Below are 230686 nucleotides of genomic sequence, written 5' to 3'. Positions count from 1 at the left end.
CTTCACGACATGTGTCGCACAATCAAAGTAACAAACCCTCGGACGATGACAGTGCTCCGGTAAAACTCACTGTCAACCACAGCACGACGCATGTACATGAAGTACCTTTTGTCGCATTTCAGATGGCGACGGCGGCCGAGCGGGGTTATCGATCGATCTGCCTTATGTCGTCACGGTGTTCGCAGGTGTTTGAGCTGTCAACGGACATTTTTCATCCTCCAAGACTTGGGTGATCGCACGCATGAAGTTCACGTATCGCTCGGGCTGAAATCTTCTTCAGACTGATAGCGAAGTGTCCGCCCACCCGGGCAATCTAATGCGCAATCAAAAGTCACATTAGAAGCTCTGAGTATCGACGTCGGACTTTCTGACCCAACAGTTTTAGAGAATCGAAATGCCAATTCTTACCCGCCGCGCCGCGCTGATGGCCGAGCGTGTCGTCGGCCCTTTGGCTTCGGCGGAACTGGTTGCACAGATCGAGGATGAGCTGGGTCTGAACGACCCTCTGCCCGTCCGCTATGTCCGGTGGCTGGGCGATGCACTGGCCGGTGATCTGGGCATCTCACTGCGGTTCGGCAAACCCATCGGGCAGGAGTTCGCCGAACGCCTGCCCATAACCGCCACCCTGCTGATCTGGGGTGGTGTGATCGTCTTTTTCCTATCGCTGCTGGTCGGCCTTGCGGGCGCAATCAGCAATGGTGGCTGGATCGACAGGCTGCTACGGGCGTTTTCGCTGCTGGCGGCCTCGCCCCCCAATTTCTTTGTCGCGGCCCTGCTGGTGATTCTGTTTTCCGTCACGCTGGGCTGGCTGCCCGCATTTGGCGGCGCAGGCGTGGCCAGCCGGATCATGCCGTGCCTGACCATTGCGCTGTTTCCCGACGCGGTGCTCAGCCGTGTGGTGCGCGTCGGCTTGCAAGAGGTGATGGCTCGCCCTTTCGCCACCACTGGCTTTGCCAAGGGATATGGCCGGTCAGGCGTGCTGCTGCGCGAGGCGCTGCCCAATATAGCTGTGCCTTACCTGACCACATTCGGCGCGCAGTTCACGCTGATGATCATCGGGTCGATCGTGGTCGAGACGGTCTTTGCCCTCAAACGGCGTCGGCGCGTTCTTCATCGAGGCGATCCGGTTCCGCGATTTCGTCTCGATGCAGGCGATCCTGCTGACCTTCATCGTGTTCTTTGTGTTCGTTAACCTGTTTGTCGACCTGCTGTGCATGCTGATCGACCGCCGCATCCGGAGGCAGAAGAATGCATATCCTGAAAAAAAATTGCCGTGGCTGGTGATCACCCCTGTGGCCCTGTTCACCTTGATCGCCATTCTCGCTCCGTGGATCAGCCCATATGATCCAACTGCGCAGAACTATGGCGCCATCCTGCAGGGTCCTAGTGCCGCCCATTGGCTTGGCGCCGACTATCTGGGCCGCGATATGCTCAGCCGTCTGATCAATGGCGCGAGTGTGTCTCTGTTTGCCATTTCTATGGTGCTGGCCTCGGCGTTGTTGATTGGCGTGGTGATCGGGTCGTTAGCAGGCTATGCCGGCGGCAAGGTCGAGCTTGTGCTGATCAGCGCCATCGACATCGTACTGTCGCTGCCCAGCCTGATCGCGGCGCTGACCATGGCATGGTGGGCCAACTATACCCGCATGAGCCGCTCCGTCGTCGCATCAGAACTGCATCAGCCGTATATCGAGGCCGCGCGGATCATGGGTGCGGGCCATGTACGCATATTCTCGCGCCATATCCTGCCGCATGTGCTGGCGCTGGTGGTGGTCTATGCCTCAGCGGATTCAGGCGCGCTGGTGCTGGCGATTGCCACGCTGTCCTTTCTGGGTTTGGGGGTCGAACCGCCCACACCGGAATGAGGCCAGATGTTGGTCGACGGCATGAGCTATCTTGAGGAATATCCCCGCCTCGTCATCGCGCCCGGTCTTGCCCTGACTATGGTGGTGGTCAGCTTCAACCTGCTGGGTGAACATTTCGCGTTGTAAAAAGTGCCGCGCGCGCTGAACCCGCGCCGTTTGCGTAAGCTAAAACGGGAACGCCTCGGCGACGAGGCCGAGATTCAGGCCAAGGAGGTCAAAGCATGACCCAACCCGTCTTTCAAATCGAGGATCTTGTGATCGATCTTTACACTGAGCAAGTCTCGGTCCGGGCGGTCGATACCGCCTCGCTGTCGGTGATGCCGGGTGAGATTCTGGCAATTGTCGGCGAAAGCGGATCGGGCAAAACGGTGATGACGTTGGGCCCGTTGGGCCTTCTGCCCGAAGGCGTATCAGTCGATATTCGCGGCAGTGCTGTGTGCGGCGGGCAATCGCTGCTGAACCGCTCCGACCGGGTGCTGGCGGGCAATCCGCGCGTGCTGATCGCGGATGAGCCGACAACGGCACTGGACGCCACCGTGCAGGCGCAGATTCTGGAACTGATCAAGGATATCCAGCAACAGGAAGATATCGCGGTGGTGCTGATCACCCATGATATCGGCGTGGTCGCTTCGGTCGCCGACCGCGTGGCGGTGCTCTATGCGGGTCTGGTGGTGGAAAGCAGCACGGTTGCGCAGGTGCTAACCGCACCGGTGCACCCTTATACGCAGGGGTTGCTGGCCTCGGTCCCTAATCTGCGGGCCAACAGCAACGAAGTACCCAAGGGCATCCCCGGATCGTCCCCTGATCAGTCGCGGCTGCGCACCGGTTGCCCGTTCGATACGCGCTGTTCGCGCATGCTCCCGGTCTGCGCCACCCAACGCCCGGCGCTCATCCCGGTGCCTGAGGACGGGATTCATGTCACAGCCTGCCACGCGGCGCAGGCGGAACTGGAAAGTGCCTGAGATGGAGACGCAAAACGCAATCGAGGTTCACGACCTGAAGGTTCATTTCCCCGGCAGCGGCCCCGACCGGATGGTGCGTGCGGTGGATGGCGTAGATCTGACCATCGCGCGCGCTTTTCACGCCATCGTTGGCGAATCCGGCTGCGGCAAGACCGCACTGGCGCGAGCCATGGTCGGGCTGCAACCGGCCACATCGGGTTCGGTGCGCATTCTGGGGCAGGATCTGGCCGACGGGATGCGCGACCGTAAGGCGCTGGCAAAACAGATGCAGTTCGTGTTCTAGAACCCGCTGGGTGCGCTCAGCCGTCGCCAGACGGTTTATCAGTCGCTTGAGGAACCCCTCTCGATCCACAGGTTCGGTCGCAAGGATCGTCAACAGCGCATCGCCCGACTGATGCATCTGGTGGGGCTGCCTGAAACGGCGGGTGAGCGTCTGCCACGGTCTCTGGCCGGCGGGCAACGGCAGCGTGTCGCGATTGCTCGCTCCCTGATGCTAGAGCCCGAAATTCTGATCTGTGACGAACCGCTTTCGGCGCTGGATGTCTCGACTCAGGCGCAGATCGTGAAGCTGTTCGTAACCCTGCAGCAGGAACTCGGCCTGACGGTACTGATGATCTCGCACGACTTGGCGGTGGTGCGGGAAATGTGTAGCGACATGACAGTGATGTATCTGGGTCGCATGATGGAGAAAGGTTCAACCGAGAACCTGTTTAACGATGCACAACCTCCTTATACCCAAGCGCTTTTGTCTGCTGTCCCGTCTCCCGACCCGCGTATTGAGGCAACCAGGCAGCGCATCGTACTGCACGGTGACCCGCCCAGCCCAATGGACCCGCCACCCGGATGCCGTTTCCAGACGCGCTGTCAGCGGGCGCAAGACATATGCCGGCAAAAAGGGCCAATTCTCACAGGTCAACACAATGAACACGCAGTTGCGTGCTAATTTTCTGGTTCGGCTGCAGCGCGAGAACACGCAAATTGAAGTCCTGATCTGTCGAGAAGGAGATCTTTCGGCCTTTTCGGCAGATCGGAGACTTCCCGCTGACAATGATATCCAGGGTTGCGAGATAACGATTATTGACGCTAAGTGAGTAGGATAGCGCATGAAGAAAAACGGACGGAAAACCGTCGCGGGCAGGAACAGTGATGCAGATTGTGTCGGGCAGACAACTGGCTGATTGGATCAGACACGCGTTTATAGCGTTCATGGTTCTGTGCGTATTCGCCTGGTCAGTGGCCCCGTCTTTCACACACTCTGCCAACTATTTGCTTAGCGTGTCAGAACGCAGCCAGATAATGGGTGATCACGGCCATTCCCATGGCGAAGCACTGGACAATTACTGGGCGCTGCATGGCCATAGTCACGATGCGGTCGATCATGATCACAGCTCGGCGATCCTGTTCCTGGTTGCCGAGGCGGAATCGGTCGACAGATTTAGGTTGCCTGATGCGCTGGAACCGTTTCTGGACAAACCTGACCCCATATATAGGCTTGACCGACCTCCGCGCGTGTGACCGAACCCGCTTTTGCGGGGTTTGACGATCAATCACACAACATAGCGGAGAAATATCTCATGCAAACCGTCCAAAGGGGCCGGTTAGGGGAGGCTATGCGCCAATCCCTGACGCTGGCAGCCCTTGTCTTTGCGGCGCTCGCCTACAGCGCGTCTTATGCCGCAGCCCATAACGTCACGGCTGGCGATGCCGGCTATATTCAACAGATCTGGGGTGTAAAACTGATCCCCTTCGCCTATCTGGGTGCCAAGCACATGGTGACGGGATATGACCATATCCTGTTTCTGTTCGGGGTCGTGTTTTTCCTGTACCGGGCCAAACATGTCGCCACCTATGTCAGCATCTTTGCCCTAGGCCATTCCACGACCATGCTGCTTGGCGTCTACTACGGCTGGAACGTTAATGCTTACATTATTGATGCCATCATCGGCTTGTCTGTCGTCTACAAGGCGCTGGACAATCTGGGAGCGTATCAGCGTTGGTTCGGCTATCAGCCCAATACCAAATGGGCCACGCTGATCTTCGGCTTTTTCCACGGCCTTGGTCTCGCAGCCAAGATTTTGGACTATGATATGCCCGAAGACGGGCTGTTGCCCAACTTGCTGGCCTTCAATGTCGGCGTCGAAATCGGCCAGTTCATAGCCCTTGCCCTGATCCTGATCTTCATGGGGTTTTGGCGCAAATCCAAATTCTTCTGGAAACACGCCTATGGCGTCAACGTCGCGATGATGGCGGCTGGTTTCGTGCTGATGGGATATCAGCTGACCGGCCTGTTCGTCTCAGCCTGAATAAACGGAGATACACATGTACAATTCTGAAAAACCAAGCCCAGAAGAACTGCCTAGCTCGGCCCAGTTGATCAAGTCCACTATCATTGCGGCCGTGGCCGCTGTGGTTTTGCTGGTGACCGTGGTTCTGCCCGCAGAATATGGCATTGATCCCACTCGGATCGGCAGTGTTCTTGGTCTGACCGAGATGGGAGAGATCAAGACCGATCTGGCCGAAGAGGCCGCTCGGGACGCGCAGCAGGCACCAGAAGATCAATCCAGCTTGTTTAAGGATATCTTTGGCGCCTTTGTGGGCGCCGCCTATGCGCAGCAAAGTGCCGAGCCCTGGGCGGATGAATTCTCGTTCACTCTGACCCCTGGAGAAGGAATCGAGTGGAAGCTGGTCATGGATGAAGGTGCTGTGACTGAATTTGATTGGGTTGCCGAAGGCGGCCGGGCAAATTTTGAACTCCATGGCGACAACGCTGACGAATCCATCAGCTATGAGAAAGGCCGTGGCAAAACCGGTGCAAAGGGAACAGTGGTTGCCGCATTCACCGGCAATCACGGCTGGTTCTGGCGCAACCGTGATAAGCAGGACATCACGATCACCGTGAAGCTGCGCGGTGCCTACAGCGACATCAAGCGCACCTATTGATATCTTAACGCCCCGTTTCGTCTGAAACGGGGCGTTCCACAGATCATTTGGCTCACGACCCGTTACGTGAAATTACTCTATCTCAGTTGATTAATTTCATTCCTGAAAGCTTCGGTTGGGTTTGAACATCCGTGGCGCTTTCTTGTTCTCCTTCAAGGAATCCCAAACCGCTGAAACATAGGACACAGGAGCGGCGATGCCTGCGTCTAGCCGACTGTGAGGAACCGATATTCGCTTAGAATGTGTAGGTTTAGGCTGGCCGAGAATTCCGGCGGCGAGGATCTGTTTTCCAAGCCTAAGTATCCCCACACAAATGCTACCAGTTACTGTCCCCGATCTTGAAATGAGCGGTCGAAAGCGAATTCCAATCGAAGGGGAGAATCCCAATCCGTTCGAAACAGGCTGGCGCAATCACTTTCCTTCAATTCTATGATACGCGCAGCTGTCTTAGTGTGTGATGTACTTCGAATTCCCATCAAATTTCGAAGTCTTCTTCTACGCAAATTTTTACAGATTAACCCTACATAAGCAGTCGATACCCAAGCCTTATTAGCTTCATGATACCATACTAATAGATGACGGTTTCCGCGAGCGCCGGCTGCGAGCAAGACCTTTGGACATCGGTCAAAGCGCGTCGCCACGCGTCTCCAACTCTTGAGTCTGTCGGACATGATCTCGTTGCGGTTTTGCCGTTTGTAACGGCGCTTCCGTCGGCTGTTGAGGGTCCTGCACGGGCCATAAGCGACAGGAGCGCCACACCAGCGCAAGCCATTGTGATTGAAGAAAATTATTCCGTTAAATACACACCTATCGTCGACCCGGGGCTTTCCAAGCGAGTTCGGCAAGAAGGACTTAGACGTGCGATCTGCCCGCCAGCCAGCCTGAAAAGATCACGCATTTCAAAGTTCCGTTATCGATGCCGTGAGGCATGCAGTGCGATCTTAATCAATGAAGCCGGGCGTTGGTCTCTTCTTTAGTGAATTCGTCGACCGCCTTTTCTTAATGGCGTTGCGCTGGTGGCAAATCTGCGGAGGATCTCGAAAAACTGGTCAACAGTTTCCGGGTTGAGGCGGACGAGCGTTTCCTATCCGGCCGCCGCGAACCTCTGCGTCAAACAGACGATCATAAACCCTAAGAACCAGTTCGGCGCAAGGTGGTCGAGTTTTTCCTGCTACTGGCGGAATCGCCGATCAAATAGTGCTGGAACGGCTACATTACGGATGCGGCAGATGGTCTGCCGCGTTTGCAAACTCTTAACTCTGGTCTCTGGACATCTATGGGGATTAACGTGTGCGGTTTAGGATAAGCGACGGTGACTGGTGAACTGCTAGACGAACTGATCTCGGGCCAACGCCGTGCAGTTTCCGATCTCGACTTTTACTGTTAAACCTAGCCCGTTTAGCGATTTTTGCCTGATCAAGGCGGGTACGGCGGACTGGAGAAAAACCGACAGGACACCGCTATTCAGCGAAGCGAATAATCCGCAATCGCGCATCGCATTTCTAGCAAAGAAAGTACTGTCGTCGCAGCATTTACCAGCCCGCGGATATTTCGACGCCAAGGCCCTTTCCACTAAAAAGCCCTGTGCGTTTCACGTCCTCGCGGTGCCATGGAAGTTCTCCGCTTCCGCGTTTGCAGCGCGAAGCATGAAGGCGTGTTCCGAAGCGACGAAGATCATGGTCACCCCATAGTCGCGCAGCTTGAGTCCGGCTTCTGCGCTGGCTGCAAAGGTCATCAGCGTCTTTCCATGTGCTTTGGCTGCATCGCCCGAGCGTCGCATTGCATCAAGAACTTGTGGGTCGGACTGATCGGTCACGCCGTAGCACACCGCAAGATCCGCAGGCCCTACAAAAATCCCGTCGATGCCCTCGGTCGCGGCGATATCATCAACTTCTGCGACGCCTTCTGGTTCTTCGATTTGGGCAATGATAATTGTCTCTTCTTCGCTTTGCTTGAGGACATCAGCCATGGATCGAGTCGCAAACCCTGCCCACCGGGTTGATCCGGCATAGCCGCGACCACCATGGCCAAAACGACCCTCGCGCGCAATGCGACGAGCCTTTTCGGCGCTGTCAACATGCGGCACAACAATACCTGTCGCGCCACTGTCGAGCGCCTTGAGAATCTCGTCCGCCGACCCAGTCGGCACCCGCACCAACGTCGGCAACCCCAGAGCCCGGGCGACGGCGAGGCAAACATCCAACCGACCCCGGTCAAAGGGTGCGTGTTCCGCATCCAGGCACAAGAAGTCCAGTTTTGACTTGGCAATTATCTCGACCAGTTCATGAGCTGGTGTCTTGAGAAACGTTCCGACGAGAGGCTCGCCAGAAAGCATGCGTTGTTTGAAATTCATGGGAAAGTCCTGACGGTTTTGTTTGGGCGGCACGTGGCAATTGGTAGCCAAGCGGTTTGGAAACATCGGCCATAGCGTAGAGCATTGAAGTTGGCAGGGCCAGACTATCGAACAGTCGTTATTGCGTTTTCTCCTGAAACGCTGTTCTTGTCGAGGCTTGCCGGTAGTGTTGGCAGGCGCAACTCTGAAAAGGTGTTCACATGGTATTCGATATCCGTTCCAAATGCTTCACAGATCTGGTGCACCCTGACGCTCAACTGGAAGAAATCGCTAGCGGTCTGGGGTTTACCGAAGGGCCAATATGGCACCCCGAAGAGCATTGGCTGGTATTCTCGGACATTCAGGAGAGCCATCAATACAAGTGGAGCGAGGGTGAGGGAGTTCGCGTTTTTCGCACCCCATCCAACCAAGCAAACGGAAATTGCTTCGACAAAAGCGGGGCAGTGATCTCTTGCGAGCACGCCAGTTCGCATTTGGTACGCCATGATCACGGCGGCAAGCGGGTTACTTCGATCGCCACGCATTTTGATGGCAAAGAACTCAACAGCCCCAACGATGTTATCTGCGACTCGCACGGTCGGATTTGGTTCACTGATCCCAGTTTTGGTCGTATCCGAGAGGATCTTGGCATTCTGAGAGAGCAGGAACTGCCGGTGCAAGGCGTGTTCCGGCTGGATCCCGACGGCACGTTACACCTTGTCGCGGATGATTTTCAGCAACCCAACGGGTTGTGTTTGTCAGCTGACGAAACAAGGCTGTTTGTCAATGACAGTTGGGGTGGCCATATCCGCATCTTTGATGTCGCCGCTGATGGCTCACTGACCGGTGGGGTGGTCTGGGCCGATGTTGTTGGCGATGGGGAAGGGGTACCGGACGGTATGAAGTGCACCCGCGACGGCCAGATTTTGTGCAATGGTCCCGGCGGTGTACATCTGTTTGATGCCCAAGCGCACTGCCTTGGTGTCATTCTGACGCCGCAGAAATCTACCAACTTCTGCTTTGGTGGGGCCGGGTTCAGCATGCTGTACATCACTGCCTGCACGTCCGTTTACCGTATTCCGACCAACATGACGGGTCTGGCCATGATCTAAAGGCCCACTCGCGCCATGCGGTCCAGAATATCGACACCCTGTTGCTTCCAGAAATGAAGCAGATCGATGAAAATCCAGTTCTCGGCCAGTTTATCACCTTTGCGACGATAAATGTCTATCACCCGGAACTCACCGGCTTTGTCAGTGGCAGGCATCCCCATGAACCCGCCGGTTGGTCGGGCGGTAAAGTTCGGCCAGCCAAAAAAGCCGCCATAGTGGCCCTCGGCCATGCGGCAGATATGGTTGGTTTTTGACCGGTCGGCAAACCCAGCACGGAACGGGCCAGCGTGTTGTTTGGCGTAACGTTCGATTGTGTAGGTCGCACCGATACCGGATGGCCCCCACCAGATCATGTCTTCGCACCATGTGCGGCGCAACTCATCTTCAAGGCTGAGCCCGCTGTCCCACCGCCCAAGATCGGAGATCATCGCGTTGATAGCGGCCAATGTCTTTTGGCCGTCTTCGGCGGGTTGAGGCGTGAACATCAGGCCGTCATGGGTCATGGGCCCGGGCTGGACAAGTTGTGCGGCGGTCTGCGGCGGGAAGGGCTGCAACCCGGCCTGAATCATGAAATGCGGGATGTCGAGATACATCGCGGTTTCGACAATCTTACCGTGCTCAATCCTGTTGAACTCGCAATAGCGCAGCAAGGCCATTTTTCCGGTTGGCGCAATGCCCAGCCAGTCCTTGTCGAACAGCCCCATGAGATGGCCCATCGAAACAACCCAGACTGAATTGAACCCGTCGATTTCATTTTGACCAGCCATGAACACGTCCATCCGACGCTGCAAGTTAGTTAGGCTGTGATTCAGCGGCTGCCAGAATTTTTGCGCCACGTTGCTAGCGCCACGCAGCTCGTTGAACGGGTGAAAGCCGCGCCACAGGAGGTCCTCGGCGCAATACTCAGCGATCACATCAGAGTGGGCTGATTCCTCTGCATCGCTCAGAGCTTTGTAGAAGTTCAGGACAATTTCTTTCTCGGCTTCGTAAGACATATCTTTTACTTTCAATGCTTTGCCCGGAGGGAAGCGTCAGTCTTTAGCAAGATTGCGGGCGCTTTTGCATTCGCTTGCAAAAAATACTTGCCAGATGTTCCTTTGGATGTCTATGCTTTTGCAAACGTATGCACTCAGGTGCAACTGGGAGGACAGTATGGCCGAGATTCAACTGCGCAATGTTGGAAAACGTTGGGGTTCGTTTGTTGGAGTGGACAATTTCGACCTGACAATATCCGACAAGGAATTTCTGGTGCTTCTCGGCCCGTCGGGTTGTGGCAAGACCACGACGATGCGCATGATCGCAGGTTTGGAAGACGCAAGCGAGGGTGATATTCTGATCGACGGTACCCGCGTCAACGATATGGAGCCAAAAGACCGCGACGTCGCGATGGTGTTCCAGTCTTACGCTTTGTATCCGAACATGAATGTCTACGAGAACATTCGTTTCCCGCTGAGGGTACGTGGCATCGACGCTTCCACCCATGACGAAAAAGTGCGCCGTGCGTCGGCGATGGTAGAGTTGGACGACTTTCTGCATCGTAAGCCGGCAGAGCTGTCAGGTGGGCAACGTCAACGGGTGGCTCTGGCGCGTGCGATTGTACGCGAGCCCAACGTGTTCCTGATGGATGAGCCGTTGTCCAACCTTGACGCAAAACTGCGCGTTTCGACTCGCGCGCAGATCAAGAACCTTAGCCATGAACTGGCGGTGACTACGATTTATGTGACACATGACCAGATCGAGGCGATGACACTGGCCGATCGCGTGGTGATCATGAAGCAGGGTGTTGTCCAGCAGGTTGGCTCTCCGACGGCGATCTACGACGAGCCTGCGAACACGTTTGTCGCCAGCTTTATCGGCAACCCGGCGATGAACCTGGTTGATGGCGATGTTCAGGGCGGTGTGTTCCGCGCGCAGAATACCGAAGTGCATGGTCTGAATGCTCCGGATGGCCCAATAACTTTGGGTTTCCGCGCCGAGGACGCCAATGTCGTAGAAAGCGGGGGCGAGATTAACGCGCCCATCTATACGCAGGAATTGCTGGGCGATAGCACCATGGTCTCGGTTCGGATCGGCGGAGCGCTGGTCTCGGTCAAGGCCGACAAAACCTATCGTGCTGAAATCGACGATCAGGTGTCGATTCATATCCATACCGATCACTGTCACCTGTTCGATGCGCAAACCGGCGCGCGCCTTGAGATCTGAGAGACGAAAACCAATCCCGCAATGACGGGACAATCTCGGGTGCAGGCTTCGAAGATGCACCCAATCACCTAGGGAGGAATCAAAATGTTTCTAAAGAAAATCGCATTGGCCGGGTCACTGACCGCCTTTGCTTCGAGCGCGGGTTATGCCTGCGAGATCACGGATCGGGTCAACATCGTCGGCAACGAATTTGCCGCCATTCAGGCTGTGGCCGCTGCTGCAAAGGAATGCACGGGCGCATCTGTTGAATCCAACCTGACATCCGAACACCAAACCATCAACGTCGCCGGTCTGTCGGGTAATCCGTCGGAATACACCTCAGCCATCATCGCCAACAGCTCGATTGTGGCGTTGATGAATGAAGACGTTATCCGACCGCTCAATGACCTGGTCGAAAAACATGGTCAGAACCTGCAGCCGGGACAATTGATCAAGATCGGCGATGACATCATGGCCATCGCCTTCATGGCCAATGCTCAGCACCTGATGTACCGCAAGGACGTTCTGGAACAGGCAGGCGTCGAAGTGCCAACCACGTATGAAGAACTGCTCGAGGCGGCCGAAGCCATTCGCGCGCAGGGCATAATGCAAAACCCGGTTGGTGGTGCTTACGCTGCGGGATGGAATCTGGCGCAGGAATTCAACAACATGTTCCTTGGCTATGGAGGTACTCATTTCAAGCCCGGCAGCGCAGAGCCCAACGTCAATACCGAGGCCGGTGTCAAAGCGCTGAACATGATGAAGGCTTTGTCCGAGTATATGAACCCCGACTTTCTAACCCATGATTCCAATGCCACCAACGCGGAATACCGCGCGGGCAATGTGGCGATCATGAATATGTGGGGGTCACGGGCGTCACAGCAGACCACAACCGAAGGTGTCTTGCAGGAAGTAATTGATGGCCATGCAATTGCAGCGCCGCTGACCGTGGGTGGCGGCACGACTCCGGCCTCGACCCTTTGGTGGGACGGATGGACCGTCGGCAAGAACATCTCGGATGAAGAGGCTGAGGCGACTTTTGTCGCGATGACGCATGGCGTCCGCCCCGAAATGTTGAACGATGAAACCACGCCGCTGGCAGTCTGGTTGATCGAAGGGTACGAACCTGCAGACGACGCGCAGGGTGTATTTGACGCTGCCAAAATGGGCACGACGCCTTATCCGATGCTGCCCTACATGGGTTTGATGCACAGTGCACTCGGCAATGAACTTGCCGATTTCATGCAGGGCAAGGAAAGCGCTGAACAGGCGCTGGCCGATGTCGAGGCCGCCTATCGCGCCGCGGCAATCGAACAGGGCTTCCTACAGTAAAACGCCCCTCGCGGGTGCCCAATTCGGGCACCCGCCCAATCAAGCCGACACGGGAATTGCGACATGCGCCATAAGACATTCCTTTGGTTTTTCCTGCCCACAGGACTTGCAATGCTGCTGTTCATTGCAATGCCCATCGTCTCGGTGGTGATCCAATCCATTTATGCCCCACACCCGGCGGTTCTGGTGGAAGTCGAAAACTGTACTCCGCTTGTCGGGTGCACAACCGAGACCACCATCGATCAGGAAGCCACCGCAGCGCTTCGTGCCGAACAACCATTGGGCAGATTTGTCGGGCTGGATATCTACTTTGATCGCGGCCACCTGGCGATACAGGAGGTTGGCGAAATCTGGGCGGCGAGCGATACGTGGGGCGACCTTTTCTCAGAGGTCGGAAACTTGCCCTTCTATCGGGCCATGGCCTTTACGCTGACCTTCACATTCATTGTGACACCCCTCACGATCATTCTGGGGCTGGTGATTGCGCTGGCGGTCAACTCACTGCACCGGCACCTCAAGGGTTTGATGATCTTCTTCTCGCTCTTGCCCATGATTGTGACACCGCTGATCGGCTCGCTCATTCTGTTTTGGATGATTGACAGTCGTGGCGTCATCGGCAACGCCCTTGTAAACTTGGCCGGAGATCCGGATTTCAGTCTAAAGGCTTCGACCGGGCTGATGTGGGTGGCGCTGATGGTTTATGGCGTCTGGAGTTCGGCCCCCTTTGCCTTCGTGGTGTTCTATGCCGGTTTGCAAACTTTGCCCAAAGATCAGATCGAGGCGGCCCAGATCGATGGGGCAACCCGCTGGCAACAGGTCAAATTCGTGGTTGTTCCCCATCTCATGCCACTGGTTACGTTTGTGGCGCTGATCCAGTTGATGGATAATTTCAAGGTGTTTGAACCGATTATTGGCTTCAGCGCCGGTGCCCATGCGCAATCGCTCAGTACTTTCATCTTCAACGACCTCGGCGGTGAAACGCGACAGCTGTCCTCTGCAGCCGCTACGTCTGTGATCACGATTATCGGGGTCGCCATTCTGTTGTCGCCCGTGCTTGTCCGCACCTGGCGTGACTTCAAAGGAGCAAGATAACATGGCCAGCCGTGCGCAAAGAATGCCCAAAAGCCTTCGGATTGCTTCGTCGCTTTTTGTGATCCTTTGGTTCATCCTGGCCGCTTTCCCGTTCCTCTGGACGGTTTGGGGGTCGTTCAAGGTAGAGCTGGATTTCTTCTCGATCGCCGATTGGACCAACGCTCTAACCGGCGCACGGACCGAGGCAGTTTATGGCTCACCCTTTACCACCACCGGTTACGAAGGGGCTTGGATTCAGGAAGAATTTTGGCGGAATGTTCTGAACACGGGGATCGTTTGCGTCTTTGTGGTCGCCATCTCGCTGACCATCGGAACGCTGGGTGGCTATGCGCTTTCACGATCGAGCTATAACTACACATTCTGGCTTTTGATCACGGCGCTGATCTTCCGCGCAATGCCGCCGATCACGTTGGTTTCGGGTTATTTGTTACCCTTCTTTGAATGGAATATCTGGGGGATACTGCCGACGACAATCATCGTACTTGTCGCGATCAACCAGCCGTTCACCCTGTGGATGCTACACGCCTTCTTCAAGAACATCCCCAGCGAGCTTGACGAAAGCGCAAAGGTCGACGGCTGCAACCAGTTTCAGGCCTTCCGCCGCGTGATCATTCCGGTGATGTGGCCGGGTGTGATCACCACGGGGCTGTTCTCGTTTCTTCTGGCCTATAACGACTTTGCCGTTGGGGCGATGCTGTTGTCAGAAAGCAACCGCACAATGGTTCCAGCCATCGCCGCGTTCCTTGGTACAACGCAAACCGAGGGCAACGTAATGTTCGCCGTTGCGGCCGTGGTTTCTGCGACGGTTCCGCTGTTCATCTTGGTGATGTTCTTCCAGCGTCAGATTGTGGGCGGTTTGACCGCCGGGGCTGTGAAAGGCTGACGCTGATGGGACGCACGCATCCTCAGTCCGTATTTGCCCATGCGCACGCAGGCAGCCTGAATATGGCTGCGTGCCGGGCAAGGCGACCAGGGCGAATTCCTTTTGCTTTGATGCGCGCAGGGCCTTGCGGGGCGTTTCTCCGCAGACGCCTTGAACAGATCCTACAGAGACAAAGTTAATGGAACGCCTCGACCGTAAACCCTTTCTGAATTTCACCGCCGCGCAACGCCATCCAGGCAATTTCCGGCCGGCCTATAAGGGATTCTTCGCCCCCGGTGCACATGTCAACGTGGTGCATCCTTTCAACGAGGTCGCAGGTGGCCTCGGGCTGCACGATCACGTCATCGCCCCGCTCGCAGCCTCCTTCGATGGGCTTTTTCGGCGCGATGATATCGTCATGGCCGGTGTATTTGAAGGACAGGGCTGGATCAGCGCCACCGGCTATTTCGTCGGTCGGTTCTCGCGCGACTGGCTTGGTATCCGCGCCACAGGTGAGCTTGCCTATCTGCGCTTCGGCGAGTTCCACCGCATGCAGGATGGCAAGGCGGTGGAGAGCTATATCTTCTTCGATATCCCAGAACTGATGCTGGCTGCAGGGCAATGGCCGATCACCGATAGCCCGGGCAAGACCCGTGGCTTCACCGGGATGATTCAGGGTCCAGCAAGCCATGATGGCATCTTGACCACGCCGCAAGACCCAGTCGAGGGGGCCAAGAGCTATTGTATGGTCACAGAAATGCTGGCCAAGCTTGCCACCAAGAACGAGGCCTGGCGCCCGTTCTGGCATGACAACATGGTCTGGTACGGCCCCGGCGCCTTCGGTTCTTTCGTCGGGCTCGAGAGTTTTGCAAGCTTCCAGGTGCCTTTCGAGGCCACCTTCGAAGGTTGGTCCGGAGGTAGTGCGGGAAATGGCATGACTGCGCATTTCACCCGCTTCGGCGAAGGCAATTACGTATGCTCGGGTGGCTGGCCTTCCTTGACTGGTGTCCAGGTGAAACCCTTCCTCGACCAGCCCGCAAGCGGAAAACGCGTCTTCATGCGGGTCTGCGACTGGTGGCGTCGAGAGGACGATCTGTTGGTCGAAAACTGGGTTTTCGTCGACATCCCGCATGTGTTGTTGCAGCTGGGATATGACCTTTTTGCCGACATCGCCGAGCAAGCCGCATGAGCAGCTCTGCAAGACATAACGCCGTTGGCCGCCACCCGGCGCTCAACCGGATGCCGAGGGATTTTCTGTCAGCTGATTGAGCTACCCGATGAAGACAGAATTTCTATTGGCACCAATACAAGGATGAGAAAGATGAAGGGTTCCCGCCCGGAACAGGCCGTGCTGACACGTGATACGGACCTCGACAAAACAGAAGACACCCGCCGTGTGATTGAAACCATGGTGGATGGTCTGAACGATCACCGCATAGATGACATCGGCGAATTCTTCTCGGAAGGCTTCCGCTGGATGGGCAATCAGGGCTGCGGCACAAAAACTGGCCTGAAACAGTTTCAGGACAATTGGCAACGCCCGTTTCAGGCGGCTTTTTCGGACAAGACCTGCATCGACGAAGCGCGCCTTTACATGGGCGAGTGGGCGGCTGCGTTTGGCCGACAGGAAGCAACCCATTCGGGTGAGTTCCTGGGGATCGCCCCCACCGGAAAGCGGGTCGAGATCCGATATATGGATTTCTGGAAAGTGGTCGACGGCAAGATCGTCGACAATTGGGTGAATGTGGATTTCGCCCATGTAGCGGCACAGCTGGGTGTCGATCTGTTTAACGGTGAAGGCTGGGAAGCATTTGACCGGGGTGAGAAGTCTCCGCCCCGGCCTGAAACTAAGGATTAGGACAATGACAATCGAGTATCTGAAACGTGGTAAGTCCGATGCTGACCGAGCCGAGGATGACGCCAAAACACGCGCTGTCGTCGAAGCGACGCTGAAAGACATCGAAACACGTGGCGATGCTGCGGTACGCGAGCTAAGCGAGAAGTTCGATAACTATTCGCCAGCATCGTTTCGGTTGTCTCAAGACCAGATCGGCGACCTGATCAATCAGCTAACGGATCGAGAGCTGGCGGACATCAAATTCGCGCAGGAGCAAGTGCGCAACTTTGCACAAGCTCAGCGCGATTCGATGCTGGATATCGAAGTTGAGACTCTGCCGGGCGTCATTTTGGGCCACAAGAACATCCCCGTACAATCGGTGGGCTGTTATGTGCCCGGTGGAAAATTCCCGATGGTGGCCTCGGCGCATATGTCGGTGGCGACGGCCTCGGTGGCGGGCGTGCCGCGCATCATCGCCTGCACCCCTCCGTTTCAGGGCAAGCCCAATGCAGCGGTGATCGCCGCCATGCATTTGGGTGGGGCGCATGAGATTTACGTGATGGGCGGCATTCAGGCTATCGGCGCCATGGCGTTGGGAACCGAGACGATTGATCCAGTCCACATGCTTGTCGGTCCGGGTAACGCCTTTGTCGCAGAAGCTAAACGTCAGCTATTTGGCCGCGTCGGTATCGACCTGTTCGCCGGCCCGACCGAGACCATGGTGATTGCTGATGAGACCGCCGCAGACGCAGAGCTGTGCGCGACCGATCTTCTGGGTCAGGCTGAACATGGGTATAACAGCCCCTGCGTATTGCTGACCAATTCTCGCAAACTGGCCGAGGACACGATGGCCGAAGTGGACCGGCTGCTGGGCATTCTACCGACAGCGGGCACCGCAAAAGTATCGTGGGAGGAATATGGCGAAGTGATCGTCTGCGACACGTATGATGAGATGCTGCGGGTTGCTGATGACATTGCATCAGAACATGTGCAGGTCATGACCGATCGCGACGACTGGTTCCTTGAGAACATGACTTGTTATGGCGCATTGTTCCTTGGACCGCGTACCAATGTCTCGAACGGTGATAAGGTTATTGGCACCAATCACACGCTACCTACCAAAAAAGCTGGCCGCTATACTGGTGGTCTATGGGTGGGTAAATATCTGAAAACACATAGCTATCAAAAGGTGCTGACTGATGAGGCGGCAACCTTGATCGGCGAATATGGCTCGCGCCTATGTATGCTCGAAGGTTTTGTGGGGCACGCCGAGCAATGTAACGTCCGCGTACGGCGTTACGGCGGCATCAATGTCCCCTACGGCGCGCCTGCACCTTACAGGGACGCCGCAGAATGAGTGACAGGCATACTGAGCACAAGACCCTGATCGCACAGATCAGGGCTGCGATGTATGACTTTACCGAAGCCGGTGTCCGGCAGGCGTTGGATCAGATTTGTTCTCCCGACGCTGTGTTCCATCTGAGCTATCCGTTTGGTGACACCAATGGGAGTAGTGCTTATTACGATTGTTGCTATCGCGATCTTCTGACCGCATGGCCCGATCTTGAGCGCCGCGATTATATCGTCATGGCTGGACCTGATGAATTCGGGGCTGATTGGGTTGGATGCGGTGGGTACTATACCGGCACTTTCGCGGGGCCATGGCTGGAGATTCCGCCGACAGGCCATCAGGTCACCATGCGGTTTCACGAGTTTTACCGGATCGAAAATGGCAAAGTCGCCGAGGTGCAGGCGCTTTGGGATATCCCCGAAGTGATGATGCAAGCGCAGGCCTGGCCCATGGCACCCGGTTTGGGGCGGGAATGGCATGTTCCGGGACCAGCGACGCAGGACGGGCTGGTGCCCGGCCCGTATGACAAGGCCAAGGGCAAAGAGACCTGCCAGCACATAGTCGACATGCTGGATCATCTGACCAAACATCCCGTAGAAGGTGGTCCGGAGGTGATGGAGTTGGAGCGGTTCTGGCATCCTCGGATGAACTGGTACGGCCCCTCGGGGATCGGCACAGGGCGGGGTATCGCGGGGTTCCGTAATTGGCATCAGATTCCATTCCTCAACGCAATGCCGGATCGCGGGCAGGATGTAGATGACATCACCTGTCATTTCTTTGGCGACGGTGACTATGCGGCTGTTACGGGTTGGCCCAACATGATCCAGACTGTCACCAATGATGGCTGGATGGGGATCGCACCGTCGGGCAAGAAGATCACGCTGCGCAGCCTCGATTTCTGGCGGCTTGAAAATGGCAAGATTCGCGAGAACTGGGTTCTGGTTGATCTGCTGGATACCTATCGCCAGCTGGGTGTTGACGTCTTTGCCCGTTTGCGAGAGTTCAACAAGGCGCGCGTTCCGGGCCGCATTCCATTTCCGGTTGGCGAGGTCTGATATGTCCCAATTTCCCAGCACCCCAAGTTTCAATCTTAACGGCAAACGCGCATTGGTCGCGGGCGCGTCGTCCGGTATCGGCATGGCCTGTGCCGTAGCACTGGCAGAGCATGGTGCCGAAGTGACACTGGCGGCGCGGCGCAAGGATGCGTTGCAGGATCTGGCAACAGAGATGACCGCTCGGGGATGGTTGGCGAATATACTTGAACTGGATGTTTCTGACGTTGCAGGCACTGCTGATGCTGTGGCGCAAAACGGGCCGTTTGATATCCTGCTGAACTCGGCCGGTCTGGCCCGACACAGCAGGGCCGTGGACACACGGCCCGAGGATTTTGATGCGGTAATGGATGTCAATGTCCGAGGAGCCTATTTTCTGACCCAAGCGGTGGCGAAAGGACTGTTAGAAGCTGGGCGCCCCGGATCGCTGATGAACATCTCCAGCCAGATGGGCCATGTGGGCGGGCGGGAAAGGGCCGTCTATTGCGCGTCAAAATTCGCAGTCGAAGGCTTTTCCAAGGCGATGGCGCTGGAGTTCGGTCCTGCAAAAATTCGGGTCAACACGATCTGCCCAACTTTTATTCTGACCGATTTGACCAAGTCGACTTTTGATGACCCGGACAAGCGCGCATGGATATTGGACAAGATCAAGTTGGGCCGCCCGGGCGAGATCGAAGACATCATGGGGGCAGTGGTTTATCTTGCAGCGGATGCATCGGCTTTGGTGACGGGCACCGCGTTGATGATAGACGGAGGTTGGACAGCAGACTGATGGCGGCGCAAAAAGTTACATCCATGGAGGTCGCCCGCCTCGCCGGGGTCAGCCAGTCTGCCGTTAGCCGTGTGTTCACTCCGGGGGCGTCAGCCTCGAAAAAGACGATTGAAAAGGTGCGTCAGGCCGCCAAGCAACTGGGCTATCGGCCGAACGTCCTTGCGCGTGCCGTAGTGTCCGGCAAAAGCCGGATCATTGGGCTTGTTGTGGCGTATCTGAATAATCAGTTTTATCCTGAAGCACTGGAAAGGTTGACGAACACGCTGCAAGAGCGCGGCTACCATGTGATGATATTCATGGCGTCGAACCAAGCCGAAAACGTCGATAGCGTGGTCGAGGAATTGCTCGACTTTCAAGTCGACGGCATAATCGCGGCATCGGTGGCCCTGTCGTCGACCTTGTATGAACGTTGTCGGACCGTTGGCGTACCGATGGTGTTGTTCAATCGGGCACAGGATGACCTCACTATGTCATCGGTTACATCCGACAATGTCGCCGGTGGCCGAAAGGCAGCCGAGTTTCTGCTGGCTGGCGGTCATGAGAAGATCGGATATATCGCCGGGTGGGAGGGCGCTTCGACCCAGCGCGATCGCGAAGCGGGGTTCGTAGCGGCCCTGCAAGAGGCGGGTGTCAAACTGCACGCCCGTGGAGCCGGGAACTTCATCGCTGAACAGGCGCGTGAGGCAACGCTACGCATGTTCGCGTCCGATCCACCGGACGCTGTGTTCGTGGCCAATGATCACATGGCGATCTCTGTGATGGACACGCTGCGGTTCGAGTTGGGCCTGCAAATTCCGGCCGATGTCTCGGTTCTGGGATATGACGATGTCGCCGTTGCCTCTTGGCCAGCCTACAATCTGACAACTATTCGTCAGCCTGCCAATCGGATGGTTGCCGAAACCGTCGATATTCTACTTAGCAAGATCGAAAATCCCGCTGCTGCGCCGCGCCGCACCGAGATTGACGGACCTTTGATCGTTCGCGGCTCCGCCCGCATACCTGAAGGATGGAAGACATGAAGGGATTTGATCCCAAATTCAAAGATTTCCCGGATTATATCATCGGCATCACCAAAGAGATTTGGGAAGACCGTGGCATTGCGACTCTGCATCAATATTACAGCCCAGACATCGTCGTCCGCTCACCTGGTTCGGTTGTGTTGGGTAACCAGAATGTCATTGGTGCAACAATGGCCACGTTGGCCGAGTTCCCCGACCGTCAGCTGCTGGGCGAGGATGTGATCTGGTCGGGCACCCCGGAAGATGGCATGCTGAGCTCGCATCGTATCCTGTCGACCGCCACGCACCGGGGCAATGGTGTCTATGGCAAAGCCACCGGAACACGCTTGCGATACCGAATTCTGGCCGACTGCCACGCCATCGACAACATGATCGATGACGAATGGCTGATCCGAGATCAGGGTGCGATTGTTCGGCAAATGGGCTGGGATCCCAAGGAGTATGCCGCCGATCTGATAGCGCGTGAAGGTGGGGCCGAGGCCAGTGTGAAGCCTCTGTCACCCAAGAACGACATCGAAGGCCCCTACAAGGGGTACGGCAATGACAATGAATGGGGACACCGCCACGCGGATCTGCTGACACGGATAATGAATGCAGATATGGGCGCGATTGAACGAGAGTATGACCGAGGCGTGCAGACCGAATATCCCGGCGGTGTCACGGGCCATGGCTGGGATTCGGCTGATCGGTTCTGGATGTCTTTGCGTGCCGCCATGCCAAGCGCAACCTTCACCATCCATCATCAGATCGGGCGCGATGATCCGAATATGCCGCCCCGCTCGGCCCTGCGCTGGAGCTTGCATGGCAAGCATGACGGTTGGGGCGTGTTCGGCAAACCCACAGGCGCTGAGTTGTATGTGTTGGGGATCAGCCATGCCGAATGGGGCGAGTTGATTGGAGGCGACATCAGGCTGCGACGCGAATGGACCTTGTTCGATGAAACCGCGGTCTGGAAACAGCTTCTGTTGGAAACCGGGGATCTCTGATGTCTCGAACGCGCGTCGCATTGGATGCCAGTGAAGGAACCCGGCGGTACCACGGCCACCGGGCGTCCTTGCGGGCGCGGCGGCTGAATGATCGCCCTCCGGGTGCATGAGGATCGAGACCTCTTGTACCAATTCAATGAACGGAGACCATTATGAGCACGATCCAACAACGCATTGTCCGCTACGGCGAACTGCAGCCTTGTAAAACCGCATTTATTGACGCGCACACGCCCGGTTCGGACCAGAAGGAAAACTTTACCATCGTAGGCGGTGGCGTATCCGAAAGCCCCGATCAGCATGTCCACATCACCGACAAAATCGGTTTCAATATTGGCGCGGCGGGGCAACCTCCGAAATGCCGGAATTCGCTGCACAGCCACACCACGGCCGAGGTGTTCTTTGTCGCCAAAGGACGTTGGCGGTTCTTCTGGGGTCGCTATGGCACTGCGGGCGAGTTTATTGCCGAGGAAGGTGACATATTTAACATTCCAACTGGCATCTTTCGCGGTTTCGAAAATGTCGGGCAGGATTATGGGATGATCATGTCGATCCTGGGCGGCGATGATGCGGGTGGCGGTGTCACCTGGGCACCACAGGTGATCGAAGACGCGCAGGCGCATGGGCTGATGCTGGGCGACAATGGCGTGCTGTATGACAGCAAGAAGGGTCAGGAACTGCCCCACAACGTGCGCCCCATGCCGCTGCTGACCGAAGAAGAGCTTAAGAGCTATCCGGAAGTTCCGGTCGAAGATGTTATCGGCAAATATGTGGCACGCTATTGGGATCTGATGGCGCTTTCCGCTAACAAGCCAGCCAAAGTTATTGGCGAAGATGCCCTGATCAAGGATAAGCCGGGGTTTGAGGTCGATTTCCTCGGACACGGCTCTTGTTTGAACGAACCCGTCGCGGCGCATATGCCCGTCGTCCTCATGCCTGCGAGTGGTCATTGGCGGATTACAATCGATGGCTATGAAACAACTTTGTCCGCAGGCGACACAGCGCTGGTTCTGTCAGGTGAAAGCTACAGTATCGTGCCCTCAATGACCGGAGAGGCCGGTCTGTATCGTATCACGGCAACGGACGATCCCGCCGGAGCTACCTGGACCGGTGCATAAAGGCAAAGTTGCGCGCTCCGATCTCCTTCGGGGCGCGCAGTATGTGACCCGTTCTTCACTTTGGACTCGGCACAGGGAAGTAATTGAATTGGAGATGACATGATGACACGAATTTCAACCACCCACGTGGGGAGTCTGCCGCGTAGTCAGGAAGTCGTCGATTTCATCTTCGCGCGCGAGCGGGGGGAACCGTTCGATCAGACAGATTTTGATGCCTGCATGACGAACGCGGTGTCCGAAACCGTAGGCAAACAGGCTGCAGCGGGGATCGATATTGTATCAGATGGCGAGACTTCGAAAATCTCTTACGCGACCTACGTCAAGGACCGCTACACCGGGTTTGCAGGCGACAGCCCGCGCAACGCTCCGGCTGATCTGAAGATGTTTCCGGGCTTTCTTCAACGTTTGGCGAATGATGGCGGAACTCCGCAATACGCGCGGCCCATGTGTGTAGGCGACGTGTGCTCGAAAGGGCAGGGCGAGTTGCAGAAGGATATCGACAACCTCAAAAGAGCCATGGCTGAGCACGGGATTGAGCGCGGATTTATGAATGCTGCCAGCCCAGGTGTGATCTCTCTTTTTCTGCAGAACGACTATTACCCGACGCGCGAGGCGTATTTGGCCGCGCTGGCCGATGCGATGAAATCCGAATATGAAACCATCGTCGCGGCGGGTCTGGATCTTCAATTGGATTGTCCCGATCTTGCCCTGTCGCGCCATATGCTGTTCACCGACCTTTCTGACGAGGAATTTGTCAGTATTGCCGAAATGCATGTCGAAGCGCTGAACCATGCATTGCAGGATGTGCCCGCCGACAAGGTTCGGGTTCACATCTGCTGGGGCAATTACGAAGGTCCGCATTGCTGCGATATCGGAATGGACAAGGTGTTCTCGACTTTGATGTCAACCAAGTCGCGCTATGTGCTGTTTGAAACCTCGAACCCGCGCCATGCACATGAATGGACGGTGTTCCGCGACCGCAAGTCCGAGATACCGGATGACAAGGTACTGGTGCCGGGCGTGGTCGATACCACCACAAACTTTGTGGAACACCCCGAACTGGTCGTGCAACGTCTTGAGCGGTTCGTGAACATCGTGGGAGCGGAGCGGGTGATCGGCGGATCGGATTGCGGTTTTGGCACTTTTGCGGGGTTTGGCGCTGTCGATCCTGATATCGCCTATGCCAAACTGGGTGCGCTGGCCGAAGGGGCTGCTCTGGTCAAATGACACCACTTGTCCTTTTGCCGGGCATGATGTGCGATGCTCGGCTATTCTCGCCGCAAATTGGGGCATTGTCTGGCAGATATCCGATATTTGTCGCCCCCATTGGTACGCATGATACGATGCAGGCTCTGGCCGCCGAGGTTTTAAGACACGCGCCCGACCGGTTCGCGTTGGCCGGTCTTTCCATGGGAGGCATTGTTGCGATGGAAATGCTGCGGCAAGCACCGGGGCGTGTAGCGGGGATGGCGTTGATGGACACCAACCCGCTGGCAGAGGTGGATCAGGTCAAGGCGAGGCGTGAGCCCCAGATTGAGGCGGTTAAAAACGGTCGGCTACGCGATGTGATGGCCGAGGAAATGAAGCCCAACTATCTGACCGATGGCCCTGATCGACAGGCAATTCTGGACCTATGCATGGATATGGCTATGGCCTTGGGGCCGGAGATTTTTGTTAACCAATCCAAGGCCCTACGAGATCGCCCGGATCAAAGTCACACATTGCGCGCTTTCAAGGGATCTGCGCTGGTCCTTTGCGGTCGTCATGACGCGTTATGCCCAGTCGAACGCCACGAATTGATGCATGACCTGTTGCCGCAAAGCCGGTTGGAAGTCATCGAACGCGCGGGGCATTTGCCAACTCTGGAACAACCGCGGCAAACCGCGGCGGCGCTGCTGCGCTGGCTGGAGACAGTCGAAACAATCTAAGCCGGATTTCCGCAAGGCCGTAGATAGCTCTGGCGGAAACTGACTACGATATTACTCTGTCGGACTTGGAGCCTCTTTCGTAGCGTGGATGCAGCAGTAACGTTTAAGGGTTTCAGAAGCACCCAAATCTGGTTCAGAGCCTGCTGTCGCGATCAAAACTGCACTTAAGTCGGGGCACACGCGATACACCAAATACAAAGCCTGCTACCAAGTCTCTGACGAAGATTGCTTTGTTGCACGCAGCCACCTGCGGAAGGTGGCGGAAGTTGGAGGAATTTGCTGTTTGGAGTGACAAATTATTCAATCGTCCGGAATGCCCCGGTGGATGATTGTCTGGTTTAGCCATGAGTGGCGATTGCGGTCGCCGCGTACCAGACAGTTTGATCGTTCTCTGCAACATTGACAGCTTCGAATAGCAAATGTTGTTATCGTAACGACAGGCATCGTCCCGAGGAGAAGAGCTATGCAAGACGTCGCGGATCAATCCGCTGGCTATGATGAGCACATTCTGATTTGTGACGATGACATCGAGTTTGCTCAGGGTGTTTGTGCATTTCTGACTGACAAAGGGTACAAAATCGAACACGCGCAAGATGTACCCGCTGCGCGGTTGATGATGGCTGATGAAACCTACAGCTTGTTTCTGCTGGACCTCGTGATGCCAGGAACTAGTGGTAAGGTGTTATGTCACGAGATCGCTTCGCGCATAGATGCCGGGATCATCATGATCAGTTCGATTGATGACGACGCCGAGCGGATTTCCCTGCTGGAACTGGGCGCGGATGATTACATCATTAAACCATTCAACGAGTTGGAACTCCTCGCGCGCGTGCGTGCTGTGCTGCGCAGGCGTGCTGGTGGAACGCAGGGAAAATCCCGGGTTACCCGGTTTGGAGAATGGGAGCTTGTTGAAAACGAGCGGCATCTCAAAAGCGAGGATGGTCGCCTCATCACCCTCACCTCAAGTGAAGTGCGCGTCATGCGGTTTTTTGCTGAAAATCCGGACGTGTTGTGCACCCGAGAAGACCTTCTTGCCGTCGCTCGAACGCGGCAGCATGGCGGAGCAGGGGACAGGAGCGTTGATGCTCTGATCAAACGGTTGCGGTCGAAGATCGAGAACGATCCATCAAATCCGGAATATATTCGAACGGTCTGGGGGCAGGGTTACATCTTTCGTCCAGGCTGAACTCCGGAATCAAGCGGCAAAAGCACATTAGCCCTAAGGCCCCCGCTAGGGCGGTTTTCAAGCGTAACAGTGCCCCCCTGATCGACAACAATCGCCCGGACAATAGCAAGGCCGAGGCCTGTGCCGGGTTCGGTGGCTCCAAGTCTCTGGAAAGGCTCAAACGCTGTTTCAAGTTGTTCGGCTGGGATACCTGGTCCTTCATCGTCTATGTGAATTGCGGCCATATCATTCGAGGTGGTCAAAGAGACACTTGTTCGGCCCCCGTATTTGACCGCATTTTCCAACAAGTTTCTAAGAACCCGGGTTAGCGCGTTGTGTCTTCCTTTGACCACCGCAGATTGTTCGATGGTGCAGGTCACATCGCGACCCGCCTCAACCTGTTCATCTACAAGCGCCTCAACCAGTGAGCGCAAATCCAGGCGTGCAAGCTCTCCATCGTGATGCGTTTCGCGGTTGAGGTTGGTGACGGAGTTTACAATATCGCTGATGGTTTCCAACCGCTTGAGCAGTTGCTCTTTGGGTGCTGTTGGTTCCAATTTCTGGATCGCATCGTGCATCCGTGCAATCGGTCCCTTCAGGTCATGCCCGAGGCTACGAAGCAAGGTTGTCTTGTACTCAAGCGCCAGAACAATCCGGGCTTCCATGCGATTGAACGCAATAATTGTGTGGCGGATATCAATGGCACCCGCCTCGACGAGTGGGCCGACTTCTTCACCCCGGCCGATCAACTCGGCATTGACGGCCATCGCGCTCAGCGGTCGCATCACTTTCTGAATAAGAAACGCAAGTGCGCAAAGCAGGGTAAGCGCGACCAGACTGTCGATTGAGCCAACGATGACCAAAGGTACAATGTTCTTGTTTTTCATGAGCAAATAGCAGTTCAGCCATTCGTCATCATCCTTGAGCCGGACCGAAAAAACGCTCACCAGAAACGCGTCAACGCTTTCTGCATCGATAGGTTCGCCCGAGTGGCTCTTGAACAGTTGCAACAGCGCGCTTTGGTCGTGTTTGGCGTCAACGACCGTGTCTGCCACGGACAGTTCCGCGACGGCGATCCCGCGGTGTTCCAGCCGCGCCGTCAGCCAGTTAGCCAGATTCGGGCGGTCGCGGCCATTGGCCAAAGTGGTTGCTGCATCCTGCGTGCCGACCCTGACACTCCATTCTGCAGGAAAGAAACCAAGCGCTGCTTCGGAGCGGCTGTCAGGAGGCACGCGGGCCAGGGTTGAAACCACCTGCGCAAGAAAGGCATCGCCCCTGTTTCGGATCTCTTCAGCGCGAGAGTTTCGGATCTGAACCACATCGGTGACTACCGAGAACACGCCGACAATCGTCCAGCTGATAAGCACGATGCTCATAACTTGTGTTCGAAGTGTCAGATCATTCCAGCGCATTGCGCGTAGGCTCCCTGTCCCATCCCCCTGACTTGGGACGCTAATTCAAATACCGCCGCATTCCCAAGCGGAAATTGCAACCGCCATGCCGCTGATGATGCAAAGGGGTTTCACCCACCGGTACCGCACTTCCGGGCACCCGGTTTCGTCAGCTCGGTAAACAACCGGCCAAATTCGTCAATTGAATCAAAGTGTGACAAGCCCTTGGGGCATCGGCGGCTGGTCTCCAAGTATCACCCACAGAGTTTTTATTGGGAGCCAGCTATGTCAAAGCATTCATCCGTTCATCCACAACTTGCCAGCGCCCGGCGCGCGCTGAAGGGCAATCTGATTGCCACCGGCGTTTTCAGCGGTGTTGTGAACCTATTGATGCTGACAGGGCCGATTTTCATGCTTCAGATCTATGATCGCGTGATGTCTAGCCAAAGCGTGAATACGCTTGTCGCGCTCAGCACACTTGTCGCCGGTCTGTACTTGTTCATGGCCTTGATTGACGGCGCGCGGACCCGTGTGCTGGTTGCCATGGGGCATCGCTTTGAACAAAGGCTCACCCGAACAGCGTTTGATTGCACTTTGTCCGAGCCGTCGCGCAACCGTCCGGGTGGCAACCCTGCGGCGGCAATTCAAGATGTCGAAAAAATTCGCGGTTTCCTGTCGGGTCAGGGTGCCGGAGCTTTGTTCGATCTGCCGTGGATCCCGGTCTATCTGGGATTGGTTTTTGCCATGCACATGTGGCTGGGTATGGTCGGTGTAATTGGCGCGCTGGCATTGGTTGCCATTGCCATCGTTACGGATATCAAGGTCCGCGCTGCCGCGTGCGTTCAGTCTGAGCATTCAGCCAAGCGCAATCGTCTGGCAGAAGCCGGCCGCCGGAATGCCGAAATGGTTCGCGCGATGGGGATGCAGTCCAATCTGGGCAAGACCTGGCAAGATGTGAATGATCTCCACCTTGGTGCGAGTGCTAAGGCGGCCACTACTGTCGGAGTGTCTGGTAGCTTTACCAAGGTGTTCCGCCTGGCACTTCAGTCCGCCGTTCTTGCGGTCGCCGCTTATCTTGCCATCCATGGACATATATCGGCTGGCTCAATCGTTGCGGCATCGGTTATCATGTCCCGTGGCTTGCAGCCTATCGAGACTCTGGTCGGTAGTTGGCGCAATCTGGTTGCTGCCCGGCAAGCATGGGCTCAGCTGAAGCAAACTCTTTCTGGTGACGAAGCTGACCGTCGTATTTCCATGCCCAAGGCACAGAAGTCGCTGACCGTTGACGGCCTGATCGCTGCCCCTCCGATGGCCACTGCCGCTGTTCTCAAAGGTGTTGGTTTCGATATGAAAGCAGGCGAGGCACTGGCTGTGATTGGAACGACCGGCAGCGGAAAATCAACCTTGGCGCGCACACTTGTTGGTGCATGGTCGGCGGCCAAAGGCAGCATCAGTCTCGACGGTGTGCCGATCGACCAGTACCTGCCTGAGGAGCTTGGCCCCCAGATCGGCTTTCTGCCGCAGGATGTTGAGCTCTTTGACGGAACGATCGCCCAGAATATCGCGCGTTTTGATCCCGAGGCGACGGACGAGTTGGTGATTGCCGCCGCCAAGGCAGCGGGTGTTCACGAACTGATCGCTAGCTTCAAAGACGGCTATGCCACCTCGGTTGGCGAGCGTGGCGCGGCCTTGTCCGGTGGTCAGCGACAGCGTGTTGCCCTTGCGCGCGCGCTTTATGGTGATCCATTTCTGGTGGTTCTGGATGAGCCCAATTCCAATCTGGATGCCGTGGGCGAGGCTGCACTGAACCATGCCATTCTCGCCGCCAAGGCACGCGGGGCGATTGTGATCGTCATCGCGCACCGGGCGAGCGTGCTGGGTTCAGTCGACAAGATTCTGATTATGGAAGACGGTCGCGCCGGAGATTTTGGTCCTCGTACAGAAGTGATGGAGCGGTTGCGTCAACGCAATCAGGCCGCCGCCGGAGCTGCACAGCCTGCCGCTGAACAGAAGACCGTCGAACAACCCCAACAAACAGAAATCGTTGCCGCCACGGGCTGACCCAGGCCGGCGCTGTAAACAGAATGAATGGAGGAAGTCATGAATACCAACAAGAATTCCAACACGAACAACAAAGGGTTTAGGGATTGTTCTGCCCAATCCATCGGCTTTGGTCTGGTCGCAATTGCAGTGCTCGCCATAGGATTCGGTGGTTGGGCGATGAAAGCCCCGATGTCCGGGGCGGTCGTGACGGCTGGTAGTGTGGTGGTCTCGTCCGACCTCAGAGCTGTGCAACATCCCGACGGAGGTATTGTCGGCGCCATTCACGTCAAAAACGGAGATAGGGTTCAGGCTGGCGATGTTGTTCTGACACTTGATGATCAGCTGTTGTCAGGCAGCCAAGCCTTGGTCGATGACAGGCTCGTGGCGCTTGAAGCGCAGTTAGTTCGTCTGACGGCCGAGCGCGATAGTCTGGACGATCTCGTACTGACCGAGGAGCTTGCGTCCCGGAAAGACGAAGACAAAGTTGACCGCGCACTTGCAACGCAGCGCGCGGTGATGGAAGCACGTCGTCTGTCGCAGGATGGTGAGGTCGCGGCCTTGGAAGAGAAAATCGAACAGGCAGAGCAGGAAATTGTGGGCCTGGAGGCGCAGCGCGAAGCTTCCGAAGAAGAGATCAAACTGATCGACAGCGAATTGGAGGGTCTGACGCAGCTCTTTGAAAAGGGTTTAGTGCCTGGCACCCGGGTGACGACTTTGCAGCGTCAAAGAAGCAGTCTTGTCGGTAATAGTGGCGGCCTGACCTCTCAGATTGCAGTCGCCCGTGGTCGTATCAGTGAGACGCGTATCCATATCCTGCAACTGGAAAAAACCTTCCGCGAGCAGGTGATGAACGAGATCTCCTCGCTGGAGGTCGAACTGGATGGCTTGAAAGAACGTCGGAGCGCGGCCGCGTTGCAGCTGGCGCGGGTTGACCTTCGGGCTCCGGCGGATGGCATCGTGCATGAATTGGGGGTGCATACAGTCGGCGGCGTAGTGTCTCCGGGCGAAACGCTGATGCAGATCGTGCCCGAGGATGACGGGTTGGTGGTGACCGCTAGTGTCATGCCACAGGACATCAACAATGTCGCCTTGGGCCAGGCTGCGAGCGTGATGATCGGGGCGTTCGATCAACATGTTGCCCCTCGGTTGGATGGGCACGTTGAGTTTGTCTCGGCTGATTTGAAAACAGATCAGATAACTGGCTTACCCTACTACGAGGCGCGGGTTGCACTAAGCGAGGAGGCTGTCGGACTTTTGTCTGACCGCCAGTTGAGCCTGCTGCCGGGTATGCCGGCTGACGTCTTCATCGAAACCGGCGAACGTACCCTGTTCCAGTACCTTCTTGATCCTCTCAGTAAACAAATCCGGACCACGTTCCGGGAGGTCTGATCGACCGCATGATGTGAGCTGCCCAATAGGAAGAAACAGCTAAAACCAGCGCCAGAAATGGCGCTGGTTTTTTCGATCCTGAAGGCGAGGAGGGGCGAAGGTGGTACCTGAGCGGGTGCTGGTCCACATCTTGGAAGCGCGTCCTGTCTGAAAAGAGATGATGCCCGGCTTGAGAGCCTATTTTTGTCATACTTTGTAACAATTTAGCCCCCTTTTTCGCGTTGTAATGAAGGGGCCGGATAACCACCTTTTTGTTATACCCGAGGAGGAAGTTTCTAAGATTTTTTGGGTGCTAAACAAAGTGTGTAACAAGGAGAAATACAATGAAACATGTAACCGCTACGAGCTTCGAGAAAGCCAACGACGATGTCATCGCCGTGCCCCCGATTCAGCCTTTTCCAAAGTGCGGAACCGAGGTGCCAAACGATGGTGAAGACCTGGTGGCTGTAAATCCGTTGCCGATTAATCCGCTGGTTGCCGATCCCATCGAAGATCTGGTTGCCGTGAACCCGCTGCCTTTTGGTGCGGTTCCTGCCGGTGAAGGTGACGACGTCACCGCAGTTTCCCCGATCATGCCTGACCCCCGGTGTGGTACCGAGGTTCCGCAGGATGGTGAAGACCTGATCGCAGTAGCCCCGCTGCCTTATGGTGCGGTTCCTGCTGGTGAAGGTGACGATGTGACCGCAGTTTCGCCGATCATGCCTGATCCCCGTTGCGGCACCGAAGTGCCACAGGACGGTGAAGATCTGGTTGCAGTGAACCCGCTGCCCTTTGATCCGATCGTTCTGGATCAGGGTGATGACGTCATCGCTGTACCCCCGATCCTGCCGCTGCCCAAATGCGGCACCGAAGTACCGGAGGATGAGTATGACCTGACGGAAATGGCGCCTCCGCCGCTGTGCGAGATCGTACCGACTGCAGGCGGCGAAGACATCTGCGGAACCCCCGTTCCGACCGACAGCTTCTTTGTCGATATGGTCGCCTAAGTGGGGCGAAAACTCAGCGATCATCTATCGCTGCACAACCAAAATCCGGGCGTCTTAGTTCCTGTTGAAACGGACGCCCGGGCAAACAAAGGGAAAACCAAACTCACCGGCTGGGGCCTGAAGCAGGCGCCAGCCGGATTGCTGGTTTTCTCAGGCCGTGGATTCCATTTTTGTCATACTTTGTAACAACTTAACTGGCTTTCGCCTGTTGAGATCAACAGCCTGAAAAACCACATCTTTCCTATGATCTGTGATGCGTATGGGCCCGAACCTCGGGTGTCGACCATCCAGGAAACAGGAGGAAAGACATGAAACATGTTAGCAAATCAAAATTCCAGCCCAACTCGGCGAGTACGCTCAACATATCGGTTGGTCTTGGTGAAACGGATGACGATCCTATCGTGATCCCGCCGGTTAGTCTGCTGTCGGAAGAAAGCAGCGAATTGCAGGACTACGTCTGGGAAGATTCAGCCTCGGACGACGAGACTGTAGCCAGCAACAAACCTGATATTCCCGTCTGGACCGGTGGTAAATCACCTGGCGATGGCCACAGCGGTTGGTGGGATAAATATGGGACCCATCTGCATGACACCAGCGGCACCTATGTCGGCCGCGATGTCAAAGCCCGTGGTGAATACAATATGGCCGATGGTGAGGTGAGCTTTGAAAACCTGATGCACCGTCTCTCAAGTGGGCAAAGCAAGGGGACATATCTTTATACCCGTATCGAAGGGAATGACGGGGATAACGTCATCCACGGTTGGAACCCCGAAAACTGGGATAACTATGATGGCGGCACCTCGATCAAGAATTACTATTCCAACTATCATCATCGGGACAATATCTCGGGTGGTGACGGAGATGACATCATCATCGCCTACCGTGGGAACGACCAGTTGTTCGGTGATGGCGGTAATGATGTCATCTATGGTGGCGGTGGCCACGACTACATCGATGGAGGTGAAGGTGATGATCAGCTGTTCGGCGAATCCGGCAACGACAAGATCATTGGCGGCGGAGGCAAGAACATCCTTGTTGGCGGCGAAGGCGATGACATCCTGATTGCCGGGAATGAAGGCGACAAACTGTACGGTGGTACTGGTAACGACCTTCTTGTCGGCGGTGACGGTGATGATGTCCTGTTTACCGGGCATATCGATGAAACCTCTGCCGACACGCTTTACGGTGGAAAAGGGGCCGACACGTTCGTTATTGGCTCTGTGCCTGAACCAACAACTCATGATCCCAACCATAACCAATCGAATGGTCTGGGCGAAGAGTGGCTGGAAGAGGCAGGTAATCTGGCACTCGCCAAGATGCTGCCGGGCGCGAAGCTGTTCATCAACCTTGCCAGAGGCCTGATCGACGGGATCAAGAACATGTTCAAGACCGAGGAGCAGGTTGTCGAAACCGTCAACCCGCCGAAGGTGTCTCTGGTCGAGATCCTCGACTTCAACCCGCTTGAAGACAAGATCATTGTACCAGTCAACGTGGAGGGGCCAGTAACGCTGGACCTGCAGGCATCGATCGTTGATGGCGCGGCATTCGATCTGGTCGCGCTTGATCCGGCCGACAACAAGTTCAAGGTGATTACAACCTTCTATTGGGATGAGGCGTCGAACATCTTTCCGGGCGCAACAAGTATCTCGCAGCAGAACACAGATGCCTTCATTCAACGGTTGAAAGAAACCGCTCTGATCACGGGGCCGGATGGTGCGCATTATGGCTTGGGCCAAAAGATCGACCTTGGCCTGAGTAGTGAAGACCTTGCAGGTCTTGGAACCAGCAAGTTCGTCACATTCGGGGCGTTCGGCGGTGTTTCGATGGTCGGCTTTCACGACGAGGATCGTCAGTTGGGAACAAACCACAACGACGTTCTGCAAGCCTATACGTCCGAGCGCGATACCCACGGCGGAAACGAGGCCGAAATCCGTAATGACGGCAATGATGTTCTCTACGGCTTTGGCGGTGACGATATCATGGCTGGCGGTGGCGGCTTTAATAAGCTGTATGGTGGAGAAGGCAATGACACGGCCTGGTATGGTGACAGCCTGAGCGGCATCTATGTCGACATGAACAACAAGGCGGAAGATGCCAGTGGTGAGTATTACTGGGCCTGGCATGGCAACAGCGCCAATCCGTTCGATCTCAATGACGAGATTCGCGACAAGGAAGGCTATGATCTGCTCTGGAGCGTCGAGAACATCTATGGCAGCGACCATGATGATGTGATCATCGGAGACGAGGGCGATAACGTCTTCACCTCGGGTGATGGCAAAGACGTGCTGACCGGTAACGGAGGAGCTGACACCTTCATTCTGAACGGCGGCGGGAACACGATCACCGATTTCGATGCCGATGAAGGCGACCGTATCGAGATTGACCTCGACGCCTACGGGATGACCGGCTGGTTCGATCTGGATCACCGCATTGAAAACGGCCAGATCGTGCTGTTCAACAAGCTGACAGACGAGATCATCGTGCGCTATGACGATGACGGGAACGGATTTGACCCGTCATACATCGACCTGCGCAGCTTGGTTGGCAACGATGAAGAAGGCTATCAGGTTGTCTACGAACCGCCCTTTGGTGCAAACACGCTGGAGTGGTTCGAAAAGTATGGCAACCGGATTGATGCCGAGGTCGGCGAAGAGCTCGTTACCGTAGATGGCACCGATAGTTGGGACTACATGATCGGCGACACCGGCAGTGGTGGATTGACCCTGAATGGTGGTGCTGGTGATGACTACATTGTTGGCGGTGCGCTCAATCAGTTCGCTACTCTGAACGGCGGCGACGGCAATGACACCATCGTGATCCGCAAAGGCGCGATGATCACCAATGCAAATGGTGGAGACGGCGACGACGTCATCATCCTTGATGCAGACCAGTCTTCAGAAGCCGGGTTTGCCAATATGTTCGGTGGCGAAGGCAGCGATACTTTTGTCATCACCGGCCCGGGCAGCCAGTATGGTGGTCAGGTGATCCGGGATTTTGAGGCTGACGACTCGATTGTTATCGATCTGGAAGGGTTCGGGATCTCGTCTCTGGATCAACTTCAGATCGAATGGCGTTCCAGCACTCACTGGGTCACGGCAAATGGCCAAAAGGTGATCAGCGTACAGGGTGTTGATGAGCATTTCGATGTCATGCAGCACATCAGCGAGCTGACGGCTCAGCAATCACAGGATTGGGGTCTCTGATCATCGCCTAATTACCAAAAAAACGCCTCAGCCGGTCTGGATCGGCTGAGGCTTTCTTAACAGTTCGATCTGGCAATAATGCAAAGTTAATTATTGCGACGTTCCAAATTTGGCGAAGACTCGCGCAACTACACCGATCTTTTGCTCAAACCCCGCCATAACCCACTGACCTACAGCGTTTTTTAGCGCATCAAAAGGTTGGCCTAGGCCCGCATCCGCTCAGATTAATTCGTTAATGAACTCTTAACGTGTCCTGAACTTCTGACTTGTTACGCAAGTTGGGCCTGAATTCATCGGGCTAATAAAGCCGAAATACTTGGGCTGAAACAACGACAAGATGGGAGTCTGTTTCAAGATGAGTAATGGAACATATGAAGAATTTCGCGACGCTTTGCGTGCATTTGAATCTGGTTGGGATCGAGATCGATACGACGCAGGAATCATTCAGGATTGGCAGCTGAACCAATGGGCGGGAGGGGCCGTTGCCGACTTCTATCCAAGCTATTCCAGCTGGTCTGATCTAAGCAGTGATGAATGGGACGCGATGTCCTATCGCTCGATGAACTCGCTTGGTTTTGTTGGATATCAGTTCGGCGAGGCGCTGTTAATTGACCTCGGGTATTACACCGATGATGTCTATTATGGGAATGGCGCGGCTTCGAACACCTGGGATGGCACATGGACCGGTAAGAACGGGGTGAATTCGCTGGCAGAGTTCACAACCGCCGAAGCGCAGGAGCGCGCGATTCAAGAAGCGTTTGGCTACAATCTTCAAGTCATCGAAACCGGGCTGGGCTATCAGGGAGAGAGCCTGTCCGATTATCTCGGCGCGACACGCACTTATCTGGAAAATGGCCAGGCCGTCTCTGTCACGCTCAGTCTTACTGGCATAATGGCCGCCGCGCACCTGCGGGGGGCATGGGGTACGTTGGCTCTGCTTCAGGGTGGAAGTGTATCCAGCGATGAATACGGTACTTCGATCCTGCGGTATGTCTCGCAATTCGGCGGTTATGACGCGCCGAGTATCGAAGACGCTATCAAGGTATACACCGACGGTGTCTTGCCCACGGATACAAATGGCGGCACCGATAACGGGAATACGTCGCCGCCCGTTGTCCCACCGGTGATACATCCGGAACCCACGGAACCGACCGGCAACGGGACTGCTGACACCACAGAAGATACTGCGGATGTGGTGATTAACTGGGCTTGGGGCACGAATGCAACGATCCCGGATTTCGACCCTACGACCGATACGATCTTCATCGCATGGGTCGGTGCAGACGCGTTGGAGGTTGCCGAGGTTGATGGCGCGGTTGTGTTCTCGATCCCGTCCAATAACCAGGCCACGACCCTCAGCGGTGTGACACTTGCTGAGCTGAGCCCGGCAAACTTCACTATTCTGGACAATACCGCCGCAGCTGAGGTGCTTGGTCTGATAGGCACTGATGGTTCAATGCCGACCAGCGGTGGCGATGGTGGCGGAGATGGTGGTGGCGGTGGCCATAGCCACCAACATATGCACGTTATGCTGGGCCTTGCCAGCGAGGCACAGACGGTCGAAGGCTTCCTGCCCGCGATGGGAGATGTCATTGAAATCGGACCGGACATTGGGGCTGATAACTTCTCGATTTTCGAAGAGAGTGGGGACGCCCTGGGGCAGACCGTTAGAATTGAGCTGACATCGGGCAATGTAACCAAGCAGGTCGTATTCACGGGCTTTGGCCTGTCTGATCTTTCGCTCAGCAATTTCTCTATCACGGATCAGACGGTGTTGAACGAAGTGTCCACAGCTTTGGGGCAAGTTATCGTCTCGCCGGGAGACGGAGAGGGCTATGACCTCAGTTATAATGCAGACGGGTCAAACCCGCCCGCGATCACCGGCAATACAGACACGGGCGGGGTGAAATTCCGGGCCGATAGCAACGCTGACGACATAACCGGATTCCGCCCCGGTGTGGACGAGTTGGACTTTGGCGGTACGTCGGTTCACGGCATGATCGTCACCAAATCCAAGGCCGGCGAGATTGTTATCGACAGCCCATGGTCGGACGCGGCGCAAATCGTGCAAGGTGTCACCTTCCAGGACGTGACCATCGACAGCTTTGGTGTGGTCGGCAACGAACACCTCCGTCAGGATATAGGCGGCGTTCTTAGTTGGGAGCAGGGCGTAGGACCTCGCGATGCTGACACAGTCTATGTTCGCAGCCACGAATATGGTGTGCACGAAGTTATTGACGGTTTTGATCCTTCAACGATGAAGATCAGCTTTCTGTATTTCGGAACCCGCGAGCGGCTTAGCGTCGAGGACAGTGGCGATGGTCTGGTGATCTCATCCTTGCCGACCGGACAAAGCATCACGCTGACCGGCGTGACCAAGGCTGACCTGATCCCGGGTCTGGTCGAATTCCATTTTGATCAGGTGATGGAAGACAATCTCGAGGTGCCATTTGGCTTTGACCAGAACGATGTGACGTTGGTTGATCGCACCATACTGCTGACCCCACAGGCTTCTGTCGGGGCGACGACAGACGGTTATCAGACACGGGTCGGAGATCTGACAGGGGGATCGACCCAACCAGATATCGGGAGTGGAACCAACGAACCCGGAAACAGCTACACACCAGGAGTTGTGACCTTCGGCGCTGAAGCGGATGTGGCAGAGCTTACCTGGAACTGGGGGGAAAAGACCCAGATTATCGGTTTTAATGCCGATGAAGATATCATCGATTTCAACGCTTTGAGCGAAAGCGATGTGTCGGTCACCGAAATCGATGGCGATCTTATCTTTGAAGTTGTCGGAAATGGCGGCCATACCGTTACACTTCAGGATGTTCAGGCCGAGGATCTGGATCTTGGCAACCTGACGGCTGATGACTGGAACAGTGTTGCCGAAGCAGAAAGCGCCCTGACAGACCAACTTGAAGCGCTCGGCATGTCCATCGCCTGAAGCACTCCAATAAGTGGTTCCCGGTCTGCGCTAGGCCGGGAACGAAAACAAACACATGAAAATCGATGGGCTCTAGCCTCGTTTCCGGTTCGGTTCCGTGATCAAGTCATGCGATCATAATATTAATGCTCGGATCGCTTGCGCTAGGTCTTCGTGGCTGGCTTTCTTATAGGTTGTCCTTCCGGCTCTACTTAAACATTACTCCAATAGGCTGCCGGACGGAGCGTTTAGCATATCAATTTGCTAAGCCAAACTAATCGGATGTCTTTGACAGAATTTGGCCACCGCTGCAGAGTCGGGTTGCAGGCGTTTCCAGTGCGGAAGAAACCCATGATCGCAACCGTTAGAAGTGTGAATCCGATTAAAGCCCTCTTTTTGTTCGTTTTGTCCTTCGCTTGTTTTTGCGCTACAAGCGCTTTGTCTCAAAACTCAGTGCCGCAAGTCGTTCTAACGGATGAGATCGTGCAGCGCATAGAAACAGAGCGCGCAGCCGATCAGGTATTCGCGGCTGACTATCAGGCATTAATTGACAGTGCAGAAGCGCATTTGCAGTCGCCTACTATTGTTGAGGCAGTTCGGAATGGAGATGGTCAGCTTCACGAAGCTTTTCGTGGATTTGGACAACGTCCGGTCGAACGCCTCACCACACTGGCTTTGGCTTGGCGATTGACCGGTGACAGTCGATTTGTTGATCGCGCCAGAACCGAGCTCTTGCAGTTTTCGGAACTGGAAACATGGCAGCCTGCACACTTTCTGGGATTAAGCCGTGTCACATTGGCGGTGTCGCTCGGATACAGTTGGATTAGTGACAATCTGGACGAAGAGGATCATCAGACTATTCGATCGGCACTTGTTGAGAAGGGGCTGAAAGAAGCCGCAAAAATCTACGATCTGGATACGCTCTATTATGATAAGGGTTGGATCGCCCCCCAACGCTGGGTGAACCCAGTGTCTGTTCCCGCATCGCTTCCTGATGGGACGGCTACCGCAGATATCGCCTGGCCCGTTGCTTCCTTCAACTGGAACATCGTTTGCAATGCAGGAATGATCGTCGCTGCTCTGGTTGTGTCAGAAACAGAACCGGAACTGGCTGATCATATTATTGAGCAAGCGCAGGTTTCACTTAGAAATGGGTTGGCAATGTTTGCTCCGGATGGTGCATGGCCAGAAGGACCGATGTACGGGGCTTTGTCCGCCCGGGACGCGGCGGTGGCGTTTGATGCGCTTGTTTCCGTCCTCGGGCATGATTTTGATCTCTCTAGAATGGTAGGGTTGGAGGATTTTGGGGAGTTCCTGATCCATGCATCTGGGCCAACTGGCATGCTGTTTAACTTTGGAGACAGCGATACAAGCACTGACCTTGTTGTGTTGACCTGGTTGGCGTCGCGGTTCAATCGCCCGGGCTACGACATTAAAATGAATAGCAAAATGCGGTCTTCCCATCCAGCATTCGAGCTGATCTGGCAGCAGCGACGCAATAGTGAACCAATCACTGCCCGATCAACATCCTATTGGTCTGGAGGGCTTGGGATCGTAACCATGCGGTCTGGTTGGAATGACCCTACGGCCAGCTATATCGGCCTCAAGGCTGGGCCGCTTAGCAGCCATCACAATGACCTTGATGCGGGCACCTTTGTGCTTGAAGCCGACGGTGTACGTTGGGGGGTGGATCTTGGGCTCGGAAATTACCAATTGCCCGGCTACTTTACTGACAAACGTTTTGACTATTATCGAACGGCCACGATCGGGCAGAATACACTGACCTTTGACATGGCAAATCAAATCGAAACGGGGCGGGCCTATGTTGAGGAGTTGGCGCAGTTTCCAGGTTTCGATTTTGCAATCGCCGATCTTTCAGACGCCTATGGAAAGCCCAAGGGAACGGTCAGACGAGGCATAGCTCTTGTCGATGGAACGACAGTGTTGGTTCAGGATGAAATTAGCCCTGATCAACGGGGGCGGGTGGCGTGGGCAATGCATACCGAAGCGCAGGTAACAGTTGATGGCTCCAAGGCCACATTGCGTCAGGATGGGAAAGAACTAACCGCGCGCATACTGTCGCCGCCAAACGCCACCTTCTCTCAACTTTCAGCCAATCCTTGCGAAACGGCATTCAATTCTGAATGTGCGATGCAGAATCCGAATTCAAACGTTACACGGCTCATGATCCAACTTGATCTTGATGAAAGCGACAAGCGTGAAATCATTGCCGTTACTTTTGAACCTGACGCACAGGCCGCAAACAAGCCGGTCATCCCGTTAGGTGAGTGGCGATTGAACGCGACCCTCTCGAACGATGTTGAAAAAAAGCACATTGATCGGTTGCCTGCTGAAAACTCACGATAGGTTTGGGTCAAACTTGAACGACCTCAACCCTGGCTTTGGGCGATGCTGGGTGCGCTCAAGGAATGTAGTACGCACCAGAAGTCGCACTATGTTTGGAAACGAATAGAAGACGGCACCCTAGCGCCTGAAGCAGCGCATGGCGACCTTCAGATACGATAGACTCCGTTTCAAGTTGTCTGGCTGACCCGATCCAAATTATTAAGCCTATACAGCTTCGTGCTCACCACTGCTTAGATATCGGCGCAGGGTTACGCCAAGCCCAAACACAGCTACATCCCCCAGAACCGAGAGCGCGCGATGCGCGATCGCAGCGCTTAGACCGACTCCCTGATCAGTGAAAAGGCCAAGTCCGAGAGCAATAATTCCGTCTCGAATACCGATACCACCGGGTGCGCCCGGCATCAGAAAACCGATGACCCAGGCTGTCGAAAAGATTGCGATGCATTGCAATATACCGGCACCACCCTGAGGGTAGATCGCCCGTGCGACACACCAAAGTGACAAACCCAGCATCAAAAAGTTGAAGCTATGCAGAAACAACAGGATCAGGCATTTTGAAATTGTGAGCTTCGGTTTTCCCGCTTTGCGCCAGATTACAATCTGGCCAATCATGATGCAGGCCAGAATTCCGAAGAAGATGAATGTCATCTGTCCATCGAGCCAGGATCCTGGAAGGTCTGCAATTACTGCGGCGACAAGATCGGGCATGGTCAGAAGCACAATTCCGACGACCAGAGCACCGCTGGCGAGCAGAAAACCGATCTCGAGCAACAGAGATGACGCAATAATTGCGGATGGCACTCCATCATTCCGTGCGAGGGCGAAACGTCCCAAAAGGTGGGCAACATTGCCGGGGATGTATTTCCCGATCTGCGATACCATTAACTGACTTTCAGCGCGTGTGCGCGGTAGGGCAACGTCATAGATGTTTAGCGTCACCCCCCAAGCCACAGCACCTACGAGCTGCGACAGCACATAAAGGGTAAACCCACCTAGCAGTGCATAACGGGCGCGGCCTGACCCGAGGTCGAGCACTGCAATGTCTCCGGCGTGTCGAACCAGAATGATTCCGATGAAGATCAGGGCAGCAGCGGTGCCGATATAGCGCAGGGCGGTAGCCATGTGTTTACGTTTTGCGCGCCACTACAAGAAAACCATTTCCAAATTCGGTGTTAAGGAAAGGGCGTTGTAGCTGGAAAAAAAGCCGCATGACCGTGACTGCGGGTATGGAAGAAAACACAGGCCAGAAGCGCCGCTCAATGGAACGATCGCTACCGCTCTCGTTTGTAAGGTCGTTCGCTGTTTTACCAGATTTGGCGTTGGTTTCTAATATCTGCCCATAGGCCCGAGCACGCCAATACTCCATGATATTGGCCAAAGGAAAACCGTAGCACTCAATAGTTTCGACCGTGAAGCCGGCTTCCTGAACCGAATGTACTAAAAGTTCTTTACTGTAGCGTCGAACATGCCCTGCCCAAACGTCGGCCGCATTCCAGCGGGATGGGTGCGCAGGCGTCGACAAGATCATTGTTCCACCGGGTTTCAGATAAGTTTGCCATTCTCTCATGGCCTCAATATCTTGCTCCAAGTGCTCAATCACTTCAAATGACATGATCAGGTCGAAGGAGTTTTTCCAATCCGGGTCAAGCTCGGCCAAGAGTGTCATAGGGCTGGCTTGAGTGTTGAGCTTATCTGCCAGTTCAAGGGCCTGCTGCGAACGATCTACGCCATAAGCTTCAAAACCCTGTTCTGCCAGTTCTGACAATAGCGCAGCCGGTCCGCACCCGATGTCAAGCACTCTGCAAGGCATCAGATTTTTGAGATGCCGCATAACCCGATCACGCCTTAGAAGATACCGCGGCGCGGGCACCCAATTGGATTGCGGCAGGGCCGGGCCAAAGTGCCTGTGATAGATGGCAGAAGCACTATGCTCTGCGGAATTAATGGCGGTATCAGTCATGTCGACCACAGTTTTATCCGGCTTGAGGTGCACAATGAAACAAGTATCCGCAAAGAGTCCGCGCAATCTCATGCGGCTGGGCCATTTTCAGTTTGTCTTCAGGCATTACCGGATAGCCCTCGTGCCTCAATTCAGCGATGGCATCCAGCAGCGCTTCGGGATTTGAATGAGGGATAAGATTCACCCCGAGAGCTTCGGTGCCGAATGTTTCGATCATGGCAGGTGAGCTTCGGGTGATCACTGAACGCCCTGACAACAGCGCCTGATAAACCTTGTTCGGCACCACTGACGCAGCCTTGCCAGAGGCGCCAAAAATGCCGAGGCAGATGTCGGCATTTGAAATTGCCTCGGTCAGTTCCTCATAGGGAACCCACTTCTGCCAGGAGATATGATTATGCTCCGCATCCACCAGAGCTGTCTCGAGCAATAGGCGCTCTTGCCCGGTGCCAATCAGGTGCCAATTGATATCGCGACCTCGATCCGAGGTAGCTGCCGTCAATATCGTTTTAAGCCCATGCAGCGGGATGAGCTGTCCGTAAAACAACACTCTAGTGGGACCGTCGTGGCGCGCAGGAGGAGGCAGACGCTGGAAGGATCCCGGCTCAGCTCCCACCGGCACTGCTCCAATCCTGGATTCAGGCAAATTGAAGATCCGTGCAATATGCTCGGCATGCGCCTTCGTATCGAGCAAGACATGATGCGCTGCCCGACAGGCCAGCCATTCAGTGACCCAAAGCATCCGGCCCGGCAGTGACTTGGCTCCAACCATACTTCGATCGTTAACGACAGTGTCGTAAAGCGAAAGGAACATGTCCCAGGTGATCTGCCGCCGACGTAGCAGGGCAAAGGGCCACAACACCAATGTATCGAGCGCGCCAAGATAGGGAACCATCACTGCATCATGACGAGGCGCACGCAAATAATGCAGGATCAGAAGCGGATAGGCCAAGAGCGCGCTGAACAACACTCGGATCATTACAGCCATGTTCAACTGGCTTTTATCCGCGTGTTTGGGCCAAATCTCTGCGTGGATTTCAATTACTTCTACGCCGAGCTCTTGCAATCCAGTTCGGAGAATTCGAGTACGCGGTTTGCTGAGATCATATGTTCCCCAAAAAATCACCCGCTTGTTGCCGGGCTCAGATGGTATCGGAGTGGTGCTGACCACCGGAGGGGAAAGAGGCATATCGGCATTCATGGCGAAAGCACCCGGAAGCCGGTATAAACCTCTCGATCCAAGCTTTCTGGCGCAACCGGAGCCACACCAGTATCCCAGATCAGCCTGACAGCAACACCTTTCGGTCCGTTGATTGTTACTGCCTCGGCCCCAATGCTGAGAATGTCTCCAGATGCGACGGCACTTGTGTCAATCTGTACTGGCTGGCTGGTTTCGACCCGATACCGTCCGGGGAACGGAAGTGCCAATTCAACCGGTTCGCCGGTCAGCGTCACTGATCCACCGGCAAGCCAGATCGATCCCGAATAGTGCACATATGACTCGCGTAATATCTTGTGGTCCTCAGGCAGCAGCACAGGCTCGGCTCCATTGGCCGAACTTGGGTCCATCGTTAGCGTCAGAGCAGTTTTGTTGGCGATAAGTAGAGGTGGCTGCTGTTCTGCGATGATTCTGGCAAATACGGGCTGGCCCGCCGCCTGATAGCGTGCAACGCCCCAGCCTGACATGAAGAAACCAGGATTCGGGAAACTTGCGATCATGTGGCTGTCATCAATATAGGCGACCGGATCTGGGAACAGGCGATGAATTTCCGCAATAGTGGCGCGCTGGTTTCCTGCACGATCTTGCAGTGCTAGGGCAGCCTGGACAAAAAGCCCCGCAAGCATCACCATCACCAGTTGTGCCGAGCGTCGTGATGATCCAAGCCTCTGTGCTCCGATCGCGACGGCTACCATCAGGAGTGGGGTAGCGAAGGGGTAAAAATAGACAAAGGCATTGCGATAGATCACCACCGAGAGGAGCGGTGCAGCAAAGAGCGCAATCAGCAGAACCCGCCGAGCATTCCGACCGGCACACAGACCGATCCCCACAAGAATGATCTGTGGGAGGCTGAGCATAGCCCAACTCATGAATTCAGTTGATCGTGGGAATATGCCGCTTTTCAACAGCGTCGTATTCAGCGCGTCCTTTGCATTGTTTGCCGTCTGGTTGCCTTCGGCGACGCGAAGGCCAGACGCATGCCAGAGGTAGAATGACACGCAAATGCCAACCGCCAAGATACCCGTGATAGTGATGCGCCGTACCGCTATTCGATCTTCGATCCTCCATATCAGCACGGCCAGAAATGCGGGCAGATAGAGTGCCGATTTGATCGTAACCAGTACGGCCAGCGCGCTCAGAAGCGCTGCCGCCAGTGTTTGCCAGACAGACAGGCGCGTGGTCAGCAAGATTGCAATCGAAGAAGTCAGTAACGCCGCAGCAATGGGATCGGCACGGAAACTGGCGCCATAGGCCAAAACGTAGCCTGAAGTCAGGAAACCCAGAGCAGCGATATCGGCAAATCGCTGTTCGGTAAAATACAGGGCGATACGGTGCACAGAAATTGTGGTCAGCCCGACGCATGCAACCATCATAAGCCGGGCTGCAAATATCTGTTCCATCTCATGACCCGGCAGCGCATCGAGCCATGTGAAACCATGCACGAAGAAGGTCTGCATTGGACGGTCCAATCGACCGTCGAGGAAGGCATGGACATGTGACAGGAAATAGAATTCGTCCCAATTCACATTATGAGTATACGCCAGCACCAGCATAAACACGAAAACAACGACAATGCTCGCACGTACCACTCGATCAAGAGTGATAGCCCCTACCAATCCGGCGTTTCGCTGATCGCCTAGCGCCGGATTATCCATTCTCTACCGCCCTGACCGGGTCGAGGGAAATTACTTCAGTAGGTCTAATCGGCGCGCGCAGCAACTCTCGGGCCCGGATGTCTTCCAGCAGACTACGGTTGGTGGCGATAAGATCGGCCAGGATACCAACGGCGAACAGTATCGTGGCCATTGCCAGCAGCACACCGGACAGAACCAGCGACTGAACATGCCCAGCCCCCCCGTCTGTCGCGTAATAATAGAGAAATCGCCCAACCCCGATTAAGCCAGGCAAGGCGAATACTGCCGAAAGCGTCAGGAAGAACTTCAATGGTGCATAGATCACAAAAACGCGCAGAATAGTTCTTGCGGAGCGGGTGACATACTCTCCGATACCTCTGAACAGACGAGACGGGCGTGTTACCTTGTTGACCCGAACAGGCACCGAGGTCATCGGGATATGTTTGCGTCCGGCCTGAATGATGGTTTCCAGAGTGTAGGTATAAGTGTTGACAACACAGAGTCGGGCAGCGGCATCTCGGGAATAGGCGCGAAATCCGCTGGGCGCATCAGGGATTTCTGACTTGCTAGCCAGTCGCACGACCCAACTGCCCAGCCGTTGAAGGGTTTTCTTCAACGGCGAGAAGCCCTCGATCTCTCTGATCGGGCGAGCGCCGACCACGATTTGTGCCTTACGCTTCAGTATCGGATCAATCAGGGCCGGAATGTCGTCAGCGCAATACTGATTGTCTGCATCGGTGTTGACGATCACATCCGCGCCCAATGAAAGTGCATACTCGATGCCGGCACTGAACGCACGGGCGAGGCCGACATGGCTGCTCATTTCCAGAACGTGATCAGCTTTGGCGTTCCAGGCGACTTCAACGGTCCGATCGGTGGAGCCGTCGTCGATGACCAGTACTTCAACTTTGCTGACGCCAGGAATCGATCGGGGAATTGCCGCGATCGCTTCGGCAAGGGTTTCCTCCTCGTTAAGCGCCGGTATTTGGACGACAAGCATCATGATCATGCCACATTGATAACTATTGAGTGCAATTACATTTTATTTTGGGACAAAATTGTGTCCAAAAGGGGTAATTGTTGAGCCATCTGAAACGGTTGAAACGCTCCTTTGAAACAATTCGTATGAATACTCGATGGTTGGTGCGTCATCGGTGTCGACCGAAAACTGCGTTACTCTAAATCCGTGAATTGCGACCAGCCGTCTTTCTTCTCAAATCAACTTGACGCTGTAAATCGCTTCGAGCGATCAAGAGATCAACTCATTGGGGCCGATCAGTTTTACTCACGCCCGGCCTGGAAGATCCATTCTGTGTGAGGATTCGCCTTCACGTCTTCCAACATTTTTAAGACCTCGGCTTTCCATCCAGCTTTGATCTTTAAAGCCAGTTGAGACGGCGGCCGGTGGTTGGGTTCAAGGATCGCGTATTCATATCTGAGCGGTTTCTTGAATGGCAAAAAAGCGACCTTTCCGTCGGACAGGTTCAATTCTTGCTCGGTCACGACGGTCAGCGGATCAACGATGCTGCAACATTGCCCGGAGCTGACGAAGGGGATGAGCGGCTGAAAATACTGGCAGGTCACTGTCGGATTGTACTCAGCACCGACCTCCTCGAATTCCTGCCGGATTTTGCGCTGGAATGGGTGTGACGCATGCAAGCCGCCCATGGGCGTATCGTTCAGATCAGACAGTGTCAGGCTCTTGCGCGAAGCAAGTGGGTGGGTGCGGTCAATGGCACAGAAGCAATCTGCTTTGATTAGTTCGGCAGAGTACTGCGGTTCTTTGCCCGCTGAATGTTCGAAATCAGCAAATCCGAAGTCGATGTTCTGGGTCCCTGCAAGCTCCATAATCTGAGGTGAACTGCGGGTGGAAAGAGTGATGCGAATATCGGGGTTTTCTCCGACCGACTGGCTGATGAAACGCGGGAACAAAAAGGCGGACGGGCCAGGCATCGTTGCGATGTTCAGGCTGCCTGCATGCCCTTTGATCAACCCTTCCATTGTGCTGGAGATGGTGGCGAGACGGTCCAAAATGCCTGTGGTTTCGGCCAGAAGGTAGTGCGCTTCAGGAACCGGAACCAGGCGTCTTCCCTTGCGTTCAAACAGGGTCAGTCCCAGCGTTTTTTCCAAGTTTTTCAACGCAAGGCTAATCGCCGGCTGAGTGCGATTCAGTTTCTTGGCAGTTTGCGAGATAGAGCCGGTCTCCATCACTTCGCGAAACACTGTGAGCTGCATAAGGTTCATGGTTAATGTATAAATAAAACCTTAGTTTTGTGAAGTATAAAAAATTTGCATTTATGCGAATCGTCTCTACGCTGAGGAGATCGAATTCGGGAAAACCGAATCCAGCGATCCAACAACGGAGATGATTATGAAATTCGTGAAATGTTTGACTGGACTGGCCTTGGCAGGCGCGCTTGCCGCCCCTGCGCTGGCGCAGGATCCAACATTCTTCCGCATCGGGACCGGTGGCGCAGGCGGAACCTACTTCCCCATCGGCGGCACCATCGCCAACGGAATTTCCGCCCCTCCGGGATCGCGTCCATGTGAAGAAGGCGGCCAATGTGGCGTTCCGGGGCTGATCGCGATTGCGCAATCCACAACAGCGTCTGTATTCAACAACGCCGCCGTGCAGAATGGTGAGCTTGAGGCCGGTCTGGCCGCGGCTGATGTGACCCGATCGATGTATTTGGGTGAAGGCAAGTTCGAGGGTAAACCTCATCCCAACCTCCGCATCGTTGCAAATCTGTTCCCCGAGGATCTGCATCTCGTACTGCCCGCTGGTCAGACGATCAACGACCTGGGCGATCTGGAAGGCAAACGCGTCGGTATCGCACAGGCCGGATCGGGTACGCAGGTTGCAGTTTTGCAGATGCTCGACGCCTGGGGCGTGAATCGCGACAATATGGATGAAGCCGAACTGAACAACAGTCAAAGCGCCGAGCGTTTGGCTGACGGTCAGTTAGACGCCTATTTCTACGCTGCGGGCTGGCCAGTTGCCGCGATGGTACAACTGTCGTCGACCAAAGGCATGAACCTGCATTCGTTCAGCGATGAAGATCTGGCCAAGATCAACGAGATCATTCCGGCCTATATCCCTTCGGCTATTCCGGGTGGTGTCTATGAAGGCATAGATGCGGAAACCAAGACCCCTGCGGTCAGTGCTATGCTGGTTGTGTCCTCGGATCTGTCGGAAGATCTGGTCTATCAGCTGACCAAAGCCCTGTGGAACGACAACACCCGCAAGCTACTGGACAACGGCCATGCCAAGGGTAAGCAGATCACGCCCGATACCGCGCTGGATGGTGTAGAGGCGCTGGGTGTTCCACTGCATCCGGGTGCCGAGAAGTTCTACAAAGAAGCCGGACTTCTTCAGTAAACGCAACAAACTGAACCGTATCGTCGGTGCCCCTATGTGGGGCACCGCACACTGGAACTATGCGAAATCGGGAGGCCATCATGTCCGAGACCCAGAAACTTGATGACCACGAATTGACAGCCGAGGAACTAGCGGCCATCGAGGAACAGTTCGATGAAGGTGCCGCCGTCCGGCAGGTGACGCCCACCGCTGGAAAAGTTCTCCGTGTTGTGGCCCTGATTTTAGCGTTCTACGAATTCTTCACGGCCGGATTCGGCCTGCCCGCAGACCACTGGCACATGGGCATCTACCTCGCCCTGCTGTTCATTCTGGTCTACGCCACAATCCCGATTGTCGGGGCCAAAAGCCTTTATGCCCTTAAGGTCAGCCGGTTCCGCATCGGTAACATCCCATTATATGACCTGGTTTTCATGGCGCTTGGCATCGTTGCCGCGCTTTACGTCGGTGTTGCCTGGCGCGGCATTCCGTTTCTCGGAATCGAAGAACAGACCTTCCGAATGGGCAACCCAAACAACTACGACGTGTTTCTGGGCGTCATCATCATCCTATTGGTGCTGGACATCGCGCGGCGCACGCTGGGTTGGGTACTGCCACTGATCATCTGTGTGTTCATCTCATACGCCCTGCTGGGGCCATATTTTCCCGGCCTGCTGCAGCATCCAGGCGTGAACTTCAAAACCTTCGTCTCGTCGATGTATTTCCCGCAGGAAGGTATCTACGGCGTCACGCTCTGGGTGGTTTCGACCATCGTATTCCACTTTGTTTTGTTTGGGGTCATCGCTCAGCGCACCGGGTTGGGGCAGCTGTTCATCGACAACGCGACTATACTTGCGGGCCGTTATACTGGCGGTCCGGCAAAGGTATCAGTGGTTTCCTCGGCTTTCTTTGGCACGATCTCGGGCTCATCGGTGGCCAACACCGTATCGACCGGCGCGTTGACCATTCCCAATATGAAGCGTCTCGGATACCCGGGCCATTTTGCGGGCGGGGTTGAGGCTGCGTCTTCTGCTGGTGGCCAAATCACTCCGCCGATCATGGGCGCTGCGGCCTTCATCATGGCCGAGTTCCTTGAGGTCCCCTACACCACCATTGTAATCGCGGCGATCTTCCCAGCAATTCTGCACTATGTCGGCGTCTTCGCTGTGGTGCACCTGATGGCACGCAAGCTGAACCTGAAGGGTCTGGCGAAAGAGCAACTGCCGCAACTCAAAGCCGTCTGGGCGGAAGGCTGGGCCAATATCGTGCCACTGATCGGCCTGCTGGTGGTGCTGTTTACGGGCTACACGCCGTTCATGTCCGCTTTCTGCGGTATTTCTCTGGCGGTTATCGCGGGCATGTCGCGGATTAAGCAGCCGCCAACGCTGGTCTATGCCGCGGCTTTCCTGGCTTTTGTGCTTTGGAAATTCTCGGATGGCGGGTTCGACCTGACGATGACCGCAATCCTCTGTGGCCTGTCGGTTATTGCCACGCTGAATCCACAGAAACGGATTGAAGTGCCCGAGATGCTGCAGGCGGTCGAACTGGGCGTGAAGTACTCGCTGGCCGTTGGTGCCGCAGCGGCTGCGGTTGGCATCGTGGTCGGAGTGATCAACACCACTGGCATCGGCTTTCGCATTGGCTTCATGGTGACACAGGGCGCGGGCAATCTGGCGTCAGATATCTACAACATGATCTCGTTCGGCAGCTTCCAGCTGTTTGCCATGGAAGACCTGCAGCTATTCATCTCACTGGTCTTCATAGCCATCGTCTGTATCCTGATGGGCGCAGGTATCCCGACCACAGCGTTGTACATCATGCTGGTATCGGTCGCACAGCCTGCACTGGCGCAGCTTGGCGTGCCGCCCATCGCCAGCCACCTGTTCGTGCTCTATTACGGCGTGGTGTCCGAGATCACGCCACCGGTCTGTACGTCAGCCTACGCGGCTGCTGCAATCGCCAACTCGAATCCGTTCCGCACTGGCCTGTCGGCATTCACTCTTGGATTGGGCAAGGTGATTGCGCCGATGGCTTTCGTATATGCGCCAGTTCTGCTGTTCGTATCCTCAACCGGCTTCAATTTCTGGGAGTTCACTTACACCGCCGCCAGCTGTATCGCCGGGGTCATCGCCCTGTCGGCTGCGGTTGTGGGCTACTGGCTGAAACCGATGAATGTTGCGGCGCGGATTCTGATGGCCCTTGCGGGGATTATCTTTGTCGCGCCCAGCCTGACGGCAGACCTGATCGCGCTGGCCGTTGCCTCGCCTGTCATCGTCACCCAATTGATCGCGCGCAACCGCAGTCAATCTCCGGCCTGAACTGATGACAGAACAAGTGACCATCATCGGCGCAGGAATCGTCGGCATCTGTTGCGCTTTGTCGCTGCAGGAACGGGGCATTCAGGTTCGGCTGATCGATCGAGGTGAGCCGGGTCAGGAAACCTCGTTCGGGAATGCTGGTGTGGTTTCGCCTTGGTCGATCATTCCGCAAGCAATGCCCGGTATCTGGAAAATGCTGCCCAAAATGCTGCTTGACCCAAAGAGCGCGCTGTCAGTCAGGCCCAGCTTCTGGCCCAAAATGATTCCTTGGGGGTTGCGATTTCTCGGAAACTCAGGAGAAAAAACTGTTCGCGAAGTCTCGGACGCAATGGAGGTTCTTTGTCGCCCCTCCGTCGATCTGTACCGGCGTCATTTACATGGTACCGGGCACGAGAACCTGATCACCGATAGCTATTACATCCACGCCTTTCGCCGACCAGAACAGGCTGATCTGGACGGGCTTGGATATCTTATCCGCCGAGAAAAAGGCGGCGATCTGGAACGCGTCGACGGAGACGAACTGCGCCGATTGGAGCCCGCTATGTCCGAAGCGTTCAAAGGTGCGATCGTGATCAAAGGGCAAGCGCGTGTAACCGCTCCGGGACGTGTGGGAGCGGTTTTGGCCGAAAAGGCGCAAGTGCAAGGTGCTGAAATTGTGCAAACCGAAGTCACCAAGCTTACCCCCGCAGAAGAGGGTGGTTGGCAGATTGCAACTGCGCAGGATACGCTAACCGCCAGCCATGTTGTTCTTGCGGCAGGCGTATGGTCTGCCGACCTGTTGAAACCATTGGGATTGCCTATGCCTCTCGTGGCCGAAAGGGGCTATCATGTCGAATTCCCAACCCCTGCGGTCGAACTGAACAACTCGGTCATGGATGTGGATGCAAAGGTGGTCGCAAGTTCGATGCTTGGGGGGCTTAGGGTCGCCGGTACGGCTGAATTCGGCAGCGCCGATGCACCCGCTGACCCACGGAAGAAGCAAATCCTGTCCCAACAGGCCAAGGCCATGATGCCCGAGCTTGATACAGGTGAGGCGCGGTTTTGGATGGGTCGGCGCCCGTCATTCCCGGACAGCTTGCCCGCAATCGGGCAAGTAAAAGACCAAGAGGGACTCTGTGCAGCGTTCGGGCATTCTCATTACGGGCTGATGATGGCCCCGAAAACCGGCGAGCTAGTGGCGGATATCGTCTCGGATCGCATCCCGAATATCGATCTAGCACCGTATACACCAACCCGGTTTTGAACTTTCAAATCAAAGAAGGACCTGATGACAATGCCAATTTATCAAGGCGGCCAGAATATCTGCGGGGCCTCAATCGGTGTGCTTTGCCTTGAAAGCTATTTCCCAAAGCCACCGGGCCATATCAAGAACCCGTCCAGCCTGCCATTTCCGGTTCTGTATGAAATGATCGACGGGGTGACTGTCCCGAAACTTCTGAACAACCCTACGCCGGAATTGCTTGAACCCTTCATCGAAGGTGCCAGACGGCTTGAGGCCGAAGGCGTGCGCGCCATTACCGGCAGCTGTGGCTTTCTTGCGCTGTTTCAAAAGGAACTCGCGGCAGCGGTTTCTGTTCCCGTCTTTGCCTCCAGCCTGATCCAAGTGCCGCTGGCTTATCACATGACCGGCGCGAACGCTCCGGTGGGTGTTTTGACTGCAGACGCGTCTGCTTTGACCGCCCGGCATTTTGAAGGCGTCGGTGCCGCCGGTGTTCCGGTGGCGGTGAAGGGACTGGAGGACACTAGTGAATTTGCAGAAGTGATCTTGCGGAATACCCGCACCCGTATGGACACAGACCTGATCGAGGCCGAGGTCCTGAACGCAGCCCGTAGCCTGATGCTTGAGGCCCCTGATATCCGCTCGCTGGTTTTGGAGTGTACAGACCTGCCGCCCTACGCATTGCGCCTTCAGGAAGAACTGCGCCTTCCCGTGTATGATCTGACGACACTTGCGCAAATGGCACATTCCGTAGCGGCCCGCGAGCTATACTCTGGATTGATGCCCTGGCAGCGTTAGTGCGTACCAATCAATTCGAATGAAGGAATGACATGGACCATGGCCGTAACCTCAGGATATCTGAGGTCTTGCAACAATGCCAAAGCTGCAGGAGTGCTATGTGACCATTGATCTGTCTATTTTGATGGCCGCCATTTGCCTCGGGGCAATGCTGCAGGTTGGCGTGGGCATCGGTTTCAGTATCATCGCGGGTCCCCCGATGATGATCCTGCTCGGCACCTCGACGGCAGTTCCCATATTGCTGTTGCTGAATACCCTTGTGTCGATAGTCGCGACGGACCGTCATGTACTAAAGAACAACAAGCCACTCATTCTTAATGCGATCATCGCATGTTGTGTCGGTGTAGCTGCCGGTCTTACTGTTTATCCGTTGTTGAACGAGGCGTTTGTTCTGGCCTTGACGGCCTGCTTGTTGTTGATCGGTTTAATCACCACCCTGCTTCCCTTGCGCGGCACAATCGGGCGTTTTGGGTTTTCAGCCATTACAGGACTGTCCGGGCTTGCGACCGTCTGGGCAGCAACACCGGGCCCACTTATGGTGTTTGGTTTGATCGCAAAGGGCCGTTCAGCAAAAGAGGTGGCCAAGCTGGTGCAACCCATCGCGCTGGTGGCTTATGGCATTGCATTCCTGTTGCACAGCCTGTCCGAAACGCAGGCCATCACATACGGGCCGCAACTGCTCGGCTTTGTCATAATCACGCTGGTAGGCAGCCTGCTTGGACGGGCAGGGGGCCCTTACTTGCCGCAATCGGTCGTCATAGCCGCGATCCGCGTGGTTTCTTTCATCGCTTGCTGTGTCCTGTTCCAGCGCGCCTATATGATTGCATAATCCCGGGAGGTACACGATGCAACGAAACGACAATCTGGAGAGATTTCCTCGCGCCCGGCTTATGTCGGGCCCGACACCTCTGGAACGTTTGGACAGGTTGTCGGCGGAATTGGGGATCGATCTCTGGCTCAAGCGCGATGATCTGACGGAGCTTGTGTTTGGCGGCAATAAAACACGGCAGCTCGAATTCTACCTCGGCGATGCTCAGCAACAAGGTGCCGATACCATTCTAATCACCGGTGCTGTTCAGTCCAATTTTGTCCGATCTGCAGCTGCGGCGGCCGCTAAGCTGGGGATGCAATCCGTGCTTCAATTAGAAGAGCGTGTCCCAGATATGGACGAAGAGTATTACAGGTCCGGGAACGTATTTTTGGCACAGATTCTGGGTGCCGAGCATATGAGCTATCCCGAGGGCGAAGACGAAGCTGGGGCCGACGCGGCATTGCACGCGCGTGCTGACGAATTGAAGGCCCAAGGCCGCACGCCATACGTCATTCATCTGGGCTTGAATCATCCACCTCTGGGGGCGTTGGGCTATGTCGTTGGCGGACAGGAATTGTGCGCCCAGATGCCCAGTTTCGATGCGGTGGTTGTGCCGTCAGGCAGTGGTGCTACGCATGGCGGTTTGCTAACCGGTCTAGCACTGGAAGGCAGCACGGCCCCGGTATTTGGAATATGCGTGCGCAGAGATCGCGAGAAGCAACACGCCCGCATGATGATCGTTCTACAGAAACTTGCAAACTTGCTGGATGTTGATGCCGCTCTATTGCAGGCGCGGATCGATGTCTATGACGATGCATTGCCGCCAGGTTACGGCAAAGTGAACGCAAGAACGCGTGCCGCTCTGGAAAAAATGGCACGGACCGAAGGGGTTTTCCTCGACCCGGTTTATTCCGCCAAGACATTCGCCGGTTTGATGCATCTGGTTGAAAGCCAGAAGATTAAACAGGGTCAGAAGGTCATTCTGCTGCACACCGGCGGGCTGCCGGCCCTTTTTGGATATCAAAATGAACTGGCGGACAATCTGACTTGAATGAACCTCGGCCTCGTAATGCCGGCTTCTGATCTATGGCTCCCATTGGCATTTCAACGCTTGTGCCGTGGGCAGCTCAAATCACTGCTAAATTCAACAATGAGAAAGTACAAGTTATGACAATCACCCGCATCGAAACCGGTCAGCGCATGAGCCGGATCGTCAAACACAACGGCGTTGCCTACCTGTGCGGTCAGACTTCGGACGCGCCGACCGTGGCAGATCAGACGCAGGCCATTCTGGCCAAGGTTGAGGATCTTTTGCAAAAGGCAGGCAGCGACAAGACCCGCATCCTAAAATGCGAAATCTGGTTGGCGGATATGGCAGACTTTGCCGAGATGAATGCCGTTTGGGACGCTTGGGTGCCCGAAGGCCACGCGCCCGCCCGCGCCTGCGGAGAATCCAAGCTCGCCCGTGATGAATTGAAGGTCGAAATGATCGTGACGGCAGCTTACGACTGAGCGGCGGCTGATTGCGGTTAATAGGGCCGGTTTTCTGGGCCTTTGCAAGTCCAGTCCCTCGGAGATTGAGCTATTCACGGTCCAGAAAACACCCTAGGTCTTCGCTTCTGCGTTCGTGTGCCCACATTTGCGTCTCTGAAAGCGATTGCTGACGGGAGATGACGGCGATGCGTTAGTTTCGCAGTTTCACCACCAACTGGCATGTGATGCGCGCCCGGTGGGTTCATATCGATTGACCGAAGTCATCGTCGTGGATTCAAATCCTCACGCATCCTGGGTGAGTCAAGAAACAACGCACGATAAATAGCGCTATTCGAGTGCTATTTCAGATCATTTTGGCCGATTCAGGACTTCGCTATGCTGCTGTTAATACAGCAAATTATTGCTTTCCGAATTTGACCAAATAGCTGCGGCGTGTATTCATCGACTTGCAACGAAACGAGCGATCAACTCTTTCTCTTTGCAAGATACGTCCAGGTTGGTCCGGCAGTTTCCCCTGATCCATCCGGCAAAGGAATACGCATCAATTTCTGCGCCAGAGACTTGATGTCATACATTGCTGGGACCAATGACCTTAGCGCAGTCTTGTCCGTGTTGAACGCGATGTGCAGACCATCAAGCAGGCCGGACCAGGCCGCGTTAAATTCAGCAGATATTTCTGCGATCTCTGGCGCGTTTTTGAAGTCCTTTTCGGACGGATCATCCCGCATCGGGGATACCGCGCTCCAATCGACGATGAGGTCGCCACCGGTGGGCGGGCCGTCTATGCTATCATCTGGCTTATAATACCGGCTGTGCAGGATTTCGTTGAATTTGAAATAGTGCGCAACATCCTCGCGGTGGTCAGGGCCAGGGATGATGTCATTGTCGCCAGCTCTGTGACCAAGGTCTGCGCCTTCCCCTTCATCCATGATTTTCTTTATCGCCTTCAGCGCGGCCTTACGGCGCTGCGACGGGGTGCCAATCACCTCGATCACCTCACCTCCAGCACCGAAATAGTCGGCGTCGGTGATTTGTCGTGCCTCATTACCAGTAAAAATCGCGGCATCCCCATAAGTATCACAGGCTTTGCGCAACCTTTCCCGGATGTAGATGTAAAAACCTCCGATCGTATGATAATCACCGCTTTTCGCAGCTCTTTCATCTTTTGGTGCCGTTTCAACCGCACGAAAGCTCTTGATTTGGTCTGGCGTAAACCTGCGCAGATAAACAGTTGGACCGCGCCCGTTTAGCAGTGGCTGGGGGTATTTGGGTAGCAGCTTAGGATTGTTCAGCTCCGGAGTTCCGCCTATCGAATTCATGACATTCGCCGCAAGAACCATGTGCAGCATTTCTTCGACCATAACCTGCCGGATCACTTCGATGGGTTCGGCGTTTACGATTGTTGGCTCAGACCGGTCATACTGGCCTTGTTCGAGGATCGAATAACACGCAGTCGCATAGGGAGGAATGGTAGTGAGTTCAAGAATAAGCGCGTCCTGAAACAGTTTACACAGTGTCGCGCGCTCTTTCTCCAATTTGTCTTTCGAGGTCATTTTGCACCCCCTTTCCGAACAGCATCCGATATTGCTCTGGAGGCTCGGTAAGCCATTGCCGACATCGTGAGTGTCGGGTTCGATGTTGCGATTGTTGGCATCGATCCGGCGCCTACCATCCACAAATTGTCGTGATCCCAGGTTCGCATTACGTCATTAGTCACCGAATTGCGCGGGTGCGTTCCGATCCGATGGGTTCCGACAAGATGACCTGCGCCAAAGAACGTGTATCCCCGGCCGTCATAGGTGAAATATCCGGCGTCAGATGGGTTGTAGGCCGTGTGGTTTCGAATGCCCAGGCGCTGAAAAATCTGGGTGCAAGTGTCATAGGCAGTTGCCAAACCGGCCCGCGAATAGTCATCCAGATCATAGCTGATCACAGGGCGATATTCACCCATCGGTGTGCGATAGGCGGGATCAATCGTGACTCGGTTGGTCGAGCGGGGCAGTTGTTCGACCATCGTGCCGATGCGAACCTGTCTTTGAACATCGTGATATAATTTGTCACGAAGCGCTTTGCCAAAGAGGTTCTCCTGTTCAACAGAGCGCGCCACATCCGTGTTTGGGGCCCCGGTGGCAAAGTTCCAGCCCCAGTTTCCGATCTCGAGCCTATGCGCGGCAGTTCTGTCACGAAAGGTCCCGTCCCGGAAATTGGCGTAGCTTGACGTCGATCCCGGCCCACGAAACGGACCAACCGGCTCGGGCGCGGAACCCCAAGTCATCATGTAGGGATGATCCATCAGGTTGCGGCCCAATTCGCCGCTGGTCCGACAAATCTCGGAAGCCAGCGCGAGTGTCACGTTTTCCACCGCACCACCGGCAAGGACGTATTGTTTGCCTTTGGCCCGGCGCAATTCGTATTGCGCGACACCGGGGAACGGGTATTTCTTGTAGACGATACCCGAAACCCGACCGCTTTCGGCAAGCTCGACCTTGGACGCCACGGCTTGCGTGATGGTCTTCATGTGATGTTTGCGAATGTGCTTGGCATCTTCCAGCGTCTTCATCGCATTGTATTTTGCCTGGATTGGGCAGATCGGGATGCAGCTTGAGTTGCCCTCGCATCGTTGGCCCATATAAGCAAATGGACCGGTCGATCCTCGCGGGCGAAACTGATGCCTCATCTTACGGCCCACAGGTATGCCATTGGCATTTTTTGGCTTGCGCGGGGTTGAGTTGCGGCCTTGTGGAGTGCGTGAGACTTTCAGTCTAACTGTATCTTTAGGGTCTTCGCCAATTTCAATGGGCATGCCGTCTGCCCGGGCAAAGAACCCGTCGATATAAGACGAGGGTATCGAGTGCATGGGGAAGTCATATCCTTTAGCAAAGTACCCCCGGTTATCATGCTTGCCCGAGGTCTTTATTCCCAATGCTCTGGGTGTCTGTTCCTCGGCGTCCGCAGAGACGCCGATTTCCCACTCGGCTCTTTCATAGTCGGATCGAATATCCTTGTAGCCAAATGGCCAATCGACCCCTTGGCCGAACCTGCTCTGCATTTCGAAATCTGCGGGCATCATCCGAAGGCTGGTGCCCAGCCAATGCAAGGAGGTTCCGCCATAGGCACGCAGATAGTTGCTGCCGAAGGGCAACGGGCCACGTTGAACAAAGTACCCGTTCGTGTCCGGTTCGGTGCCGCGAACCGCCGTAATGTCCAGCACCGAAGGTGACGGCAAAGTCGGCAGATCCGGATAGGGTGAGTTCGGTGTTTTCGCCAACGAGAGGTAGTACTGATCCAGATAGGATCGGTAGGTCTCCCACGTTTTACCGTGATCTGCACCGGCCTCGAGGATCAGAACTGTATGCCCTGCTGACACAAGCTCTTTCGCCAGAATGGCACCGGAAAATCCTGCCCCTACAATGACCACATCATAGGTTCTGTCGTCGTCTGTAATCGCGTTCATTGGCCCGCCTCCCGTTTCCGAGGAGGTTCAAGCGCCCAAGCACCAAAACCCTGCTGCTTTGCCCCCATGGGATGGGCACCGATGGCGTCCCAGACCAACCCTTCCTTGTACGAGCGTGTCGAGATGATCTTGACCACATCAAAGCGAGAAGCGCCGTAGCTTTCGCGCCATTCTTGCGAAAGCGGGACCCACTGACCCGTGTACCAAAGCTGAATCAGCGAACGTGCAATCGGGCCAAGGCACCTGTCCGACAGGTATGTTTGGCGGATAATCTGATCATCGTCCCCTTGGCCGAGGGATTGAGCGTGAGACAGAAACCGGCTCAAAATCTCTTCTGGTAGAACCTGTCGGAATTGATGCCAGTATTCCCCGGTGCACCCGGTCCCTTGCAACTCGGCACTATTGTAACCCGTCAATGCCGCGCTGACCGTCAGGAAGGCCTGATGGGCGGGACTGTTGTCATGCTGTGTCATGGCGGTCTCCATCAATGGCATCCACGTAGAACCCGCGCGGCTCGAAGCAGGCGGGGGGGCTTTCAAAAACCTGTACGGCGACAGGGGTGAAGTCGGTGAACAACCGATGCATGTCCCGTGTCATCGGGAAATCGTTGTTGCCGAGTTTCAGTTTGAATGTCTTGGCGATGCGCTTGCCGTCCTTGTTGTTCAGCATTGCAGTTTCGAAGAGGCCCGAGATTGTCCAGCGGGTCCAAACAGTGCGGCCAAGACCGGTCGCGAATTCTGGGATCGGAGTGCAATTTGTTGTCGTCCACTGATTACCACTGAGCTTTCCCAAATCGGCGGTCAAATCGTAGACGATGGTTTGCGGGTCGTCGGGGTTGACCAATTGAATCCACCAGGATTTCGGAGAGATTGGCGGATGGCCTTTCATCTTGGCGTTCAGCGACGGCACTTTGTAATTGAACTGCCCCAGAAACTTGGGCTCGCCAAAGGCCTGACGCCCAGCCTTGACAGCAACCGCATTGTCTGCGGCTACGTGTATTCGCAGATGCCCGATGGTCTTGGTCTGATCGCGGCCGTGCAGATACTCGGTCAGGGACATCTTCGGAACGCCGGGCACCCGGTTCGAAGGGTAAGCCAGAAGGTTAAATTCAACCTCGTTCACAAAGCCCAAGGAATTGTCATAGTGGGCGGTGTAGCGTTGAAAATTCAATAGAATGACAGCTTTGTTCTTTCCATTTTCATCGGGGAACTCCGCCACGCACAATCCTGTACCCTTGACGAAGGGTTTGGCGGCTTCGACCGAGGTATACCAATACATCCATTGGCATTGCAGAGAGGCATAATAGAAGGGAAACGTATCAAACTGCTTGGGCAGTTTTGGCATGACACCGGTGACATTCGTCTGATGGCAGCGGTCACCTTTTGATTTCTTCTTAGTCATAATGGCTATGTCCTCCCGACTGGCTTTGACTATCTCGTATTTTTCAAATGTCCTGTGATGAGCTCTCCGTTTTTGCAGTTCCAAGTTTATTCAGAATAGCGCGTGTCTCGGCCAAATCCGGACCATCGAACCCGGCGACTTCTTCAACCGCTTTTTTGATCCGGTTCAGGCAATCGGGGGGTGGATCAAGCTTTGCCAGCTCTTTGATCGTACGCAGCAGTGGACCAAAATGCCCGCGGTCCAGCGCCAAACTGACAGCCTGCTCGAAATGATCGATACACGCTTCTTCATGACCTTGGGCAAGCGACAGACGTCCTCTTAGCCGGGTCAAACCGACAATCCAGAATTGTTCCCCCCCACCCAACGTGATCTGCTCGGCTTCGTCCAAAAGCTCTTCTGCGAGTTCGAGATGTCCGTGCAGGATGGCCGCGTCTGCATAAAGATACAGAAAGAAACTCAACCCCAGCCGGCAGCCGGTATCCCGCCATTCCTGAAGACCAAGTTCGATTTCCTTCAGCGCGCCGTCGCCCAACTCGTTCCGGCGTGCCCATCCGTTCATGATCCGCGCCCATCCACGCCAGAACTGAAACGAGTACTCCTCTGACAGCGCAATCAGATTGGCCGAGCTTTCCAGTACAAGGTCTTCATCGCCGCGGAACTGCGAGATCCAACCCAGAAATGCATTTGCAAAGGATTGACTGAAGGGATGCGCTGTTTCTTCAGCGTGAAGCACGGCCTTTTCGATCGCTTCCAAAGCGCTTTTCGTGTCGCCCGACAACCAGCAAGACAGCGCACGATATCCCTGAAGCGCGACGGATAGATCAACGACGTCAAAATCCAGCCCCATGAACCGGTGCTCAAGCGACAGATTGACATCAATCCCTGCCTGCAGATGCGTTAGGGCGTCCTGCGGCTGGCCAAGATATGTCTGCAGCGAGCCAAGTGATCTCTCGGCGGATACAATGGCAAGAGGGCTTTTCAGATCCTGACAAAGCGACACCAGGCGATCCGCATTCTGTTTCGATACAGCATATTCGCCCCCCAGCATTGTCGATCGGAACTGGCCATAGACGACTTTGAACAACCGCTCTGTTTCGCCGTATTCACGACACAAATTTTGTGCCCGGGCATAGGCGGAAAGGACCGAATTGTGTGCGTATCCTCGTACAAACGCCAACGGAACCGCGATGGTGATTTGCAGATCAATCTCGCGCCGGTCGCGGTCTTGCGAAGCAGGCAGTTCCTGCAGACATTCCAGGGCATGTTGCAGATGGGTGATGGCCTCAACATTTGCAGAATGATCCAATGCCTGGCGCGCGGCCCGCATAAGGTTGAGCTCGGCCGCCAAATAATCACCGGCCCGCCAATAGTGATGGCCCAGAATCTCTGGCTCGTGTTTAACAATTTCCTTGTAGTTCTCTTCAAGAACCGCCGCGATTTGACCGTGCCATCTGGACGCTGTCGAACGCAGCATGGATTGATACGCCGCATCCTGTACCAAGGCGTGACGGAACCGGTATGTGTCTTCCACGCCTCTTAGCCCGGCGGGAACAATCAACTCTGTTTCAAGTAGCTGCTCCAGCGCTCTGGTGATTTCCTGGTCGCTCCATTTCAAAACGTAGCTAAGCAGGTTTCTTTCAAAGTTGCGCCCGATTGCAGCAGCGACCTGCACGATCTCGCGGCTGGCGGATAATCGGTCCAGCCTGGCCATCAAGGAATCCTGCAGAGACTCCGGAATCGCCATGGACAACTCGGCCTTACTTTGCCCCCGGCTTACCAGCAGACCGGATTCCATCGCCATTTTGGTCAGTTCTTCGACAAACAGCGGCACGCCATCGGTTCGGTCTGCCAACTGGGTCAGAACCTCATCCGAAGGCCGGATCCCCGAAATGCTTTCAACCAGTTTGAAGATATCGCGCCGGACCAGACGGTTCAGCTCCAAGGTGGTGACATGTGACTGGTTTCGCCAGGGTGACTGGAATTCACTGCGGGCGGTCATCAAGACCAGGCAGCGTCTACTTGATAGTTGTTCAACCCATCCGTCGACAAACTCAAGCGTGGAAGCATCGAACCAATGTACGTCGTCCAGCAACAACATCAGCGGTGAAGATTGTTCTAATCCTGCGCAAAGCCGCAGCAACGCTTCGATCAACGCACCCTTTTCCCGTTCAGGCGCCATTGGTTCAGCCGGGATTGAAGTGTCTTCCAGCGCCACTAGGCGCAGAATGGGCATAACACAGTCAGGATCATCGAGACCGAGTTCAGACAAAAACCCGATGATCTTAGCTCGGTTCTGTTCTGGAGTCTCATCAGGTGTCATTCCGGTCAACGCCGTAAGCGCGTTTTTTATCGGGTAAAATGCGCTGCTTTGATGAAGCGGTGAGCCGAACAGAATGAATTGCGACGCATCTTCTTCGGCCAGATCATCGCTCAACCCAAAGGCGATCTTAGACTTTCCGACACCCGCATCGCCGGTCAGCAACAGCACTTGCCCTTCACCTTCCAGCGCACCCTCCCACCGAGATCGGACCAAGGCAATTTCCGCCGTCCGACCGATGGTTGGTGTTTTGTCGTGTGAAAAGTCTTTGCGCCCCGTTTCGAACCCCAAAACCTTCTGCCGGGCCTCAAACAGCTCTAGCGGAGCGCTAATCCCTGCCAATTGCGGCGCGCCCAAAGACACAAAGTCGAGCCGTTCACCAATCAGGCGTCGCGTCACCTCGGAGATCACGACTTGCCCGACCTCGGCAACGGACTGAATACGGGCCGCCACGTTCGGTGTGTCTCCGAACAGCCACATCTTTTCGTCCAATGAAGAGCTGTTGGCGGTGCCAACAACAACGGGTCCAGTGTGAATTCCGATACGAACGTTGGTCGCAACCGGCTGGCTGGAAAATCCAACTTCAATACCCTCTGCCATCTGGGTAATTTCAAGCGCGCACAGCGCGGCCGAATAGTGACTCGCCTCTTGCGCGACGGGGTAACCAAAGACAGCTACAACACCATCACCCGCATAGTTTGCGATCTCACCGCCAAATTTCGCAACCGTGCTACCGACCAGATCGCGATATTGGGTGATAAGCTCACGATAGTCTTCGGGATCAAATTTTTCGGACAACGCGGTAGAACCAACCAGATCGCAGAACATGACGGTTAGTTGCCGTCGTTCCGCAACATTTTCGGGTGCGGGCGTTAGTGGCGGTGAATTGTCTGGCTCTGAGTTTTTGACCGACGCTGATCCGACCAAAGACGCACCGCAGGCCGTGCAGAACTTTGCCTTTCGCAAAGCTGGGGCTCCGCACGCTGTACACGTAAGGGACAGGGCGTTTCCACAGCTTTGGCAATATTTCGATCCGGCAGGATTGGCCGAACCACAATTTGGGCAATTAACGTCAGGACTTACCAAAATGGTCGCCTTCGTAAGTTTAGATAGATCAGGTCAAAATTAGAAACGATAGAACGAAATCACGGCTTCTTATAACATAATATCAACAATGCGTCGCCCAACAATTCCTGATGGATGAACCAGGCTGCAACTTTACCCGGCGCAAAGCCCCGTGGATCAACAAAATTACAGGGTTTCCTTGGGGCGGACGGGATCGCCCGACCTAGCTTTAGCCGTTGCTCGACCCAGCTTCGGGGCGTACGAATCCCTGAATGCGATCAACGTTCATGACCTGAAAGAATGGGCTCTTGCTCCCTGGGGCAGAAAGAAAAAGGTGACCACTTTTTTTCAGGAACTTCGAAAAGTCCGATCCTTTGCTCAGGTGTTTTTTAAATGCCTTTTCGTTTTTGTAGATTTCCACGAACACAATCTTATCGTCATCGCATGGCGGGACCGAGTCCGCGCCACCTGAGTGCACAAGGTAACCCCAGGTATCAGGTTCGTTTTTCTTGACGTCTCTAGCAAGCCGCCGGAGTGCAGCAATACCTTCGGACCGGGTTTCTGGGTTCAGATACCAAATCGCAATCGTGGTTAGCATTTCCTCGCTCCTTTCATGGGTTGGACCGATCGTCTAAATGCGGGTCCAACGGTTTGGTTGCCGCTCAATATTGGCAACGTCACCGGCGGAACGGGTCGCTAATCCTGGGCATTTGTTGAGTTCAATTCTTCACTTACTGCGCAGGTCTTTGGCTACCTTGAACCGGCGACACGGTTCCGCCGAAAAATAGTCTTTAACAAGTATCCAAGCGGTGATGGTTATGCATCCAGCTGCAAGTCGGCCGCACGTGGAAGAATGCGCCCGAACTCACCGCCACCGAGGCTGTGTTTGACCTGCGTGTATATCATAAAGACGGGCGTAAATCCCGAATTTATGTTGCGACCACGCCTTCTGCGACCCATTCATCGAACTGGGCCAATACATGATCGCAAAACGCGGCATCGTTGATATGTGCGTCTATTTCGGTCATAGGAACGCGCCCGGGCATGACTTTACGGGCCTCATCCATCATCTCGGCCAGGGCTTCGGGATCATACGCCTCTTCACCCTCCTTGTCCCAGGCTTCGACCCCGTGAACGGGCAGAAAAAAGTGAACCGGGCCAGTTGCGGCCTCCAATCGGTTGGCAAGCTCCCGCACCCAGGCACGGCGTTCATCGCCATTGAAGACCGAGCTTTTTATCAGGCGGTTGTGTTCATGAAATGGACGGTCGGCATACTGGTCAGGGATGTCCTGCCATCCGGCAAAGTCCAAAAGGTCCAGCGCGCCTGGCGCAACCAGCTGTGGTGTGCCCACACGCCCGGCATTTGTCACGCGATCCTCACCGCTGGAGATCACGGAACCCGCCATCAGGTTCCCGAATTCCTGCATGCAGAAGTCCATGACGCAGGCAAACGCCCCTTCACCCGCCAGTTTTTCGAAAGCCATGCCGCCCATTCCGGTGGAATGAAAAACGGCAACCTCGAACCCGCGCTCTTCCAGCGCTGGTTTGAGCGTTTTCATGTAGCGCAAACACGAGGATCCAAGACTGGTCATCCCAATCAGCGGTTTGCTGCGATCCGGTATTGTGGCAGCCTTTGTGGCACCAACAACAGCGCCGGCCGCTTGCGCAAGCGAAGACTGGCAGATCGAATTCATACCATAGAGCCCCCCGGCCCACAGGATCATCTGAATGTCCGGAGCCAGTCGGTGCGGCGGGATCAGCGGAGAAAAACTGACGGTCGACACGATGTATTTAGGCACCCCCATGGGCAAGGCCTGTGCACAGTCCAGGGCCAGATCGGTGCCCATAGTGCCCCCGGTCGCCAGCATCCCGTCAAATCGCCCATCCGCATAGGCTTGGGTAACGGCCTTTGAGGCACCGTCTGACATCACGCGAAAGGCTTTGTTCTCGTCCCCTTGTGCGATGACATCTTCGATGGTCATTCCAGCCGCTTGGGCGACGTCGTGCTTGGAGATGTCGGTTGGCTCCAAAGGGTCGCCCAATACCGAGACATCCATCGTCAACACATCCGCGCCCTGCGCCTTGATCGCCTGTTCGATGAACCGCATCTCGGGTTCCTTCGTGTCGTAGGTCCCAATCAGCAGGATTGTCTTTGTGGTCATTGGTTCCTCCTATTCATGCGACCTATGGGCCTCAGACAAAGCGGTGAAGACATGTCGTTCAGACGCCCCGCAGTCAGAGCTTTATCCAGGCGGTTTTCAATTCAAAGTACTTCTCAAGCGCGTGCAAAGATTTGTCATGCCCATTCCCGGATTGACCCACGCCCCCAAGCGGAACGGTCAGGTCCGAGCCGCCATAGGTGTTCACATGCATGACCCCGGTCCGCACTTCGGCCACCATGCGATGCGCGCGACTGAGGTTCGAGGTCCAGACTGCGCCTGCGAGCCCATAGACTGTGGCATTGGCAAGCCGGATCGCCTCGGCTTCGTCATTGAACGGGGTCACGGCCAAGACTGGGCCGAAGACTTCGTTCTGAAACAGATGATCCGTTTCTTTGACACCTGCCATAACTGTGGGGGACATATAGTAGCCCCCGGTTTCGGTCAGAATGCGGTTTCCGCCCGTACGACGTTCGGCACCTTCAGCTTCGGCCTTGGTAACGAACTCCAAATTGGCCTCTAACTCGGGCAGGCTGTGCACGGCACCAATCTGGCTGTTCAGGTTCAACGGATCACCAACGCGAAAGGCTGCGGCGTAGCGCGTGATCTCGGCGACAAAATCCTCGTAGATGTCCTGCTGCACCAGCAGGCGCGAGCCCGCGATACAGACCTGTCCGGAGTTGCGGAAAATCCCGGCAGCCGAGACCTTTGCAGCTTCCGCCAAATCGGGCGCGTCAGCGAAAACAATATTCGGAGACTTGCCACCCAATTCCAGATAGCAGCGTTTCAGATTGGACCGCGCCGAGTATTCCAGCAGTCGCCGACCTGTCGCGCCGGATCCTGTGAAGACCATGATGTCCACATCCATCGACAAGGCCAAAGTTTCCCCCACGACCGACCCGCGCCCGGTCACCACGTTGAAGACGCCATCCGGAACTCCGGCTTCGGCAGCCAGCTCAGCGATTTTAAGCAGGCTGAGCGATGCGCTTTCTGCAGGCTTCAAGACGATGGAGTTGCCCGCCGCAAGGGCAGGGGCGATTTTCCAACTGCCGATCATCAACGGGAAATTCCAAGGCACAATCGCCCCGACAACTCCGACAGGCGCATGATGTACGAGGCCAAGAACATCGTTGCTCGTCGGGGCAATCTGCCCGTAAATCTTGTCGATGGCTTCGGCATAGTAGCGGAAAGTGGCCGCAGCCGAGAGCGCCTCGGCCTTATAGGCCATATTGATCTCGGTTCCGTTGTCGCGTACGCCCAGCACCGCGATCTCAAGCGCGCGGGATTCGATCAGATCCGCCAGTTTCAGCAGAACCTTCTTGCGTCCTGCTGGAGCCATGCGCGACCACCGGCCATCCTCAAACGCTGCCCGCGCGGCATGTACCGCTGCATTAATATCCGCCGGGTTGCCCTCGGCGATTTGAGCGAGAGGCTGGCCGTCGATGGGCGACAGCACCTCATGCAGGGCGCCAGTTTCACCGGCACGGAAATCGCCATTGATAAAGTGTCCGCGTGGGGCAATCTCCTGCACGCGCAAGGCATCGATGGAAGACTGATCCATGAAAGCTATCCTTGTTGGTTCGGGTGGTCGGAATCCACGGCTGGGACATGGGGTTCGGGGCGTAGCTTGTTTTTGAACTCGTAGTACAGCGTGCGGAAATGCAGGATCAGGATCAGCACAATCAGGCCGAACAGAATGGCTGCGATGGGCCGGTCGATGAAGTCCAGCGGCGTCTTGACCCGAGCCATTGCGCTGCGAAGTTTGGTTTCCATGATTCCGCCCAAAACCATACCCAGGATGATTGGAACAATTGGCAGATCAAGCCGTTTGAGGATTAGGCCAAAGACACCAAACCCAGCAGCGATCGCGCAATCGGTGATCGAGTTGCGTAAACTATAAACCCCGACAAAGGCTAAGATCAGGATCATCACACCCAGGAAGCGTGTGGGAATCTGAATGATCTTAAGCAGCAGGTTTGTAGAAAACAGCAGAAAGACCAGAACGATCACATTCAGCAGGATCAGCGCCATATATAGGGCCATGACGAAATCCATCTGGTTCTCAAACAGTTGCGGGCCGGGGATCACGTTGTGAACATAGAAGACCGACAGCATCATCGCCGTAAGCGCTTCGCCGGGTATACCGAGGGCGAGTAGGGGGATCATCGCTGCCCCCGGCACGGCGTTGTTCGCGGCTTCGGATGCCACCAACCCTTCGGGCGAGCCATCGCCGAATTTGTCGGGATTTTTCGAGCTTTTCTGAGCATAGGTGTAGGACAGAAACTGCGAAGTGAACTCACCCGTTCCCGGCACCATGCCCATGAATACCCCGATGCTTGAAGAAACGGTAGCGATCCGTTTCAGGCCCAACAGTTCCTTCAAACCTGCAAAGATATTCCCGCTGACATGGGTGTCCTCTGGAGCGTGGTTCTTTTCCAACAGCAAAAGAAAAGCCTGGCTGAGCGCAAACAGGCCCAGCACAACCACGATCAGGTCAACGCCTGACGCCAGCCAACTTTGATCGAATGTATAGCGGCGCGTATATTTGACGGGCTCCAGCCCGACCGTGTTCAAAAAGACGCCAAATGCAGCAAGCATACCTGCTGCAAAGATCTGTCCTCGATGGGCTAAAACGACCAGAACAATACCTAGCAACGCGGCCAGAAAAATCTCGCGGCTGCCAAAATGCGGCGCGATCATGGCCAACACGGGCGAGAGGACCATCAGGCAGATGATGGCAAAGACCCCCCCGAAGAATGAAGCTGAATAAGCCAGCGATAACGCCCTGTGGCCTTGGCCGCGCTTGGTCATTGGATAGCCATCATAGGTCGTCAGCGCATTGACCGCCGTGCCGGGCGTGTTGATCAGGATGGCCGGGATCGCGCCGCCATACATGGATGATCCGTAAATACCCAACAACAAGGTCAGACCGACGATGGGCTCAAAGGCAAAGGTTGCGGGCAACAGGATGGCGATGGCAACGGCAGCGCCCACACCGGGCAGCGCGCCGATGATGACACCACCGATCGAGCCGATGAACAAGGCCACGATGACCTGCCATTGCAGCAGGATTGAAACACCGGACAGAAGGGTATCCATACGTGCCTCCCTACAAATACGTTAGCGCAAAGGCGCGGATCGAGTCGGGAAGGTATTCATAGACAGCCCCTGCCGGGATTTTGACTTGCAGAAACGCTCGGAACACGATGGTGACGACGAAGCCGAACAGGGCTGCGATGCCGATCGCGCCCGAGCCTCGAAACCCTGAACGCAGCGTCAGAAACACCGCGAACAACATGGTGGACGGCAGATAGCCAAGCTGTGGCACCAGTAGGACATAAATCAGGAAATAAGCCACATATTCCAGAGACCGGACCCAAAACCCGACCTCGGCCCAACGACCATCTATCCGATCGGATAAGGCAGAGCTGAGCCAATGCAAAAAGCTGAACAAGACCATGCACCACACGGCAACGGTGGGCCACAGACCGGGTTGAGCAAACCATTTGGTCCGTTTGACGACCTGCGTCTGCTCCCCAAGCTGAGACAGTAGAAACACCGAGAAAGCCAGGAACAATACGGCAAAGACAATATCACCCGGACGGCGATACCGTTTGAACATGTCCTGAAGCGTTCTTGCGATCATTTCATCCTCCCAGCCCTATGAAGAAGGCGCGGAAATCACTGCCCGCGCCTCGATCCGGGGTGTTACTCGCCTAGAATTTCTTCTATTTTGGCGAATGACGCTTTATCTTGCTCGATCTGTGCATTCGAAGCATCGGGATCCTGCCAATAGATCAGCGCACCGGTTTCTTCGGCAAGCTTTTTAGCCTTGTCCGATTGCAGTGCTTTTTGGGCTGCGGCGGTGATTTTTTCGCGAGCCTCGGGCGGCGTGTCTTTGTGAACAAACAATCCGTTCCACAGCGCCAATGGCAGGTCTGGGTTAAGCTCAACCACTGTCGGCGTATCCGGTACCAGAGCGATCCGGTCGCCGCCGATGCTGGCCAGCACGTTCACTTCATCCAGACAGGGCAGAATAAGCTGGAGCGTGGTGTTGATGACATCAACGTCACCGGACGCCAAGGTGTTGCAGTCCAGCGCATCGAACGCGGCTTCGCTGGCAAAGTCGAAACCGCTGCTGACAGCGGCGGCAAAAGTAACCTGCGTGGGTGGCAGAACCGAGCCAAAGTGGCCGAGTGCCACGTCGTTTGACTTGCCGTGTTCCACCAACTCATCCCAGCTTTGGAACGGGGCGTCTTTGCTCGATGCGATTACGAACGGGTAGGTCAGGAAGATGCCGATCGGTTCAAACGGGTTCGGGTTCAATTCAGGAATACCAATCTCGGGCCCGATGACCGGAACACCAATCACAAACGACCCGATCGTATAGCCATCCGCCGGTGCTGTGGCGACTTCGACTGCGCCGGGGAAAGGACCACCACCGCCGCCGGGCTTGTTCACAACAGCTGCCGGTACCCCGTACATCGCCTGAAATTCATCTGCGATCATTCTGGTCAGGACATCTTCAAGATCACCCGGAGGCCAAGGAACCACAAAGGATACCGGCTTTTCGGGGTATTCTGCCAAAGCGGCCGTTGCCGAGGCGGCCATCACGGCTGCCGCAATAAACTTTTTCATTTACACCTCCCAGTGGATGGTTCATTAATTGAACCGTGTTAACAATAATAATCTTGCTTTGTTAAGTTCATTCTGTCAAGGATAACCTCAGCGGAAGGAGGCAAAACACATGGGTGCCGCGCTTAATGCCCTAAAAATGCTGGACTTATTCTCAAATACGATGGCCGAAATTGGCCTGAGTCAGGCCGCGCGCCTGTCAGGGTTGAATAAGGCGACAGCCCTGCGTCACCTACGAGCGCTTGAAGAATTCGGGTTGATCGAACAAAACCCGCAGTCAAAGACATATACCATCGGACCAGCTGCGCTGCGGCTTGCGGCACTGCGCGAGATTGCCAAACCCGGCCTTGAAGGCGCGCGCCAAAAAATGCACTTGGCCATGCAGGAGGTTGGCGAAAGCCTGCACCTAACGCTGCTGGAACAGGGCAGCCTGCAAACCGCCATCGTGGTTGAGACAACCAAGCACAGCGTTCGCGTCAGCCTTGATCCAAGCGAGATAATCCCGGTCAACGCGACTGCGGCGGGTCTATGTATGCTCAGCTTTGGCCCACCTTTCCTGCTGGATCGTCTGGATCAGGAAGCGCAGGTACGTTTCACCGAATCCACCCTGACAGACCCGGATCTGATCAAGGAAAAAGTTGCTCTGATCCAGCGGGCTGGCTGGGCCAACAGCAACGGCAGCTACGAAGAAGGTGTTTTTGGTTTTGCAACGCCAATCTTTGGCATCGATCAAATCGCCCTTGGAACCATTTCGATCGCCGTGCCCGAGATTAGAGCCACTTATGAGCGCCTGCCCTTGATCCTGAAATCCCTTCAATCCCTCTCGCGCGATCTGACCGCAAATTTCGGCGGCCAAATGCCCGAGGCCTTTCCAACCGAGTTCCACCCATGAGCGAAAGTGGACAACCCCGGAGAACCGCAACATGAAAGACTCCAACTTTCTTAAGGAGAACAACGCCCGCCATTTCTGGCATCCGATGGCGCACCCGGCCGACAGCCGGAACAACCCTCCGACCATTCTGACCGGCGGGGAAGGGGTTAGCATCATCGATGTGGACGGGCACAAGGCCATCGACGCCGTAGGTGGCCTTTGGAACGTCAACCTGGGCTATTCTTGCGATCCGGTGAAACAGGCGATCGCCGACCAGCTATACGCCCTGCCTTATTATTCGACCTTCCGGGGCACGAGCAACGACAAGGCGATCGAGCTGTCTTACGAACTGGCGCAGTTCTTTGCCCCTGACGGGCTGACACGCGCCTTTTTCACCTCGGGCGGATCGGATTCTGTGGAAATCGCACTAAAGCTTGCGCGTCAGTTCCACAAAGTTCGGGGTGAGCCTGGTCGCACCAAGTTCATCAGCCTTAAGCAGGGATACCACGGCACCCATTTCGCTGCCGCTTCGGTTAACGGCAATCAGAAGTTCCGCGCCGTGTATGAACCCATGATGCCAGGCTGTTTTCATGTGCCTGCGCCTTGGACCTATCGCAACCCGTTTGACGAAACCGACCCTGAACGCCTGGCTCAGCTTTGCGTCAAAGCGCTTAAAGCCGAGATTGCGTTCCAAGGGGCCAACACGGTTGCCGCCTTCATCATGGAGCCGATTTTGGGCGCTGGCGGTGTAATTCCGCCGCACAAAAGCTTTATGCCCATGGTGCGTGAGGTTTGTTCGAAGAACGGTATTCTGCTGATCTCAGACGAAATCATCACGGCGTTTGGTCGAACCGGTAGTGAAAGCGGAGCGAGACATTGGGGCGTCCAGCCTGACATCATGACGACGGCCAAGGCGATCACCAATGGTTATTTCCCGTTTGGCGCCGCTATGATCTCGGGGGCAGTTGCCGAGGTATTTGAAAATGACACAACCGGGTTGGCATCCGTTGATCAGGGATACACCTATTCCGGTCACCCCGTCGGCGCGGCGGCGGCACTGGCGGCTCTTTCAGAAATCAATCGTCTGCGGATTTGGGAAAACGCTGCAGCACGCGGGGATGAGCTGTTCGAGGGCTTGAAGAAACTGGCTGAAAAGCACGAGGTGATCGGTGACGTCCGAGGGGGCGAGGGCCTTATGTGCGCGCTGGAGCTGGTCTCGGACCGCGCAACCAAAGCGCCGATTGCCAAACAACTGCCAATACAGGTGCAAAAGGCAGCTTATGAGGATGGTGTGATGGTGCGCGTATCTGGCAACAACATCATCATTTCCCCACCTCTGATTGTCACATCCGACGATGTTGCCAAGATCCTGTCAGCGCTGGATACAGGATTGTCGAGTTTGTAGTCGTCGCGCAGACCCCGCTTGCCAACTGGCGGGGTCAAACCTTAACAGCTTGCAGCTCTTCAAGTAGGTCCAGTAGCTCATCAAGCTTCTCTCGCCCCATCTGCGCCTCAATACTATTTGAAATGGCCAATGACGCTTGAAGGTTGTCTTTCAAAATCTGCCGACCCGCATCTGTAATCATCACCATCGTCCGCCTTTTATCCTGGCTGTCCTGACGACGTGTGACCTGCCCATCGGCTTCCATGCTGCGCAATATTCGCGTCAGGCTGGGCAGCAACAGACAAGCTTCTTTGGCGATAGCGCTTTGCTCGACCTCGCCAAGCTCATCCAGTACGCGCAGGACGCGCCATTTTTGCTCGGATATCTGGATGTCCTGCAGCATGTCCCTGATGGGGGCCATGATCGTTTCGCGGGCGCGCAATAATGCAATGGGAAGCGACCTTGAGGTGCTCTTGGTATGGCTTTGAGTGTTCATGCCGCCTTCTAGTGTGCTGCCCCAGGAAATGCAAAGATTAACAACGCAACTTCTTGACGGCATAACCTCATAATGCTAAACATGTTAATTAATAACGGAGGAATCATGCCGCATTTTCACGTCGAATATTCCTGGAATCTGGAAGACAGGATCGACATGGGCGGTCTGTGCGATTGCATCCGTGCAACGGCCGCTGAGATTGACACCTTTCCGCTAGCAGGCATTCGCGTCCGAGCGATCCGTGTTGATCACTATGCCATCGCAGACGGAAATCCAAAGCATGGGTTCATCGATATCTCGATCCGGCTGCGGGCCGGTCGTTCGCAGGCCGACAAGAAGGACGCAACGCAGCGCATCTTCGAGGCGGCCCGAACCTATCTGGAGCCCGCCATGAGCCAGCATTCCATCGCGCTGTCGCTTGAGATGCGCGACATCGATCCCGACCTCTCCCCCAAAACCGGCACGATCCGCGACCATCTGGAGGCCTGACCATGAGTGACCTGCACAAGAATATTGAACGGCTTGATGGTTTCCTTGCCCGTTTCAAGAGGACTGGGATAAAGAACCGGATCGCAGGAGAAGATCAAGATGGGTCAGCAGGGGTGTTTCAGTCGATCTCTCCGGTGGATAAATCGGTGATCTGCGACGTTGCCCATGGCACGGCGGAAGATATCGATACGGCGGCACAGGCCGCGCATAATGCCTTTGCAGACTGGCGCGACATGCCCGCTACGGAGCGCCGCCGGATATTGCTTAAAGTTGCAGATGGCATTGAGGCAAGAGCCGAAGAGATCGCGCTGTGCGAATGCTGGGATACCGGCCAGACCCTGCGCTTCATGTCCAAAGCCGCCCTGCGAGGGGCTGAGAATTTCCGCTATTTCGCCGATCAGGTGGTTCAGGCGCGGGATGGTCAACACCTGAAATCACCGACACTGATGAACATAACCACCCGCGTCCCAATCGGGCCCGTTGGTGTCATCACGCCGTGGAACACCCCGTTCATGCTGTCGACATGGAAGATCGCTCCGGCACTGGCCGCTGGCTGTACGGTCGTCCACAAACCGGCTGAAGATTCACCGCTGTCTGCGCGGCTATTGGTCGAAATCGCGGAAGAAGCCGGTCTGCCCAAGGGTGTGCTGAACACTGTCAACGGTTTTGGTCCAGACGCCGGTAAGCGGCTGACCGAACATCCATTGATCAAAGCCATTGCCTTTGTCGGTGAAAGCCGTACGGGCAGCATCATTACCAAGCAAGGCGCAGACACGCTGAAACGGATGCATCTGGAGTTGGGCGGTAAGAACCCGGTCATCGTCTTTGACGACGCCGACATGGATCGCGCGCTGGATGCGGTGATCTTCATGATCTATTCGATCAACGGCGAACGTTGCACGTCTTCTTCGCGGTTGCTGGTACAAGATACAATCAAGGAAGAGTTCGAAGCCAAGCTGATCGAGCGCGTGAACAATATCAAAGTCGGCCACCCGTTGGACCCTGCAACCGAGATTGGCCCTCTTGTAACGGAAGAGCATTACAACAAGGTCACTTCATACTTCGACATCGCCAAGGAAGACGGCGCGACTGTCGCGGCCGGTGGCGTCAAGGTGGGCGAAGAGGGGTACTTCGTACGGCCCACCCTGTTTACTAACGCTAACAATCAAATGCGCATCGCACGCGAGGAAATCTTTGGCCCTGTCCTGACCGTGATCCCGTTCTCGACTGAGGAGGAGGCGCTGCAGATCGCAAATGACACGCAATATGGTCTGACCGGCTATGTCTGGACCAACGATCTGACCCGTGCGTTACGTTTCACGGACAAGCTTGAGGCCGGAATGATCTGGGTGAACTCGGAAAACGTGCGCCATCTGCCCACACCGTTTGGCGGGGTCAAAGCATCCGGCATCGGGCGCGACGGCGGCGACTGGAGCTTTGAGTTCTACATGGAACAAAAGCATGTCGGCTTTGCCACAGGCCAGCACAAGATCATGCAGTTGGGTAAGCTATAGCGGCCCCTCAGACGACAAACGCGCGAAAAACCTTAACTCCAGGAGGAGATCATGGGAGAAATCGTTCTTGCCGCCAAAATGACCCATGTGCCGACTCTGCTCATGTCTGAGCAGGAAGGCCCGGTTAAGGGCAAACGCCAGCCTGCCATTGATGGTCACCGCAAAATCGCGCGCCGTGCAAAAGCGCTGGGGGCGACCACGGTGATCATCTGCGACACGCATTGGGTGATCAATGCCGGGTTTCACATCAACGCCAATGAAAAATTCGAAGGTCTGTTCACGTCGAACGAGTTCCCGCAGTTCATCCAGGACCTGCCCTATTCCTATGAGGGCAATCCTGAAATGGGTGATGCCATCGCAAAGATCGCGTCGGACAAAGGCGTCTACACTTTAGCGCATCACTTGGACAGTCTCGAACTGGAATACGGTACGCTGGTCCCGATGCGCTTCATGAGCCGCGAGCATGATATGAAAGTCGTCTCAGTCGCGGCCTGGGCCACGGTGCATAGCCATGACGAAAGCCGGGTCATTGGTGAGGCCATCCGTGAAGCGGTTGAGGCCAGCAATGAAAAGGTGCTGTTGGTCGCGTCAGGCTCGTTGTCGCACAAGATCTGGGCGAACAAGGATTATGCCGCCAATAACGGCACTTTCACCATCAGCTCGGAATTCAACCGTCAGATGGACTTGCATGTGCTCGAGATGTGGAAGAACGGCGACCACGCCACGTTCCTGAAAATGCTGGGCGACTATGCCAATTTCTGCTGCGGCGAAGGCTCGATGCATGACACGTCGATGCTCTACGGAGCGTTGGGTTGGGACGCCTATGACAAAAAATGCGAGGTTGTGACCGAGTATTTCCCAAGCTCCGGCACTGGTCAGACCAACGTCATCTTCCCCGTTTAACAGGAGGTTTCAATGCCCGTTCCAGCCCCCAACCTGTACCCCGACTTCAACACGATCCGGCTGAGCCATGTTTGCCTGAACGTCAGCGATCTTGTTGCTTCGCGCAAATTCTACTCGGAGATTCTGGGTTTGCAGGTCTCGGACGAAAGCGACACACATGTCTACCTGCGCGCTATGGAGGAACGTGGACATCACTGTGTGATCCTGCAGAAATCCGATCAGCCGGGCACCGTTGAAGTCATGGGTTTCAAAACCTTCGACGAGGATGATCTGGATCGGGCCGAGGCGTATTTTCAATCCAAAGGCCGACCGACCTCATGGGTTGATCGCCCCTATCAGGGCCGGACTCTGTTAACCTCGGACAATTTGGGCATACCGCTGGAGTTCTATCACAAGATGGATCGCCTGGAGCCGATCCATCAGAAATACGCGCTCTATCGTGGTGTGAAACCGCTGCGGATCGATCACTTCAACTGCTTCTCAACCAATGTCGATGACAGTGTCGCATTCTACAGTGATTTCGGGTTCCGCGTGACCGAGTATACGGAAGACGAAGACAGCAAGAAACTGTGGGCCGCGTGGATGCACCGCAAGGGTGGGGTGCATGATATGGCCTTCACCAATGGCAAAGGCCCACGGATGCACCACGTGGCCTTCTGGGTGCCAACACCGCTGAACATCATCGATTTGCTCGATCTAATGGCCACCACCGGCTATGTGGACAACATCGAACGCGGCCCGGGGCGACATGGTATTTCGAATGCTTTCTTCCTGTATATACTCGATCCCGACGGACACCGGATTGAGATTTATTGCTCGGATTATCAGACCGTTGACCCCGATCTGGAGCCGATCAAATGGGACCTGAAGGACCCGCAGCGTCAGACGCTCTGGGGCGCTCCGGCACCGCGCAGCTGGTTTGAACACGGCACATCCTTTGTCGGTGTGGATGTAAACGAGCCAGACCTGTCTGCGTCTCCCATCATCGCACCGTAAGCAAAGTATGCTTGATCTAAAACATCTTAGTATGGGCGGGTTCCATAACGCCGAGGAGGCCTGATGCGCATTGCAACCTACACTGCCAACGGTGAAACATTTTTTGGTGCGATCACTGATGAAGGCGCGGTCGCACTAAACAGCGAATTTGCCGAGTTCAAAAGCCTCTACGAGGTTGTCGCCGCTGGTGCGTTTGGCCAATTGGCCGAGGCTGCCGAAGGAAAGCCCGTAACCCACACGGATTTCACCTTTGAGATGGTGATGCCGGATGTCCGCCGTATTCTGTGCGTTGGCGTGAACTTTCCAGATCGCAACGCGGAATACAAAGATGGCAGTGCCCAGCCGAAATACATGTCGCTGTTTCCACGCTTCGCCAGTGGATTTACCGGCCATAATCGCCCTCTGATCCGCCCGCCCGAAAATCACACGCTGGATTACGAGGGTGAAGTGGCCATCGTGATCGGCAAAGCAGGCCGCCGGATTTCGCAGGACGATGCCTATGAGCATATCGCTGCCCTGACCCTGTGCAACGAAGGTACGATCCGCGATTGGGTTCGCCACGCCAAGTTCAACGTCACGCAAGGCAAGAACTGGGACAAATCGGGTGCCATCGGCCCTTGGCTGGTCCCGTTCACCGATGCCGCCCAACTGGACGACGCCCGCATTCAGACCCATGTGAATGGTGAATTGCGGCAGGACGATACGTTGAACCGAATGATGTTCCCGATCCGGCGTGAGATTGAATACATATCGACCTTCATGACGCTTCAACCGGGCGATATAATCGTCACCGGCACCCCAACCGGCGCAGGTGCACGATTTGATCCGCCAAAATACCTGGCCCCTGGCGATGTGGTTGAGGTATCCGTCGAAGGTATAGGCACCCTGAGCAACACCATCGAGGATGAGCAGATATGACCCCGGAAGACCACGCGCGCGCTGCCGCCGATCTGCTGAACGCGGAAAGGACGCGACAGCAGATCGGTCTACTGACATTGCGGTATCCCGAAATGGCGATGGATGACGCATATGAAGTGCAGAATGCCATCTATCGGGCCAAGCTGGCGGAAGGGCGCAAGGTCATCGGCTGGAAGATCGGGCTGACCTCGAAAGCGATGCAATATGCTTTGAATATCGACATTCCTGATAGTGGTATCCTGTTTGACAACATGGCCTTTGAAAATGGCGGGACCGTTCCCGCAGGTCGTTTCATCCAACCCCGGATCGAAGCCGAGATCGCCTTTGTCCTGAAGGAGGACATTGGTGGCGCGGATGTGAATCGCGATCAGGTTTTGCAAGCGACCGACTATGTTACTCCGTCCATTGAAATCCTCGACACTCGTATAAAGCGGGCAGACCCTGAGACTGGAAAGGCACGCACTGTATTCGACACGATCAGCGACAATGCTGCAAATGCCGGCATTGTACTAGGGGCGGAACGCCACCCAGCGGATGCGTTTGACCTGCGATGGGTAGGGGCCCTAACCTTCCGCAACGGTGAAATCGAGGAAACCGGCCTGGGTGCGGGCGTATTGAATGATCCGGTCGAAAGTGTGGTCTGGTTGGCCCGTCGCATGGCGCAATACGGCCAGAGCATTGAACCCGGCCACGTGATCCTGTCCGGCAGCTTCATTCGCCCGATCGAATGCCCATCGGGTGCGGAAATCCACGCCGATTTCGGATCGTTTGGATCCGTCGACATCAGTTTTGCCTAAAGGAGCAGCGACATGCCCGCACCAAAGAACACCTTTAAGGCCGCATTAAAGGCTGGAAAGCCTCAGGTCGGGTGCTGGATCGGAATGGCCGACGCATATGCAGCAGAAATTTCCGCGAACGCAGGGTTCGATTGGTTGTTGGTCGATGGCGAACACGCACCAAACGACCTGCGCTCGACCCTTGAACAGGTGCGAGTGATCGAAAGTTCGGGCAGCGCGCCCGTTGCACGTCTACCGATTGGTGAGACATGGATGATCAAGCAATATCTCGATGCGGGTATTCAGAGTATTCTGGTGCCGATGGTCGAAAGCGCTGATCAGGCGCGCGAACTGGTACGGGCGGTGCAATACCCCCCACACGGCGTGCGAGGTGTGGGATCATCCCTTGCACGGGCTTCGCAATTTGCCGAGATCCCGGACTACCTTGATACGGCGGATGAGCAGATTTGTCTGCTGGTACAGGTAGAGAACAACGCTGGCATGGCCGCTCTAGACGACATTCTGACAATTGATGGAGTAGACGGAGTTTTTATCGGACCTGCAGATCTGGCCGCCGACATGGGTCATATCGGCAACGCCGGGCATCCAGATGTTGTGGAGGCCATTGAAGACGCGCTGACCCGCATCGTCGCGGCAGGTAAAGCCGCGGGTATCCTAACACTGGACCCAGCAATGCAGCGTAGGTGCCTTGAGATCGGCGTGACCTTTCTGGCCACTGAAATTGACGTCACCCTTTTCGCAAAGAGTATGCGCGCAAAAGCGCAAAACGGCCTCGCGCTTTTGCCGCGACAAAACGCTATCGGATCGGCGACAACAGAAAATGCCAGCAAGTACTTACAGAAATTGTGCAAACATTGGTCACATAAGGGACAGGTCGAGTTCGATGCAAATACTGGAACCGTTTTTTTTGATAGTGGCAATGCCGTCGAACTAAAGGCGACGCCAGTAGCACTGGAAGTTCGCGCCTCGGCGCAGCCACGCGATGACCTGGACAGTTGGAAGACAGTGATTTCCGATCACCTGAAACGGTTTGCCTTTCGCGAAGAGTTTGAACTGAACTGGGATGACTAGCGACTTTTGCTAAGCTGGATATCGCAGAAAAACAAAGAGGCCCTTCAGGAACTTTGTTTTTGGTCGGAGTGAGAGGATTCGAACCTCCGACCCCTGCCTCCCGAAGACAGTGCTCTACCAGGCTGAGCTACACTCCGACCGTGGCGCGTGATCTATACCTCGTCATATCGATGTGCAAGAGGGATTTTGGGCGTACACACATATGTCGTCGCTGGATTCGAGGGGTGGTTTTAACCCTTCGCCCGATCTGCGAATTCGCTGAGTCACTGCAACGGATCGGTTCGATACAGTCGGATTTTTGTTCCGCCGTGATCAACGATTGGGCCGGGGGGAAGCATTGGCAATCGCGTTGCGCGGGCAAGTCCGGGTGTGGTGGTGATGATGCCGACACGCCATCGCTGGAAACGACTGGATAATACCTTGCCTAAACTGCCATAGAGCGACCGCAGGCGCTTTTCATCACCGATGCGTGCCCCGTAGGGCGGATTGACGATGACCAGCCCAGCTGGGCCTTCTGGCGGCTTGATATCACTGACCGAACAGTGCTGAAATCGGGTGGCATGATCCACTTGTGCCTGTCGGGCGTTAGAGCGTGAAGCATCGACTGCGCCTGTATTGCGATCTGAGCCAAAGAATCTCAGCTCCGTTTCGGGTCGACCGGTACGAGTGCGCATTTTTTGCCAGACATCTGGATCGAAGCTTGCCAAATCTTCGAATGCGAACTGACGTGAGCGGCCTGGGGGCAGACCAAGTGCAATTTCAGCCGCTTCGATAACGAATGTTCCAGAGCCACACATCGGGTCCAGAACCGGTTCAGACCCGTCAAACCCACACTCACGCAGGAACATCGAAGCCATTGTTTCCCGCATCGGGGCCTTGGCGACTGCAGGCTTATGACCGCGCTTGTGCAAGAGCTCGCCGGATGTGTCGACGGAGATCGTGCATATGTCTTTTTCGATTCGTAGCAGTACGCGGACTTTGCCATCGAGTAAGATTGAGGTGCCGAGCCCCTCGGATATGGCTTGTTCGATGCGCTGTCGCGCCGCTCCTGCATGATAGATACGAGATTTACGGCAGGTTGCTTCGACCTTCACGGGAATGTCTGGCCTGAGATAACTCGCCCACGGGAATTTTCGGGCGCGCTTGTCCAATTGCGCCAAATGCACGGCGGGGAAACTGCCCAGTCGCACCAGAACCTTGTTGGCACCGCGCAATTCCAGATTGGCGCGCCAGACTTCCGGCCAATCGCCACGGCACACGACACCACCTGGAACGATCCTGGCGCCTGAGAATCCGCGCTCGATGGCCTCGGCACACAAAGGCGTTTCGAGCCCTGGAGTGGCAATCAGAAAAATCTCGAATTTATCATTGTTGTCCATTGTGGTTGCTTACACCGGTTGATCAGCCTGTGCGACACGCAAATTAAATGGGCAAATTGTTCTGAACGACCGTAAGCTCAAAAGAATGTGACATTCCTTTTCGATTTTGGGCGGTAACAGGTTTGCGTTTGCACTCATCCCCGCGTAAAGGACCCGTGATCGGAAATACGCCTGCGGATTCTGGTCGGATAATGGCGCTTTCGCGACCGGACAGACGGGAAATTTCGTGTTATTTCCTGGCATCATTGTAAGATGGCGCGCAGCAGGCGCAGGACAAAGGCTTGGAAGAACGTAGCAACATGCAAACTTTCAAACTAAAAAAAGGGTTGGATTTGCCGGTTGAAGGCGCGCCCGAACAGAAAATCCAGCCGGGGCCTGAATTCTCGTCGGTTGCCGTTCTGGGCAGTGATTATATCGGATTAAAGCCCAAGATGCTGGTGCAAGAGGGCGACGCGGTCCAGCGAGGAACGCCGTTATTCTGCCACAAGGATGCGCCCGACGCGATGATGGTCGCGCCGCTGACTGGCAAGGTCGTGGCAATTAATCGCGGGGCGCGACGTGTATTGCAGAGCGTGGTGATCGAGGTTTCGGATGCCAATGACGCCGGCATAGATTTCTCGGGCACCGGCGATGCCGAGACTGCCGAAGGTGTTACGGCTAAGCTCTGCGCGGCCGGGCTGTGGACTTCTTTCCGGACACGTCCTTATTCAAAGATGCCCGAACCAGGCTCCAAGCCTACAGCAATCTTCGTGACAGCCATGGACAGCGATCCACTGGCAGGTGATGCGGCATTGGTTATTGCGGATGCGGGCGAGGCATTTGCGGCTGGTCTCGCAGCTGTCTCAAACCTGACCGACGGCAAGACTTATCTGTGCCAGCAAGAGGGGGCATCCATCCCCGGTTCCGATCTGCCAGGTATAGAAGCAGCTGCGTTTTCCGGCCCACACCCCTCGGGCCTTGCTGGAACTCATATTCACTTCCTTGAGCCGCTGGGAGGGGACAAGCAGGTTTGGACCATTGGCTACCAGGACGTGATCGCGATCGGTCGTCTGATGCAGACCGGTCATCTGGATACAAACATCGTGATTGCTCTGTCTGGACCGGGCGCGCGCCAACCGCGCCTGATCCGCACCGTGATGGGCGCGTCGACGGATGACCTGACCCGGGATGAAGTGAACGTCGACGGGATCGCGCGGATCATCTCGGGGTCGATCTTGTCGGGGCAGCATGCCGATGGTCCGACCGCCTATCTGGGCCGTTTTGCGCGACAGATCAGCATTATTCGCGAAGATCATGATCAGCACACACTGGGCTGGATTCTTCCTATGCCTTCGAAATATGCGGTACAGCCTGTTTTGGGATCGGCTTTTGCCAAGAAGCTCTATTCATTCACGTCTAACCTGAATGGTGGTCGCCGCGCGATGGTGCCGACGGGTGTATTCGAAGAGCTTATGCCCCAGGATTATCTGCCGACGCAATTGCTGCGGGCGCTATTGGTGATGGACACCGACACCGCGCAGGCGCTGGGTGCACTGGAACTGGACGAAGAAGACCTGGGCCTTGTGGGCTTTGCCTGCCCTGCGAAATATGAATATGGGCTGGCGCTGCGCGACTGCCTCACCAAGATTGAAAAGGAGGGCTGATCCACATGGGTTTGCGCAGCTTCTTCGATCGGATCGAGCCGAACTTTACCAAGGGCGGCAAGTACGAAAAATATTTCCCCATCTACGAGATGGTGGAAAGTTTTATCTACACTCCGAAAACCGTCACGACCGTCGCGCCGCATGCGCGCTCTTACGTGGATATGAAGCGGATCATGACCTATGTCGTGATTGCTACGATCCCCGCAATCCTCTGGGGGATGTATAACACTGGCTATCAGGCAAACTCGGCCATCGCTACGTTGGGACCGGATTCGGCAACAGGCTGGCGGATTGCGATCCTGCAGGTGTTCGGCATCTCGCTGAACCCTGACAGCATTTTCGCCAATGTGATGCATGGATTGATGTATTTCCTTCCGATCTACATCACCACACTGGTTGCGGGCGGTATTTTTGAGGTCATCTTCGCCACTGTACGCGGCCATGAGGTCAACGAGGGTTTTCTAGTAACCTCGATGCTTTACACCCTGATTATGCCTGCGACAGCGCCATTGTGGCAGGTCGCGTTAGGCATCATTTTCGGTGTCGTGATCGGTAAGGAAGTATTTGGTGGCACGGGCAAGAACTTCCTCAACCCCGCGCTGGTCGGGCGTGCTTTCCTATATTTCGCCTATCCCGCGCAAATGTCGGGGGATTCAGTCTGGACCCCGGTGGACGGATTTTCCGGTGCGACTGCATTGGGCATCTCCGCTGCTGAAGGCGTTCAGGCACTGGCGGCCGACGGGATCACCTGGGCCAATGCGTTCTTCGGGCAAATTCAGGGTAGCTTTGGAGAGACATCGACGCTGGCTTGCATGATCGGCCTGGCCTTCCTGCTGACGACCAAGATTGCCAATTATCGCCTGATTGTGGGCTGTCTTGCGGGCACCATAGGCTTCACGCTTCTGCTGAATCTGATCGGATCGGACACAAATCCGATGTTCGCGATGCCTTGGTACTGGCATATCGTTCTTGGGGGCTACGCCTTTGGTCTGGCGTTCATGGTAACTGAGCCCGTTTCGGCCAGCCACACCAATATGGGCCGCTACATCTATGGCGCGCTGATTGGTATCATGGTTGTGATGATCCGCGTCATTAACCCCGCTTTCCCAGAAGGTATGATGCTGGCAATCTTGTTCGGAAACGTTTTTGCGCCGCTGATCGACTATTTCGTCGTCCAGGCAAACATCAAACGGAGGGCGCGTCGCCATGTCTGATACGCAATCCAATGAACCCAAGGGAGCGATTGCCAAGTTTTTGGCTGCTTCGCCGGATTCGGTTGGCAAGACTATCTTTGTTGCCGTTGCCGTCTGCCTTGTAGCCTCGATGGTCGTGTCTGCTGCTGCGGTCAGCCTGCGCCCGGTGCAGGAAATCAACCGTTTGAAGGATAAGCAAGTCAACGTTCTGCAAGTTGCCGGCATCTACGAACCAGGCATTGATGTGACCGAGGCATTCGCTGCGTTTGAACCGCATGTACTGGAATTGTCTACAGGTGAATTCGTTGACGATCAGTTCGACGCGACCACCTTCGATGATATCGCTGCTGCCAGCGATCCAGAACTGAGCGTCGCTTTGAACGATGACCCGGCTGGGATCGGGCGCAAGTCCAAGTACCGCGTGATCTATCTGCTGCGTGATGATGCAGGCGCGCTCGACAAGGTAATCCTGCCGCTTCACGGTTATGGCCTGTGGTCCACGCTTTATGGTTTCATCGCGCTGGAAAACAACGGCAACGATATCTACGGCCTGCAGTTCTATCAGCACGGTGAGACACCGGGCCTTGGCGCCGAGGTGGACAATCCTCGCTGGAAGGCGCTGTGGAATGGCAAAAAGCTGCGCGATGATGCAGGCGATCTGCAAATCACCGTTGCCAAGTCGCAACCCGCAGCAGGTCCTGATTTCTATGTCGATGCGCTGGCAGGCGCGACGCTGACTTCGGTTGGTGTCGATAACCTGGTGAAATTCTGGATGGGCGACGCGGGCTATGCTCCGTTCCTGGCCAAACTGCAAGCAGGAGAGCTTTGATGTCTCAGACCAAGAAAGAGATGCTGGTCGACCCGCTTGTCGACAACAACCCGATCACGCTGCAGGTGCTGGGCATCTGTTCGGCGCTGGCGGTGACCTCGTCGTTACAGGTATCGATGGTGATGGCGCTGGCGGTGATCTTCGTGACCTCGTTCTCGTCCTTCTTTATCTCGTGCCTGCGAAACCAAATCCCGGGTTCGATCCGGATCATCGTGCAGATGGTTATCATTGCCTCACTGGTGATCCTGGTGGACCAGATCCTCAAGGCTTATGCATTTGAGATTTCCAAGACGCTGTCGGTTTTCGTGGGCCTGATCATCACCAACTGCATCGTGATGGGCCGCGCCGAGGCCTTTGCGATGAAGAACCCTCCTGTCGCGTCATTCATCGACGGTATGGGTAACGGAATGGGCTATGGACTGATCCTGCTGCTGGTAGGTTTCATTCGTGAGTTATTCGGGGCCGGGTCATTGTTCGGCGTCACCATTCTGGAGACCGTCAACAATGGCGGCTGGTATGTGCCCAACGGCATGCTGCTACTGCCGCCGTCGGCTTTCTTCATCATCGGTCTGATCATCTGGGCCTTCCGCACATGGAAGCCGAACCAGGTGGAAGAGCGTGAATACAAAATCCAGCAGGTAGAGGCCCACTGATGGAAGGTCTGATTTCACTGGCCGTAAAGGCCATCTTTGTCGAAAACCTTGCGCTCAGCTTCTTTCTGGGGATGTGTACCTTCATCGCTGTTTCGAAGAAGATTTCAACTGCGCTGGGTCTGGGCATCTCGGTCATGGTGGTGCAAGCCATCACCGTGCCTGCCAACAATCTGCTGCTGAACTATCTGCTGAAACCAGGTGCTCTGGCTTGGGCGGGTTTCCCGGATGTGGACCTGACCTTCCTTGGACTGATCTCGTATATCGGCGTGATTGCGGCGATGGTTCAGATCCTAGAGATGGTGCTGGATAAGTACTTCCCCCCGCTCTACAACGCGCTGGGGATTTTCCTGCCGCTGATCACAGTGAACTGCGCCATTTTGGGTGGTTCACTGTTCATGGTGGAACGTGACTACAATTTTGCCGAAGCGGCGACTTACGGTCTGTCCTCTGGCTTTGGCTGGGCTCTGGCGATTACCGCGATGGCGGGTGTTCGGGAAAAGCTGAAGTATTCGGACATTCCCGATGGTCTGCAAGGCCTGGGCATCACTTTCATCACCGCTGGACTGATGGCGATGGCCTTCATGTCCTTCTCGGGCGTGAAACTGTAAGGAGGGCGGAATGGAAACCTTTGGCTTAGGTGTAGCCCTTTTCACCGTTATCGTTCTTGGTTTGGTTGCCATCATCATGGCGGCGCGGTCCAAGCTGGTTTCAACCGGTAACGTGAACATCACCATCAATGGTGAGAAAACAATCTCGGTTCCGGCGGGTGGCAAGCTGCTGCAGACGCTTGCGGCAGAGAAGCTATTCGTACCCTCCGCTTGTGGTGGTGGTGGCACCTGCGCGCAATGTCGCGTGCGCGTGCATTCCGGCGGTGGCTCGATCCTGCCGACCGAGGAAAGCCATATCACCAAGCGCGAGGCGTCTTGTGGTGACCGGCTATCCTGTCAGGTTGCAGTCAAGCAGGATATGGACATCGAAGTTCCCGAAGAGGTCTTCGGCGTCAAGAAATGGGAATGCACAGTTCGCTCGAACGAGAATGTGGCGACCTTCATCAAGGCTCTGACATTGGACCTCCCGGAAGGTGAGGACGTGAACTTCCGCGCTGGTGGTTACATCCAAATCGAAGCGCCTGCACACCAGCTCGCCTATACGGATTTCGACGTAGAAGAAGAATACCGCGAGGATTGGGATCGCTTCAATCTATGGCAGTACAAATCCGTCGTCGCCGAACCGATCGAACGCGCCTATTCCATGGCAAACTATCCGGATGAAAAAGGCATGATCATGCTGAACGTCCGCGTGGCTTCGCCCCCTCCTGGGTCCGAAGGTATCCCTCCGGGTCAGATGTCGTCGTATATTTTCAACCTGAAACCGGGCGACAAGGTCACAATCTCAGGTCCCTTTGGTGAGTTCTTTGCTCGCGAGACAGAAAAAGAGATGGTCTTCATCGGTGGTGGTGCTGGTATGGCCCCAATGCGCAGCCATATCTTTGACCAGCTCAAACGCCTTGAAAACCGCAACCGCAAGATCAGCTTCTGGTATGGAGCGCGGTCGAAGAAAGAGATGTTCTTTGTCGAAGATTTCGACACGCTGGCCAAGGAATTCGACAATTTCGAATGGCACGTTGCGTTGTCGGACGCCCAGCCCGAGGATGACTGGAAAGGCTACACTGGCTTTATCCACAACGTTTTGTTCGAGGAATATCTGAAGAACCACCCCGCACCCGAGGATTGCGAATACTACATGTGTGGTCCGCCAATCATGAACCAGTCGGTCATCAACATGCTGCTGGATCTGGGCGTGGACCGCGAAGACATCATGCTCGATGATTTTGGCGGATAAACAGCATCGGTCGGTTCCAACCCTTGGGACCGACCATTTTCATTTTTGGGTCTGATGTTGGGCAGGCTGCCAATATCAACGTCTGCATTTGGCGAATGCTGCGCCATATTTTTCCGCATTAGGCAGCAGGTCTTATGTTAACCGGATGGATCAAAAGGCTTATCGCATCTCAAACACCGTCTGATCAGCCGGTGAATCTGTATTCATTGGCGCCTACAGAAAAATTCTACGCAATCGGAGACATTCATGGGAGGTTGGATCTTTTACAACGGCTGCTACCTGCGCTGGATAACGACTGTCCGGTGGTGTTTGTAGGCGACTATGTTGACCGGGGCGGATACAGCGCGCAGGTGTTGCGTCAGCTACACCACCTCGACACGAACCCCGAAACGCGGGCGATCTGCCTGAAAGGCAATCACGAAGATATGCTGCTTGGGTTTTTGTCCGATCCAACACGGATGGAGCGTGTCTGGCTGTATAATGGCGGTGCTCAGACTTTGGCTTCGTTTGGGCTTGCGGATATTGACCGGTCCAACCCGCAAGCCGTTGCCGAACAACTGCAGCAAGCGATGGGACAACCGCTTCTGGACTGGTTACAAGATCGGCCGCTGACCTGGACGAGCGGGAATGTAACGGTTGTTCATGCCGCGCTTGATCCTTCGCAGCCGGTCGATCGGCAACAGGACAGAACTTGCCTTTGGGGGCATCCTCAGTTCCGCAAGAAACGCAGGAAAGACGAGCAATGGGTGGTGCATGGCCATACCATCGTCGACGAAGCTCGGGTCGAGCATGATGTCATTTCGATCGATACAGGTGCGTTCATCACCGATCAGTTGACGGCTGCGGAAATCTCGCCTGGTTCTGTCCGATTTATCTCGACCACGCGCGCTGGTATCGCGCGCGTATCGGTGTAAGTCGCTAGCCTACGATCATTTGCTTCATTCTAAGTGCTTCATATTCCAGTTCTTTCAAGCGGAAATGAACCACATCGCCAATGGTGATCACCCCGCGCAGATTTCCATCACTCAGTACGGGCATATGCCGGAACCGGCCTTCGGTCATGGTTTTCAGCACGTCGTTCAGATAATCTTCGGGGCTGCAGGTTTTAACCTCAGTCGTCATAAGATCAGCCACGGTTTGGGGTAGGGTCTGGCCGGGCGTTTCCGCCATACGGCGCACGATATCACGTTCGGAAAGGATACCCTGCAGGGCACCATTCTGATCCGTCACAACAACGGCCCCGATGCGTTTTTCGCGCAAGATATCCACGACCGAGTGAATCGTGTCGTTGGGCCGCACCGAAAACACAGCATCACCTTTGCCTTCCATCAGTTTCGCAACCGTTGTCTGGGTATGCGACAGATTGGTCTCAACTGATTGACTGCGGGTTGTCGCCGCGGCCTTGTCGCCGCGTGTCGGAGGCTGGTAAGAGCTTGGGGCCATGGGCGGTCTCCTCTTTCACCGGTATTGTCCTTACAACCTACCTTACCGCAGGGACCGGCCCTGTATAGGGTGCAATTTCGAAAACCGGCGTAACTCGGCCACTTCAAAAGGAAATTGCTTGTGAGCAACCTGTATCTGACGCCACCAGTCGCCGCGCTGATATTCTTTATCGTGGTGGTCTGCGGCCATAACTTTCGCATGGCTTGGAAACAGCAACCGGAAGGTTGGCAAAAGCGCGCTTGGCTGTTTGGCGTCCCGGCAGCAATCGGGCTTTTCGCATTGGCGTTTTTGCCGCTCAAGATTTGAGGTCGGTTTGACTCTGAACAGGCTCACTGGCATATGCCGGGCAAGAACACTCCCGGGAGATTGCACCATGCGCCCACTGATCGCACTGGCCTTACTTTTGACTGTTTCGGCCTGCTTGTTTGGCAAAGAGCCTGACGTGGTACGCCTGTCCGGCGAGACGATGGGCACCACGTTCAACATCACTGCAATCGGCGATGATTTGGACGAAGCAGCGCTGGGGCAAGCGGTTCAGGAGACCTTGGCGCAGGTCAATGCCAAGATGTCCAACTGGGACCCGAATTCCGAGGTCTCGACCTTCTCGGCCTCAGGCAGCACGGACCCCATGCAAGTGTCAGACGAATTTGCCTTCGTCATCGAGGCCGCAAATGAGGTTCACGAGAAATCCGGTGGTACGTTTGATGTTACCCTTGGTCCGCTGATCGAATTGTGGGGGTTTGGACCGCGAAAACCTGAAGACCCAATTCCGGCAGATGACGAGATCGCGACAGCGCTAGGGCAAGTGGGACAAGCGCGGTTGTTAGACTTGGATCGCGGAGCGGGCACTTTGGCCAAGTCAGAGGCCGGAGTCGGGATCAACCTGTCTGCGATTGCCAAAGGCTATGGCATCGATGCGGTTGCCGCACAGCTGCGCGAGGCCGGGATCGAGAACTATATGGTCGAGATCGGTGGTGATCTGGTGACCATGGGCGAGAATGACAAAGGCGAAAGCTGGCGGATCGGGATCGAAAAACCCGAGACTGGCGCGCAATCAATCCAGTTGATCGTGCCGCTCGACAATCTGGGAATGGCGACCTCGGGTGATTACAAGAACTTCTTCGAACAGGACGGGGTGCGCTATTCGCATATCATTGACCCGACGACGGGCCGCCCGATTACTCATCGCACCACTTCGGTTACTGTTTTAGCAGACAACGCCATGATGGCGGATGCGTGGGCAACGGCGATGCTGGCATTGGGTCTGGAAAAGGGTCTGGAACTGGCCGAAGAGCATAAACTTGCCGTGTTCTTCATCTCGCGGGATGTGACAAGCGGAGAAGAAGCCTATATCACCGTACAAAGCAGCGCCTTCAAGGATGCGCTGGGGACCAACTGACCGGTAGGAACCGCTATGAGCACCTTTATTCTAGCCTTTTTCCTGTTGCTGATCGTCATGGTTGGCATGGCGCTGGGTGTGATGTTGATGGGCAAAACCATCAAAGGCAGCTGCGGTGGCCTGAACGCGATCTCGGGTGCCGATAAATGTGTGGTCTGTCAAAAGGATATCGATCCCGACAGCCCTCTGCGCGACCAGTTGCAGTGCAAGCGTGCGAAAAAGATGCTGCAACAGATGGAAGGCTAGGATAACCCTCTTGGCATGAACAAAGCCAAGAACGTCCTCTTCATCATGTTCGACCAATTGCGCTGGGACTATCTCAGCTGCTACGGGCATCCACATCTGCATACGCCAAATATTGACCGTCTCGCCTCGATGGGTGTGCGGTTCACGCGGGCCTACATCCAGTCTCCGATCTGCGGCAGTTCCCGTATGTCGACCTATACCGGCCGCTATGTGCATTCGCACGGCGCGTCATGGAACGGAATCCCGCTGAAAGTTGGTGAGGTCACCATGGGCGATCACTTGCGCAAGGCAGGGATGGATTGCTGGTTGGTTGGCAAGACTCATATGCGCGCAGACGCCGAGGGTATGGCTCGTTTGGGGCTTGAGCCCGACAGCCTGATCGGGGCACGCGTCGCTGAATGCGGGTTTGATGTCTTTGAGCGCGATGACGGGATGCGCCCCGAAGGGCCGGATGGGTTTTATGACCCGGATGGCGCCAAAAGGTACAACGAGTATCTGAAAGACAAAGGCTATGAGAGTGACAACCCCTGGCACGACTTCGCCAATTCGGGGCTGGATGAAGAGGGCAATGTGCTTTCGGGTTGGTTCCTGAAGAATTCGTCAGAGGCCGCGAATATCGCCGAGGAAGACAGCGAAACGCCTTATCTCACCTCTCGCGGCATGGAGTTCATTGAAAACCATGAGGGGCCGTGGTGCTGCCACCTCAGCTATATCAAACCGCATTGGCCCTATATTGTGCCAGTACCCTACGCCTCGATGTATGGTCCCGAACACGTTCTGCCTGTCATTCGGTCCGAAGCTGAACGGCAGAACGCTCATCCGGTGCTGAAAGCGTTCATGGATACGAAAATCGGCCAGACCTTCTCGCGTCAGGATGTACGCGAGGCCGTGATTCCAGCCTATATGGGCCTGATCAAGCAGGCTGACGACCAAATGGGGCGGCTGTTTGACTGGATGGAACAGACCGGACGAATGCAGGACACGATGATCGTGCTGACCTCGGACCACGGGGATTTTCTGGGCGATCACTGGATGGGAGAGAAGACCTTCTTCCATGACGCCTCGACCAAAATGCCGCTGATCATCTATGATCCATCGCCCGAGGCTGATGCCACGCGCGGCACCACATGCGATGCATTGGTCGAATCCATCGATCTAGCGCCCACGTTTCTGGAGGTTGCAGGCGGTGAACCCGCAGGGCACATTCTGGAAGGGCATTCATTGCTGCCCATCCTGCACGGTCAGGCCGAAAGCACTCCGCGCGATGTGGTGATTTGTGAGTACGACTACTCCGCATCCCCCATTGCGCAGTCACTGAACGCCTCGGTTCGGGATGCGGTCATGTTCATGGTTGCAAACGAGAAATGGAAGCTGATCCATTGTGAAGGGGGCTATCGCCCGCTTTTGTTTGATCTAGAGAATGATCCGAATGAGCTGACGGACCTGGGCGAAAGCGATGAGCATGCAGACATCATCGCCGAGATGTATGATCACCTGTTCACCTGGACGCGGCGCCAGTCGCAGCGCACGACCCGGTCGGAAGAACAACTGCTAAACATGCGTGGATCAAGCCGAGGAACAGGCGTGGTGATCGGTATTTACGACGAAAACGAGATGCCGCTTGAGCTGACCGTTAAATACCGCAACCGCAAAGCGCGACCCTTTGGGGACTACAAGACAGATTAAATCTTCATTCGCGGCCCTAATGACGGTTCAACCTTGAGCGGGCAGGGGGTAGAAGACAGCAACGCCGCCTCAATCGGAGAGCTTTCATGACCGCCCCAAAGCCAGTTGTCCTTTGTATCCTTGATGGTTGGGGCCTATCCGACGACACCAAGGCCAATGCGCCTTATCTGGCAAATACGCCAACCTTTGATGCTCTCATGGCTGAAGGTCCTCATGCGCAACTGATAACGCACGGGCCGGATGTGGGTCTACCTAGTGGTCAGATGGGTAATTCCGAAGTTGGTCACACCAATATCGGGGCAGGGCGCGTGGTGGCGATGGATCTGGGGCAGATTGACCTAGCCATAGAAGACGGTTCTTTCTTTCACAATGAGGCGCTGCAGAGCTTCATCGCTAAGGTGAAAGCTGCAGGCGGGACAGCGCATCTGATGGGGCTGGTATCGGATGGGGGCGTGCACGGGCACCTGGATCATATCGTGGCTGCCGCCAAAGCGGTTACCGATGCGGGCGTGCCCGTGGCGCTACATGCGATCACCGACGGGCGCGATGTGGCCCCGAAATCGGCCTTTACCTACATCGCCGAACTCGAAGACCGGTTGCCCGATGGCGCAAAGGTCGTCACCGTCTGTGGGCGCTACTTTGCCATGGACCGCGATAATCGCTGGGAACGCGTTTCCGAGGCCTATGACGCAATAGTCAAAGGTCAGGGGCGCGCCGTGGCCTCGGCCCAAGAGGCCGTCGACCATGCCTACGCCCAATCCGAAACCGACGAGTTTATCGCGCCCACGGTTCTTGCTGGTTATTCCGGTATTAAGGACGGTGACGGGTTCTTTTGCCTGAACTTCCGCGCCGACCGTGCCCGAGAAATCCTGCGGGCAATTGGGGAGCCCGGTTTTGCCGAGTTCGACTCCGGTCCGCGCCCGCAGTTGTCGGCGTTACTGGGCATGGTTGAGTATTCCGATGGCCATAACGATTATATGACGACCGTATTTCCCAAGCGGGATATCGTGAACACGCTGGGCGAATGGGTTGCTAAGCAAGGCCTGCGCCAGTTCCGGCTGGCCGAGACCGAGAAGTACCCTCATGTCACTTTCTTCCTGAACGGTGGCAAAGAGCAGCCTGAGGGTGGCGAGGATCGCTTCATGCCCAAATCGCCCAAAGTGGCGACATATGATTTGCAGCCCGAGATGTCCTCGGCCGAAGTGACAGAAAAGTTCGTCGAGGCGATCCACGGCGGATATGATCTGATCGTCACCAACTACGCCAATCCAGATATGGTTGGTCATACCGGTGATGTGCAAGCTGCGATTGAAGCCTGTGAAGCTGTTGATCAAGGGCTGGGGCAGGTGGTTGCAGCACTGAAGCAGGTCGGGGGTGCGATGATCGTGACCGCAGATCATGGTAACTGCGAAATGATGGTCGATCCGGAAACGGGCGGTCCACATACGGCCCATACGCTGAACCCCGTGCCTGTCGTTCTGGTCGGCGGCCCCGAAGGTTCAAGCCTGCGCGATGGGCGCTTGGCCGATCTTGCTCCAACTTTGTTGCAGCTTATGGAATTGCCGAAACCCGTTGAAATGACAGGGGAAAGCTTGCTGACATGAGATTGCGCCCGATCGTTGCTGCAGCGCTGATTTGGGCCACCCCTGTCGTCGCCCAAACCAGCCCGTCAAAGGCGGCACTAGAAGCGGCCGAGATGCTGGAGCAAGCCTCGATCGCGTTGACTGAGGCCGAATCTGCCCGCGACCGGGTCAAAGCTCTGACCGAAACCATAAAAGCCTACGAGGCTGGTCTGAGCGCCATGCGCGACGGCCTGCGCCGCGCGGCCTTGCGCGAGGCGCAATTGACTGCAGAATTGCAGGTACAAGAGCAGGAGGTGGCGCAGCTGTTAGGTGTTCTGCAGACGATCGAAACCACCGCGCCTCCGGTACTTATGCTGCACCCGTCCGGCCCACTTGGGGCCGCGCGCACTGGTATGATGTTGTCCGAAGTCACGCCTGGGTTGAACGCGCAGGCTCAGGCGCTAGCAAACGAATTGCAAGAGGTACAGACACTGCGACAGCTTCAACAAAACGCTGCCAATACGCTGACCGAAGGGTTGGAGGGTGTTCAGGATGCCCGCACGCAGCTTAGTGAGGCGATAGCGGACCGGACCGATCTGCCTCGCCGTTTCGTAGAAGATCCTGTGCGTACAGCGATCCTGATATCCTCGACCGAAACGCTGGATGGGTTTGCCAGTGGGTTATCCGAGATCACCGATGGTGAGATTGAAGATACAAATGCAGATGTCTCGGGCCGGAAAGGTCAAATCGCCTTGCCCGCACAAGGGGTCATGCTGCACCGGGCGGGCGAAACGGACGCAGCAGGGGTAACGCGCCCCGGGCTGGTGCTGGGCACGCGACCCCGCGCATTGGTCACCGCGCCAACGGCTGCCACGATCCGTTACCGCGGGCCCTTGCTGGATCTCGGGAATCTTGTGATCCTTGAACCCCAGCCCGGATTGCTATTCGTGTTCTCAGGTCTGCAAGAGGTATATGGTCTGACCGGGGAAGTGATACCCGAGGGTACTCCGGTAGGTTTGATGCCGGGTGAAACTCCGGAAATCGGCGCTATTATGTCAACAAGCGGTGATGGCACTGGAACTGACTGGTCAGAAACGCTCTATATAGAAGTAAGACAGGATAACAGCCCAGTGGACCCGGAATCATGGTTCCGGACGGACAAGGATGGATAAACGAGTATGAAGAAATTTGTGATGGCCGGACTGGCCGGCACCGTGGCAGGGATAGTCGCAACAACACAGATCGCAGGCCCTCTGCTTGCGCAAGAGGCCGAGAACAAGGCAAGCGTTTACGAACAACTTGATCTGTTCGGTGACATTTTCGAACGTATTCGCGCTCAGTATGTCGAAGAAGTAGAAACCGACGAGCTGATCGAGGCTGCTATTGACGGGATGCTGACCTCGCTAGACCCACATTCCAGCTACCTGTCGCCTGATGATGCCGAGCAGATGCGCGTGCAGACACGTGGCGAATTTGGCGGGCTCGGTATCGAAGTCACGCAGGAAGAAGGCTTTGTCAAAGTTGTATCGCCCATCGATGACACCCCAGCGGATGCTGCTGGTATCGAAGCGGGCGATTTCATCACTCATGTGGATGGCGAGAGCATTTTGGGGCTGACGCTGGATAAAGCCGTGGACCTGATGCGCGGCCCGGTGGGATCGGAAATCGTGATCACAGTCGTGCGTGAAGGCGAGCAGGAGCCATTCGACGTAACGATCGTTCGCGACACGATCAAGCTGACCGCAGTTCGTGCACGTACCGAAGGTACAAGTGTCGTGTTGCGTGTCACGACCTTCAATGACCAAACCTATCCGAACCTCAAGGAAGGACTGGAAGAACAGATCAAAGAGGCCGGAGGCATCGAAAACGTCAATGGCATCGTTCTGGACTTGCGTAACAATCCCGGCGGGCTGTTGACACAGGCCATCAAGGTCTCTGACGCGTTCCTGGATGAGGGCGAAATCGTCTCGACCCGGGGTCGCAATCTCGAAGATGGTGAACGATTCAACGCAACACCCGGCGATCTGACCGGAGGCAAGCCCATCGTTGTGCTGATCAACGGTGGTTCGGCCTCGGCGTCGGAAATTGTCGCGGGCGCCTTGCAGGATCACAACCGCGCCATCGTGGTTGGCACAAAGAGCTTCGGCAAGGGATCGGTGCAGACGGTCATGCCGCTTCGGGGTGACGGGGCCATGCGTCTGACAACCTCTCGCTACTACACGCCCTCGGGTCGTTCGATTCAGGCGCTTGGCGTCAGCCCGGACATCATCGTCGAACAACCACGCAACAACCCGGTTGACGAGGAAGAAGAAGATACAAACACCCGCACCCGGTCCGAGGCCGATCTGCGCGGCAGCCTGAATAATGACAGCCTCAGCGAGGACGAGATTCGCCAGATCGAAGAGGATCGCGCCAAAGCCGAAGCCACCGCAGAGCTGCGCGAAGAGGATTATCAACTGGCGTATGCCATCGATATCCTCAAAGGCCTGTCCGCGTTCAATCCGACCGGGCCGTCACAATAAAGGGGAGGGGGCCGCCATCAGCGGCCCTATTCTCGCACCCTGAAGTGTTACCCTTCGACCTTGTGCAGTTTTTTCTCATCCAGCATCAGCGCCAGGACGATTCCAGCAGCGACTGAGATCGTGGCGAATACAAAAGCCATATTCATTCCGGTATCAAAGGCCGCCGCAATGGCGGCCTGAACCTTTTCAGTTTCACCTGAATTCAACTTTTCAAGCACTGCTTTTGCCGAGTCTGTGTTCAGCGTTCCACCATTGATCGCTTTCTGATCAGCCTCGGACATGTTGATGCCTGACGCGGTCAATCGGGTTTTTAGGCTGGACAGGCTTGTCACATACATGACCGCCGTCGCACAGGCGACCGCGATTGCCCCATAGACAAGATGGGTCATGAAACTCAGGCCGCCAACCAGTCCGGCGCGTTCCGGCTTGACCGCGCATACAGCGGCTGTTCCCGAAGGCCCGACCGTCAGCGTTGCGCCCAAACCAATCAGCGCCATTCCGGGAAGAATCTGAAAATATCCGGTCCCGGAAGGCATGATGACAACGCTTGCCGCCCCGACTGTGGCGCAAATATATCCCCAAAACAGCAGTCGCTTGGGCCCAAAATCGTTATACAGCGTACCCGAGACGATTGATCCGACCGCTAGCAACACCGTCAGCGGTGCCAAACCCAGCGCCGATTGGAACACAGACCATCCCAAGACTTTTTGCATATACTGCGGAAAATAAAGCAGCCCGACAAAAGCTGCCGAGACGTTGAACATATTCAGACCTAAGGTAATCAGAAACTCTCGGTTCTGCATCAACTGAGGCATTAGCAAGGGTTCCTTGACCCTCTTTTCGACTTTCGGAAACAGGAAGAACAAAACGGCGCTGACAAAAAACAGCAGCAAAAGCGGCAGCGAAGTCCAGCCCCAATCAGCACCAACATCCAAACCGTAAAGCAAGAGCAAAACTGCAAAAGACAGGATGCCCATCCCGGCAAAGTCGATGTGTTCACCTTTCTTATGCTCGGTCTCACGCTCCATCAGCAGGATCGCAGTCGTCATCGAAATGCTGGAGAACACCACATTGGCGAGGAAAAACAACCGCCAATCACCCAGATTGACCACCGCGCCGCTAATCATCGGTCCAAAGACATTACCCGTGGTGACACCCGCCAGTATCAGCCCCATCACCAATGCGCGGTGTTCTTCTTTCGACACTTTGGTGGCTCCAAATGCAAGCGTGCAGGGCCACACGCATCCCGCCCCGATCCCCTGCAAGGCGCGTGCGCCGATCAGGTAGTCCAAACCGGGTGAGACAAAGCATAAAACCGACGCAAACAGAAAGATCGAAAGACCGATGATCATCATCTTGCGATGACCATACATGTCACCCAGGCGACCTCCGGCCACCATCGTCATGGCAAAGAACAGAGCGTAAATATTCAGAACCCACTGGGTGCTGGTGATGTCGGCGTCAAAGCTGTTTTCGATTGCCGGGACCAGCATGAGGGCACCGGTAAAATCGATCCCGATCCCGAAACCCGTCACCATCAGCGCGATGACCTTTATGATGCTGTTGCGATCCATAGGCCAATCCAATGATGCACGTATGGACCTGAAAAGATAGGGACAATCCTATCAGTACTGTGGTCAGGTTTCGCTTTGAGATGCCTGAGAGCGGCGGAACGCACGCTTTAACATGTCCAACTCGGCGCGCAACAAAGCGACTTCGGCCCTCAGATCATCTGCGGCGGGTGAACCGGCGATGATGGTGAAATCCCCCAGCTTATGGCCTGTTGTTCCATCGTGAATCACGACAGTATGGACACCTTCCGACAGGGCGGCGGGCGGCACTGGGATGCGCAAGGCCCAGCCATCTGTTGCTGGTTCCAACTCAACATCATTCACGGGCTCACCAAGAAACAGCACCTCGATCTGAGGGGGGCTTTCGCTGGTCAAATGGCCTTCCCACAGGCCGTTTTCGAAGCGGATTGGTGTCAGGGTGGTATGAGACATTGAGTACCCTTTACAGATCGGCCCGGTGGTAACGGCAGAATGTCAGGTCACGAAACACCACACGGTTCATCGCGGGTTGATCAATGATCAGATCCAGCCAGAGTTTCTCAATTCGACGCTCATTCACGTTCAGATGGGCCAGATCAAAATCTACAGTCGCCGCAGGTGTTGAAAGATCAAGTTCGCGCAGAACCTGCTCGGTATTTGGGCCATGCTGAATGTTCAGGCGGGCGAAGACAACGGTAGAACGCTCGCACTCAACCAGAGTGTCGACCCGCATCAGATGCTGGCGGGACAGATTTATGGCGGCATCAGTGGGCAGATCAACGGAGAGCGACAGGAAAGATCCCTGAAAATCAAATACCTCAACGGCCAGACTGAAAGGCGCCAAATCCTTGTCTCGCCGATTTCGGATTTGCTGCAGCCCGATCTCGACCTGGCTGCAATCGTGAAACAGGATGATCTGCCCATCCATCCGCGCCTTGCGCGGGGCCGAGGCTATACCTTTGCGGATCAGTGGCGTCCGCCACAGGTCCGGTCGCCACGACCAATCCGTTCCCAGGGGTTTTGGAAACTGCGTCGCCCCAATCAAGGGTTGGATCAGGCGAGCATCAGCTTTTTGAATTGCTTGTTCAAGTTTGCCGCGCAACCGCCGGGCGTCATCACGTTGGCGGCGAAGCTCAGGCAGTGCGAGGTGGTCAGACTGCTGCGCGGCACGCTGCCAGCGCCCCAGAGCCTTTAGTTGAATATATCGATCCAGTAATCTGCCCATCGCCCCATCTTTCAAGACAGCCCCTCTTTAGTCAAAGTCGGGGCAGGGGACAAACCAGTCTTACTTGATTAGCGGATAAATCTTCCCGAATCCTAAATGTGATCTCCTATCCAGCTGGTTTCTGCGTCGCAAAGAGCCGCCATTCTTGCAATAGCTCGGGCCGAGGCTTACCGTCGTCGCTCGGGCAATCGGCATTTGTCCCGGATCATGCAGGCTCATCATGAGGCAGGGGAATGGAACCCACCCTATTTTCATTCATATGGAAGCATTCGAAAAAACAGCAATTGGTCCTACTATTGCTGACCGTTCTGTCATTTCCGTTCCTTTACGCTTCGTTGGAGCTTCCCAAGCAGATCATCAACGACGCGATTGGTGCGCCCGCAGACACCGTGACAGTACTCGGTATCACCGTGACACAGGTGCAGTACCTGCTGATTCTGTGCTTTGCCTTTTTGGCAACTGTCATCGCCAGTGGCGTGATGAAAATGCGCATCAATACCATGAAAGGCATTCTCGCCGAGCGGATGTTGCGTCGCCTTCGCTTTACCTTGATCAGCCGCTCGATGCGCTTTCCCAAATCCTATTTCGCCACCACCAGCCAAGGTGAACTGGTATCGATGATCACGTCCGAGGCCGAACCCATGGGCGGGTTGATGGGAGATGCCATCGCGCAGCCCGTTTTTCAGTTCGGCCAGATGATGACGATCGTCACGTTTCTTTTCATGCAAAGCGTGTGGTTTGGTCTGGCCAGTATTGCATTGATCCCTTTGCAGGCTTGGCTGATTCCCAAGTTGCAGCGTCAGATCAACCTTCTGAACAAGGATCGCATTCAGGAGGTCCGGCGGCTGAGCTCTGAGATTGGCGAAAGCGCTGCTGGTATCAGCGATCTGCGCACCAATGGCGGCTGGCGCTATCGTCTGGCGCAATTCAGCCATCGGCTAGGAACCTTGTTCGAGATCCGCTTTAAGATCTACAACAAGAAGTTCTTCATGAAGTTCCTCAACAATCTGATCACTCAGATGACACCCTTCCTATTCTATTCAGTAGGCGGCTATCTGGCGATCACGGGCGAGGTGACAGTGGGCGCATTGGTCGCCGCGTTGGGTGCATATAAAGACCTCAGCGGCCCTTGGAAGGATCTTCTGACCTACTACAACCAGGTACAGGACATGTCACTGCGCTGGGAAATTGTGACCGAACGGTTTGCCCCATCGAATATGATACCCGAACAGTTGTTTGAGGGCGTCCCCGAGGCAATCCCGCACCTGACCGGCGATATCGAGCTGCGCAACGTGACCGTTCGTGATGATGACGGCAAGACCATACTTGAGGATATTGATCTTACCATTCCCCAAGGCGCTCGGGTTGCGATTCAGTCGAAACACGCTTCGGAACGCAGTGCGCTTGCGCAGTTGCTGACGCGCGAAGTGCTGCCGGTTCAAGGCGAGGTTCTGATGGCTGGCCACAACCTCAACAGCCTGCATCAGGCGGTGATTGCGGCGCGGATCGGCTATGCCTATTCACGCCCTTACCTGTTCGACGGAACATTGGGTGATAACCTGCTAATGCCGCTGCGCACGCATCCTCAACACGAAAGTGGTGCATTGCAGGCCCCCTCACGCCGCCAGATCGAAGCCGTGCGCGCCGGGAACCCACCCGATTCACTGTCCGATGAATGGATCGATCCAAGCCTCGCGGGTCTTGATGACATCGAGGATATTCGCGATTGGTGGTTCCAGCTTGTCGAAGCGATGGGCATTGATGAATTTATGTTCCGGCGCACTTTGCGCTCTCAGTTCGACCCGGAAGTACACCCGGTGCTGGCGAAAGAAATAGTCGATCTGCGAGATACCGTTGCCACACGCCTGCAAGAGCGCGGGTTGGACAAGTATGTCTATCGGTTCGATCCTGACCAGTTCAATCCCGCCGTGCCCTTGGGCGGGAACCTGCTGTTCGCTTCACCGACGCATGATATCGCACCGGACATTCTGGCGGGGGACCACCGGTTTCTGTCGTTGCTTACGGGCAATGGCCTTGATGATGACGCGCTCAGCATCGCTCAGGCCGTTCTGGAAACCCTAAACCAGACTTTCGGGCGAGATGGGGCCGATCACCCGTTGTTCTTGCGGCTTGGCATGTCAAAAGACATGTACCACCGTCTGCTCGATATCGAAGAGCGCCGCAAAACCAAGGGCGAAGAAGCCATCGGCGATCAGGAACGTGCGCTGCTGTTGACCGTCCCATTCATGCTGACCGCTGAACAAATCGGCCCAAGTTTCCCTGAGGAGTACAAGGACAAAATCCTTTCCATTCGTCACAGTCAGGCCGAACGGCTGCGGGGCGCTATGGGTGCGATGTTCGTGCCGGTGTCACCGGACGTCTACGTTCCCCGCCTGACAGCAATGGAAAACGCTCTGTATGGTCGGGTATCCATCATGGCTGGTGCTCATGCAGAAGAGATCGAAGATCTGGTCGCGGAGGTTCTGAACGAGGCCGGGCTGCGCCGAAGGGCCGCCGCGATCATCTACGACCTGCCGTCCGGGTTAGGTGGGAATAACCTTCCGACAGTGTTTCAGGAGCGTGCTGCCTTTTCCCGTGCTGGGATCAAACGCCCCGATATCCTGATACTCGACAAGGCACTGGCCAGCCACGACTCTGAAAGCCGCCTGCGGACCCGTCTGAAGCTGCGCGAGTTATTACCCGACTCGATCATGATTTTTATGGAGGATCATTTTGCCCATCCGGAAGCCTATGATTTGTTTGTTGAAATAAAGGACGGTCGCATCGATGGTGTCTCGCGCGTGTCCACCGATGCCGAAGATACCGGGACGGACGACCTGAGCCGGAAACTCAAGATCATTTCTTCTACCGAGTTGTTTTCACGAGTCGATGGGCGCAACCAGCGTCTTCTGGCGTTTTCGGCCCAATGGTACGAGGTCGCGGCAGGTCAAACCATTTTCGCACGTGGCCAGGCTCCCGATGCGGCGTATTTGTGTATTTCGGGTTCGGCGAGCCTGAATTGGCTGAATGAACACGGTGAAATGCGTTCGCTCTCGATAGTAGAACCCGGGCGCCTCATCGGCGATCTTGCGATTATCACCAATGAGCCGCGACAATTAGATTTGGTGGCCCTCACGGATTGCTCGTTCCTGCGGATCGGCGCGGAGGAATTGCGTGCTGTGATTGAAAGTGACGCGGGCGTTGCGATGAGGTTGCTTGAAACCGTGGCTGGATATTTGTCCACGGTGTCCGAGCGGTTGCGTGACCCCAACACTCCAATTGGGGATGACCTGCCTTCGGTAAGTGCTGAGCAATCCCATGAGCACTAATGAAAGGCGGGGTGCCTATTCAAGTCATCAGCAATTGCTAGGTGCCGCCCGCAGATATCCCGAGATATGGCGCTTGTTGGCTGGTCTTGCGCTGGTCTCAGTGGTTGTGGTCACGCTCAATGCAATCTTGTTCGCAATCGTTGCCAGTCTTGGCTCATCAGGGTCGGCGGTCACATTCTTGAATGGATCGTCGCCAACAGCGCTCCTTATTGTGCTCTCCAGCTTTATTTTTGTCACTATTGGCGTGGCGTTGGGGGCACGATTATTTCAGCACCGGTCACTTGCCTCGGTCCTGGGCGAACAATCCATCGCAATCTGGCAGTTTTGGCGCGTTGTTCGCGCATTGCTTCTGCTGGGTGCAGCCATATTCATACTCCCCCCCTATGACCTTGGTGCACCATTGGTGGCGAATCTCGCGTTAACCAAATGGCTTTTGCTGCTTCCCTTATCCGCTGTTGCGGTGCTGATTCAGACCAGCGCCGAGGAAATCCTGTTCCGAGGCTATATGCAACAGGGCCTGGCCGCGCGGTTTCGGTCTCCGCTGATCTGGATGGTTCTGCCATCAATCTTGTTCGCAGCTGGCCACTACAGCCCCGCGACGGTCGGAGACAATGCGGTCTTGATTGCCATCTGGGCGCTGACATTTGGGCTTTTGACCGCCGATCTGACCGCGCGAGCGGGTACGCTGGGCCCCGCCATTGCGCTGCATTTTTTCAATAACATCGCGGCTCTGCTTGTCATTTCGCTCCCCGACAACCTTGGTGGCCTGGCCTTGTTCCATCTTCCTTATGAGGCATCGGACGCCGAAGCGTTGCGACCTTGGTTGCTAGTCGACTTTGCGCTGATGATCGTGGGGTGGCTCACCGCAAGATTGGTCCTCAGGCGCTGATTGCATTTCCCGGCATTGCGTCTTATTTGACGTCAACGCCGCATTATCAAGGTTCCGACATGAACTGGATCACAAACTACGTCCGCCCCCGGATCAATTCGATCTTCTCGCGCCGCGAAGTGCCCGAAAACCTTTGGCACAAGTGTGATGAGTGTGGAACCATGCTGTTCCACCGCGAATTGGCGGAAAACCAGAATGTCTGCACCCAGTGCGACCATCACATGGCAATCACGCCGCGCGATCGGTTCCAACATCTGTTTGATGGCGGTATTTTTTCCGAGGTTGATGTCCCGGCACCGAAAGACGATCCCCTGCAGTTTCGGGATCAGAAAAAATACCCTGACCGCATGAAGGCGGCCCAGAAAAAGACCGGCGAGAAAGAAGCGATGCTGGTCGCCGTTGGCGAAATCGGCCGTACCCCGATCGTGGCTGCCGCGCAGGATTTTTCGTTCATGGGCGGATCGATGGGCATGTATGTAGGCAATGCCATCATTGCTGCAGCACAGGAGGCTGTTAGGCTACAGCGGCCCCTGATCCTGTTTTCGGCAGCCGGAGGCGCGCGGATGCAGGAAGGCATTCTGAGCCTGATGCAAATGCCGCGTACGACGGTCGCAGTGGAGATGCTCAAAGAAGCAAACCTGCCCTATATTGTTGTCCTGACCCACCCGACAACAGGCGGCGTTACAGCCTCGTACGCGATGCTGGGTGACGTTCATATTTCGGAACCCAATGCCCTGATCTGTTTCGCCGGACCCCGTGTGATCGAACAGACCATTCGTGAGAAACTGCCCGAAGGATTCCAGCGCGCTGAATATCTGCTGGATCACGGGATGCTCGACCGAGTGACCAAACGCACCGAGATGCGGGATGAGCTGATCACCATCACCCGAATGCTGATGAAGCAGCCCCCTGCGGTCAAAGGCGACCTTCCTGCGCCCGAGCCGGAAGAAGCCCCAACCGAGGCACCCACCGAGGACGCGGTCGAAAAATGACCTCCCCATCTTCGGATGCCATCCTAGACCGGATGATGGCGCTGCACCCCAAGATCATCGACCTGACCTTGGACAGGGTATGGCGTTTGCTGGCGGCACTAGACAATCCTCAGGTTAAGCTGCCTCCGGTCATTCATATCGCTGGAACCAATGGCAAGGGCTCGACCCAGGCCATGATCCGGGCGGGGCTTGAAGGGGCAGGGCATGCGGTCCATGCCTATACCTCACCTCATCTGGCCCGGTTTCACGAGCGAATCCGACTGGCAGGTGAGCTGATTTCCGAGCCCGACCTGACCGCCGTGCTGGATGAGTGTTACGCCGCAAATGGCGGTGAGAACATCACCTATTTTGAAATCACCACCTGCGCCGCGCTGCTGGCATTTTCCCGCACCAAAGCTGACTATACGCTGCTCGAAGTCGGGCTGGGCGGGCGGCTGGACGCCACCAACGTGATCGAACGGCCCGAGTTGACGGTCATCACCCCCGTCTCGATCGACCATGAGCAGTTCCTGGGCGACACTTTGGGCAAGATCGCCGCTGAAAAAGCCGGAATCATCAAGCCGGGCGTTCCCTGCATCGTCGGCCCGCAGCAAGATGAGGCGCTGGAAGTCATCGAATATACTGCAGCCCGTCTGGGCGCTCCGCTAATGGTCCACGGGCAGCACTGGCATGTTCATACTGAGAACGGTCGCCTTATTTATCAGGACGAAACCGGTTTGCGCGATCTGCCTATGCCAAACCTACTGGGTGCTCATCAGATCGAAAATGCAGGCGCGGCGTTGGCTGCGTTGCGCCACCTGCAAATGGGCGATGATGCCTACGAGGCCGCTGTGGCCAAGGCCGAATGGCCCGCGCGTATGCAGCGGCTAAAAATCGGTCCTCTGGTTGAGCAGGCCCCTCAAGCTGAGTTGTGGTTGGATGGTGGTCACAACGCGGCTGCAGGCACTGCTTTGGCCGAGGTTTTAGCGTCACTACCAGAACGTCCCACGCATTTGATTTGTGGTATGCTGAATACCAAAGATGTCACCGGTTATCTCGCGCCATTGGCCCAAAGGGCAGACAGCCTGACGGCCGTATCGATCCCGGGTGAGCAGAATACGCTGAGCGCGGACGAAACCGCCGCCGCTGCTGCTAAGGTGAATCTGGCCGCCACGACAGCAGACAGCGTCACAGACGCGCTCGCCGCAATCACCGCTCAAACCCCTGATGCACGCATTCTGATCTGCGGGTCGCTTTATCTTGCGGGAAACATCCTTAGAGAAAACGCCTGATGAAAAAGATCCTGCGCCAGGGCAGCAGCCCCTATCTGCCCCAATCCTTGTCTTGCATCTCCCGCAGGCGCGAGGCCGTACGCTCAAACTCAAAAGTTCCTTCCCCTTCGACATAGAGCATCTCGGGCTCGGCGGCGGCGGAACAAATCAGCCGAACTTTCGCCTCATAAAGCGCATCGATCAGGGTGACGAAGCGCTTTGCCTCATTGAAGTTATTGCGTGACAAACGCGGGATGTCTTCAAGAACCAGTACCTTCAGCGCTACTGCGATAGCCAGGTAATCTCCTGGACCCAACATTCGTCCGCAGAGGTCATAAAACGAGGCCCGTGCAACGCCGTTGCGAAAGGCGGGCAGGACAACTTCGCGACCCTTCACCTGAAGGGCCAGCTCTTCTGCCGGTCCACCCGACAGATCATTCCACACCTCACGAATCTTTTCCCGCGCTTCGGGCCCAATGGGGGTGAAGTAAACCGGCGAGCCTTCAAGTCGGTTCTGCCGGTAATCCGTGGGTGAAACCAACTCCCACACTTCCAGTTGCTCTTTGATGTGCTGTATGAAAGGCAGAAAAAGCTGCCGGTTCAACCCATCCTTATATAGATCATCCGGATGTCTGTTCGAAGTCGTAACGATAACGACACCACCCTTGTAGAGCAGATCAAACAACCGCCCCACGATCATCGCGTCGGTGATATCGATGATCTGCATCTCATCAAAGGCCAGCACCCGCGCCGATTTGATGACTGCATCGGCCACAGGGACCAGCGCGTCCTCAACGCCGTCTTCACGCGCCTTGTGCAGACCGGTATGGATTTCCTGCATGAACGCATGAAAATGCACCCGTCGAACTGGGATTTCACCCAATGTCTCGACAAACATGTCCATCAACATCGACTTGCCGCGCCCAACACCTCCCCAAAGATACAAACCCTTGGGTGGAGGCGGCGCTTTGCGGAATAATCCACGTTTAACCGGTTCGGCCAAGGCTGCCCGAATGCGCTCAAACCGGGGCAGCACAGCCTCTTGCGCGTCGTCCCGGGTCAGTGTCCCATCAGCAATAAGATCTTCATAGTGTGAAATTAGATCCGTCATGAGTTGAGCCATACCGATCGCTTCGTGTGTTGAAAAGAAACCTTTTTTCCAGACACATCAATTTTGCTGAACTGGCGTCACAAAACTCCTGAATTGACGCGCCGAGTTGTACCGCTAACGTCTGCTGGAACCAATCTTCGGAGCCTTAATGTCGCAATCCACCCGTTTGCTGAACCCGATCCTGATCGTCGGCTGCATCGTAATTACAGTCAGTTTTGCCGTACGCGCCTCTTTTGGTGTGTTCCAGATACCGATTGCGGATGAGTTCGGCTGGCTACGCAGCGATTTTTCGATGGCGATCGCCATACAAAACCTGGCTTGGGGGATCGGCCAGCCGATCTTTGGCGCCATTGCGGAAAAGATTGGGGATCGGCGCGCCATCGTTCTGGGCGCTTTGACCTATACGGCGGGAATGGTCCTGACGGCATGGTCCGTTACCCCGTTTGAACATCAGATGTATGCCTGGCTCGTGGGTTTCGGGATCGCTGGGACGGGGTTTGGCGTGGTCCTTGCGGTCGTAGGTCGTGCCTCATCGGATGCGAACCGCTCGATGTCATTGGCGATTGTCACCGCAGCGGGCAGTTTCGGGCAAGTCATTGGCGCACCCACAGCAGAGTGGTTGCTGACTTTCTTACCCTGGCAGCAAGTGTTTCTGATCTTTGCGGTGGCTATCCTTGCATTGATCCTGACATTGCCATTCATGCGCGCGCCTCAGCCCGTCAGCAGGTCGGAGCTAGAAGAGAGTATGGGGCAGATCCTGTCCAAGGCATTCCGCGACCCGTCTTATTCGCTGATTGCGATCGGCTTTTTCAGTTGTGGCTATCAACTGGGCTTTGTCACAGCCCATTTCCCCGCCTTCGTCACCGAGATGTGCGGCCCGATCCAACCCGGAGGCGTCTTACATTCGATGGGGATCACCACAACTTCAGCCTTGGGGGCGATTGCGATTTCGTTGATAGGGTTGGCCAATATCGGCGGAACCCTTTTGGCCGGATGGGCTGGAAATCACTTTCCGAAGAAGTACCTGCTCGCGGCGGTTTACACCGGCCGAACGCTTGCCGCAGGTGCCTTCATCGTGTTCCCAATCACGCCCTTGTCCGTGATCGCATTCTCGCTTGTGATGGGGTCGCTCTGGTTGGCGACCGTACCGCTAACATCTGGCCTTGTCGCACATCTCTATGGCCTGCGGTACATGGGCACGCTCTACGGGATCGTATTCCTGAGCCATCAGATCGGCAGTTTTCTGGGCATCTGGTTAGGCGGGCGCATGTACGACCAATTCGGTGATTACACCATGGTTTGGTGGATCGGCGTCGCTATCGGAGCGTTCAGCGCCATCATTCACCTGCCCATCCGCGAAAATCGTTCACCAACCGGCGTGACAGCCTGAGCTATGCGGCCTCTTCAGCGGTCAGCAGCCCCTCAGAAACCAATCGATCCGCCCAACCCTGCGGATCGATGAAGTGATGCGTTTGCCATCCGCGCGCCCTTGCTGTTTCGATATTCTCGATCCTGTCATCTGCAAACAAAAGCGCCGAGGGAGGGATGCCGCAATCGGCCTCAACCATTTCGTAAATTGGCATATGAGGTTTGACCGTCTTCATCCGACCCGAGACATATTGACGATCAAACTCATTCAGAAACGGATAAACAGTAGTGGCATAGTCAAAATTCTGAACCCCAAAATTCGTCAGGGCAAAGACCGGGATCTTCTTGGTCCGCAACGCGCGCAGCAGTCGCGCTGAATGTGGGATCTCGGGCGCGGCCAGTTCGATCCAGTTGTCATGCCACATTCGGATTTCATCGCGCCATTCCGGGTACTTGTCCGCCCAATTGTAAATCGTATCCGTGAAATGATGGCCCTGATCTACCAGATCATTCATCCCATGCAGATCGACCTCGTCAAACATGGCGCGACGACGATCCTCGCCGATTACTCGATCATAATAGCGCTCGGGCTGCCACTCGATCAGCACATTTCCGATGTCAAAGATGACGGCTTCAACGGCCATGACTTAATCCCATACCAGTTCAGTCACCACCGACTGAACCAAGCGCAGGTCAGAGATGCAAGCGCCAACCGCAGCGCGGCACACGCTGCCCAGCCCAACGGAAGGATATGCATCTTTGATGCGTCTCTGACCGGCGGGAGCACTACCTGCGAAGGGCAGCGCGTATCTCGCGCTCAAGCGCATCTAGAAAACGCGACCGGTCGGCTTTGCTAAATGGTTTTCCCCCGCCACCTGTCCCCAGCGGATTTGCCGCGCGAAGGTCTGCCATCAGATCGCGCATTGCCAATTGCTGACCGATATTGGCCGCAGTGAAAGCCTCACCACTGGGCCGAAGCACGCGTGCTTCGGCTTCAATACACTTGGCGGCCAGCGGTATATCAGAGGTAACGACAATATCGCCGGTGCCGCAGCGTTCGGCAATCCACTTATCCGCCTCATCTGCTCCCGAGGCGACGATCACGACTTGCACCAACGGGTTGGCAGAGGGGCGTAGCCCTCCGTTTGAGACCAGAACCATCGGCACCTTATGCCGGGTTGCCACCCGTTCAGCCTCGGCCTTGACCGGGCAGGCATCCCCGTCGATGTAAAGCGTCGTCACGCCTCTTTGACCTTTGGTTCTGACTTCGCCTTTGGCGTCGATTTGCGCACCTTGAATTCGTCCGGAATGGGCATCCGGTTAAAGGCATCCAGCCCCGCGATTTTGTAAGCTTCGGCAAGGGTCGGATAGTTGAACGTGTTCTGCACGAAGTAATCCACCGTGCCTTTCAGGTTCAGCACCGCCTGCGCGATATGGATCAGCTCGGTTGCGCCTTCGCCGACAATCTGAACCCCTAAGACCCGGCGGGTCTTGAGCGAGAACAGCATCTTCAGCATGCCATGCTCCAACCCCATGATGTGCCCGCGCGAGGTTTCGCGGAACCGGGCCACACCCACTTCGTAGGGAATACCACGCTCCCGCAGTTCTTCCTCGGACATCCCGCAGGTTGAGATTTCGGGGACCGAGTAGATCCCATACGGATACCAGGGGCTTTCTGGCAGGGTTGGAGTCTCCAGCGCATGACAGGCCGCGACCCGTCCCTGTTGCAACGAAGTTGAGGCCAACGACGGATGCCCGATGACGTCTCCGGTGGCATAGATATGCGGCACCGAGGTCTGATAGGTCTTGCGGTCCACGCTGATACGATTGCGATGATCCGTTTCAATGCCAACCGCGTCCAAGTTCAGCGCCGAGGTCGCCCCCATCCGGCCGGCTGCAAACAGCAGCATCTCGGCCCGGACGTGTCGCCCATTGTCCAGCGTGATCTCAACATGGCTACCGGCGTCTTCTATTTTCTCGACGGCTGCCCCCAACCGCAGATCGACGCCATTTTCACGGATCTGATGCGTGAAATCGTGGATCAGTGTCTTGTCGATGAAATCCAGAAACGTCTCGCGCGGTTCGATCAACGTCACCCGGACATCAAGCGCCGAGAACATGGTTGCATATTCAACGCCGATCACGCCCGCACCGATCACGCAGAGCGAACGCGGGATTTCCTCCATCTCAAGGAAATCATCCCCATCGACGACAGTTTTGCCATTGAAAGGCACGTAGTCTGGCCGGTAGGTCTTGGTGCCGGTGGCGATCAGGAATTTGGCTGCTGTCAGACGCGTGGATTCGCCTGCATCCGTGGCCACCTCGATCTCGTGTGGCCCCGTGAACGTCGCCAACCCGTTCAGCGTTTCAACATGGTTGCGGTTGAACTGATGCTCCAGCACATCGACCTCATGATCGAGTGTCATGTGCAGCCGTGCTTTCAGATCCTCGGCGCTGATCTGATCCTTGACCCGGTAGGAACGCCCATAAAAACTGCGCTCGCGCCAGCCTGACAGGTTCAGCACCGTCTCTCGCAAGGTTTTCGATGGGATCGTTCCGGTATGAACAGAGACACCACCAAAACGATCTTTGCGGTCAATCACCAGCACCCGGCGCTGCAATTTGCCTGCCTGAATCGCCGCCGCCCGGCCTGAAGGGCCCGAGCCGACGATGATCAGGTCATAGTCATATTTGCTCATGCCTCAGTCCCCATACAGCGCTTCGGCGTGGAAGGTGATGTGATCCTCCATAAAGGTGGACACGAAATAGTAGGAATGGTCATAGCCGGGCTGCAGGCGATAGGTGGCCTGCTGGCGACGCTCGGCAATTGCCTGCGCCAGTGCCTCCGGGCGCAACAGATCCATAAACTGATCGTTTGCACCGGTGTCGATCAGGACCGGTCCGTCAAAGCCTGTGCTTTTCATCATCGCCGACGCATCATGCTTGGCCCATGCGGTCTCATCATCGCCTAAATACGCGCTGAGTTGCTTGCGACCCCAATCCGCCCCCATGGGGTTCGAGATCGGCGAGAAGGCCGAAACAGACCGGTAACGCCCGGGCAGGTTCATCGCCAGCGTCAATGCGCCATGCCCACCCATCGAATGCCCGGTGATGGCCTGACGATCAGGATCAATCGCAAAGTTCTCGGCCAGAAGGGCCGGCAACTCCTCGGCAACATAATCCCACATGTTGAAGTGAGGCGTCCAAGGGCCTTGCGTGGCATTGACATAGAACCCTGCGCCTTGGCCAAGGTCATAGTCTTCGTGATCTGCCACGCCTTCGCCGCGTGGTGAAGTGTCGGGGAACACCAGCGCAATGCCCTGTTCGGCCGCCCAACCCTGGGCTCCCGCCTTCGTCATGGCGTTTTCATGGGTGCAGGTCAGGCCCGACAGATACCACAGAACAGGAACGGGGCCGTCCTTGGCTTCGGCTGGAAGAAAAAGGCCAAATGTCATATCACATTTGCAGGCCGAGGAAGCATGGCGATAAACGCCCTGCACACCACCAAAACAGGCATTTTCCGAAAGGGTTTCCATCAAGCTGATCCTTACGTTGTGTCCGGGCCATGGCTACCGCTCTGCAGCGTCGGCGTAAAGTGCAGCCACCTCTGGAAAGCTCATTTTTCGAAAAGGTGAAGATCAGAATCCGCTGACCCATCCTATCGCCAGCGGGACGGTCAGAATGCTGGCGATGGTAGATAACAGGATGGCAGCAGATGCCCGTTGCGGGGCCACACCGTAGTGCGCGGCCAGCATGTAAACATTGCCTGCAACTGGTAAAGACGCCGCCGCGATTGCGACCATCGCAGGGAATGAGGCAACCGGGATCAGCCAAATCACCATAAGTGCCACGAAAAACGGATGCAGCACCAGTTTGCAAAAACTCAACCAGCCCGCGATCTGGATGCGCTCGGCCGATTTGTCTGCCAGTGACGCCCCGATGGCAAACAGCGCCCCCGGCGTAGCCGCACCGCCCAGAATTGTCAGAAAATCATTAAGCGGGGCTGGTACAGGCACCTCTAACGCAGACCAGATCAATCCGGCGGAGATTGACAAGATCATGGGGTTTCTCAGCAGGCCAATCCCGATCAGGCGCATCGTCCCCAGGCTGAGCCGACCATCGCGGCCACCGTTGATCAGAATCACGATCAATGAGGAAAACACAACCAGATCAACTGTCAGCACCAACATCACTGGACCTATGGCAGCTTCGGAGAATAAAAGCGCAAGCATGGGCAGGCCCAGAAACCCAACATTGCCAATAGCAGCACATTGCGCCTCGACCGCGGCGGTGGGGATGTCCAGCCCTCGGAGATAAGCGATAGCCGTCGCCAGCGCATAGACGCCAGCAGTGCCGATCAGATACCCGATAACCAGCCGACCGTTGAAAATTTCGGCAAAGGGCAGGGTGGCGGCAAACCGGAATAGCATAGCCGACAAAGCAAAGAAAAACACGAACTTGGTTAGATATGCTGTCGCCTCGGGAGGGAAAAACCGGCTGCGTCCGGCCCAGAACCCCAGGCCGATGATTGCGAAAAAGGGGAGAGTGCGCAGAAATACCTCGACCATGGCAACGTGTTAACATGGCTGGTCAGGCTCGCAAGGTTGACGCACGGTCGGCGGTACGATTGAAGCCGTAACGTTGTGCCAAAACCGCTATCGGAGTGAAAAGCGTTGAAACTGAACCGAACGGTTTATAGTGTTGCAGGATATCGCAATCCGGAGACACCATGACCCAAGCCGCCACCATCCTGCGTACAGGCCGTAAATTCGACCAGGTGTTACGTGGGGCCCGAGAGGTTTTCATGGCGGATGGGTTTGAAGGCGCAAGCGTCGATGACATCGCGCGTGCGGCGGGAGTTTCGAAGGCAACGCTATACAGCTATTTCCCCGACAAGCGGCTGTTGTTCACCGAGGTTGCCCAGACCGAATGTCGCCTGATGTCTGAACGCATCCTTTCGATGATCGATGAGACCAAGCCAGCCCGAGAGGTGCTGACGATAGCAGCCACTCAGCTTACGGCTTTTCTCGTCTCGGACTTCGCGCAGCAAGTCTTTCGCATATGTGTGGCCGAGCGCGACCGATTCCCCGAGCTTGGTAAAGCGTTTTATGAAGCAGGACCGAAGAACGGCCAACGCCAGATGGCCGAATATCTGACCAAGGCGGTTGGTAAAGGTGAGTTGGCGGTTGAAGACGTCAACATCGCGGCCGAGCAGTTTTCTGAACTGTGCAAAGTCCGACTATGGGGCCGCGCGGCGTTCGGTATCCAAAATCGATTTGACCAGAACGAGATAGACGAGGTTGCATTGCAGGCCGTCGACATGTTTATGGCCCGCTACGGCGTATGAACTGCGTAAGTTCGCCAGCGATCAATCACATTGATGGTAAGAAGTCGTGTTGGTGCGGGTGGAGGGACTTGAACCCCCACGCCTTGCGGCGCCAGAACCTAAATCTGGTGCGTCTACCAATTTCGCCACACCCGCAACCCGATGCCGAAGCACCGCGACGACGCGCTGAATAGCAAAGCTTTTGAATGAGTGCGAGAGGTAAAATCAAGCGAGAGGGCAGTTTATTATCATCTCGCTGGAAACAATCTTTTGCCCAAGTAAGTTTAACCAGAACTCGCATGTGCCAAATGTTAAAGAACGTGCCTTGGATAGTGAGAATGCGGTTTGGCCAGTCTTTCCAGCACGAACAGTGCTCAGGTGCTGGTTTTGGTCGTAATTTCACCTGTGTGAAGGCCCGTTTTCTGGTCCTTCTTTTTGTTTCCATTTAGCGAACATTTATCGCAATATTTCTCTTTATCTTAAACTCGCATACGTTGAGCCGCTGAAAGACTACTTTGTGTGGGGCACATTTCAAAAAAGTGTAACTTGAGGTGAGTGGTTTCGTATCGAATTTCAATCAGAGGTTCCTTCGATCACAGAAATAGAAATTATTTTTATATATTTCAAAAACGTAAGAGGCAGCATGTAAATCCTTGACGCCACGGAATCTCGGACTTTTTAACAAGCAATCAAAGCCATAAAAACTTGGACAACTCGTCAACGTCGTGGCTTACACTCTCATAGGTTGAGGTATTTCTATGAGACGCCATCATAATTGTGCCACATTTCAAACGCCAAAATATCCTATTCGCGTCAAAATAACACCGCGGTAATCGTAATTGATTGGGCGCAGGAGTTAATGAGTCTTTTTGCCTTCTGGCACCGTGCGAGTTTCTGCTCAACTCCAGAACAAGGGTCTCTGTCGTGACCAACCAGATCAAATCCGTTGCTTCCGAGCAAGACGCTGTCAGCCTTGCGCGTGAAAGCTTTATTGGCGAACTGAAAACCCTGAACCGTCAGCACCCTGGCACAGGATTCGGCGTCGCTCTTCGTACGCATTCGGGCAATCGCTACTTGCTGGCTAATGCCCGCATGCCGCTGCCTGCCAACAAAACAGATGATTTTCCGACCGGACGCCGTGTGGCTTGTTTGGAAAATGGTGAAGGCTTCAGTTCAATCGAAGTTCTGGCTGATTCTTTCGCATATGAATCGATTTCACCGCGAACCGAGGCCGCAATCCTCGGCAACGCGCTGGACCTGATCGCACGAATCGACACGCTTGCAAGCCTGCCTGACGGGGCAGGGGACCACATCGCTGCAACTGGTACCGGAGGCTGACCATGGCGCGTAACGACCACCTTCTGTCTGTCGGAAACGAGTCCCTGTCTGAGATGACAGAGGCAATGACTTCGTTGACGACACAGATCGACCAATTGACAGAGGTGGCGGATGCGCGGTCTTCCGCACGGCTGGCTGCGCTCAAGACCAAAATGGAGAATTTTACCGCCAGTGTCACGATGGTGGGGCAGGTGAAGGCCGGCAAATCCTCGATCGTGAACATATTGGCCGGGCGGCCAAATCTTTTGCCTTCGGATGTGAACCCGTGGACCTCGGTGGTTACAACGCTGAACATCAACACCCGCACAGAAGGCGACACCCGTTCCAAATTCACATTCTTCGAGCAGGAAGAATGGGACAATCTGATGGTTGGCGGCGGTCGTCTGGGCGAGTTGGCCAATCGAGCCGGTGCCGATGATGAGATGGACGATATTCGCCGTCAAATCGGCGAGATGAAGGCCAAATCAGAAGAGCGGCTTGGGAAGCACTTTGACCTGATTCTCGGTCAGAGCCACCAGTATGATTATTTCGACGATGAACTGATTCAGCGATATGTCTGCCTCGGGGATGAGGATGACCCGGATATCGACCCCAAGACGGGCCGTTTCGCCGATGTGACTAAATCGGCCGAGCTGTTCATGGATATCCCGCAATATCCGATCTCTCTCAAGCTCTGCGATACCCCAGGTGTGAACGATACCTTTATGGTACGCGAACAAATCACCCTACGCAGCCTGCGTGGATCAGAGGTGTGTGTTGTTGTTTTGGCTGCCAGCCAGGCGCTGACCACGATGGACATGGCGCTGATGCGGATCATCGCGCAGTTCGAGAACCGCCAGATCATCCTGTTCGTGAATCGCATCGATGAACTGTCTGACCCGGTCAATCAGGTGCCTGAGATACGTGATCGTATTCAGGACACACTGAAACAGAACAACATAGACGCCAACACCAGTGTTGTTTTTGGCAGCGCTCTGTGGGCCGAGGCTGCGCTAACCGGAAACCCGGACATTCTAACTGAGGAATCGCGCGAGGCGTTGAACACCTTCTATCTGGCGGCCGGATTTGGCGATCAGGCTGCATCGCTGGATAAGATCTGGGCGCTATCAGGATTGCCTGATCTGCTGCTCGCCATGAATGAGCGTATCGCTGAGGGTGCAGGAACGCGCCTTTTGGATCGCGTTCGCCATCGGGCGCGCAACATTGCCAGCCAGATCCGGGCTACTGCAGTGGCCAAGACGCTGTCAAACTCTGACGGTATCGTTCGGGACCTGGATGGTGCGTCGCCCGAAGAAGCGATCGCAAAGGTTTCGGCTGAATACGAAAAGAAAGCCTCGGAACTGACAACCAAGCTTCGCGACAAGGTATTAGAGCGACTTGCGTCCGCAGAAGCAAATTTTGTCAAACGTGCGACGGATTCTCTGATCTCACATCTGGAACAGAATGGTGAGCAGGGTACATGGCAATATGATCCGGCAGGTCTGCGCACCTTGCAGAAGGCGGCATATTTCAGCTTTGCCCGATCCATGCGTAAGGATGCCGGTGCCCTGTATTCGGCTGCTGCAGCGGATGTCGAGGCACTGTATCAGAAGCTGCTGGGCAACCACTTAGGTGAATTCAACATCGAAGCCCCGATCGTGCCGCGTGTACCCCCGCCATTAGGGATTGGCCGCACAATCGCACTGGACCTGCAGAGCACATGGTGGCGACGTTGGTGGCAACGCCGCAAAGGGTTTGAAGCTTATGCCGCAGACTATACGCGTTTGATCGCGTCCGAGGCGAACTCGATCACCAAAGACATCGAGGAAAACCAGATCGCCGCCGTCTTAGAGAACGTGCGGGCCACGTTGACCGACTTTATTGCCGAACAGAAGGACACGCTGCTCAGCATCTCGCAATCGCCTGAAAGGGCTGCGGCCCAGATGGCCGAGCAGAAGCCGCAAAAATCACGTGACGATATTCTGGGCGATATCCTGAAAGACCTTAGTAACGAAGCAGCATAAGAAGAGTTATGGTAAAAGAATCACAAACCCGCTTCGTCTCTCCCAAGGCTTGGAACCGCATCGAGCAGTGGTCCCGCCGCAAACCTGTGTTTGCGCTCATGGGGGAATTCAGTGCAGGCAAATCGACGTTGATGAATTTCCTGCTGCGCAAACAGGCACTGCCGACGCAGGTCACAGCGACGCAACTGCCGCCGATCTGGTTCAGCTGGGGCAATCGACCCGCCTATATCAAACGCCATGATGGTAGTACGCAGAATATCGAATTGGATCAGCTTGAACAGGTTGGTGTCAACGACGCCCAGTTCATTCGCATCTTCCTTGAAGCCGACATTCTTGAGGCGGTCGACCTGATCGACACACCCGGCATTTCGGACCCGAAGATTTCGACGGATGTCTGGCAACGCGCAGTTGGCCAGGCCAATGGTGTGTTGTGGTGCACGCACTCGACCCAAGCTTGGCGCGAAACTGAACGTGCCACATGGGTTTCGCTGCCGGAACGGCTGCAGCATAAATCGCTTTTGCTGGTGACGCGCGCAGATGCATTGAATCAGAAAGACCGGCAGAAGGTCTTGCGCCGCGTAAATCGCGAAGCGGGTCATTTGTTCAATCGCACGATCCTGTTCTCGGCCCGTGATGCTATCATGGCCCGTGACAAAACCGGTGACGCCGAGCTGTGGTCACGCAGCGGCGGCGGCAAGATGGTCGACAGTTTCCTTGAGATCACTGAGCAGATCATGGACAGCCGTGCGGATATGCTGTCGCGCTATCAAATTGACAAATCCCTGTCGGACGCACCCAAAGTTCAGCCATCGCGGCCCGAGAAAACCTCTGGCGATGCGCCGCTGAAACTTGTCACGCCGATGGAGGATGACACTGCCGATAGTGATGTGGTTACAAGTTTCCCGGTACGCCCTGCCCGCGTGGAACGCCGCACCGAGGAGCCCGGACAGGCGCGGATTGATGCAGAAGAAGCCGAGCGGATGCGCGCGGAAATGGCTACCGAAGCGGAGCCTGCTGATGAAGACTTACGTGCCTTGTTCTCTGACAAGACGGAAGATCCGCTGGATCTGAACCTCTTGGCAAACCCCATCACCGACGTGGATGAGTTTGATTTCATGGATGACGATGATGAGGAAGAGCAGGAAGATGCCGAACTGATCGTCTTGGGTGAAGAAGAGGACGAAGCGGAAGCAGTCGAAGCTGCGGACGCCGAACAAGAGCCGTCGGAAGACGCCGAAGAATCATCAGATATCGAAGTATCGGTTTCGTCGATTACGGCCCTGTTGGCGGAACAGTCGGAAAACTCGGCAGACGAATATGAACCGGAGCCCGAATCGAATGCGCTGGCTCCAAACCGCGTCGTATCAATGGTGGGTGAAGCTGCTGCCGAAGAGATTGAAGATGCAGCCGATGACAAGGCAGATGATTTGGGCGATCGCCTCATAGAAACGCCACTCAGTGCTGCAGCAATGTGGGGTGAAATCGTGGCGCGTGAGAACCTGCCTGACGATGCAAATGGCCTGAAAAGCGCCTTTGCAGCATTCTTGTCCGAGTTTGACCAGATTGCGTTGGAACATGACGCTAAGCGGAATCAAGACATACCGCGCGCCGTTTCTGAGGCTCGCAAGAACGGCGGAGCGGAGTGGCATGCGATTTAGATTAAACCCGAAGGTGGGCATCTGAATGTCGATTGACTCTGCTCTGGCTTCGGCCATCGAAACCATACCCGACTGCATCGCAGCCGGGTATGTCGACATGGAGACCGGCATGTTATTGGGCGTCGACGCGTCGGACCAAGACAGCGCTGATGCGCTCGAAAATCTCGCACTTGCAGTAGCTAATCTGTTTCAGGGACGCGGAATGAAGGGATTCGAAGAACTCCTGCGTGCGGCAAAAATCGACGATACTGAACACCCCGGATTTGGGGAAATCGCGGTGTTCTCAAACGACCGGCTGCACATCTTTCTCAGGACAACAGAATATCCTGATCACGTGGTATGCTATATCTGCCGCGACAGCGCGAATGTCGGGCTGGCGCTTACGAAATCACATCTCAGCCTCGGGCCGGTGGCGGCCGCGGTGTAGACGGGACCAGAGGGGGTCACGCATGATGGATAGTGAAATACTGGATATGCTCGAAGGGATCGGGCGGACTTCGATCGCGCGCTTATCGCCTGCAATCTACCTATCGGGTAGCAGCGCACTGTTACGCCGGAATGAGGTGCTGGGGGCCATCCGGGGCACGATCTTGCCTCGGCGTTTGGAATTTACGGCGGCTGACGGGGCAACTTTGGCTATCGAAGTCAACAGCTCTCGGGTCACCGACGTATTCCGCTGTGCTTCGGGCCCTGTCCCGGATTTTGAAACCGAAGCACGCGAAAAACTGATCGAACGACTGGCGCAAGTGGTGTCGGAAATTGCAACGGCACCCGGCCCGCTTGAGTTGGTTTCTCTGCGCCCGGATACGGCGCTTGAGGCTGATGACGTAGGGGTTACCTTTTCGGAAGTCGAAGCGGCCTGCGCGCGGATTGAACTAACCGATGAGCCGCGCATGGCCATCGTTTCCGACCAGACCTTAGAACCGGAAGCTCAGCCAGAAACTGCGTCACAAGGCGCCACCAGTATTGCCGGAAAATTCTTTGAGGGCGCGGATCGGTTCGCATTAGGTCGAATACTGATCGGGTCGACTGAAGACGAGATGCAATTTGATGGGTTGTGTGCGCAGGGCCAAGACACACATCCGGGCACGGATATATTGACCAGATTCACCCGGGATCTGGCCGGATGGCAGGCCGATGGTTCCGATGCTTTAACTGATCCGCAGCTGATCGTCATTCGTCCGACAGGTGGACAAGGCGCGGGTCTCGCCATCCTGCGCGACGGTCAGGAAACCGCCGCCGCCGTTCATGACGCCCGCAAGCTGGGCGCTGTCGTCAATCTATGGAAAACATTGAATAGCGCCGTTGAATAACCGCGTTCCTGCCAAATAGTGTCCACTTTGCAAAGTTAAACAAAATACGAGTTACCAGGGTAAATCTTATGAGTGAGTTAAATCGCCGCGAGCTTATTCGCATCGCAGAAGACATGAACGGGACGAGCAATGACGAAACGCGTCACTTCATCTCGCGCATCGTTGACGACTTGTCGAACCTCAAGCCTTCGATAGCATTCGTAGGTCAAATCAAGGCCGGAAAATCGCGCTTGATCAACGGTTTCACCGGGCACGCAGAATATCTGCCCTCGGACGTGAACCCATGGACGACAGTGATCACCGACATGCATTTCGGTCATCCGTCCGGTCGGACGTCGGGCGCCGAGTTTCATTTCTTCGACAATCGCCAATGGCAGGCCCTGATCGCCGAAGGTGAAGAGTTGCGCAACATGTTCCCTGATGAAGAGGACAGCTACAAGCGCGAGATGATCGAAGAGCAGGTCGAGGCAATGAAAACCCGCGCCAAGCTACGCTTGGGGGAAAGCTACAAACACCTTCTTGGCGAGCATCACGATCTGGATGAACTGACCTCGGATGACCTAGCGCGCTATGTCTGTGCCGGGGATGACCCGACAGATGAAGACCAGTATGACCCCGGTTCAGATCGGGGCCTTTACAGCGACATCACCCGTAAGGCCGAGGTCTATTTTGACATTGGCCATTTTCCGTATCCGGTGACAGTCACAGACACACCCGGTGTCAATGACCCGCTGCTGATCCGTGAAGAGATCTCGCGCCAGTATCTCAAGGAATCCGACTTTTTCGTCGTCGTGCTGTCTGCGCATCAGGCGTTGTCGCGGGCCGATCTGAAGCTATTCCGCCTGATGCAAGCGCTAGAGCTTGGTCAGATCGTGGTCTTCATCAACCGCGTGGACGAATTGGGTGGTGGCGCCGAAGATGCCGGCAAGGTGCGCACTGACGTATTGGATGGGCTTGAACAGGCGCTTGGCAACTCGGAGATTGACGTTCTGATGGGCAGCGCCCAATGGGCCCATTATGCGCTGACCGGGGATGAAACCGGAATCGACCATGATCAGATATTGGCGTGGCTGAGGGCGCATCCCGAACAGATGAAGCAATATCTTGACGGCGTCGAAGAGATCAAACAAGGTCCCGGCCCCATCAGCCGCGAAGGTGTATTGCGATTTGCCGCGATGATCGCGTCGGGTCTGCCCGATCTGCGCCGTCATGTGACCAAAGCCCTGACCGAAGGACCGCGCCAAGAACAGCTTAATATCGCGTGGCAGCACTTAAACAGTTTTGCCCAAGGTGAGCTTGAGCGCAGCACGGCGCGGCTTCGTGCGATTGAGAAAAAGGATGGTCCTGACACAGCGGATGTCGAAGAAAACAACAAAACGCTTTCTGAGTTGCGTGCGCTAGTTGAAGATAAATCCAAGGCCATCACCAATGATATGGACGATGTATTGGCCAATTTGCGAGGTGTTATGGATGACACCGTCGCCGAGGCTGTCTCGATCGTTGTGCGCGGACCTGATGGGCAATCGCCTTTGCTGGCCAAAGACGGAGATACCGAGCTGAACTTTACGCCTCTGCGTGAGCGGATGCGCGAGCTTGTTCAGGGCGCGACACAGGTGGTACGGCAGCGCATGCTTAGTGAGCTTTACGCTATCGATATGCAGACCAATGCTGCTTTGCGCGCCTTGCCCGGATGGCAGGAACCCGTGGACAATCGCATGAATACCAGTGCGGTGCGTTGGTTCCGTCCGAACACAAGCGCGCTGACGCGTGGCATTACGGTTGAGTTGCGTGTGACATGGCTGTCGCGACTGATATCGCGTCGCAGTGTGTTGAACCGCGCCGAACGGATGATCGTTCAAGAGTTTGAGATGATCGGAGACGATCTTGTAGATACCGCCAGAAGCGACCTGATCGAACGGATGAAAACCGTTCTTGACCATTATATGGCGCTGCTGGCCGGGCATCTGGAACATCGCGCAGGCCCCGATGGGTCGAACGCGCGCGCCGAAGCGCAACGTGCGGTTGACCAAGCGCGGCGCATCAGCGATGAACTAGGGGCGGTGCACGGAACTGCACCCGTGGACACTCGACAGGCAGAGGCCGCAGAATGATTGAATTCCCCGGAACCGAGAAGGAAGTGCGCCAGCTAGAGCGTTTCCTGACCGCCACCGAAAATGCACCCTCATCGGCAGAGCTGGATGATATGCGCGCCCGCGCGCTGGCCCATGCCGAGCGGCTTTCGAACGCGGTTTCCATTGGTTTTGCCGGGGAGTTTGGAGCCGGAAAGTCCAGCCTTGCCAACATGCTGGCGGGGGCAGACATTCTGCCCACCGGGCCGCAGCATCTGAAATTGCCCCTGGTGATCGTGGCCTATGCTGATACGCCTGAGACAACCGTTGGTTGGTGGGACAAGGAACCCAAAGTCTATTCGGGTATAGCGCTGGAAAAGGCAGCGGCTGACGAACCCGATTTCATCTCGGTCGGGTTGAACACCCCGGCCCTGCAGGAGATTTCGCTGTTTGATCTGCCCGGTGCCGGTGCACTGGATGATACCTACAAGCAGACTCTAAATTTGCTCGACTATGTGGATTGTGCGATCTGGTGCACCAACGGCACCAACGCCTGGCGTGAAACCGAACGCCATTTGTGGTCGCAGGTCCCCCAAAAGCTGCGCAATAACAGCTTGTTGGCTGTAACACATGCCGATTTGCCTCCGGTGCGGGATGCTCTGGATCGGGTAGTCGCACGCCTGAACAAGGAGAAGGGCGATTTGTTTCACGCGGTTGTGACCATCGGCACCCCGGTAGCGGTACGGGCCATGGAACAAGAGCCTGAACCCGACTTTGCTTTGTGGGAAACCTGTGGCGGGCAGAACTTGGCAGAACAGGTTTTGCACTTAGCCTCTGATCACCGTCGCCATGATCTTGAGGCCGCCCAAAAAGATCTGGCTGAAGAGTTTATGCCTTATCTGGAGAACCTTACTGGTGCGGCTTCGACAGATGGCGTTGAGGCCGACGGCAATACTGTGCAGGCAAGCCTAGAGGCCGCCCTGCCCCCCCTGGACAATCCGATCCTTGAAGACTGGCTTGCGGCCATCGCCAGCATTTACAACGATCTGCGTGAAAGCTCGGATATTGAACCGGCGGCCTTCCTGCAAAGCTGTCAGGAAATCGTCGAGGATTTTGCCGAAAGGTTAGAATCTGGTACCGAAATCGATCCCAAAGCAGACTGGGTTCCGGCCGAGTTTGAAAAGGCCACTGACCTGTTGCTGTTGCTGCAGTTTGAAACCGGGGACGCACCGCTGAAGGATGCAATAAGCATTCTCGCACAACTCAGCGACAATCTGGCTTGGGCGGGCAGCTCTGTTGCGTCGGCGCCCCCTAAAACCGGCACATAAGTTTTTCCCGCTTGAATTGAGCCGCATCGCAGCGATTCGAAGCGTTCGGAATCAGCGCGATATTGTTTCGAATTCGTGGACCAAGCGTCTATTTCGGCGGTATAGAATCCATTTCTTCCATCAGGCAAACACAACATATAGTGTAATGAAGGTTTGGACTGACTATATAGGCGATTTCGTTTTTTGTGATCCATAGTGAAGCCATCAGGCGGCCCCAATAAAGTCAAATTTGAAACGTCTAACCGTCTTAAGTGTCCTGCGGTTGTGTTTGGTTGTGAGTTCGCGGGCTGAAGCCCTGGTTATCTATGCCGCAATAAACGAGTAGAATGGGCGGGAAGAAATGAGCCACAACCAGGCGGTCGGCGCAACGCACGACGAACCTCAAATCGAAGGATTGCAGCCAGGCGCAAAGCTGCTGCGCGGACAGTATGAAATCCTCCGGTTCCTAAGCAACGGCGGGTTTGGGATCACCTATCTCGCGCGCGATAGTCTGGATCGCGATGTGGTCATCAAAGAATGCTATCCGGGGGCGCTCTGTCAGCGGAATGGTGATCTGGTCGAACCTGCCAACCCTGACCACAAAGAAGACCTGCGCTCCATTATCGACCTGTTCATTCAGGAAGCACGCAACCATGCGCGGCTGGTTCATCCCAACATCGTCGACGTGCATCAGGTGTTTGAGGACAACGACACCGCTTATATCGCGATGGACCTGATCCGCGGATGCGATCTTTTGGATTATGTCGAAAAACCCGAAAACAAGAGCGGACCGGACTTTATCGTTCAGGTCACCGAAAAAATGCTGTCTGCGGTGTCGTTCATTCACCAAAGCGGCATGCTACATCGCGATATTTCACCCGACAATATCCTGATCGATGAGAATGGCGAACCCATCCTGATCGACTTTGGCGCAGCACGCGAGCAGGCGGCACACAAGTCAGCGGCGCTATTGACGCTGCGCGTGATTAAGGACGGGTATTCGCCACACGAATTTTATGTGCGTGGCGCGGATCAGGGCCCCAGCAGTGACCTCTATGTACTGGCTGCAACGCTGTATCATGCGATCAGCGGCGAGCGACCGATTGATGGCCAGACACGTTTGAATGCGTTCAACAACGGCCAAGACGATCCTTATGAACCGCTGACAGGGCGATTCAAAGGGTATCCAGACGGGTTCCTTGAGGCGATCGACAAAGCAATGGAAGTGCACGCCACTGACCGTGTGCAAACCGCATTGGACTGGCTGCGTATGTTCCGTGGTCCCGGTGTGATGTTCGACAGTTTCGCGTATCGCCCTGTTTCGGTCATTGTTGGCATGGATCGCAAAGACGAAGAGGCCGAAAAAGAACGGATCAAAGCCGAAAGCGAGAATGCGGAGGCCGTCGTGACCGCGCTGCTGGCCGGGAACTCTGATCTGGCCCTCGGGAACGAGGAAAAAACGGAAGACACTCTTGCTAAATTTGCACCTCAGGACGAGGCCGTTGCTGCAGTCGACACCGTTGTAAAAAGCGGCTCGGGCGGCAGTGGCAAGATGATCGCGGGTATCGCGATTGTATTGGCGGCTCTGGCCGGAGGTGGATACTTCGTAATGACGGGCGATCAGAAATCGCCCGAGGCAACTCCGGTGACTGCAGAGGCTCCGACTACTCCGGTGCCCGCAGAAACAGCTCCGGAACCCGTCGAGCAGACTGCCGAAGCCACAACAGAGCCGCAACAGGCCGAAGTCGCTTTGGCATCAGAACCAGAAGCGGCGCAGGAACAACCTGTCGAGCAGGCTAATGAGGTGCCGGAAGCCGCCATTGTGTCAGAGCAGCAACCCGAAGAAATCGCCTTGGTGGAACCTGAAGTAGTGGAACCTGAAGTGGCGGAACCTGCGGTTGAAGACATCACACCCATCGCACCTGCGACGCCGGTAAATCTAGCCGAAAACCAAGTCGCATTTGGGCACTGGGATATTGAGATTCCATTCACGATGTCCAAGCGTCGCAGCTCGACCGGGAGTGTCATTGCCATCAATGGATTGAACGCCGGTCAAGATAGGTCGGTGATCGGGGATTGGGTCGAACGGGGCGCTACGATTTTTACTCTGAATGGTGAACCTATTCGTCCGGACACAACGCTTGCATCGTATGTTCTAGATAACTTCTCGGTCGATCCAGACGGGTATATCCGTGTAGCAGCGCGCTATCGCAGTCTGGGCGAAACACGCGCGCAGAATGGATTGCTGGCCCTGCCCGCCTTCCGCAGTTTTGGCCTTCTGAACGGTTATTCGTTTGATGTGGCTCATGCGGGCGAGGCAGGTTGGCAAACCGTCGTCGCATCTGTTCCGGAAGAAGTTGCTGGCAGTTTGCAGCGGGGGGATGTGCTGCTGCGCGAAACACAGACTGGTGTCTCGATCAATGAGCCCGAGAGTCTGGACGGCATCCTTGCTCAACTTGTTTCCGACAACCAACCCGAGGCGCGCCTGAGCATACTGCGCAACGGAGCTGAAAGTACTGCGGTCATGCAACTAACGCAGGAGTGATCGCCCAGTTGATGTGACTATCGCCAGTTTCAGTGTGCTGGGGGTGCCGCCCATCGCGTCACCCCGTCGGGGACCAACCCGTCGCGACGTAAATGTTTCTCTGTTTCCTCTTCATCAGTGCCCTGCGCCTACGGCGAAGCGGTTTGTAGCAGTCCCGCGGGTAAAACCCCGCATCAGAAATCAAAGAAGGTGACGACACCATGTTCAAATACAAAAGCCCTCTGAGCCGGCTTCTAGAAGGTGCCGGAAAACCGAAAGAAGAAGATGCGGTGGAAACCGAAACCGTTGCGGAAGCGGTCGAAACAGAAAGCGCTGCTCCGATTGCGGATTTCAACGCCCTGCGCGCGGCCCTTGCGGGTGGAAACGTTAGCTCGGACAGCTACGAGGAAGCAGACGAACTGATCCCCGAAGAACCGATGCCCGAGTTTACGGAAGACCAGATCGAAGATCAGGCGACCGAAGAAGAAGTGGCCGAGGTTCAAGAGGTCGAAGAAGATGAACAGATTGTCACGCTTCATCTGACTGCGGAAGACGAGGTTCAGGACGATGAACCCGAAGTCACCGTAGAAGAACCAGACGCCATCGAACCTGAAGTCGTATCTGAAGTTGCGGGCGAGGTGGAAATCGTCGCAGAACCCACACCGGAACCGGAGCCTGTTGATGTAACCCCGGAACCCGCCATGGTCGCACCCGCACCCGCACCGGCTGAAGATCGGCGTTCTCGTGTGAAGACGACGTTTTTGGGTTTCGAGCGTGCAGACACGCATGTTCAGGAGCTGATGGAAACAGCTGAGCCCGTTGAAAAGACAGAAGCGGCCGAACAGACATTCCCGGTTGGCTGGCTGGTTGTGACCGCCGGACCGGGTCGGGGTGCCGCGATTACCTTGACCGAGGGATTGATGCAGATCGGTCGGAATGACGATCAGGCTATTCAGCTGGATTTCGGCGACACCGGGATCTCTCGCAGCAATCACGCCGTCATCGCATATGACCCAGAGGACCGGAAATGCTATCTGGGCCATGGCGGCAAGGCCAACTTGGTGCGCCTGAATGGCAAGCCTGTGCTCAGCACCATAGCCTTGTCCAGCGGCGATCTGATCCGGATCAGCGAAACCTCGATCCGCTTCACCGCTTTCTGTGATGACGGCTTTGACTGGCGGGATGCCGATTAATGCTGGCGACTCCTGCATATGATATTGCCCTGATCCTGGACCAGGGTCAGCGCGACTCGCAGGAAGACGCGATTGCTGCGCGGGTCTCTGACGCGGCAGACGCGGGTTATGTCGTGATTGCCGACGGTATGGGCGGCCATGAAGCGGGCGAAGTTGCTTCGCAGTTGGTCATTTCAGCCTGGCGCGATGCGATGGATGCCCAGTTGGATGGGCCCGACCTTGCTGAGAGCGCACTGCTCGACGCTCTGCCGTTGGCCGCGATGCAGGCCAACGCCGCTATGGCGAGCCATAGTGAGGAAAACGAGGTCAATCTGGGCTCCACCCTTCTGGGCATGTTGATGCTGGATCAACGCGTATTCTGGATCTCGATCGGTGACAGTCCACTTTACCTGTTCCGCAATGATGCCCTGTCACAGGTCAACGAAGATCACTCGATGGCCCCGGTGATCGACGAACAGCTCGCACAAGGATTACTGAGCGCGGAAGAGGCGCAGGGCCATCCGGATCGTAACCAACTGACTTCGGTGATCATGGGGGCTGCGATCCCAAAAGTGGATTGTCCGGAACAACCATTGGCGCTGATTGCGGCAGATGTACTGATCCTTGGCAGTGATGGCCTGCAATATCTCGGCAATTCCGAGATCGAAACGCTGGTGCGCACGCATATTCATTCCCCGGCTCGCGATATTGCTGATGCGCTGCTTCAAGCACTGCATGCAAAGGCAGACCCGGATCAGGACAACATTTCAATCGCCGTGGTCAAACCGGCACAGACTTAGACAGGCAGTGAAACAGGACAAAATGCGAAACCATCTTATCATATCCACCCTCGCTCTTGCTGCTGCAACAGGTGCAGCATCGGCGCAAGAGGCGTGTTCGACTTATGAAATCCAGCCCGGTGACAGCTTGCGGGAACTGGCAATTGCCGTCTACGCGACGGAAGATTACCGGGTCATCTATGATGCGAACCGGGAAACGATCGGGTCGAACCCCAATATCATTCGCGTCGGTGATGTCCTGACTTTCCCTTGTCTTGAAGATATCGGGCGCGCGGCGCAACTGCCGGATACCGAAGCTGGCCGCATGGCTGCGGAAATGGCCTCGGAACTGGTCAAAGCTGCCGAGGAACGGGCTGAAAAAGCCATTGCCGAGGCCGAAGCCCGCGTGGCCGCTGCAGAGGCCGAAGCTAAAAAGACCAGCGAAGAAGCCGTAATCGCGGCCAAGGCTGCGGCCAAGAAAGAGATCGAAGCAGCGCGTGCGGAAGGTGCCGCATTGATCCGCAACGCGGATGGTGGCGAAAGCCCTGAAATTCGTGACCGTCAGATTTTGTTGATCACGGGTGGTAACTACGCCCCGTTTACGGATGAAGCGCTGCCAAATCGTGGGCTTTATACCAACCTGGTTGAAACCGCGATGCTGAGGGCCGCGCCCGAGCAGTCCTACAAGATTCAGTTCGTTAATGACTGGTCGTCGCATCTGGACCTATTGATGCCGACTCTCGCCTTTGACGCCACATTCCCTTGGTCGCGGCCGAACTGTGAACAAGCCGCTACGTTGTCGGAAAATGATCGTTCACGGTGCGAAACCTATAATTTCTCAAACCCATTCTACGAGGTCGTTGATACGTTCTTCGCAAAAAGCGGTTCGGGTTACGAAGAGACTCTGACTTATGCAGATTTCGCGGGCACAACGATTTGTAGGCCGGAAGGTTGGTCATTGTCGCATATGGATGCAGTTGGTCTTTACGAGCCTGCAATCACTTTGATGCGCCCCGTTTCACCCGATGATTGTTTTCGCGCAGTTATGGATGGCACAGCCGATATCGTCGCGATCGAAGCGCATCTGGCGGTCGAAGCAATCGGGCGTCTGGGCTACGAACATCAGATCATCGAAAACCCCAACCTAGCGGCAATCAAGTCGCTTAACGTCATGACCCACAAAGATAATCCGGATGGGGAAGCGATCCTTGAGACGCTCAACCAGGGTCTGGCGATCATGCAGCAATCAGGCGAGTGGCGCGACATCGTATCTACCGCACTGCGCTATCAAATGGAAAATGGCTAAGGCCTTGATTGGCCCAACGAAACAAAGTCTGGAGGAAGTGGACATGTTTAACAAGAAATTGAAGAAAGCAGTACTGTCGGCATCAGCCTTCACCGCCCTGAGCGCAGGTGCAGCCGCCGCTCAAGAGGCCTGCTCCAACTATACGGTTCAGGATGGTGACACATTGGCGACCATCGCCATTGCCGCCTACGGCACCTCAAACTATCAGCCGATCTTTAACGCTAACCGCAATGCAATCACCAATCCCGGTTCGCTAACCCCCGGTCTGGTACTGGCGCTGCCCTGTGAGGATGGCAGCCTGCCCAACGGTCAGAGCGCGCAAGAACTGATCGCGGCAGAAGAACAACGTGCTGCAAGCGTCAAGCGCTCGAATGTCTACGCGCCTCCGATCAAGATGGTCGCTGGCAACGGTTGGGAACCGTTCACTACTGAAGATCTGAGCGGCGGTGGCATCATGACCCGTCTGGCGACGACAAGCCTTCAGCGTGCTGGTAACAGCCGCGATTTCTCGGTCAGCTTTGTAGATGACTGGAGTTCGCATCTGGACACACTGTTGCCATTGGGTGCGTTTGATATTTCGATCGCGTGGACTGTACCGGATTGTACCAACCGCTCCTATGAGTGGTCTGCAGAGACCGAAGCCCGGTGTACCCAATTTGTCGCTTCTGTTCCGGTATATGACATTGTCGGAGGTTTCTTCACTTTGCCTGAAAGCGAATACGCAAAGGCGACAGATTTCTCCGACCTTGAGGGCTCGACCGTTTGCCGCATGGCAGGCTGGAGCATGGTGGTGCTGGAAGAACAAGGGCTGAACCGCGAGAACACAACCGTGGTCCAACCCAATTCGGCCCGCGAATGTCTCGATGCCGTATTGACCGGCACAGCAGACGTGGCTGCATTCGAAGTCGATCTGTTTGCCTCGACAATGAAAGACATGGGTTTGACCTCGGCAGATATTGTTGAGAACCCGTATGTCTCGACACTGTCTTCGATGAGCTTCCTTGCACACCGCACCAATCCATTCGCGCGCGAGTACATCGCGATGATGAACAAAGGTTTGATCGAGATGCGCGAATCCGGCGAATGGTACGCGATTATTTCCGACACGCTGCGCGAACAAAATGAAAAGCTAAACGCAGCATCAAACTAATCCCTCGGTCGTTATGACCTTTCTTAGGGGCCGGTCTTCGGACTGGCCCTTTTTTTTGTCGGTGGGTCAGAATCTTCAATGATAACGGCAAAGCCAACTGACTAGGCCTCAGACGTGGCGCAGACAGCATTTGGTCTTATTTGTACATACATAATGATTATTTTTATCCTTAATCGCTCATAAAAGGCGGCCGTCTACGGGAATCCCCGAATATTCAGCGTGAACGATAAGCGTAGGATGAACTCAACTGCACCGGTGAGGCGTAAGCCCCGCCACTCACTCAGAAAGAGGCTGGCTATGGGGGCTGGCCTTTTTCTTTTTCAGGGCATGAAAAAACCGGCCCTCTTCGGACCGGTTTCTTTTTAGGCGTTTATGCAACCCTTGGCTTATCCGATGATCGCATTCAGGGTCGCACTTGGACGCATCACCGCAGCCGCTTTGGCCGGATCAGTGTGGTAGTATCCGCCCAGATCGGCGGGTGCGCCCTGCGCTGCCGCCAACTCGGACAAAATCTGTTCTTCTTTGTCTGCCAACTCTTTCGCAAGCGGTGCAAACTCGGCGGCAAGCCCAGCATCATCGGATTGCCCCGCCAAAGCTTCGGCCCAGTAACGAGCGAACCAGTAGTGGCTATCGCGGTTATCCGGCTGGCCGACTTTGCGGCTGGGTGACTTGTTGTTATCCAAAATTCCCTGCGTGGCAGCCTCGGCAGCGGCGCCCAATACGCCCGCTTTGGCGTTGCCCTTGCTGTCAGCAAGGAAGTTCAAGGATTCCCCAAGCGCACAGAATTCACCCATGGAGTCCCAGCGCAAGTGGTTTTCTTCAACCAGTTGCTGAACATGTTTCGGAGCCGAACCACCTGCACCGGTTTCGAACAGACCGCCGCCATTCATCAGTTTAACGATTGATAGCATCTTGGCCGACGTCCCCAGTTCGAGGATCGGGAACAAGTCGGTCAGATAATCCCGCAAAACGTTACCGGTAATGGCGATGCTGTCCTTGCCCGCCGTGATAGTTTCCAGCGACTGGCGGGTTGCTTCACGCGGGGCCATAATCAAGAACTTGTCGGCCACGCCTGCAGCTTCAAGCGCTGGTTTGACATACTTAATCAGCTCAGCGTCATGGGCACGGTTTGCGTCCAGCCAAAAGATCGCCTCGGACCCGGTCAGGCGCTGACGGTCCATCGCCAGCTGGATCCAGTTCTCGATCGGGGCCTTCTTGACGGTGCAGGCGCGCCAGATGTCGCCCTTTTCGACGTTGTGGGAATGCAGCGTTTCGCTATTGGCCAGAACGATACGGATTGCACCATCTGCGGGCGCTTCAAACGTCGTCGGGTGCGAGCCGTACTCCTCGGCCTTCTGCGCCATCAATCCAACGTTGGCGACGGCTCCTGCGGTGGCTGGGTTCAGTGCACCATTGGCTTTGAAGAAGTTGATGGCCTCGTCATACACCGGTGCATAGCAACGATCAGGGATCACACAGTTAGTATCGCCCTTGGCGCCGGTTTCGTCCCAACCCTTGCCGCCAGCACGGATCACTGCGGGCATCGAGGCGTCGATGATAACATCAGACGGGACATGCAGGTTGGTGATGCCACGGTCCGAGTCCACCATATACATCGACGGACGATCCCCTTTGATCGCATTGATTGCGGCGACGATGTCTGCGTTGCCCTGAACCCGCTCAAGCAGGTCCCCCAGACCCGAGTTCGGGTTTACACCCAGTGCGTCCAGCTCTGCACCGAATTTTTCGAACACGGGGGCAAGCCACGCCTTGACTGCATAGCCGAAGATAATCGGGTCACTGACCTTCATCATCGTCGCCTTCATGTGCAACGAGAACATGGTGCCGTCTTTCTTGGTGTCCTCAATGGCTTCGGTCAGGAACGACGACAGCGCCTTGACCGACATGAATGTTGCGTCGGCCACAGTTCCTTCGGCCAGTGGCCAAGCGTCTTTCAGAACCGTAACGCTGCCATCTTTGCCCACAAACTCAATCTTGGCATCGCCGGCTTGCGCCGCAGTGATCGTTGCCGATTTCTCATTGGCGTAAAAATCATTGCCCGGCATCGAAGACACTTTGGTCTTGCTGTCCGCGCTCCACTCTCCCATCGAATGAGGGTTCTTCTGGGCATAGTTCTTCACAGCGCGCGCTGCGCGGCGATCGCTGTTGCCTTCGCGCAGGACCGGGTTCACGGCCGAACCCTTGATGGCGTCATAACGCGCACGGATCGCCTTTTCGTCGTCCGTCGAAGGCTCTTCGGGGTAGTTCGGAATGTCATAACCCTGTGATTGCAGCTCTTCGATGGCAGCCACCAGCTGGGGCACCGACGCCGAGATGTTGGGCAGTTTAATGACATTTGCGTCCGGTGTTTTCACCAGTTCACCTAACGCGGCCAGATCATCCGTAATACGCTGTTCGTCTGTCAGATTCTCGGGGAAGGTCGCGATAATGCGCCCGGCCAGCGAAATGTCTTTGGTTCCGACGCTGACACCGGCTGCTGACGCAAACTTTCGGATAATGGGCAGGAACGAGGCGCTCGCCAGCTCAGGCGCTTCGTCTACAATGGTATACAATACGTCGAAGTTCGATTTTTCTGCCATATTCCCTTACCTTTTTTAAGCCTTTCAGGGGCGTGCGATCCAAGAGCATGTGCCGCCGTGACATAGGCACCAATCCCAAAGGGGACATGACGGCCCCACGGGTGACTCTGATTTGACAGGGCCTCCCTTAAATGAGGATTGGCTTGGGATCAATCGTATTGAGCGGCGCAAATTGACACGGGTCGAATTAGTTTGGGCTGTTGAGTGATATCACACACCCGGAAACACCAACTCAAATCGCGCACCGGTCTTGGAAGGTACCAGCAAAATCCGCCCGCCATGTGCCCCCAACAGGTTTGTAACGATGGTCAGGCCCATCCCGGTCCCTCCCTTCTCGCGCGCGGTTGTGAAGAATGGGTTGAAGATGCGGTCCCGGTTACCGTCGGATATGCCGGGACCGTCGTCTTGGACAACCAATCGACCGGTTTCCGCGATAAGGGTCACCTGCCCTGCCCCGTGACGGCGCGCATTGTCCAGAAGATGTTGCAGAGCAATTTTCAGACCAGAGGCTGCAAGGTGCAAAGTCTGATCGCCCCCTTCAATGCGGATGTCCAGTTCGGGAAACGAAGCGTACAACTGATCAGCAAGATCATCCAGCTTTGCCGATCCGTGATGTTCCGGCACCCGTGCCTGTGCAACCGTGTTAAGCGCGCTGAGCTGCGTTTGCATCTGATCGCTTGCACCCAATATCTGTTGCAGCAATGCGTAATCCTGGTCCGAGAGCGTTTCGGCCTCAGCCAACAACTCTCCTGCCGCACGGATCGCGGTGACAGGGGTTTTCAACTCATGCGTGACATGATCTGCAAAGACGCGGATCGAAGCTTCGCGCCGTTGCAGCGTATCCGCCATGCTCAGAACCGAACCGGCGAGGCGCGACAGTTCTTGTGTGCCGTAGTGATCGGGCGGCTCGGCGCGTTGCCCTTGTTCAATGGCCCCTGAATAGGTCGCCAGCGACGTTATGGGGCGGAGCAGAAGCCGAACCATAAGGTATCCGACCACTCCGGTCGCACATCCGATCACGATCGCCAGCAAGCCCGCAGCGTTTCGAAACCCGATCTCAGGTCCAAGATACCGCAGCGCGATCAGACCCAGCAGAGACAGGGCGAGCGTACCCGCGAGACCTCCGCCAAGAACAAAACCCAGCGAAGGGCGCCATTTGCGTCTCAGCCCGGCCATGCACCCATCCGCAATCCGATCCCATGCACGGTTTCGATGGCACCGGCCCAGCCCTGATCCCCCAACTTGCGTCGTAAGTTCCGCAAATGACTATCCAGTGTCCTATCCGAGACCGGACTGCCTGCGCCATAAATCGCATCAACCAATTGTGGTCGCGAGACGATGGCGGCGGGCGTTTGCATCAGGCGACGCAAAATCGACAGCTCGGTTGCGGTTAAGGCAAGCGCATTGCCGTCGACCCGAACCAAATGCGCCGACACATCCATTTCAACCGGGCCATGCCGCAGTAGAAGCTCTGCAGCACCCGGTTTGCTGCGTTTCAGGATGGCTTTGATCCGTGCAACCAACTCACGGGGGCTGAAAGGTTTGGTCACGTAATCATCCGCTCCCAACTCGAGGCCCAAAATGCGATCAATCTCGTCATCACGCGCGGTCAGGAACAAGATTGGTACGTCCGAGCGTGCCCGCAAGCGACGACAAACCTCAAGCCCATCGATCTCAGGCAGGCCTACATCCAGCACGACAAGATCAGGCGCTTCCCGCATCGCGTGGGTTAGAGCCATTTGGCCATCGCGGGCGGTAACCGTTTGGTAGCCCGCGCGCTCAAGCGTGATCGAGACCAGCTCTCGCAGGCGTGGATCATCATCCACGACGAGGATTTTCATCTATCTTCTCCGGCATGGGTTCGACGGCCAGATTACGGATCACCCGATCTGCGCGAAAGCCCCAATTCCTCCAATTGTCGACGACCGGAGGGGTTACGCAATTGCGTACCCGTTTGTCCTTCAGCAACTCTGCCGCCGCCATCTCATTGAGCTGACATGCGTAGTAGGCATCAAACCGTATCGGATTTTCCAGATTCCAACGGGCGATTAAGGCTGAAAAATTCACGAAGCAGCATGCATAGAGCACGCCAATCCCCAGGATCGCAGATCGCAGCAATAACCAACGGTTCGATTTACCCTGCAAAATTTGCCAACCGGTCAGACACAAGCCCACAGCAACCAGCGCCATCCATATTGCCGCATGAACACGCAAATAGGTCAGCCCGTAGAAATCAACGTAAAGCGACAGGCGCATCAGCGATGAGATCACCAGCAGTACATTCTGCGCCAGCCACAGCATCATCCATCTTGTCAGCCCCTGCCGCTCGTTCAGATAGGGTCGCGCGGCCAAGGCAAATGCGCCCGCCAGCAAAGCTGTGACCAAGAGTGGGTATGCCCCGCGATGAGCATATTCAGCATAGGTCATCCCCTCGGGCAACTTGGCGCTGCCCCAGAGATAAACCATGTCCATCCCCGTTTGCACCGCCAGCAGCAAGTTGAACACCATTAGCGCATTTGCAACGGATTGGGCATTCAGGCCAAAAGCAGGCAATGGGCGCTTGCGTCCGGGGCCAAATCGGGGGGCAAGCAAGTCAGGCCGCAAGGTGACCGCAAGAAAGGGCCAGATCGTGATTGCCGCCCCGATCCAGAATAGCAGTCGGTCGAACCGCAGATCAAATCGCCAAATCCGATCGATCCAATCAGACAAGATCGGATTGGCCGCAACCATCAGCGAAGCAAGGATCAGTGCGCCTCCGATCGGGAAACTCCAGTTGCGCAGTGCACGAAGGGCAACCCCGTCAACGCGGGAAACCGAATGACCTTTCTGAACCGCCTCTATCCCGTGTCTGAGCGCCAATATTGGAAACAGAGACAGAAACCGGCGAACCGAAGCGACCTCATGATTGCCCAGCACGGCCCAACACAGCGCAATGGTCGATCCACCCAGCAAGAAAGCTACGGACAGGGCCTGAACATATTCCACCACCGGAAGAATGCTAAGCAGCAAAAGAAGGGTTGGCCCGACAAGTCCACCACGGCGGCGCAGCAAGGCAAACTCGACAGCGGAAACCGCCAACGTAAAGAGTGCGATTGAAAGGCCAGGAGAATGGTCGAAAAACAGAAAATCGGCGAGCGCAACCAGAAACACCAAACCCAAAAAAGCGTGGCGATTGCCGGGTTCCGCTAAGCCATCGGCTCGGTTTGTGCCTCGATCAGGGGTGTCCAGCCACCAACTATCTTGTAAAACTGATGCCGGTACACCGCGCACGATGAACTGTCCCATTTAACTGCTCCTTGTTTGTGTTGGTTCTGTCTGGCCTAGGCAGGTGCAGATCACCGCGTAAGGGTCGTGCATTTTTTGTGCAGAGGTGCTTTTCGTAGCGCAGCCTCTTCCCCTTGTGCGTGCCGGTGGCTAAGACGATCTTCCAACCGCAAGTCAGGAGGCCCCTTTTGGACCGTATCACCCGCACCATCGCCACCGAGATTAACGCCCGCGCGGAACAGGTTGGGGCCGCGGTCAGGTTGTTGGATGAAGGTGCGACCGTGCCCTTTGTCGCCCGTTATCGTAAGGAAGTGACCGGCGGGCTGGATGATACCCAATTGCGCACCCTTTCCGACCGACTGAATTATCTGCGTGAGCTTGAGGCCCGGCGCGAGGCGATTCTGTCCTCGATCAAGGATCAGGGGAAACTGACGGACGATCTGGTGAAATCGATCGCCCAAGCCGAAACCAAGGCGCAGTTGGAAGACATTTATCTGCCGTACAAGCCCAAACGCCGGACCAAGGCGATGATTGCCCGCGAGAATGGTCTGGAGCCGCTGGCCGATGCGATCCTGTCCGACCGTGCGGCGGAACCAGAAGGTCTGGCTGAGGGGTATCTGAATGAGGCTGTCCCCACGACCAAAGACGCGCTGAATGGTGCACGGGACATCATCACAGAGCGGCTTACCGAAAACGCTGCTTTGCTGGGAGAGCTCCGAAACTTCATGCAACGTGAGGCGTTGCTGAGCGCAAAGGTCGTCGAGGGCAAGGAACAGGAAGGTGCCAAGTTCAGCGATTACTTTGATCATTCCGAGCTTTGGTCGAAAACCCCGTCACATCGAGCGCTGGCAATGTTGCGCGCCTCGAAGGAAGGGATCGTAACGCTAGACATTGCTCCCGAACCCGAAGCGGGCGCCGCGCGGGCCGAGGCCATGGTTGCGGCTCATCTGAACACGCGGGGCGATGCGCCGGGTGACAAATGGCTGCGCAAGGTTGCGGGCTGGACATGGCGGGTCAAGCTGTCGCTGTCGATGATGGTCGAACTGATGGCCGACCTGCGCAGCCGCGCACAAGACGAGGCAATTCAAGTGTTTTCGCGCAACCTAAAGGATCTGCTATTCGCTGCTCCGGCGGGGGCACGTCCGACGCTTGGGTTGGATCCCGGCATTCGCACCGGGGTCAAAGCCGCCGTGGTGGATGCAACCGGTAAGGTGGTTGCAACGGATACGCTATATCCGTTTCAGCCCAAGAATGATCTGCGTGGTGCACAAGCGGCAATCCTGAACCTTATCGCTACACATAAAATCGAGCTTATTGCCATCGGCAACGGCACAGCCAGCCGCGAGACTGAGCGTTTGGTGGCCGATACGCTGTCGCTTCTGCCCAAGACTGTCAAAGCACCGACCAAGGTCGTCGTTTCCGAGGCTGGAGCCTCGGTCTACTCGGCATCCGAGCTTGCCGCACGCGAATTTCCCGAGCTCGACGTCTCACTACGTGGAGCGGTCTCGATTGCCCGCCGGCTACAAGATCCCTTGGCTGAACTGGTCAAGATTGAACCCAAGAGCATCGGCGTCGGTCAGTATCAGCACGATGTTGATCAGCACCGCTTGTCACAGTCACTGGAGTCGGTGATCGAAGATGTGGTGAACGCTGTGGGCGTGGATCTGAATACAGCTTCAGCCCCCTTGCTTTCGCACGTCTCGGGTCTGGGACCGGGATTGGCCGAGGCGATCGTCACGCACCGAGATATTCATGGTGCCTTTGCGTCTCGCAAGGATTTGCTAAAGGTGGCGCGTCTTGGTCCACGCGCCTTCGAGCAGTGTGCAGGTTTCCTGCGAATTCGCGACGGTTCAGAGCCTCTGGACGCCTCCTCGGTTCACCCCGAGGCTTACGATGTCGCCCGTCGGGTAGTGGCAGCATGTGGGCGCGACATTCGCCAAATCATGGGGCATGAAGGCGCGCTGAAAGACCTGCGCGCCGAGCAGTTTTTGAGTGACACCTTCGGCTTGCCAACGGTTCGCGACATTTTCACCGAATTGGAGAAGCCCGGCCGAGACCCGCGACCCAGTTTCAAAACGGCGTCGTTTACGGACGGGGTTGAGGAAATCACGGACCTGAAGCCCGGCATGGTGCTGGAGGGTACCGTCACCAACGTCGCCGCCTTCGGCGCGTTTGTCGACATTGGCGTACATCAGGACGGGTTGGTTCATGTCAGCCAACTGGCCGATCGGTTCGTGAAGGACCCGCATGAGGTGGTCAAAACCGGGCAAGTTGTCAAAGTGACGGTGGTCGAAGTCGACGTTCCACGTAAGCGCATTGGGCTGTCTATGCGCAAGGACGGTGGTGCTTCGGCACGCGAGGGCAATGCACTCCGTGGCAAGGGCAAACCGGCACGAACACCCAAGCCAGGGGAACAGCGGCGCAGCCATGGGGGTCAGAGCACCCAGAACGGGGCCTTTGGTGACGCTCTTAGAGACGCCTTCAATAAACGTTAGGCGGCAACCCTGTCATAGGGCTAAATACGAGGCGTGTTTCTGCATGACCTACATTCACCTAAGCCCCGGCAGACAGAAAGAAAAGCAGGGCGCTAACATTCGGGTGTTGCAACTCGGACCATGATCTGGATGATGCTGGCCCATGATGGCCGAAAAATTCGGCCAACCGTATGAAAATGCGGCCACAACAAAAAATGGGGAGACGACTTATGTCATTCAAAACTCTGATGCTTGCCGCCAGTGCAACGGCGATGATCGCGGCGGGCGCTTCGGCGGAGACGCTGCGATGGGCCCGTGCAGGTGACGCGCTTACGCTGGACCCGCATGCACAAAACGAAGGCCCGACCTCGGCCATGGCGCACCAGATCATGGAAACGCTGGTGATGCGTGATCACTCAGGTGCACTGGTTCCATCGCTGGCGACCGAATGGGCACCATCGGAAGAAAATCCGAATGTCTGGGTGTTCAAACTGCGCGAGGGCGTTACCTTCCACGACGGTGCCGAGTTCGACAGCGAGGATGTCGTGTTTTCGCTGAATCGCGCGATGACGCCGGATTCGGATTACAAGGAACTGTTGGCCTCTGTGAAAGAGGTGCGTGCGCCCGACAAGTTCACGATCGAGATCGAAACTGACGGACCGAACCCGATCATGCCCAACAACCTGACCAACATGTTCATGATGGACAAAGGTTGGGCCGAGGCAAACAACGCTGTCAAGGTTCAGGACTATGAGGGCGGCGAAGACACGTTTGCGGCCAAGAACGCCAATGGCACCGGTCCCTACAAGCTGGTCAGCCGCGAGCCGGACGTGAAAACCGTCCTGGCCGCCTATGACGGCTATTGGGGCAAGGATGAGTTCCCGCTGCAGGTGACCGAGATCATCTATACGCCGATCCAGAACGCCGCGACCCGTGTTGCCGCGCTGCTGTCGGGTGAGGTTGATTTTATTCAGGACGTGCCCGTACAGGACCTCGAGCGTGTAGCCGGAACCGATGGTCTGGACGTACGCACCGCGCCGCAGAACCGGGTGATTTTCTTTGGCATGAACATGGGCGATGCTGATCTGACCTCGGACAATGTGGATGGTAAGAACCCGCTGGCTGATGTCCGCGTTCGACAGGCGATGTCAAAGGCGATCAATCGTGATGCGATCAAACAGGTCGTGATGCGTGGTCAGTCTGCTCCTGCTGGCATGATCTCACCTCCATTTGTGAATGGTTGGGATGAAGATATGGATGCGTCCTCGTCAACCGATATCGAAGGGGCCAAGGCGTTGATGGCCGAAGCAGGCTATCCTGATGGATTCTCGCTGACCCTGAACTGCCCGAATGACCGCTACATCAATGATGAGGCGATCTGTCAGGCAGCGGTTGGAATGCTGGCCCAGATCGGCGTCACAGTTAACCTGGACGCCAAACCGAAAGCCCAGCACTTCCCGTTGATCAACAACCTAGAAACAGATTTCTACATGCTGGGCTGGGGTGTTCCGACTTATGACTCGGAGTACATCTTCAACTTCCTCGTCCATTCGAAGGGCGAAAAGTATGGCTCGTGGAATGGCACACGCTACTCCAACCCGGATCTGGATGCCAAAATCGTGGCCCTTGCCTCTGAAACTGATTTACCCGCACGTGATCAGCAGATCGGTGATATCTGGCAGGTTGTTCAGGATGAACAGCTTTATATCCCGATCCACCATCAGGTGCTGAACTGGGGCATGAAATCGGGCGTGGGCACCATCGTCGAGCCGGAAGATTCACCGAAGATCAAATACTTTGAGATGAACTAAACTATCCTCTGTGATGGTATGCAGGGCGCGGAAACGCGCCCTGTTCTTGTTTGCGCCGTCGGTAACGGACCTGTGATCTCGGCGCAGGAACGGCTTTACGTGGCAGCGAAAAAGCTGGATTGTTTCAGCGCTAACAGGGAGATTTCGCCATGATCCTCAGAAACAGTGCAATCGGCCTGACCATGTTGCTTGCAAGCGCCGCGCAGGCGGCCGAATTTAAGTGGGCCTCGACCACCGATCCGCAGACCATGGACCCTCACGCTGTCAACTCGGCCCCAGTTCTCGGGTTCCTGAACAACGTCTACGAAGGGCTGGTCCGCCGCGGTAAGGATATGAGCGTTGAGCCCGCGTTGGCTGTCAGTTGGGAGCCGATCGGCGACGGCGAAGGATGGCGGTTCAATCTGCGTCAGGGCGTGACCTTTCACGACGGAAGCAGCTTTGACGCGCAAGATGTGCTGTTCAGCTACCAACGCGCCTCGGGTGAGGCGGCGGACACGCGTAGCTGGTTCGCTCCTGTCAGTGACGTCATCGTAGTTGATGACTACACAGTTGATATCATGACCACAGCACCTAACCCGCTGTTTCCGTCATCGATTGCCAACTGGATGATCATGGATCAAGACTGGACTGAGGCCAACGACGCCGTGGTCCCCGACAAAGAAACCGGAAACTACGCCACCATCAACGCCAACGGCACTGGCGCGTTCAAGGTGACCGAGCGCGAGCCGGGTCTTAAGACCGTGTTGGAGCCTTATGAAGGCTGGTGGGGGGATGTTGAACACAACATCACCCGTGCAGAATTTAATCCGATCCAGAATCCTGCCACCGCCGTAGCGGCGCTGCTATCGGGCGATGTGGACATGATCAACCCGGTCCCCATTCAGGACGTCGCACGGCTGCAGCAGAACGCAGAGGTCGATGTCATCCAGGGCATTGAGGCGCGCGTGATCATGCTGGGCTTCGACCACGAGGCTGACACGCTGAAATACACAGACGATGCGGGCAAACCCAACCCGTTCCGTGACGCGCGCGTGCGGCAGGCAGTTGCGCAAGCGGTGAATGTCGACGCCATTCTGGCCACGATCATGCGCGGAAATGCCGAGCCCGCATCGCAGCTCGTCAGCCCAGCCATGAGCGGGTTTTCCGAAGCCAACGCCGGACGCCCCGCGTTTGATGTGGAATCTGCCAAGTCCCTGCTGGCTGAGGCCGGGTATGCAGATGGTTTCTCATTTGGCCTGAAATGCCCCAATGACCGCTACCTTAATGACGAGGCCGTCTGTCAGGCCGTCGTTGGTATGCTGGCTCAGATCGGGATCACCGCCGAGCTGGACGCGATGCCAGTGCGGAACTATTGGCCGGAACTGCGCGAAGATAATTACGACATGTACCTGCTGGGCTGGAGCCCCGGTACGTTCGACGCCGAGCATCCGGTCCGGTTCCTTGTCGCAACCCCGAACGAAGAGAAAAAGCTGGGTAGCTGGAACTTCGGCGGCTTCTCGAATGCACGTGTCGATGAGCTGTTGCCGATGATCCAGTCAGAACTGGATGAGGCCAAGCGTCAGGCGATGCTGGACGAGGTTACCCAAATCTATCAGGACGAACACGTTTATGTGCCGATGTATGTCCAGCCGCTGGTTTGGGGCACGCGCAGCAATGTCGAGGTCACGCAGCGTCCGGACAACTTCTTCCTGCTGCGTTGGGTGAATGTGAATTGATCGGCGGCAACGTCGCGTTGAGTTGACAGCACTCTCTTGACCATCTGGTCAAGGTCGGCCTAGAGAGACCGATCTACGAGGGAAACATATGTTCGCATATATCGTCAGACGGATGTTCCAGTCCGTCATAGTGCTGTTGGTCGTGGGGTTGGTCGCCTTTTCGATGTTCCGATTTGTTGGCGACCCGATCGACAACATGCTGGGTCAAGAGCGCACGCAGGCCGACATTGACCGCCTACGGACCGAGCTTGGGTTGGACCAACCCTTTGTTGTGCAATACGCCAAGTTCCTGCAAGGCGCTGTTCAGGGCAATTTCGGTGTGTCTTATCGCCAGGGGCGACCGGTCTCGACCATCCTGGTGGAACGCGCCCCGGCGACGTTGGAATTGGCCTTTGTGTCCGGCTTTCTTGCGATCACGATGGGCATCGCCCTCGGTGTCTTTACTGCAATCCGACGACAAGGGATCGCTGCCAATGTGATCATGACCGTTTCCTTGATCGGGGTTTCGCTGCCGACGTTCCTCATAGGTATCCTGCTGATCTATGTTTTCTCGGTTGAACTTGACTTACTGCCCAGTTTCGGGAGGGGCGAGACGGTTATGATTGGCAGTTGGTCCACCGGGTTTCTGACGACCTCGGGGCTCAAGGCGTTGATATTGCCTGCAATCACGCTGGGCCTCTATCAAATGACACTGATTATGCGGCTTGTCCGGTCCGAGATGCTGGAGGTTCTGCGCGCTGACTATGTCCGCTTTGCCCGCGCCCGAGGGCTGTCGGACCGGGTGATCAATTTCCGCCACGCGCTGAAGAACACTCTTGTGCCGGTGATCACCATCACGGGCCTGCAGCTGGGGTCGATCATCGCTTTTGCCATCATCACCGAAACGGTGTTCCAATGGCCGGGCGTGGGACTGCTGTTCATCAACGCGATCCAGTTCGTGGATATCCCCGTTATGGCTGCCTATCTGATGCTGATCTCGGTGATGTTCGTGACAATCAACCTGATTGTCGACCTTCTGTACTATGCCATTGACCCGCGCCTGCGTGTCGACGCGAGGGCCACATGACCGAAACGATGGAAACCCCGAAAGTCGCGCCTAAATCGCGCACGGCCAAGTTCTGGGATAGCGATTTCGCTTGGTCGTTCCGGCACTCTCCCGTAGCCATGATCGCATCTTTGGTCGTGGTCATTCTGGTGCTGGCGGCGATCTTTGCCCCGCTGATCGCGCCATATAACCCGTTCGATCCAGCAACACTGAACCTGATGAACGGGTTCACACCACCAGGTACGCCCAATGCGTTTACGCAAGAGACCTTTTTGCTAGGCACAGATGACCAAGGGCGCGATGTGTTCTCGACCATCCTCTACGGGTTGCGCATTTCATTGTTCGTAGGTGCCTCTGCTGTGCTTCTTGCCTTGATCATCGGCGTGATCCTCGGTCTGATCGCTGCGTATTTCGGAGGTTGGATCGAGACGCTGATCATGCGTATCGCAGACGTGCAGCTGACGTTCCCGGCCATTCTGGTCGCGATGCTAATCTTTGGGATCGCCAAAGGGATCACTCCGCCGGAATACCGCGATGAGATGGCAATCTATGTTCTCATCATCGCAATTGCGTTGTCGGACTGGGTGCAGTTCGCACGCGTCGTCCGTGGTGCTGCTCTGGTTGAGAAAAACAAGGAATATGTACAAGCCGCGCGCCTGATCGGGCGTGGATCGTTCCCGATCATGTTCCGTCACATCCTACCCAATGTACTCAGCCCTGTTCTTGTTATTGCGACCATCTCGCTGGCGCTGGCAATCATTGCTGAGGCCACATTGAGTTTTCTGGGTGTGGGCGCCCCCCCGACCCAGCCGTCGCTGGGAACACTAATCCGGATCGGGCAAGGTTTCCTGTTCTCGGGCGAATGGTGGATTTTGTTCTTCCCGGCCTGCACGCTTCTGGCCCTCGCCCTGTCGGTCAACTTGTTGGGCGACTGGCTGCGCGACGCGCTGAACCCAAAACTGCGGTGATTTCATGAGCCTTCTGACCATCCAAGACCTCACCGTCGAATTCCCGACCCGCCGCCAGCTGTTTACTGCAGTGGACCACGCCAGCCTTTCTGTCGAACCCGGTGAAATCCACGGACTTGTGGGCGAATCCGGGGCAGGTAAATCCACCATCGGCGCTGCGGTGATGGGCCTTCTGGAACGCCCAGGTCGCATTGCCAGCGGTCAGATTAAGCTGGGCGGCGATAAGATCAGCGGCATCGATGCCGATGCGATGCGCGGGCTGCGCGGCAAGAAGATCTCGATGATCTTTCAAGACCCGCTTACGTCGCTGAACCCGCTATTTACAGTGCGCGAGCAACTGGTCGAGACGATCCAGACCCATCTGGGTGGATCCGAGGCCGAGGCAAGCAAGCGCGCCCGTGATTTGATCGACCGCGTTGGCATCCCAGACCCGGATACTCGGCTGGATCAGTACCCGCACCAGTTCTCGGGCGGCATGCGGCAACGCGTGGTGATTGCTCTGGCACTTTGCACCGAACCGGATGTGATCATCGCCGATGAACCCACGACGGCTTTGGATGTTTCGGTTCAGGCCCAGATTCTGGACCTGATCAAGGAACTGGCACAAGAGCGTCAGGTGGGTGTCATCCTGATCACCCATGATATGGGCGTGATCGCCGATACAACTGACCGCGTGACCGTGATGTATGCGGGCAAGGTGGTTGAAAGCGGCACCACGGCACAGGTGATGGGCCAGCCGCAACACGAATACACCAAATCCCTGATCGCCGCGGTACCACGCCCGACGCTGAAACTGCATCGTTTCCCTCAGATCAGCTATGGCGGGCGTGAAACGCGTTTCGCGATCGAGGATATGGCACGCCACTGGCCCAAGGTGGATAACGACGCCAGCAAACCGATCTTTGAAATCCGCAACCTGACGAAGAAATTCCTGCAAAAGCGTGGATTACTGCCTTGGGATCGTACCTACTTCACCGCTGTCGACAACGTCAGCTTTGACATTCGTGCAGGTGAGGTCTTTGGGGTTGTCGGTGAGTCCGGATCGGGCAAGTCCACCGTCGCGCGGATGATTGCAGGGCTCTATCCTGTGGATGGTGGTACCATCACCTTTGACGGACAACTGGTAAGCGATCTGAGTAATCGTACGGTGCAGGAAGAGTACCGCAAGAACATCCAGATGATCTTTCAGGACCCCTACTCGTCTCTCAATCCGCGTATGCGGGTGGATGAAATTGTGGCGGAGCCGATCCGCCATCACCGCCTGATGGAAGGTGCCGACGTCAAGCGCCGCGTGGACGAATTGCTGGATCAAGTGGGGTTGGGGTCAGAGGCCGGGCTGAAATATCCACATGAGTTCTCGGGCGGTCAGCGCCAGCGTATTTCGATTGCCCGCGCATTGGCGACACAACCCCGGTTCCTGATCTGCGATGAGCCCACAAGCGCGCTCGACGTTTCGATCCAGGCGCAGATATTGAACATCCTGAAAGACCTGCAAGAGCATCTGGGCCTGACCATGCTGTTCATTAGCCACGACCTACCGGTGGTGCGCCAGATGTGTGACCGAGTTGCGGTCATGAAACAGGGACAAATCGTCGAGGTTCAGGACACCAGCGATCTGTTTGCCAGTCCGAATACCGAATACGCGCAAGAACTGTTGCGGTTGATGCCGAAACTCGATGACCTGTCGACTGACGGGCTTGGGGTCGAAGCAGAATAAGGCCGCGACACCCGTTGCAGGCGCTCCGTGACTAGAAGCCTTGTTCGAATGCCCGGAACTCGGCAGCGATAGCCGCAGCTGCTATCGCCAGCAGACGCTCGCCATCCTGAGGATTGGCCAAAGCTGAATGCGATCCAACGCGGCCATCCGGGAAGTCCGCGCGATGCTCGTCGGGTGGACCATGGCGATCCCCTGCGTGATCCCGGATGTATTCGGCGCTGAGTTTCTGGGGCGGCTCAGCGGCCTGATTGGCAGGCAATGGTCCAAGCAAAGACTGGGTTATGGCAATCTCCGAGGGGGTGGCGTGCATCCCTTCCCAATCTCCATAGAGCTGCTGTCGCAGAACATTCACTGCGTTCGGCTCCCACCAGCTACGGATCAGCAATTGACCACCGGCAATTTCGCTTTCGATCTGCCGAAGAGGCGCCAGATTGGCCCCGTGTCCGTTCACTATGAACACTCCAACGAAACCTTGCTTCAAAAGCCCCCGGATCACCTCATCTGCGATGGTGCGAAAGGTTTCGGCTGAAATAGACACCGTTCCGGGAAATCCCGTGTTAAAAGGCGCTGGCGTGTAGGCCAGCGCCGGAGCGACGATACCCTCGCATTGCCTAGCAGCAGCGAGCGCGACAGCCTCGGCGCAAATCGTGTCGGTGCCAATGCGACCCATCGGGCCGTGCTGCTCGGTCGATCCAACCGGCAGCAACACGGCCGCACCGGCATTGATACGAGTGTTAACCTCGTACCATGTCATGTGCTCAAGTTTCATGACTTTGAAAACTCTCGCAGGCGCTCCAGTTACTAGGGCCTCTGATCAGAGACCCCAGCGTTCCCGGTTTTCGTCAAAGAAGCCTTGGGCTTTTTTCACTTCAATCCAGTTGTTCACATAGTTGATCCAGACCTGATCACTTTGCGGCAACAGCATCGCGATGGGAGAAGGAGAACGTGGACCGGCATTCTTGACGCGGACGACCGGGAACTTTGCTTCAAGGGTCGATCCCTCGATATTCGAGGTTATGAACACATCTGCACGACCGGCCAAGACCTCCTGAAAACCACGTGCAGGAGCTTCGACCACTTTGATATCCGCATCGGGGAACCATTCGCGCACGCGCTTTTCAAAGGTGGTGCCCAGGGTAGTAGCAACCTTCACGTCCGGCTTGTTGATCGAGTCGTAGCCATCAAATTTGTCGGCCTTTTCCTTGGTTGTGTAGGGAAACAACTCAACCGCGATGTAACTGTCGGAAAACCCTGCAACTTTCATGCGCGGAGGTGAGATAGAAGCCGAACCGGTGATGTGGTACTTCCCCGCTACCACACCATTGACCAATGTTTTCCAGTCGGTGGGCACATATTCGACCTCAACACCCAGATCAGCGGCCAGCGCGTTCATGATGTCGATATCATAGCCTTTATAGCTGTTAGTCGCCGGGTCGCGTAGTGACATCGGATTCCAGTCACCGGTTGTCCCCACTTTCAGCACGCCGTCATCCAAAATTTCATTCAGAGCCGACTGTGCTTGCGCAGCGCCGCTGATCACAAGACCGAGCGCAGCCGCAGCCGCGACTTTAACAAAACGTTTCATGTGGTTCTCCCGTTGGTGGCGTTAGTCTTTTATCACGACATTGCTTCTTGATTTAAGCGTAAAGAAAAAGATAACCTCAAGCAACTAATTAACTCATAGTAATCACAAGTGGGCCAGCAGATGCCAAACGCAGCGATCGAGCTTGTCGACGTAGACAAGTGGTTTGGCACATTTCACGTGCTCAAGAACATCAACCTGACAGTCAACAGTGGTGAAAAGGTTGTGATCTGCGGCCCATCCGGATCGGGTAAATCAACGGTCGTAAGATGCATCAATCAGCTTGAGAAACATCAAAAGGGCACCATCCGCATCGATGGGGTCGAACTGAACGATGATGCCAAATCTGCAGCCACCATCCGGTCAGAAGTTGGCATGGTGTTCCAGCAATTCAATCTGTTCCCGCATCTAACAGTGCTGGAAAACCTGACCCTTGGCCCCATCAAGGCCCGCGGGTTGAGCCGAAAAGAAGCCGAGGACAAAGCGCGCCACTACCTTGAGCGTGTTCATATACCCGATCAGGCCGACAAGCGCCCGATACAGCTTTCAGGTGGACAGCAGCAGCGAGTGGCAATTGCCCGTTCGCTTTGCATGGAGCCCCGGGTCCTTTTGTTCGACGAACCCACCTCGGCGCTCGACCCTGAGATGATCTCCGAGGTGCTCGACGTGATGGTCGAACTTGCCGAGGAAGGCATGACCATGGTTGTGGTGACCCATGAGATGGGATTTGCCCGAAAAGTGGCCGACAACATGGTGTTCATGGATGCAGGCGAGATTGTCGAACAAGGTAAGCCCGAGCATTTCTTCACCAATCCAAAGTCTGAGCGGTGTCAGAAATTCCTGAGCCAAATTCTACAGCATTGAGTTGGGTCCGATGAAAAAATCACTTCTCTTCCTTCCCCTTTTCTTGCTGATCACGGGCTGTTCGTCCTCACAGACCTGGGGTTGGTACGTCATTGACCCAACCACGGCTTCAGGCTGGACCAATGTAAAATTCCTGATTTCGGGCATGGGTGCGACCATTCAGATTTCGCTGATTGCGGCGATTTTGTCGATTGTCATTGGATTGCTGGTTGCCCTGCCGGGTCTGTCGGAAAAGCGCGGCTGGCGGCTGGTAAACCGGGTATATGTCGAATTTGTCCGCTCGATCCCTCTGTTGCCTATGCTGTTTTGGGTGTTCTACGGGTTGCCGATTGTCTTTCAGTCGATGGGTATGGACATCCCAATCGATCCCTTCTGGGGCGCAATTATCACCCTTGCGATATCGGACAGCGCCTTTACCGCCGAGATCTACCGTGCCGGTATACAATCTATCGCAAAAGGGCAAAGCGAGGCGGCGCAAACGATTGGCCTGAACTATTTTCAGACCATGCGCTATGTGATCCTGCCGCAAGCAATCCGGCGTATACTGCCACCGCTCGCCAACCAATTTATCTACATTGTGAAGATGAGCGCATTCGCCAGCGTCATCGGCATGCAAGAACTGACACGCCGTGCGAATGAGCTGGTAGTGACGGAATACCGCCCGCTTGAGATCTATACCTTGTTGATCTTCGAGTATCTGGTGCTGGTACTGATCATCAGCGCCGGTGTGCGTTGGCTCGAACGCCGGATGGGTGCAGATGAGCGCGGATAAGGAGCATAAGATGAACTGGAAAGACTTCATGGCCGAGACCGAGGCCAATATTGGTGCATTCTCGAAAGAAGTGCCTGAAACCGTCCGTGGTTTTGGCATCATGGGTAAGGCCGCCAAAACAGATGGTGCGCTGAGTGAAAAGACAAAGGAATTCATGGCGTTGGGGATTGCCATCGCGACGCGCTGCGACAGCTGCATCGGTTTCCATGTCCGCTCATTGGTGCGGCTGGGTGCGACCCGCGAAGAGCTGTGCGAAGCGCTGGCTATGGCCACCTATATGGGCGGCGGCCCGTCTTACGCCTACAGCGCCAAGGCGTTGAAGGCGTTTGATGTGTTTTCAGAGTAATAGACCGGTACGCGGTCCGATTTCATTGGATGGTTCTTGCCATGGCAGTCACCGAAATCCGTGATGAAGGGATGCGAATTGGTGGCGAGATCATCTTTACCGCTGAGACCATCCCGGTTCACTACCCCTATACCAATGAGGTCGTGGGCCATGTGCCCGCAGGGCAGGCTGAACACGCGCGCCGCGCCTTCGAAATTGCGGCCCACTACAAGCCCGAACTGACCCGCTATGAACGCAGCCAAATCCTGCAACGGGCTGGAGAGCTGATTGGTGAACGTCGCGATTACCTCGCCAAATGGCTGGTGCTTGAGCTTGGCATCTGCCATCAACACGCGATCTACGAGACCAAGCGCGCGCAGGATGTCTTTCAATTTGCGGCGGCCGAGGCACTGAAAGATGACGGCGAAATCTTTGCGTGCGATCTGACCCAAAACGGTAAAGCCCGCAAGATTTTCACGATGCGCGAGCCTGTGACCGCAATCAGCGCGATCACTCCATTCAACCATCCACTCAACATGGTCAGCCACAAGGTTGCTCCGTCGATCGCCACCAATAACTGCATGGTCTGCAAACCGACCGAGTTGACGCCTCTGACCTGCCTGACGCTGGCCGATATCCTTTATGAGGCAGGCCTGCCGTCTGAGATGTTTCAGGTGGTCACTGGCTGGCCACAGGACATTGGGGATGAGATGATCGTCAATGAGAACATCGACATCATAACCTTCACCGGTAGTGTTACCGTGGGCAAGATGATCGCAGAAAAGGCGGTTTACAAACGTCAGGCGCTGGAGTTGGGCGGTAATGATCCACTGATTGTTCTGAATGACCTCAACGATGCCGATCTAGACAGGGCCGCAACGATCGCCGTAGCCGGGGCCACCGGCAATTCGGGACAACGCTGCACTGCGATCAAGCGTATACTGGTGCAAGAGAGTGTCGCGGACACCTTTGTGCCTTTGGTGCTGGAGAAGGCCAAAAAGATCAGGTTCGGAGATCCGCAGGATCCTGAGACCGAGCTGGGTTGCGTGATCCACGAGGAAGCGGCCAAGCTTTTCGAAGATCGTGTTCACTTGGCCCAGAAAGCGGGAGCAGAAGTCCTTTACCACCCCGGACGTCAGGGCGCGCTGCTGCCGCCGATCGTGGTCGACGACGTTCCCCACGACTCTGCGTTAGTGATGGAGGAAACTTTCGGCCCCATTATTCCCATCATTCGCGTGCCCGACGACGATGACGAGGTCATGCGCATCTCGAACTCTACTGTGTACGGCCTGTCGTCGGGGGTATGTACCAATGACCTGAACCGCGCAATTGCCTATATCAATGGGCTGAGCGTGGGCACCTGCAATATCTGGGAACAACCCGGATACCGTATCGAAATGTCCCCCTTTGGCGGCATCAAGGATTCGGGCAATGGTGTCAAAGAAGGGGTCATCGAGGCAATGAGGTTCTTTACGAATGTCAAAACCTACTCGCTTCCTTGGCCCGGTTGAAGACTTGTTGAAGATTGCAATGCACACCACTAGAGATTCATGCTCACTCAGCCATGAAATGACCGCTTGAGCCCTTCGGCTCTTGGCGTCATATGTGCCTTCGAACGCACGCGCGATGCCCCGAAACAAGGAAATACCTCATGCAAAAGGTTCTGATCACAGGTACTGCCGGATTTATCGGGTTCCATCTTGCCAAACTTTTGCTTGAGAACGGTTGCCGGGTTCATGGCTTTGACGGGATGACTGATTATTACGATGTCCGCCTCAAACAGAGCCGACATGCGCTGTTGCTGGAGAACCCAAATTTTTCGTGCGATGAAGGGATGCTGGAAGATACCGCCAAGTTCGACCAGATCGCTGATGCTTTTGAACCGGACGTGATCATCCACCTCGCGGCGCAAGCTGGCGTCCGATATAGCCTGGAGAACCCGCGCGCCTATGTCGAAAGCAATGTTGTCGGGACGTTCAACGTTATGGAAGCTGCGCGGCGGCACAAAGTGCGGCATCTGCTGATGGCTTCGACTTCGTCGATCTACGGGGCAAATCCTGACATGCCCTTCGATGAGTGCGAAAAAGCAGATCATCAACTCACTATGTACGCAGCCACCAAAAAGGCAAATGAAGCGATGGGGCATTCCTATGCCCATCTTTGGGATATTCCGACGACAATGTTCCGCTTCTTCACAGTCTACGGTCCTTGGGGGCGCCCGGACCTTGCGTTCTTCAAATTCACGGACGCTATCCTCAACGACCGCCCGATAGACATCTACAACCACGGCGACATGTATCGTGATTTCACCTATGTGGATGACCTGGTGCGCGCAATCTCTCTGCTGATCGACGTTGTGCCTGTTCGCCCCAAAGCCCCCGAAGACATCGCCGAAGGTGACAGCCTGAGCCCGGTCGCTCCCTATCGCATAGTGAACATTGGAAATTCAGACAAAGTGCGTTTGTTGGATTTCATCGACGCCATCGAAGAAAGCCTCGGCAAACCCGCGATCCGAAACTATATGGAGATGCAGTTGGGCGATGTGCCTGCAACTTGGGCCAATGCCGATCTGCTGCACCGCCTGACCGGTTATCGCCCAAAAACCGAAATCAGGGACGGCATTCAGGCCTTCGTGGACTGGTATCGCGCATATTACGGTAAATAGAACCTGCGAACCTGCCTAAACCTGAATTCGCCGGCCACAGCACCGATTAAACCGTCAGCGTGATCAGATCGCTTTTTTCAGTGCCTCGATTATCTGCTCTTGCGAATTCTCCTGCAGATACGGGTGCATCGGCAGGCTAATCACTGTTGCGGCGGCCTGATCGCCAACAGGCAAGTCGGCATTTGGGTCAGAAACAGCTGGTTGCTTGTTCAACGGCAGTGGATAATGCACGGCGGTCGGAACCCCGGCGTCTTTGAGCTTAGCTTGCACATCCTCACGATTGTCCACGCGTATCGTATACTGCGCCCAGGCGCTGGTCGCCCCCTCCATCAGCGTTGGAGCGGCGATATTGGTTTCCTTCAGTAGCACTTTGTAACGGTCCGCGACGGTGTCTCGCAGGACCAGTTCATCCTCGAAAATATCCAGCTTGCACAGCAGGATCGCAGCCTGCAACGTGTCCAGACGGCTGTTAACGCCAACCCTGATATGGTGATAACGCCGATCCTGCCCGTGCCGGGCAATCTGGCGAAGAATGACGCTCAGATCATCGTCCGAGGTGAAGATCGCACCACCATCGCCGTAGCAGCCAAGGGGTTTCGATGGGAAAAAGCTGGTGCAGGAAATCGTTGACAGGTTTCCTGACCGTTTGCCACGCAACGATCCGCCAAAGCTCTGAGCAGCATCCTCGATGACAGGTAAGCCGTTTGCCACAGCTACCTCGTTAATTCGTTCGAAATCAGCAGGTTGGCCATACAGCGACACCGGTATAATTGCCTTTGTCCGGGGTGTGATCGCAGCGTCAAGCTTGTTGGGATCAATGTTATAACTAGTCTGGTCAATATCGACATAAACCGGCTTTGCGCCCAGCAATCTGACGGCTTCAGCCGTGGCGATATATGAAAATCCGGGCGTGATGACCTCATCCCCCGACCCGACCTCAAGCGCCATCAAGGCAATTTGCAATGCATCCGTTCCATTGGCGCAAGTGATGCAATGTTTGGCACCCGTAAAGGCAGTCAGCCGTGCCTCTAGTTCAGCCACTTCTGGGCCAAGAATGTACTTCCCATGCGCCAACACATTGGCAATGCCGGCATCAAGCTGATCCTTGATACGTTTCTGTTGTTCCGCCAGGTCAATAAATTGCATTGATCTAATGACGCCCTATCTTCTCTTGAAAATATCGTTCTAGGTGCTCTGCCTTTGCATCCTTTACATAATCCATAAGTGCTCGGCCATGCATATCTGTTCGCAAAGGATCTGCTCCACTTGCCAACAACGTATCCAAAAGTTCAAAACTTGCATTTGGATGAGCCATAAGCGCGGTTTTTGCATACATTAGAACAGTAGTGCCGTTTCTTCCGGTCGCGTTCGGATTTGCCCTGTGCTCTAGCAGGTAGTTTGTCAATTCAAGGCGCTGATTGAAGGCAGCCATGATCAGTGGCGTCCACCCTTTTTCAGTGCGCTCTTCCAGAAGATCAGGGTGGATTTCAAGTATCTTCGAAACAGCCTGTACGTCACCCTGGTTGCACGCCACCTTCATGCTTTCAAATGCCTGCATACGGACCCTAGTTGCACGCCAAGCTGGGAAGTTAAGTAAGGTTTCCCATTTTTTGGAGGGTGCCATGGGCTCATTTTTAGTGGGCCTATGAAGCGCAGTTGGCGACAGCTCCGATTTGGTCCAGCAATCCAAGAATTGTCTTAGCGCTGTGATTTGCAGTCGATAGGTGTTTTCCTGAACTATTTCAGGAGTATCCGTCGCGCTGATTTGAGTAGCGTCAAATGCCAGATGTTGCCCCGCGTCAACCCTGGGGTCTATCAGGTGAGTCGTAACCCCGGCATCGACTCCATTTTTGAGAGTATAGAAAAATGCATCCAGGCCGGATGTCTCGGGAATCTTTCCGGGATGAAAGTTCACAATACCCTGCTTGAAGGCTTCGATAACTGGTCGTTTGAGGATTCGCGCGCCGGATATGATACCTAGCTCCAAACCATGCTCATCAACCAGATTAATGATGCCGTCGATATCACTATGCGGCATTTCAACGAAAGAAAAACCTAAGCGCTCGCAGAGTTCCTTTGTATCAAGCGGTGGTACTGCCCTGAGCGTATGTGGGAAGTAAACTGTGCGATCCATTGATGGCAGCTTTTGAAAAGGTGCACCGATTACGGTCACCTCTCGTTGACCCATCAGCGCTAGCTCTACGAGAAAATCATGAGATTTTCGATGAGGAAACGCGTAGGCGAACACTGCAATCATTGATCAGTGCCGGAATTCAACTTGGGGTGCTGCTCGCCCTTGCGAGCTTCGATTGGTGCATTGCGGATATAGTTGACCATACCAATCGCTGGTCGATTTTCGTTAAGCCCAAACCCGTTCCCTTTCAAAATCTCTTCGTAGCTTCGCGTATGCAAATCAGCGAAACCACCAGAAAACTCGACCTCTTCTTCATTGATCGTGATCGACCGATAGGTTCTGGCTCCAGCTTCCCGCGCATCTGCCGGAACGTCGTTAATATCCAACGACAAGAACCAACGGCACCGGGCATGTTCGAACTCCAGATAACCCGCAGCCTTTGTCGGGGCATTGAGATGGACGTGGTTTGCCTGAAGGTCTCCGAAGAGAAAATGCAACATGTCAAAGAAATGCACGCCGATGTTGGTGGCAATACCGCCAGATTTGCGGACATCTCCTTTCCAGCTCTCCAGATACCAACGTCCACGGGATGTGATGTAAGTCAGATCGACCTCGTACTTGGTATCCTTGGGGCTGTTTCGAATCTTGTCCCTCAGAGCAATGATCGAGGGATGTACGCGCAACTGCAGGATCGTGTTTACGGTCTGTCCAGTCGCTTGCTCAATCGCTTCCAGGCCATCGATATCCTCTGGGTTCAACACCAGCGGCTTCTCACAGATCACATCGGCGCCAGAACGCAATGCAAACCGCATGTGGCTGTCATGGAGGTAATTCGGCGAGCAGATCGAGACATAATCAATTTTGCCCGCTTCGCTGCGACGTAACATGTCAACATAGCGATCAAAACGCTCAAACTCTGTGAAAAAATGTGCATCGGGGAAGTGGCTATCGATAATCCCAACGGAGTCGCTTGTGTCCAGAGCAGCCAACAACGTGTTTCCGGTATCCGTTATCGCCTTCATGTGGCGCGGCGCGATGTATCCTGCGGTTCCTATCAATGCAAAGTTGCTCATTCGGTGCGTCCCAAGTGCTCAAATTGTGCTACAGCGCTTCCAAGAATTTCTTTGGGAAGTCAAGAGAGGAAGGCATTTCAAGCATCGCCAATCACGCTGGAAACCCCGATCAACCTCTGTTAGAGCAGTTCGGAATTGTCAGAGCTAGATTGATCTTCGACCGATGTCAGACACCCGTGCCAAATCTCAAAAAACCGTATTCTGTCTTACCTACCACGAAATTACGGCGGATGCGCGCGTTCTCAAAGAAGCGCGCGCGCTTCAAGCAGCGGGCCACGATGTCCACATTTTCTGCGACTGGCCTGGAGGCTCGCCGCAAGAAGAGGTCATTGATGGCATTCAGATCACTCGATTCAACTGGCAGTCTTGTGAGAACATCACTGAAAAATTGCTTGAACGTTTCTCGTTTATGGAGCGAACGTCCGCTCAAGTCGAGCAACGTGTCTTACCGTATGTCGAATCCGCTATTCAGCTAAATTCTTTAAAAACCTGGTTGAAGACTTTCCTCACGGACGAAGCCGTCCAAAAGCTTGACCCGATGTACTACAAAAACTTCGGTGGTGATGAAAGGCGGGCTAGAAAACTCGTACACAAGCGGCTGCTTTGGAAAACACGGCTTGGACTTGGATTCGGAAAGGGCCCGAAAAACCTCAAGTCATTTATGTTGATGGCCCGAAAAGTCAGAGAGAATTTCTTTAAACTCTATCAGTTGGAATCATTGATTTACGCAGAAAACCTTTGCCACCTTAAATTTGATGATACCCCGGACGTCATTCACGCTCATGACATCTATTGTCTCCCGGCGGGCGTTGTGCTTGCAAAACAGTTTGGGGCGAAGCTTGTATATGACGCACATGAATATGAACCAGCACGGGCGACGAAGAATCCAACTGATGGATCGAACTTTGCAGAAAACCTAGAAGACGATTGCCTCCCCTTCGTCGATTATATGATCACCGTATCGTCGTCCATCGCAGATTTGTATGCCAAACGCTTCAAAGATAGTCCGACACTAATCCTCAACGCTCCAGAGATAGATGTCGATTACATAGACGGTCGTAATAAACAGGAATTGGATCAGCTTTCAATTCGTGCTCAGGCAAAAGTTGCAGACGGGGCGCCCTTGATTATTTTTACTGGCGGCATTCAAACATCGCATCGTGGGTTAGATAAAGTACTTGAGGCTTTGGTTCATCTTCCCGAAGTCAAGTTAGCTTCGATGGGCCCACGGCACCTCCGAAACGACAAGTGGTTCATGAGTGTCGCTCATGACCTAGGTGTGGATGATCGCGTTACCTTGCTTCCACCAGTGGCTGCTCCAGATGTACCCATAGCGATTAGTACCGCAGATGTTGCAGTCATTCCGATTCAAGATGCGTCATTAAGCTATCGGTTTGCAATGCCCAATAAGCTATTCGAAGCCGCGTTTGCAGGATTGCCGATCTGTGTCTCCGATCTTCCCGACATGCGCCGTTTTACAGAATCGCTCGGTTTGGGGCGAGCAATGGACGAAACAGATCCTCAGAGCATTGCTGAAGCTATTCGGGATGTCTTGGACCATCCCGAACGCTTTACGTTAAGCGTCGACAACAGAAGGAAGCTTTGGGAGACCTACAGCTGGCCTGCGCAAGCCAAGAAGTTGGCGGCGCTCTATGAAGGTATTTAAACTCGCGCGGCTAGTATCTGTGCGATTTGTTGCGAAGCGGTTCCATCACCATAGATTTCTATCTGATTTCCGCTAGTCCCTATCGCACTTAGGATACCATCCTCGATATCCCCTTCTATGGGCGAAACGATACGATTCCAGCCGCTTTCATCAAGCTCAATCGACCCTGTTTCCGTTCTAATAGTGACGCAGGGTACGCCGTAGAGATACGCTTCTTTCTGCATTCCGCTAGAGCCCGTAGAAACCAGCACCGCATTGCTTTCTAGAGCGACCATATCCAAGTACCCGACTGGGTTTATCGTTTAGACATATTCGAATTTACGACCGATTCCATTTATCTTTGCGGCAGTACGTTGATGAAATGGCAAGACAACCGGATTTTGTTTCGCAACCGCCTCCAGACCATCCACAATGCTTGTCAACGTTTCTAGCGAACCCGTATTTTTAGCTCTATGGATCGTCGCGAGTATGAACCCCTTTGCGTCAACCCCAATGTCAGTCAAGATCGTTGATTTCTGCTTGGACTCACCTCGCAGATCGCGGCTCTGATGCAAACCAGTTCAGGGAGTCTTCACAAGACAAGGGGATACGCGCTGGCATTCCAGGCCGAAAGCAACAAAGTACAACTTCAAATACGACAAACGCAGATGCAAGCGGCAAAACCGCGTTGAAATCATGTTCAGCAGGCTCAAGGGCTGTAGACGCGGCGCAACGCGCTATGAAGGCTGCCCAAAGGTCTTTCTCGCAGACATCGCTCTCGCGGAAACCGTCTCTATTGGTTGGGGATCATGACCCTACTGAAATGGCTAAATCTCATTCCGCAATACAAGCATTGCTAGACTTATCGATTCAGAATGGATTCTATTAGACAGCATAAGGCCGGTGCGCCTGAGCGGCGACCGGCCTTTTCCAATCAGAAATGTGCCGAATTGGAATTTGCGGGCTTGGCGACCGGAGGTGCAAAGCGGGTCAGGTCGATCCCTTCAACAGCGGCCTTGTATTCCTCGATTTTCGGAGTTCGCCCGAGGATGGCAGACAGTACAACTACCGGTGTGGAAGCCAGAAGGGATTCACCTTTCTTATCTTCCGAGTCCTCGACAACACGCCCTTGGAACAAGCGGGTAGATGTCGCCAGAACAGTATCACCTTTCTCAGCCTTTTCTTGATTACCCATGCAAAGGTTGCAGCCCGGACGCTCAAGATACAGCGTATTTTCGTATTCGGTTCGCGCTGATGTCTTGGGGAAAAGATCGTCGAATTCGAAACCGGAATATTCCTGAAGAATGCTCCACTCACCTTCTTCCTTTAACTCATCAACGATGTTGTAGGTTGGCGCCGCGACGACCAGAGGGGCTTTGAATTCAATCTTGCCCTCCTTCTTTTCAAGGTTCTTAAGCATCTGCGATACGATGATCAGATCACCCTTGTGGACCATGCAAGATCCGACAAATCCCAGATCCACTTTCTTTTCCCCTTTGTAGTAGGAAACAGGCCGGATCGTATCGTGCGTATAACGCTTGGAGACATCCGCGTTGTTCACATCAGGGTCGGCGATCATGGGCTCGTTGATCTCGTCCAGATCAACGACCAGTTCGGCAAAATACTCGGCATTTTCATCCGGCCTCAGGGCTGGAACTGCGCCGGATCTGATCTCGGCTATACGTGCGTCGGCTTTGTCGATCAGGCCTTGCAGGGTCCGTGCCTCATTCTCCATGCCCTTGTCGATCATGATCTGAATCCGACCTTTGGCGATTTCCAGTGACTCGATCAGGGTCTCGTCTTCGGAAATACAGATCGAAGCCTTCGCCTTCATCTCGGCCGTCCAGTCGGTGAAGGTAAAAGCCTGATCCGCCAGCAGGGTTCCGATATGAACTTCGATAATACGCCCTTGGAACACGTTATCGCCGAAAGCCTTCAGCATCTGCGCCTGTGTCGCGTGGACCACGTCGCGGAAATCCATGTGATCGGCCATTTTGCCTTTGAACGTCACCTTCACGGATTCCGGAATGGGCATGGTTGCTTCGCCCGTGGCCAGTGCCAAGGCAACGGTGCCCGAATCCGCCCCGAAAGCTACACCTTTGGACATGCGCGTATGCGAGTCGCCCCCAATGATGATGGCGCGATCATCCACGGTGATATCGTTGAGAACCTTGTGGATCACGTCGGTCATCGAGTGATATTCACCCTTGGGATCGCGCCCTGTGATCAGGCCGAAATTGTTCATAAACGCCATCAATTTTGGGATGTTGGCTTGCGCCTTCTTGTCCCAGACCGAGGCGGTGTGGCAACCGGACTGATACGCCCCATCGACGGTTGGAGAAATCACGGTCGCCGCCATCGCCTCAAGCTCTTGCGAGGTCATCAGGCCAGTGGTGTCCTGCGATCCTACGATGTTGACCTTGACCCGTACGTCCGACCCGGCGTGCAAGACCGTGCCTTCCACTACTCCCAAAGCGTTGCGGTTAAAGATCTTTTCGACCGCGGTCAGGCCCTGTCCATCTCGGCTGATCTCTTTCGACGGCGCAAATGCCGACTTCAGCTCGACTCCCAGTGTCTGTGCTGCAAATGTTTGCAACTTCTTGCCGAACACGATGGCGTAGGATCCGCCGGCCTTCATGAACTCCTGCTTTTGCGGAGTGAAGGACGAGGCAATATCAACAAGCTCTTTGGCGCCATCGGCGTCATAAAGCTTTTTGTCTTTCGTATTGATCGTGAGCACTGTCCCGGTTTCGACCGAGTACTTTTGCTCCAGGATAGGGCTGTCGTCATTGTTGAGGATCGGATTCCCCGCGGAATCGACTTTCTTGACCCAGTTTTTCAGGTCGATACCAATCCCGCCCGTCACACCAACGGTGGTCAGAAAGATCGGAGAGATACCGTTCGTGCCGGCCACGATCGGGGCAATGTTTACGAATGGCACATATGGGCTGGCCTGCTTGCCGGTCCAAAGCGCCACGTTGTTGACACCCGACATCCGGGACGAGCCAACGCCCATTGTCCCTTTCTCAGCAATCAGCATCACGCGTTTATCTGGGTGCTGGCGCTGTAATTCTTGAATCTCGTCTTGCGCTTGCTGCGAGATTAAGCACTTGCCATGCAGCTCCCGATCCGAGCGCGAGTGTGCCTGGTTGCCCGGCGACAGCAAGTCAGTCGAAATATCGCCCTCGGCAGCGATATACGTGACAACTTTGATCTCTTCCTCGATATCGGGCAGCTTGGTGAAGAACTCGGCCCGCGCATAGCTTTCAAGAATGTCGCGTGCGACCGGATTTCCGGCAGAAAACGCCTCCTTCAAACGATCCGTATCAGCCTCATATAGGAAGACCTGTGTTTTCAGCACTTCAGCCGCCTGCCCTGCGATCTCGGGATCACCACCCAAAGCCAGATCAAGAAGAACCTCAACCGAAGGACCGCCTTTCATGTGCGACAGCAGTTCAAAGGCAAAGGGTACTGAAATTTTGTCAACCAGCGCTTCGCCCTGAATGATCTCTTTCAAAAAACGTGCCTTCTCGCCAGCGGCGCTGGTCGTGCCGGGCAGCGTATTATAGATGAAATAGTTTAGAGAATCCGCACGATGCGCATGATCGACGTCCTTGATCTGCGTAACAAGCTCTTTGACAAGCGCGCCGTCATCAATCGGTTTCGGATGCAGACCCTGCGCTTTGCGGGCTTCAATTTCGTCGAGGTAGTTGGTGTAAAGGCTCATGGCTCGTTCCGGTATATGTGGCTCGATTAGCAGGGGCTCAAAGACGTTATGAACGCCCGAGGATCCTAATTGTATGCGGCGGTATACTAAATGATCGGAACTTGCAAGCCTTGCACCTGTGGCGCGATGTCCCGTCTAAAAGCAACACTTCACAAAGGATTTTGTGCCAGCCAATGATTTTCGATAAGTCCGCTATGTCCTTATCTGAACCCTGTTCCCGGACGATATGCATATAGACCGCCGAGATAATGAATAGCCATAAGGCGTAAACCGCCCCTGCTTCGAATTGCGTCAGGCAGTTGCTCGGGTCAGATAATCCTGAACCATGTCGCCAAAACTCTGTTCAACCGCAAACTCAAAACCAGCCTCGCAGCGCATCACAAGTGCTTTTAGGCCAAACAACTCGGAATAGGTTACTGCGTCTTCATCAAAAGCAGTGACATGCAGATCAAGCGGGCAGGCAATAGCCATCACTTCAGCGGCTTGGGGTCCGGCGACACTAAAGAAGGTAAGGGTGTCCGATATCCGCACTATACTGATGTCCGCAGGGCAATCCGTTGGTTTGAGCTGTGCTTCCAGTGCCTCTTCCAGTTCCAGCGAAGCACGTACAATCCAGTGATTGCGTCCAATGTGATATACCTCAAACGCTTCCTGCATCGCCCTCGTGTTGGGGCGGCTTGGCAGAGAAAATTCGGCCCAATTTTGAACGACCTCGGGATCCCCTTTGAGGTCAAACAGCGCATTCAGGGTTTGGCGTTCGATCTTGACGTCGTAGCTCATCTCAGGACCTCAGGCGCTGACCCTCGGGGTCATGGAATACAGGCTTTGTGATGGTCACCGGGATCACCTCGTCTTTCAGCCGAACATGCGCGGTTTGCCCGTGTCGCTCCTGCCCGTTCTTCAGCAACGCCAGGCCAACCCAGCGATTGTTGACGACGCTCCAGACGCAGGCGGTAACCAATCCTTCGGTCGCTTCTTTGCGACCTTCAGGGGTTAGTGGCGCGCCTTCGGGCACTTGCTTGTCAGGGTCTTCGGGCAAGATGCCGACCAATTCCCGGCGTTCCCCTACCGCTTCACGGCGCAAGTGGACCGAGCGCTTGCCTAGGTAGTCGGGCTTTTTCTTCGACATTGCCCAGCCCATGCCCAGGTCATAGGCGTCCACGGTACCGTCGACCTCGTGCCCCAGCGAAAGAAAGCCTTTTTCCACACGCAAGACATGGCTGGATTCCGATCCTACAGGCAGGATACCAAAGGGTGCACCAGCCTCCATCACCTTGTCCCACAAGGCGGCCATGTGGCGTGGGGCAACGTTGACCTCATAGGATAGTTCACCGGTGAAACTGACGCGCACAACCCGCGCAGGCAACCCCGCAACTGTACCGTCCCGGAACGACATGAAGGGGAATGCCTCGGGCGACAGATCGATATCCGTACACAGCGCGTGCATGACATCGCGCGCGCGGGGTCCACAAATGGTGGCGTTGTTCCACTGGCTTGTCACAGTTGTGATCATGACTTGCCAGTCAGGAAACTCGGTCTGAAGCAGCTTTTCCATGTGCTGGTTGACGGCGTCCGCGTGACCTGTTGAGGTCGAGATTATCCAGCAGTGCTGATCCAGCCGAAAGGCCACCCCGTCATCTATGATCAGACCGTCATCCGACAACATAAGACCATAGCGACCATCGCCGGGCTTCAGGCTGGACATGATGTTCGAATACAGAAAATCCAGAAAGCGCGGAGCATCGCGCCCTTTAAGCTCGAACGTGCCGAGCGGCGAACCGTCGTATACGCCAACGCCTTCACGCACCGCGCGGCATTCCCGGTTCACCGCCTCTTGCAGGCCCTCACCGGGTTTGGGAAAAAACCCCGGACGGCGCCATCGGGCACCAGCCTCATACATCACTGCGCCATAATCCTTGTTCCATTGGGTCACCGGCGTGTGCCGGTAGGGGAACAACACCGAGTCCTCACGCAGCCCCCCAATCGCACCGAATGAGACCGGCGTGTAGGGAGAGCGGAATGTCGTCGTGCCAACATCTTGCAATAGAACGCCCTTTTGCAGAGCAACGGTGCCAATAATGTTGATATTGCCCGTCTTGCCCTGATCTATGCCCATCCCGCCAGTGGTGTAGCGTTTGACATGTTCCACGTTGTCATATCCTTCACGCAGCGCCAGATGCACATCGCTGACCGCAACATCGTTCTGAATATCCAGGAATGCCTTTCCGCGTTGCCCTGGCACATCTACGCGCCATAGCGGTTCAATCGAATAAGGCAGCTCTGAACCGTCATCGATGATCCGATCCAGTGTCAGATCCCCCGTCGCCGCGCCGACGGCCCGACAGGATTGAATCGGTTGATCGGGCAAAAACGCAGCGAGTTCTTCATCAAACCGAAGTGTGCTGCGGGACTGAGACCACAAATGCACGGTTGGGTTCCAGCCTCCCGAATGGGCCAGCAGATCGCAGTCGATCCAGATCCCAGTGCCTCCGGTCTTGTGAACGGCCTTCACTGCACGGACGCGTTTGTATCCGCGGATATCGGCCGCAACTGTTCCGGCATGGATGTTTATCCCCGGCACCAGATCCAATGCATTTTGCGGAACCGTGTCGCGGCTATCGAGGATCGCGTTAACCGTTACCTCAGCTGCGACCAGATCGGCGGCCACTGCGTAAGCGCTGTTGTTGTTGGTGAACAGAACCACACTCTGACCGGGTGTCACGCCCCAACGATTAACATAGGCCTGCACGGATGAGGCCAACATGACGCCCGGCCTGTCATTATTGGCAAACACCATCGACCGTTCCGTGGCCCCGGTGGCAATCACCACCTCAGCAACACGGACCCGCCAGTTGCGTTCTAGAATGCTGGCCTGATCCGGCTCGCGTTCATTGACGATCAGTAGGTTGTGTTCGCGATAGGCCCATACGGTCGCGTTCTGAAGATGGGTGACGTTTGCCATTTGGCTTAGTTCTTCAACCGCTTCGCCCACCCAATCCATCGCCGGACGCCCGCCAATGATCAGGGTGCGGTTCAGGAGGCTGCCGCCCGCTTCGGTTCCCTCGTCTGCGAGGAAGACACGCTTGCCCGCCCGACCAGCCTCAAGTGCAGCTTGCAGGCCAGCGGGACCTGCACCTGCAATCAAGACATCTGCATGAGCGTAGCGCGCTTCGAAATGCCCCGATGACGGCGGGTGCGCAGGCGCTGCGGCCAAACCCGCTGCCTTGCGAATAGACGGTTCAAACAGATGCCAGTTAGGCCATTTGAAAGTTTTGTAGTAGAAGCCCGCAGGAATGAAACGGCTCAGCAGTTGATTGATCCCACCCAGATCAAACTCGGGTGAAGGCCAGCAATTGACCGAGCGTGCATTCAGCCCTTCGCGCAATGGAACCGTGGTCGCTGGACGGTTGCCCGAGGCGTCCTCGCCTTCCAGCTCCACAAGCGTTCCTGGCTCTTCGGGACCGTGTCCGACAATGCCGCGTGGGCGGTGGTACTTGAAACTACGGGCTGTTACTCGCACCCCGTTTGCCAGCAAGGCCGAGGCCAGAGTGTCCCCTTCGAACCCTTCGTAAGTTTTCCTATTGAACTGGAACGTCAGAGGGCGGCTTCGATCAACACGACCACCCACTGCGCGGCGATTAATCTGAGCCATCGGGCACCTCCACAATGTCATGTGTCACGGTATCCCGCCAGATTGTCAGCCACTCGCCACAGCCCCGTGCGTGCCACCACCGCTCTTGCACAGGCCCCATCGGGTTGGGCGTTATGGTCAGGTATTCGACCCAATCAGCATCGCTGACGGCGTTGGCATCGGGTCGAGCAGCACCGACCGGGCCGCCATAGACGAACTCACTTTCATTGCGTTTGCCACAGAATGGGCAGAGGATGAGCATCATGGTCCTGTCCCTTCCTATCTCGCCGTTGTGGTGCCGGCTTCCATCACAAATTCTAGATGGCGGAAACGGTCCAAAGTGAACGAGGCCATCAGCGGATGCGGCTCGCCTTTGGCGACCAGATGCGCAAGCGTCAGTCCGCCCGCAGGAATGGCTTTGTATCCGCCCCACCAGCCAGCGGTCACGAACAGCCCCGGTACGTCAGTCTGATCCATGATGGGCGAGGCATCATGGGCAATATCAAGATGCCCACCCCATTGGCGCATTAGTTTGAGTTTCTTGAAGCTCGGGAAAAGCGACAGCATCGCGGTCACAGTGTCTTCGAACACATGTTGCTTGATGTCGCGACGAAAGCTTTGCCCCATATCAGGAGCGCCGCCGATCACCATCTCGCCCTTGTCAGACTGGCTGAAATAGAACCCACTGTCCGGGCAATTTACAATGACATCCACCAAGGGCTTCACTGGTTCGGACACAAAGGCCGTCAGGTTCATCGTGCGCAATGGCAGCTTGAGCCCCGCTGTCTCGGTCAATGTCGTGGTATGGCCCGATACGGCCACCACAACCTTTTTCGCCCGCACGGTGCCGCGATTGGTCTCGACACCTTCGATGCGCCCATCAGCGCCACGGATCAATGCTTGCACGGCGGTCTGTTGGTGCATCTCCACCCCCATCGCATCCGCCGCGCGGGCATAGCCCCAGGCCACCGCATCATGACGGTTTACACCTGCGTCCGTGTGGACCATTCCGCAGATGATCGGCAGGCGCGCATCTGGCCCACCGCCTGTTAGCGCAGGTATGCGTTTGCGCAATTCTTCTGTCGTGATTTGTTCATATGTCGAGCCATAGATGTCCATGACCAATTGCCGACGCCGCAACTCTCGCAGTTTGGGCCAGGTCTGCACCACATCCACCATGGTGCGCTTGGAATGCATCATGTTGAAGTTCAACTCATGCGTCAGCCCTTCGTACATCTCGACGGATTTGACGTAGAACGGGATCGACTCGTCACGCATGTAATTTGACCGAATCGTAACCGTATTGCGCGCTATGTTTCCGCCACCCAACCAGCCCCGTTCCAGCACGGCGACGTCGGTTATGCCAAACTCTTTGGCCAGATAATAAGCCGTGGCCAGCCCGTGACCCCCTGCCCCGATCACCACGACTTCGTATTGATCTTTGAGCGGAGGGCTTCGCCAAGCCCGAGCCCAGTTTTTGTGGACCGAAAGTGCGTTTCGCGCGAGTGAGAATGCCGAATATTTTTGCATAGCAATCATAATATTTACTAAAAATAATCTATCATCAATAAATATATTTACCGTTAAGCAAAAATTCTTGGGCAATCAAAGGTCGTGGGCAACCATGGCGCATGACCTTCAAAATTGAACAGTTTCATCGGAATCTTGCTGGCAAATGGTCGGCCCGATCCCGCTGGCCCTGCTTTATCATAAACTGCCGCAGTTCACCCTCTCTCTGACTCCATGCAGACCGTGGCGCTTTGCGCCTGAATTCAAACCCGCCGGGAAATGAGGCGGATGCTATGGATGGAAGAACTATGATGAACACACCGGATACAGATACTGTTCAGCAAACGTATGCGCGCGACGGCGTCGTTTTATTGAGAAACATCCTCAGGGACGATTGGTTAAATAAGTTGCGTGATGCCGTGGACGAAGAGGTCAAAAAGGGTGACCGGTATTTTGCCTATAAAAATATGCGTGAAAAACCGGGTATCTTTCAGGACTATTGTCTGAACTCAGATATTGGAAAGCGCGTGGCCGAGGTGGCGGGCAGCCCCTGGACTTCGTTGATCTATGACCAAATTTTCGTGAAAGAACCTGGCACACGCACCCAGACCGGCTGGCATACAGATCAGCCCTATTGGCCTGTGGCCGGTCCCATCATGACAATGTGGATCGCACTTGATCCTGTCGACCCAGACAATGGAGCGCTGGAATTTGTCCGTGGCTCGCACGCTTGGGGCGCAAAATACCGGCCTTTCAAAACTGACCAACTTGGCAAGTTTCTTCACTATCTGGAAGAGGATAACCCGGACTATATCGACATGCCCGATTTCGAGGCGGATCGCACTAAATATGACATATTCCACTATGAACAGATGGAACCTGGCGATGCCCTGGCCTTCGATGGAATGACTGCGCATTCGGCGATGGTCAACCGAACCTCGACCCGTCGCAGGCGTGGATATGCGGTACGTTTTGCCGTTGAAGGTGCCACCTATGAACCGCGCGATAGCGTTACTGAATGGCTGCATGATGACGACCTGAAATCGGGTGCTCCCTTTGCCGGTGGGCGCTTCCCTGTCATCTATAGCAACACCTAAGATAAGGGGCCGGGAACTGGCCCCTGTTCAAGTTTTAGGCTTGCCGAATTGCACCCTCTGGCACAGCGGCCTCGGCCTCGATCGCTCGGTCGAGCACGCGTCGGTATGTTTTTGCCCCGGCATCCAAACCCAGATCAATATGCGGTGTCTGAGCGTTTTTCATGCCCTTGTGCACTTTTTCCAGCACATCTTTGTCTTCAAGAAACGCCATCCGCGCACCATCATTCATGAATTTCGAAACCTCGGCGTTGTCCGGATCAGAGTTGCGATGCTGGAACCAGAAATACCTGGTCTGATCCTCGTTGATTGGCGTCATGAAGTTGTAAGAGATGTTGATGAATGTCTCATCGACAGGATCTTTGTCATATCCACCCGTGCCAACCGGAGTATAGATGGACTTATTCAGCCCGATTGCGGGCATGCACATTTCGTAATGCTGCAAGCGGTCGCAATCGCCGTCGAACGAGACCAGTTTGGCATAGTAAGGCGATGGAGGTTTGTTTTCGATCCAGCGCGAGACAATCACGCCGCGATCTGTCTTTTTGACGTCCAGAGGCTCTTCATCCGTTCCCGCGCCGGCGAATGACGAGACATGTACCCAGGCCACGTGGCTGGGATCAAGCAGGTTGTCGCAAACCCAAAGATAATGGCAATCGATATCCATCACCCCGCCATCGGTTAGGCCCCAGCTCGTGTCATCAAAGTTTTCGATTGGGAAAATCAGGTCCGGATCAGCCAGTTCAGGATCGCCCATCCAGATCCAGAGCAGGCGATAGCGGTCGACAACTGGATAAGACTTCACCACCGCGCGCCGAGGCGTCATCCCCCGCTGCGTTGGGCTGTCCGTACATTTGCCCGAACAATCGAATGTCAGCCCGTGGTAGCCGCATTCGACCAGATCCCCTTTCAGATTGCCATCGGATAGCGGGAGCTTGCGATGCGGGCAGGCATCCTCAAGCGCAACGGGCGTCCCATCCTGCTGACGATAGAGCACAATGTTCTCACCCAGATATGTCTCAGCCTTCAGTTCGCGCCCGATATCCTTGCTCCAGGCGGCAACATACCAGCAATTTCTGAGGTACATGGTTTGCTCTCCAATTTGATCAGTTGGCTTAGCGCCATTATGGCAGCGTCAGTGCAATACACCATTCCGGATTTGTAATGATACATATAAGGCAAGCTAATTCGGCAGCATTACCGACGGGGGCAGATCGGGCTGCGAAGCAACTTCGGCCTTGATCCAGTTCAGGAACTCGCTGACTTTTTGGCTGTCTTTGCTATCAGGGCGCCGGACGAGCCAATAGGAAAGTGGCGATTGGGTCAGTTGCTGAAACGGTCGCACCAGACGGCCATCGCACAAGGCATCAATCACCAGCGGTTCGCGCCCAAGCGCCACGCCCAGCCCCTCAATCGCTGCCTGTATGACCATGTTTGATTGGCCCAATCGGCGCGTGCGCACTCCAGACGGCAATGTCAGATTGGATTGCCGCGCCCAGAACTCCCATGTTGGGCTGGACGTACCATGGTGCAGATTTTCATCTACCAGCAGTGTGTGCTGTGACAAATCTTCAATGCGCTTCAGTTCAGGCAACAGCGCGGGCGCGCAAACGGGAAACAGCCTTTCCCGCATAAGCAAATCCACTTCAAACCCGGGATATTCACCAAGACCATATCGAATGCCGATATCGGAATCTGCGCCGGAAAACGGATAGTATCCCGTATCCGTCGCGATCGAAATAGACAGGTCCGGGTGGGCCAAATCAAAGTGCAGAAGCCTTGGAAACAGCCAGTTGAATGCAAACCCCGGCAAGCATGAAATCACGATGGTCCGGTCCGCACGCGTTCGATCGCGAAGTTGCGCACACACATCTGAAATGCGCCCCAACCCATCCGAGATTGCCTGCGCCAATTGCTCACCTTCGCGGGTAGGTCGCGATTGCCGCGCACCGCGCACCAGCAAATCCCGCCCAAGCCATTCCTCAAGCGATCTGACGTGCTGGCTGACGGCACTTTGGCTGACCCCCAGTTCCTCGGCGGCAGGTGAAAAGCCGGAATGGCGTACAACTGCCTCAAAGGCTCGCAGCGCGGAGTATGGCAGATTCAAGATCATATTAGTCATCCTAATGTCAGCCATTATCACTTTCAAATGGATTGCCGGCGGCCTTAGGCCGTAAGTTGATAATGTCAAGTAATCAGGAGATGTCGATGTCCGACATGACGCCAGAGCGGGGCGCTTACAATCTGCTGGTCAATTGCGCCCGCGCGGCGGCGGGTGAAAGGCTGCTGATTGCCTATGAACCTGCAGAGTTTGGATATTTCGACGCCGACAGCGTAAATGTTGTCAGTCAGGCGGCCCGTCAACTTGGGCTGGGGGTCGACACGGTTGATGTAGGCTTCAATCCGGACAATCCGCAATTATCGCCCGATCTGCTTGCCCGGTTCGAAGCGGCAGACATCATTCTATTTCTGGCCCGGCTTGGGGATCAGTTGCGGTTCTCAGACATGCCGCAGGGTAAGAAAGTCATCGTTAGCTTCGCTTTAACCAAAGAAATGCTGGGATCTGGTTTTTCCAACGGCCACCACGATGCGTTCATGGAGCTTAAGGCCGATATCAACGCGGTCTTGGACGCGGCCAGCGAGGTGCGGATCACTTGCCCTTTGGGCACTGATGTAAGCGGTCGGCCAGTGATGAACCTGCAACCATCGGGCGACACCTCGATCCTGCGCTTTCCGATGTCAGTCTTTACCCCGGTTCCTGCCCACAGTTTCTCGGGCCGTGTGGCGATCAGTTTTCTGACGGGAACGGGGTCGAAGTATTACGATGACTACACCATCGAATTCGACCGCCCTGTCTTTGCGATGATGGAGAATGGACGGCTGCAGCGTTTTGACGGCGATCCCGCCAACGCAGCACGGGCCGAGGCGCATTATGACCGGGTAGCCAACCAGTTGGGAATTGATCGCAATTTCGTGCACTCTTGGCATGCAGGTATCCATCCGGGCTGCGGCTACCCCTGGGATATGCGCGAAAACTATGAACGCTGGGGCGGCTCCGCTTTCGGAAATCCACGCATCCTGCATTTCCACACCTGCGGGGCGTACGCGCCCGGAGAAATCAGCTGGAACGTTATTGATCCTTCCATCGAAATCGATGGCGTAACTTATTGGGACCGCGGTACATTCCATGCCGAACGGCTGCCTTGCGGTCAATCAATCCTGGATCGGCACCCCTGCGCGGCCGCCCTGTTCGCCCATCCCGATCCGGATATCGGTCTGTGTGCAGTTGGCTGATCAATAGCGGCTTGATCGAATCACAAGCTGTGGAAATACTCTTTGATAATAGGGTCTGTTCGAGTTGGCCCTATGGTGCGGAGCACTCCCGTCTCCGGTGCCGGAATATGCGCAGAGGGCAAGACCCCCGCTCCGGCAAAATCATGGAAATCACATGTCAAAAGCTATCGTCACGCCGCTGACTCAGGCTCTGGCCGAAGGAAAACTGACACGCGAAGAGCTTAAAGGATTCATGCAACGCTCGAACGGGCCCGGATTGCGCCATTTGGCGCTTTGGTTTCTGGTTCTGGCCTGCACGACAACGCTGATCACTCTAGCCTGGAACAGCTGGCTGATCTGGCCCGCGATGTTCCTGCAAGGCACCGTTCTGGTGCACCATTTCTCACTGCAACATGAATGTGTGCACTATACTGTGTTTCGCACCCGTTGGCTGAATGATCTGGTTGGCCAGATTTGCGGGCTGATCATTATCCTGCCGCATCGGTTCTTTCGGTATGAGCATTGCGATCACCATACCTATACCCAACTGACTGGCGAAGACCCCGAACTGATCCCGCTACCCAAAACGCTTGGCGAGTATCTTCTGTATCTGTCCGCCTTGCCCTACTGGCGCGCCAAGTTTACCGAGCTGTTTCGCCATGCATTTGGCAAACTCAGTGCGGCAGAACTGCGCTTTATTCCCAAGGAAGAACACCAATCGGTCTATTGGGACGCGCGTCGTATGCTTGCCATCTACGCGGTTGTCTTTGTTGCTATGGCGATCACCGGGTGGTGGGGCCTGATCTGGTACTGGATCATACCATTGTTTCTGGGCGAGCCCGTGATGCGATTTGTGCGCATGACCGAACATGTTGGGCGGCCAACCGTGGCTCAGATGTCAGAGAATACACGCACCAATCTGGTGTCAAAACCGATGTCCTTTCTGTGCTGGAATATGAACTATCATGCTGAACATCATTATGTCGCCTCGGTCCCATTCCACGCCCTGCCCCGGCTGCATGAGAAGCTGAAGGATCATATCTTTGTCGAAAAGGGCGGATATCTTGCCGCGCATCGCGACATTCTGCGCCAGATCATGCAACGCAAAGCGAGGACCTGAGCGATGCAGGCAGACAAACCATGGCGCGATCTGATCGAGGCATCTAAACTGGAAAAAAACTGGGTCACGCGGGTCGCAGTCGGGCGACGATTGATTGCGGTATATGACACACCCAGCGGTGTCTACGCCTCACTGGCATTGTGCAATCACGGTGGCGCAGATCTCTGCGATGGTTATTTTGACGGCCATGTCATCGAATGCCCCTTGCATCAGGGCGCGTTCGACGTTCGGGAAGGCAAGCCTGTTTCTGCACCTGCGACCCGAGCCATGCGCGTATTCGAAACGCGCATAATAGACGGGATGGTTCAGGTCCGTATGTGACCAGAACCTAGCGCTTATCTGATCGTTTTTCGAGCCGCGCGAAAATACGGCTAAGACCGAAGCAGACGACAAAATAGAATGCAGCCGTTGTGATCCATGCCTCAAAGATCATCCGGGACGAAGCGACCAACTCGACGGTCTTGTAGGTCAGTTCCTGAACCGAGATCAGCGACAAGATCGAGCTGTCCTTGATTAGTGAGATGAACTGGTTGGCCAGCGGCGGCACGACCTTTTTCATCGCCTGCGGCAGCACGACATAGCGAAGCTCTTGCAAACGGCTCATACCGATCGAGCGTGCAGCTTCACGCTGACCTTTGGGGATCGATTGAATACCGGCACGGACAATTTCGCCGACAAATGCGCTTTCAAACAGCGCCAGAACGATGACACCTGAGACAAGCGACGGAAAGCGCCGCATCTCACCAAAGAAAAATGTCCAGATCTGGTTGTCTTCCTGCCGCGCAATTCCACGCGCCCAGCGTTCAAGGTTCAGTGCGTCGATCAGTTGCTGCGACAGGAAGAAAAAGAAAATAAAGACAACAACAACCGGTGGGACATTACGCAGAAATTCAAGATAAGTGCGTGCCAGCATGCGTATGGTCAGGTTGGCAGAACAGCGCGCGATCCCCAGAATTGTACCCAGAATGAGCGCCAAAATGCCGGAATAGATGCTGATACGAACCGTCGCCACCAAGCCTTGCAGCAATAGATTGGCAAAATACTCTTCTCGCCCAGTATGCCAGCCGACGATGTAGCTGGGGATCAATTCCCACCGCCACTTATAGTTCAGCGTACCTTCGATCGACAGCCAGATATATCCGAAGAAGGCGATCAATACCGCCACGATCAGATAATCTGGCCATCTGAGTTTTCTAAGAAATTCAGGCACCTGGGCGCTCCGCTTCAGGCCCGAGGGCGGCTGACCCGCCCCCGGCTAATTGGTTATTGGGCAACCTGGTCTGCCCACTCTTCAGTTGCGAACCAATAGTTGTGACGCTCTTCCAACCAACCCGACCGCCAGTTCTGAGCGATCCAATTGTTGAAAAAATTCATGGCGTCCGGATCGCCCTTGCGTACTCCGAACGCTTCGCCACGCGGATCATAGAGGTTATCGAACGGAACGGTCAGAGTTTCCGGATGACGACCGGCCTCGCGGTTCGGCGTAGGTTGAGCCGCCATCGAAGCATGCGCGTTTCCGTTTAGCACTTCTTGCGTTGATGCACCGTCTTCATCAAACAACAGCAGCGTCGCGTTGGGGAAGTTTTCCGCGATCACCGTAGCTGGTGTCGCACCTCGACGAGCGGCAAAGGTGACCTCAGGTTTATTGAAATCTTCCAAAGACATACCATCGGTCAACTGTTTGTTAGCCATAATAGCCAGGCCCGAATACGCGTAGGGATCGGTGAAGTTGATCGTCAAGTTTCGCTGCGCAGTCACCGACATGCCCGAGATGATCACGTCGAAATTGCCGGATACGAGCGCCGGGATGATGCCATCCCAGGCGGTCGGTACAAACTCGACCTCTACACCCATGTCCTCGGCCAGCTTGCGACCGACATCCAGTTCGAACCCGATCAGATCACCATTCTTGTCGCGCATCGACCACGGCACGAACAGCGAAAGACCAATCCGGATCACTCCATCCTGTTTGATCGTTTCAATCACACTTTCGCGGGACAGTTCCTGAGTCGCACTTTGCGCCCAGCCTGAGGTCGCCATGCCTGTTGCCACGACCGCGCCCAGGGCCGCCCCGAGCATTCTGCGAGATAGCTTCATCTTGGTTCTCCTTGTTGTCCGGTTAAGTTCTTGTGGTTATTGGTCGACGGCATATTTCTTCTCCAGATAGCTTACGCCAATCGACAGGATCAGGGTCACCACCAGATAGACCAGCGCGATAGTGAACCAGATTTCAAAACTCATATACGTGTCGGATATAATGTTGCGCCCGAAGGTGGTGAGTTCGGCCACGGCAATGACGCTGACAATAGCCGAGGATTTGATCAAGTGGACGACCTCGCCCGTCATGGGCGGTAGCATAAAGCGAACAGATTGCGGCAGAATGATATATCTGTAGGTCTGATAGGGGGTCATACCGATAGACTTGGCCGCCTCCCACTGACCAGATGGGATGGCGTTGATCCCCGCCCGTAGGATTTCTGAAATCAAGGCTGAATGAAACACCGCCAAAGTCAGGATGCTGGCGGTATATCGATCAAATCCAAAGATAGGACCCAGGACATAATAGAACAGGTAAAGCAGAACCAGCAGAGGGATATTGCGGATCAGTTCAAGGTAGGCAACCGCGACAGCAGTGCCAACTACCAAGCCGGACAAGCGCAGTAACGCCACTAGCAACCCGATAGCTGTGGCCAGCAGAAACGAGGTAACTGACAGCTTGATCGTGGCAACCAGTCCGATGGGGATTTCGCCCCACTCGAACCCAATCTCGGTGTTGCGGTACAGGAATTGGGGCACGCGATACCACTGCCAATTATAGCCCATACCCTGCGCGCCAACATATGACCCGTAGGCGATCAACCCGACAATAACCGCATAGATCACGACGGACACTAACACCGAGCCAAAGAACCGCTTGTATAGTGGCGGCTTCGGCAGCGCTTGCCCGCGTCCCTGTGATATGCCCAGATCGGTCACGTTAGTGTTCCAATATCTGGTTCAGGAATAGACGGCAGCGCTCGCTTGACGGGTTGGTGAAGAACTGATCGGGCGGCGAGATTTCAACGATCTGCCCCGCCTCCATAAAGACCATCGTGTCGGCGACCTTGCGCGCAAACCCCATCTCATGCGTGACAACCACCATGGTCATGCCCGTATCGGCCAGTTCAACCATCACATCCAGCACCTCGTTGATCATTTCGGGATCAAGCGCGGATGTTGGTTCATCAAATAGCATGATCCGTGTTTCCATGCACAAGGACCGCGCGATAGCGACGCGCTGTTGCTGCCCCCCCGACAATTGCGCCGGGTACTTGTCGGCCTGCTCGGGGATGTGAACGCGATCAAGATAATTGCGCGCGGTTTCCTCGGCCTGCGCCTTGGATAGCTTGCGCACCTTCATCGGTCCGATCATCAGGTTTTCAAGCACAGTCAGGTGCGGAAACAGGTTGAACTGCTGGAAGACCATGCCGACTTCCTGTCGTAGTTCACGGATTTCCTTGGCACCCTCATAGACTTCGATCCCATCGATCACGAGACGCCCGGAATTATGCCATTCTAATCCGTTGAAACAGCGGATCAGCGTGGATTTTCCCGATCCGGACGGGCCGCAGATTACCACCTTCTCGCCCTGATGAACGGTCAGATCGATGTTCTTGAGCGCATGGAAAGTCCCATAGAACTTATCCAGATTGGTCACTTCGATCATGGGGGAGAGCTGTGTCATACCGAACCTGTCAAGATGCGGATCAGCTGGCGCCGCTGATCTATGACGCTGTGGTAGTGCGATCGCAACATGAGGTCATGCACGCATGCGCACGAAGTCATTCGCGGCGATTCAGGCAGAGTGGAGAGATCTGGCAAAGCTTCAGAATCCTCAAATTCGTTGCGCGCTGTTCAATATGGTTGCTTAATGTGCAATATTCGTCAATAAAAAACTCAGCCGAACGGCACACGCCGCGAAAATAGAAACAGAAAACTCGAGAGGAAACGTGAATGTCCGCCTGGATTCGGATGATATCTGACGAAGATGCCGACGAGCACCTGAGAGCGACTCTGGATCTGGCGCGCACACCACACGGGACCGTGGACAACGTGATGCGTGTGCATTCACTGCGTCCCAACACCATGAAAGGTCACGTCATTCTGTATCGCGCGTGCCTGCATGATGAAGCCAATTCCATACCCATGTGGTTTCAGGAAGTCATCAGCTCTTACGTATCGACGTTGAACACCTGCCCCTATTCTTATGCCAACCACTGGGCAAACGCCCGACATCTGATCGGTGACGACGCACGCGCCGACACAATCGAGGCCGCGTTAAAGGCCCATCGTCCGCAGGATGCATTTGAAGGTGCGCAGTTGGCCGCGCTGATCTATGCGCAAAAGCTGACCCTGTCGCCGGGTGCAATGGAGGAATCCGAAGTTCGCGCATTGAAAGATGCCGGCTGGGAAGACGGAGAGATTCTCGAGATCAACCAGATCGTCGGATATTTCAATTATGCCAACCGATTGCTGAATGGTCTGGGTGTCACAACGGAAGGGGACGTGGTGGGCTACTACGCCGAGGATTGACGGATTGAATCATGCACGATGACACGCCGGGAAGACAGATTGATCGCGCTATTGGTGCCTCGCTCAGGGAGCTGCGCCAAAGCCGCAAGCAATCCGCCCGTCGTTTGGCAGAACAGTCTGGTATCTCGGCTGCAATGGTCAGCCGTATCGAAAACGGGTTGGTCTCTCCGTCAATCGATACGCTGGCTGCACTTGCCGAGGCGTTGGAAGTGCCAATCGTATCGCTGTTTCGCGAAGCGCGGACAGACCACACCGACTATACGCTGGTTCGCCATGGCGAAGGGCTAAAGTCTACGCGACTGGCGGGCGGCCATTCGCACGAATACGTCAACCTTGCGCTGCATTCCCGGAAGGACCTGCGCTTTCAGGCCCGTCGTGTCACGTTGTTGCGCGACGAGGGGCAGCCGCCCACTTATGTCGGCCATGGCGTCGTGTTTGTGCAGGTTCTCGAAGGGCAGGCCATCTATCGCTATGGCGAGGCCCGATTTACTCTTTCAGCAGGAGACAGCATCAGCGTCGATGCAGAGCTGAATCACGGCTTCGAAGAGGTACTGACCCCCGAGTTCGTCTTCCTGACCGTTCAGGCCGAGCGTCCGTAGTGGCCAGTTGATATGGCCATCCCAACTGAAATTGATCTGACGCGCGGGCCAATCTCGACCCATTTCCGAACCCTGGCGATCCCGGGCGCAATCGGGATGTTGTTCAACACTCTCTACAACGTTGTCGACATGTTCTTCGCCGGCCTTCTCTCGACCAGCGCGCAGGCTGGATTGGCATTAGGGTTTCAGGCCTTTTTCATTGCCATTTCGGTCGGGGTCGGGTTGGGTGCCGCGATGAGCGCGCTGGTCGGCAACGCATTAGGCGCTGGAGACACTCGCGCAGCGCGGCGGTTTGCGGCACAGGGAATGATCTATGGCTTCATTGCAGCCTGTGTTCTGGCGGCGGCTGGTCTCTGGTACGGCCCTGCGCTGATAACTCTGGTTTCGGAACCGGGACCTTATCGCGATGCAGGTTTACGTTATTTCCACTGGCTCCTATTGGCCTTGCCCGGATTTCTACTGGCCTTCGGTTGCAATGGCATTCTTCAGGCACATGGTGACGCGGTATCGATGCAACGCGCCCTCATGGTGGCGTTTTTTGCCAATATCGGTCTGAACCCCCTCTTGATCTACGGCATTCCGGGCATGATCCCGGGCATCGGATTTGATGGCCTCGCTGTATCGACGGTGATCAGCCAGACCGGTGTGATGGTGTTTCTGATCCGTCAGGTCCTCAGACGCCGCAGGATGAGGCGCATGCGCCCCCGAAACTTCATTCCGCGCCTACAGAAGTTCAAGGAGATCTCGGTTCAGGTACTTCCCACAGCGACATCTTTCTTCGTGATGCTGCTGTCAGGTTTCGTCATGCAGTTCGCCCTGAAAATCTTTGGAGAGCACGCAATCGCTGGCTTTGGCATTGCCATTCGGCTTGAGCAGATTTTGCTTTTGCCGGTGCTGGGGGTCACGGGGGCACTGCTACCCATCGCGTCCCAGAATTTCGGTGCCCGCGACTATGAAAGGGTACGCGAGGCACTGTTTTATTGCTGGAAAGTCGGGTTCATCATGACCGCCATCGCAGCCCCCATATTGTGGATTTTTGGCCGCCTTATGATGGGCTTTTTCACCGACGATCCCGAAGTGATCCGCGTCGGACTTAGCTATCTACGTGTCGATAGTCTGATCCTCCCGGTCTACATGATGCTTTTTTCCATCAACTCGCTATTGCAAGCCTTGAAGCGACCGATCTGGACCGTGTGGATCAGCCTATATCGTCAAGGATTTGGCGTCGCCTTTTTTGTCTGGATTTTCGTCGGCCTGCTCGGCTTTAACGAAATTGGTGTCTGGTTCGGCACCGCAGGTGCCGTGGTGACTGGCTGGATGATCGCGTTGCTGATGACGTCCCATGTGGCTCAAAAAGAGCTGGGCGGGCTTTGGCTCAGGACGAGAACCGATCTGGGCTGAAGGCTTCTATATCGATGTCCGGTGATCTGCCAGCAATTACATCTGCGATTATACGCGCCGTCGTCGCGCCTAGTGTCAGGCCAAGCTGTCCGTGACCCGTCGCAAAGGCGACGTTAGCCAGTCGCCTGCTGCGGCCAATGATCGGACGTGTGTCCGGTGTAAACGGGCGGCGACCCATCCGGCGTTCCGCACTATCGGTCTTCAAACCCGGTAATACGCGGCATGCACGCCTGACCAGCACATCGGCTCGGTTCCAATTCGGCTGCGCGTTCAGGTCGGCAAATTCTACGGTACCGGCCACTGCCAGCGCCTGCTGATACGGTGTAATGCCAAACCCGCCTTTGGCATAAAACACCGTATGGCGGAGCTCGACCCCGCTATCTTTCAACGCAGTCGAATATCCGATCACCCCTTCCATCCTCAGTTGAACGCCCAGCGTCTTGGCCAAGATTCTAGACGGCGTTCCCGCAGCGATGACGAAATCATCTGCGCTGATCGATCGCCCATCGCTCAGCTTCACGCTTTTCACATGTTGTCCGTCCTGCGAAAAACCGATTGCTCTTCCTGCCACGACAGCCCCGCCGCGGCTGCTAAAACTCTGCGTCAGCGTTTCAACCAATACCTTAGGGTCCGTCACAAAACTCCAGTCTCTAAGCAAAGCTGCATGTTTGAAATCAGATGCTATTGCAGGATCGATTTCATGCGCTTCCTGACCTGTAACTTGATCAATCGTGCAGCCCAACTCACGCGCCAACTCAAAAGCTGGGCGCATGGTCGCAAGGTCATTGTCGTCGTCAAACAACTTGATTACCGGCCGTTCGACCAAAACCTCAGGATGGCCTACATCTAAAAGCTGAGCCTTGAAATCCGCTGTTGCAGCAAACGTAAGTCTTGCCAGATCGGAGGCGATTGCGCGCATTTTCGAGCGACGCGCATTGGCCGTAAACCGTGCAAACCACGGCAGCAATTTCACCGCTGAGGCCGGGCGCAGTGTCAACGGGGCCTCGGCATCCAGCAACCAGCCCGGCACTTTCATCAACATCCCCGGCTGCGACAACGGCACGATCTCACCCACTGCGATACACCCGCAGGAAGCCCAACTCGCGCCCTCACCAACCGGACCCGGTTCTACGACGGTGACCTCGTGGCCCTGCGACTGCAATGTCAGCGCACAGGATATTCCGACGATGCCGCCGCCAATTACAACCACCCGTGCCATTACTGGGACCCCTACAGAAGTTCGCGAAGTTGCTTCATCAAGTCCGCCGTGACGCGAACACCATCCGCTTCGGCGGCAGCACGGTTTTTCAAGCGGCCATCTCCGGGAACGCGGGCATCCCCGTTACCTTCAATCTCAGCGCAGATGCGTTGGACATAGCCTTCAAATGCGGCATTCCCGAAACGCGCCGGATCAATCGCGATCAACGTTGAACCGCCCTTGATATTCAAGGCACCATGCGCTTCGCGGTTGGCATTGTCCACGGACAATGTTCCACCGGCCAGTGCCGCGCCAAGAACTTCGATCAGGAAGGCGATCGCCGCGCCTTTGTGCTCGCCAAACGGCAACAGACTGCGGGTCTCCAAAATCGCGTTGGGATCGCTGGTTGGCTGACCGTTCGGGTCAAGCCCCGCAGGGCGCGGCAATTCGTGCCCTTCAGCCGCGGCCATCCGGATGTCCATCAGCGCAACCATTGACGAGGCCTGATCCCAAACAACCGGCGCACGACCCGGTCGCGGGCAAGCAAAGGACATCGGATTGGTGCCAAAAACAGGGCGGGTGCCGCCTTGCGGCACCACCATCGAGAGCGAGTTCACAACACCTAGCGCTACCAGCCCAGCGTCCGCCAGCGGACCTGTATCGAAACGTAGTGCCCCCAGATGGTGGCAATTGGCACAAGTAAACGCGGCAATACCATTCGCGCGCGCCATTTCAATAAGCTCGTTTCGAGCTTTGGCGGCCACGATCTGGTAATAGCCATTGTCACCATCTCCGCGCAGAACCCCCGGTGCGATCCGTTCGACACTCGGGTCGGCCTCGGGATTGGCATATCCCGAAGAAAAGCTCTGCGCATAAACAGGTAACATCCTTAACCCATGGCTACGCGGGCCGTCGCGCTCGCTCATCCGCACAAGCCCGGCCAGAACCGTGCTGCCATGTTCATCCATGCCTGCAGCCACAAGGACAGATTTTGCCAATTCCTCTACTTCGTCGAGTGAGAGGGCGATCGTCGAGTTATCGGCCATGTGCCTAATCCTGTGGTTGGTTGAGGAAACGGGCACATAAGTGCCCGCTTGCAGATCTGTTTAGGCGCTGTATTCCACCCGCTTCTTAGCGACGAATTCATCCAACGCCCCGCGCTGATCGTCCGGCATTGGTGGCTGGACGTAGGTGTTCAGCATACGCTGCGCCTCTTCCGTGCCAACGGTTTCTGCGGTTCTCGCACCTTCTGCCTCCCACTGTTCAAAACTGTCATTGTTTTGCAAGTGGTTCATATGCATTGGGTTTTCGCGCGTGTGGTCAGTACCAAGGAAGTGCCCACCCGGTCCGATTTTGTCAATGTCGCCCAGCAACGTGTCCAGATTTTCTTCTTGCAGGCCGCTGAAGAAACGGTGGAAGTTCTCCAACTGCAACGCATCCTGCACCCATTTTGAGTAGCTGACCCCAAGCGCGCCTTCAAGGAAGCCTGCTGAGTGTACGATGTAGTTTGCGCCACCCAGCAGCACCGGCCACATGGTGTTTGCGGTGTCGAACGCAGCCTGCATATCCGGGGATTTCGATCCGGTCCACATGGTACAGGTCCGCCATGGCACACCATAAAACCGAGCCATCTGACCCACCAGAAGGTTCATCAGCCCTGGTTCGGGCGAACCCATCATCGGTGCACCTGTCTTCATCGAAACGCCCATGATTGCTACCCCCAGCACCATCGGGGCTCCGCGCCGGATGATCTGGCTGTAGGCCATACCGGCCAGAGATTCTGCAATCAGCAGCGCGACACCACCCTGCGGGCTTGCAGGTGTGCTCGCCCCGGCAAGAACAAAGGGCGACAGCAGGCAGGGCTGGTTGGCGGCGGCATAGACGCGCAGGCTCTGCAACATGGTCTCATCCCAGACCAACGGTGTGTTGCAGTTCAGCAGGGCTGCCATCACCACATTGTTGTCAACAAACTCCTCACCAAACACGATGCGAGTCATCTCTACCGAGTCCAACGCTGCCTGCTCGGATAGAACTGAACCCTTGATCGGTTTGTCGGTCAGCGTCAGTGCGGCATGGACCAGCTCCAGGTGGCGTTGCGGGACGGGTACGTCCTGCGGCTCGACCGGCAAAATACCCGGTACCATCATCGACTGACTCATCTGACTGAGTTTGAAGAAGTTATGCGCATCCTCCAGCATCGAAGGGCGGCGCACACCATCCAGACCATAGACAAATGGCGCGCCATACGCATTGGCAAAGACCGAATGCCGATTGCCCACCCGCAGCGAGCGTTCCGGGTTGCGCGCGGCATAGCCCCATTCCGAGGGAACGGCCGAGATCAGGTCCATCAGCATCTCGCGCCCGATGCGCACTCGCTCACCCTGCACATCCGCACCGTACTTCTTCCAATCAGCTAAGGCCACCGGATCGCGGAACTCAATCCCTGTGGTTTCAAGTATAGTCATGGCCGCGTTGTGGATTTTCTCAACGCCTTCGGGACCAAGCAGATCAATCGGACCAACTTTGCGGTTCAGCGTCGACAAGTAGACAGGGGGCGGGTTGGTGCGAGCCTTGACCCGCGCGGCACGTCCACCGCCACGGCCCGAGCGTGCTTTGACTTCTGCCATCTCAAATCCTCCTGATCAGGCGCGCGCGCGGGCGCTGGTGGGATCAACGGCGCAGGTTTCGATCACTTCTGCCTCGCGCATTTCATTGTGGATGAGCACCTGCATTTTGGTGCCGGGTGCCGTCATCTCGTATGGAACCAGCGCCATCGCAAGGTCGTGGTTGCAGTAATACGAGAACCCGCCCGAAGTGACGCGTCCGATCAGCTTGCCATCGGCATAGACACCTTCGTCAAACATCACCGAGGTGTCGCAGAACGGCAGCTTCAGTGTGACCAGTGTGTTGTATCCACCCTGCTCCTGCTGCTTTTGCAGCGCGGCTTTGCCGACGAAATCGCGTTCGGCCACCTGCCCGCCGATCTTCTCGGTCATTGCAACGAAACGGCCCAAATCGGCCTCATATGGGGTCAGGTCCTTGCAGATTTCGCGGTTGATTGCGCGATAGGATTTCTCAAGCCGCATCGACTCCAACGCTTCAAGCCCGAAAGGTTTCACACCCGATTTCAGCAGCAAATCAACGAGGTGGCGATTGTACCCGACCGGGTGGTGCAGTTCCCATCCCAACTCACCGGTGTAGGAGACGCGCAACAAGTGCACACCTTTGGCATAGCCCACCTCGCCCATCTGTGCCGACAGCCATGGGAATGCTTCGTTCGACAAATCATTATCGGTCAATGGTTGAAGGATGTCCCGTGCCTTGGGCCCAGCCAGTGCGATCACGCCCAGCTGTTCTGAGATATCCTCGATCACCACCGAGCCATCACCTGGCAGCACGCGCTGTAACTGATCCCAATTGTAGGCTCGCCAGTTCGGCGTCGATATCAGGTAGAAATCGTCGTCGGCATAGCGCACGATTGTGTACTCCGCATCCATGCCGCCCTTATCGTTCAACATCAGCGACAAGGTCATGCGGCCCACCTTGGGCAGCTTGTTGGCCATCAGGCTATCCAGCCATTTGGCTGCACCCGGTCCACGCACTGTGAACTTGGTCATCGGCGACATTTCGATGAAGCCAGCCTCTTCACGGGTGGTGCGCACCTCTTCCTGAACACGCTCCATATGGTTGGTGCGGCGGAAACTGTGTTCGGGGATCGCCTCTTCGGGCGATTTGGCGAACCAGCGAGGAAATTCGTAGCCGTTAAAGCTGGTCCAAACCGCGCCCTGAGCAGTCAAAAGATCATATGACCCCATGGTCTTCATCGGGCGCGCATCCGGGAAGTCCTCACCCGGAACATGCGCATCCATATGGGTGCCCCATGTCTCGCGCACCTTATCCATGGTCCAACGTTTTGAGGCGTAGTCCGAGAATCGACGCGGGTCGAGCTCCGACATATCCATGCCCGGATCGCCATTGACGATCCATTTGGCCAAACGGTTTCCAACGGTGCCGCCCCAGAGGATGCCACCTGGCATGCCTTCGGCCAGCCAAAGGTTCTCATGCCCCGGTGCGGGTCCGGCCAGAGGCAGCTCGTCCGGGGTCATCTGGAACGGGCCACGGGTGTTGGCCTTGATCCCAACCTCACCCAAGGTCGGCACACGTTCGATGGCGCGTTCCCATTGGGTTTCCACGGCATCAAAATCCTCGGGCAACAGATCGGCTCCGAACTCGGGCGGGACACGATCCTCGGCGAATAGTTTGAGGTCTTTGGTGAATTCATACGGCCCGAACTGGATCCCGCCCACATCTTCGCGCAGATAAGCGCCGTAGTCCTCATCGCGCAGGATTGGGAATTCGGGCAAGCCTTGCGCCCGGCGCTCTTTCAACATCGGCACCGTCTCGGTCGTCCAATACTGGTGAACGATCGGGATACATGGCAGGTCCAGCCCCACACGGCGCGCATTTTCGCGGGCGTAGTTTCCGGTGGCAAAGATCAGATGCTCGCAGGTGATCTCACCCTGATTGGTGGTCACTTTCCAGTGGCCATCGTCCAGCTTCTCATAAGCCTGCGCTTCGGTGTTCTGGTATACCTTGGCGCCGGCATCCCGCGCGAGCTTGGCCAATGCCATGGTAATGTCGGCGGGATTCACATAGCCGTCTTCAGTGTGCAGGATACCACCCCGAATATCTGGACTTTGGTTCAGCAAGGGATGAACCTCGGCAATCTCCTCCGGCGTCAGCAGTTGGCAGGGCACGCCCGCAGCTTCGGCAATCGAGATATAGGACTGGAACTCATCCCAGCGCTTTTCGGTATTGGCGACCCGCAGCTGTCCTACCTTACGCAGTCCGACCGAACTGCCCATCTTCTCTTCCACCTCGGTGTAGATGCGGATGGTTTCCATCGTCATCTTCGACACGTTGTGCGACCGCACAAAGGTCACTAGCAAACCAGCCGCATGCCACGTCGAACCCGAGGTCAGTGTGGTGCGTTCCAGCATAACGGCATCAGAGCATCCATGTTCGGTCAGCCCATATAGAATTGACGCCCCGACGCATCCGCCACCGACAACCACGACTTTTGCATGTGACTGCATACTGCAACTCCTTCAAATTGTGCACGACCAACCGGGGATCGAATTGCATGAGGAAAGATCGATATGATGTCCAAGGGGCTTGAGGACCCTTGGCACATCCCTTGATCATGTCTCAAACGGTTGTGGCGAATTTTCACATTGAACTGCTGGCGGGCAATTGCAAAAAGATTCACTCTGCATAAGATGAACTAAGCCAAATCGCTGCTGATTGCGTTCTTATTATCGGGTTTTCAACTTGTCACAGGTCAAAACATCTTGCCCAACCGCCCATATGATCTTCCGCCCCTAAGCTCTCTGATCAGCTTTGAAACCGCAGCGCGGCATGTGAGTTTCAAAACTGCTGCTGAAGAGCTGAATGTTACGCCCGCAGCGATCAGCCATCAGGTCAAAGCGCTTGAGAACGAGCTGCAATGCGCGCTGTTTCTGCGCCATCATCGCGGCGTCGAACTTACCGAAAGCGGAGCCTATTTGCTGGTCGCCCTTCAACGTGGCCTTGAAGGGATCAGCGAGGCCCTTGGGCAGTTGCGCCGACAGTATGACCACAAAGGCGTGACGATCCGTTCCTCTACGGCGGTCAGCTCGCTTTGGCTTACACCACGGCTTGCCCAGTTTTGGAAAACGCATGGCCATGTTTCTGTGACACAAGTTGTGACCGATCTCGGGGTCGATACCTCAAAATGTGATCTAAGCATTCACTACGGTGATACACGCCGCGATTCAGGGATTATCAAGACCTTGTTTCACGACAACATCATGGCCTTATGCAGCCCTCGGTTTGCGAAACAGAACCCAATCGAGCATGTCGGCGAGATCGCCAAAGTGCCGCTCATCCATCTTGATGCACCAGATACCGGTTGGACCGATTGGCGGGCCTGGACCCGTAAACTGGGCTATGAAGGCCCGCTGAATTCCGCGCATCGGGTCAACAATTACACGATTGCGCTTCAGGCCGCTCAGGACGATATGGGCGCAGTGCTGGGATGGGAGGGACTGACCTCGGAGCTGACCGCATCCGGAAAACTGGTCAGACTGTTGCCGCAAACCATCTCATCGCAACTGGATTTCTACGTGAAACTACACAACACCTCATCCGACCGAGCCAAGCTTGTGTTCAAGTGGCTCGGCCAAGCGGTTGACGGAAAGGTTTAAACTCGGCTCAGACCTGATCAGGACGAAATATCTTGGGAGCGAAGATCGAGGGCCTTACCGTTGATTTCTCGCTGTCCTGAATAAAAGCAAGAACACAAACACCGATCCGATTGAAGTTGTGACGATCCCCACCGGCAATTCCTGCGGAGCCAGCAGAAGCCTGCTGAGAATGTCAGAGCCGGTCAACAAGGCAGCACCAACCATAGCGGCGGTAGGTAGAAGGTTTTTGTGCAGGGGACCTGCGATCCCGCGTGCAATATGCGGCACCATCAGACCGACAAAACCAATCACTCCGGCTACGGAAACAAACACGGCCGTTGCCAAAGCTGCGGTGAAAAACATGCTGAACCGCAGACCCCGAACCGGCACACCCAGAGTAGCGGCAGTCAAATCCCCGGTCAGCAGCGCATCCAACCAGCGGCTGCGATAAAGCGAATAGCTCAGGATCAGCAGCAGACCGATGCACACCAGCGGGAACGTCTCCCAACGGGCCAGGCCCAGCCCCCCCAGCATCCAGAAGATGACAGAATGGGCGGCGCGGCTATCGCCGGCGAAAATCAGATAGTTGGTGATGGCCGAAAACAAAAACGACACAGCCAGACCCGCAAGGATCAGTTTTTCCGGTGCGCTGGTGCGAAGCCCATGAACCAGCGCCAGCACGATGCCCGACGCCACAAGACCGCCGCAAAAGGCAGCCAGAGGCAGAGTCCAGAAACCCAGAATATCTCCGGTCACGGTAATTACAAACACCGCCCCCGCTGCCGCACCCGAGGACAGGCCGAACAGAAATGGATCGGCAAGGTCATTACGTGTGGTCGTTTGCAGCACCACGCCAACGATGCCCAGCCCAGCACCGATCACGGCTGCAAACAACGCGCGGGGCAATCGCAGGTCGAATACGATCCTATGCAGCGGCGACATCTCTCCGTCCTGCAACCCGGTACCGCGCAATATCGCGGTGAAGGTGTCGGACAAAGGAATCGAGGTTGTGCCGTAGATCGTGGAAATCAGCAAAAGGGCGGTCAGAACGACCGCCCCCAGCAACAACGTCAGGCCCAGTCGGCCCATATTAGCTCTGACCCGGATGCATCGCGCGCGCCATCTTCGAGATCGCTTCGATATTTGCCGGTCCCGGCGTTAGCTCTTCGTAGCGCAATCCGATCCAGCGTTCGTTCTTGACGGCATCAGTCTGCGACATGACGGGATGTTCCTGCAGGAACTTGAAGGTGTCCTCGGCACCATTGCCGGTCTGATAATCCAACAAAACCAGGAATTCCGGGTTCGATGCGGCAACGGCCTCCCACGAAGTGCGGCCCCAGCTCGTGTCCATGTCATGAGTGACGTTTTCACCACCGGCGGCTGTGATCATCGCGTCGGGAATCGCGAATTTACCGGCGGTAAACGGAGCATCTGCAGGACCATCCAGAAGAAAGACGCGGGGCTTGGGCAGTTCAGCAGTCTTGGCTTCGATCGCTGCCAGCTGCTCTTTCCAGCCCGAGACCAGAGCCTCGGCCTTGTCTTCGACTTGCATCACCTTGCCCAAGCGCAACACATCGCCAAACAGAAGATCCATGCTGGCTTCGGGGCGATCCTTGTCCAGATGGACACAGCTTTCCGTTAGAACCAAGGTCTTGATTCCGAACGGTTCCAATGTATCTGGGGTCACATCACCACCCGGCTTCATGCCATAGTACCAACCGGCAAAGAACAGGTCGGGTTCAACCGCCACCAAGTTTTCGACGGTCGGATATTTCGGCGCAAGCTCGGGGATGTCGCCGCGCAGGGCATCAAAATCAGGGCTGGTCTTGTACCAGCCGGTGATGCCGGTCAGGCCGACGATCTTGTCCTGCAGACCCAATGCAAAAGCCATATCGGTCATGTTCATGTCATGCACAACCAGGCGCTCGGGCGCGGTATCAAAAACCAGCGGTTCGCCGCAGTTGTCTACGGTGACTTCTTGCGCAGCAGCACCGCTTGCCATGGCGGTGGCCAACGCCACGGGCCAGATGTATTTCATCTCAGTGTGTTCCTTTGACTAAGTTGAGACTGTGGTTCTTCGAATATCAAGCGCCGGAATCACGCGGCCTTCGTGGAGAAAGCAGAGGAAATCAACGCCAAAAGTTTCGCGGACTCTTTCGGGTGTCAGCACCTTGTCCACCGACCCAAACTCGATCATGCGGGTCGATTTCATCAGCGCCACATGTGTGGCGAATTCGGGGATCATGACCAGATCGTGTACGATCATGACCACGGTGATCCCAAGCTCGGCGACCAAAGACAGCATCCGCCCTTTTGCATCAGGATCCAGATGGTTGGTAGGTTCGTCCAGAAACAGCAACGAAGGGTTCTGCGCCAAAGCGCGCGCGATATGGGCACGCTGACGTTCGCCTCCGGACAGTTGGGCCATGCGCTTGTCCGCGAGATTGGCGAGACCGGTCAGGTCTAAAATCCGGTCCAGCTCTTGCGCGTGGCCTTCGACAGATCGGTCCGCACGGATGGGTATTTGCCCCAGCGCAACATAATCGCGTAACGCCAAGCGTCCATCGGGCAGTTCCTGCTGACCTACCACTGCAATCATGCGCGCACGCTCTTTGGCGGAGAGCTGTTTCAGACTGCGTCCTTTGATCCGAACATCGCCAAGTGCCAGCGGCTCAGCGCCGCACAACAGATTGAGAAGCGTCGTTTTCCCCGCCCCGTTCGGGCCGGCGATGGCTAGAATGGAACCCTCGTCCAACTCGAACGAGACGCCCTGCAACAGGACATCTCCGTTAAGGGCATAATACTCAAGGTTTTCGGCAATCAGAAAGGGTCGCAACGTCATTGCGATGCCCCCTGTTCGATCCGCGGCATGCGCGAGAGGGTTTTATTGAACAACGCCTGCGGGCGATCAGTGGCGTTTGTCCAGCCATCCGGGCTTTCACGATACTGCGCTGCAAACTCAGCCAGCGCCTGCACCTCATCCGCGGTCTGAATGCCACCAAAAAGGTATTGCGCCTTTCCTACGGCCTGGAACCCAACCGTTCTGGGACTATTGCAGCCTGCCATGCAAGACGACGCGCGGATCGCAAAACTGCGAGGTAATTTCCCAGTCAACGCATCGCAAATTTCATCAAGGCGCAGCCCTTCAGTGCAGCTTTCGCAGACTAGAATGAAATGATCAGGCGTATCTGGCATGGTCCACTCCACCTGTTTCCAAGCGCATGCGGAAGCTGCCGACAATGTAAACACGCGATTGACGCGCCATCAAAGCCTCCTTCCAGGACGCCCCGCCCCGGGTTGGTTGAACATCTGATGGCAGGTCTCCTGACTTGCGGGTCCGCGCTCGGCCAACCTTCCCGACCCTGTGGACCAGTGGCTGTTTGGCCTTGCTCACCGCTTACAGTTGCGGGGGCAGTTACGGAATTGGCACCATTTTGGCAAACCTCACCGTATTCCCTTTTCATCCCGCGGCAACGCCACCGGGAACCATCAATCGACTGAGTGCCCGAGAACACCGGACACGTCAATGATAAAGTCGAAGGCGCTCAACTCTGGTCGAGGATCGAGCGCGGGCAACCACGTGTCCGTAGCACCAACCGAATGGGTTGGGCTGCGCGCCGAATTTGTCTGGCCACGGTTGTCCATAGTTGGTGTGTTTGGAAATTAGACAATCTGAGGTAAGCTGAACAAATTTAGAGGTTTAGCTTTGTCAGCACCTTACCCCTGTTTGATCATTGCCTGGGTTTATCCAAGGAGACGGTTCTTTGACACATGTTTCGCAAAACGCATTGCCGCCGGATATTGTTGATGATGTCATTGACCACAATCTCGAGGCCGTTGCACGGTGGAAAGGCCATCGCTTAAGGGCTCAGCATGGGCGCAGTCACGGGTGTGTAGCTGCAATATTCACCGTCAGAAACGATCTACCAGAACAGTTCCGTCACGGCCTGTTTGAACAGCCCGCAGCCTATTCAGCCGCACTTCGCTTTTCCAACGGCGCGCATCTGGATGACCGGAAATCGGATGCCCACGGGATGGCGATCAAGCTTTTTGATGTGCCTGGCCCCAAGCTGATCGACGCCGAAGCACTTGCGCATCTGGGGACCACACAACTCAGCGACGAGTTCGATTTCGTATTGGTCGATCAGGATGTGTTTCCCAGCTACGTCCCCGATGAATATGAGCGATTGGGCAGGCTTGTCGCCACATTACAAGCGGTCCAGCACGCGATCAAAGGGCGACGAAAATGGAGCCTTAGGTTGATCACCAAAGGGCTGCGCGCAGGATTTCGCACCTTCCTCACTCGTGAAGGCAAGCGTCAGTTTCGCGTCGCGAGTGATTTTGCCTCGAACTATATGCACTCGCCTTTTGAGGTCCATTTCTGGTCGACAACACCGTATCGGCTGGGCCCCGATCTAACAGTCCGATACCTGGCCCGCAGCGCTAAACCAAAAATTCCGGCACATCCGGTAGACGATCCAGATGGGATCGGGCAGTGTTTGCGGCAAGACGTGGCCGATGGAGATAATCACTTCGAGCTGTGTGTGATTGAGCCCCCGCGCCCGGCCGACGAATTCGATGTGCTAGACAATCGCATCCGGTGGGCATGCGATCCGCAACCAGATGCACCTCTTGATCCGTACCATCATACCGTCACGCCCGTGGCGGATATCACGATTCCCAAAGGTGCAGAATTTGATCCGCAGAATGGCGACGCGATGAGCTTCTCGCCCTGGCGTGTCACGGCAGATCACGAACCTTTAGGACCGATTAATGCGATCCGGCTCAGAACCTATCTGAGCCTGGCCCGCGCCCGGTTCCCGAACCGATGACCAAACGGAGATGTATTGATGCTGGACGTTGATGATCTGATCAAACTCGGATTCAAGATCTCCCCACCCGTTACGAGTTATTTGGCCGCGATCAGGCTTGCAAACGCCGCGAAGATCCACCGACCGCGGCCCTATACAATGGGCGCAGACTACACGACATGGCCCGGCGTGTTTTCCCATCGCTGGATCGGTCGGCATACGACGCCAGAAGACCTCTCACCCGTCCTGCCGTCGGAAAGCGAAGTTGCTGATCTCTTTCAGCGACGGACACAAATGGATGGCAGCCCGCTTACCTTGATGTGCCCGCAAGGATCGACACTATTGTTTATCTCGGCCGCACAATGGTTTACCGACAGTTTCCTTCGCACCTTTGGGGCGAAAGGACCGGTTGATCAGACGGATTCGAACCACGAGGTCGATCTGTGCCAAATCTACGGGCTGAACGATTTTCAGACCGACATGCTGCGCGAACGCGATCCCGATACCAATGAACTAACCCACCGGCTGGCCTTTCGTCTGGATACACAGGGCGAGATGTGGGCTCCGAAGCTGTTTCAAAAAAACCAATCCGGTGGTGTTAAGCTAGCACCCCCTTTTGATGGCAGTCTCGCCACTGGCGAGAATTGCGGAAAGCCGTTGCACGATCCCTGCAAGCTTTGGAATGCGGTGAAACGGGCGCATCCGGGTCTCAGCGATCACGCAATCGACCAGCTACTGCTCGATTTTCATGCAACCGGGCTCGATAATGGCAATGGTACGATAGGCTATATCACGATCAATACACTGATGTTGCGCGCCCATAACACCTTTGCCGATCTGTTGTGGCGCGAAAAGCGCGGCATATCAGGCTGGGATAAAGAGCGTGTGTTCCAGACTACACGCTGCACCTTGATCGCATTGCTGATCAAGCTTGTGCTTGAGGACTACATCGCCCACATCGCCAATATGCCTTTCAAACTACCCGTTGGCGTCAATCGCTGGCAACCTTGGCATCATTCCAATCAGATCGCGATTGAGTTCAATTTGCTCTACCGCTGGCATTCGATGATCCCCGAGCGATTCATAATCGACGGCGCACAGGTTGGCCCGGAGGGGTTCAGATTCAATCCACGACTGGTCGAACAAACAGGCTTGGCGGAAATGATCCGATCATTGTCGCGCCAACCTGCGGCCCGCATGTCGCTGCGCAACACGCCCGATTTCCTGTTCCAAAGGCCTGCGCCCGGTGCTCCTGCCCCTGTCGAAGCTACAATTGCCCTGACGCGTAAGGCGCGTCTTCCGTCGCTGAACACTTATCGTCATCATTTCTGCCGCAAACCGCATTCAAGCTTTACTGAGATGATTGGTGATCAGCCGTTTGCGGAAGAATTGATTGCCGACCTGAGCCGGCTCTATTGCGACGTCAATAGGGTCGAGTTGTTCCCTGGTCTCTTTGCGGAACAGCACAAGGGCGATGTGATCATGGGCGATCTGATGACATCGATGGTGGCGTATGACGCGATCACGCAGCTTATGAACAACCCGATGGTATCCAAAAATTTGTACTCGGCTGAGACTTTTTCAGAGAAAGGTTTTCAGTTGCTGAAGAAAACTTCGTCATTCTCGCAGGTGGCGCGTTTTGTTGGCTTGGACCTGCAACCCGAAGACTGCACTTTAGGTCGACGTCCCGGCGGGACCTAAGACGCGACCGCGCGCTCTTCCAGCTCAGTAATCCGCGCGGCAACTTCCGTATCGGCTGGCCGGATGCAGGCAAGATCACTCAGCGCGCGCAATTCATACAGCGCCGCGCCCTGATCATTCGCCACGGCTATAGCTTCACGCAAAGCCGCCTCAGCCGCGTCGAACGGAGCACCTTGTTCCAGTAGAAGAGCCGCCTTTATCCGGTGGATTTCAGCCTCATAGTTCCGCTCGTCAGTGTTTTCTGCACATGTCAGACCAGCCTCCACCGCATCCAACCCTTTCTGAATCTCACCCAGAGCAAGATAGCCCCGTGCGAGCTCGGCGTTGACGAGCACGCCAGCCGCCTCGGCACCCGTTGCGTGCATCCTTCCCCAAGCGGCCTGCAGCATGGCCACGCCCTCTGTGGCCTCGCCGGTTCTGATGGCAGCCCCGGCAAGATGGGCCGTTGCAACAGCTTGGTAATAAGGGCCGCCCTTGTCCTGAACAGCCGCGCTCAGCGCCTCGGCCATACGCGCATAATCCGGGTGGTCCATCTGCATGTGGATTTCGGTCAACCAGTGCATTGCATTTGCAATGATCAAGGGCTGGCCCGACGTCATCGCGGCGCCAACTGCCCGCTTGGCTTTGGCGAGTGCCGCCTCAGTTTTGCCCTGAAAGCTGTCAACCAGCGCGCTCATACTCTCGATTTGTATCACGGCTGCAATATCGGGGCTGTTTCCAGCTTCGGCGCGATGCGCATCCGCATGAGACGCCGCTTGTTCCAGAGCTGCTGCCGCATCCTGAAACCGACCGCGCGGGGATAGCGCGGCCCCACAGATGTAGTTTCCAACCATTCGGGTGTGGTGATCGTCATACGCATCGATGATCGCTTGCCCCCATTGCTCGGCGTTCTGGTAATCACCTTTGACCATTGCAGCGGTAAACAGACCCCTGCCCGCGCGCACAAGAGTACGCCTGTCGCCCAGCTTTTCAGCCAGTTCAAAACTGCGCCCAAAGGCATCGATTGCGGGCTTGGCACCATAACCGACATGCACGCGTTCGGCAGCGGCCAGAAGGAATTGCAAGTTCAATTCAGCTTTATCGCGTTGGCCTGCGGGCAACTCGTCCAACAGCCGCAATCCGTTTCGGGCATGCTGAGCCCCTTCGCGATTTGCGTGGCGCCTCAGGTTCAGCCGCGCGGCCTCCGACCAAGCGGCCACCGCCTTCGTTGTTTCACCGGCCAGTTCCCAGTGCCGCGCTATTTGTTCAGGCTGTCGGGCGGCTTCCGGTTGGGCGGCAAGGGCTTCTGCCGTGCGTCGATGCAAATGAATGCGACGGTCCCGCACAAGGCTTTGATATGCCGCCTCACGCACCAATTCATGGCGGAACCGCCAGATCATTTCTGCGTCGTCATTCGCGCCGGGCAGATGTTGCAAAATACCCGTGGCGGCGAGCCCAAAGATCGCGTCTTCGGACTCGTCTTCAGTCAGTTCACTGATCTGAGCCAGCAAAGGCGCCCCAAAGGCACCACCAATAACAGCGGCCTCGATCGCGGCACGTCGGAGTTCTCCGACCTCGTCAACCTGTTGCGCCAGGAGGTCATGCAAGGTGGCGGGAATGTTGTCCACGATACGTTCAGGCGACGCAGCGATGGCGGCAGAGCACTCCTTGATGAAAAGGGGCACGCCATTGCCCCGCGCCAAAATCTGCGCCGTGGTGCGGTCGTCAAGGCGCTCACCCGAGGCCGCCTTGGCCAGTTCTGACGATGTCGCATCATCGAGCGGTGGAAGCGACAATTGCTCAAGAGACGGTATGCTCTCTTTGATCGCTGATGGCGCCGGCATCCGCGAAACCATCAACATCAGGACGGGAAGTGATGTCAGATGCTCGGCCACGTCGCGCAGCACCGAAAGGGTCGATGGGTCGACCCATTGCATATCCTCAACCACGACAAGCACCGGCCCCTCTCGGCTGAGTTTTTGGTAGACGCGGATGAATATGTCACTCAGTTGCGCGCGCAGTTCGTCCTCACTGGTCGTCCCGCTGTCGCCAGGGCCCGGGGCAAGAATGAAATACAGCGTGCGAAGTTGCGCGTCGTCCAGAATATCGCTCAGATGTTCTGACAACCGGTTGCGACGCGCGGCAATATCGTCCTGATTGTGGATGCCGCACCACCGTTCGACCTGTGATATGAAGGGAAAGAACGGTGTGCTGACATGGAACGGGCTGCAGTGATAGGTCACCCATGCCTGCGGCCCGACCGACGAACGCAGATCACGGATCAGGTGCGATTTGCCAATCCCTGCCTCACCCAATATGTGAATCACCCGCCCTCTTCCGGCTTCCACATCTTTCCACGCGCGGCGGAGTTGTCCGCGTTCGGCTTTGCGGCCAAGCAACGGGGTGCGGTTATGGCGGCGTGCCTGATCCTTGCCTTCACCGGTCAATCGATAAACTGGAACAGGCCGGTCGAACCCCGCGAGGTTCTGAACGCCTTGCGGCTCGAACTCCATTTGTTCGGCCCCAAGCGCTCGTGTTGCCGCAGAAACCATTGTTCCACCGGGGGTCGCCAACGACTGAAGACGTGCCGCAAGATTTAGCGTCGATCCAAAAATCGCGTCCGGCTGAATATTGGTCCCAAGCGCGATGTCCCCGACAAGAACTACGCCGGATGCGATCCCAATCCGGCACCTGAGATCGAGCGGACCCGCCATTGCGGGCAGATCAGTATGGATGCGCAGCGCAGCGCGTAGAGCGCGCTCGGCATTATTTTCAGACGCAGCAGGCCAACCAAAGGCGACGAGGATACCGTCGCCCACGATCTGCAGCACCCTGCCCCCGAACTCATCGGCAATTTGTTCGACCAGTTTATGATAACGTAATGTCGTAGACAGCAAATCTTCGGGCTCAAGCATTTGAGCCAATACCGTAGACTCGACAAGATCCACCATCATGACAGTCAGATGGCGGTGCTCCATCGCGCCAAGATCAGTTTCCGGGCCGGTGGGGTGCAGCACCATCAGCGCGCTCCGCGACCGGCGCTCATGCGGCGTGGAGATTTAAGGCCAACGCCTTCCCCGGAACCCAAAAACGAGAACATGCCCCCCATCGCGAAGCCTTAAAACAATTAACAGATTGCTCGCACCGCCGCTCGACACCACGAAAACTGATTGTGAGACTATATGAAGCTTCGCATTCTGGCTATGCCCAACGCCTGCTGAAGCGAAGAAGTGCCTGATATTACATGTAGGATTGAGAATGCGCGCCAGCGGTCGAACGAATGACATCGTCGGAAATCCGATCTGGCAACGAATCTTGATCGCAACACGCCGTTCTTCGCCGAGACCAGATAGCCAGTTCAACTCAAGCCACGAACAGTACTTGAACAATTCACCACAACAAGCATATTCGGTCGCCAAGAGACAGTCTGATGATTTTGCCCTATCGCCCGCAACACCTCAGAAGTGCCGAGCTGTTGTCGAAAGCAAGCCGGCAATGCTTAGGCGGTTGTAATTATCGAGCCCCAAAAGCTCTTAGTTCAGCGGTTGAAAGAGACCAGGAAATGCGCCATTGGCGAAACCCAAAAGAAGGAATTCGATAAATGCGCATTGCGATGATTGGCACCGGATATGTCGGTTTGGTGTCCGGGGTTTGCTTTTCGGACTTTGGCCATGATGTGATTTGCGTCGATAAATCCGATCGCAAGATCAAGATGCTTCAGGATGGAGAAGTGCCGATTTACGAGCCGGGCCTTGATGTGCTCATGGCCAAGAACGTGGCTGCTGGCCGCCTGACCTTTACCACCGACCTGATCGCTGCCGTCGACGGCGCGGACGCGGTGTTCATCGCGGTGGGCACACCGACGCGCCGCGGGGACGGGCATGCTGATCTGACCTACGTGATGGCCGCCGCCGAAGAAATCGCACAGGCCATTACCGGCTATACGGTTGTCGTTACCAAATCGACCGTTCCGGTTGGCACCAACCGCAAGGTTCATGAAGTTGTCTCCGGCGCAAATCCCATGGCCGAGTTCGACGTCGCCTCGAATCCCGAATTCCTGCGCGAGGGTGCCGCGATAGATGATTTCATGCGCCCGGACCGTGTTGTTGTTGGGGTCGAAAGCGAACGAGCGGCGGATGTCATGGCTGAGATCTATCGTCCGCTTTATCTGCGCGACTTCCCGATCCTGACCACCGATCTGGAAAGTGCCGAGATGATCAAATACGCGGCAAACGCGTTTCTGGCGACCAAGATCACGTTCATCAATGAAATCGCAGGTCTGTGCGAACGCGCAGGCGGCGATGTCAAAGAGGTGGCGCGCGGTATTGGCCTGGACGGGCGGATCGGCAACAAGTTCCTGCACGCAGGCCCCGGCTATGGCGGCTCGTGTTTCCCGAAAGACACCGCAGCACTTGCCCGGATCGGACAGGATTTCGCCCACCCGATGCAGATCACCGAGACCGTCATCCGCGTAAACGATGAGGTCAAGAAGCGGATGATCGAGAAGATCCGGGATGCCTGCAACGACAGCTTTAATGGCAAGACCGTCGCCGTATTGGGCGTAACCTTCAAGCCCAACACCGATGACATGCGCGACGCGCCTTCCCTGACCATCGTTCCCGCCCTGATCGGTGGTGGTGCCCAGGTCCGCGTTGTCGATCCACAGGGCCGCGCCGAGGGCGAAGCGCTGCTGCCGGGCGTCCAGTGGATGGATGACCCTTACGCAGCAGCCAAAGATGCAGATGTTGTCGTCTTGCTGACGGAATGGAACGAGTTCCGCGCCCTGAACCTGAGCGAGCTGGCGGAAACGATGAAATCCCCCCGCATGGTCGACCTGCGCAATATCTACTCGTCCACCATGGTTCTGGGATCGGGGTTTGAGACCTATGTCGGCGTCGGGGTCGGGGATCAGCGTTAGGGCTGGTTCCGCCAACCCCTCTGACCCAAATCAACTGGTTGTGGCAGCCGTCTGATACAGTCGGCGCATGATCAACGGCGTCAGGTACATCGGGATTTGATACGCCCCGATAAACACCATGATCGGCGCGGTCACTTCGGGCGGCAGCGCCACGAAGAATATCGCAATGTTCCGGTTCCCGGCGATCAGAGAAACTGCCGTAGCCTCGGCACCGGGCATTCGAGTTCGTGTGAATTGGAATGAAACAATCTGTGCCCCAAAGTTGATCAGGCAGGCGAACGCGATCCAGAGCAGCGCGGCGCGCGGATCCACAAGTGCAGTCGCGCTCAGTGATGGCATGAGGCCGACCACGAAAATGGACAGGGTAATTGTCGCCGCACCTTCCAAGTTCAAAAGCATGGCTTTTGACGGTTGGCGCAGCACCGTGCGGCGCAGTATGACCGCCGCGAGAGTCGCGATGGTAATCGTCAGAAAAAGCCGAAGTGCGGACATCAGGACGGCCCTGAGATCACCCAATTCCGGCATCACCCAAAAGATCGGCAACGCGGTCAGTGGCAAAACAGCCGTACCAACCACGACCAGTCGCATTGCCGGTTCCGCTGAATAGCCCATCATCAGACACATATTGGGACTGCCGGATATTGAGGGGGCTGCAGCCATGATCAGCAACGCCAAAAATACCGGCGAATCAGTCCATCCGCAGGCAATTCCAATCACAACCACAGACAATGGCAAAACCAATTGAAAGGCGGCGATCGTTCCCGCGACCTTTCTCAGGTCAACCAGCGAACCCACTATGGCCCCCGGCTGCATTCGCAGCAGCGTCAGAAACAGCAGAAGCATGACCAAAGGCGGCAAGAGAGGCCGCATCGGCGCGGCCAATCCCGGTAGCAAAAGGCCCGCAGCAAGACCCGAGACCAACACATATGGGCCGTGACGCGCCGCGAGGTGAAGCGGGCTCAACGGCGTCTACCCACCGGGACTCTGACGCAGGTTTTCGGGCAACCATGTGGCCAGTTCAGGGAACCAGATCAGAACGAACACCATCAGCACCATGATCAGGAACATCGGGATCGCAGCGCGCGCGATATAGCTCATCTCATGATTGGTCATGCCCTGCATCACGAACAGGTTGAATCCGATGGGCGGTGTGATCTGGGCCATCTCGACAACGACCACGATGAAGATACCGAACCAGATCAGATCGATGCCAGCATCGCGGATCATCGGCTCGACAACGGCCATGGTCAGCACAACCGAAGAAATCCCATCAAGGAAGCAGCCCAGAATGACGTAGAAGACCAGCAGAACCATCAGCAGTTCAAACCGGGTCAGTTCCCACCCCGCGATCAAATCCGCAAGCCCGCGCGGCAGGCCGGTAAAGCCCATCGACAAGGACAGGAACGCGGCGCCCGCGAGGATCAGCGCGATCATGGCGCTGGTGCGGGTTGCGCCCATCAGGCTTTCGGTGAACGTCTTCCAGTTCAAAGATCCCTGTCCTGCAGCCAGCAGCAGCCCGCCAATCACGCCGAAAGCCGCCGCCTCGGTCGCCGTGGCATAGCCCAGATACATCGACCCGATCACAACCATGATCAGCAGGATCACCGGCAACAGGAAGCGAGAGTTTTTGACCTTTTCGGAGAAGGTCAACTTGCTCTCATCGTTGGGGTTCCAGTCTTTGCCAACTTTGGAATAGATGGCGACGTAGCCCATGAACATCGCCGCCAGCACGAGACCGGGCAGGATGCCAGCAAAGAACAGCTTGGTAATCGATTCATTGATCGTCACCCCATAGACGATCAACGTCAGCGACGGCGGAATCATCAGGCCAAGCGTAGCCGCACCCGTCAGCGTGCCGATGACCATGCGTTCAGGATAGTTGCGCTTTCGCAGTTCCGGGATCGACATCTTGCCAACCGTGGTCAGCGTCGCCGCAGACGAGCCCGAGACAGCGGCAAACACTGTACACCCCACGATGTTCGTATGGACCAGCCCGCCAGGGAGCGGTGCCATCCACGGCGACAGGCCTTTGAACATGTCTTCGGACAATCGCGTTCGGTAGAGGATTTCGCCCATCCAGATGAACATCGGCAGTGCGGTCAGGGTCCAGGAAGAGGACGCCGACCAAATGGTCGTTATCATCACATCGCCTACGGGGCGCGTCGTGAACAACTCCATCCCGACCCAGGCAACGCCCATCAGGGCCAGCCCGACCCAGACACCAGTGCCCAGCAAGGTGAAAAGGACAAAGAGGAAGAGGATAATAACGGATATATTTTCCATGCTCTTACTCTCCGTGGCTCTGATCGGCCAGATCACGGGTGATGCGGTGATCACCCTTGAACAGGACATGGAACAGGTGATCGGTCAGCGCGATGGCCAGAATGACCGCTCCGATCAGCATGGTAGATTGCGGTATCCAAAGGGCGGTTTTATCTTGCCCCTGGCTGATATCGTTGAACTTCCAGCTCCAGTACACAAAGCGATAGGCATACCAGCAGAAATACCACATGACCGCCGAACCAATCGCAAAGCACCAGATTTCCAGAATTCTGCGAAAGCCATCGGGAACCGCATTCAGGAGAATAGAGACTCTAATATGGCTGCCTCGGTTCAGGGCGTTGGCGAAGGCCAGAAAAGACGCAGCGGCCATCGCGTATCCAGCATAATCCGGCGCGCCGGGAAACACCTCACCGGTCCAACGGGCCAGCATTTGCACAACAATCAACACCAGAATGGCAATCAGGCTGAGCGCCGCCAGAACCCCTGCTGCCAGATAAATGAAATCCAGTACGGACCTGAGCCCTCGCATTGCCGCCATGCTGTCCCCCTGTGCTTTTTGTGGATTGGGAGCAGGCGGCAGGATGAACTGCCGCCCGCATTCGAACGATTATTGAGAGTTAAACGCGTCGACGATGGCTTTGCCTTCGTCACCGGCGGCCTCAAGCCATTCGTTGGTCATGGTGACACCGATTTCTTTAAGCTCATTCGTCATCTGTTCGGATGCAGGACCAACTGTCATGCCGCCATCGCGCAGACCCTGAAGCGTAAAGCCGGTATATTCCTTGGCACGCCAGTTACCTGCATACTCGGCCAGTTCCGCACAGCCTTTGATGACGTTCTTGTTCGCATCCGAGACACCGGCCCAGACGTCTGAGTTGACCATCACGTAGTTGCGCGGCAGCCAGGCATCCACTTCATAGAAGTAGTTCAGACTTTCCCAGACCTTCCGGTCATAGCCGGTCGACCCGGACGACACCATGGAATCCGCTACTCCGGTGGCAAAGGCCTGGCTGATCTCAGCCGCCTCGATGGTGACGGGCAGCATACCAGTCAGTTCGGCCAGGCGTGAGGTGGCGTTGTTATAGGAGCGGAACTTGATCCCCTCCATATCCGCAACCGAGTTCACTTCGTTCTTGAAATAAAGCCCTTGAGGCGGCCAAGGCACGGCGTAAAGCAGCGTCAGGTTCTGTTCAGCCAGCAGCTTTTCGATGGACGGCTTTGCCGCATCCCACAGCTTGGCGCTGTCGTCGAACGACGTTGCCAGGAATGGGATCGAGTCAAAGCCGAACAGCGCGTTTTCGTTCTGGTGCCCAGACAGCAGACGCTCACCAATCGGGGCTTGCCCGGTCTGGATCGCACGCTTGATGTCGGCACCTTTGAACAGCGAGCCGGACGGGTGTGTGACGATTTCAATCTCACCACCGGTTCCTGTGGTGACACATTTGGCGAACTCCGCGCCGGTGGCCGAATGGAAATTCGATGCCGAATAGGCCATCGGCATATCCCATTTCTCTGCCATTACTGGCGCTGCTGCGGCAGCCGTCAGAGCGGTTGCTGCCAGAAGGCTTGTCAGTTTTTTCATCATGTTTCTCCCTGTTGAGTTTTGAGACGCCGGCGTTCTTCGCCAGTCATTTCTATGTTGCGAAACGCGAGGGCGCGTAGACGCTCATGTCAGTGTTCGGTGTTCTGCCCGCAATCATCTGGGCCAGAAGTCGCCCCGTTTTCGGCCCGCCTGTCAGGCCAATGTGATGGTGCCCAAAGCCCATATACGCACCGCTGATCCCCGGAACCTCACCGATAATCGGGATCGAGTCGGTTGGTGCTGGGCGGTGCCCCATCCATTCCACTTCCTCCTTCCATGTCAAACCCGGGAAGGCCATCCGGGCATTCTTGCGCATCAATTCAAACGGCGCGCGTGAGGGTGGCGCATCAAGACCGCCAAATTCCACGATGCCAGCCAAACGAATGCGGCCATCCATCGGTGTGGCGACAAATTTGCCGGAAACCACCATGACCGGACTGCGCGGCATGGCAGAAGGCTCCACCAATTCAAGATGATAGCCGCGTTCGGTTTCAAGGGGAACAGAAATGCCTAAACGCTTGGCCAAAGGCCCCGACCAAACGCCCGCAGTTACAATTGCCGTATCACACGCGATGGTTTCGCCTGCCGCCCGTATACCGGTTACACGACCGTTTTTCTGAACCACGTCATCGACCGCTGCACGCAGGATTGTGCCCCCATGTGCCTCGACATACGCCGCCAGATCTTTGACGTACCGACCTGGATCCGTGATATGGCCATGATCCGAAAGTTTCGCCGCAAAACCGATATCTTCACTATAGACCGGGTCGTAGGCGTGAAAGCCCGGGCCTTCCAATTCGTCCCATGTGAATCCGTTTCTGCGCCGAATGTCCCAGCCAAACGCATCATCATTGAAATGCGCGCGGTCCTTGTACAGGAACAGATAGTCAGACGGCACGATCCACTTTTCAGCGCCTGTGCCCTCGGCCAGCGCTTTGTGGTCGTTCAGGCTATCGCCAACAATTGGCGTCAAAGCTGACGCGATGCGTTCCACATCTGATGCATTCGCATGACTCAGATATTTTGTTAGCCAAGGAATCAGCTTTGGAAGATACCCCCATCTCAGAAATAACGGTTGTGACGGGCTGAGCAGCATTTTGGGCGCCTTCCGGAGCAGCCCTGGAACAGTCACCGGAACAATCGAGCATGACGCCAATACGCCCCCATTGCCGTGCGAGGTGCCCTCTCCCGGTCCGGCCTTGTCGATCAGGATTACCTCGTGACCATCCCGCTGCAGCCAGATTGCGGCTGAAACGCCAACAATCCCAGCGCCGATGATCGCTATGGTCTTCTTCTCGCTCATGCCCCCACCGCCTTGGCCACTGCATAATGCTCAAGCTTGGTTACATCAGGTCTGTTGCCGAGCCCGGGTGCGTCAGGAACTACAACTTCGCCGCTGCTTATTTGGAAGGGGCTTTCAAGAATGTCTTCTTTCAGGAAGTAGGAGGCTTGATAGAACTCGCAGCCCAACGTTATCTCAGGTGTTGCAGCAATCATATGTGTGCCTGCCAGATGCGCCAATCCGGCCTCGAACATATCACCGCCATAGGCTGTCAAACCATGTGCAGCAGCGATACGGGCCACAGTCTGGCCTCGCGTCGGGCCACCTGATTTCATGATTTTCACTGAAACCCCGTCACAGATACCGTCACGCGCTGCCCGTTCCATGTCTTCGGGGCCAAAGACGCTCTCATCAGCCAGAAGTGGGACGTCAATCATCTGTCGCAACTTGCCCATCATGCTGAATTGATGAGCGCGGACAGGTTGCTCAATGAAATCCGGAGCGAATTGCGCAACATCGTGAACCTGTGCCGGTGCATCCTCGATACTGAGTCCCTGATTGTAATCAACACGAACCCTGAAATCCGGATGGTTCTGCGCGAGATACTCCAACCGCATGATATCGAAGGCGTGATCTTTGAACCCGGTCTTGAGCTTTACAATCCGAACGCCATCGGCCTGCAATTGTGACAGCAGCTCAACATCCTGAGCAAAATCCGGGTTCGCAATTGAGCAACTGAGTGGAATGGTTGCCCGGCACTTCCCGCCCAGCAGAGACCAAACAGGAACCTTGCTGATTCTGCCCGCAAGATCCAGCAAAGCGGTTTCCAATGCAGCTTTCGCCTCGGTGCAATGAGCCACGGCATAAGCTGCCTGTGCCATGATCGCTGAACGATCGCCCACTCTGGCCCCAACCACAAGAGGGCGCAAATAGCGATCAAGGGCTGCATAAGTGGCCTCTGGGGTGCCCGTGAAGACAGACCAGGGAGAGGCCTCTCCAAATCCTTCATTGCCGTCCTCGGATCTCAGCCGCAGGACGACGACTTCGCATGTTCCTTCGACGGACCCGATGCCATGATCACGGCGAGACGTCACGGGCAACTCAAGATGCCAGAGATCATAGCCGATGATTTTCTGTGTCAGATCGCCCATTGCACCCCCTGCCAATGGCCGAAGCCTGCCTTGACGAGGATATCATTTCAAATACTATATTATCTAGAGGTCATCAGGAAAAATGATACTATAGCGATGTCCCTGCGATTTCGTCAGCTACAGGCTTTTCACGCCATCATGGAAACCGGCACTGTCACGGGTGCGGCCTCGGTGCTTGGGATTTCACAGCCCGGGATCAGCAATCTGTTGGCACAGCTAGAGCGCGAAGCGCGTTTGCCGCTGTTTGAACGCAACAAAGGCCGGTTGCTGCCTACGCCAGAAGCTGAACTTCTATACCGCGAGGTTGATACGGTTGTTCGGGGGCTGGATCACGTAGCGCAGGCGGTCACGGATCTGCAGAACAAGCATCCGGGTCAATTGCAGATCGCCGCACCACATCTGCTATCCTTCGGCTTCATGCCGCGTGAGATCGCTCGCTTCGCAGAAAGCCGCCCGAACCTGTCGGTAAGCTTTCAGTCGCAGTATTCCTCGAAGATTCAAGAATGGGTAATCTCTGGCCTGTTTGAGATCGGCATTGTCGAGATGCCCATTCTGCATGACACACTGAACTATCAGGTCTTTGAGTTCGAAACGCTGGCGACCTTTCCGGAAACCAGCCCTTTGGCAGATTATGATGTACTCACACCTGAAATTCTTGAAAACGAACCATTCATCGTGATGGGGCCAGAGCATCAAACCCACCGACGAACTCGGGACATCTTCCAATCAGCGGGGCGCAACTGGCGGACCCAGATTCACACCCATCTGTCAGAAAACCTGCTGAGTTTCGTCAAGCAGGGTATGGGGGTCGCGATGATCGATCCCTTCACTGTCACCTTTGACGACGAGAGCGGGTATCAAACCCGCCCCTTCCGACCGGCTGTGATGCTTGATCTGGCCATTATCACCGCGAAAGGGCGGCCCCTATCAACGATTGCACAGGATTTTCTGGCTCAGCTAACCCCTTCGATCGCCTCTTATGCCACCCATTCCGAAACCGGTGCAGCGGCCTCGTGAAGCGGTTGTGAGTGAATGTCGACCAATGTCGGGCCATCATGCTCGATAGCCTGTTTCAGAACTTTGGACAGGTCTTCGGGATCTTTGACAGTCCATGATTTCACACCAAAGGCGCTTGCAACAGCGGCGTGGTCGGTGCGGTTGAAATCAACATTGTAGTATCTCTGCCCAAACCCTGCGTCCTGTCCGGCCTTGATCCAGCCAAAGACCGAGTTCGAGAATACAATTGAGGTGATCGGCATGTTGTGCCGCACCATGGTTTCGAACTCACCACAGGCAAAGCCGAATGAGCCGTCACCCATCACCGACAAGGTTTTGACCGAAGGCCGCCCAATATGCGCACCCATTGCAGCACCCAATGAATACCCCAACGCCCCATGCGCCCGGTTAGTGATGAAATGCCGCCCCGGTGTCCGCCAGCGGTAATGCGCGCTGAAATATGGGCATGGCGTGCCGGGATCAGCGACAACAATCGCATCATCATCCAGGATATCCATTAGCGAAGCCATGACAGCCTCGGGCCGGATCGGCGTTTCTCGGCTGGCTGCAAGCGGGGCGAACGCAGCCAATTTGGCCGCCCATGCCGCGTTTGATTTGGCCGCCCCGCCCAGCCTGGGCAGGTCTTGGCGTGCCGCCAATGCGTCCGCCAATGCTTCCAGCGCGAGACGCGCGTCGGCACAAATAGCGACTTCGGTCGGATAGTTGGCTCCGATCACCATCGGGTCACTGTCGATATGAATGATGGTGGCATCGCGCGCAGGGCTTCTCCAGCGCTCGGTCGTGACGGATCCTGCGCGACATCCGATGAACAGAACGACATCCGCCGCATCTACCACAGCGCGGGTGGCAGGCACCCCGCCATTCGATCCGACAACACCAAGCGCGAGCGGGTCTGTCTCGGCAATCGAGCCCTGCCCCGACACAGTCGTGGCGACGGGCATGTCCAACAGACCCGCGACCCGGCGCAGTGCGTCGCTTGCCCCTGACAGAACGGGTCCACCGCCACAAACGGCAACCGCAGACTTTGATTTTGCCAGTATCTCTGCCGCCGCCTCTATTGCATCCAGATCGGGACCTGCGCGTTCCGCCGGATAGCTGCGGTGCCGCGCATCCGCCCAGATCTCAGCCTCATCCACCTGCGCCTTCTGAGTGTCGAAGGGTAAGGCAAGATGTGTGGCCCCAGGTGTTCCGGTGGTCATAGCCCGGAATGCCGCACGTACCATGGCCGGCAATCGTGTGGCGTCATCCAGCGACGCATTCCACTTGGCCAGCGGCTTGAACAGCGCGGGTTGGTCCAATTCGGTCAGCGGGTACTTTCCCCGGCTGGTTGTCGCCACATCCGAGGTGATCGCAAGAATAGGAACCGAGCTTTCGTTGGCTTCGACCACCCCAGGTAGGATGTATGTCGCCCCGCCTCCAGACGGGCCTTCGCAGACACCCGGCTTACCTGTCACCCTTGCATAACCATCCGCCATGTAGGCCGCATGACGTTCATCCCGCGTCAGAATGTGCTGAATACCGTGATCCATCCGAGATAGCGCATCATAGAATGGCAAGGTTGTATCACCACATAGGCCGAACATGTGCTTCACGCCATGCGCCTCAAGCATACGGACCATTGCCTCGGCTCCGGTCAGGTAATTCGTTCCTGTCATGGTCGGCGACTCCCTCAATCTAATCTGCACACAGATCTGTATACAGTTTTGTATATTGATTTCAAGACTGGCCTGTGGCACCTGTGGGGCAACGACCAAAAGGCAGTACCAATGGCAGGTCCACGCGTTGATGATATCTACGATCAGGTGAAGGCCATGGCGGTTTCATTCCGCCTGCGTCCCGGCGATCGTTTGAACGAGGTCGCCCTGTCGAAAGAGCTGGGCGTCAGCCGCACCCCTTTGCGCGAAGCACTGAACCGGCTGGTCGCCGAACGTTTATTCGACTTCCGCCCGGGACAGGGTTTCTTTTGCCGCCCATTGGATGCCCAAAGCATTTTTGACCTGTTCGAGCTGCGCCAAATCATCGAAACCGCCGCCGTCCGCGCAGCGTGCACCAAGGCCACCACAGAACAACTGCAGGCGCTTCACGACGAACTTTATGCGACGGGTATCGATATCACCGGGCTTACCGTTGAAGAGGCCGTCACGCGAGATGAAGCGTTTCATCTGGGCATCGCCCGGCTGTCTGGCAACATGGAATTGCTGCAAACCCTGATGCGGATTAATGAGCGCATTCGCTATATCCGATGGATTTCCATGAGTCTGGACCGGGTCCAACGCTCAAAAGACGAACATAAGCGCGTCATGCAGGCCTTGATGAACCGCGACGCTGATGAGGCCGCGCAGGCTTTGGGCACCCATATCAACAAGCGGATGGATCAGGTGCAGGACGCGGTGCGCCATGGGATATCAAGCATCTATATGGAAGGGTCCGACGATATCTCGACCCGCATCATTCAGGAGGCGCAGTCATGATCGCGCAGGGCGGAAAATCCATATACGGCGCATCTGTCGGCATCCTGATGTTGGACGCACAGTTTCCACGTATTCCCGGTGATATGGGCAACGCTCGGACATGGCCGTTTCCCGTGCTCTACCGCATCGTGCGCAACGCCTCGCCTGATCTTGTGGTCCGACAAGGTGCTGAAGGAATGCTTGGAGCGTTCATCGATGCCGCACGGGAACTTGTCAAAGACGGGGTAGACGGGATCACCACCAATTGCGGCTTTCTTTCGCTGTTTCAGGATGAACTGGCCGAGGCGGTTCCTGTTCCGGTCGCGACGTCCTCGATGATGCAGGTCGATATGGTGAACCGTATCCTTCCTGCAGGAAAGCGCGCCGGCATTCTAACCATCTCCGCCTCAACACTTACGGATGAGCACCTGCGAAAGGCACAGGTCCCCGACGGAACTCCGATTGGCACCACCGAAGGCGGCAGCGAATTCACAACCGCTATTCTCGAAAACGCATTGACGCTGGATGTGGACAAAGCCCGCGACGACAATGTTGAGGCGGCGCTAGCGCTGCAAGCGGGCAATCCCGACCTTGGTGCAATTGTTCTGGAATGTACAAACATGTGCCCTTACGCGGCGGACATACAGCAAGCGACCGGTTTGCCAGTGTTTTCTATCGTCACTTTCATCAACTGGTTTCAGGCCGGGCTGACCCCGCCAAGGTTCTGATCGAGTGACCCCGTAAGTCCAGAGTAGCCGCCTCCTATAGCCAGATGGCGATTCTGGACCTATCGGCAACAGCTTGACGGTGAACCAGAACCAAGCAATCAAGAAACGAAATCGGAACAGCGCCAAAACGATCATCGTTAACCTCAAGGCACCTGTTCTGACACCGATTAACTACAGTTCAGGAACCGAGACGCATGACGAAAACACCGATCGAGTTGTTGGCGGCCAGTGCCTCGGAAACCCGCCCAGTTGTAGCGCTGAGCGAAGGCACCGATCCCCGCATTGTTGCCGGAGGATTAGCCGCCCATAAGGCTGGTCTGGCCAATATTATTCTCGTTGGGCCTGAGGCCGACGTTAAAGCCGCGCTAGCGGCAGAAGGTGGCTCTGCCGGGGATGGTATTGCCATCCATGATCCTGCGCATTCGGAACTGACTGACGCTTTTGCGGCCGAGTATCATTCTCTGCGCAGACACAAAGGTGTCGATGAAGCCAAGGCACGCAAAGCCGCAGAATCGCCGCTGGTCTTTGCCGCGATGCTGGTGCGAATGGGGCACGCAACAGGAACCGTGGGCGGGGCGGTCCATACCACGGGCGATGTCGTCAGAACTGCCATCCAGGTTATTGGAATGAAGCCTGATGCTGGTATGGTATCCTCGTTCTTTCTGATGTACCCACCCGAGGCCGCCGCTGAGGGCGCGCGCGCCATGCTCTATTCTGACTGCGGCTTGGTGATCGATCCGACCTCCGAAGAACTGGCAAACATTGCAGCTGCTTCAGCGGTTTCCGCGCGGGCATTGCTGCAGGAAGAGCCAAAGATCGCGATGTTGAGTTTCTCAACAAAAGGCAGCGCCCAACACCCAGCGGTGGACAAAGTCGTCAACGCGACAGAAATTCTGCGGGCGAAACACCCAGAGTTGAATGTGGATGGAGAGCTGCAATTTGATGCCGCCTTCGTGCCGTCGATTGGTGAGCGAAAATCCCCCGGGTCCTCGGTCGCGGGTCAGTCGAACGTCAAGATTTTCCCAAATCTGGATGCCGGAAATATCGGGTACAAGATGACTCAACGGCTGGGCGGTTATCTGGCGATCGGTCCGGTTTTGCAGGGGCTCGCCAAACCGGCCAATGATCTATCGCGCGGATGCAGCGCAGAAGATGTGACGCAGATAATCGCGGTGACCATCCTGCAGGCGCGCGAACCCTAAACTCGGCAGCTCGCCTGCCCCTTCGTGCGGGCTCGCGACCCATTCCTTACAAACGAAAGACTATCCGTTATGGCGTCCGCCGATCCCTCAGACCTATCCCTCACCGAGCGGAGCAAGGAGCGTGTTCGCACGCTCTTTCCCGGCGTCATGATTGCCGTAACCGTTGCCGTCGCCGCCAAGTTCCTGTCCGAGCATTATGCTACCCCGGCCATGCTGCTTGCCCTTCTATTGGGGATTGCGGTCAGCTTTCTCGGCGAAGAAGGAAAAACCGTTGAAGGGATCGGATTCGCCGCACGCACACTTCTGCGCCTTGGCGTGGCCTTGCTGGGTGTGCGCGTGTCGATGACCCTGATGCTGGGTCTGGGCTGGGACCTGATTGCCCTTGTGATCGTCGGAGTGCTGTTGACCATAGGTTTTGGCCTGTCCGTAGCTCGTTTTTTTGGCCACAAATGGCGCTTTGCCTTTCTGACCGCCGGTTCGGTCGCAATTTGCGGTGCATCGGCGGCAATGGCGATCAGTGCAATCCTGCCCAAGGACGAACGCTCGGAAGAGCGTCTGATTTTTACTGTCATGGGCGTGACCGTTTTGTCCACCATCGCCATGATCGCCTATCCGATCCTCGTACGCTCATTAGGGATGAACGATGTTGCGGGCGGTGTGTTTCTGGGTGGCACCATCCATGATGTGGCTCAGGTTGTCGGCGCGGGATTTTCGATCTCGGAACAAACCGGAGATACAGCGACGCTGGTCAAATTGTTCCGCGTGGCGATGCTGGCACCAGTGGTTTTGGTCGCTTCACTGATTATTCGTGGCTTTGCTGAAATGGACGCAGACGGGAAACGCCCACCGCTGTTGCCGGGATTCGTGTTAGGATTTCTGGTTCTCGCTGCGGCATCCTCATTCGGATTGATCCCGCCAGCGATTTCAGAATTTCTAAGCCAATGCTCTCGATGGTTGTTGCTTGTTGCGATCGCAGCTGTTGGGATGAAGACAAACCTTAAACAAATCCTGTCGGTCGGTGCAGCCGCAATCGCCCTCATCATAGTGGAGACGTTGTTCATCGCCGTGGTAATTCTGGCCGGGATTAACCTATTAACCTGAAGCAGTTACCAAGAGTTTTCCGCCAACTGCGACGGCTGAACGGCAACCCCTGACAGTCCGATGCGGGTTTGCCGATTGCCTTCGTTCGCGGTGTTTGGTTCATTGGCGACTGGCGCTTTGCAGCGCTTTTTCGTTCGATTCCGAATGATTCCTCAAGCGAGATGAAGAATATGGACAACACCTTGCCTCTGCCACCCGGCCCACGTTCCGAACCGGGCTTTTGGCTTGATTCATCTGAACACCGCACGTGGTTGAAAGATCAGGCTATGCAACAGTTGGCGTTTTTCAGCGCAAGTTGTCGGACCGAGCCAGGATTTTTCATCCTCGACCATGATGGCAGCCCGCTGCCAAACACATTGCAGGAACTGCACACGACTACACGCCTAGTGCATTCTTACGCTCTGGGGCATCTGATTGAATTTCAAGGCGCAGAGCGGATCATCGATCACGGTATGGCCTACCTCAACAGCCACCACAAAGACCGGGATCACACCGGTTACCTTTGGGCTTTGGATGGCGACAACATCAAGGATGATCGCAAGCTTGCCTACGGGCATGTCTTTGTTCTGCTCGCTGCCTCAAGCGCAAAACAGATAGGGCACCCGGAAGCTGACAAACTGCTGACCGAAGTCCGAGATGTTTTGGACACACATTTCTGGGATGATGAGGCCGGGTTGTACTGTGACGAGTGGAACCGCGATTGGACGCCGTTTTCCACATATCGCGGAATGAACGCGAATATGCACGGAGTTGAGGCACTGCTTGCAGCTTTTGAGGCGACAGGCGACGAAATCTATCTTACCCGCGCCGGTCGTATTCTGGATTTCTTTATCGGCCGGATCGCACCTGTTGAAAACTGGCGCTTGCCCGAGCATTTCACCTCAGATTGGCAGATTGACCGGGGCTATGCCGGTGACCCGATGTTCCGTCCCGCAGGCACGACCCCGGGCCATTCGTTCGAGCTTGGGCGACTTCAGCTGCAGCATTGGGATTTATCAGGCCGACCAAACTCGGGCGCGCCCGAGTCATCGCGACGATTGATTGAGCAGGCCCTCAAGGATGCATGGCTGCCCGGCGGCGGCATGGCATATACGCTGGATTTTGGGGGTCGGGTCGCAAATGCATCGCGGTTCTGGTGGCCAGTAGCTGAAGCCATTGGTGCGGTTGGAGCCCTGATCGCACTGGATAAAAGGCAAGAGGATGAAATTTGGTACAGAAAACTCTGGACCTTTGCGAATGAAACGTTCGTGGATCACCAACATGGCGGCTGGTTCCCGGCGGTGGATGAATCCGGTGACATCGTGACATCCATCTTTGGCGGCAAACCGGATATCTATCATTCATTGCAGGCTTGCCTGTTCCCGCTATCGGGGCGCTTATCGCGGATGGTGCCGCTTTAGCGCGCGGATTCAAGCAAAGCGAGACCCGCATCGAGCCGGCTCAATTGAAGAGTCGGGGCAAATCTGCTATGTTAAATACATTCAACACCATCCGACGACCTGCGAATTCGGATGCGTTTCTTGACGAACGGATAGGAGAGTTGAATGGCAAATCAAGCACGTGGAAAGCGAACGACCCGAAAGGGCACACTTGAGGTGAGACCACAACCATCGGCCCATTCCGCCCTGAGCGAACGGGCCGGGGCGTCAGGCCTCATGACCCCGCAAATGCTGAGCGAACGCGATGAGAGCGTCTCAAAAACTCGCAAAAAGGGCGGGCCTGCTTTGGAAGAAGATAATTCGGATCAATCCGGCAATGACGCTGATCCGACGGAACTGGATTACTAATCAATTACGCACATTTTTTGACATGAATAGATTACGGAGGCTGCTATGCCCTCGACCCATCAGCCAAGGATTTTCAACACAATAAACCTTACGGATTTCGATACTAACGGCCAAACCTCTACTGTGGGCGAACCGACGGTTTCCAGCAACGGAGGCCAGATTCTGGCCACTGGCAACTGGTATGCAAGTCGGTCACTGGACGGCGGCCAAAGCTGGTCTCACATGAGCCCTTTCACGTTGTTCCCACCTGTTGACGGGGGGTTTTGCTGCGACCAGACCACGATTTACGACCCAAGCCGGGATCTGCTTATCTGGCTGCTTCAATATATCGAACAGGGGGGCACCAACACACTGCGGGTTGCGGTCAAACAAGGGCGCACCTTGGGGAACGACACATGGAACATTTGGGATTTCACCCCCGCCGGGCTTGATCCCGCGTGGAACAAGGAGTGGTTCGACTATAACCACGTTTCGTTGTCCGAAAACTATATGTATGCAGGCACCAATGTGTTCTCGGCCGGGGCTAACCAGTTTACCCGCTCGGTCATTCTACGGATTTCACTGGACGAACTGGCGACCGCGGCAACGCTATCATTCGACATATTCGAAACAGAAGACAACTTTTCTCTGCGCTGCGTACAAGGCGCACGCGGCGCGATGTACTTTGCCAGCCACAACACGAACTCGCAGATCCGCGTATTCAGATGGGCCGAGAACGCCTCGGACGTAGATGAATTCGACATCGATGTCACGCCTTGGTCCGCAGGCAATTATTCCGCGCAGACCACCGGTGGCGACTGGATGTCGCGCACTGATCCACGCATTATGGCTGGTTGGCTGGGACGCGGCGTTCTGGGCTTTATGTGGACAGCTAATCGTCAGACCAACAGGCCACTCCCTTTCGTCAGGACCGTCCGCATTGACGAAGCAACCATGTCATTGATTGACGAACCGGATATCTGGAACAGTCAGATCGCGTTCGCCTACCCCTCAACAGCTGTAAACCGGGTTGGTGATGTAGGGCTTTCGGTCTTTGCGGGTGGTGGGAATTTGCATCCGAGCCATGTTGTTGGCTCATACGACGATATCGATCTGACTTGGCGGCTGGCCCTCGCTCGACGTGGCACAGACACTCCGGGTCTGGGAAAATGGGGCGACTACACCAACTGTGCCGAGGTTGCCGATGATGGCTTCACCTGGCTGGCAGCCGGGTACACGCTGCAGGGCGGGAACACCCAAACTGACATCGAACCAACCATGACCTGGTTCGCACAGCAGCGCTATGACGCACCACGTCGCCATCCGCCCGTTATCGTCTAAAACATTATAACCATTTATAATTCAGGGATATACATCATGCACAGAGCGATTAAATCACAAGGCGTAAAGTCATTCTTGCGGCAGGAAGCCCCCTGGCTACTTATCGCCTTTGTTATTGCTGACCTATTCTACAAATGGGGGTCATTCGCCCTGGAATGCGTCGGCTTTCTGCTGACTTGGTACGTCCTGAGCCTTCTAGCCAGCCTGGTGTCACGTATGCTGTGGGGGGAAAACTCAGCTGTCGGAGATTGAACCATCGATCAATATTCTTAAGCTTGCGGACTGTTGGTTTGCATCCCGCCCTGGGACATTACGAGTTTGTTGCGCGTAGGTCTGAAATCACTTCGGACAACAGCTCAATCCCTTTTCGGATAGAACCGGGTTGGATTGACGAGACGCCAAGACGAAAGTGGTATCTCCCTGCGGTTTTATTTGAAAAACAGGGCCCGATCGGCTCCACAATAACACCGCGGTTTAGGGCGGCTTGACATATCGTCATGGCATCCAACCGGGCCTCGGGATCAGAAAGCACAAAAACCGTTCCGCCAAATTCGCCCGTTTTCAGGAAATGGGGTAGCTTTTCACGGATCGTCGTATCAGCCAGATGCCAGCGCAGCTCATAATTCTGGCGAACCCTGCGCAACAAGCCATCATAGTACCCCAAGTTAATAAACGCGGCAGCAGTGTGCTGAAGAATCATCGGCGGATGGCGCATCATCATTCCCCGGCAATCGCGCGCGGCGTCAATAAATTCTGGCGCAGCCGCCAGATACCCCAGGCGCAAACCTGGTGAAAGACCTTTGGAAAGGCTGCCCAAATAGATCAGTCGATCCGTGTCATCCAGACTGCGCAGCGGCAGCAAAGTAGAATGCCGGTAATCCACATCGCATTCGTAATCGTCTTCGACTATGTAAAAATCATACTCTTCAGCGGCCTGCAGCAAGGCCTTGCGGCGGCGCTCGGACATCGTAACGGTGGTTGGGTGCTGGCGATTGGGGGTTACGAATACCAGGTCAGCCTCGCGCAGACGTTCATCGACGATCAGACCCTCGCTATCAATGGGTTGAAACCTTACATTCCCAAAATTTGCCTGAAGGATCTTGCGTGCATCCGGATATCCCGGATCCTCCATAACCGCAGTTTTATCGCGCCCGCCGAACAACAGGCTGGTGATAAATAACCCGTTTTGCGAACCCAATGTGATCAGGATTGAATCGCTGGGTTCAAAAATACCGCGACGGGGCAGGATGCGCTGCCGGACCTGCTCGATAAGTTCAAAGCAATCCTCGTACAGCCCGTCCGCAGACCAGATTTTCAGGTGCTTTCGATTCATGGCCAACCGAGTGCATTCGCGCCAATCCGCAACTGGGAATGCGCCATCATCGATTTGGTTGCACACAAACGGATAGTCGTACTTGTACCAGTCATTCGGGCGCTGGATGGTTTCGATCTCTTCGGTGCGGCGCAGTTTGTTCAGTTTCTGGCCAATCGATGTGCGCTGTCTGGTGTTGGTTCGCCCAATCGCATCACCGTCCGTGCGAATCCCCACGTCAGAGCAGACATAATAACCCGAGCGGGGCCGGGCCTCGATCAGTTGCTCTTCTTCAAGCTTTCGATAAGCCGCGACGACCGTATTGATCGAAACATCGAGATCCCGCGCCAACCCCCGACATGAGGCAAGCTTTAGTCCAGACGGCATCAAACCTTCAAAAATGAGTCGTGAAATCTGCGAGACGATCTGATCTCGCAAACCGCTGGACTGAGATTTGTCGATGCTCAACCGTTGTGTCATGTCCTGTCAGGCTCTAGTCGCAAATTCTGCGACGCGATTTGCAAACTGTGCCCATGTTTTCAAGTGCTCCATGCAAAGTGGAAACGACGCCAAATTTCCCAATTCTGTACTGGCAATGCTGAAAGCAATAGCGCTCTTACTAAAAGCGGGTTGATGATAACTCAAAAAAGAGACTTCAGCCAACGCTATGTTTTTAAAGTACTTATACTGACCTGAGATGTGCTTAAGCAACCTGCGCTGCCATTGTTGAACTTGTAACATCTTAACGCTCGGGACTGAATCGCGGCATCGAACAGTCACTTGGCGCGATGAAATCTGTACCCATTATTACAAACAACTGTATCTTTCTCAGTCGAACTCCTTCGCGTTTGCTGTAGCGATCCGGGAAGTTCCATGTCGAAATTAGGGATCACCCGGGCCGTTCGATGCGACTAGGGAGGGAGACCGTTCGCATGGTTTTGCAGGAGTGGGATATGCGTCGACTCTGTGAACAGCGATTCAGCAGACGTTTCTCTGATGTCCGTCCGAACCCCGACGCGAAGGGTCCGGTACATCAATTCAGCGTACAGATTTTTTGAGGGAGAACCAGATCCATGAAAAACACAACGAGGTTGGCATGCTGATGCGCGGTCTGGAAAAGCTGACAAGCGCAATCTCAGAAGTCATGGGCCGCATCGGCTGGTTTCTCATCTTGTATTGCATGGCGTTTGGCGTGTCGGACGTATTCATGCGCTATGTACTGAACGCGCCCTCCCAGTGGATCGGCACCACATTGCAAGCTGCGATGGTGTTGTTGGCCTGCACCGGCGGCGTCTATGCATTGCAGCATGACAGTTTCGTCAAACTCGACCTGTTTTATGCAAACGCCAGCAAGCGGTCAAAGGCGATTTTGGATGTCCTGACGGCACCGATTGCAATCCTGTTTCTGGTCGCATTGATCTGGAAGGGTTACGAAGCCGCATCGCTGTCTCTGATGCTTAATCAGAAGACCCCGACATCCATTCCGATCCCGATTTATCCGATCAAATTTGCGATCCCACTCAGCGGTGCAATGGTTCTCTTGGTGGTCCTGAAACACTTGCTCCGCGATCTGCAAACGATCTTCGGGCGCAGTTAGACACGCTGTTCTGGGCGCCTGCAAATACAAACGAAAATAGACTGATCCACTAACGAGGAGGAATTAACATGAAACCAAACAGGTTTGTGCACACAACCATTTGGGCAGGCGCCATAGCCGTGACCGCAAGCATTGCCGTCGCACAAGATGGGCCGCCGGATGAAGTAACCGAGTGGACCTTCCAGCCCGCATTTGACCAGACCGATGCCGGCTGGGACAATGGCCTGATCCCTTGGGTTGAAGCAGTTGAAAAAGCGACTGAAGGCACGGTCAAAATCCGTGTTGAGCCCGCAGGGGCGCTGGTCAGTGGTGCAGAGGCCTTTGGCGCAGCGGCTGCTGGTCTGACCGATGGCTACGCGGGCTGGGGTTCAGTCTATGGTGGCGACATGCCCGAAGGCATGCTGGCGTTTGGCATGGCCATGGGTGCCGACAACACCGAAGAAGCGTGGGAAGTGATGTGGGGCAACCCCGACTACCGCGTTGGTGACATCGTGCAAGAGGCCGCCAACGCGCGGAACCTGCAGTGGGCAGGCTGGACCAACCAGGGACCGAACGCAATGTTCACCAAGTTCCGTGTCGAAAAACTGGAAGATCTGGAAGGCCGCAAGATGCGCGCCGGTGGACCCCAGGCCATCTTCCACTCGACCATGGGCGGCGCGCCGGTCTCGATGAACGGTGGTGAGATTTACACCGCAATCAAACTGGGCACCATCGAAGGCACCTACTGGGATACAGGCGGCATCGATGACATGTCGTTCCAGGAAGTTATCGACTATGCGATCATGCCCGGCTGGAACCCTGCTCAGCACCAGGAGATCTTCATCAACCTGCAGAGCTGGAACGCCCTGACCGACTGGCAGCGCGAAAAGATCAACGGAGTTTTTGAAGAAACCTATTTCGAAACCAGCCGCATGCATGCGGAAGGTGTCGAAGAAGCGCTTCAAATCCTGCGCGATGCCGGTGGTGAAGTAATCGAGCTGAGCGATGAAGAAGTTGCTCGTATGCGCGAGAAATCCATTGCCGAAGTTTGGCCGCAGGTTGCAGCCGCATCCGAGGGCAACGCCAAAGGCGTGGAAATCTTCAAGAGGTTCCTGGAAGACAAGGCGAACGCGCAATAATCCCGCGCAATGTCATCTTTCCAACATAGCTAAAACTCTTTCGCTGGCCCGATCGTCGGGCCAGCGCACCAGACGAGCGCATGTCAGTGTTAAAAGCACTGCTGACACGCAACCCGGCAAAGACCGCGCGAACGGCCACTAGGTAGGGAAACTAAAGATCATGAGCCTCGAACTAATTACAGCGCTGTATTTCTTAATACTGTTTGGGATCCTTTTCATGGGGCTGCCGGTTGCGTTCGGCTTGGGCGGAACAGCGGTTCTATTTGCCCTGGTTTTCGAACCTCGCGCGCTGTTGTCCGTGCCCAGTGCATTCTATTCAACGCCTTGGAATTCGGTACTGGTCACAGTGCCTTTGTTCCTGTTCATGGGCTCACTCATAAGATTTTCGGGGATAGCCGAAACGGCCTATGACGCCGTTTACAAGCTGATCGGCCACATTCATGGTGGTCTCGCGATGGGTACAGTTCAGGTCTGTACTGTTTTTGCTGCAATCACCGGCATCACACCACCGGCGACCACCACGATGGGTCAGATCGCCTATCCTTCGATGATGCGCTACAAATATGATCGCCGTATCGCGATCGGTTGTATCGCGGCAGGCGGTGCGTTGGGTGCTCTGATCCCACCAAGCGTTCCGTTCATCTTCTATGGATTGCTGGCCAAGGTTTCGATCGGTGACCTGTTCATGGCGGGGTTGCTGCCCGGCCTGATGCTGGCCACGTTCTACACGATCTACATCGGCGTACGTTGTAAAATCCAGCCCGAGCTGGGCCCCGCCCTGCCCGCTGATCAGAAATTCACCCGCACCGAAAAACTGACCGCCGTTCTCAGCATCTGGCCGTTTGCCTTACTCATCATCATCGTTCTGGGCGTCATCTGGGGCGGTATCGCAACACCGGCGGAAGCTGCCGCATTTGGTGCCGCAGGCGCCTTTGTCATCAACCTGATCTACGGCAAACTGACCTGGGAGGTGCTGAGGGAATCGTTGGTGTCCACCTTGAAGCTCAGCGGTATGGGGCTTTGGATTCTGATTGGTGCCACCGTCTATCTTAATGTGTTCAACACGCTTGGCAGCCAGGACCTGCTGACCAATCTGGTTCTTTCCATGCCCGGCGGTGCAACCGGCATCCTGCTGATGATGATGCTGATCATCCTCGTCCTGGGTATGGTGATGGATGATTGGGCCATCATCATGCTGTGCACACCACTGTTCATCCCGATTATCGACGAATTGGGGATCGACAAGCTGTGGTTTGGCGCGCTGTTCATCGTGAACATCCAAATCGCTTACCTGACACCTCCGTTCGGTTTTGTGCTGTTCTGGATCAAAGGGGTTCTGCCCAAAGATGTCAGCATGGGGGATGTCTACAATTCGGTTGGCCCGTTTGTGGCGCTCCAGTTCGTTGGCCTGACCCTGATCTTCATCTTCCCGCAGATCGCCACCTGGTTGCCCAACATCCTGAAATAGTCCGGAGGTACAGATGTATAACCATATCCTCGTTCCAGTCGCCCCTGATCACATCAACGACTGTGCCAAATCTCTGGATGCAGCGAGCCGCTTGCTGTCGGATGGCGGGACAGTATCGGTGCTGTCCGTTCTCGAAGAACTACCTTCGTATATCGGGTCGTACTTTCCACCCGAGCAGGTTCAGAAAAGCGTTTCTGATTTTGAGGACAAACTGAACGCATCGATGGAGTCTCCGAAGATCGGCACCCATGTTGTTACAGGTCATCCAACAAATTCCATTCTGGATTGGGCCGAGGAACACAAAGTGGACTGCATAGTAGTGGCGTCACACCAACCGGGCCTTTCGGACTATCTGATCGGTTCAACGGCGGCACGTGTGGTCCGTCATGCACATTGCAGTGTCGTGGTACTGCGCGACAAGTAGAGCAGAAGCATAACACCTGACAGGTGTTATGCGTGCAAGATGGCTGGCCAATGAGGCCAGCCATTGTCGTTCAGAAACCTTGCATCAGCATGTCTACGGCCACGGTGATCTGCTCGAAATCATCTTTCAGATGACCCACGGGTGATTTGAGGAGTCCCACAGGAACAGCAGCCATGAACTGGGTCACCATTACAACCTGCTCACCATCTATCAGGAACTCAGGGTTGAGGCGGGTCGCTGGTTTCGGCGCACGTGCTTTTGACAAAAGCGGCACCACCATGCGGGTATTCAGATCGCTCAGAAGATCGGTTTGCACATCCAGAAGATAGCCATCGCCGGATGGGTTGGGGAATACATCGTATTTCGGCATCAGAACTGGCGAAAGCCGTCCAAGGGCAACCCGTGTTGTTCAACATATGAATTTGAGCTTTGCAGCGCTTCGGCATTTTCAGCCTTCCACTGCGCGGCCTTCGCAGCGGCAACGGCGGCACGCACTCCTTCTTCGGCGGCACGCGACAGGTTCACGTTCAGCGCTCTGGCCTCGGTGAGCAAAGCGCTATCAAGTGATAGATTGGTCGGTTTGCGTGGTTGAGCGTTCATTCTGTCTTGGTCTCCATGTGCCTGAGAATATCAATATACTATATGCGCGTCAAATATGCGCATATCTCCTAAAGGAATTCTCTGGCTTCGTGGCTCGTTCTTATGGTATTTCATTCAATGCTTATTGAACGAGAACCTAACGATTTCGGTTGAAATCATCCTCTCATCCCCCTAATCACGACCCTACCTCGGGGTGCGCTAAAGACCGCGCTGAGATGCCAATTGGCAAACCCGTTGAACCTGAACCGGCTAGAACCGGCGGAGGGAAAGGTACAGGTTTCATCCATCCTTACCCTCTCGCCGCATTGGAGGATGATATGAAACATCTGGCAATTGCTGCGGGAATACTGACTGCGACTTCGGCTGTGGCAGCCGATAAGCCCACGTTGACCGTATATACTTACGACAGCTTCGTTTCGGACTGGGGCCCCGGCCCGAAGGTCGAAGAGGCGTTTGAAGCGCAATGCGAATGCGACCTGAACCTTGTCGGCGTCGAAGATGGCGCGGCACTGCTGTCACGCATTCGGCTGGAAGGCGAAAACAGCGACGCCGATATTGTATTGGGTTTGGATACCAACTTGATATCGGCAGCTAAAGAAACCGGCCTGTTTGCACCTCATTCAATCACTGCCGAGTATGCTCTGCCCATCGAGTGGACCGACACAGTTTTTGCCCCCTACGACTGGGGTTACTTTGCATTTGTTCACAATGCAGATTTTGCCGCTCCTAACAGCTTCCGCGAGTTGGCAGATAGTGACATCAAGATCATCATTCAGGATCCGCGTTCATCGACGCCGGGGCTGGGTCTTCTGCTGTGGGTCAAGGCCGCGTATGGCGATGAAGCCCAAGAAATCTGGGCTGACCTTGCCGACAATATCGTGACGGTGACCAAGGGCTGGTCCGAGTCATATGGCTTGTTCCTTGAAGGTGAGGCCGACATGGTTCTAAGCTATACGACCTCGCCAGCCTATCACCTGATTGCCGAGGAAGATGCCAGCAAAGCAGCGGCAGCCTTTGACGAAGGCCATTATATGCAAGTCGAGGTTGCGGCCAAGCTAGCCAATTCCGATCAGCCCGAGCTGGCAGATCAGTTTCTGAACTTCATGGTGTCTGACGCGTTTCAGACGATCATTCCAACGACCAACTGGATGTACCCGGCCGTAACCCCATCTTCCGGTCTGCCCGAAGGTTTTGAAACTCTAACGATCCCTCAGAAGTCCTTGCTGTTTGATCAGGACCAAGCCGCCATCGCGCGGGAACAGGCGCTTTCGGAATGGTTGGGCGCACTCAGCCAGTAAACCCGCTTCCTGGTGTCAGTGCTGCAGCGATCGTTGCCGCGCTGATATTGGGCACTCTGTTCATGGTGGCGGTGCGCGCTGATTCTGGCGGTGGGTTTGGTCCAGCCGACTGGGCAGCCTTACGCTTCACCCTGTTGCAAGCAACACTCTCTGCAGTGTTCAGCGCTGGTCTGGCTATTCCGGTCGCCCGCGCGCTGGCCCGCCGCCGGTTCACCGGTAGGCGCGTCCTGATCACGCTGTTGGGTGCACCTTTCATCCTGCCGGTCATCGTCGCCATTCTGGGATTGCTTCAGGTCTTTGGCAGGGCAGGATGGATTTCGGACGCGTTGGGCTATTTCGGTCTGCCGCCCATTCGAATCTATGGGCTGCACGGTGTCGTTCTGGCCCACGTATTTTTTAATCTACCTCTGGCAACACGCCTGATCTTGCAGGGTTGGCAGGAGATCCCTGCCGAGCGTTTCCGGCTAGCGGCCCAACTTGGGTGCGAAGGAATGGCAATGTTCCGTTTGATCGAATTGCCAATGCTTCGCCGCATTCTGCCCGGAGTGCTGGCCGTGATCTTCGCCATTTGCCTGACCAGTTTTGCGGTTGCCCTGACGCTGGGTGGAGGGCCGCGCGCCACCACGATTGAACTCGCGATCTATCAGGCCTTTACATATGATTTTGACTTAGGGCGCGCCGCCTTATTATCCGCTTTGCAACTTTTCCTGACTGCAGCGGCTGCGTTGGCAGCCTTAAAGTTCTCGCGCGGCGACGGGTTCGGTACCGGCCTGAATCGTGAGATCCGGCGCTGGGATGGCCGAGGACCACTGCTGGATGCGTTTTGGATTATCACCGCCGCCGCGTTCCTGCTGCTACCTCTGGCATCCGTCACGATTTCGGGTATCGCTGGGCTGTTTGAGATGCCGGTTTTGGTATTCCGTGCCGCTATAATTTCAATCTGTGTTGCCGCCGCCAGTACCATCCTCCTATTACTGCTGGCCCTGCCCATGGCGACAGCTGTCGCGACAGGCCGGTTCGGCATCGTCGAACTTGGCGGACTTCTTGGCCTCGCCGCCTCGCCCTTGGTCATTGGTACGGGTCTCTTTATTCTGATCCGCCCGCTGGCCAATCCTACAACTCTCGCGTTGCCGGTAACCGCGCTTGTGAACGCGGTTATGGCCCTCCCCTTCGCCCTTCGAATTTTGGTTCCCGCAGCGCGCGATGTGTTGGAACGGCACGGGCGGTTGGCACTGGCCCTGAACATGAACAACTGGTCCTTTTTCTTGCGTGTCATGCTTCCGCGCCTGCGCCCCCAGATCGGTTTTGCCGCGGGCCTGACGGCGGCACTGTCCATGGGTGATCTGGGTGTGATCGCCCTGTTTGCAGATGCGCAGATCGCGACGCTGCCCCTGCAAATCTACCGCCTGATGGGCGCCTACCAGATGCAGGCCGCAGCAGGAGGCGCGCTGCTGCTGCTTATACTATCGATGAGTGTTTTCTGGGTTCTGGATCGAGGGGGTCGCTGGCATGCTGAAGCTTGATAATTGCATCATCGCAAATGGCGACTTCCAATTAAGTGCTGACTTTGAAGTCAAGGCCGGATCCAGCGTTGCGATCATCGGTCCGTCGGGGGCAGGAAAATCAACACTTCTTGAAACTATCGCGGGTTTTCGAGACCTGAGAAGTGGGCACATCCACTGGAAGGATCATGACCTGTCGACATTACCACCAGGCAGTCGACCGATTGCAATGCTGTTTCAGGACGGAAACCTGTTTCCTCACCTGAGCGCAGAACAGAATGTTGCCCTGGGCCTAAGGCCCAATGGAGGTTTGACCGCAGACGACCAACACCACATTCAATCGGCCCTCGGCCGCGTTGGCCTGCAGGGAAAGGCGGCCAGAAAGCCCGCCGAATTGTCAGGTGGTCAGCAAAGCCGCGTGGCGCTGGCGAGGATCCTTGTGCAAAAGCGTCAGGTGTTATTGCTCGACGAACCTTTTGCAGCGCTGGGACCCGCCTTGAAAACTGAGATGCTGGATCTGGTCGCAGAACTGGTTGCCGAGACCAAAACCACCCTGCTTATGGTCAGCCACGACCCACGGGATGCGCTTCGGATAACCGACCAAACCGTATTGGTTGCGGATCAAATCGCACATCCACCTGCTGAGACCGAGACACTCTTCAACAATCCTCCGCCAGCGCTGCGCGATTACTTGGGCTGAATGAACTGATCCAGACAAGCGTCCAGCACCTCGTTCACACGCGGACCAATCTCGGGGGCCTCCGAAGCGCGCGGACCTGCAATGTTCAGAACTGTTACAGGGTTGGCGCTCAGCCAAGCACGTATCTGTTGCGCGCAATCGGCCTTTCCTTTTCTGATATCCACCACCAGATGCGGTTTTTCAGCATCAACTGCAAACTCAACCGTTTTCCGCGTGCCGGGACTGTCTGACCCGTCGATAAAAACAAGCGTGGCGTCACTGGCAAAGACGTTGAGCCTTGTCCGTTCAGCCACATCTTCAGACTTCGTTTCAACAAGCCCGCTGAGATGCGCCGGAATCAACCCATCCTCATTCGTTCGACCCTTCGGCACCCAGCCGCCGTAAGGGATGCCGTTTGCGCGGGCAAACTCCAATGCGGCAGTGTCTACGCCGGTTTGTCCACCTGATACGATTTTCTGAACACAACGCCCGAGTGGGATTCCGTCTTGCTCGTCTCCTTGCGTCAACGCGCAATACCAAATTGAAACGGATCATTTTGCGCAAAGAAAAGCTTACCCTCTGCCATCACATGCGCCTGGCCAGTTAGCTGAGGGACAATGCCCCCGCCCTGCCCCGGCTGATAGGACAGCCTGTACGAACTTCCGATGATGCTTTCCTGAACGATTTCTTCCCCAGCGGACAAGCGCCGACTGGCCGCGAGGCAGGCCAGCCGGGCCGAGCTGCCGGTGCCGCATGGCGAACGGTCATAGTCATCGTCGGGGCACAGAACAAAGTTTCTGCTATGGATACCTGCATTCGGTGAGATGCCCTGAAAGATCACATGATCAACCGGCTCGCCATTTTCGCCACCAACTTCTTGCGCAATGCAGGCTTCGCGAATTGCGATAGCCATATCGGTCAGCGGGCGAATGTTCTCAGGCACAACCGGGATCGGGCTTGGCTCGACAATGAAGAACCAATTGCCGCCATAAGCGACATCGCCGGTGACGGGGCCATGCGGTGCAGTCTCGACCGTCACGGACTGATGAACGCAGCGGCTTTCAATGTTGGTGACCTGCACGGTGTTGGCGTCCAGCAGATCAATCTTAACCTCACCTACCGGAGTTTCGATTCGGTGCGCGCCAACCTCGATCTGTCCAAGATGCGCCAATGTTACGCCTAACCCGATCGTCCCATGGCCGCACATGCCCAGTACCGCATCCGCGTCAAAGTAGATCACGCCCGCTTTGCAACCAGCAATGACCGGTTCGACAAGGAGCGCCCCGACCATGCCGGGCTGGCCGCGCGGCTCCAGTAGAACAGACTTGTAGAACCGCTCATGTTCCGTTGCCAGTCGCTTGGCGCGTTCAGCCAGTGATCCTGAACCCAGATCAGGCCCCCCGTCCAGAATGACCCGTGTGGGCATTCCACCGGTATGGCTGTCAATCACATGCATTCCGCAATGACCCCACCCTGACGAACCCAATCGGTAAACCACGACTTAAACAAATTGTACTGTTGCTCGCAGTAATTTCGCTGGGCGTCAGACAACACGTCGGTTTCATTGAAATGCAGGCGGTATTCTTCTTCGCCGTTCAGCACCAGCAAATGCTTGTAGTAAAGAACAAGATCCGTGCCTTCGTCAAAACTTGCCAGAACGCCAAATGCCTCGTCCAGTTCGCGCGCACGCAACCGTGCTTCGGCATGTCCCTCTGCTGCCTTTTTCGAAAGCGCCGCAAGCAACAATGCCTCTTTGGGCAGCGCCGTTCCTATCCCGGTGATCGATCCGGTGGCGCCGCAATTCACAAACCCATGGTAGACTTCAGTATCGACGCCTACCATCAAAGTGACCTGATCGTCCTGCGATGTAATATGTTCGGCGGCATAGCGCAGGTCGCTCTTGCCCCCGAACTCCTTAAAGCCAACCAAATTCGGATGCTCGGCCCGCAGTGCAAAAAACAAATCCGCACGAGTGGCAAACCCATAGACAGGGCTGTTGTAGATGATCGCAGGCACGTCCGGTGCCGCAGAAAGAATAGCCTTGAAATGGTTCTTTTGCGCGGCAACCGATGAGCCTCGTGACAGAACCCGAGGGATAACCATCAACCCTGCCGCGCCGACCTTCTGTGCATGTGCTGCGTGCGCCACAGCGGAATTCGAGTTGATGGCACCCGTCCCCACGACAACCGGCAAGCCAGCGTCGACCAGTCGTTCCACGCCCTCCATCCGTTGGGCATCCGTCAGAAGCGGCCAATCCCCCATCGAGCCACAATAGACGACAGCGGACATGCCGGCCGCGATCATCTCTTTGCCCTTTTTGACCAGCGCGTCAAAGTCAGGTGTCCTGTCGGCCTTACACGGCGTCATAAGGGCAGGCATAGTTCCAGTGAAAATAGTCCGGTCCATGAGATATCCGTTTGCTCAGGTTAGTATTGGTATTCTGCGCGAAAGCGCCGTGGCCTAACGTGTCATTCCAGCGAAACCCACAGGACCCTGGCGTCTTCCTTACTCGTAGAAATACAGCCATGCCCCATACCGCTATCGTAGTACAGAGAATCTCCGGGTTTCATCGGTAAGGGGCGGTAATGCTCGGATACGAATATCAACTCGCCACTGATAACGTACATAAATTCTTCGCCTGTGTGCCTGATCCAGTTCTCATATTCTGATATGTCACGCGCTTTTATCGTCGCGATATAAGGAAGCATTCGCTTACTGGTCAGGTCCGAGCACAGCAATTCGTGCATGTAGGTCGGCGTATTTCTTATCTCGCCTTGCCCTTTCGGCGTAAAATCACGTCGCCCCGAAATTCCCGATTGTGCGGACTGCAAGAACAGCTGTGGCGTGTTCATGTCCAAGGCCTGTGTCAGCCGCCGCACGATCTCGAAACTTGGACGTGTCTGGTTGTTTTCGATCTTTGAAAGTGTTGATCGACCGATTCCCGCTTCGCGCCCGGCCTCCTCCAATGTCCAGCCTTTTGCGCGGCGTGCATCCCGGATCGACCGACCCAAAGCCGCCCCCTCGTCCTGTTCTTCCGGTCCGGCACCATCTTTCAGGTTGTCCTCAGACATGGGAATCTCCTTGTTTTATCAAAGCTTACTCATTTCCCCCGAGCCAAACAACTTTACTGTGATGAAATTTTTGTTGCCTTGCGTACACTAATTCCACTATAGGAAACAAAATTTCGTACACTGGAAACGAGATTACAGGAGGAGATCATGTTCACAAAACCGCTCACCGAGGCTGATCCCGTCATCGCAGCATCGATCGCACGCGAGGGCATACGCCAGGCTGAACAGATCGAACTGATCGCTTCCGAGAACATCGTCTCTCAGGCAGTGATCGATGCGCAGGGTTCCGTACTTACAAACAAATACGCCGAGGGCTATCCGGGTCGCCGCTATTATGGCGGGTGTGAATATGTGGATGAGGTTGAGGCCGAAGCCATTGACCGATTGAAGAAGCTGTTTGGCTGCGAATATGCAAACGTTCAGCCGCACTCGGGCGCGCAAGCCAACGGGGCGGTTAAGCTGGCACTACTCAGCCCGGGTGACACGATTCTTGGTATGTCGTTGGATGCTGGGGGTCACCTGACCCATGGCGCAAAACCTGCCCAGTCCGGCAAGTGGTTCCGTCCGGTTCAGTATGGCCTGACCCAGGCCGGGCTGATTGACTATGATCAGGTTGAAGAATTAGCGAAAGCCGAAAAGCCCAAACTGATCATTGCAGGCGCATCGGCCTATTCGCAAAAGATCGATTTCGCACGCTTCCGCGCCATTGCCGACGAAGTTGGCGCATGGCTTCTGGCAGACATGGCCCACATCGCCGGCTTGGTTGCGACTGGCCTGCACCCCTCGCCCATCGGGCACGCACACATTGTTACGTCGACTACGCACAAGACGCTGCGCGGTCCGCGCGGTGGGATTATTCTTACAAACGATGAAGCGCTGGCAAAAAAGATCAACTCGGCTGTTTTCCCGGGTCTGCAGGGCGGCCCCCTGATGCATGTGATCGCAGGCAAAGCAGTCGCATTTGGTGAAGCGCTGCAGCCTGAATTCAAAGAATATATGCAGCGCGTTGTCGACAGTGCCTCGGCACTGGCCAACGTGATGATGGCGCGCGGGTGCGACATCGTTTCGGGCGGCACTGAAAACCACCTTATGCTGGTTGATCTGCGCCCAGTCGGCGTAACCGGCAAAGACGCCGAAGCGGCGCTAGAGCGTGCAGGATTCACCTGCAACAAAAACAGCGTTCCGGGTGATCCCGAAAAGCCCACTGTCACCAGCGGCATCCGTCTCGGTACGGCCGCAGGCTGCAGCCGTGGGTTTGGACCAGAAGAGTTCAAACAGATTGGCCACATGATTGGTGATGTGCTGGACGCGCTGGCACAATCGTCTGACGGTGACGAGACCGTCGAAAAGGAAACCCGTGAAAAGGTCCGCGCGCTCTGCGCAAGCCACCCGATCTACTGAAAGAAGACCAAATGACTTACGATCTTATTGTCATCGGGGGCGGTCCGGGCGGCTATGTCGCCGCGATCCGCGCGGCACAACTGGGCCTGAAAGTTGCCTGCGTCGAAGGACGTGGCGCACTTGGCGGGACCTGTTTGAATGTGGGGTGCATACCCTCCAAAGCGTTGCTGACCTCCTCGGCCAAATATGCCGAACTTGCACATCTCTCCTCCCACGGTATTGCGGTCGAGGGGGCCAGCATCGATGTGCCCGCAATGATGGGACGCAAGGACAAGATCGTAGGCGACCTGACCAAGGGCATTGCGTTTTTGTTCAAAAAAAAAGGCGTAGATCTGATCGAAGGGTGGGCCAGAATTCCGGCCGCTGGTCAGGTCAAGGTGGGTGACGAAGTCCATGAGGCCAAGAACATCCTCATTGCCACTGGTTCCGAACCTACCCCGTTGCCAGGAATTGAGATTGACGAGCAAGATATCCTCAGTTCGACGGGCGCGATTGCGCTGGAGAGTGTGCCCGAGCATCTGGTGGTGATTGGTGCCGGTGTCATCGGACTGGAACTTGGGCAAGTTTGGGCGCGTCTCGGAGCTAAAGTTACGGTCGTCGAATATCTGGACCGCGTGCTGCCCGGCATGGATGGTGAAATTGCCAAACTGGCGCAACGCGCGCTGTCAAAACGTGGCCTGAAATTCCAGCTGGGCCGGGCACTAAAATCCGTCGACAAAACGGATACTGGCCTGACACTAACTGTGGACCGCGTCGGCAAGGACAAAGAAGAAGTGATCGAGGCCGACAAGGTGTTGATCGCCGTGGGTCGCCGCCCAGTCACACATGGCCTTGGCTTGGAAGAGCTGGGCGTGGCCGTGAACCAACGCGGTTTCATTGAAGTTGATGGCGCATTTCAGACATCTGTCCCGGGCATCTACGCCATCGGTGATTGCGTTCCCGGACCTATGCTGGCGCACAAGGCCGAAGAAGATGGTGTCGCCTGTGTTGAGATGCTGGCAGGCGAAGCTGGTCACGTCGATTACAACACCGTCCCCGGCGTGGTGTACACCGACCCCGAAGTCGCCTCGGTTGGTTTGACCGAAGAAGCACTGAAAGAATCCGGTGCCGAGTATTCGGTCGGCAAATTCGCCTTCATGGCGAACTCACGCGCGCGTTCGACCGGTGAAACAGACGGTGCAGTGAAGGTTCTGGCAGACCCGAACGGCCAGATCCTGGGTGCGCATATTTGCGGAGCCCATGGCGGCGATCTGATCGCTGAACTGGTTCTGGCGATGACAAAGGGTGCAACGGTGTCCGAAGTCGCTGCAACCTGCCATGCGCACCCGGCCATGGGCGAGGCCGTCAAAGAAGCCTGCCTCGACGCCCTGGGCCGCGCGATCCACGCATAAGGGAGACCAGCCAGATGACCATCCAGCTTCGTCCTCGCCACCCGGAAAAAGCCAAAAAGGCCGACAGTGTCATCCCGCGCAAGCCCAAGTGGATTCGCAAGAAAAAGGGCGACAGCGCTGAATACTATGAAACACGACGCCTCATGCGCGAGCATGATCTGGCGACGGTCTGCGAAGAAGCCGCCTGCCCCAATATCGGCGAATGCTGGTCCAAGCGCCACGCCACCATGATGATCATGGGTGAGGTTTGCACGCGGGGTTGTTCGTTCTGCAATGTCTCAACGGGTCGCCCGGATGCTCTGGATGTGTTTGAACCTGGCCGTGTTGCGGCAGCGGTCAAGAAGCTAGGCCTGCGTCATGTAGTGATCACCTCGGTCGATCGCGATGATCTGGCAGATGGTGGGGCCGAGCATATCGCTCAGACCATCCGTGCCGTGCGCCATCAGAACCCCGGTACGACTGTCGAGGTTCTGACACCCGATTTTCTTGGAAAAGGCACTGCGTCAGAGATCGTATTTGAAGCGGCGCCGGACGTTTTCAACCACAATCTGGAAACTGTGCCGCACCTTTATCCAACTGTGCGACCTGGTGCACGCTATTACACCTCGCTGCGTCTGCTGGATGATGCCAAACGCGCGAACCCGGAGCTTTTTACCAAATCTGGCCTGATGGTCGGGCTTGGCGAAAGTCTGGACGATGTCCGTCAGGTCATGGACGACCTGCGCGCGGCCAATGTCGATTTCCTAACCGTCGGCCAATATCTGCAACCGACCCCTAAACACCATCCGATTGACCGGTTCTGGACACCGGAAGAATTTGCCCAACTGGAACAGATCGCGCGTTCCAAGGGCTTTTTGCACGTGTCGGCAACGCCGCTGACCCGATCATCGTTCCACGCGGACGAAGACTTTGCCGCCCTTAAGCGGGCCCGCCAGCGGGCTTTGGCGAACAGGGCATAAACCTAACGCAAATGGGAGGGAAACCATGGAAGCGTTAAATTCAATCGTAGGGGCCATCAATGGCGTCGTGTGGGGGCCGCTGATGCTGGTTCTCATTCTCGGCGTTGGCTTCTTCCTGCAGGTCGGCCTGAAGTTCATGCCGATCCTGCGCATTGGCACAGGCTTCAGCCTGCTGTTCAAAGGCCGCGAAGGTCAGGGCGAGGGCCAGATCAGCCCGTTCAACGCGCTGATGACCTCGCTATCTGCGACTATCGGTACGGGCAACATCGCTGGTGTGGCCACTGCTGTCTTCCTGGGCGGTCCGGGTGCCTTGTTCTGGATGTGGATGACCGCCCTGGTGGGCATGGCCACCAAATATGCCGAAGCTGTCTGCGCGGTGAAATACCGCGAAAAAGACGAGCTTGGTAACTATGTCGGCGGCCCGATGTACTACATCAAAAATGGCCTCGGCGCGAAATGGGCCTGGCTGGGTGTTGCATTTGCTCTGTTCGGCGCAATCGCGGCGTTCGGCATCGGCAACGGCGTACAGGCCAATGGTGTTGCACAGGTTCTGGAGTCGAACTTCGGCCTGAACACTTCGGTTACCGGCGTTGTCCTGATGGTTCTGACCGCGGCCGTGATCCTGGGCGGCATCACCCGCATCGGTGCGGTTGCAGGTAAACTGGTTCCGTTCATGGCGATTGCCTACATCGTCGCAGGCCTGCTGGTTCTACTGATCAACATCGGTAACATCGGCTCCGCTCTGTCGCTTGTTTTCACCTACGCCTTCACCCCGTCGGCCGCCGAAGGTGGTTTCGCGGGTGCTGCCGTTTGGGCCGCGATCCGCTTTGGTGTGGCACGTGGTGTTTTCTCGAACGAAGCCGGTCTGGGTTCCGCTCCGATCGCACACGCCGCAGCCGAGACCAAAGGTCCGGTCAACCAGGGCCTGATCGCGATGCTGGGTACGTTCATCGACACAATCATCGTCTGCACCATCACCGGTCTGGCGATCATCTCGTCGGGTGCGTGGACATCGGGTGAATCCGGTGCAGCACTAACCAGTCACGCGTTCGAACTGTCGCTGCCGGGTATCGGTGGGTATCTCATCGCCATCGCTCTGTCGATCTTTGCCTTTACCACCATTCTGGGCTGGTCCTTCTATGGCGAGAAATGTGTTGAGTTTCTGCTAGGCGTGAAATCCCTGATGCCCTACCGCGTCCTGTGGATCGTCATGATCTATTTTGGCGCAACAGCGGATCTGGGCTTCATCTGGCTGCTGGCCGATACGCTGAACGCGATGATGGCCATTCCGAACCTGATCGCCCTGGCGCTGCTGAGCCCGATCGTCTTCAAACTGACGAAAGAGTTCTTCGCTTCGGGCGGCAAGTCCGAAGAGCCAGGCGGCACACCCGCCGAATAATCTCGGATGAAAATACGGGGGGCCATCCCGGCCCCCCGGCTTCAAACAGAATTCCATTTCTCGAGGAGAGACGTGATGGCCACGAAAATCCTGCTGCCGATTGATCACACCGACGACCGTTCGTGGAAGAACGCCCTGCCGCTCGCACAAGAACAAGCAAAGTTCTACGGTGCCGAATTGCACGCGATTGCCGTCATTCCTGAGATCATCCAGTTGCCGAACCTGCCCGCCAACTATGGCGCAGGCGCAAAAGACCACGTGCGCAATGCGGTGCAGGCCATACTGGATCACAACGGTGCATCTGATGTGGCGATCCATATCGAAGAAGGCAGCGTCTATCGTGAGATACTGAAGCTCGCCTACAAAGAGGGCTTTGATCTGATCGTCATGGCTTCGACCAAAGGCGATTTTCCGAACTACGAGATTGGCCCGAACCTGGCCCGTGTCGTGCGCAACGCGCATTGCACCGTCACGGTTGTTCGCGACCAGTCCCGCTGATTGAAAGGTTAGTCTAATGACCGAATTAAAACGCACTCCCTTGCACGCTTTGCATGTTGAGTTGGGGGGTAAGTTGGTTGATTTTGCGGGATGGGAGATGCCTGTTCAGTATCCGT

The 230686-nt window shown here is 55.7% G+C and carries 196 protein-coding genes, 2 tRNA genes, 4 pseudogenes and 2 riboswitches; of the genes and pseudogenes, 123 read left to right on the top strand and 79 right to left on the bottom strand.

What is annotated here, in order from left to right; translation table 11 throughout:
* The first annotated feature begins 394 nt into the window (after positions 1-394).
* The 8 genes and pseudogenes from ACR0A1_RS12995 (at position 395) to ACR0A1_RS12960 (ending at position 5764) form a co-directional block, all read left to right on the top strand.
* Positions 395-1192 (top strand): ABC transporter permease, encoded by a 798-nt coding sequence (locus ACR0A1_RS12995; RefSeq protein ID WP_480867831.1) that lies wholly within the window; start codon positions 395-397, stop codon positions 1190-1192.
* Positions 1146-1862 carry an ABC transporter permease gene (locus tag ACR0A1_RS12990; RefSeq protein WP_480751467.1) on the top strand — a complete coding sequence of 239 codons (717 nt, stop codon included), beginning with the start codon at positions 1146-1148 and terminating at the stop codon, positions 1860-1862. Before ACR0A1_RS12995 ends, ACR0A1_RS12990 begins: the two co-directional genes overlap by 47 nt.
* A 221-nt stretch (positions 1863-2083) precedes the next feature.
* Positions 2084-2824 carry an oligopeptide/dipeptide ABC transporter ATP-binding protein gene (locus ACR0A1_RS12985; RefSeq protein WP_480867829.1) on the top strand — a complete coding sequence of 247 codons (741 nt, stop codon included), beginning with the start codon at positions 2084-2086 and terminating at the stop codon, positions 2822-2824.
* Positions 2778-3341 (top strand): annotated as a pseudogene (locus ACR0A1_RS12980) (ATP-binding cassette domain-containing protein); the annotation flags it as partial. The gene ACR0A1_RS12985 and the pseudogene ACR0A1_RS12980, both read left to right, overlap by 47 nt.
* On the top strand, positions 3315-3767 hold the full coding sequence (locus tag ACR0A1_RS12975) for an oligopeptide/dipeptide ABC transporter ATP-binding protein (protein ID WP_480868032.1): 453 nt from the start codon (positions 3315-3317) through the stop codon (positions 3765-3767). The pseudogene ACR0A1_RS12980 and the gene ACR0A1_RS12975, both read left to right, overlap by 27 nt.
* A 203-nt stretch (positions 3768-3970) precedes the next feature.
* The gene (locus tag ACR0A1_RS12970; protein WP_170611916.1) at positions 3971-4339 is read left to right on the top strand and encodes a hypothetical protein; all 369 of its coding nucleotides are present in this window, start codon (positions 3971-3973) and stop codon (positions 4337-4339) included.
* Between the two features lie 59 nt (positions 4340-4398).
* Complete coding sequence (locus ACR0A1_RS12965) at positions 4399-5127, top strand: HupE/UreJ family protein (protein ID WP_170818279.1); 729 nt, start codon at positions 4399-4401, stop codon at positions 5125-5127.
* Positions 5128-5143: 16 nt separating this feature from the next.
* Entirely contained in the window at positions 5144-5764 is a 621-nt protein-coding gene (locus ACR0A1_RS12960; RefSeq protein ID WP_480867826.1) for a transmembrane anchor protein, read from the top strand.
* A 568-nt stretch (positions 5765-6332) separates the two neighbouring features.
* Here ACR0A1_RS12960 and ACR0A1_RS12955 read toward each other — a convergent pair.
* A pseudogene (locus ACR0A1_RS12955) lies at positions 6333-6662 on the bottom strand (transposase).
* Positions 6663-7355: 693 nt separating this feature from the next.
* On the bottom strand, positions 7356-8117 hold the full coding sequence (locus ACR0A1_RS12950) for an aldolase/citrate lyase family protein (RefSeq protein WP_170611464.1): 762 nt from the start codon (positions 8115-8117) through the stop codon (positions 7356-7358).
* Between the two features lie 200 nt (positions 8118-8317).
* Between ACR0A1_RS12950 and ACR0A1_RS12945 the strand changes: the two genes are divergently transcribed.
* Positions 8318-9208: an SMP-30/gluconolactonase/LRE family protein gene (locus tag ACR0A1_RS12945; RefSeq protein WP_480867824.1), complete on the top strand. Its 891-nt coding sequence runs from the start codon at positions 8318-8320 to the stop codon at positions 9206-9208.
* Here ACR0A1_RS12945 and ACR0A1_RS12940 read toward each other — a convergent pair.
* The gene (locus tag ACR0A1_RS12940) at positions 9205-10203 is read right to left on the bottom strand and encodes an ester cyclase (RefSeq protein WP_480868030.1); all 999 of its coding nucleotides are present in this window, start codon (positions 10201-10203) and stop codon (positions 9205-9207) included. The two genes, ACR0A1_RS12945 and ACR0A1_RS12940, sit on opposite strands and share 4 nt — an antisense overlap.
* A 157-nt stretch (positions 10204-10360) precedes the next feature.
* Here ACR0A1_RS12940 and ACR0A1_RS12935 point away from each other — a divergent pair, with 157 nt between their 5' ends.
* The 15 genes from ACR0A1_RS12935 to ACR0A1_RS12865 all read left to right on the top strand — a co-directional run bounded on the left by ACR0A1_RS12935 (position 10361) and on the right by ACR0A1_RS12865 (position 25921).
* Positions 10361-11410, top strand: a complete 1050-nt coding sequence (locus ACR0A1_RS12935; RefSeq protein WP_170394099.1) for an ABC transporter ATP-binding protein — start codon at positions 10361-10363, stop codon at positions 11408-11410.
* A gap of 84 nt (positions 11411-11494) precedes the next feature.
* Positions 11495-12721, top strand: coding sequence for an ABC transporter substrate-binding protein (locus tag ACR0A1_RS12930; RefSeq protein ID WP_170422627.1), 1227 nt, complete (start codon positions 11495-11497; stop codon positions 12719-12721).
* A gap of 63 nt (positions 12722-12784) precedes the next feature.
* Entirely contained in the window at positions 12785-13813 is a 1029-nt protein-coding gene (locus ACR0A1_RS12925; RefSeq protein WP_170394095.1) for a carbohydrate ABC transporter permease, read from the top strand.
* A 1-nt stretch (position 13814) separates the two neighbouring features.
* Positions 13815-14696 carry a carbohydrate ABC transporter permease gene (locus ACR0A1_RS12920; protein WP_170394093.1) on the top strand — a complete coding sequence of 294 codons (882 nt, stop codon included), beginning with the start codon at positions 13815-13817 and terminating at the stop codon, positions 14694-14696.
* 178 nt (positions 14697-14874) lie between these two features.
* On the top strand, positions 14875-15864 hold the full coding sequence (locus ACR0A1_RS12915; RefSeq protein ID WP_480867821.1) for a nuclear transport factor 2 family protein: 990 nt from the start codon (positions 14875-14877) through the stop codon (positions 15862-15864).
* Positions 15865-15996: 132 nt separating this feature from the next.
* A complete protein-coding gene (locus tag ACR0A1_RS12910; protein ID WP_170407056.1) occupies positions 15997-16533 on the top strand; it encodes an ester cyclase in 537 nt (178 codons plus the stop codon).
* A 4-nt stretch (positions 16534-16537) separates the two neighbouring features.
* Positions 16538-17869 (top strand): histidinol dehydrogenase, encoded by a 1332-nt coding sequence (gene hisD / locus ACR0A1_RS12905; RefSeq protein WP_223118581.1) that lies wholly within the window; start codon positions 16538-16540, stop codon positions 17867-17869.
* Positions 17866-18918, top strand: a complete 1053-nt coding sequence (locus ACR0A1_RS12900; protein ID WP_480751483.1) for an ester cyclase — start codon at positions 17866-17868, stop codon at positions 18916-18918. The genes hisD and ACR0A1_RS12900 overlap by 4 nt, the downstream gene beginning before the upstream one ends.
* A gap of 1 nt (position 18919) precedes the next feature.
* Positions 18920-19687 carry an SDR family NAD(P)-dependent oxidoreductase gene (locus ACR0A1_RS12895; protein WP_480751485.1) on the top strand — a complete coding sequence of 256 codons (768 nt, stop codon included), beginning with the start codon at positions 18920-18922 and terminating at the stop codon, positions 19685-19687.
* Positions 19687-20706, top strand: a complete 1020-nt coding sequence (locus ACR0A1_RS12890; RefSeq protein WP_170465610.1) for a LacI family DNA-binding transcriptional regulator — start codon at positions 19687-19689, stop codon at positions 20704-20706. Before ACR0A1_RS12895 ends, ACR0A1_RS12890 begins: the two co-directional genes overlap by 1 nt.
* Positions 20703-21692 carry a nuclear transport factor 2 family protein gene (locus ACR0A1_RS12885; protein ID WP_480867818.1) on the top strand — a complete coding sequence of 330 codons (990 nt, stop codon included), beginning with the start codon at positions 20703-20705 and terminating at the stop codon, positions 21690-21692. Before ACR0A1_RS12890 ends, ACR0A1_RS12885 begins: the two co-directional genes overlap by 4 nt.
* Positions 21693-21844: 152 nt before the next feature.
* Positions 21845-22807 carry a cupin domain-containing protein gene (locus tag ACR0A1_RS12880; protein WP_480867816.1) on the top strand — a complete coding sequence of 321 codons (963 nt, stop codon included), beginning with the start codon at positions 21845-21847 and terminating at the stop codon, positions 22805-22807.
* Between the two features lie 102 nt (positions 22808-22909).
* A complete protein-coding gene (locus tag ACR0A1_RS12875) occupies positions 22910-24034 on the top strand; it encodes a cobalamin-independent methionine synthase II family protein (RefSeq protein ID WP_480867815.1) in 1125 nt (374 codons plus the stop codon).
* Positions 24031-24735: an alpha/beta fold hydrolase gene (locus ACR0A1_RS12870; protein ID WP_480867813.1), complete on the top strand. Its 705-nt coding sequence runs from the start codon at positions 24031-24033 to the stop codon at positions 24733-24735. The genes ACR0A1_RS12875 and ACR0A1_RS12870 overlap by 4 nt, the downstream gene beginning before the upstream one ends.
* 463 nt (positions 24736-25198) lie before the next feature.
* A complete protein-coding gene (locus ACR0A1_RS12865) occupies positions 25199-25921 on the top strand; it encodes a response regulator (RefSeq protein ID WP_170561885.1) in 723 nt (240 codons plus the stop codon).
* Here ACR0A1_RS12865 and ACR0A1_RS12860 read toward each other — a convergent pair.
* The gene (locus ACR0A1_RS12860) at positions 25900-27312 is read right to left on the bottom strand and encodes a sensor histidine kinase (protein WP_480867811.1); all 1413 of its coding nucleotides are present in this window, start codon (positions 27310-27312) and stop codon (positions 25900-25902) included. The genes ACR0A1_RS12865 and ACR0A1_RS12860 overlap by 22 nt on opposite strands.
* A 264-nt stretch (positions 27313-27576) precedes the next feature.
* On the opposite strand from ACR0A1_RS12860, the gene ACR0A1_RS12855 reads away from it, so the two are divergent.
* The 6 genes from ACR0A1_RS12855 to ACR0A1_RS12830 all read left to right on the top strand — a co-directional run bounded on the left by ACR0A1_RS12855 (position 27577) and on the right by ACR0A1_RS12830 (position 40208).
* Positions 27577-29352, top strand: coding sequence for a type I secretion system permease/ATPase (locus tag ACR0A1_RS12855; RefSeq protein ID WP_480867809.1), 1776 nt, complete (start codon positions 27577-27579; stop codon positions 29350-29352).
* A gap of 39 nt (positions 29353-29391) precedes the next feature.
* Positions 29392-30723, top strand: coding sequence for an HlyD family type I secretion periplasmic adaptor subunit (locus ACR0A1_RS12850; protein WP_480867807.1), 1332 nt, complete (start codon positions 29392-29394; stop codon positions 30721-30723).
* A 323-nt stretch (positions 30724-31046) separates the two neighbouring features.
* Positions 31047-31709 (top strand): hypothetical protein, encoded by a 663-nt coding sequence (locus tag ACR0A1_RS12845; RefSeq protein WP_480562188.1) that lies wholly within the window; start codon positions 31047-31049, stop codon positions 31707-31709.
* 308 nt (positions 31710-32017) lie between these two features.
* Positions 32018-34912 carry a calcium-binding protein gene (locus ACR0A1_RS12840; protein ID WP_480867805.1) on the top strand — a complete coding sequence of 965 codons (2895 nt, stop codon included), beginning with the start codon at positions 32018-32020 and terminating at the stop codon, positions 34910-34912.
* A gap of 355 nt (positions 34913-35267) precedes the next feature.
* Entirely contained in the window at positions 35268-37862 is a 2595-nt protein-coding gene (locus tag ACR0A1_RS12835) for a hypothetical protein (protein ID WP_480867803.1), read from the top strand.
* A gap of 330 nt (positions 37863-38192) precedes the next feature.
* Positions 38193-40208 (top strand): heparinase II/III domain-containing protein, encoded by a 2016-nt coding sequence (locus ACR0A1_RS12830; RefSeq protein ID WP_480867801.1) that lies wholly within the window; start codon positions 38193-38195, stop codon positions 40206-40208.
* A 204-nt stretch (positions 40209-40412) separates the two neighbouring features.
* Here ACR0A1_RS12830 and ACR0A1_RS12825 read toward each other — a convergent pair whose 3' ends face one another.
* The 6 genes from ACR0A1_RS12825 to ACR0A1_RS12800 all read right to left on the bottom strand — a co-directional run bounded on the left by ACR0A1_RS12825 (position 40413) and on the right by ACR0A1_RS12800 (position 47253).
* Positions 40413-41330 carry a hypothetical protein gene (locus tag ACR0A1_RS12825; protein WP_480867799.1) on the bottom strand — a complete coding sequence of 306 codons (918 nt, stop codon included), beginning with the start codon at positions 41328-41330 and terminating at the stop codon, positions 40413-40415.
* Positions 41331-41334: 4 nt separating this feature from the next.
* Positions 41335-42168 carry a class I SAM-dependent methyltransferase gene (locus tag ACR0A1_RS12820; RefSeq protein WP_170625645.1) on the bottom strand — a complete coding sequence of 278 codons (834 nt, stop codon included), beginning with the start codon at positions 42166-42168 and terminating at the stop codon, positions 41335-41337.
* Between the two features lie 13 nt (positions 42169-42181).
* Positions 42182-43354: a glycosyltransferase gene (locus tag ACR0A1_RS12815; protein ID WP_480867796.1), complete on the bottom strand. Its 1173-nt coding sequence runs from the start codon at positions 43352-43354 to the stop codon at positions 42182-42184.
* A gap of 8 nt (positions 43355-43362) precedes the next feature.
* Positions 43363-45039: a hypothetical protein gene (locus tag ACR0A1_RS12810; protein ID WP_480867795.1), complete on the bottom strand. Its 1677-nt coding sequence runs from the start codon at positions 45037-45039 to the stop codon at positions 43363-43365.
* The gene (locus ACR0A1_RS12805) at positions 45032-46021 is read right to left on the bottom strand and encodes a glycosyltransferase family 2 protein (protein ID WP_170395047.1); all 990 of its coding nucleotides are present in this window, start codon (positions 46019-46021) and stop codon (positions 45032-45034) included. Before ACR0A1_RS12805 ends, ACR0A1_RS12810 begins: the two co-directional genes overlap by 8 nt.
* 278 nt (positions 46022-46299) lie before the next feature.
* Entirely contained in the window at positions 46300-47253 is a 954-nt protein-coding gene (locus ACR0A1_RS12800; protein ID WP_480562203.1) for a LysR family transcriptional regulator, read from the bottom strand.
* Positions 47254-47389: 136 nt separating this feature from the next.
* Between ACR0A1_RS12800 and ACR0A1_RS12795 the strand changes: the two genes are divergently transcribed.
* The 7 genes from ACR0A1_RS12795 to ACR0A1_RS12765 all read left to right on the top strand — a co-directional run bounded on the left by ACR0A1_RS12795 (position 47390) and on the right by ACR0A1_RS12765 (position 55031).
* On the top strand, positions 47390-48397 hold the full coding sequence (locus ACR0A1_RS12795) for a TAXI family TRAP transporter solute-binding subunit (protein WP_170394045.1): 1008 nt from the start codon (positions 47390-47392) through the stop codon (positions 48395-48397).
* A gap of 80 nt (positions 48398-48477) precedes the next feature.
* Positions 48478-50691, top strand: coding sequence for a TRAP transporter permease (locus ACR0A1_RS12790; RefSeq protein ID WP_480751521.1), 2214 nt, complete (start codon positions 48478-48480; stop codon positions 50689-50691).
* Positions 50692-50695: 4 nt separating this feature from the next.
* Entirely contained in the window at positions 50696-51934 is a 1239-nt protein-coding gene (locus tag ACR0A1_RS12785; protein ID WP_170511776.1) for an FAD-dependent oxidoreductase, read from the top strand.
* Between the two features lie 24 nt (positions 51935-51958).
* Complete coding sequence (locus tag ACR0A1_RS12780; protein WP_480867791.1) at positions 51959-52708, top strand: aspartate/glutamate racemase family protein; 750 nt, start codon at positions 51959-51961, stop codon at positions 52706-52708.
* A gap of 100 nt (positions 52709-52808) precedes the next feature.
* Complete coding sequence (locus ACR0A1_RS12775) at positions 52809-53537, top strand: TSUP family transporter (RefSeq protein WP_170635777.1); 729 nt, start codon at positions 52809-52811, stop codon at positions 53535-53537.
* Positions 53538-53553: 16 nt separating this feature from the next.
* A complete protein-coding gene (locus ACR0A1_RS12770; RefSeq protein ID WP_480751524.1) occupies positions 53554-54570 on the top strand; it encodes a D-cysteine desulfhydrase family protein in 1017 nt (338 codons plus the stop codon).
* A 116-nt stretch (positions 54571-54686) separates the two neighbouring features.
* Entirely contained in the window at positions 54687-55031 is a 345-nt protein-coding gene (locus ACR0A1_RS12765) for a RidA family protein (RefSeq protein WP_480867788.1), read from the top strand.
* A gap of 446 nt (positions 55032-55477) precedes the next feature.
* Here the strand turns inward: ACR0A1_RS12765 and ACR0A1_RS12760 are convergent, their stop codons facing one another.
* The 11 genes from ACR0A1_RS12760 to ACR0A1_RS12710 form a co-directional block, all read right to left on the bottom strand.
* The gene (locus ACR0A1_RS12760) at positions 55478-56566 is read right to left on the bottom strand and encodes a ferritin-like domain-containing protein (RefSeq protein WP_170394033.1); all 1089 of its coding nucleotides are present in this window, start codon (positions 56564-56566) and stop codon (positions 55478-55480) included.
* The gene (locus ACR0A1_RS12755; RefSeq protein ID WP_480867786.1) at positions 56563-58467 is read right to left on the bottom strand and encodes a GMC family oxidoreductase; all 1905 of its coding nucleotides are present in this window, start codon (positions 58465-58467) and stop codon (positions 56563-56565) included. Before ACR0A1_RS12755 ends, ACR0A1_RS12760 begins: the two co-directional genes overlap by 4 nt.
* On the bottom strand, positions 58464-58940 hold the full coding sequence (locus tag ACR0A1_RS12750; RefSeq protein ID WP_480867784.1) for a hypothetical protein: 477 nt from the start codon (positions 58938-58940) through the stop codon (positions 58464-58466). Before ACR0A1_RS12750 ends, ACR0A1_RS12755 begins: the two co-directional genes overlap by 4 nt.
* Complete coding sequence (locus ACR0A1_RS12745) at positions 58927-59868, bottom strand: hypothetical protein (protein WP_170422669.1); 942 nt, start codon at positions 59866-59868, stop codon at positions 58927-58929. The genes ACR0A1_RS12750 and ACR0A1_RS12745 overlap by 14 nt, the downstream gene beginning before the upstream one ends.
* Positions 59869-59911: 43 nt before the next feature.
* A complete protein-coding gene (locus ACR0A1_RS12740) occupies positions 59912-63271 on the bottom strand; it encodes an adenylate/guanylate cyclase domain-containing protein (protein ID WP_480867782.1) in 3360 nt (1119 codons plus the stop codon).
* A gap of 208 nt (positions 63272-63479) precedes the next feature.
* Positions 63480-63848 carry a putative quinol monooxygenase gene (locus tag ACR0A1_RS12735; RefSeq protein ID WP_170561940.1) on the bottom strand — a complete coding sequence of 123 codons (369 nt, stop codon included), beginning with the start codon at positions 63846-63848 and terminating at the stop codon, positions 63480-63482.
* Positions 63849-64179: 331 nt separating this feature from the next.
* Positions 64180-65412 (bottom strand): Tm-1-like ATP-binding domain-containing protein, encoded by a 1233-nt coding sequence (locus tag ACR0A1_RS12730; protein ID WP_480867780.1) that lies wholly within the window; start codon positions 65410-65412, stop codon positions 64180-64182.
* A 73-nt stretch (positions 65413-65485) separates the two neighbouring features.
* Entirely contained in the window at positions 65486-66970 is a 1485-nt protein-coding gene (locus ACR0A1_RS12725) for an aldehyde dehydrogenase family protein (RefSeq protein ID WP_480867778.1), read from the bottom strand.
* 5 nt (positions 66971-66975) lie between these two features.
* The gene (locus ACR0A1_RS12720; RefSeq protein ID WP_170407148.1) at positions 66976-68508 is read right to left on the bottom strand and encodes a tripartite tricarboxylate transporter permease; all 1533 of its coding nucleotides are present in this window, start codon (positions 68506-68508) and stop codon (positions 66976-66978) included.
* A 10-nt stretch (positions 68509-68518) separates the two neighbouring features.
* Positions 68519-69055, bottom strand: a complete 537-nt coding sequence (locus ACR0A1_RS12715) for a tripartite tricarboxylate transporter TctB family protein (RefSeq protein ID WP_170394014.1) — start codon at positions 69053-69055, stop codon at positions 68519-68521.
* 62 nt (positions 69056-69117) lie between these two features.
* Entirely contained in the window at positions 69118-70047 is a 930-nt protein-coding gene (locus ACR0A1_RS12710; protein ID WP_170394012.1) for a tripartite tricarboxylate transporter substrate binding protein, read from the bottom strand.
* A 109-nt stretch (positions 70048-70156) separates the two neighbouring features.
* Between ACR0A1_RS12710 and ACR0A1_RS12705 the strand changes: the two genes are divergently transcribed.
* Positions 70157-70936 (top strand): IclR family transcriptional regulator, encoded by a 780-nt coding sequence (locus ACR0A1_RS12705; protein WP_170596484.1) that lies wholly within the window; start codon positions 70157-70159, stop codon positions 70934-70936.
* A 31-nt stretch (positions 70937-70967) separates the two neighbouring features.
* Positions 70968-72320, top strand: a complete 1353-nt coding sequence (locus ACR0A1_RS12700; RefSeq protein ID WP_480867775.1) for an aminotransferase class III-fold pyridoxal phosphate-dependent enzyme — start codon at positions 70968-70970, stop codon at positions 72318-72320.
* 34 nt (positions 72321-72354) lie between these two features.
* On the opposite strand, the gene hpaR is transcribed toward ACR0A1_RS12700, so the two are convergent.
* Entirely contained in the window at positions 72355-72795 is a 441-nt protein-coding gene (hpaR, locus tag ACR0A1_RS12695; protein WP_170394006.1) for a homoprotocatechuate degradation operon regulator HpaR, read from the bottom strand.
* Between the two features lie 105 nt (positions 72796-72900).
* On the opposite strand from hpaR, the gene ACR0A1_RS12690 reads away from it, so the two are divergent.
* The 7 genes from ACR0A1_RS12690 to ACR0A1_RS12660 all read left to right on the top strand — a co-directional run bounded on the left by ACR0A1_RS12690 (position 72901) and on the right by ACR0A1_RS12660 (position 79483).
* Complete coding sequence (locus ACR0A1_RS12690; RefSeq protein WP_170394004.1) at positions 72901-73284, top strand: 5-carboxymethyl-2-hydroxymuconate Delta-isomerase; 384 nt, start codon at positions 72901-72903, stop codon at positions 73282-73284.
* A gap of 2 nt (positions 73285-73286) precedes the next feature.
* Positions 73287-74798, top strand: coding sequence for a 5-carboxymethyl-2-hydroxymuconate semialdehyde dehydrogenase (hpaE, locus tag ACR0A1_RS12685; RefSeq protein WP_170509178.1), 1512 nt, complete (start codon positions 73287-73289; stop codon positions 74796-74798).
* Between the two features lie 51 nt (positions 74799-74849).
* Positions 74850-75701 (top strand): 3,4-dihydroxyphenylacetate 2,3-dioxygenase, encoded by an 852-nt coding sequence (gene hpaD / locus ACR0A1_RS12680; protein WP_170561957.1) that lies wholly within the window; start codon positions 74850-74852, stop codon positions 75699-75701.
* A gap of 12 nt (positions 75702-75713) precedes the next feature.
* On the top strand, positions 75714-76697 hold the full coding sequence (gene hpaD, locus ACR0A1_RS12675; protein WP_480867772.1) for a 3,4-dihydroxyphenylacetate 2,3-dioxygenase: 984 nt from the start codon (positions 75714-75716) through the stop codon (positions 76695-76697).
* A 63-nt stretch (positions 76698-76760) separates the two neighbouring features.
* Positions 76761-77615, top strand: coding sequence for a fumarylacetoacetate hydrolase family protein (locus ACR0A1_RS12670; protein WP_480867770.1), 855 nt, complete (start codon positions 76761-76763; stop codon positions 77613-77615).
* Positions 77612-78412: a 2-oxo-hept-4-ene-1,7-dioate hydratase gene (hpaH, locus tag ACR0A1_RS12665; protein WP_480867768.1), complete on the top strand. Its 801-nt coding sequence runs from the start codon at positions 77612-77614 to the stop codon at positions 78410-78412. The genes ACR0A1_RS12670 and hpaH overlap by 4 nt, the downstream gene beginning before the upstream one ends.
* Before the next feature lie 12 nt (positions 78413-78424).
* Positions 78425-79483, top strand: coding sequence for an aldolase/citrate lyase family protein (locus ACR0A1_RS12660; RefSeq protein WP_480751566.1), 1059 nt, complete (start codon positions 78425-78427; stop codon positions 79481-79483).
* Positions 79484-79543: 60 nt separating this feature from the next.
* On the opposite strand, the gene ACR0A1_RS12655 is transcribed toward ACR0A1_RS12660, so the two are convergent.
* Positions 79544-79620, bottom strand: a tRNA-Pro gene (locus tag ACR0A1_RS12655).
* A gap of 126 nt (positions 79621-79746) precedes the next feature.
* Complete coding sequence (locus ACR0A1_RS12650; RefSeq protein ID WP_480751569.1) at positions 79747-80862, bottom strand: THUMP domain-containing class I SAM-dependent RNA methyltransferase; 1116 nt, start codon at positions 80860-80862, stop codon at positions 79747-79749.
* A gap of 299 nt (positions 80863-81161) precedes the next feature.
* Here ACR0A1_RS12650 and ACR0A1_RS12645 point away from each other — a divergent pair, with 299 nt between their 5' ends.
* From ACR0A1_RS12645 to ACR0A1_RS12615, 7 genes are all read left to right on the top strand, one after another.
* On the top strand, positions 81162-82505 hold the full coding sequence (locus ACR0A1_RS12645; protein WP_170561972.1) for a Na(+)-translocating NADH-quinone reductase subunit A: 1344 nt from the start codon (positions 81162-81164) through the stop codon (positions 82503-82505).
* 5 nt (positions 82506-82510) lie between these two features.
* Positions 82511-83719 (top strand): NADH:ubiquinone reductase (Na(+)-transporting) subunit B, encoded by a 1209-nt coding sequence (locus ACR0A1_RS12640; protein ID WP_170393985.1) that lies wholly within the window; start codon positions 82511-82513, stop codon positions 83717-83719.
* Positions 83712-84527 (top strand): Na(+)-translocating NADH-quinone reductase subunit C, encoded by an 816-nt coding sequence (locus tag ACR0A1_RS12635; RefSeq protein WP_170732679.1) that lies wholly within the window; start codon positions 83712-83714, stop codon positions 84525-84527. Before ACR0A1_RS12640 ends, ACR0A1_RS12635 begins: the two co-directional genes overlap by 8 nt.
* Positions 84527-85180: an NADH:ubiquinone reductase (Na(+)-transporting) subunit D gene (locus ACR0A1_RS12630; protein ID WP_152460184.1), complete on the top strand. Its 654-nt coding sequence runs from the start codon at positions 84527-84529 to the stop codon at positions 85178-85180. The genes ACR0A1_RS12635 and ACR0A1_RS12630 overlap by 1 nt, the downstream gene beginning before the upstream one ends.
* Positions 85180-85788, top strand: coding sequence for an NADH:ubiquinone reductase (Na(+)-transporting) subunit E (gene nqrE / locus ACR0A1_RS12625; RefSeq protein ID WP_050603817.1), 609 nt, complete (start codon positions 85180-85182; stop codon positions 85786-85788). Before ACR0A1_RS12630 ends, nqrE begins: the two co-directional genes overlap by 1 nt.
* 10 nt (positions 85789-85798) lie before the next feature.
* A complete protein-coding gene (nqrF, locus tag ACR0A1_RS12620) occupies positions 85799-87022 on the top strand; it encodes an NADH:ubiquinone reductase (Na(+)-transporting) subunit F (RefSeq protein ID WP_170393981.1) in 1224 nt (407 codons plus the stop codon).
* 134 nt (positions 87023-87156) lie between these two features.
* Positions 87157-87936 carry a metallophosphoesterase gene (locus ACR0A1_RS12615; RefSeq protein WP_480867765.1) on the top strand — a complete coding sequence of 260 codons (780 nt, stop codon included), beginning with the start codon at positions 87157-87159 and terminating at the stop codon, positions 87934-87936.
* A 4-nt stretch (positions 87937-87940) separates the two neighbouring features.
* Here ACR0A1_RS12615 and ACR0A1_RS12610 read toward each other — a convergent pair whose 3' ends face one another.
* Positions 87941-88465 carry a CBS domain-containing protein gene (locus tag ACR0A1_RS12610; RefSeq protein WP_480614064.1) on the bottom strand — a complete coding sequence of 175 codons (525 nt, stop codon included), beginning with the start codon at positions 88463-88465 and terminating at the stop codon, positions 87941-87943.
* 120 nt (positions 88466-88585) lie between these two features.
* Here ACR0A1_RS12610 and ACR0A1_RS12605 point away from each other — a divergent pair, with 120 nt between their 5' ends.
* From ACR0A1_RS12605 to ACR0A1_RS12575, 7 genes are all read left to right on the top strand, one after another.
* The gene (locus ACR0A1_RS12605) at positions 88586-88771 is read left to right on the top strand and encodes a hypothetical protein (RefSeq protein WP_170407230.1); all 186 of its coding nucleotides are present in this window, start codon (positions 88586-88588) and stop codon (positions 88769-88771) included.
* A 67-nt stretch (positions 88772-88838) separates the two neighbouring features.
* Positions 88839-89864, top strand: coding sequence for an FAD:protein FMN transferase (locus ACR0A1_RS12600; protein WP_170561987.1), 1026 nt, complete (start codon positions 88839-88841; stop codon positions 89862-89864).
* A gap of 15 nt (positions 89865-89879) precedes the next feature.
* Positions 89880-90110: a (Na+)-NQR maturation NqrM gene (nqrM, locus tag ACR0A1_RS12595; RefSeq protein WP_170393970.1), complete on the top strand. Its 231-nt coding sequence runs from the start codon at positions 89880-89882 to the stop codon at positions 90108-90110.
* 15 nt (positions 90111-90125) lie between these two features.
* Positions 90126-91796, top strand: a complete 1671-nt coding sequence (locus ACR0A1_RS12590; protein ID WP_480867762.1) for a sulfatase-like hydrolase/transferase — start codon at positions 90126-90128, stop codon at positions 91794-91796.
* A gap of 86 nt (positions 91797-91882) precedes the next feature.
* A complete protein-coding gene (gene gpmI, locus ACR0A1_RS12585; protein ID WP_480867760.1) occupies positions 91883-93400 on the top strand; it encodes a 2,3-bisphosphoglycerate-independent phosphoglycerate mutase in 1518 nt (505 codons plus the stop codon).
* On the top strand, positions 93397-94530 hold the full coding sequence (locus ACR0A1_RS12580; protein WP_170561994.1) for a peptidase M23: 1134 nt from the start codon (positions 93397-93399) through the stop codon (positions 94528-94530). The genes gpmI and ACR0A1_RS12580 overlap by 4 nt, the downstream gene beginning before the upstream one ends.
* Before the next feature lie 6 nt (positions 94531-94536).
* Positions 94537-95880 (top strand): S41 family peptidase, encoded by a 1344-nt coding sequence (locus ACR0A1_RS12575; RefSeq protein ID WP_480867758.1) that lies wholly within the window; start codon positions 94537-94539, stop codon positions 95878-95880.
* Positions 95881-95927: 47 nt separating this feature from the next.
* On the opposite strand, the gene ACR0A1_RS12570 is transcribed toward ACR0A1_RS12575, so the two are convergent.
* The 3 genes from ACR0A1_RS12570 to ACR0A1_RS12560 all read right to left on the bottom strand — a co-directional run bounded on the left by ACR0A1_RS12570 (position 95928) and on the right by ACR0A1_RS12560 (position 98655).
* Positions 95928-97454 (bottom strand): MFS transporter, encoded by a 1527-nt coding sequence (locus ACR0A1_RS12570; protein WP_170422711.1) that lies wholly within the window; start codon positions 97452-97454, stop codon positions 95928-95930.
* A 63-nt stretch (positions 97455-97517) separates the two neighbouring features.
* Entirely contained in the window at positions 97518-97883 is a 366-nt protein-coding gene (locus ACR0A1_RS12565) for a hypothetical protein (RefSeq protein WP_170422713.1), read from the bottom strand.
* Positions 97884-97893: 10 nt separating this feature from the next.
* Positions 97894-98655 (bottom strand): DUF6478 family protein, encoded by a 762-nt coding sequence (locus ACR0A1_RS12560; protein ID WP_170422715.1) that lies wholly within the window; start codon positions 98653-98655, stop codon positions 97894-97896.
* Positions 98656-98888: 233 nt separating this feature from the next.
* Here ACR0A1_RS12560 and ACR0A1_RS12555 point away from each other — a divergent pair, with 233 nt between their 5' ends.
* From ACR0A1_RS12555 to ACR0A1_RS12540, 4 genes are read left to right on the top strand one after another with little or no spacing between them, the layout of a single operon-like run.
* Complete coding sequence (locus ACR0A1_RS12555) at positions 98889-101984, top strand: ABC transporter transmembrane domain-containing protein (RefSeq protein WP_170611571.1); 3096 nt, start codon at positions 98889-98891, stop codon at positions 101982-101984.
* Positions 101974-102873 (top strand): CPBP family intramembrane glutamic endopeptidase, encoded by a 900-nt coding sequence (locus ACR0A1_RS12550; protein ID WP_480867755.1) that lies wholly within the window; start codon positions 101974-101976, stop codon positions 102871-102873. Before ACR0A1_RS12555 ends, ACR0A1_RS12550 begins: the two co-directional genes overlap by 11 nt.
* Before the next feature lie 59 nt (positions 102874-102932).
* Positions 102933-103865 carry an acetyl-CoA carboxylase, carboxyltransferase subunit beta gene (gene accD, locus ACR0A1_RS12545; RefSeq protein ID WP_170393952.1) on the top strand — a complete coding sequence of 311 codons (933 nt, stop codon included), beginning with the start codon at positions 102933-102935 and terminating at the stop codon, positions 103863-103865.
* Positions 103862-105136: a bifunctional folylpolyglutamate synthase/dihydrofolate synthase gene (locus ACR0A1_RS12540; RefSeq protein ID WP_170635810.1), complete on the top strand. Its 1275-nt coding sequence runs from the start codon at positions 103862-103864 to the stop codon at positions 105134-105136. The genes accD and ACR0A1_RS12540 overlap by 4 nt, the downstream gene beginning before the upstream one ends.
* Positions 105137-105167: 31 nt before the next feature.
* Here the strand turns inward: ACR0A1_RS12540 and zapE are convergent, their stop codons facing one another.
* The gene (gene zapE, locus ACR0A1_RS12535; protein ID WP_480867753.1) at positions 105168-106226 is read right to left on the bottom strand and encodes a cell division protein ZapE; all 1059 of its coding nucleotides are present in this window, start codon (positions 106224-106226) and stop codon (positions 105168-105170) included.
* 148 nt (positions 106227-106374) lie between these two features.
* Between zapE and ACR0A1_RS12530 the strand changes: the two genes are divergently transcribed.
* Positions 106375-107616 carry an MFS transporter gene (locus ACR0A1_RS12530; RefSeq protein ID WP_480867751.1) on the top strand — a complete coding sequence of 414 codons (1242 nt, stop codon included), beginning with the start codon at positions 106375-106377 and terminating at the stop codon, positions 107614-107616.
* Between the two features lies 1 nt (position 107617).
* On the opposite strand, the gene ACR0A1_RS12525 is transcribed toward ACR0A1_RS12530, so the two are convergent.
* The 5 genes from ACR0A1_RS12525 to ACR0A1_RS12505 all read right to left on the bottom strand — a co-directional run bounded on the left by ACR0A1_RS12525 (position 107618) and on the right by ACR0A1_RS12505 (position 112162).
* A complete protein-coding gene (locus tag ACR0A1_RS12525; protein ID WP_170422724.1) occupies positions 107618-108238 on the bottom strand; it encodes an HAD family hydrolase in 621 nt (206 codons plus the stop codon).
* Positions 108239-108380: 142 nt separating this feature from the next.
* Positions 108381-108836 (bottom strand): YaiI/YqxD family protein, encoded by a 456-nt coding sequence (locus tag ACR0A1_RS12520; protein WP_170511868.1) that lies wholly within the window; start codon positions 108834-108836, stop codon positions 108381-108383.
* Entirely contained in the window at positions 108833-110293 is a 1461-nt protein-coding gene (gene sthA / locus ACR0A1_RS12515) for a Si-specific NAD(P)(+) transhydrogenase (protein ID WP_480867749.1), read from the bottom strand. Before sthA ends, ACR0A1_RS12520 begins: the two co-directional genes overlap by 4 nt.
* A gap of 3 nt (positions 110294-110296) precedes the next feature.
* The gene (gene fghA / locus ACR0A1_RS12510) at positions 110297-111130 is read right to left on the bottom strand and encodes an S-formylglutathione hydrolase (RefSeq protein WP_170562027.1); all 834 of its coding nucleotides are present in this window, start codon (positions 111128-111130) and stop codon (positions 110297-110299) included.
* A 102-nt stretch (positions 111131-111232) separates the two neighbouring features.
* Positions 111233-112162 (bottom strand): AEC family transporter, encoded by a 930-nt coding sequence (locus ACR0A1_RS12505; RefSeq protein WP_480867747.1) that lies wholly within the window; start codon positions 112160-112162, stop codon positions 111233-111235.
* A gap of 161 nt (positions 112163-112323) precedes the next feature.
* On the opposite strand from ACR0A1_RS12505, the gene ACR0A1_RS12500 reads away from it, so the two are divergent.
* Positions 112324-112941 (top strand): TetR/AcrR family transcriptional regulator, encoded by a 618-nt coding sequence (locus ACR0A1_RS12500; protein WP_170393933.1) that lies wholly within the window; start codon positions 112324-112326, stop codon positions 112939-112941.
* Positions 112942-112991: 50 nt separating this feature from the next.
* Here ACR0A1_RS12500 and ACR0A1_RS12495 read toward each other — a convergent pair.
* Positions 112992-113076, bottom strand: a tRNA-Leu gene (locus ACR0A1_RS12495).
* 768 nt (positions 113077-113844) lie between these two features.
* Between ACR0A1_RS12495 and ACR0A1_RS12490 the strand changes: the two genes are divergently transcribed.
* The 12 genes from ACR0A1_RS12490 (at position 113845) to ACR0A1_RS12435 (ending at position 129539) form a co-directional block, all read left to right on the top strand.
* A complete protein-coding gene (locus tag ACR0A1_RS12490) occupies positions 113845-114258 on the top strand; it encodes a hypothetical protein (protein WP_170732694.1) in 414 nt (137 codons plus the stop codon).
* A 2-nt stretch (positions 114259-114260) separates the two neighbouring features.
* A complete protein-coding gene (locus ACR0A1_RS12485) occupies positions 114261-116261 on the top strand; it encodes a dynamin family protein (protein WP_170393929.1) in 2001 nt (666 codons plus the stop codon).
* Positions 116262-116269: 8 nt separating this feature from the next.
* Positions 116270-117919, top strand: coding sequence for a dynamin family protein (locus ACR0A1_RS12480; RefSeq protein WP_170818329.1), 1650 nt, complete (start codon positions 116270-116272; stop codon positions 117917-117919).
* A gap of 25 nt (positions 117920-117944) precedes the next feature.
* Positions 117945-118346 carry a hypothetical protein gene (locus ACR0A1_RS12475; protein ID WP_170407295.1) on the top strand — a complete coding sequence of 134 codons (402 nt, stop codon included), beginning with the start codon at positions 117945-117947 and terminating at the stop codon, positions 118344-118346.
* 22 nt (positions 118347-118368) lie between these two features.
* On the top strand, positions 118369-119232 hold the full coding sequence (locus tag ACR0A1_RS12470) for a hypothetical protein (protein WP_480867743.1): 864 nt from the start codon (positions 118369-118371) through the stop codon (positions 119230-119232).
* 68 nt (positions 119233-119300) lie between these two features.
* Positions 119301-121343: a dynamin family protein gene (locus ACR0A1_RS12465; protein ID WP_480867741.1), complete on the top strand. Its 2043-nt coding sequence runs from the start codon at positions 119301-119303 to the stop codon at positions 121341-121343.
* A complete protein-coding gene (locus ACR0A1_RS12460) occupies positions 121340-122629 on the top strand; it encodes a dynamin family protein (RefSeq protein ID WP_480867739.1) in 1290 nt (429 codons plus the stop codon). The genes ACR0A1_RS12465 and ACR0A1_RS12460 overlap by 4 nt, the downstream gene beginning before the upstream one ends.
* Before the next feature lie 340 nt (positions 122630-122969).
* The gene (locus tag ACR0A1_RS12455) at positions 122970-125153 is read left to right on the top strand and encodes a serine/threonine protein kinase (protein WP_480867737.1); all 2184 of its coding nucleotides are present in this window, start codon (positions 122970-122972) and stop codon (positions 125151-125153) included.
* Between the two features lie 200 nt (positions 125154-125353).
* Positions 125354-126325 carry an FHA domain-containing protein gene (locus ACR0A1_RS12450; RefSeq protein WP_170611593.1) on the top strand — a complete coding sequence of 324 codons (972 nt, stop codon included), beginning with the start codon at positions 125354-125356 and terminating at the stop codon, positions 126323-126325.
* Positions 126325-127104, top strand: coding sequence for a PP2C family protein-serine/threonine phosphatase (locus ACR0A1_RS12445; protein WP_170393913.1), 780 nt, complete (start codon positions 126325-126327; stop codon positions 127102-127104). Before ACR0A1_RS12450 ends, ACR0A1_RS12445 begins: the two co-directional genes overlap by 1 nt.
* 22 nt (positions 127105-127126) lie before the next feature.
* A complete protein-coding gene (locus ACR0A1_RS12440) occupies positions 127127-128389 on the top strand; it encodes a transporter substrate-binding domain-containing protein (RefSeq protein WP_170511889.1) in 1263 nt (420 codons plus the stop codon).
* Between the two features lie 43 nt (positions 128390-128432).
* Positions 128433-129539, top strand: a complete 1107-nt coding sequence (locus ACR0A1_RS12435) for a transporter substrate-binding domain-containing protein (protein WP_170393909.1) — start codon at positions 128433-128435, stop codon at positions 129537-129539.
* A 386-nt stretch (positions 129540-129925) separates the two neighbouring features.
* Here the strand turns inward: ACR0A1_RS12435 and ACR0A1_RS12430 are convergent, their stop codons facing one another.
* From ACR0A1_RS12430 to ACR0A1_RS12415, 4 genes are all read right to left on the bottom strand, one after another.
* Positions 129926-132139: an NADP-dependent isocitrate dehydrogenase gene (locus ACR0A1_RS12430; protein ID WP_480867734.1), complete on the bottom strand. Its 2214-nt coding sequence runs from the start codon at positions 132137-132139 to the stop codon at positions 129926-129928.
* Positions 132140-132349: 210 nt separating this feature from the next.
* The gene (locus tag ACR0A1_RS12425; RefSeq protein WP_480867732.1) at positions 132350-133315 is read right to left on the bottom strand and encodes a sensor histidine kinase; all 966 of its coding nucleotides are present in this window, start codon (positions 133313-133315) and stop codon (positions 132350-132352) included.
* A complete protein-coding gene (locus tag ACR0A1_RS12420; RefSeq protein WP_170393903.1) occupies positions 133303-133980 on the bottom strand; it encodes a response regulator transcription factor in 678 nt (225 codons plus the stop codon). Before ACR0A1_RS12420 ends, ACR0A1_RS12425 begins: the two co-directional genes overlap by 13 nt.
* The gene (locus tag ACR0A1_RS12415) at positions 133958-135424 is read right to left on the bottom strand and encodes a DUF4153 domain-containing protein (RefSeq protein ID WP_480867730.1); all 1467 of its coding nucleotides are present in this window, start codon (positions 135422-135424) and stop codon (positions 133958-133960) included. The genes ACR0A1_RS12420 and ACR0A1_RS12415 overlap by 23 nt, the downstream gene beginning before the upstream one ends.
* Before the next feature lie 167 nt (positions 135425-135591).
* On the opposite strand from ACR0A1_RS12415, the gene ACR0A1_RS12410 reads away from it, so the two are divergent.
* The 6 genes from ACR0A1_RS12410 to ACR0A1_RS12385 all read left to right on the top strand — a co-directional run bounded on the left by ACR0A1_RS12410 (position 135592) and on the right by ACR0A1_RS12385 (position 145133).
* Positions 135592-137898: a Tex family protein gene (locus ACR0A1_RS12410; RefSeq protein WP_480867728.1), complete on the top strand. Its 2307-nt coding sequence runs from the start codon at positions 135592-135594 to the stop codon at positions 137896-137898.
* A gap of 209 nt (positions 137899-138107) precedes the next feature.
* Positions 138108-139688, top strand: a complete 1581-nt coding sequence (locus ACR0A1_RS12405) for an ABC transporter substrate-binding protein (RefSeq protein WP_480568107.1) — start codon at positions 138108-138110, stop codon at positions 139686-139688.
* A 149-nt stretch (positions 139689-139837) separates the two neighbouring features.
* Entirely contained in the window at positions 139838-141403 is a 1566-nt protein-coding gene (locus tag ACR0A1_RS12400) for an ABC transporter substrate-binding protein (protein ID WP_170801662.1), read from the top strand.
* 88 nt (positions 141404-141491) lie between these two features.
* Positions 141492-142469, top strand: coding sequence for an ABC transporter permease (locus ACR0A1_RS12395; RefSeq protein ID WP_170393893.1), 978 nt, complete (start codon positions 141492-141494; stop codon positions 142467-142469).
* Complete coding sequence (locus ACR0A1_RS12390) at positions 142466-143416, top strand: ABC transporter permease (protein WP_170393891.1); 951 nt, start codon at positions 142466-142468, stop codon at positions 143414-143416. The genes ACR0A1_RS12395 and ACR0A1_RS12390 overlap by 4 nt, the downstream gene beginning before the upstream one ends.
* Before the next feature lie 4 nt (positions 143417-143420).
* The gene (locus ACR0A1_RS12385; protein ID WP_480762920.1) at positions 143421-145133 is read left to right on the top strand and encodes an ABC transporter ATP-binding protein; all 1713 of its coding nucleotides are present in this window, start codon (positions 143421-143423) and stop codon (positions 145131-145133) included.
* 31 nt (positions 145134-145164) lie between these two features.
* Here the strand turns inward: ACR0A1_RS12385 and ACR0A1_RS12380 are convergent, their stop codons facing one another.
* Both ACR0A1_RS12380 and ACR0A1_RS12375 read right to left on the bottom strand, forming a co-directional pair.
* Positions 145165-145902: a creatininase family protein gene (locus ACR0A1_RS12380; RefSeq protein WP_480762921.1), complete on the bottom strand. Its 738-nt coding sequence runs from the start codon at positions 145900-145902 to the stop codon at positions 145165-145167.
* A 45-nt stretch (positions 145903-145947) separates the two neighbouring features.
* Entirely contained in the window at positions 145948-146718 is a 771-nt protein-coding gene (locus ACR0A1_RS12375; protein ID WP_170393886.1) for a transporter substrate-binding domain-containing protein, read from the bottom strand.
* 120 nt (positions 146719-146838) lie between these two features.
* Here ACR0A1_RS12375 and ACR0A1_RS12370 point away from each other — a divergent pair, with 120 nt between their 5' ends.
* From ACR0A1_RS12370 to ACR0A1_RS12350, 5 genes are all read left to right on the top strand, one after another.
* Entirely contained in the window at positions 146839-147579 is a 741-nt protein-coding gene (locus ACR0A1_RS12370; RefSeq protein ID WP_170407352.1) for an amino acid ABC transporter ATP-binding protein, read from the top strand.
* Between the two features lie 10 nt (positions 147580-147589).
* Complete coding sequence (locus ACR0A1_RS12365) at positions 147590-148351, top strand: amino acid ABC transporter permease (protein ID WP_170407354.1); 762 nt, start codon at positions 147590-147592, stop codon at positions 148349-148351.
* A 10-nt stretch (positions 148352-148361) separates the two neighbouring features.
* Positions 148362-148697, top strand: coding sequence for a carboxymuconolactone decarboxylase family protein (locus ACR0A1_RS12360; protein ID WP_170663478.1), 336 nt, complete (start codon positions 148362-148364; stop codon positions 148695-148697).
* Between the two features lie 41 nt (positions 148698-148738).
* Positions 148739-150187 carry a phosphonoacetaldehyde dehydrogenase gene (gene phnY, locus ACR0A1_RS12355; RefSeq protein WP_480867724.1) on the top strand — a complete coding sequence of 483 codons (1449 nt, stop codon included), beginning with the start codon at positions 148739-148741 and terminating at the stop codon, positions 150185-150187.
* A gap of 140 nt (positions 150188-150327) precedes the next feature.
* The gene (locus ACR0A1_RS12350) at positions 150328-151341 is read left to right on the top strand and encodes an NAD-dependent epimerase/dehydratase family protein (RefSeq protein ID WP_170611609.1); all 1014 of its coding nucleotides are present in this window, start codon (positions 150328-150330) and stop codon (positions 151339-151341) included.
* 63 nt (positions 151342-151404) lie between these two features.
* Here the strand turns inward: ACR0A1_RS12350 and ACR0A1_RS12345 are convergent, their stop codons facing one another.
* From ACR0A1_RS12345 to ACR0A1_RS12335, 3 genes are read right to left on the bottom strand one after another with little or no spacing between them, the layout of a single operon-like run.
* Positions 151405-152487, bottom strand: a complete 1083-nt coding sequence (locus ACR0A1_RS12345) for a DegT/DnrJ/EryC1/StrS family aminotransferase (protein WP_480867722.1) — start codon at positions 152485-152487, stop codon at positions 151405-151407.
* Positions 152488-152491: 4 nt separating this feature from the next.
* Entirely contained in the window at positions 152492-153598 is a 1107-nt protein-coding gene (locus ACR0A1_RS12340) for a formyltransferase family protein (protein WP_170562078.1), read from the bottom strand.
* Positions 153595-154548, bottom strand: coding sequence for a Gfo/Idh/MocA family protein (locus ACR0A1_RS12335; RefSeq protein WP_480867720.1), 954 nt, complete (start codon positions 154546-154548; stop codon positions 153595-153597). The genes ACR0A1_RS12340 and ACR0A1_RS12335 overlap by 4 nt, the downstream gene beginning before the upstream one ends.
* 163 nt (positions 154549-154711) lie before the next feature.
* On the opposite strand from ACR0A1_RS12335, the gene ACR0A1_RS12330 reads away from it, so the two are divergent.
* On the top strand, positions 154712-156214 hold the full coding sequence (locus ACR0A1_RS12330; RefSeq protein ID WP_480751645.1) for a glycosyltransferase family 4 protein: 1503 nt from the start codon (positions 154712-154714) through the stop codon (positions 156212-156214).
* On the opposite strand, the pseudogene ACR0A1_RS12325 reads toward ACR0A1_RS12330, so the two are convergent.
* Positions 156211-156717 (bottom strand): annotated as a pseudogene (locus tag ACR0A1_RS12325) (UDP-N-acetylglucosamine 2-epimerase). The gene ACR0A1_RS12330 and the pseudogene ACR0A1_RS12325 sit on opposite strands and share 4 nt — an antisense overlap.
* 26 nt (positions 156718-156743) lie before the next feature.
* On the opposite strand from ACR0A1_RS12325, the pseudogene ACR0A1_RS12320 reads away from it, so the two are divergent.
* Positions 156744-157053, top strand: a pseudogene (locus ACR0A1_RS12320) (transposase); the annotation flags it as partial.
* Positions 157054-157127: 74 nt separating this feature from the next.
* Here the strand turns inward: ACR0A1_RS12320 and ACR0A1_RS12315 are convergent.
* The 5 genes from ACR0A1_RS12315 to ACR0A1_RS12295 all read right to left on the bottom strand — a co-directional run bounded on the left by ACR0A1_RS12315 (position 157128) and on the right by ACR0A1_RS12295 (position 165081).
* On the bottom strand, positions 157128-159920 hold the full coding sequence (locus ACR0A1_RS12315; protein ID WP_480867718.1) for a bifunctional aconitate hydratase 2/2-methylisocitrate dehydratase: 2793 nt from the start codon (positions 159918-159920) through the stop codon (positions 157128-157130).
* Between the two features lie 291 nt (positions 159921-160211).
* Positions 160212-160700: a sarcosine oxidase subunit gamma gene (locus ACR0A1_RS12310; RefSeq protein WP_480771745.1), complete on the bottom strand. Its 489-nt coding sequence runs from the start codon at positions 160698-160700 to the stop codon at positions 160212-160214.
* Position 160701: 1 nt separating this feature from the next.
* Entirely contained in the window at positions 160702-163572 is a 2871-nt protein-coding gene (locus tag ACR0A1_RS12305; RefSeq protein ID WP_480867716.1) for a 2Fe-2S iron-sulfur cluster-binding protein, read from the bottom strand.
* Complete coding sequence (locus tag ACR0A1_RS12300; protein ID WP_170635755.1) at positions 163559-163816, bottom strand: sarcosine oxidase subunit delta; 258 nt, start codon at positions 163814-163816, stop codon at positions 163559-163561. Before ACR0A1_RS12300 ends, ACR0A1_RS12305 begins: the two co-directional genes overlap by 14 nt.
* Before the next feature lie 14 nt (positions 163817-163830).
* On the bottom strand, positions 163831-165081 hold the full coding sequence (locus ACR0A1_RS12295; protein WP_480867714.1) for an FAD-dependent oxidoreductase: 1251 nt from the start codon (positions 165079-165081) through the stop codon (positions 163831-163833).
* A 272-nt stretch (positions 165082-165353) separates the two neighbouring features.
* On the opposite strand from ACR0A1_RS12295, the gene ACR0A1_RS12290 reads away from it, so the two are divergent.
* Positions 165354-166157, top strand: coding sequence for a phytanoyl-CoA dioxygenase family protein (locus ACR0A1_RS12290; protein ID WP_480867712.1), 804 nt, complete (start codon positions 165354-165356; stop codon positions 166155-166157).
* A gap of 34 nt (positions 166158-166191) precedes the next feature.
* On the opposite strand, the gene ACR0A1_RS12285 is transcribed toward ACR0A1_RS12290, so the two are convergent.
* Both ACR0A1_RS12285 and ACR0A1_RS12280 read right to left on the bottom strand, forming a co-directional pair.
* A complete protein-coding gene (locus ACR0A1_RS12285; RefSeq protein ID WP_480867710.1) occupies positions 166192-167241 on the bottom strand; it encodes an aromatic ring-hydroxylating dioxygenase subunit alpha in 1050 nt (349 codons plus the stop codon).
* Positions 167242-167337: 96 nt separating this feature from the next.
* Positions 167338-168267, bottom strand: coding sequence for a LysR substrate-binding domain-containing protein (locus ACR0A1_RS12280; RefSeq protein ID WP_170511717.1), 930 nt, complete (start codon positions 168265-168267; stop codon positions 167338-167340).
* Between the two features lie 95 nt (positions 168268-168362).
* Between ACR0A1_RS12280 and ACR0A1_RS12275 the strand changes: the two genes are divergently transcribed.
* The 3 genes from ACR0A1_RS12275 to ACR0A1_RS12265 all read left to right on the top strand — a co-directional run bounded on the left by ACR0A1_RS12275 (position 168363) and on the right by ACR0A1_RS12265 (position 170868).
* Entirely contained in the window at positions 168363-169448 is a 1086-nt protein-coding gene (locus ACR0A1_RS12275; RefSeq protein WP_480867707.1) for a hypothetical protein, read from the top strand.
* A gap of 154 nt (positions 169449-169602) precedes the next feature.
* Positions 169603-170547 (top strand): fatty acid desaturase family protein, encoded by a 945-nt coding sequence (locus ACR0A1_RS12270; protein WP_170646827.1) that lies wholly within the window; start codon positions 169603-169605, stop codon positions 170545-170547.
* Positions 170548-170550: 3 nt separating this feature from the next.
* A complete protein-coding gene (locus tag ACR0A1_RS12265) occupies positions 170551-170868 on the top strand; it encodes a non-heme iron oxygenase ferredoxin subunit (protein WP_170646826.1) in 318 nt (105 codons plus the stop codon).
* A gap of 7 nt (positions 170869-170875) precedes the next feature.
* Here the strand turns inward: ACR0A1_RS12265 and ACR0A1_RS12260 are convergent, their stop codons facing one another.
* The 4 genes from ACR0A1_RS12260 to ACR0A1_RS12245 are packed head-to-tail and all read right to left on the bottom strand — an operon-like array spanning position 170876 to position 174271.
* The gene (locus ACR0A1_RS12260; protein ID WP_170562105.1) at positions 170876-171757 is read right to left on the bottom strand and encodes an amino acid ABC transporter permease; all 882 of its coding nucleotides are present in this window, start codon (positions 171755-171757) and stop codon (positions 170876-170878) included.
* 53 nt (positions 171758-171810) lie between these two features.
* Complete coding sequence (locus ACR0A1_RS12255; protein ID WP_170393843.1) at positions 171811-172644, bottom strand: transporter substrate-binding domain-containing protein; 834 nt, start codon at positions 172642-172644, stop codon at positions 171811-171813.
* Positions 172645-172680: 36 nt separating this feature from the next.
* Positions 172681-173523 carry an amino acid ABC transporter permease gene (locus tag ACR0A1_RS12250; RefSeq protein ID WP_170393841.1) on the bottom strand — a complete coding sequence of 281 codons (843 nt, stop codon included), beginning with the start codon at positions 173521-173523 and terminating at the stop codon, positions 172681-172683.
* Position 173524: 1 nt separating this feature from the next.
* A complete protein-coding gene (locus ACR0A1_RS12245) occupies positions 173525-174271 on the bottom strand; it encodes an amino acid ABC transporter ATP-binding protein (RefSeq protein ID WP_304621969.1) in 747 nt (248 codons plus the stop codon).
* Positions 174272-174540: 269 nt separating this feature from the next.
* Here ACR0A1_RS12245 and ACR0A1_RS12240 point away from each other — a divergent pair, with 269 nt between their 5' ends.
* Genes ACR0A1_RS12240 through ACR0A1_RS12230 form a run of 3 tightly spaced genes read left to right on the top strand, consistent with a single transcriptional unit; the run spans position 174541 to position 177119 of the window.
* Entirely contained in the window at positions 174541-175119 is a 579-nt protein-coding gene (locus tag ACR0A1_RS12240) for a carboxymuconolactone decarboxylase family protein (protein WP_480867704.1), read from the top strand.
* A gap of 11 nt (positions 175120-175130) precedes the next feature.
* Entirely contained in the window at positions 175131-175718 is a 588-nt protein-coding gene (locus tag ACR0A1_RS12235; protein WP_170393837.1) for a helix-turn-helix transcriptional regulator, read from the top strand.
* Between the two features lie 12 nt (positions 175719-175730).
* The gene (locus ACR0A1_RS12230; RefSeq protein WP_170509095.1) at positions 175731-177119 is read left to right on the top strand and encodes an MATE family efflux transporter; all 1389 of its coding nucleotides are present in this window, start codon (positions 175731-175733) and stop codon (positions 177117-177119) included.
* Here the strand turns inward: ACR0A1_RS12230 and ACR0A1_RS12225 are convergent.
* Genes ACR0A1_RS12225 through ACR0A1_RS12210 form a run of 4 tightly spaced genes read right to left on the bottom strand, consistent with a single transcriptional unit; the run spans position 177094 to position 183413 of the window.
* Positions 177094-178338 carry an NAD(P)/FAD-dependent oxidoreductase gene (locus ACR0A1_RS12225; RefSeq protein ID WP_480867701.1) on the bottom strand — a complete coding sequence of 415 codons (1245 nt, stop codon included), beginning with the start codon at positions 178336-178338 and terminating at the stop codon, positions 177094-177096. The genes ACR0A1_RS12230 and ACR0A1_RS12225 overlap by 26 nt on opposite strands.
* A gap of 11 nt (positions 178339-178349) precedes the next feature.
* Positions 178350-179363, bottom strand: a complete 1014-nt coding sequence (locus tag ACR0A1_RS12220; protein WP_170422566.1) for an Ldh family oxidoreductase — start codon at positions 179361-179363, stop codon at positions 178350-178352.
* Between the two features lie 60 nt (positions 179364-179423).
* Positions 179424-180944, bottom strand: coding sequence for a trimethylamine methyltransferase family protein (locus tag ACR0A1_RS12215; RefSeq protein WP_480867699.1), 1521 nt, complete (start codon positions 180942-180944; stop codon positions 179424-179426).
* 15 nt (positions 180945-180959) lie between these two features.
* Complete coding sequence (locus tag ACR0A1_RS12210) at positions 180960-183413, bottom strand: GcvT family protein (protein WP_480867697.1); 2454 nt, start codon at positions 183411-183413, stop codon at positions 180960-180962.
* 255 nt (positions 183414-183668) lie between these two features.
* Between ACR0A1_RS12210 and ACR0A1_RS12205 the strand changes: the two genes are divergently transcribed.
* Positions 183669-184562, top strand: coding sequence for a LysR substrate-binding domain-containing protein (locus tag ACR0A1_RS12205; RefSeq protein WP_480705989.1), 894 nt, complete (start codon positions 183669-183671; stop codon positions 184560-184562).
* A gap of 54 nt (positions 184563-184616) precedes the next feature.
* On the opposite strand, the gene ACR0A1_RS12200 is transcribed toward ACR0A1_RS12205, so the two are convergent.
* Genes ACR0A1_RS12200 through ACR0A1_RS12185 form a run of 4 tightly spaced genes read right to left on the bottom strand, consistent with a single transcriptional unit; the run spans position 184617 to position 187736 of the window.
* Positions 184617-185630 (bottom strand): iron ABC transporter permease, encoded by a 1014-nt coding sequence (locus ACR0A1_RS12200; RefSeq protein WP_170509083.1) that lies wholly within the window; start codon positions 185628-185630, stop codon positions 184617-184619.
* A 1-nt stretch (position 185631) separates the two neighbouring features.
* Positions 185632-186579, bottom strand: a complete 948-nt coding sequence (locus ACR0A1_RS12195) for an ABC transporter substrate-binding protein (protein ID WP_170509081.1) — start codon at positions 186577-186579, stop codon at positions 185632-185634.
* 18 nt (positions 186580-186597) lie between these two features.
* On the bottom strand, positions 186598-187383 hold the full coding sequence (locus tag ACR0A1_RS12190; RefSeq protein WP_480867694.1) for an ABC transporter ATP-binding protein: 786 nt from the start codon (positions 187381-187383) through the stop codon (positions 186598-186600).
* Positions 187380-187736, bottom strand: a complete 357-nt coding sequence (locus ACR0A1_RS12185; RefSeq protein WP_480867693.1) for a DUF1636 family protein — start codon at positions 187734-187736, stop codon at positions 187380-187382. The genes ACR0A1_RS12190 and ACR0A1_RS12185 overlap by 4 nt, the downstream gene beginning before the upstream one ends.
* A 102-nt stretch (positions 187737-187838) precedes the next feature.
* Positions 187839-188047: riboswitch (cobalamin riboswitch) on the bottom strand.
* Between the two features lie 258 nt (positions 188048-188305).
* Between ACR0A1_RS12185 and ACR0A1_RS12180 the strand changes: the two genes are divergently transcribed.
* Entirely contained in the window at positions 188306-189373 is a 1068-nt protein-coding gene (locus tag ACR0A1_RS12180) for a catalase family protein (protein WP_480867691.1), read from the top strand.
* Between the two features lie 18 nt (positions 189374-189391).
* Positions 189392-191053 (top strand): peroxidase family protein, encoded by a 1662-nt coding sequence (locus ACR0A1_RS12175; protein WP_480867689.1) that lies wholly within the window; start codon positions 189392-189394, stop codon positions 191051-191053.
* Here ACR0A1_RS12175 and ACR0A1_RS12170 read toward each other — a convergent pair.
* On the bottom strand, positions 191050-194052 hold the full coding sequence (locus tag ACR0A1_RS12170; RefSeq protein ID WP_480867688.1) for an ATP-binding protein: 3003 nt from the start codon (positions 194050-194052) through the stop codon (positions 191050-191052). The two genes, ACR0A1_RS12175 and ACR0A1_RS12170, sit on opposite strands and share 4 nt — an antisense overlap.
* A 581-nt stretch (positions 194053-194633) precedes the next feature.
* Here ACR0A1_RS12170 and ACR0A1_RS12165 point away from each other — a divergent pair.
* Positions 194634-195950 (top strand): UDP-glucose dehydrogenase family protein, encoded by a 1317-nt coding sequence (locus ACR0A1_RS12165; RefSeq protein ID WP_480867686.1) that lies wholly within the window; start codon positions 194634-194636, stop codon positions 195948-195950.
* Positions 195951-195980: 30 nt separating this feature from the next.
* Here the strand turns inward: ACR0A1_RS12165 and ACR0A1_RS12160 are convergent, their stop codons facing one another.
* The 6 genes from ACR0A1_RS12160 to ACR0A1_RS12135 all read right to left on the bottom strand — a co-directional run bounded on the left by ACR0A1_RS12160 (position 195981) and on the right by ACR0A1_RS12135 (position 202248).
* Positions 195981-196913 carry a hypothetical protein gene (locus ACR0A1_RS12160; protein WP_480867684.1) on the bottom strand — a complete coding sequence of 311 codons (933 nt, stop codon included), beginning with the start codon at positions 196911-196913 and terminating at the stop codon, positions 195981-195983.
* A 6-nt stretch (positions 196914-196919) separates the two neighbouring features.
* On the bottom strand, positions 196920-198233 hold the full coding sequence (locus ACR0A1_RS12155; protein WP_170393803.1) for a TRAP transporter large permease subunit: 1314 nt from the start codon (positions 198231-198233) through the stop codon (positions 196920-196922).
* 4 nt (positions 198234-198237) lie between these two features.
* Complete coding sequence (locus ACR0A1_RS12150) at positions 198238-198771, bottom strand: TRAP transporter small permease (protein WP_170406962.1); 534 nt, start codon at positions 198769-198771, stop codon at positions 198238-198240.
* Between the two features lie 69 nt (positions 198772-198840).
* A complete protein-coding gene (locus tag ACR0A1_RS12145) occupies positions 198841-199815 on the bottom strand; it encodes a TRAP transporter substrate-binding protein (RefSeq protein ID WP_170393799.1) in 975 nt (324 codons plus the stop codon).
* 52 nt (positions 199816-199867) lie between these two features.
* The gene (locus tag ACR0A1_RS12140; protein ID WP_480867681.1) at positions 199868-201118 is read right to left on the bottom strand and encodes an NAD(P)/FAD-dependent oxidoreductase; all 1251 of its coding nucleotides are present in this window, start codon (positions 201116-201118) and stop codon (positions 199868-199870) included.
* Positions 201115-202248 (bottom strand): enolase C-terminal domain-like protein, encoded by a 1134-nt coding sequence (locus ACR0A1_RS12135; protein ID WP_480867680.1) that lies wholly within the window; start codon positions 202246-202248, stop codon positions 201115-201117. Before ACR0A1_RS12135 ends, ACR0A1_RS12140 begins: the two co-directional genes overlap by 4 nt.
* Positions 202249-202344: 96 nt before the next feature.
* Here ACR0A1_RS12135 and ACR0A1_RS12130 point away from each other — a divergent pair, with 96 nt between their 5' ends.
* The gene (locus ACR0A1_RS12130) at positions 202345-203265 is read left to right on the top strand and encodes a LysR family transcriptional regulator (protein ID WP_170406952.1); all 921 of its coding nucleotides are present in this window, start codon (positions 202345-202347) and stop codon (positions 203263-203265) included.
* Here ACR0A1_RS12130 and ACR0A1_RS12125 read toward each other — a convergent pair.
* On the bottom strand, positions 203226-204920 hold the full coding sequence (locus ACR0A1_RS12125) for a thiamine pyrophosphate-binding protein (RefSeq protein WP_480867678.1): 1695 nt from the start codon (positions 204918-204920) through the stop codon (positions 203226-203228). The two genes, ACR0A1_RS12130 and ACR0A1_RS12125, sit on opposite strands and share 40 nt — an antisense overlap.
* A 111-nt stretch (positions 204921-205031) precedes the next feature.
* Here ACR0A1_RS12125 and ACR0A1_RS12120 point away from each other — a divergent pair, with 111 nt between their 5' ends.
* The 8 genes from ACR0A1_RS12120 (at position 205032) to ACR0A1_RS12085 (ending at position 212105) form a co-directional block, all read left to right on the top strand.
* Positions 205032-205736 (top strand): GntR family transcriptional regulator, encoded by a 705-nt coding sequence (locus ACR0A1_RS12120; RefSeq protein WP_170562158.1) that lies wholly within the window; start codon positions 205032-205034, stop codon positions 205734-205736.
* Positions 205733-206443 carry an aspartate/glutamate racemase family protein gene (locus tag ACR0A1_RS12115; protein WP_170393787.1) on the top strand — a complete coding sequence of 237 codons (711 nt, stop codon included), beginning with the start codon at positions 205733-205735 and terminating at the stop codon, positions 206441-206443. Before ACR0A1_RS12120 ends, ACR0A1_RS12115 begins: the two co-directional genes overlap by 4 nt.
* 194 nt (positions 206444-206637) lie before the next feature.
* Positions 206638-207645, top strand: coding sequence for a phosphate acetyltransferase (gene pta / locus ACR0A1_RS12110; RefSeq protein ID WP_480867675.1), 1008 nt, complete (start codon positions 206638-206640; stop codon positions 207643-207645).
* Positions 207646-207714: 69 nt separating this feature from the next.
* The gene (locus tag ACR0A1_RS12105; RefSeq protein WP_170732609.1) at positions 207715-208746 is read left to right on the top strand and encodes a putative sulfate exporter family transporter; all 1032 of its coding nucleotides are present in this window, start codon (positions 207715-207717) and stop codon (positions 208744-208746) included.
* A 170-nt stretch (positions 208747-208916) separates the two neighbouring features.
* Positions 208917-210146, top strand: coding sequence for an AGE family epimerase/isomerase (locus tag ACR0A1_RS12100; RefSeq protein WP_480867673.1), 1230 nt, complete (start codon positions 208917-208919; stop codon positions 210144-210146).
* A gap of 144 nt (positions 210147-210290) precedes the next feature.
* Entirely contained in the window at positions 210291-210533 is a 243-nt protein-coding gene (locus tag ACR0A1_RS12095) for a hypothetical protein (RefSeq protein ID WP_480867671.1), read from the top strand.
* 45 nt (positions 210534-210578) lie between these two features.
* The gene (locus tag ACR0A1_RS12090) at positions 210579-211853 is read left to right on the top strand and encodes a hypothetical protein (protein ID WP_480867669.1); all 1275 of its coding nucleotides are present in this window, start codon (positions 210579-210581) and stop codon (positions 211851-211853) included.
* A 36-nt stretch (positions 211854-211889) separates the two neighbouring features.
* The gene (locus ACR0A1_RS12085) at positions 211890-212105 is read left to right on the top strand and encodes a hypothetical protein (protein WP_170422521.1); all 216 of its coding nucleotides are present in this window, start codon (positions 211890-211892) and stop codon (positions 212103-212105) included.
* 58 nt (positions 212106-212163) lie between these two features.
* On the opposite strand, the gene ACR0A1_RS12080 is transcribed toward ACR0A1_RS12085, so the two are convergent.
* Positions 212164-213645 (bottom strand): aminotransferase-like domain-containing protein, encoded by a 1482-nt coding sequence (locus tag ACR0A1_RS12080; protein ID WP_480867667.1) that lies wholly within the window; start codon positions 213643-213645, stop codon positions 212164-212166.
* A gap of 616 nt (positions 213646-214261) precedes the next feature.
* Here ACR0A1_RS12080 and ACR0A1_RS12075 point away from each other — a divergent pair.
* From ACR0A1_RS12075 to ACR0A1_RS12060, 4 genes are all read left to right on the top strand, one after another.
* Positions 214262-214762 (top strand): TRAP transporter small permease subunit, encoded by a 501-nt coding sequence (locus tag ACR0A1_RS12075; protein WP_170393772.1) that lies wholly within the window; start codon positions 214262-214264, stop codon positions 214760-214762.
* Positions 214763-214881: 119 nt separating this feature from the next.
* Positions 214882-215880, top strand: a complete 999-nt coding sequence (locus ACR0A1_RS12070) for a TRAP transporter substrate-binding protein DctP (RefSeq protein ID WP_170625728.1) — start codon at positions 214882-214884, stop codon at positions 215878-215880.
* 160 nt (positions 215881-216040) lie between these two features.
* Positions 216041-217348 (top strand): TRAP transporter large permease, encoded by a 1308-nt coding sequence (locus tag ACR0A1_RS12065; protein ID WP_170393768.1) that lies wholly within the window; start codon positions 216041-216043, stop codon positions 217346-217348.
* A gap of 13 nt (positions 217349-217361) precedes the next feature.
* The gene (locus tag ACR0A1_RS12060; RefSeq protein ID WP_170393765.1) at positions 217362-217772 is read left to right on the top strand and encodes a universal stress protein; all 411 of its coding nucleotides are present in this window, start codon (positions 217362-217364) and stop codon (positions 217770-217772) included.
* A gap of 70 nt (positions 217773-217842) precedes the next feature.
* On the opposite strand, the gene ACR0A1_RS12055 is transcribed toward ACR0A1_RS12060, so the two are convergent.
* Both ACR0A1_RS12055 and ACR0A1_RS12050 read right to left on the bottom strand, forming a co-directional pair.
* Positions 217843-218142 carry a CcdB family protein gene (locus ACR0A1_RS12055; RefSeq protein ID WP_480867664.1) on the bottom strand — a complete coding sequence of 100 codons (300 nt, stop codon included), beginning with the start codon at positions 218140-218142 and terminating at the stop codon, positions 217843-217845.
* Positions 218142-218372 (bottom strand): type II toxin-antitoxin system CcdA family antitoxin, encoded by a 231-nt coding sequence (locus ACR0A1_RS12050; RefSeq protein WP_170511663.1) that lies wholly within the window; start codon positions 218370-218372, stop codon positions 218142-218144. Before ACR0A1_RS12050 ends, ACR0A1_RS12055 begins: the two co-directional genes overlap by 1 nt.
* 179 nt (positions 218373-218551) lie before the next feature.
* Positions 218552-218657: riboswitch (TPP riboswitch) on the top strand.
* A 32-nt stretch (positions 218658-218689) separates the two neighbouring features.
* Here ACR0A1_RS12050 and thiB point away from each other — a divergent pair.
* From thiB to ACR0A1_RS12035, 3 genes are read left to right on the top strand one after another with little or no spacing between them, the layout of a single operon-like run.
* The gene (gene thiB / locus ACR0A1_RS12045) at positions 218690-219670 is read left to right on the top strand and encodes a thiamine ABC transporter substrate binding subunit (protein ID WP_480751711.1); all 981 of its coding nucleotides are present in this window, start codon (positions 218690-218692) and stop codon (positions 219668-219670) included.
* Entirely contained in the window at positions 219646-221193 is a 1548-nt protein-coding gene (locus ACR0A1_RS12040) for a thiamine/thiamine pyrophosphate ABC transporter permease ThiP (RefSeq protein WP_480867662.1), read from the top strand. Before thiB ends, ACR0A1_RS12040 begins: the two co-directional genes overlap by 25 nt.
* On the top strand, positions 221180-221872 hold the full coding sequence (locus ACR0A1_RS12035) for a thiamine ABC transporter ATP-binding protein (protein ID WP_480867660.1): 693 nt from the start codon (positions 221180-221182) through the stop codon (positions 221870-221872). The genes ACR0A1_RS12040 and ACR0A1_RS12035 overlap by 14 nt, the downstream gene beginning before the upstream one ends.
* On the opposite strand, the gene ACR0A1_RS12030 is transcribed toward ACR0A1_RS12035, so the two are convergent.
* The 4 genes from ACR0A1_RS12030 to ACR0A1_RS12015 all read right to left on the bottom strand — a co-directional run bounded on the left by ACR0A1_RS12030 (position 221860) and on the right by ACR0A1_RS12015 (position 224922).
* On the bottom strand, positions 221860-222378 hold the full coding sequence (locus tag ACR0A1_RS12030) for a putative molybdenum carrier protein (RefSeq protein WP_480867658.1): 519 nt from the start codon (positions 222376-222378) through the stop codon (positions 221860-221862). The two genes, ACR0A1_RS12035 and ACR0A1_RS12030, sit on opposite strands and share 13 nt — an antisense overlap.
* Positions 222375-223307, bottom strand: coding sequence for a 4-hydroxyproline epimerase (locus tag ACR0A1_RS12025; protein ID WP_480867656.1), 933 nt, complete (start codon positions 223305-223307; stop codon positions 222375-222377). The genes ACR0A1_RS12030 and ACR0A1_RS12025 overlap by 4 nt, the downstream gene beginning before the upstream one ends.
* Positions 223298-224257, bottom strand: a complete 960-nt coding sequence (locus tag ACR0A1_RS12020; protein WP_170422500.1) for a dihydrodipicolinate synthase family protein — start codon at positions 224255-224257, stop codon at positions 223298-223300. Before ACR0A1_RS12020 ends, ACR0A1_RS12025 begins: the two co-directional genes overlap by 10 nt.
* Before the next feature lie 62 nt (positions 224258-224319).
* Positions 224320-224922 carry a helix-turn-helix domain-containing protein gene (locus ACR0A1_RS12015; RefSeq protein ID WP_170393747.1) on the bottom strand — a complete coding sequence of 201 codons (603 nt, stop codon included), beginning with the start codon at positions 224920-224922 and terminating at the stop codon, positions 224320-224322.
* Positions 224923-225069: 147 nt separating this feature from the next.
* Here ACR0A1_RS12015 and glyA point away from each other — a divergent pair, with 147 nt between their 5' ends.
* The 5 genes from glyA to ACR0A1_RS11990 all read left to right on the top strand — a co-directional run bounded on the left by glyA (position 225070) and on the right by ACR0A1_RS11990 (position 230570).
* Complete coding sequence (gene glyA, locus ACR0A1_RS12010) at positions 225070-226323, top strand: serine hydroxymethyltransferase (RefSeq protein WP_170465569.1); 1254 nt, start codon at positions 225070-225072, stop codon at positions 226321-226323.
* Between the two features lie 11 nt (positions 226324-226334).
* Positions 226335-227714 (top strand): dihydrolipoyl dehydrogenase, encoded by a 1380-nt coding sequence (gene lpdA, locus ACR0A1_RS12005; RefSeq protein WP_480867653.1) that lies wholly within the window; start codon positions 226335-226337, stop codon positions 227712-227714.
* 14 nt (positions 227715-227728) lie between these two features.
* On the top strand, positions 227729-228673 hold the full coding sequence (gene lipA, locus ACR0A1_RS12000) for a lipoyl synthase (protein ID WP_170625737.1): 945 nt from the start codon (positions 227729-227731) through the stop codon (positions 228671-228673).
* A gap of 25 nt (positions 228674-228698) precedes the next feature.
* On the top strand, positions 228699-230072 hold the full coding sequence (locus tag ACR0A1_RS11995) for an alanine/glycine:cation symporter family protein (protein ID WP_170393738.1): 1374 nt from the start codon (positions 228699-228701) through the stop codon (positions 230070-230072).
* A 75-nt stretch (positions 230073-230147) separates the two neighbouring features.
* Positions 230148-230570: a universal stress protein gene (locus tag ACR0A1_RS11990; protein WP_170393736.1), complete on the top strand. Its 423-nt coding sequence runs from the start codon at positions 230148-230150 to the stop codon at positions 230568-230570.
* Positions 230571-230686: the final 116 nt, after the last annotated feature.

It is taken from the genome of Ruegeria sp. D6, assembly GCF_056534365.1.
Note: the sequence above shows the minus strand (reverse complement) of the source record. Positions and strands in the feature narration are given on the sequence as shown.

What these genes read in the sequence shown, in the direction of transcription:
- ACR0A1_RS12155 (WP_170393803.1), bottom strand. Translation starts at nt 198,233, where the DNA reads ATGGAAAATATATCCGTTATTATCCTCTTCCTCTTTGTCCTTTTCACC.
- ACR0A1_RS12730 (WP_480867780.1), bottom strand. Translation starts at nt 65,412, where the DNA reads ATGACCACAAAGACAATCCTGCTGATTGGGACCTACGACACGAAGGAA.
- ACR0A1_RS12950 (WP_170611464.1), bottom strand. Translation starts at nt 8,117, where the DNA reads ATGAATTTCAAACAACGCATGCTTTCTGGCGAGCCTCTCGTCGGAACG.
- ACR0A1_RS12435 (WP_170393909.1), top strand. Translation starts at nt 128,433, where the DNA reads ATGTTTAACAAGAAATTGAAGAAAGCAGTACTGTCGGCATCAGCCTTC.
- ACR0A1_RS12850 (WP_480867807.1), top strand. Translation starts at nt 29,392, where the DNA reads ATGAATACCAACAAGAATTCCAACACGAACAACAAAGGGTTTAGGGAT.
- ACR0A1_RS12720 (WP_170407148.1), bottom strand. Translation starts at nt 68,508, where the DNA reads ATGGATACCCTTCTGTCCGGTGTTTCAATCCTGCTGCAATGGCAGGTC.
- ACR0A1_RS12745 (WP_170422669.1), bottom strand. Translation starts at nt 59,868, where the DNA reads ATGACTAAGAAGAAATCAAAAGGTGACCGCTGCCATCAGACGAATGTC.
- ACR0A1_RS12315 (WP_480867718.1), bottom strand. Translation starts at nt 159,920, where the DNA reads ATGAGCCTTTACACCAACTACCTCGACGAAATTGAAGCCCGCAAAGCG.
- ACR0A1_RS12115 (WP_170393787.1), top strand. Translation starts at nt 205,733, where the DNA reads ATGATCGCGCAGGGCGGAAAATCCATATACGGCGCATCTGTCGGCATC.
- ACR0A1_RS12760 (WP_170394033.1), bottom strand. Translation starts at nt 56,566, where the DNA reads ATGACCTCGAAAGACAAATTGGAGAAAGAGCGCGCGACACTGTGTAAA.
- ACR0A1_RS12860 (WP_480867811.1), bottom strand. Translation starts at nt 27,312, where the DNA reads ATGCGCTGGAATGATCTGACACTTCGAACACAAGTTATGAGCATCGTG.
- ACR0A1_RS12395 (WP_170393893.1), top strand. Translation starts at nt 141,492, where the DNA reads ATGTTCGCATATATCGTCAGACGGATGTTCCAGTCCGTCATAGTGCTG.
- ACR0A1_RS12445 (WP_170393913.1), top strand. Translation starts at nt 126,325, where the DNA reads ATGCTGGCGACTCCTGCATATGATATTGCCCTGATCCTGGACCAGGGT.
- ACR0A1_RS12830 (WP_480867801.1), top strand. Translation starts at nt 38,193, where the DNA reads ATGATCGCAACCGTTAGAAGTGTGAATCCGATTAAAGCCCTCTTTTTG.
- ACR0A1_RS12870 (WP_480867813.1), top strand. Translation starts at nt 24,031, where the DNA reads ATGACACCACTTGTCCTTTTGCCGGGCATGATGTGCGATGCTCGGCTA.
- ACR0A1_RS12965 (WP_170818279.1), top strand. Translation starts at nt 4,399, where the DNA reads ATGCAAACCGTCCAAAGGGGCCGGTTAGGGGAGGCTATGCGCCAATCC.
- fghA (WP_170562027.1), bottom strand. Translation starts at nt 111,130, where the DNA reads ATGGAAACCCTTTCGGAAAATGCCTGTTTTGGTGGTGTGCAGGGCGTT.
- ACR0A1_RS12415 (WP_480867730.1), bottom strand. Translation starts at nt 135,424, where the DNA reads ATGGGACAGTTCATCGTGCGCGGTGTACCGGCATCAGTTTTACAAGAT.
- ACR0A1_RS12505 (WP_480867747.1), bottom strand. Translation starts at nt 112,162, where the DNA reads ATGGTCGAGGTATTTCTGCGCACTCTCCCCTTTTTCGCAATCATCGGC.
- ACR0A1_RS12970 (WP_170611916.1), top strand. Translation starts at nt 3,971, where the DNA reads ATGCAGATTGTGTCGGGCAGACAACTGGCTGATTGGATCAGACACGCG.
- ACR0A1_RS12990 (WP_480751467.1), top strand. Translation starts at nt 1,146, where the DNA reads ATGCAGGCGATCCTGCTGACCTTCATCGTGTTCTTTGTGTTCGTTAAC.
- accD (WP_170393952.1), top strand. Translation starts at nt 102,933, where the DNA reads ATGAACTGGATCACAAACTACGTCCGCCCCCGGATCAATTCGATCTTC.
- ACR0A1_RS12565 (WP_170422713.1), bottom strand. Translation starts at nt 97,883, where the DNA reads ATGTCTCATACCACCCTGACACCAATCCGCTTCGAAAACGGCCTGTGG.
- ACR0A1_RS12125 (WP_480867678.1), bottom strand. Translation starts at nt 204,920, where the DNA reads ATGACAGGAACGAATTACCTGACCGGAGCCGAGGCAATGGTCCGTATG.
- ACR0A1_RS12935 (WP_170394099.1), top strand. Translation starts at nt 10,361, where the DNA reads ATGGCCGAGATTCAACTGCGCAATGTTGGAAAACGTTGGGGTTCGTTT.
- ACR0A1_RS12465 (WP_480867741.1), top strand. Translation starts at nt 119,301, where the DNA reads ATGAGTGAGTTAAATCGCCGCGAGCTTATTCGCATCGCAGAAGACATG.
- ACR0A1_RS12085 (WP_170422521.1), top strand. Translation starts at nt 211,890, where the DNA reads ATGCACAGAGCGATTAAATCACAAGGCGTAAAGTCATTCTTGCGGCAG.
- ACR0A1_RS12145 (WP_170393799.1), bottom strand. Translation starts at nt 199,815, where the DNA reads ATGAAAAAACTGACAAGCCTTCTGGCAGCAACCGCTCTGACGGCTGCC.
- ACR0A1_RS12715 (WP_170394014.1), bottom strand. Translation starts at nt 69,055, where the DNA reads ATGATCGCAAGAACGCTTCAGGACATGTTCAAACGGTATCGCCGTCCG.
- ACR0A1_RS12380 (WP_480762921.1), bottom strand. Translation starts at nt 145,902, where the DNA reads ATGAAACTTGAGCACATGACATGGTACGAGGTTAACACTCGTATCAAT.
- ACR0A1_RS12795 (WP_170394045.1), top strand. Translation starts at nt 47,390, where the DNA reads ATGAAATTCGTGAAATGTTTGACTGGACTGGCCTTGGCAGGCGCGCTT.
- ACR0A1_RS12095 (WP_480867671.1), top strand. Translation starts at nt 210,291, where the DNA reads ATGGCAAATCAAGCACGTGGAAAGCGAACGACCCGAAAGGGCACACTT.
- ACR0A1_RS12700 (WP_480867775.1), top strand. Translation starts at nt 70,968, where the DNA reads ATGAAAGACTCCAACTTTCTTAAGGAGAACAACGCCCGCCATTTCTGG.
- ACR0A1_RS12135 (WP_480867680.1), bottom strand. Translation starts at nt 202,248, where the DNA reads ATGGGCGATCTGACACAGAAAATCATCGGCTATGATCTCTGGCATCTT.
- ACR0A1_RS12705 (WP_170596484.1), top strand. Translation starts at nt 70,157, where the DNA reads ATGGGTGCCGCGCTTAATGCCCTAAAAATGCTGGACTTATTCTCAAAT.
- ACR0A1_RS12310 (WP_480771745.1), bottom strand. Translation starts at nt 160,700, where the DNA reads ATGAGCTACGACGTCAAGATCGAACGCCAAACCCTGAATGCGCTGTTT.
- ACR0A1_RS12340 (WP_170562078.1), bottom strand. Translation starts at nt 153,598, where the DNA reads ATGATTGCAGTGTTCGCCTACGCGTTTCCTCATCGAAAATCTCATGAT.
- ACR0A1_RS11995 (WP_170393738.1), top strand. Translation starts at nt 228,699, where the DNA reads ATGGAAGCGTTAAATTCAATCGTAGGGGCCATCAATGGCGTCGTGTGG.
- ACR0A1_RS12165 (WP_480867686.1), top strand. Translation starts at nt 194,634, where the DNA reads ATGCGCATTGCGATGATTGGCACCGGATATGTCGGTTTGGTGTCCGGG.
- hpaD (WP_170561957.1), top strand. Translation starts at nt 74,850, where the DNA reads ATGGGAGAAATCGTTCTTGCCGCCAAAATGACCCATGTGCCGACTCTG.
- ACR0A1_RS12230 (WP_170509095.1), top strand. Translation starts at nt 175,731, where the DNA reads ATGGCCATCCCAACTGAAATTGATCTGACGCGCGGGCCAATCTCGACC.
- ACR0A1_RS12140 (WP_480867681.1), bottom strand. Translation starts at nt 201,118, where the DNA reads ATGAGCGAGAAGAAGACCATAGCGATCATCGGCGCTGGGATTGTTGGC.
- ACR0A1_RS12475 (WP_170407295.1), top strand. Translation starts at nt 117,945, where the DNA reads ATGTCGATTGACTCTGCTCTGGCTTCGGCCATCGAAACCATACCCGAC.
- ACR0A1_RS12075 (WP_170393772.1), top strand. Translation starts at nt 214,262, where the DNA reads ATGCTGATGCGCGGTCTGGAAAAGCTGACAAGCGCAATCTCAGAAGTC.
- ACR0A1_RS12225 (WP_480867701.1), bottom strand. Translation starts at nt 178,338, where the DNA reads ATGGCACGGGTGGTTGTAATTGGCGGCGGCATCGTCGGAATATCCTGT.
- ACR0A1_RS12615 (WP_480867765.1), top strand. Translation starts at nt 87,157, where the DNA reads ATGTTAACCGGATGGATCAAAAGGCTTATCGCATCTCAAACACCGTCT.
- ACR0A1_RS12245 (WP_304621969.1), bottom strand. Translation starts at nt 174,271, where the DNA reads ATGACACAGCTCTCCCCCATGATCGAAGTGACCAATCTGGATAAGTTC.
- ACR0A1_RS12035 (WP_480867660.1), top strand. Translation starts at nt 221,180, where the DNA reads ATGCTGAAGCTTGATAATTGCATCATCGCAAATGGCGACTTCCAATTA.
- ACR0A1_RS12635 (WP_170732679.1), top strand. Translation starts at nt 83,712, where the DNA reads ATGTCTGATACGCAATCCAATGAACCCAAGGGAGCGATTGCCAAGTTT.
- ACR0A1_RS12735 (WP_170561940.1), bottom strand. Translation starts at nt 63,848, where the DNA reads ATGCTAACCACGATTGCGATTTGGTATCTGAACCCAGAAACCCGGTCC.
- ACR0A1_RS12500 (WP_170393933.1), top strand. Translation starts at nt 112,324, where the DNA reads ATGACCCAAGCCGCCACCATCCTGCGTACAGGCCGTAAATTCGACCAG.
- ACR0A1_RS12390 (WP_170393891.1), top strand. Translation starts at nt 142,466, where the DNA reads ATGACCGAAACGATGGAAACCCCGAAAGTCGCGCCTAAATCGCGCACG.
- ACR0A1_RS12750 (WP_480867784.1), bottom strand. Translation starts at nt 58,940, where the DNA reads ATGACACAGCATGACAACAGTCCCGCCCATCAGGCCTTCCTGACGGTC.
- ACR0A1_RS12865 (WP_170561885.1), top strand. Translation starts at nt 25,199, where the DNA reads ATGCAAGACGTCGCGGATCAATCCGCTGGCTATGATGAGCACATTCTG.
- ACR0A1_RS12365 (WP_170407354.1), top strand. Translation starts at nt 147,590, where the DNA reads ATGAAAAAATCACTTCTCTTCCTTCCCCTTTTCTTGCTGATCACGGGC.
- ACR0A1_RS12485 (WP_170393929.1), top strand. Translation starts at nt 114,261, where the DNA reads ATGGCGCGTAACGACCACCTTCTGTCTGTCGGAAACGAGTCCCTGTCT.
- ACR0A1_RS12755 (WP_480867786.1), bottom strand. Translation starts at nt 58,467, where the DNA reads ATGAACGCGATTACAGACGACGACAGAACCTATGATGTGGTCATTGTA.
- ACR0A1_RS12370 (WP_170407352.1), top strand. Translation starts at nt 146,839, where the DNA reads ATGCCAAACGCAGCGATCGAGCTTGTCGACGTAGACAAGTGGTTTGGC.
- ACR0A1_RS12400 (WP_170801662.1), top strand. Translation starts at nt 139,838, where the DNA reads ATGATCCTCAGAAACAGTGCAATCGGCCTGACCATGTTGCTTGCAAGC.
- ACR0A1_RS12150 (WP_170406962.1), bottom strand. Translation starts at nt 198,771, where the DNA reads ATGGCGGCAATGCGAGGGCTCAGGTCCGTACTGGATTTCATTTATCTG.
- ACR0A1_RS12295 (WP_480867714.1), bottom strand. Translation starts at nt 165,081, where the DNA reads ATGCAAAAATATTCGGCATTCTCACTCGCGCGAAACGCACTTTCGGTC.
- ACR0A1_RS12710 (WP_170394012.1), bottom strand. Translation starts at nt 70,047, where the DNA reads ATGAAAAAGTTTATTGCGGCAGCCGTGATGGCCGCCTCGGCAACGGCC.
- ACR0A1_RS12025 (WP_480867656.1), bottom strand. Translation starts at nt 223,307, where the DNA reads ATGCATGTGATTGACAGCCATACCGGTGGAATGCCCACACGGGTCATT.
- hisD (WP_223118581.1), top strand. Translation starts at nt 16,538, where the DNA reads ATGACAATCGAGTATCTGAAACGTGGTAAGTCCGATGCTGACCGAGCC.
- ACR0A1_RS12930 (WP_170422627.1), top strand. Translation starts at nt 11,495, where the DNA reads ATGTTTCTAAAGAAAATCGCATTGGCCGGGTCACTGACCGCCTTTGCT.
- ACR0A1_RS12560 (WP_170422715.1), bottom strand. Translation starts at nt 98,655, where the DNA reads ATGGGCAGATTACTGGATCGATATATTCAACTAAAGGCTCTGGGGCGC.
- ACR0A1_RS12450 (WP_170611593.1), top strand. Translation starts at nt 125,354, where the DNA reads ATGTTCAAATACAAAAGCCCTCTGAGCCGGCTTCTAGAAGGTGCCGGA.
- ACR0A1_RS12275 (WP_480867707.1), top strand. Translation starts at nt 168,363, where the DNA reads ATGTCCGACATGACGCCAGAGCGGGGCGCTTACAATCTGCTGGTCAAT.
- ACR0A1_RS12385 (WP_480762920.1), top strand. Translation starts at nt 143,421, where the DNA reads ATGAGCCTTCTGACCATCCAAGACCTCACCGTCGAATTCCCGACCCGC.
- ACR0A1_RS12190 (WP_480867694.1), bottom strand. Translation starts at nt 187,383, where the DNA reads ATGACGTTGCGACCCTTTCTGATTGCCGAAAACCTTGAGTATTATGCC.
- ACR0A1_RS12080 (WP_480867667.1), bottom strand. Translation starts at nt 213,645, where the DNA reads ATGACACAACGGTTGAGCATCGACAAATCTCAGTCCAGCGGTTTGCGA.
- ACR0A1_RS12440 (WP_170511889.1), top strand. Translation starts at nt 127,127, where the DNA reads ATGCGAAACCATCTTATCATATCCACCCTCGCTCTTGCTGCTGCAACA.
- ACR0A1_RS12055 (WP_480867664.1), bottom strand. Translation starts at nt 218,142, where the DNA reads ATGCCGAAATACGATGTATTCCCCAACCCATCCGGCGATGGCTATCTT.
- ACR0A1_RS12880 (WP_480867816.1), top strand. Translation starts at nt 21,845, where the DNA reads ATGAGCACGATCCAACAACGCATTGTCCGCTACGGCGAACTGCAGCCT.
- ACR0A1_RS12285 (WP_480867710.1), bottom strand. Translation starts at nt 167,241, where the DNA reads ATGTACCTCAGAAATTGCTGGTATGTTGCCGCCTGGAGCAAGGATATC.
- ACR0A1_RS12960 (WP_480867826.1), top strand. Translation starts at nt 5,144, where the DNA reads ATGTACAATTCTGAAAAACCAAGCCCAGAAGAACTGCCTAGCTCGGCC.
- ACR0A1_RS12940 (WP_480868030.1), bottom strand. Translation starts at nt 10,203, where the DNA reads ATGTCTTACGAAGCCGAGAAAGAAATTGTCCTGAACTTCTACAAAGCT.
- ACR0A1_RS12820 (WP_170625645.1), bottom strand. Translation starts at nt 42,168, where the DNA reads ATGACTGATACCGCCATTAATTCCGCAGAGCATAGTGCTTCTGCCATC.
- nqrE (WP_050603817.1), top strand. Translation starts at nt 85,180, where the DNA reads ATGGAAGGTCTGATTTCACTGGCCGTAAAGGCCATCTTTGTCGAAAAC.
- ACR0A1_RS12470 (WP_480867743.1), top strand. Translation starts at nt 118,369, where the DNA reads ATGATGGATAGTGAAATACTGGATATGCTCGAAGGGATCGGGCGGACT.
- ACR0A1_RS12455 (WP_480867737.1), top strand. Translation starts at nt 122,970, where the DNA reads ATGAGCCACAACCAGGCGGTCGGCGCAACGCACGACGAACCTCAAATC.
- ACR0A1_RS12855 (WP_480867809.1), top strand. Translation starts at nt 27,577, where the DNA reads ATGTCAAAGCATTCATCCGTTCATCCACAACTTGCCAGCGCCCGGCGC.
- ACR0A1_RS12300 (WP_170635755.1), bottom strand. Translation starts at nt 163,816, where the DNA reads ATGATGCTCATCCTCTGCCCATTCTGTGGCAAACGCAATGAAAGTGAG.
- ACR0A1_RS12060 (WP_170393765.1), top strand. Translation starts at nt 217,362, where the DNA reads ATGTATAACCATATCCTCGTTCCAGTCGCCCCTGATCACATCAACGAC.
- ACR0A1_RS12890 (WP_170465610.1), top strand. Translation starts at nt 19,687, where the DNA reads ATGGCGGCGCAAAAAGTTACATCCATGGAGGTCGCCCGCCTCGCCGGG.
- ACR0A1_RS12815 (WP_480867796.1), bottom strand. Translation starts at nt 43,354, where the DNA reads ATGCCTCTTTCCCCTCCGGTGGTCAGCACCACTCCGATACCATCTGAG.
- ACR0A1_RS12255 (WP_170393843.1), bottom strand. Translation starts at nt 172,644, where the DNA reads ATGAAGCTATCTCGCAGAATGCTCGGGGCGGCCCTGGGCGCGGTCGTG.
- pta (WP_480867675.1), top strand. Translation starts at nt 206,638, where the DNA reads ATGACGAAAACACCGATCGAGTTGTTGGCGGCCAGTGCCTCGGAAACC.
- ACR0A1_RS12690 (WP_170394004.1), top strand. Translation starts at nt 72,901, where the DNA reads ATGCCGCATTTTCACGTCGAATATTCCTGGAATCTGGAAGACAGGATC.
- ACR0A1_RS12210 (WP_480867697.1), bottom strand. Translation starts at nt 183,413, where the DNA reads ATGCAGTCACATGCAAAAGTCGTGGTTGTCGGTGGCGGATGCGTCGGG.
- ACR0A1_RS12020 (WP_170422500.1), bottom strand. Translation starts at nt 224,257, where the DNA reads ATGGACCGGACTATTTTCACTGGAACTATGCCTGCCCTTATGACGCCG.
- ACR0A1_RS12270 (WP_170646827.1), top strand. Translation starts at nt 169,603, where the DNA reads ATGTCAAAAGCTATCGTCACGCCGCTGACTCAGGCTCTGGCCGAAGGA.
- glyA (WP_170465569.1), top strand. Translation starts at nt 225,070, where the DNA reads ATGTTCACAAAACCGCTCACCGAGGCTGATCCCGTCATCGCAGCATCG.
- ACR0A1_RS12280 (WP_170511717.1), bottom strand. Translation starts at nt 168,267, where the DNA reads ATGATCTTGAATCTGCCATACTCCGCGCTGCGAGCCTTTGAGGCAGTT.
- ACR0A1_RS12265 (WP_170646826.1), top strand. Translation starts at nt 170,551, where the DNA reads ATGCAGGCAGACAAACCATGGCGCGATCTGATCGAGGCATCTAAACTG.
- ACR0A1_RS12360 (WP_170663478.1), top strand. Translation starts at nt 148,362, where the DNA reads ATGAACTGGAAAGACTTCATGGCCGAGACCGAGGCCAATATTGGTGCA.
- ACR0A1_RS12345 (WP_480867722.1), bottom strand. Translation starts at nt 152,487, where the DNA reads ATGCAATTTATTGACCTGGCGGAACAACAGAAACGTATCAAGGATCAG.
- ACR0A1_RS12610 (WP_480614064.1), bottom strand. Translation starts at nt 88,465, where the DNA reads ATGGCCCCAAGCTCTTACCAGCCTCCGACACGCGGCGACAAGGCCGCG.
- ACR0A1_RS12350 (WP_170611609.1), top strand. Translation starts at nt 150,328, where the DNA reads ATGCAAAAGGTTCTGATCACAGGTACTGCCGGATTTATCGGGTTCCAT.
- ACR0A1_RS12840 (WP_480867805.1), top strand. Translation starts at nt 32,018, where the DNA reads ATGAAACATGTTAGCAAATCAAAATTCCAGCCCAACTCGGCGAGTACG.
- ACR0A1_RS12175 (WP_480867689.1), top strand. Translation starts at nt 189,392, where the DNA reads ATGCTGGACGTTGATGATCTGATCAAACTCGGATTCAAGATCTCCCCA.
- ACR0A1_RS12430 (WP_480867734.1), bottom strand. Translation starts at nt 132,139, where the DNA reads ATGGCAGAAAAATCGAACTTCGACGTATTGTATACCATTGTAGACGAA.
- ACR0A1_RS12405 (WP_480568107.1), top strand. Translation starts at nt 138,108, where the DNA reads ATGTCATTCAAAACTCTGATGCTTGCCGCCAGTGCAACGGCGATGATC.
- ACR0A1_RS12600 (WP_170561987.1), top strand. Translation starts at nt 88,839, where the DNA reads ATGCGCCCACTGATCGCACTGGCCTTACTTTTGACTGTTTCGGCCTGC.
- ACR0A1_RS12580 (WP_170561994.1), top strand. Translation starts at nt 93,397, where the DNA reads ATGAGATTGCGCCCGATCGTTGCTGCAGCGCTGATTTGGGCCACCCCT.
- lipA (WP_170625737.1), top strand. Translation starts at nt 227,729, where the DNA reads ATGACCATCCAGCTTCGTCCTCGCCACCCGGAAAAAGCCAAAAAGGCC.
- ACR0A1_RS12130 (WP_170406952.1), top strand. Translation starts at nt 202,345, where the DNA reads ATGTCCCTGCGATTTCGTCAGCTACAGGCTTTTCACGCCATCATGGAA.
- ACR0A1_RS12240 (WP_480867704.1), top strand. Translation starts at nt 174,541, where the DNA reads ATGTCCGCCTGGATTCGGATGATATCTGACGAAGATGCCGACGAGCAC.
- ACR0A1_RS12785 (WP_170511776.1), top strand. Translation starts at nt 50,696, where the DNA reads ATGACAGAACAAGTGACCATCATCGGCGCAGGAATCGTCGGCATCTGT.
- ACR0A1_RS12765 (WP_480867788.1), top strand. Translation starts at nt 54,687, where the DNA reads ATGACAATCACCCGCATCGAAACCGGTCAGCGCATGAGCCGGATCGTC.
- ACR0A1_RS12895 (WP_480751485.1), top strand. Translation starts at nt 18,920, where the DNA reads ATGTCCCAATTTCCCAGCACCCCAAGTTTCAATCTTAACGGCAAACGC.
- ACR0A1_RS12920 (WP_170394093.1), top strand. Translation starts at nt 13,815, where the DNA reads ATGGCCAGCCGTGCGCAAAGAATGCCCAAAAGCCTTCGGATTGCTTCG.
- ACR0A1_RS12100 (WP_480867673.1), top strand. Translation starts at nt 208,917, where the DNA reads ATGGACAACACCTTGCCTCTGCCACCCGGCCCACGTTCCGAACCGGGC.
- ACR0A1_RS12780 (WP_480867791.1), top strand. Translation starts at nt 51,959, where the DNA reads ATGACAATGCCAATTTATCAAGGCGGCCAGAATATCTGCGGGGCCTCA.
- ACR0A1_RS12985 (WP_480867829.1), top strand. Translation starts at nt 2,084, where the DNA reads ATGACCCAACCCGTCTTTCAAATCGAGGATCTTGTGATCGATCTTTAC.
- ACR0A1_RS12900 (WP_480751483.1), top strand. Translation starts at nt 17,866, where the DNA reads ATGAGTGACAGGCATACTGAGCACAAGACCCTGATCGCACAGATCAGG.
- nqrM (WP_170393970.1), top strand. Translation starts at nt 89,880, where the DNA reads ATGAGCACCTTTATTCTAGCCTTTTTCCTGTTGCTGATCGTCATGGTT.
- ACR0A1_RS12875 (WP_480867815.1), top strand. Translation starts at nt 22,910, where the DNA reads ATGACACGAATTTCAACCACCCACGTGGGGAGTCTGCCGCGTAGTCAG.
- ACR0A1_RS12195 (WP_170509081.1), bottom strand. Translation starts at nt 186,579, where the DNA reads ATGAAATACATCTGGCCCGTGGCGTTGGCCACCGCCATGGCAAGCGGT.
- lpdA (WP_480867653.1), top strand. Translation starts at nt 226,335, where the DNA reads ATGACTTACGATCTTATTGTCATCGGGGGCGGTCCGGGCGGCTATGTC.
- ACR0A1_RS12530 (WP_480867751.1), top strand. Translation starts at nt 106,375, where the DNA reads ATGTCGCAATCCACCCGTTTGCTGAACCCGATCCTGATCGTCGGCTGC.
- ACR0A1_RS12800 (WP_480562203.1), bottom strand. Translation starts at nt 47,253, where the DNA reads ATGCAGCTCACAGTGTTTCGCGAAGTGATGGAGACCGGCTCTATCTCG.
- ACR0A1_RS12215 (WP_480867699.1), bottom strand. Translation starts at nt 180,944, where the DNA reads ATGGCAGAAGTCAAAGCACGCTCGGGCCGTGGCGGTGGACGTGCCGCG.
- ACR0A1_RS12770 (WP_480751524.1), top strand. Translation starts at nt 53,554, where the DNA reads ATGCAACGAAACGACAATCTGGAGAGATTTCCTCGCGCCCGGCTTATG.
- ACR0A1_RS12845 (WP_480562188.1), top strand. Translation starts at nt 31,047, where the DNA reads ATGAAACATGTAACCGCTACGAGCTTCGAGAAAGCCAACGACGATGTC.
- ACR0A1_RS12015 (WP_170393747.1), bottom strand. Translation starts at nt 224,922, where the DNA reads ATGTCTGAGGACAACCTGAAAGATGGTGCCGGACCGGAAGAACAGGAC.
- ACR0A1_RS12810 (WP_480867795.1), bottom strand. Translation starts at nt 45,039, where the DNA reads ATGGATAATCCGGCGCTAGGCGATCAGCGAAACGCCGGATTGGTAGGG.
- ACR0A1_RS12645 (WP_170561972.1), top strand. Translation starts at nt 81,162, where the DNA reads ATGCAAACTTTCAAACTAAAAAAAGGGTTGGATTTGCCGGTTGAAGGC.
- ACR0A1_RS12995 (WP_480867831.1), top strand. Translation starts at nt 395, where the DNA reads ATGCCAATTCTTACCCGCCGCGCCGCGCTGATGGCCGAGCGTGTCGTC.
- ACR0A1_RS12835 (WP_480867803.1), top strand. Translation starts at nt 35,268, where the DNA reads ATGAGTAATGGAACATATGAAGAATTTCGCGACGCTTTGCGTGCATTT.
- nqrF (WP_170393981.1), top strand. Translation starts at nt 85,799, where the DNA reads ATGGAAACCTTTGGCTTAGGTGTAGCCCTTTTCACCGTTATCGTTCTT.
- ACR0A1_RS12050 (WP_170511663.1), bottom strand. Translation starts at nt 218,372, where the DNA reads ATGAACGCTCAACCACGCAAACCGACCAATCTATCACTTGATAGCGCT.
- ACR0A1_RS12725 (WP_480867778.1), bottom strand. Translation starts at nt 66,970, where the DNA reads ATGGATCAGTCTTCCATCGATGCCTTGCGCGTGCAGGAGATTGCCCCA.
- ACR0A1_RS12235 (WP_170393837.1), top strand. Translation starts at nt 175,131, where the DNA reads ATGCACGATGACACGCCGGGAAGACAGATTGATCGCGCTATTGGTGCC.
- ACR0A1_RS12590 (WP_480867762.1), top strand. Translation starts at nt 90,126, where the DNA reads ATGAACAAAGCCAAGAACGTCCTCTTCATCATGTTCGACCAATTGCGC.
- ACR0A1_RS12525 (WP_170422724.1), bottom strand. Translation starts at nt 108,238, where the DNA reads ATGGCCGTTGAAGCCGTCATCTTTGACATCGGAAATGTGCTGATCGAG.
- ACR0A1_RS12220 (WP_170422566.1), bottom strand. Translation starts at nt 179,363, where the DNA reads ATGGCCGATAACTCGACGATCGCCCTCTCACTCGACGAAGTAGAGGAA.
- phnY (WP_480867724.1), top strand. Translation starts at nt 148,739, where the DNA reads ATGGCAGTCACCGAAATCCGTGATGAAGGGATGCGAATTGGTGGCGAG.
- gpmI (WP_480867760.1), top strand. Translation starts at nt 91,883, where the DNA reads ATGACCGCCCCAAAGCCAGTTGTCCTTTGTATCCTTGATGGTTGGGGC.
- ACR0A1_RS12540 (WP_170635810.1), top strand. Translation starts at nt 103,862, where the DNA reads ATGACCTCCCCATCTTCGGATGCCATCCTAGACCGGATGATGGCGCTG.
- ACR0A1_RS12170 (WP_480867688.1), bottom strand. Translation starts at nt 194,052, where the DNA reads ATGGTGCTGCACCCCACCGGCCCGGAAACTGATCTTGGCGCGATGGAG.
- ACR0A1_RS12065 (WP_170393768.1), top strand. Translation starts at nt 216,041, where the DNA reads ATGAGCCTCGAACTAATTACAGCGCTGTATTTCTTAATACTGTTTGGG.
- hpaR (WP_170394006.1), bottom strand. Translation starts at nt 72,795, where the DNA reads ATGAACACTCAAAGCCATACCAAGAGCACCTCAAGGTCGCTTCCCATT.
- ACR0A1_RS12425 (WP_480867732.1), bottom strand. Translation starts at nt 133,315, where the DNA reads ATGGCCGGGCTGAGACGCAAATGGCGCCCTTCGCTGGGTTTTGTTCTT.
- ACR0A1_RS12575 (WP_480867758.1), top strand. Translation starts at nt 94,537, where the DNA reads ATGAAGAAATTTGTGATGGCCGGACTGGCCGGCACCGTGGCAGGGATA.
- ACR0A1_RS12120 (WP_170562158.1), top strand. Translation starts at nt 205,032, where the DNA reads ATGGCAGGTCCACGCGTTGATGATATCTACGATCAGGTGAAGGCCATG.
- ACR0A1_RS12670 (WP_480867770.1), top strand. Translation starts at nt 76,761, where the DNA reads ATGCGCATTGCAACCTACACTGCCAACGGTGAAACATTTTTTGGTGCG.
- ACR0A1_RS12290 (WP_480867712.1), top strand. Translation starts at nt 165,354, where the DNA reads ATGGATGGAAGAACTATGATGAACACACCGGATACAGATACTGTTCAG.
- ACR0A1_RS12090 (WP_480867669.1), top strand. Translation starts at nt 210,579, where the DNA reads ATGCCCTCGACCCATCAGCCAAGGATTTTCAACACAATAAACCTTACG.
- ACR0A1_RS12825 (WP_480867799.1), bottom strand. Translation starts at nt 41,330, where the DNA reads ATGGCTACCGCCCTGCGCTATATCGGCACCGCTGCTGCCCTGATCTTC.
- hpaE (WP_170509178.1), top strand. Translation starts at nt 73,287, where the DNA reads ATGAGTGACCTGCACAAGAATATTGAACGGCTTGATGGTTTCCTTGCC.
- thiB (WP_480751711.1), top strand. Translation starts at nt 218,690, where the DNA reads ATGAAACATCTGGCAATTGCTGCGGGAATACTGACTGCGACTTCGGCT.
- ACR0A1_RS12185 (WP_480867693.1), bottom strand. Translation starts at nt 187,736, where the DNA reads ATGCCAGATACGCCTGATCATTTCATTCTAGTCTGCGAAAGCTGCACT.
- ACR0A1_RS12040 (WP_480867662.1), top strand. Translation starts at nt 219,646, where the DNA reads ATGGTTGGGCGCACTCAGCCAGTAAACCCGCTTCCTGGTGTCAGTGCT.
- ACR0A1_RS12640 (WP_170393985.1), top strand. Translation starts at nt 82,511, where the DNA reads ATGGGTTTGCGCAGCTTCTTCGATCGGATCGAGCCGAACTTTACCAAG.
- ACR0A1_RS12805 (WP_170395047.1), bottom strand. Translation starts at nt 46,021, where the DNA reads ATGATGCTTGTCGTCCAAATACCGGCGCTTAACGAGGAGGAAACCCTT.
- ACR0A1_RS12975 (WP_480868032.1), top strand. Translation starts at nt 3,315, where the DNA reads ATGCTAGAGCCCGAAATTCTGATCTGTGACGAACCGCTTTCGGCGCTG.
- hpaH (WP_480867768.1), top strand. Translation starts at nt 77,612, where the DNA reads ATGACCCCGGAAGACCACGCGCGCGCTGCCGCCGATCTGCTGAACGCG.
- ACR0A1_RS12555 (WP_170611571.1), top strand. Translation starts at nt 98,889, where the DNA reads ATGGAACCCACCCTATTTTCATTCATATGGAAGCATTCGAAAAAACAG.
- ACR0A1_RS12105 (WP_170732609.1), top strand. Translation starts at nt 207,715, where the DNA reads ATGGCGTCCGCCGATCCCTCAGACCTATCCCTCACCGAGCGGAGCAAG.
- ACR0A1_RS12885 (WP_480867818.1), top strand. Translation starts at nt 20,703, where the DNA reads ATGAAGGGATTTGATCCCAAATTCAAAGATTTCCCGGATTATATCATC.
- ACR0A1_RS12790 (WP_480751521.1), top strand. Translation starts at nt 48,478, where the DNA reads ATGTCCGAGACCCAGAAACTTGATGACCACGAATTGACAGCCGAGGAA.
- ACR0A1_RS12550 (WP_480867755.1), top strand. Translation starts at nt 101,974, where the DNA reads ATGAGCACTAATGAAAGGCGGGGTGCCTATTCAAGTCATCAGCAATTG.
- zapE (WP_480867753.1), bottom strand. Translation starts at nt 106,226, where the DNA reads ATGACGGATCTAATTTCACACTATGAAGATCTTATTGCTGATGGGACA.
- ACR0A1_RS12660 (WP_480751566.1), top strand. Translation starts at nt 78,425, where the DNA reads ATGCCCGCACCAAAGAACACCTTTAAGGCCGCATTAAAGGCTGGAAAG.
- ACR0A1_RS12330 (WP_480751645.1), top strand. Translation starts at nt 154,712, where the DNA reads ATGTCAGACACCCGTGCCAAATCTCAAAAAACCGTATTCTGTCTTACC.
- ACR0A1_RS12650 (WP_480751569.1), bottom strand. Translation starts at nt 80,862, where the DNA reads ATGGACAACAATGATAAATTCGAGATTTTTCTGATTGCCACTCCAGGG.
- ACR0A1_RS12570 (WP_170422711.1), bottom strand. Translation starts at nt 97,454, where the DNA reads ATGGATCGCAACAGCATCATAAAGGTCATCGCGCTGATGGTGACGGGT.
- ACR0A1_RS12480 (WP_170818329.1), top strand. Translation starts at nt 116,270, where the DNA reads ATGGTAAAAGAATCACAAACCCGCTTCGTCTCTCCCAAGGCTTGGAAC.
- ACR0A1_RS12305 (WP_480867716.1), bottom strand. Translation starts at nt 163,572, where the DNA reads ATGGCTCAGATTAATCGCCGCGCAGTGGGTGGTCGTGTTGATCGAAGC.
- ACR0A1_RS12630 (WP_152460184.1), top strand. Translation starts at nt 84,527, where the DNA reads ATGTCTCAGACCAAGAAAGAGATGCTGGTCGACCCGCTTGTCGACAAC.
- ACR0A1_RS12200 (WP_170509083.1), bottom strand. Translation starts at nt 185,630, where the DNA reads ATGGGCCGACTGGGCCTGACGTTGTTGCTGGGGGCGGTCGTTCTGACC.
- ACR0A1_RS12460 (WP_480867739.1), top strand. Translation starts at nt 121,340, where the DNA reads ATGATTGAATTCCCCGGAACCGAGAAGGAAGTGCGCCAGCTAGAGCGT.
- ACR0A1_RS12910 (WP_170407056.1), top strand. Translation starts at nt 15,997, where the DNA reads ATGAAGGGTTCCCGCCCGGAACAGGCCGTGCTGACACGTGATACGGAC.
- ACR0A1_RS12375 (WP_170393886.1), bottom strand. Translation starts at nt 146,718, where the DNA reads ATGAAACGTTTTGTTAAAGTCGCGGCTGCGGCTGCGCTCGGTCTTGTG.
- ACR0A1_RS12915 (WP_480867821.1), top strand. Translation starts at nt 14,875, where the DNA reads ATGGAACGCCTCGACCGTAAACCCTTTCTGAATTTCACCGCCGCGCAA.
- hpaD (WP_480867772.1), top strand. Translation starts at nt 75,714, where the DNA reads ATGCCCGTTCCAGCCCCCAACCTGTACCCCGACTTCAACACGATCCGG.
- ACR0A1_RS12420 (WP_170393903.1), bottom strand. Translation starts at nt 133,980, where the DNA reads ATGAAAATCCTCGTCGTGGATGATGATCCACGCCTGCGAGAGCTGGTC.
- ACR0A1_RS12945 (WP_480867824.1), top strand. Translation starts at nt 8,318, where the DNA reads ATGGTATTCGATATCCGTTCCAAATGCTTCACAGATCTGGTGCACCCT.
- ACR0A1_RS12335 (WP_480867720.1), bottom strand. Translation starts at nt 154,548, where the DNA reads ATGAGCAACTTTGCATTGATAGGAACCGCAGGATACATCGCGCCGCGC.
- sthA (WP_480867749.1), bottom strand. Translation starts at nt 110,293, where the DNA reads ATGAGCAAATATGACTATGACCTGATCATCGTCGGCTCGGGCCCTTCA.
- ACR0A1_RS11990 (WP_170393736.1), top strand. Translation starts at nt 230,148, where the DNA reads ATGGCCACGAAAATCCTGCTGCCGATTGATCACACCGACGACCGTTCG.
- ACR0A1_RS12925 (WP_170394095.1), top strand. Translation starts at nt 12,785, where the DNA reads ATGCGCCATAAGACATTCCTTTGGTTTTTCCTGCCCACAGGACTTGCA.